183 protein-coding genes, 7 pseudogenes, 1 riboswitch and 2 other annotated features are annotated in these 230686 nt (G+C 51.2%); of the genes and pseudogenes, 74 read left to right on the top strand and 116 right to left on the bottom strand.

Annotation, left to right across the window (positions count from 1 at the left end; translation table 11 throughout):
• Positions 1-242 precede the first annotated feature (242 nt).
• The 4 genes from WBG83_RS00950 to WBG83_RS00935 all read left to right on the top strand — a co-directional run bounded on the left by WBG83_RS00950 (position 243) and on the right by WBG83_RS00935 (position 9329).
• Positions 243-2693 carry a glycosyl hydrolase family 95 catalytic domain-containing protein gene (locus tag WBG83_RS00950; protein WP_336741835.1) on the top strand — a complete coding sequence of 817 codons (2451 nt, stop codon included), beginning with the start codon at positions 243-245 and terminating at the stop codon, positions 2691-2693.
• 84 nt (positions 2694-2777) lie between these two features.
• Positions 2778-5261, top strand: coding sequence for a glycosylhydrolase-like jelly roll fold domain-containing protein (locus tag WBG83_RS00945; protein ID WP_336741834.1), 2484 nt, complete (start codon positions 2778-2780; stop codon positions 5259-5261).
• 12 nt (positions 5262-5273) lie between these two features.
• Positions 5274-6590 carry an ABC transporter substrate-binding protein gene (locus WBG83_RS00940; RefSeq protein ID WP_336741833.1) on the top strand — a complete coding sequence of 439 codons (1317 nt, stop codon included), beginning with the start codon at positions 5274-5276 and terminating at the stop codon, positions 6588-6590.
• A gap of 126 nt (positions 6591-6716) precedes the next feature.
• Positions 6717-9329 (top strand): Ig-like domain-containing protein, encoded by a 2613-nt coding sequence (locus WBG83_RS00935; protein WP_336741831.1) that lies wholly within the window; start codon positions 6717-6719, stop codon positions 9327-9329.
• 392 nt (positions 9330-9721) lie between these two features.
• Here WBG83_RS00935 and WBG83_RS00930 read toward each other — a convergent pair whose 3' ends face one another.
• Positions 9722-10633 carry an SDR family oxidoreductase gene (locus tag WBG83_RS00930; protein WP_336741829.1) on the bottom strand — a complete coding sequence of 304 codons (912 nt, stop codon included), beginning with the start codon at positions 10631-10633 and terminating at the stop codon, positions 9722-9724.
• A 292-nt stretch (positions 10634-10925) separates the two neighbouring features.
• On the opposite strand from WBG83_RS00930, the gene WBG83_RS00925 reads away from it, so the two are divergent.
• Together WBG83_RS00925 and WBG83_RS00920 are read left to right on the top strand one after the other, a co-directional pair.
• Complete coding sequence (locus tag WBG83_RS00925; RefSeq protein ID WP_336742611.1) at positions 10926-11453, top strand: TetR/AcrR family transcriptional regulator; 528 nt, start codon at positions 10926-10928, stop codon at positions 11451-11453.
• 182 nt (positions 11454-11635) lie between these two features.
• Positions 11636-12598 (top strand): SDR family NAD(P)-dependent oxidoreductase, encoded by a 963-nt coding sequence (locus tag WBG83_RS00920; RefSeq protein WP_336741827.1) that lies wholly within the window; start codon positions 11636-11638, stop codon positions 12596-12598.
• 356 nt (positions 12599-12954) lie between these two features.
• Here the strand turns inward: WBG83_RS00920 and WBG83_RS00915 are convergent, their stop codons facing one another.
• Together WBG83_RS00915 and WBG83_RS00910 are read right to left on the bottom strand one after the other, a co-directional pair.
• Positions 12955-13866 (bottom strand): ABC transporter ATP-binding protein, encoded by a 912-nt coding sequence (locus WBG83_RS00915; RefSeq protein ID WP_336741825.1) that lies wholly within the window; start codon positions 13864-13866, stop codon positions 12955-12957.
• Positions 13866-14555: an ABC transporter permease gene (locus WBG83_RS00910; protein WP_336741823.1), complete on the bottom strand. Its 690-nt coding sequence runs from the start codon at positions 14553-14555 to the stop codon at positions 13866-13868. Before WBG83_RS00910 ends, WBG83_RS00915 begins: the two co-directional genes overlap by 1 nt.
• Before the next feature lie 853 nt (positions 14556-15408).
• Here WBG83_RS00910 and WBG83_RS00905 point away from each other — a divergent pair.
• The 11 genes from WBG83_RS00905 (at position 15409) to WBG83_RS00855 (ending at position 32220) form a co-directional block, all read left to right on the top strand.
• Positions 15409-16419 (top strand): 2-oxoacid:acceptor oxidoreductase family protein, encoded by a 1011-nt coding sequence (locus tag WBG83_RS00905; RefSeq protein ID WP_336741822.1) that lies wholly within the window; start codon positions 15409-15411, stop codon positions 16417-16419.
• 105 nt (positions 16420-16524) lie between these two features.
• Positions 16525-18831 carry a thiamine pyrophosphate-dependent enzyme gene (locus tag WBG83_RS00900; RefSeq protein ID WP_336741821.1) on the top strand — a complete coding sequence of 769 codons (2307 nt, stop codon included), beginning with the start codon at positions 16525-16527 and terminating at the stop codon, positions 18829-18831.
• A gap of 21 nt (positions 18832-18852) precedes the next feature.
• Complete coding sequence (locus tag WBG83_RS00895; protein WP_336741820.1) at positions 18853-19158, top strand: hypothetical protein; 306 nt, start codon at positions 18853-18855, stop codon at positions 19156-19158.
• 498 nt (positions 19159-19656) lie between these two features.
• On the top strand, positions 19657-21039 hold the full coding sequence (locus tag WBG83_RS00890) for a DEAD/DEAH box helicase (protein WP_336741818.1): 1383 nt from the start codon (positions 19657-19659) through the stop codon (positions 21037-21039).
• A gap of 215 nt (positions 21040-21254) precedes the next feature.
• The gene (gene hrpB, locus WBG83_RS00885) at positions 21255-23873 is read left to right on the top strand and encodes an ATP-dependent helicase HrpB (protein ID WP_336741816.1); all 2619 of its coding nucleotides are present in this window, start codon (positions 21255-21257) and stop codon (positions 23871-23873) included.
• A gap of 115 nt (positions 23874-23988) precedes the next feature.
• Positions 23989-25035: a phosphotransferase gene (locus WBG83_RS00880; protein ID WP_336741815.1), complete on the top strand. Its 1047-nt coding sequence runs from the start codon at positions 23989-23991 to the stop codon at positions 25033-25035.
• Between the two features lie 49 nt (positions 25036-25084).
• Positions 25085-26278, top strand: a complete 1194-nt coding sequence (locus WBG83_RS00875) for a DUF3900 domain-containing protein (RefSeq protein WP_336741813.1) — start codon at positions 25085-25087, stop codon at positions 26276-26278.
• 40 nt (positions 26279-26318) lie between these two features.
• A complete protein-coding gene (locus tag WBG83_RS00870) occupies positions 26319-27185 on the top strand; it encodes a DUF695 domain-containing protein (RefSeq protein WP_336741811.1) in 867 nt (288 codons plus the stop codon).
• 252 nt (positions 27186-27437) lie between these two features.
• The gene (locus WBG83_RS00865; protein ID WP_336741810.1) at positions 27438-28805 is read left to right on the top strand and encodes a sodium-dependent transporter; all 1368 of its coding nucleotides are present in this window, start codon (positions 27438-27440) and stop codon (positions 28803-28805) included.
• 363 nt (positions 28806-29168) lie between these two features.
• Positions 29169-29816 (top strand): spore cortex-lytic enzyme, encoded by a 648-nt coding sequence (sleB, locus tag WBG83_RS00860; protein WP_336741807.1) that lies wholly within the window; start codon positions 29169-29171, stop codon positions 29814-29816.
• 339 nt (positions 29817-30155) lie between these two features.
• Positions 30156-30314: riboswitch (cyclic di-AMP (ydaO/yuaA leader) on the top strand.
• An 88-nt stretch (positions 30315-30402) separates the two neighbouring features.
• Positions 30403-32220, top strand: a complete 1818-nt coding sequence (locus WBG83_RS00855; RefSeq protein WP_336741805.1) for an APC family permease — start codon at positions 30403-30405, stop codon at positions 32218-32220.
• A gap of 27 nt (positions 32221-32247) precedes the next feature.
• Here WBG83_RS00855 and WBG83_RS00850 read toward each other — a convergent pair whose 3' ends face one another.
• A complete protein-coding gene (locus WBG83_RS00850; protein WP_336741804.1) occupies positions 32248-34269 on the bottom strand; it encodes an ATP-binding protein in 2022 nt (673 codons plus the stop codon).
• Between the two features lie 150 nt (positions 34270-34419).
• Between WBG83_RS00850 and WBG83_RS00845 the strand changes: the two genes are divergently transcribed.
• Both WBG83_RS00845 and WBG83_RS00840 read left to right on the top strand, forming a co-directional pair.
• Positions 34420-34542 carry a hypothetical protein gene (locus tag WBG83_RS00845; RefSeq protein ID WP_336741802.1) on the top strand — a complete coding sequence of 41 codons (123 nt, stop codon included), beginning with the start codon at positions 34420-34422 and terminating at the stop codon, positions 34540-34542.
• Between the two features lie 864 nt (positions 34543-35406).
• Positions 35407-36342 (top strand): tyrosine-type recombinase/integrase, encoded by a 936-nt coding sequence (locus tag WBG83_RS00840; protein WP_336741800.1) that lies wholly within the window; start codon positions 35407-35409, stop codon positions 36340-36342.
• A 585-nt stretch (positions 36343-36927) separates the two neighbouring features.
• Here the strand turns inward: WBG83_RS00840 and WBG83_RS00835 are convergent.
• Positions 36928-37236 carry a hypothetical protein gene (locus tag WBG83_RS00835; protein ID WP_336741798.1) on the bottom strand — a complete coding sequence of 103 codons (309 nt, stop codon included), beginning with the start codon at positions 37234-37236 and terminating at the stop codon, positions 36928-36930.
• A 65-nt stretch (positions 37237-37301) separates the two neighbouring features.
• Between WBG83_RS00835 and infC the strand changes: the two genes are divergently transcribed.
• Entirely contained in the window at positions 37302-37775 is a 474-nt protein-coding gene (gene infC, locus WBG83_RS00830) for a translation initiation factor IF-3 (RefSeq protein ID WP_336741797.1), read from the top strand.
• Between the two features lie 214 nt (positions 37776-37989).
• Here the strand turns inward: infC and WBG83_RS00825 are convergent, their stop codons facing one another.
• Entirely contained in the window at positions 37990-38547 is a 558-nt protein-coding gene (locus WBG83_RS00825; protein WP_336741796.1) for a DJ-1/PfpI family protein, read from the bottom strand.
• 223 nt (positions 38548-38770) lie between these two features.
• Here WBG83_RS00825 and WBG83_RS00820 point away from each other — a divergent pair, with 223 nt between their 5' ends.
• On the top strand, positions 38771-38893 hold the full coding sequence (locus WBG83_RS00820) for a hypothetical protein (protein ID WP_336741795.1): 123 nt from the start codon (positions 38771-38773) through the stop codon (positions 38891-38893).
• A gap of 274 nt (positions 38894-39167) precedes the next feature.
• Here WBG83_RS00820 and WBG83_RS00815 read toward each other — a convergent pair whose 3' ends face one another.
• Positions 39168-40175, bottom strand: a complete 1008-nt coding sequence (locus WBG83_RS00815) for an LLM class flavin-dependent oxidoreductase (protein WP_336741792.1) — start codon at positions 40173-40175, stop codon at positions 39168-39170.
• Between the two features lie 362 nt (positions 40176-40537).
• On the opposite strand from WBG83_RS00815, the gene WBG83_RS00810 reads away from it, so the two are divergent.
• Positions 40538-41029 (top strand): GNAT family N-acetyltransferase, encoded by a 492-nt coding sequence (locus WBG83_RS00810; protein WP_336742609.1) that lies wholly within the window; start codon positions 40538-40540, stop codon positions 41027-41029.
• Between the two features lie 103 nt (positions 41030-41132).
• On the opposite strand, the gene WBG83_RS00805 is transcribed toward WBG83_RS00810, so the two are convergent.
• Complete coding sequence (locus WBG83_RS00805; RefSeq protein WP_336741790.1) at positions 41133-41276, bottom strand: hypothetical protein; 144 nt, start codon at positions 41274-41276, stop codon at positions 41133-41135.
• A gap of 378 nt (positions 41277-41654) precedes the next feature.
• On the opposite strand from WBG83_RS00805, the gene WBG83_RS00800 reads away from it, so the two are divergent.
• Together WBG83_RS00800 and WBG83_RS00795 are read left to right on the top strand one after the other, a co-directional pair.
• A complete protein-coding gene (locus tag WBG83_RS00800; RefSeq protein ID WP_336741788.1) occupies positions 41655-42359 on the top strand; it encodes a serine/threonine protein kinase in 705 nt (234 codons plus the stop codon).
• Positions 42360-42460: 101 nt separating this feature from the next.
• Positions 42461-43393, top strand: a complete 933-nt coding sequence (locus WBG83_RS00795; RefSeq protein ID WP_336741786.1) for a manganese-dependent inorganic pyrophosphatase — start codon at positions 42461-42463, stop codon at positions 43391-43393.
• 157 nt (positions 43394-43550) lie between these two features.
• On the opposite strand, the gene WBG83_RS00790 is transcribed toward WBG83_RS00795, so the two are convergent.
• Positions 43551-44732 (bottom strand): ROK family protein, encoded by a 1182-nt coding sequence (locus WBG83_RS00790; protein WP_336741784.1) that lies wholly within the window; start codon positions 44730-44732, stop codon positions 43551-43553.
• A gap of 271 nt (positions 44733-45003) precedes the next feature.
• Between WBG83_RS00790 and xylA the strand changes: the two genes are divergently transcribed.
• Positions 45004-46317: a xylose isomerase gene (gene xylA / locus WBG83_RS00785; RefSeq protein WP_336741782.1), complete on the top strand. Its 1314-nt coding sequence runs from the start codon at positions 45004-45006 to the stop codon at positions 46315-46317.
• Positions 46318-46496: 179 nt separating this feature from the next.
• Here xylA and WBG83_RS00780 read toward each other — a convergent pair whose 3' ends face one another.
• The gene (locus WBG83_RS00780; protein ID WP_336741780.1) at positions 46497-47105 is read right to left on the bottom strand and encodes a sterol desaturase family protein; all 609 of its coding nucleotides are present in this window, start codon (positions 47103-47105) and stop codon (positions 46497-46499) included.
• Positions 47106-47415: 310 nt separating this feature from the next.
• On the opposite strand from WBG83_RS00780, the gene WBG83_RS00775 reads away from it, so the two are divergent.
• Positions 47416-52128: an OTU domain-containing protein gene (locus WBG83_RS00775; protein WP_336741778.1), complete on the top strand. Its 4713-nt coding sequence runs from the start codon at positions 47416-47418 to the stop codon at positions 52126-52128.
• A 310-nt stretch (positions 52129-52438) separates the two neighbouring features.
• On the opposite strand, the gene WBG83_RS00770 is transcribed toward WBG83_RS00775, so the two are convergent.
• Both WBG83_RS00770 and WBG83_RS00765 read right to left on the bottom strand, forming a co-directional pair.
• A complete protein-coding gene (locus WBG83_RS00770) occupies positions 52439-53275 on the bottom strand; it encodes a 1,4-dihydroxy-6-naphthoate synthase (RefSeq protein ID WP_336742607.1) in 837 nt (278 codons plus the stop codon).
• A gap of 7 nt (positions 53276-53282) precedes the next feature.
• The gene (locus WBG83_RS00765; RefSeq protein ID WP_336741776.1) at positions 53283-53948 is read right to left on the bottom strand and encodes a futalosine hydrolase; all 666 of its coding nucleotides are present in this window, start codon (positions 53946-53948) and stop codon (positions 53283-53285) included.
• Positions 53949-54304: 356 nt separating this feature from the next.
• Between WBG83_RS00765 and WBG83_RS00760 the strand changes: the two genes are divergently transcribed.
• The 6 genes and pseudogenes from WBG83_RS00760 (at position 54305) to WBG83_RS00735 (ending at position 57208) form a co-directional block, all read left to right on the top strand.
• On the top strand, positions 54305-54643 hold the full coding sequence (locus tag WBG83_RS00760) for an antibiotic biosynthesis monooxygenase family protein (protein ID WP_336741775.1): 339 nt from the start codon (positions 54305-54307) through the stop codon (positions 54641-54643).
• A 279-nt stretch (positions 54644-54922) separates the two neighbouring features.
• Positions 54923-55183, top strand: a complete 261-nt coding sequence (locus WBG83_RS00755) for an HPr family phosphocarrier protein (RefSeq protein ID WP_336741774.1) — start codon at positions 54923-54925, stop codon at positions 55181-55183.
• Positions 55184-55245: 62 nt separating this feature from the next.
• Positions 55246-55605 (top strand): Lin0512 family protein, encoded by a 360-nt coding sequence (locus WBG83_RS00750; protein ID WP_336741772.1) that lies wholly within the window; start codon positions 55246-55248, stop codon positions 55603-55605.
• 48 nt (positions 55606-55653) lie between these two features.
• On the top strand, positions 55654-56205 hold the full coding sequence (locus tag WBG83_RS00745; RefSeq protein ID WP_336741770.1) for a hypothetical protein: 552 nt from the start codon (positions 55654-55656) through the stop codon (positions 56203-56205).
• Positions 56206-56379: 174 nt separating this feature from the next.
• Positions 56380-56589, top strand: a pseudogene (locus WBG83_RS00740) (RsiV family protein); the annotation flags it as partial.
• Positions 56590-56737: 148 nt separating this feature from the next.
• Positions 56738-57208, top strand: a complete 471-nt coding sequence (locus WBG83_RS00735) for a low molecular weight protein-tyrosine-phosphatase (protein WP_336741769.1) — start codon at positions 56738-56740, stop codon at positions 57206-57208.
• 357 nt (positions 57209-57565) lie between these two features.
• Here WBG83_RS00735 and WBG83_RS00730 read toward each other — a convergent pair whose 3' ends face one another.
• From WBG83_RS00730 to WBG83_RS00700, 7 genes are all read right to left on the bottom strand, one after another.
• Positions 57566-58696, bottom strand: coding sequence for a Ger(x)C family spore germination protein (locus WBG83_RS00730; protein ID WP_336741767.1), 1131 nt, complete (start codon positions 58694-58696; stop codon positions 57566-57568).
• Positions 58693-59796: a GerAB/ArcD/ProY family transporter gene (locus WBG83_RS00725; RefSeq protein ID WP_336741765.1), complete on the bottom strand. Its 1104-nt coding sequence runs from the start codon at positions 59794-59796 to the stop codon at positions 58693-58695. Before WBG83_RS00725 ends, WBG83_RS00730 begins: the two co-directional genes overlap by 4 nt.
• A gap of 4 nt (positions 59797-59800) precedes the next feature.
• Positions 59801-60949, bottom strand: a complete 1149-nt coding sequence (locus WBG83_RS00720; protein WP_336741763.1) for a Ger(x)C family spore germination protein — start codon at positions 60947-60949, stop codon at positions 59801-59803.
• Positions 60946-62046, bottom strand: coding sequence for a GerAB/ArcD/ProY family transporter (locus WBG83_RS00715; protein ID WP_336741761.1), 1101 nt, complete (start codon positions 62044-62046; stop codon positions 60946-60948). Before WBG83_RS00715 ends, WBG83_RS00720 begins: the two co-directional genes overlap by 4 nt.
• Positions 62043-63584, bottom strand: coding sequence for a spore germination protein (locus tag WBG83_RS00710; RefSeq protein ID WP_336742605.1), 1542 nt, complete (start codon positions 63582-63584; stop codon positions 62043-62045). Before WBG83_RS00710 ends, WBG83_RS00715 begins: the two co-directional genes overlap by 4 nt.
• Positions 63585-63799: 215 nt before the next feature.
• Positions 63800-64612 (bottom strand): pyridoxine/pyridoxal/pyridoxamine kinase, encoded by an 813-nt coding sequence (pdxK, locus tag WBG83_RS00705; RefSeq protein WP_336741759.1) that lies wholly within the window; start codon positions 64610-64612, stop codon positions 63800-63802.
• A 303-nt stretch (positions 64613-64915) separates the two neighbouring features.
• Positions 64916-65629, bottom strand: a complete 714-nt coding sequence (locus WBG83_RS00700; protein ID WP_336741757.1) for a FadR/GntR family transcriptional regulator — start codon at positions 65627-65629, stop codon at positions 64916-64918.
• Positions 65630-65820: 191 nt separating this feature from the next.
• Here WBG83_RS00700 and WBG83_RS00695 point away from each other — a divergent pair, with 191 nt between their 5' ends.
• From WBG83_RS00695 to WBG83_RS00610, 18 genes and pseudogenes are all read left to right on the top strand, one after another.
• Entirely contained in the window at positions 65821-66972 is a 1152-nt protein-coding gene (locus tag WBG83_RS00695) for a CaiB/BaiF CoA transferase family protein (RefSeq protein ID WP_336741755.1), read from the top strand.
• Positions 66973-66988: 16 nt separating this feature from the next.
• A complete protein-coding gene (locus tag WBG83_RS00690) occupies positions 66989-67837 on the top strand; it encodes an amidohydrolase family protein (protein WP_336741754.1) in 849 nt (282 codons plus the stop codon).
• 23 nt (positions 67838-67860) lie between these two features.
• The gene (locus WBG83_RS00685; RefSeq protein WP_336741753.1) at positions 67861-68310 is read left to right on the top strand and encodes a MaoC family dehydratase; all 450 of its coding nucleotides are present in this window, start codon (positions 67861-67863) and stop codon (positions 68308-68310) included.
• Between the two features lie 205 nt (positions 68311-68515).
• Entirely contained in the window at positions 68516-69619 is a 1104-nt protein-coding gene (locus WBG83_RS00680; protein WP_336741751.1) for a Gfo/Idh/MocA family protein, read from the top strand.
• A gap of 132 nt (positions 69620-69751) precedes the next feature.
• Entirely contained in the window at positions 69752-70900 is a 1149-nt protein-coding gene (locus tag WBG83_RS00675) for an ABC transporter substrate-binding protein (RefSeq protein WP_336741749.1), read from the top strand.
• A 113-nt stretch (positions 70901-71013) separates the two neighbouring features.
• Positions 71014-71411 (top strand): annotated as a pseudogene (locus tag WBG83_RS00670) (NADAR family protein); the annotation flags it as partial.
• Positions 71412-71667: 256 nt separating this feature from the next.
• Entirely contained in the window at positions 71668-73218 is a 1551-nt protein-coding gene (locus WBG83_RS00665; RefSeq protein ID WP_336741747.1) for a spore germination protein, read from the top strand.
• Positions 73215-74318, top strand: a complete 1104-nt coding sequence (locus WBG83_RS00660) for a GerAB/ArcD/ProY family transporter (protein ID WP_336741745.1) — start codon at positions 73215-73217, stop codon at positions 74316-74318. Before WBG83_RS00665 ends, WBG83_RS00660 begins: the two co-directional genes overlap by 4 nt.
• Positions 74315-75526 carry a Ger(x)C family spore germination protein gene (locus WBG83_RS00655; RefSeq protein WP_336741743.1) on the top strand — a complete coding sequence of 404 codons (1212 nt, stop codon included), beginning with the start codon at positions 74315-74317 and terminating at the stop codon, positions 75524-75526. Before WBG83_RS00660 ends, WBG83_RS00655 begins: the two co-directional genes overlap by 4 nt.
• A gap of 20 nt (positions 75527-75546) precedes the next feature.
• Entirely contained in the window at positions 75547-75771 is a 225-nt protein-coding gene (locus tag WBG83_RS00650; protein WP_336741742.1) for a hypothetical protein, read from the top strand.
• 128 nt (positions 75772-75899) lie between these two features.
• A complete protein-coding gene (locus tag WBG83_RS00645; protein WP_336741740.1) occupies positions 75900-76280 on the top strand; it encodes a FixH family protein in 381 nt (126 codons plus the stop codon).
• The gene (locus WBG83_RS00640; RefSeq protein WP_336741738.1) at positions 76277-77608 is read left to right on the top strand and encodes a right-handed parallel beta-helix repeat-containing protein; all 1332 of its coding nucleotides are present in this window, start codon (positions 76277-76279) and stop codon (positions 77606-77608) included. The genes WBG83_RS00645 and WBG83_RS00640 overlap by 4 nt, the downstream gene beginning before the upstream one ends.
• Positions 77605-78174 carry a nitrous oxide reductase accessory protein NosL gene (locus tag WBG83_RS00635; protein ID WP_336741737.1) on the top strand — a complete coding sequence of 190 codons (570 nt, stop codon included), beginning with the start codon at positions 77605-77607 and terminating at the stop codon, positions 78172-78174. The genes WBG83_RS00640 and WBG83_RS00635 overlap by 4 nt, the downstream gene beginning before the upstream one ends.
• Positions 78171-78989, top strand: coding sequence for an ABC transporter permease (locus WBG83_RS00630; RefSeq protein ID WP_336741735.1), 819 nt, complete (start codon positions 78171-78173; stop codon positions 78987-78989). The genes WBG83_RS00635 and WBG83_RS00630 overlap by 4 nt, the downstream gene beginning before the upstream one ends.
• Positions 78982-79719, top strand: a complete 738-nt coding sequence (locus tag WBG83_RS00625) for an ABC transporter ATP-binding protein (RefSeq protein WP_336741733.1) — start codon at positions 78982-78984, stop codon at positions 79717-79719. Before WBG83_RS00630 ends, WBG83_RS00625 begins: the two co-directional genes overlap by 8 nt.
• A gap of 17 nt (positions 79720-79736) precedes the next feature.
• Entirely contained in the window at positions 79737-80264 is a 528-nt protein-coding gene (gene resA / locus WBG83_RS00620; RefSeq protein ID WP_336741732.1) for a thiol-disulfide oxidoreductase ResA, read from the top strand.
• A 322-nt stretch (positions 80265-80586) separates the two neighbouring features.
• A pseudogene (locus WBG83_RS00615) lies at positions 80587-80844 on the top strand (RtcB family protein); the annotation flags it as partial.
• 446 nt (positions 80845-81290) lie between these two features.
• The gene (locus WBG83_RS00610) at positions 81291-82562 is read left to right on the top strand and encodes a methyl-accepting chemotaxis protein (protein WP_336741731.1); all 1272 of its coding nucleotides are present in this window, start codon (positions 81291-81293) and stop codon (positions 82560-82562) included.
• Positions 82563-82713: 151 nt separating this feature from the next.
• Here the strand turns inward: WBG83_RS00610 and WBG83_RS00605 are convergent, their stop codons facing one another.
• Positions 82714-83523: a DUF6492 family protein gene (locus WBG83_RS00605; protein WP_336741730.1), complete on the bottom strand. Its 810-nt coding sequence runs from the start codon at positions 83521-83523 to the stop codon at positions 82714-82716.
• Between the two features lie 162 nt (positions 83524-83685).
• Here WBG83_RS00605 and WBG83_RS00600 point away from each other — a divergent pair, with 162 nt between their 5' ends.
• The 3 genes from WBG83_RS00600 (at position 83686) to hpaB (ending at position 87725) form a co-directional block, all read left to right on the top strand.
• The gene (locus WBG83_RS00600) at positions 83686-84321 is read left to right on the top strand and encodes a TraX family protein (RefSeq protein WP_336741728.1); all 636 of its coding nucleotides are present in this window, start codon (positions 83686-83688) and stop codon (positions 84319-84321) included.
• Between the two features lie 512 nt (positions 84322-84833).
• Entirely contained in the window at positions 84834-85904 is a 1071-nt protein-coding gene (locus tag WBG83_RS00595) for a bifunctional 3-deoxy-7-phosphoheptulonate synthase/chorismate mutase (protein ID WP_336741726.1), read from the top strand.
• Between the two features lie 372 nt (positions 85905-86276).
• Positions 86277-87725 (top strand): 4-hydroxyphenylacetate 3-monooxygenase, oxygenase component, encoded by a 1449-nt coding sequence (hpaB, locus tag WBG83_RS00590; RefSeq protein WP_336741725.1) that lies wholly within the window; start codon positions 86277-86279, stop codon positions 87723-87725.
• Positions 87726-87972: 247 nt separating this feature from the next.
• Here hpaB and WBG83_RS00585 read toward each other — a convergent pair.
• The 3 genes and pseudogenes from WBG83_RS00585 to WBG83_RS00575 all read right to left on the bottom strand — a co-directional run.
• A pseudogene (locus WBG83_RS00585) lies at positions 87973-88219 on the bottom strand (RNA polymerase sigma factor); the annotation flags it as partial.
• Between the two features lie 197 nt (positions 88220-88416).
• Positions 88417-89055, bottom strand: coding sequence for a nitroreductase family protein (locus WBG83_RS00580; RefSeq protein ID WP_336741724.1), 639 nt, complete (start codon positions 89053-89055; stop codon positions 88417-88419).
• Between the two features lie 51 nt (positions 89056-89106).
• Positions 89107-89979 carry an SDR family oxidoreductase gene (locus WBG83_RS00575; protein WP_336741722.1) on the bottom strand — a complete coding sequence of 291 codons (873 nt, stop codon included), beginning with the start codon at positions 89977-89979 and terminating at the stop codon, positions 89107-89109.
• 308 nt (positions 89980-90287) lie between these two features.
• On the opposite strand from WBG83_RS00575, the gene WBG83_RS00570 reads away from it, so the two are divergent.
• Positions 90288-90641 carry a winged helix-turn-helix transcriptional regulator gene (locus WBG83_RS00570; RefSeq protein ID WP_336741720.1) on the top strand — a complete coding sequence of 118 codons (354 nt, stop codon included), beginning with the start codon at positions 90288-90290 and terminating at the stop codon, positions 90639-90641.
• A gap of 127 nt (positions 90642-90768) precedes the next feature.
• Here the strand turns inward: WBG83_RS00570 and WBG83_RS00565 are convergent, their stop codons facing one another.
• The 8 genes from WBG83_RS00565 to WBG83_RS00530 form a co-directional block, all read right to left on the bottom strand.
• A complete protein-coding gene (locus WBG83_RS00565) occupies positions 90769-92250 on the bottom strand; it encodes a phytoene desaturase family protein (protein ID WP_336741718.1) in 1482 nt (493 codons plus the stop codon).
• Positions 92247-93452: a glycosyltransferase gene (locus WBG83_RS00560; RefSeq protein ID WP_336741717.1), complete on the bottom strand. Its 1206-nt coding sequence runs from the start codon at positions 93450-93452 to the stop codon at positions 92247-92249. Before WBG83_RS00560 ends, WBG83_RS00565 begins: the two co-directional genes overlap by 4 nt.
• Positions 93428-94183, bottom strand: coding sequence for a lysophospholipid acyltransferase family protein (locus tag WBG83_RS00555; RefSeq protein ID WP_336741715.1), 756 nt, complete (start codon positions 94181-94183; stop codon positions 93428-93430). Before WBG83_RS00555 ends, WBG83_RS00560 begins: the two co-directional genes overlap by 25 nt.
• Positions 94152-94826, bottom strand: coding sequence for a carotenoid biosynthesis protein (locus WBG83_RS00550; protein WP_336741713.1), 675 nt, complete (start codon positions 94824-94826; stop codon positions 94152-94154). The genes WBG83_RS00555 and WBG83_RS00550 overlap by 32 nt, the downstream gene beginning before the upstream one ends.
• Before the next feature lie 44 nt (positions 94827-94870).
• Positions 94871-95746 carry a phytoene/squalene synthase family protein gene (locus WBG83_RS00545; RefSeq protein WP_336741712.1) on the bottom strand — a complete coding sequence of 292 codons (876 nt, stop codon included), beginning with the start codon at positions 95744-95746 and terminating at the stop codon, positions 94871-94873.
• Positions 95747-95750: 4 nt separating this feature from the next.
• The gene (locus WBG83_RS00540; RefSeq protein ID WP_336741711.1) at positions 95751-97202 is read right to left on the bottom strand and encodes a phytoene desaturase family protein; all 1452 of its coding nucleotides are present in this window, start codon (positions 97200-97202) and stop codon (positions 95751-95753) included.
• Complete coding sequence (locus tag WBG83_RS00535) at positions 97193-98743, bottom strand: phytoene desaturase family protein (protein WP_336741710.1); 1551 nt, start codon at positions 98741-98743, stop codon at positions 97193-97195. Before WBG83_RS00535 ends, WBG83_RS00540 begins: the two co-directional genes overlap by 10 nt.
• A gap of 104 nt (positions 98744-98847) precedes the next feature.
• Positions 98848-99759 carry a MerR family transcriptional regulator gene (locus WBG83_RS00530; protein WP_336741709.1) on the bottom strand — a complete coding sequence of 304 codons (912 nt, stop codon included), beginning with the start codon at positions 99757-99759 and terminating at the stop codon, positions 98848-98850.
• Between the two features lie 184 nt (positions 99760-99943).
• Here WBG83_RS00530 and WBG83_RS00525 point away from each other — a divergent pair, with 184 nt between their 5' ends.
• On the top strand, positions 99944-100714 hold the full coding sequence (locus WBG83_RS00525) for an alpha/beta fold hydrolase (RefSeq protein WP_336741707.1): 771 nt from the start codon (positions 99944-99946) through the stop codon (positions 100712-100714).
• Between the two features lie 65 nt (positions 100715-100779).
• On the opposite strand, the gene WBG83_RS00520 is transcribed toward WBG83_RS00525, so the two are convergent.
• From WBG83_RS00520 to WBG83_RS00435, 18 genes are all read right to left on the bottom strand, one after another.
• Positions 100780-101748, bottom strand: a complete 969-nt coding sequence (locus WBG83_RS00520; protein ID WP_336741705.1) for a hypothetical protein — start codon at positions 101746-101748, stop codon at positions 100780-100782.
• 42 nt (positions 101749-101790) lie between these two features.
• On the bottom strand, positions 101791-102591 hold the full coding sequence (locus WBG83_RS00515) for a metal ABC transporter permease (RefSeq protein WP_336741704.1): 801 nt from the start codon (positions 102589-102591) through the stop codon (positions 101791-101793).
• Positions 102588-103316, bottom strand: coding sequence for a metal ABC transporter ATP-binding protein (locus tag WBG83_RS00510; RefSeq protein WP_336741702.1), 729 nt, complete (start codon positions 103314-103316; stop codon positions 102588-102590). The genes WBG83_RS00515 and WBG83_RS00510 overlap by 4 nt, the downstream gene beginning before the upstream one ends.
• A 46-nt stretch (positions 103317-103362) precedes the next feature.
• Positions 103363-104052, bottom strand: a complete 690-nt coding sequence (locus WBG83_RS00505; protein WP_336741701.1) for a class I SAM-dependent methyltransferase — start codon at positions 104050-104052, stop codon at positions 103363-103365.
• 24 nt (positions 104053-104076) lie between these two features.
• Positions 104077-104916 carry a DMT family transporter gene (locus tag WBG83_RS00500; RefSeq protein ID WP_336741698.1) on the bottom strand — a complete coding sequence of 280 codons (840 nt, stop codon included), beginning with the start codon at positions 104914-104916 and terminating at the stop codon, positions 104077-104079.
• 35 nt (positions 104917-104951) lie between these two features.
• Positions 104952-105743, bottom strand: coding sequence for an ABC transporter ATP-binding protein (locus WBG83_RS00495; RefSeq protein ID WP_336741696.1), 792 nt, complete (start codon positions 105741-105743; stop codon positions 104952-104954).
• Positions 105744-105758: 15 nt separating this feature from the next.
• Positions 105759-106667: an ABC transporter ATP-binding protein gene (locus tag WBG83_RS00490; protein ID WP_336741695.1), complete on the bottom strand. Its 909-nt coding sequence runs from the start codon at positions 106665-106667 to the stop codon at positions 105759-105761.
• 40 nt (positions 106668-106707) lie between these two features.
• Positions 106708-107568, bottom strand: a complete 861-nt coding sequence (nikC, locus tag WBG83_RS00485) for a nickel transporter permease (RefSeq protein ID WP_336741693.1) — start codon at positions 107566-107568, stop codon at positions 106708-106710.
• Complete coding sequence (gene nikB / locus WBG83_RS00480; protein WP_336741691.1) at positions 107565-108509, bottom strand: nickel ABC transporter permease; 945 nt, start codon at positions 108507-108509, stop codon at positions 107565-107567. The genes nikC and nikB overlap by 4 nt, the downstream gene beginning before the upstream one ends.
• A gap of 1 nt (position 108510) precedes the next feature.
• Positions 108511-110100 (bottom strand): nickel ABC transporter substrate-binding protein, encoded by a 1590-nt coding sequence (nikA, locus tag WBG83_RS00475; protein WP_336741689.1) that lies wholly within the window; start codon positions 110098-110100, stop codon positions 108511-108513.
• A 129-nt stretch (positions 110101-110229) separates the two neighbouring features.
• The gene (locus tag WBG83_RS00470; protein ID WP_336741687.1) at positions 110230-111585 is read right to left on the bottom strand and encodes an opine metallophore biosynthesis dehydrogenase; all 1356 of its coding nucleotides are present in this window, start codon (positions 111583-111585) and stop codon (positions 110230-110232) included.
• An 18-nt stretch (positions 111586-111603) separates the two neighbouring features.
• Positions 111604-112365 (bottom strand): nicotianamine synthase family protein, encoded by a 762-nt coding sequence (locus WBG83_RS00465; RefSeq protein WP_336742604.1) that lies wholly within the window; start codon positions 112363-112365, stop codon positions 111604-111606.
• Between the two features lie 302 nt (positions 112366-112667).
• Entirely contained in the window at positions 112668-114554 is a 1887-nt protein-coding gene (gene cydC / locus WBG83_RS00460) for a thiol reductant ABC exporter subunit CydC (RefSeq protein ID WP_442955773.1), read from the bottom strand.
• Positions 114547-116292 (bottom strand): thiol reductant ABC exporter subunit CydD, encoded by a 1746-nt coding sequence (gene cydD / locus WBG83_RS00455; protein ID WP_336741683.1) that lies wholly within the window; start codon positions 116290-116292, stop codon positions 114547-114549. Before cydD ends, cydC begins: the two co-directional genes overlap by 8 nt.
• Entirely contained in the window at positions 116292-117305 is a 1014-nt protein-coding gene (gene cydB / locus WBG83_RS00450) for a cytochrome d ubiquinol oxidase subunit II (protein ID WP_336741681.1), read from the bottom strand. Before cydB ends, cydD begins: the two co-directional genes overlap by 1 nt.
• On the bottom strand, positions 117292-118701 hold the full coding sequence (locus WBG83_RS00445; RefSeq protein ID WP_336741680.1) for a cytochrome ubiquinol oxidase subunit I: 1410 nt from the start codon (positions 118699-118701) through the stop codon (positions 117292-117294). The genes cydB and WBG83_RS00445 overlap by 14 nt, the downstream gene beginning before the upstream one ends.
• Positions 118702-119063: 362 nt before the next feature.
• The gene (locus WBG83_RS00440) at positions 119064-120086 is read right to left on the bottom strand and encodes a cytochrome c class I (protein WP_336741678.1); all 1023 of its coding nucleotides are present in this window, start codon (positions 120084-120086) and stop codon (positions 119064-119066) included.
• Entirely contained in the window at positions 120083-121402 is a 1320-nt protein-coding gene (locus tag WBG83_RS00435; RefSeq protein ID WP_336741676.1) for a c-type cytochrome, read from the bottom strand. The genes WBG83_RS00440 and WBG83_RS00435 overlap by 4 nt, the downstream gene beginning before the upstream one ends.
• A gap of 289 nt (positions 121403-121691) precedes the next feature.
• Between WBG83_RS00435 and WBG83_RS00430 the strand changes: the two genes are divergently transcribed.
• Positions 121692-122420 carry a response regulator transcription factor gene (locus tag WBG83_RS00430; protein WP_336741674.1) on the top strand — a complete coding sequence of 243 codons (729 nt, stop codon included), beginning with the start codon at positions 121692-121694 and terminating at the stop codon, positions 122418-122420.
• A 99-nt stretch (positions 122421-122519) separates the two neighbouring features.
• On the opposite strand, the gene WBG83_RS00425 is transcribed toward WBG83_RS00430, so the two are convergent.
• The 3 genes from WBG83_RS00425 to WBG83_RS00415 all read right to left on the bottom strand — a co-directional run bounded on the left by WBG83_RS00425 (position 122520) and on the right by WBG83_RS00415 (position 125572).
• A complete protein-coding gene (locus WBG83_RS00425; RefSeq protein WP_336741672.1) occupies positions 122520-123836 on the bottom strand; it encodes a copper resistance D family protein in 1317 nt (438 codons plus the stop codon).
• A 232-nt stretch (positions 123837-124068) separates the two neighbouring features.
• Positions 124069-124728, bottom strand: coding sequence for a response regulator transcription factor (locus tag WBG83_RS00420; protein WP_336741670.1), 660 nt, complete (start codon positions 124726-124728; stop codon positions 124069-124071).
• 10 nt (positions 124729-124738) lie between these two features.
• On the bottom strand, positions 124739-125572 hold the full coding sequence (locus tag WBG83_RS00415; RefSeq protein WP_336741668.1) for a sensor histidine kinase: 834 nt from the start codon (positions 125570-125572) through the stop codon (positions 124739-124741).
• Positions 125573-126122: 550 nt separating this feature from the next.
• Here WBG83_RS00415 and WBG83_RS00410 point away from each other — a divergent pair.
• Entirely contained in the window at positions 126123-127487 is a 1365-nt protein-coding gene (locus WBG83_RS00410; RefSeq protein ID WP_336741666.1) for a PepSY-associated TM helix domain-containing protein, read from the top strand.
• A gap of 97 nt (positions 127488-127584) precedes the next feature.
• Here WBG83_RS00410 and WBG83_RS00405 read toward each other — a convergent pair whose 3' ends face one another.
• The 6 genes from WBG83_RS00405 to WBG83_RS00380 form a co-directional block, all read right to left on the bottom strand.
• Positions 127585-129171, bottom strand: a complete 1587-nt coding sequence (locus WBG83_RS00405) for a glycoside hydrolase family 43 protein (RefSeq protein WP_336741664.1) — start codon at positions 129169-129171, stop codon at positions 127585-127587.
• A gap of 20 nt (positions 129172-129191) precedes the next feature.
• Positions 129192-130763 (bottom strand): response regulator transcription factor, encoded by a 1572-nt coding sequence (locus WBG83_RS00400; protein ID WP_336741663.1) that lies wholly within the window; start codon positions 130761-130763, stop codon positions 129192-129194.
• Entirely contained in the window at positions 130738-132519 is a 1782-nt protein-coding gene (locus WBG83_RS00395) for a sensor histidine kinase (RefSeq protein WP_336741661.1), read from the bottom strand. The genes WBG83_RS00400 and WBG83_RS00395 overlap by 26 nt, the downstream gene beginning before the upstream one ends.
• Positions 132520-132622: 103 nt before the next feature.
• The gene (locus WBG83_RS00390; protein WP_336741659.1) at positions 132623-133945 is read right to left on the bottom strand and encodes an ABC transporter substrate-binding protein; all 1323 of its coding nucleotides are present in this window, start codon (positions 133943-133945) and stop codon (positions 132623-132625) included.
• A gap of 119 nt (positions 133946-134064) precedes the next feature.
• On the bottom strand, positions 134065-134901 hold the full coding sequence (locus WBG83_RS00385) for a carbohydrate ABC transporter permease (RefSeq protein ID WP_336741657.1): 837 nt from the start codon (positions 134899-134901) through the stop codon (positions 134065-134067).
• A gap of 18 nt (positions 134902-134919) precedes the next feature.
• Positions 134920-135852, bottom strand: coding sequence for a carbohydrate ABC transporter permease (locus WBG83_RS00380; protein WP_336741655.1), 933 nt, complete (start codon positions 135850-135852; stop codon positions 134920-134922).
• A 244-nt stretch (positions 135853-136096) separates the two neighbouring features.
• On the opposite strand from WBG83_RS00380, the gene WBG83_RS00375 reads away from it, so the two are divergent.
• The 3 genes from WBG83_RS00375 to arsC are packed head-to-tail and all read left to right on the top strand — an operon-like array spanning position 136097 to position 138216.
• The gene (locus WBG83_RS00375; RefSeq protein ID WP_336741653.1) at positions 136097-136447 is read left to right on the top strand and encodes an ArsR/SmtB family transcription factor; all 351 of its coding nucleotides are present in this window, start codon (positions 136097-136099) and stop codon (positions 136445-136447) included.
• Between the two features lie 16 nt (positions 136448-136463).
• Positions 136464-137756, top strand: coding sequence for an arsenic transporter (locus WBG83_RS00370; RefSeq protein WP_336741651.1), 1293 nt, complete (start codon positions 136464-136466; stop codon positions 137754-137756).
• Positions 137757-137790: 34 nt separating this feature from the next.
• Positions 137791-138216, top strand: a complete 426-nt coding sequence (gene arsC / locus WBG83_RS00365) for an arsenate reductase (thioredoxin) (RefSeq protein WP_336741649.1) — start codon at positions 137791-137793, stop codon at positions 138214-138216.
• A 411-nt stretch (positions 138217-138627) separates the two neighbouring features.
• Here the strand turns inward: arsC and WBG83_RS00360 are convergent, their stop codons facing one another.
• From WBG83_RS00360 to WBG83_RS00340, 5 genes and pseudogenes are all read right to left on the bottom strand, one after another.
• A complete protein-coding gene (locus tag WBG83_RS00360) occupies positions 138628-139071 on the bottom strand; it encodes a cell wall hydrolase (RefSeq protein ID WP_336741648.1) in 444 nt (147 codons plus the stop codon).
• Between the two features lie 152 nt (positions 139072-139223).
• A complete protein-coding gene (locus WBG83_RS00355; protein WP_336741647.1) occupies positions 139224-139778 on the bottom strand; it encodes a hypothetical protein in 555 nt (184 codons plus the stop codon).
• A gap of 111 nt (positions 139779-139889) precedes the next feature.
• Positions 139890-141560, bottom strand: coding sequence for a 2-isopropylmalate synthase (gene leuA / locus WBG83_RS00350; RefSeq protein WP_336741646.1), 1671 nt, complete (start codon positions 141558-141560; stop codon positions 139890-139892).
• A 76-nt stretch (positions 141561-141636) separates the two neighbouring features.
• Positions 141637-141900: a binding site (T-box leader), on the bottom strand.
• A gap of 112 nt (positions 141901-142012) precedes the next feature.
• A pseudogene (locus WBG83_RS00345) lies at positions 142013-142212 on the bottom strand (TetR/AcrR family transcriptional regulator); the annotation flags it as partial.
• 82 nt (positions 142213-142294) lie between these two features.
• The gene (locus WBG83_RS00340) at positions 142295-143884 is read right to left on the bottom strand and encodes an alpha-L-fucosidase (protein WP_336741644.1); all 1590 of its coding nucleotides are present in this window, start codon (positions 143882-143884) and stop codon (positions 142295-142297) included.
• Positions 143885-144176: 292 nt separating this feature from the next.
• Between WBG83_RS00340 and ytxJ the strand changes: the two genes are divergently transcribed.
• On the top strand, positions 144177-144515 hold the full coding sequence (gene ytxJ / locus WBG83_RS00335; protein WP_336741642.1) for a bacillithiol system redox-active protein YtxJ: 339 nt from the start codon (positions 144177-144179) through the stop codon (positions 144513-144515).
• A 67-nt stretch (positions 144516-144582) separates the two neighbouring features.
• The gene (locus tag WBG83_RS00330; protein WP_336742602.1) at positions 144583-145275 is read left to right on the top strand and encodes an ArsR/SmtB family transcription factor; all 693 of its coding nucleotides are present in this window, start codon (positions 144583-144585) and stop codon (positions 145273-145275) included.
• Positions 145276-145371: 96 nt separating this feature from the next.
• Here WBG83_RS00330 and WBG83_RS00325 read toward each other — a convergent pair whose 3' ends face one another.
• Positions 145372-146547, bottom strand: a complete 1176-nt coding sequence (locus WBG83_RS00325; RefSeq protein WP_336741641.1) for a MalY/PatB family protein — start codon at positions 146545-146547, stop codon at positions 145372-145374.
• 423 nt (positions 146548-146970) lie between these two features.
• Positions 146971-149376: a glycosyl hydrolase family 95 catalytic domain-containing protein gene (locus WBG83_RS00320; RefSeq protein WP_336741639.1), complete on the bottom strand. Its 2406-nt coding sequence runs from the start codon at positions 149374-149376 to the stop codon at positions 146971-146973.
• Between the two features lie 151 nt (positions 149377-149527).
• On the opposite strand from WBG83_RS00320, the gene WBG83_RS00315 reads away from it, so the two are divergent.
• Entirely contained in the window at positions 149528-150433 is a 906-nt protein-coding gene (locus tag WBG83_RS00315) for an AraC family transcriptional regulator (protein ID WP_336741638.1), read from the top strand.
• A 255-nt stretch (positions 150434-150688) separates the two neighbouring features.
• Complete coding sequence (locus WBG83_RS00310; protein WP_336741637.1) at positions 150689-151096, top strand: hypothetical protein; 408 nt, start codon at positions 150689-150691, stop codon at positions 151094-151096.
• Positions 151097-151124: 28 nt separating this feature from the next.
• On the opposite strand, the gene WBG83_RS00305 is transcribed toward WBG83_RS00310, so the two are convergent.
• The 5 genes from WBG83_RS00305 to WBG83_RS00285 all read right to left on the bottom strand — a co-directional run bounded on the left by WBG83_RS00305 (position 151125) and on the right by WBG83_RS00285 (position 156120).
• A complete protein-coding gene (locus WBG83_RS00305; protein WP_336742639.1) occupies positions 151125-151322 on the bottom strand; it encodes a hypothetical protein in 198 nt (65 codons plus the stop codon).
• Between the two features lie 197 nt (positions 151323-151519).
• Positions 151520-153400: a carbohydrate-binding domain-containing protein gene (locus tag WBG83_RS00300; protein WP_336741635.1), complete on the bottom strand. Its 1881-nt coding sequence runs from the start codon at positions 153398-153400 to the stop codon at positions 151520-151522.
• Between the two features lie 15 nt (positions 153401-153415).
• Entirely contained in the window at positions 153416-154105 is a 690-nt protein-coding gene (locus WBG83_RS00295; protein ID WP_336741633.1) for a DUF4956 domain-containing protein, read from the bottom strand.
• A complete protein-coding gene (locus WBG83_RS00290; protein ID WP_336741631.1) occupies positions 154098-154841 on the bottom strand; it encodes a polyphosphate polymerase domain-containing protein in 744 nt (247 codons plus the stop codon). Before WBG83_RS00290 ends, WBG83_RS00295 begins: the two co-directional genes overlap by 8 nt.
• A 277-nt stretch (positions 154842-155118) precedes the next feature.
• Positions 155119-156120, bottom strand: a complete 1002-nt coding sequence (locus WBG83_RS00285) for an aromatic ring-hydroxylating dioxygenase subunit alpha (RefSeq protein ID WP_336742600.1) — start codon at positions 156118-156120, stop codon at positions 155119-155121.
• Positions 156121-156267: 147 nt separating this feature from the next.
• Here WBG83_RS00285 and WBG83_RS00280 point away from each other — a divergent pair, with 147 nt between their 5' ends.
• Positions 156268-156729, top strand: coding sequence for a TspO/MBR family protein (locus WBG83_RS00280; RefSeq protein WP_336742598.1), 462 nt, complete (start codon positions 156268-156270; stop codon positions 156727-156729).
• A gap of 213 nt (positions 156730-156942) precedes the next feature.
• Here WBG83_RS00280 and WBG83_RS00275 read toward each other — a convergent pair whose 3' ends face one another.
• Positions 156943-159585 carry an alpha-L-rhamnosidase gene (locus WBG83_RS00275; RefSeq protein ID WP_336741629.1) on the bottom strand — a complete coding sequence of 881 codons (2643 nt, stop codon included), beginning with the start codon at positions 159583-159585 and terminating at the stop codon, positions 156943-156945.
• A 147-nt stretch (positions 159586-159732) separates the two neighbouring features.
• Here WBG83_RS00275 and WBG83_RS00270 point away from each other — a divergent pair, with 147 nt between their 5' ends.
• Positions 159733-160728, top strand: a complete 996-nt coding sequence (locus tag WBG83_RS00270) for an AraC family transcriptional regulator (RefSeq protein ID WP_336741627.1) — start codon at positions 159733-159735, stop codon at positions 160726-160728.
• Between the two features lie 1087 nt (positions 160729-161815).
• Here WBG83_RS00270 and WBG83_RS00265 read toward each other — a convergent pair.
• From WBG83_RS00265 to WBG83_RS00245, 5 genes are all read right to left on the bottom strand, one after another.
• A complete protein-coding gene (locus WBG83_RS00265; RefSeq protein ID WP_336741625.1) occupies positions 161816-163960 on the bottom strand; it encodes an MMPL family transporter in 2145 nt (714 codons plus the stop codon).
• 37 nt (positions 163961-163997) lie between these two features.
• Positions 163998-165140, bottom strand: coding sequence for an NAD(P)/FAD-dependent oxidoreductase (locus WBG83_RS00260; protein ID WP_336741624.1), 1143 nt, complete (start codon positions 165138-165140; stop codon positions 163998-164000).
• A 4-nt stretch (positions 165141-165144) separates the two neighbouring features.
• On the bottom strand, positions 165145-165876 hold the full coding sequence (locus tag WBG83_RS00255; protein ID WP_336741622.1) for a methyltransferase domain-containing protein: 732 nt from the start codon (positions 165874-165876) through the stop codon (positions 165145-165147).
• Positions 165869-167041 carry a type III polyketide synthase gene (locus WBG83_RS00250; protein WP_336741620.1) on the bottom strand — a complete coding sequence of 391 codons (1173 nt, stop codon included), beginning with the start codon at positions 167039-167041 and terminating at the stop codon, positions 165869-165871. The genes WBG83_RS00255 and WBG83_RS00250 overlap by 8 nt, the downstream gene beginning before the upstream one ends.
• Before the next feature lie 143 nt (positions 167042-167184).
• Complete coding sequence (locus WBG83_RS00245; RefSeq protein ID WP_336741618.1) at positions 167185-167625, bottom strand: ferritin-like domain-containing protein; 441 nt, start codon at positions 167623-167625, stop codon at positions 167185-167187.
• Between the two features lie 212 nt (positions 167626-167837).
• Between WBG83_RS00245 and WBG83_RS00240 the strand changes: the two genes are divergently transcribed.
• Both WBG83_RS00240 and WBG83_RS00235 read left to right on the top strand, forming a co-directional pair.
• Positions 167838-168548: a DUF421 domain-containing protein gene (locus WBG83_RS00240; protein ID WP_336741616.1), complete on the top strand. Its 711-nt coding sequence runs from the start codon at positions 167838-167840 to the stop codon at positions 168546-168548.
• 9 nt (positions 168549-168557) lie between these two features.
• A complete protein-coding gene (locus WBG83_RS00235) occupies positions 168558-168746 on the top strand; it encodes an SDR family oxidoreductase (protein ID WP_336742596.1) in 189 nt (62 codons plus the stop codon).
• Positions 168747-168845: 99 nt separating this feature from the next.
• Here WBG83_RS00235 and WBG83_RS00230 read toward each other — a convergent pair whose 3' ends face one another.
• The 13 genes from WBG83_RS00230 to WBG83_RS00170 all read right to left on the bottom strand — a co-directional run bounded on the left by WBG83_RS00230 (position 168846) and on the right by WBG83_RS00170 (position 187267).
• Complete coding sequence (locus WBG83_RS00230; protein WP_336741614.1) at positions 168846-169790, bottom strand: YbjN domain-containing protein; 945 nt, start codon at positions 169788-169790, stop codon at positions 168846-168848.
• A gap of 13 nt (positions 169791-169803) precedes the next feature.
• Entirely contained in the window at positions 169804-172395 is a 2592-nt protein-coding gene (locus WBG83_RS00225; protein ID WP_336741612.1) for a hypothetical protein, read from the bottom strand.
• A 631-nt stretch (positions 172396-173026) separates the two neighbouring features.
• The gene (locus tag WBG83_RS00220) at positions 173027-173215 is read right to left on the bottom strand and encodes a hypothetical protein (protein ID WP_442955772.1); all 189 of its coding nucleotides are present in this window, start codon (positions 173213-173215) and stop codon (positions 173027-173029) included.
• Positions 173216-173290: 75 nt separating this feature from the next.
• Positions 173291-174481 carry a staphylopine family metallophore export MFS transporter CntE gene (gene cntE, locus WBG83_RS00215; RefSeq protein WP_336741611.1) on the bottom strand — a complete coding sequence of 397 codons (1191 nt, stop codon included), beginning with the start codon at positions 174479-174481 and terminating at the stop codon, positions 173291-173293.
• A gap of 48 nt (positions 174482-174529) precedes the next feature.
• Entirely contained in the window at positions 174530-175273 is a 744-nt protein-coding gene (locus WBG83_RS00210; protein ID WP_336741609.1) for an ABC transporter ATP-binding protein, read from the bottom strand.
• Positions 175260-176081 (bottom strand): staphylopine uptake ABC transporter ATP-binding protein CntD, encoded by an 822-nt coding sequence (gene cntD, locus WBG83_RS00205; RefSeq protein WP_336741607.1) that lies wholly within the window; start codon positions 176079-176081, stop codon positions 175260-175262. Before cntD ends, WBG83_RS00210 begins: the two co-directional genes overlap by 14 nt.
• A 7-nt stretch (positions 176082-176088) precedes the next feature.
• On the bottom strand, positions 176089-176982 hold the full coding sequence (cntC, locus tag WBG83_RS00200) for a staphylopine uptake ABC transporter permease subunit CntC (protein WP_336741605.1): 894 nt from the start codon (positions 176980-176982) through the stop codon (positions 176089-176091).
• Complete coding sequence (opp1B, locus tag WBG83_RS00195; RefSeq protein WP_336741603.1) at positions 176983-177915, bottom strand: nickel/cobalt ABC transporter permease; 933 nt, start codon at positions 177913-177915, stop codon at positions 176983-176985. It abuts the gene before it with no gap.
• A gap of 65 nt (positions 177916-177980) precedes the next feature.
• On the bottom strand, positions 177981-179591 hold the full coding sequence (gene cntA, locus WBG83_RS00190) for a staphylopine-dependent metal ABC transporter substrate-binding lipoprotein (protein WP_336741601.1): 1611 nt from the start codon (positions 179589-179591) through the stop codon (positions 177981-177983).
• A gap of 241 nt (positions 179592-179832) precedes the next feature.
• A complete protein-coding gene (locus WBG83_RS00185) occupies positions 179833-181752 on the bottom strand; it encodes a carbohydrate-binding protein (RefSeq protein ID WP_336741599.1) in 1920 nt (639 codons plus the stop codon).
• A 303-nt stretch (positions 181753-182055) separates the two neighbouring features.
• Positions 182056-182949, bottom strand: coding sequence for an AraC family transcriptional regulator (locus WBG83_RS00180; RefSeq protein ID WP_336741598.1), 894 nt, complete (start codon positions 182947-182949; stop codon positions 182056-182058).
• 305 nt (positions 182950-183254) lie between these two features.
• Entirely contained in the window at positions 183255-184769 is a 1515-nt protein-coding gene (locus WBG83_RS00175; RefSeq protein WP_336741596.1) for a malate:quinone oxidoreductase, read from the bottom strand.
• 422 nt (positions 184770-185191) lie between these two features.
• Entirely contained in the window at positions 185192-187267 is a 2076-nt protein-coding gene (locus tag WBG83_RS00170; RefSeq protein WP_336741595.1) for a carbohydrate-binding protein, read from the bottom strand.
• A 196-nt stretch (positions 187268-187463) separates the two neighbouring features.
• Here WBG83_RS00170 and WBG83_RS00165 point away from each other — a divergent pair, with 196 nt between their 5' ends.
• On the top strand, positions 187464-188267 hold the full coding sequence (locus tag WBG83_RS00165) for a helix-turn-helix transcriptional regulator (protein ID WP_336741593.1): 804 nt from the start codon (positions 187464-187466) through the stop codon (positions 188265-188267).
• A 54-nt stretch (positions 188268-188321) separates the two neighbouring features.
• On the opposite strand, the gene WBG83_RS00160 is transcribed toward WBG83_RS00165, so the two are convergent.
• The 3 genes from WBG83_RS00160 to WBG83_RS00150 form a co-directional block, all read right to left on the bottom strand.
• Positions 188322-189977 (bottom strand): pectate lyase family protein, encoded by a 1656-nt coding sequence (locus WBG83_RS00160; RefSeq protein WP_336741592.1) that lies wholly within the window; start codon positions 189975-189977, stop codon positions 188322-188324.
• A 395-nt stretch (positions 189978-190372) separates the two neighbouring features.
• A complete protein-coding gene (locus tag WBG83_RS00155) occupies positions 190373-191575 on the bottom strand; it encodes an MFS transporter (RefSeq protein WP_336741590.1) in 1203 nt (400 codons plus the stop codon).
• A gap of 174 nt (positions 191576-191749) precedes the next feature.
• On the bottom strand, positions 191750-192490 hold the full coding sequence (locus WBG83_RS00150) for an SDR family NAD(P)-dependent oxidoreductase (RefSeq protein WP_336741588.1): 741 nt from the start codon (positions 192488-192490) through the stop codon (positions 191750-191752).
• Between the two features lie 54 nt (positions 192491-192544).
• On the opposite strand from WBG83_RS00150, the pseudogene WBG83_RS00145 reads away from it, so the two are divergent.
• Positions 192545-193151 (top strand): annotated as a pseudogene (locus tag WBG83_RS00145) (LysR family transcriptional regulator).
• Between the two features lie 50 nt (positions 193152-193201).
• On the opposite strand, the gene WBG83_RS00140 reads toward WBG83_RS00145, so the two are convergent.
• The 16 genes from WBG83_RS00140 to asd form a co-directional block, all read right to left on the bottom strand.
• Complete coding sequence (locus WBG83_RS00140) at positions 193202-194680, bottom strand: Lsa family ABC-F type ribosomal protection protein (RefSeq protein ID WP_336741587.1); 1479 nt, start codon at positions 194678-194680, stop codon at positions 193202-193204.
• A gap of 284 nt (positions 194681-194964) precedes the next feature.
• Complete coding sequence (locus WBG83_RS00135; RefSeq protein ID WP_336741586.1) at positions 194965-196104, bottom strand: toxic anion resistance protein; 1140 nt, start codon at positions 196102-196104, stop codon at positions 194965-194967.
• Positions 196105-196126: 22 nt separating this feature from the next.
• Entirely contained in the window at positions 196127-197815 is a 1689-nt protein-coding gene (locus tag WBG83_RS00130; RefSeq protein WP_336741584.1) for a vWA domain-containing protein, read from the bottom strand.
• A gap of 12 nt (positions 197816-197827) precedes the next feature.
• Entirely contained in the window at positions 197828-198562 is a 735-nt protein-coding gene (locus tag WBG83_RS00125; RefSeq protein ID WP_336742594.1) for a hypothetical protein, read from the bottom strand.
• A 313-nt stretch (positions 198563-198875) separates the two neighbouring features.
• On the bottom strand, positions 198876-199439 hold the full coding sequence (locus tag WBG83_RS00120) for a 5' nucleotidase, NT5C type (protein ID WP_336741582.1): 564 nt from the start codon (positions 199437-199439) through the stop codon (positions 198876-198878).
• A 14-nt stretch (positions 199440-199453) separates the two neighbouring features.
• Positions 199454-200062: a DedA family protein gene (locus WBG83_RS00115; RefSeq protein WP_336741580.1), complete on the bottom strand. Its 609-nt coding sequence runs from the start codon at positions 200060-200062 to the stop codon at positions 199454-199456.
• Between the two features lie 309 nt (positions 200063-200371).
• A complete protein-coding gene (locus tag WBG83_RS00110; RefSeq protein WP_336741577.1) occupies positions 200372-203545 on the bottom strand; it encodes an S-layer homology domain-containing protein in 3174 nt (1057 codons plus the stop codon).
• 102 nt (positions 203546-203647) lie between these two features.
• Positions 203648-203827 carry a hypothetical protein gene (locus WBG83_RS00105; RefSeq protein ID WP_336741575.1) on the bottom strand — a complete coding sequence of 60 codons (180 nt, stop codon included), beginning with the start codon at positions 203825-203827 and terminating at the stop codon, positions 203648-203650.
• 289 nt (positions 203828-204116) lie between these two features.
• Positions 204117-204782, bottom strand: a complete 666-nt coding sequence (locus WBG83_RS00100) for an ABC transporter ATP-binding protein (protein WP_336741573.1) — start codon at positions 204780-204782, stop codon at positions 204117-204119.
• Positions 204779-206431: an ABC transporter permease gene (locus tag WBG83_RS00095; protein WP_336741571.1), complete on the bottom strand. Its 1653-nt coding sequence runs from the start codon at positions 206429-206431 to the stop codon at positions 204779-204781. The genes WBG83_RS00100 and WBG83_RS00095 overlap by 4 nt, the downstream gene beginning before the upstream one ends.
• A gap of 1 nt (position 206432) precedes the next feature.
• Positions 206433-207548, bottom strand: a complete 1116-nt coding sequence (locus tag WBG83_RS00090; protein WP_336741569.1) for a Fe(3+) ABC transporter substrate-binding protein — start codon at positions 207546-207548, stop codon at positions 206433-206435.
• Positions 207549-207757: 209 nt separating this feature from the next.
• Positions 207758-209161 (bottom strand): HAMP domain-containing sensor histidine kinase, encoded by a 1404-nt coding sequence (locus tag WBG83_RS00085; RefSeq protein WP_336741568.1) that lies wholly within the window; start codon positions 209159-209161, stop codon positions 207758-207760.
• Complete coding sequence (locus WBG83_RS00080; protein ID WP_336741566.1) at positions 209158-209835, bottom strand: response regulator transcription factor; 678 nt, start codon at positions 209833-209835, stop codon at positions 209158-209160. Before WBG83_RS00080 ends, WBG83_RS00085 begins: the two co-directional genes overlap by 4 nt.
• 249 nt (positions 209836-210084) lie before the next feature.
• Positions 210085-211095: a cation diffusion facilitator family transporter gene (locus WBG83_RS00075; protein WP_336741565.1), complete on the bottom strand. Its 1011-nt coding sequence runs from the start codon at positions 211093-211095 to the stop codon at positions 210085-210087.
• Between the two features lie 284 nt (positions 211096-211379).
• The gene (locus WBG83_RS00070) at positions 211380-212855 is read right to left on the bottom strand and encodes a protein adenylyltransferase SelO (protein ID WP_336741564.1); all 1476 of its coding nucleotides are present in this window, start codon (positions 212853-212855) and stop codon (positions 211380-211382) included.
• A 419-nt stretch (positions 212856-213274) separates the two neighbouring features.
• Positions 213275-214360: an aspartate-semialdehyde dehydrogenase gene (gene asd / locus WBG83_RS00065; RefSeq protein ID WP_336741563.1), complete on the bottom strand. Its 1086-nt coding sequence runs from the start codon at positions 214358-214360 to the stop codon at positions 213275-213277.
• Positions 214361-214481: 121 nt separating this feature from the next.
• Positions 214482-214748 (bottom strand) — a binding site (T-box leader).
• Between the two features lie 476 nt (positions 214749-215224).
• Here asd and WBG83_RS00060 point away from each other — a divergent pair.
• Entirely contained in the window at positions 215225-215650 is a 426-nt protein-coding gene (locus WBG83_RS00060; protein WP_336741561.1) for a hypothetical protein, read from the top strand.
• A gap of 170 nt (positions 215651-215820) precedes the next feature.
• Here WBG83_RS00060 and WBG83_RS00055 read toward each other — a convergent pair whose 3' ends face one another.
• A complete protein-coding gene (locus tag WBG83_RS00055) occupies positions 215821-217134 on the bottom strand; it encodes an ABC transporter substrate-binding protein (RefSeq protein ID WP_336741559.1) in 1314 nt (437 codons plus the stop codon).
• 152 nt (positions 217135-217286) lie between these two features.
• The gene (locus WBG83_RS00050) at positions 217287-217688 is read right to left on the bottom strand and encodes a MarR family winged helix-turn-helix transcriptional regulator (protein WP_336741557.1); all 402 of its coding nucleotides are present in this window, start codon (positions 217686-217688) and stop codon (positions 217287-217289) included.
• Between the two features lie 300 nt (positions 217689-217988).
• Between WBG83_RS00050 and WBG83_RS00045 the strand changes: the two genes are divergently transcribed.
• From WBG83_RS00045 to WBG83_RS00035, 3 genes are all read left to right on the top strand, one after another.
• On the top strand, positions 217989-222212 hold the full coding sequence (locus tag WBG83_RS00045) for a sulfite reductase subunit alpha (protein WP_336741556.1): 4224 nt from the start codon (positions 217989-217991) through the stop codon (positions 222210-222212).
• Between the two features lie 482 nt (positions 222213-222694).
• Entirely contained in the window at positions 222695-223276 is a 582-nt protein-coding gene (locus tag WBG83_RS00040) for a class I SAM-dependent methyltransferase (protein WP_336741554.1), read from the top strand.
• Entirely contained in the window at positions 223266-223868 is a 603-nt protein-coding gene (locus tag WBG83_RS00035; protein ID WP_336741552.1) for a DedA family protein, read from the top strand. Before WBG83_RS00040 ends, WBG83_RS00035 begins: the two co-directional genes overlap by 11 nt.
• A gap of 194 nt (positions 223869-224062) precedes the next feature.
• Here WBG83_RS00035 and WBG83_RS00030 read toward each other — a convergent pair whose 3' ends face one another.
• The 6 genes and pseudogenes from WBG83_RS00030 to WBG83_RS00005 form a co-directional block, all read right to left on the bottom strand.
• A complete protein-coding gene (locus WBG83_RS00030; protein ID WP_336741550.1) occupies positions 224063-224500 on the bottom strand; it encodes a hypothetical protein in 438 nt (145 codons plus the stop codon).
• 233 nt (positions 224501-224733) lie between these two features.
• On the bottom strand, positions 224734-225243 hold the full coding sequence (locus WBG83_RS00025) for a hypothetical protein (RefSeq protein ID WP_336741548.1): 510 nt from the start codon (positions 225241-225243) through the stop codon (positions 224734-224736).
• Between the two features lie 72 nt (positions 225244-225315).
• Entirely contained in the window at positions 225316-227469 is a 2154-nt protein-coding gene (locus WBG83_RS00020; protein WP_336741546.1) for an ABC transporter transmembrane domain-containing protein, read from the bottom strand.
• A gap of 1228 nt (positions 227470-228697) precedes the next feature.
• Positions 228698-229270 (bottom strand): TetR/AcrR family transcriptional regulator, encoded by a 573-nt coding sequence (locus WBG83_RS00015; protein ID WP_336741545.1) that lies wholly within the window; start codon positions 229268-229270, stop codon positions 228698-228700.
• A 171-nt stretch (positions 229271-229441) separates the two neighbouring features.
• Positions 229442-229675, bottom strand: a pseudogene (locus WBG83_RS00010) (arylamine N-acetyltransferase family protein); the annotation flags it as partial.
• A 503-nt stretch (positions 229676-230178) separates the two neighbouring features.
• Positions 230179-230454: a DUF2277 domain-containing protein gene (locus tag WBG83_RS00005; protein ID WP_336741544.1), complete on the bottom strand. Its 276-nt coding sequence runs from the start codon at positions 230452-230454 to the stop codon at positions 230179-230181.
• Between the last annotated feature and the right edge of the window lie 232 nt (positions 230455-230686).

Genomic DNA, 230686 nt, shown 5'->3' with positions numbered 1-230686 from the left:
CCTAGCCGGATTACCGGATGGTTTCACACACATGCTGCACGGGTTTTTTCGGTACAGAAAAGGGGCTGCGGGTAGTGGTTCAATTTTAGAAAGCGTTATCAAGCAGGTGGGCGCAAATTCAGCGAATTTACGGAAAAATGGAAGCAAAGCGGCGGTGGCGCCGTGACAATGGGTGCTCAGGCGTGTTACAGCCGTGTGCAGCGGCATGAGAAGAAATGATAGAGTAGACAGGAGTACATCTGATGACAGTGGACCACAATTTGTTTGGAGCAAATGCAGCGCAAGTCCCACAACGGCATAAGCTAGTACTCAAAAAACCTGCTTCATGGTGGGGCAGCCCCTGGCGTGAAGCCCTGCCCACCGGCAACGGTCTGCTCGGCGCAGCCGTGTATGGGGCCGTTGGCCAGGAAACCGTTCTTCTGCATCATGCACGGCTATGGACTGGAGGAAAGAAAGGGGAGCTGCCTGATGTTAGCGATAGCCTGGCCGGAATCCGGCAGCTCCTGGAGGAGAAGAACTACCGGGAAGCGAACGGGTATTTGGCGGGAAGGCTGGAAGCGCACGGCTATGAATCCTTGCGCGAGACACCGCTGCCTTTGGCGGATTTGAAGCTGATTCGGACTGCGTCAGCGGGATTCAAGCATTACCGGAGAGCTTTGAATATGGAAAGCGGCGAGGTGACGGTGGAATGGCGGGAGGGAGACGCGCAGTTTGCGCGGGCGCTGTTTGTCTCCCGGCAGGACGATTGTCTCGTATGCGAGCTGCGTGCGGAGGGGAGGGCCATTGACGTCCAGCTCCAGCTTACGCCGCATGAGAAGGGTGCTTCCGGTCCGGGCTTCCCTCCGGCGATGGACGCGACGGCCGAAGCTCAGGCTGCAGCCGGCTATATCCGCTACGCCGCCCAAAATGATGACGACTGCGATTTTGGCGCTGTGCTGCGGGCCATTCCGCAGGGCGGGGAGATGGAGCACAGACAGGGAATCATCTCCGTCTGCGGCGCTGAATCCGTTCTCATCGTGCTGCGGGTATTTACACACGGGGAGCGGATTCGGGAATGGGAGCGGCTGGAGGCGGAGCTGGCCCGGATGGCCTGGTCCTATGACGAGCTGCTGGCCCGGCATCGCGCGCTTCATAGCCCGCTGTTCCTAGGTGCAGACATTCGCCTGCATGGGGAAGAAGGAATGCCTGCTTCGAACGAGGAGATGCTTCTGGAGGCGTATGAAGGGGAGCTGCCTTCCGGAATGGCGGAGACGCTGTGGGCGTACGGCAGATACTTGTTTATTTCCGGTACCCATGAGGAAGGGCTTCCGTTTGGTCTGTACGGGCTGTGGTGCGGCGATTACAAAGCGGTATGGAGCCACTACATGGCCAATGAAAACGTCCAGATGATGTACTGGCATGCTGCCGTTGGCGGCCTGACGTCTCTAGTGCCCGCGCTGCTCCAATATTATGAGGAACGGATGGAACAGTTCCGCGATAATGCCCGCAAGCTGTACAACTGCCGGGGAATCTTCATACCGGCCGGCACAACGCCGGGGAATGCCGCGCCGTTCCAGATCGTTCCCGTGATTTTGCATTGGACCGGAGCGGCAGGGTGGCTGGCGAGGCACTTTTATGAATACTATCAGTTTACTGGGGATATGGATTTTCTGAGAAAGCGGGCGCTGCCCTTTATGCGAGAAGCGACGGTGTTTTATGAGGATTTCCTCGTCCTCGGGCCGGATGGCAAATACATATCGTATCCTTCCGTGTCCCCGGAAAATACACCGCAAAACTTCATTGCTGAAGAAGGCCGGTTCGGCCAAATGGCTCATGCGATGCCGACTGCGGTGAATGCGCTGCTCGATTTTGCCATTCTGAAGGAATTGCTGACGCAGCTCATAGAAGGCAGTCTGGCGGCCGGAGAAGACGTCGCGGACATTGCCAAATGGCGGGAGATGCTCACTCGCATTCCGGTCTACGAAATCAATGCGGACGGGGCGGTAAAGGAATGGCTGCATCCGGACTTTACGGATCGTTACCGGCATCGCCATATTTCGCATATTTATCCTGTTTTTCCGGCTCATGAGGTTACGAAGGCCAGCGACCCCGGGCTGTTTCGGGCATTTGCGGGGGCTGTGACACAGCGGCTGGTCACTGGCATTGGCGATCAGACAGCGTGGTCCTTCGCGCATCTGGCGAACATTTATGCCCGGCTGGGAGACGGGGATCAGGCTTTGGAGTGTCTAGCGCTGCTAGCCCGATCCTGTCTGCTTCCCAACTATTACACGCTTCATAATGATTGGCGGGGCATGGGAATCTCGCTGTCCTACGGCAGGGCGCCCGTTCAGATGGATGCCAATCTGGGATGGGTGTCAGCCGTGCAGGAGCTGCTGCTTTATGTGACACCGGACCATGTCAAGGTATTGCCCGCTGTGCCCAAGGCCTGGAAAAAAGGGGTGGCGGAGGGGCTTCGGTTTTGTTCAGGCAGCATTGCATTCTCATGGGACCTGGAGCTTGGCTGGCTGGAGGCGGAGCTGAAAGCCGATCGGCCGACGGACCTGCTGCTCACGGTGCCTCCTGCCCTTCAATGGCTCACTACAGAGGAATCGGCCATAGCGGCCGCAGCGGACAGAACGAATGAGCGGCGAATCCGGCTCGGTGCGGGGGAACGGCTGAAGCTGTACGCCAGCAGTGAAACATCAGGCCAATGACAAGCCAAAGGATTTGTGAATTTGAGAGAGTACGGCAGAATTAGCTTCATTACATATCAGCAGGCAGAGGAGGAACGTCATCATATGCCGTTTACAACGCTTCAACAGCAGTTTATACAGCCGTCTGACGAATTCACGCCAATCCCGTTCTGGTTTTGGAACGACGATTTGACAGCGGAGGAGATTGTCCGGCAAATACAGGACTTTACGGGAAAAGGGGTCATGGGCTTCGTTCTTCATCCCCGTCTCGGCATTCCAAAGAAATTGACATATTTATCCGATGAATTTATGGATTTGGTCGAGGTGGCCGTCAAGGAAGCCGCGCGTCGGGGAATGCAGGTCATCCTTTATGATGAAGCCATGTACCCTTCCGGTTCTGCTAATGGCCGGGTTGTCCAGGGGAATCCCGAATTCGCCAGCCGCGGGCTGAAAATGCTCACCTTCCATCCGGAAGCGGACATCCGTTTGCCGGAAGTGCTTGAGCCGGGAGATACGCTGGTGTCGGCACAGGCGGTTCAGCTTCAGAGCGGCGCAATCAATGGAGACAGCACCGTTATTTTGGACACCACGCAGGGAGTGGTCCGTTTTACTCCCCCGGATGGGGCGGAATGGTCGATCGTGCTGTTTGTCGAAACGTTTACCCGCGGTACGATTCGCGGCATTCATTTCGGGCAGGATGATGGAGAGCCGGATGCCCCGGCCTCCTCGGATTTGCTGAATCCGCTCGCCGTTCAAAAGTTCATCCGCTTGACGCATGAGCGGTATTATGAGCGGGTGGGCTCGTATTTTGGCAGCACCATTATCGCCATGTTTACCGATGAGCCGGACATTCTCGGCCGAGGGCATACCAAGGAGCTGCAGGCGTGGACGAACGGCTTCATGGACGACTTCACGCGATCCGGCTGCCGGGAAGAGGAGTTGCCGCTGCTTTGGCTGGACGGGATGGAGGCGAGCCGGGTGCGCGCCGCATACCGGAAGGCAGTCAATGCACGCTTGACGGAAATGTATTACAAGCCTCTGTCCGAGTGGTGCCGCGATCATGGCATTGCCTTTACCGGACATCCGGCGGCCAGTGACGATATTGGGCTGCAGGAGCAATTCCACATTCCCGGACAGGATGTGGTTTGGCGGTGGGTTGCGCCGGAGGACGGGACCGCGCTGGAAGGGCATCACAGCACTGCGGCCAAGTGCTCGGCCGATGCCGCCAGACACCGGGGAAGAAGGAGAAATCTGAATGAGTTCCTCGGCGTATGCGGACGCGGAAACGGCTGGGTGCTGAGTGCCGGGGATATGAAATGGTACATTGACTGGCTGACGGTTCGTGGCGTGAACCTGCTCAGTCCTCATGCCTTTTATTACTCCATCGACGGGGATCGCATGTTTGAGAGACCGCCGGATGTAGGCCCGAACAACATTTGGTGGCCCCACTATTTGTCCTTCGCCCAGTATATGAAGCGGATGAGCTGGCTGATGACGGACAGTGTGAATGTGACGCCTGTTGCGGTGCTGTGCAAGGAGGATTGGCTGCCATGGCGCATCACGAAGCCACTATATCAAAACCAGGTGGAGTTTAATTATTTGGAGGAACGGCTTCTGTATTCGGCCTGCACTGTAGAAGAAGGGCAAATCCGCATTGCGGCGCAGACCTATTCCGTCGTGCTGGTGGAGAGCCCGGAAGTGATGGAGGAGCAGGGCCTGGCCGTGTTGGAGCCTTTCATAAGCCAGGGCGGGCGTGTCATTGTGCTTGGAGATCGCGGGACATCCCCTTCGTTGCATGCAGCGGTTGAAGTACGCGATCCGGTTGATGTCGTTGCCGCTTTGGACCGGTTGTTCAAGCGGGATGTGCGCTTTGACGGAGATTCCCGGTTTGTGCGTGTCAGTCATGTAGTCAAGGAGGGCAGCCACTTCTATATGATTGTGAATGAAGGAGAGGATGCCGCTTATGAAGGCACGATGCGCGTTAGTCTGAAGGGAGGGCTGGAGCAGTGGGAGCCTTGGGATGGTACGGTGTCGGCAGCATCCGCCGTCCCGGTGGATGACGGAATGCATATATCCGTGCGGCTGGAGCCGCGAGGAAGTGTGATTTACCATGTAAATCCGGATGAGCCGATGCGTGCTGCAGACGATGCCGATTCGGTTCCCGCTGGCGAGGTCCGCCAAGAGCTGAATGACAGCTGGCGGATCGGTCTCTTGGGCGAGCCGCTGCTTCCGGGTGAACCGGGGAACTGGACTGCACAGGAAGAGCTGGCCGATTTCTCCGGGACCATGGTATATACACGCCAGCTGCATCTGGATAATCCGCCTTCGCTTCACCAGGCCGCCCTGCTCGATTTGGGCGAGGTGCATGAGCTGGCTGAAGTGTGGGTGAACGGCGAATCGGCAGGGGTTAAAATGTGGCCGCCGTACGTATTCGATATCCGGCCATGGCTGAAAGCGGGGGACAATGAGCTGCGGATTCATGTGACCAATGCACTCGCCAACCGCTACGAGCAGGCGGGGCTGCCTTCCGGCCTGCTCGGTCCGGTCACTTTGTCGGCAGTTTCCGGAATTGCTAATCCGAACCAATAAGGAGGAACCTTCTTGAAACGTTACGGATACCGCACGAAAGCCGTCCTGCACTTGATGCTGTGCTTCCTTTGTTTAACTGCGTGCAACGGGGCAACGGATATAGAGAGCAAGCCCGCTGAGGAGGAGACCATAGAGGACACGGCGCAGCTCGTCGTGTACTCCGGCAGCGGGGATTCAATTGACAGCTGGAATGACCGGTTCGGCAGCGCACTTCAAGCGAGGTTTCCGAATTATACGATCAAATACATTCAGAAGCAAAAGGATTTTGGGATCAAGGAGCTCTTGACCTCAGGAGAAACGATTGATATTTATTGGGATTCGATTGGAGGCTTTGCCGCCGGACTGCTGGATAACGGGCTTGAGCTTGATATGACCCCGCTGATGAAGAAGCATCATGTGGAGTTGTCGCAGGTTGAGCCTACGGTGGCGGACTCGGTGAAGCAGCTGGCCGCGGATAAAGTAATCGGCATCCCCATTTTCAACAACAATATGGTGCTATATTACAACAAGGATCTGTTCGACAAATTCGGCGTCAGCTACCCCCAGGACGGCATGACGTGGCGTGAGGCAAGCGCGCTGGGTGAGAAGCTGACCCGATTTGACCAGAAGCAGTATGTCGGCCTGTCCTCCTCCCAAACACATATGCTGCTTATGAATCAGCTATCCATTCCGTTCATTGATGCTGCCAGCGAGAAATCGACGCTTCAGACCGATGAGAAGTGGAGGACGTATTTTAACACCGTGTTTGCCGGTCCCGGCCAGTCCTCGGGTTATGTGGATTATATGAAAGCGCACAAGGATACTTTGCCGTACCGGGTGGAATTCCTGCAGGACCGGGAGCTGGCGATGTTCGCCTGGCTGTCTTCGATCATGTTCGTGTTTCCCGAGGATTTCAAGGCGATGAACTGGGATATGGTTGCCCTGCCTACCTTTGAGGAGCTTCCCCAGGTCGGATCGCAGGCGTACCCGACTTATTTCGCGGTGACTTCGATGTCCAGGCAGCAGGACCAGGCCATGAAAGTAATACAATATTTGCTGTCGGAGGAAATGCAGACCCGCCTCTCCAAAAAAGGTGTCATGCCGGTGCTTCAGAATGAGGCCATCCAAGCAGTTTACGGCCAAGACAGCCCGTTTAAGGACAAAAACCTGAAGGCCTCCTTTTATAACAAATTCGCTCCGATTCCGTTTAAGTCCCGGTATGACAGCCTGGCCCTGACGCCGTATGCCAAAGTAGCCAACAAGGTTGTGCTGACAGCCGATCATAACACGGTGTTCCGTGAAACTGCGGAGGAAGTGAACAAGAAGCTTCAGGAAGCCCGAATGAAATGAGTATCTATGCGCTTTATTCGACATCTGATGAGGCCCCGGCTTCATGAGCGCTAATGCCAGACGATTTTCCAGGAAAGTGAATGTGCCTGTCCAGGTAATGAAACGTTCCGAAGGAGATGAAGAGGAATGGCGAAGCTGAAAAGGTTCATGGTTCTCCTTTTGATTCCGCTGCTTGCTTTTTGTTCCATCTGGTCCAGTGCTTATGCAGACGCTCCGGCTGCCCCGGCTGCCGCTGAGCCGCTTCCGGCATTTCCCGGAGCGGAAGGCGGCGGCATGTACACCACCGGCGGCCGTGGCGGCGAGGTTTACGAGGTGACTACCTTGGCGGATTCCGGTCCGGGGTCGCTGCGGGATGCGGTATCGCAGGGCAACCGGACGGTGGTGTTCCGCGTATCCGGCAACATCGATTTGAAATCGAAGCTGTACATCAGGGGCTCCAATCTGACCATCGCCGGGCAAACCGCGCCCGGGGACGGGATTACAGTGAATCATTATCCCGCGATTGTGGAAGCGGACAATCTGATTATCCGTCATATGCGTTTCCGCCTCGGGGATACGGTGCTGGCGGAGGAGGATGCCATGTCCATCCGCAAATACAGAAACATTATCATGGATCACTGCTCCTTCTCCTGGGCGATTGATGAGGTGCTGTCTCCCTATGAAAATGCCAATGTGACGGTCCAGTGGTCCATTATCGGGGAAGCGCTGCATATGTCCCGGCACCAGAAGGGGCGTCACGGCTTCGGCGGGCTGTGGGGAGCGGGGAATTCAACCTATCATCACAATCTGTTAATCCACAACGCCAGCCGCAACGCGCGGTACAAAGGCACGCTGACTGAGAGTAAAACGCTGGATTTCCGCAACAATGTAATTTACAACTGGAACTATCAGACCTCTTACGGCGGGGATCATGCGGATGTGAATATAATCAACAATTATTACAAGTACGGGCCGGATACGCTTTTGACCAAGCGCCGTTTGTTATATGAGCTGACCGGAGCGAACGGCCAGGTTTATGCCAATGGCAACTACATTGATTCCGCACCGGATGTGACGGCGGACAATTGGCTGGGTATTTTCATGGATGCCGGCAAGGAACGGATTAACGAGCCGCTGCCGGTTAATCCGGTTACCACCCACTCCGCTGAGGAGGCCTACGAGCTGGTGCTGGCGCAAGCGGGAGCGAATGTGCCGAGACGAGATGCGGTGGATTCCCGTATGGTAAACGATGTGCGGGATCGTACCGGACGGGAAATCAATTCGCAGACGGAGGTCGGCGGCTGGCCGGAGCTGAACAGCTTGCCCGCCCCGGCGGATTCTGACCACGACGGCATGCCGGACAGCTGGGAGCTGGAGCAGGGGCTGAACCCCAATGATCCTGCCGATCGCAACGGTGTGCTGACACCGAACGGCTATACCCATTTGGAGCGGTATTTGAATTCTATCGTTTGGGACGGGAAACAAAATCCGAAGGTGCGCATGACGTCGCCTGCTCTGAATACGGTCATGAAAGCAGGCAAATCTCTCACGATGAAGGCGGATGCGAGTGATCCGGATGGATCGGTGGCGAAGGTGCAATTTTTTGCGAATGATGTGCTGCTGGGAGAGGATTCGAAAAAGCCGTATTCGTTCGATTGGAACAATGTCCCGGACGGCTCCTATTTCCTTCGGGCCCGTGCGATTGACCGGGACGGCCTAGTGACGGATTCTTCTACTGTGCCCGTCCATGTCAATACGCAGGGAAATACGGCTCCGTGGACGTCCAGGGACGTAGGTAAGCCCGATATCAAGGGTCATGTCACTGTTACGGACGGCCGTATTGTCGTCAAGGGCTCGGGAAACTGGCGGGAGGACGACACGTTCCATATCGCTTATCAGAAGCTGAAGGGGGACGGGGCGATCGTCGCCCGGATTGACCAGATTACGAACACAGCGCCTCATAACCGGGCAGGGGTCATGATCCGGGAAAGCCTGAATCCGTTGTCCCGGGAAGCGATGATGGCCTTGTCCGTCCGCGGGGAAGCGTATGTCGGAGTGTTCTACTCCCGGGATACAGCCGGGCAGCCGCTGGCGGAGACGCCGCCGGTGGTTGCGCTGCGCACGCCATATTGGGTGAAGCTGGAGAAAACAGGGGATGTGGTGAGCGGCTATTTGTCCAGGGACGGAATGAATTGGACATTCATTTCCTCGGCCGCTTATCCAGGCATGAATGAGGTGTATATCGGGCTGGCTGCGGAGGCGGGCGAAGAAAACAATCTAATCAATAACTACAACACCTCTGTGTTTACGGGAGTTTCTTTGAGCGGCCCGCCGACTGTCACATTGGATCAGCAGGACCAAACGGTGACATCGGCGGTGTACACTGTTTCCGGAACCATCAGTGAGCCAGGAACGGTGAAGGTGGACGGCAAAAGGGCTGTTGTCGACAGCAGCCTGCGCTTTTCGGCTGAGGTCCATCTGAAGAAGGGACTTAACAAAATTACAGTGCAGGCCGTTGATACCGACGGAAATAAGTCTGTGCCTTACGTACTAAAGCTGACCAGAACGACCGGGAAGCCGGGCCATTCCGCCGCGCAAGCCGGCATGCCGGACCCGGAAGAAGCATTGGATGAGCCGATAGCGCAGATTGAACCGGAGGCAGCAAGCGATGAAGCGGGTTGGGAGCCCGGGCCGGAGGAGCCTGGAGAGGACGATGCGGAATCGGATTCCAATCCCGTAGTTTCAGGTGCGGAAGAGTAAGCAGAGTGATCGGCAAGGCGCTTTACCTGAAGCGGGGAGCAGAATACAAATCGCAGAGGTAGTGGATATCGGGGCCATGCCGTACGCGGTTTGGAAGGAGCATGCGTGCGGAATCCAGCGATCAAGCGATCAAGCGGAAGTAAATATCACGGTTAGCCATTGACGAACAGCCCCAGGCAGAAATATATGCTGAGGGCTGTTTGGCTTTTTACCAATGGCGGTATGGGGCGCGGTATTGCAATGAATTTTGTACTGGTCACAGCTTCCGGCGGGCATCTGGGCGATGTTTGACGGCAGCTCATCCCATGCAGAGGTTAAGAAAATAACGTTTTCTATAGCATCGATTAAGCGATGATTGGAGGGCCTTGAGCTGCCGACCTGCCTCCGGAGGCTCAGCGATACCCGGTGGTGTCCGCAGGTTTTCCCGCGTCCTGCACTTCAGATATATACCGCCAGGCATCCGGCTGCGATCCGTCGAGATCGGTTACATGATACACTTTTGCCAGATCGCCGCTCGATACGGATTGCCCGCTCCAGCGAGCAGCTTTCGGATCGGCGGCCAGAGCGGCAATGCCACGGCCGATAAACCGGGGTGTTTCCGAGATGGCGAAATACGGCACCTCCACCAGGGCGTCACGCCAATTTGCTTCGGTTACGCGATAAGTTTCGAGCATGATCTCAGAACGCATCCAGCCGGGCGTAACGGCTAATGCCGTGCACTGATAGGGGGCCAGCTCGTGCGCCAAAGACTTCGCCATCCGGATAACGGATGTTTTGGACAGGTCATAGAACAGCGACAGCCGGTAGTTGGCATCATTGTAAGCGGCAGTCCCGTCCGTAATTTCCACTGCCAGCCCGTTCGGATTGCGAATCAGCAGCGGGAGCGCATAGTGGCTCGTAATGATATGGGTATCAATCGCCAGCCGGAGCATGCGCAGTCCGTTGTCCAGAGAATGCTTCCAGACGGGAACGTTCCATTCCGCCAAATTTTCGCCGCCCCATATGTCATTGACCAAAATATCCAGGCGCCCTTGCTCACGATCAATGCGCGATATCAGAGCTTGTACCTGGGACGAATCGAGATGATCCGTCTGAACGGCAATGCCTGTGCCGCCTGCTTGCCCGATCAGCTCCGCCGTCTCTTCAATCGTTTCCGGGCGGTTGTATTCTGATCGGCCGGCCCGTGTCGTGCGTCCGGTTACATACACGATAGCTCCAGCCGCCCCCAATTCAATGGCGATGCCTCTGCCCGCCCCGCGTGTGGCTCCTGCCACCAAAGCGACTTTTCCAGATAAAGGTTTCATATGGACAGCTCCTTTACGTTGATACAACTTCATCCTAAATGATACTTGCGACAACCTGTGTCATATATAGATCAATCTCGTTCAAGTTTTTCGTTCAGGCGTTTAAGGGAGGACAAGGTTAGAGGCCTGAAGCTGCTTTGCTTCATCGTAGGGCAGGCGAAATTTTCTTCTCTGAATTTTAAAAGCACTTCATCCCCCAATTTCATAACCCTCTTGCATTTTTGTTACGATGCGGCTATAATAAACTCATAGGTAATTGGTCAATCAATAACTAAAAAAGGAGCATGAAATGATGGCAAGAGGAGGGACAACGTCGGCTAACCGCCGGACGGAAATTGTGTCCGCGGCCATTGAGGTGTTCGCCGAGATTGGCTTTTACCGGGCGACAACCGCTCAGGTCGCGGAAAGAGCCGCGATTTCGCAGCCGTATGTTTACCGCTTCTTTACCTCCAAGGAATCGCTGCTGCTGGAGGCGCTGGAGGTATCCTGGCAGCGGATTTTGCAGGCTTTTGCCAAGGTCAGGGATACAGCCGCATCCGAGGTGCTGGAGCGGGAATTCATCCGGGCGTATGAGCAAATAGCGGCTGCGCACCGGAATGAGATTTTGCTGCAAATGCAGGCCCAGACCATCCGCGAGGAACCCATTCGCCAAGCTATGCGGCAGGGACTGGAGCAGGTGAAGCAGCTCGTTCTGAAGGCCTTTGAGGAAGCCGGTATAGAGGACCCTGATGCTCGGACATCGGATTTCTTAGCCCGCGGCATGTTGTGTAATGTGGCCATGGCACTGGAAATGGATGATTTGATGTTCAAACGAAAGTAGCGAAGAGACTGAGACCCCGGCGGCTGATTGGCCTGCGTTATGCAGCCGGACGCCGCTCACCGGGTCGAAGGAGGAAGAAACCTGCATGAAGAGACTCGAAGGTGGAACAGTGAGCTGAGTAAATTTTTTTCAAGTAAAGTAATTGGTTAATCAATAACTACAATGAAAAGGAGCGAATGAAGATGAAAAAAGCAATTGTATTGGGTGCAACAGGCGGCGTAGGCAATCCATTGGTGGCGGAATTAGTTCAACGTGGTGTAAGTACGGTAGCTTTCGGCCGGTCACAAGCCAAGCTGGAAGCTTTGGCGGAGGAGCTTGGCCGGCCGCAGTGCCTCACGCTTGCAGCGGGCGACGCCTTTAAGTCGGAGGATATCGTCAAGGCGGCTGCGGGAGTGGACGTTATTTTTCACAGTGCCAATATTCCTTATCATGAGATGGAGGCCAGACTGCTCCCTCTCGGGGAGGCGGTGATGCAGGCGGCGGAGCAGCTCGGGGCGAAGGTGGTCGTTGTCGACGGCATCTATCCTTATGGAAGAAGGACTGTCGACAAGGCGACAGAAGATCATCCCAAAATGCCCCATACCCGCAAAGGCAAGGTGCGCCATGCTTATGAACAGCTGATTTTGAGCCCGCGTTGGTCTAAGGCACGTCCGCTTATCGTGCGGCTTCCCGATTACTATGGGCCTTCTGCGCAAGCCTCCTACCTCTCTGTTACGATGGAGGCTATCGCGGCGGGCAAGCCGACAGCCTTTATCGGCAATATGACGATTCCCCGTGAGTATGTGTATTTGCCCGATGCGGCGCGCATGATCGTTCAAATTGCATCCCGCGATGAATCTTACGGTCAGAACTGGCATATTCCCGGCCCGGCCCTCATCTCCGGCCGCGATCTCGTCCGTATCGCGCAGCAAGCCAGCGGGAAGCGCAAGGCAGTTATTCCTTTGGGTAAAATCAGCCTGTCGCTATTCGGATTGTTCAACCCGGTCATGAAGGAAGTGGTGGAGATGCTGTATTTGACAGAGGAGCCTTTTGTGCTGAGCGGAGAAAAGTATGAACAGGCCTTCGGCCCGATACGGTGGACACCGCATGAACAGGCAATCGCGGCGACGATTCGCAGCTTGATGGAAAAACGTCAAGGTCTTTAGAAGCGGATAAGGAAAAAACGGACTTCCTGTTTCCTAAACATTCCAAATGTGATACAATATCGAATAGGAACATTTGTTCTTGATTCTATAAGCCCATATTGGACTTACGATGGTGAGAGCCCTTTCATCCGAATGGAAGGGCTTCTTTTAACCGGCGGCTGATGCGGCAGCACATAACGAGTCACAATCCAGGCTCTCAGGCGCTAATGGACGAGCAGCGATAGGCAAGTTCCACTTTGCCCAGCATAAGAAAAGAGCAGTCTCCCGGACAAACGCATGTGCCGCTGAGAACTGCTCTACGGTTATTACGACTTTTCGTGTGCGAAAGATAAGCAGCGGGAGAAATGTCTCTTGTGTCAGGCTCCTGTTTCAAAAAAGATCTGCTCGAGCGATTTTTGCTCCACTTCCACGCGAAATACCTGCATCTGCTCTTGAACCAGCAGGGCAACAAGCTGAGGAATTACGGCTTCTTCCGTCAGCACGGCTGTCATTCGTCCAGATGACAGGTGAAGCTCTGCCGCAAGCGGGGCGAGCTTGCGCTTCAGCAGCTGTTCCTGCTCAGGTGTGAATGGATTCAAGGCAATGCTTAGCTTGATTTCCGACTGGAAGTGTTCCCGAAGCTCGCGCATGGTGCCGCTGCATGCGATTTGCCCTTTATCCATAATGGCCACCTTTGTACAAATCTTCTCAATCTCATGCAGATTGTGAGAGGTGAGCATAATGGTCCGGCCTTGACTCGCGCAAGACATGACAAGCTGCTGTATTTCCTGGGCGGATTCAGGATCAAGGCCGGATGTGGGCTCGTCCAGAATAATCAGCTCCGGACGGCCAAGCAGCGCCTGCGCAATGCCTAGCTTCTTTTTCATGCCGAAGGAAAAGCCACGGATTTTTTTGAATTCATGTCCTTTTAGTCCGACCTGCTCCAGCTGATGCACCAGTTCTTCACGGGAGGATCGTACCCCAAGCAGAGCGCCTAAATAATTCAGATGCTGGACGGCATTCAGGTCCTGATAATAATTGGACGTATCCGGCAGCACGCCCATTCGGGCTTTGACCCTGTTCATTTCGCTATAAGGGCGGTCAAACAGCGAGATCGCGCCGGAGGTCGGGATAACAAACCCGGTCAGCATGCCGATTAGCGTGCTTTTTCCCGCGCCGTTCTTGCCCAGCAGTCCAAAAATCTCTCCTTGCTCGATACTCAGATTCACCCCGTTGACCACATTGACACCGTTATACATTTTGGTTAATGCGCTTGTTTGGATGACCATCAAATATCCCTCCTGTTGAATGCCGTCACAGCCGCAATCACCATCAGGCAGGCCATGGCGAACGGAACAAGACTCAGCCAGGCCGATTGCTCCTGCAGCAAATAATAATAAGGCATCGCGTATTTGATTAATTTCCAGGAAGCGGGTTCTCCATAATAGCTCCATAAACCGATCCACGGGAAGAGAATGCCGCCTAGCAGGCTGAACAAGATGGAATGGCCGGTCCGGCGTACCAATAAAGAGACGATGAGTACAAGTCCAATCGGGTAAGTCAGAAATGAGAACAGCTGCAGCAGCTTCAGTAAATAAAATTGGCCCGAAAATAAGGAAATGATCAAAAACGACAGCAGCAAGCACACGAGCCAGAACAGCGCAATCCCGACCAGCTTGCCGAGCAGAACGGCGCTCCGTGACACCTTGGTTACGATAAGGCGAATCGTTTGCGTTTCCATCTCCTTATTGAGAATATCGTGGGAGAGGGTCATAACAAACAAAAAGCCGAATAAATACAGCAAAACGGTGATTCCCGATACGTAGCCCGCGCTCAACTGGCTTTCATTCATCAAGATGGGGTATTTGTTGAGCAGGCTCGAAATCCAGTACGAAATACCGCAAAATAACACGATTACTGCAATGGACTTAAAGCTTTTGAACAACTGGATAAACTCGCGGTACGCAATGGCCAGCATAGCTCTTCTTCACTTCTTTCTTTGTCATCATTGAATTCCTGGTATCCGGAATCGATGGTAATGGAGAAGAGCGCCGGCTGAATACGAGCAACTATACGAGCGCTGCTGCGACGCCCTGCATGAAATGACCACGGAAAATCGCCATAAAATGGAGGCGGCGACAACGCAGGTCAAGCTCGCAGAGCATGTAATGCGCCCGCTGTCACGGCGAGCGCCGTAAGCTGCATCAACCGATGAAGGCGTCTCTTCCGGTAAGGGGACACTCGTTCAGAAAGCATAGAGGGACCGAACACCTACGTTCGATCCCTGCTACTGTCTACCCTGAGCAAATGAAATACGGCAAGCAGTGCAATGAAATCCAGCTAGGGCGGTATTACCATTCGAGAATAAAGTGGCTGGCATCGCCGCCCTGCGATTTATTTATCTTGGTCTCGTCGAGCTTTACTCTTACGCTAATGACGCCTTCAGGTTTAAATCGATTGGCCATTGCAGTAACGATACCTTCGTCACATGCTTCGGGATAAGCAGAGTAATTGATGATAACTGCGCACCTCGGGGGGAGGCTCTTTTTATATTCAAAAATCTTGTAGGACGATTGTATTCACCCTGTAGATGGATTTCATTCTACTGCTTTTGTTGATTGGTTTCAATGCTTTCTTAGTGCGCGTAAACTCATATGAATTTCAAGCTGCTTGTCAGCGCATACGATTTGTTGGCAGTATCCGGATGAACTTATGAAAATCAGGCTGTTCTTGAAGGAATTTATCAGTTTATTTCGAATATATATAATATTTGAAAAAATACATCATGACTGCCCGCATTCTCCATCCCAACTAACGAAAGGAGCAGTGGAATGGTCAACTTGCCGAAAACGAATGAACTTGGATTTTATGAAATCCGTCTTGAATCCATTGGTGGATTGGGGGCAAACCTTGCAGGTAAAATGCTCGCGGAAGCCGGTGTTACAGGGGTAGGCTTAAACGGTGTCAGCTTTTCCTCGTATGGCTCGGAGAAGAAGGGCTCCGCTGTCAAAGCCCATATCCGGTTCTGCCATCCCGAAACGAACATCCGGGACACGTCACCGGTAGAACGGCCGCATGTGGTCGGCATTTTCCATGAAGCCTTGGCCAAGACAGTCAATGTGATCAGCGGCATTTATGAGGACAGCCTGGTGCTCGTCAATTCGGTCAAAAGCCCGGAGCAGCTCAAGGACCATCTCAAGCTGCTGGGCGGTACGATTGCCGTAGTCGATGCGATTGGCATTGCTCTGGAGGAGAAAAACCGTGTCAATATGGCGATGCTCGGCGCGCTATACCGGCTGTGCACCTTCCTCGATGCGGAGGCGATGAAGGGGGTTATCCGCAAGTCGCTGGAGAAGAAATACCCGCAGGCGGTCCAACCCGCAATCCGCACTTTTGAAAGGGGTTACAACGAAGTGCAGTTTCAAACCTTCGCACTGCCGGAGGGGCAGCAAATGCCGGGCTTTGTGCGCTTCGATACGCCTGTGCTGGGCTACGCCACTCAGCCGATTGGCGGCCTGATTACCAACCCGGGCAACAGCATTCTCAAGGATCTCAGCATCTCCCGGGCCGGGATGATGCCGCATTTTGACGATGAGAAATGCATCCACTGCGCTGCCTGCGATACGGTATGTCCCGATTTCTGCTTCGTGTGGGATGAGCTGCCGGATAAAAAAGGCCGGCCGCAGATGTTCCTGCAGGGAATTGATTACCAGTACTGCAAGGGCTGTCTGAAGTGCGTGCAGGCCTGTCCGACCGAAGCGCTTGCGAGCGCCAGGGAGACAGAAGGCTATGCGGAGGGACACCGGGTCCCGCACCGCTTCCCGCTTGCCGCACAACCATAGATCAAGGGGTGCAAGCGTACTGTCATCACTTGAATTGCAGAAACGGATGATGATACCGGATAGCGAATTCACTTTCAACCTGAATGAGAAAGGTGGTTACGAAGCATGGCCATGGAGATACAAAAGGAGCTCGGGCAGGGCACAGTCGAGCAGCGTGTCGTGTATGAGTCCGGCAATGAGATGGCGGCTTATGCGGCTCATCAAATCAATTATCATATTATGGGGTATTTTCCGATTTCGCCGTCGACAGAGGTGGCTCAGTTTCTGGATCTTATGAAGACGAACGGGCAGCATGATATTGTGCTTATTCCCGCGGACGGCGAGCATGGATCGGCGGGGGTCTGCTACGGGGCATCCACAGCCGGAGGCCGGGTGTTTAATGCGACGAGCGCCAACGGCTACTTGTACATGCTGGAGCAGATGCCGGTACAGTCAGGCACGCGATTTCCGATGGTCATGAATCTGGTGTGCCGCTCTGTATCCGGTCCGCTGGACATTCACGGGGATCATTCGGATTTGTACTACGCGCTCAACACGGGCTGGCCGATTCTGATGTGCCGCGATCCGCAGGCGGTATACGATATGAATATGATTGCCCTGAAGCTTGCCGAAGATCCGGAGGTCCGCCTGCCGGTGCTGGTCGCCTCGGACGGTTATTTCACCTCTCACCAGAAGCGCCGGGTCATGACGTTCGCGCACCGCGCCGATGTGCACCGGTTTGTCGGGGAGCATCCGCCCGAAGGGTTCCCGCATACGCTGGATCGCGACAATCCGATTACGGTCGGGCCGTATATGAATGAGCCGGATTACATCAACAACTGTTACCAGCAATCGATGGCGATGTACCGGGCTGAAGCAGTGTATGATCGCATTCGTCAGGAATATGCCGTTCTGACAGGCCGGGACTATCCGATTCTGGATTTGTACCGGATGGAGGATGCGGAGGTGGCCGTGTTCCTGATGAATTCGGCCAGTGAGATTATTAAGGACGTCGTGGACCAGCTGCGGGCCAAGGGCATCAAGGCGGGCTCCATCGCTCCGAATATCATTCGCCCGTTCCCGCAGCAGCAGATTGCCGAAGCGCTCAGCAACGTAAAGGCGGTTACAGTCGGAGACCGCGCCGATTCGTACGGGGGTCACGGCGGCAACATCGTCAACGAAATTAAGGCTGCTCTGTTCACCCACGGGAACCGGGATACGATGGTAATCAGCCGGATTTACGGGCTGGGCGGCAAAGATTTCTATGCCGAGGACGGCCATCAGTTGTTTCAGTTTGCTATTGACGCGGTGGAAAAAGGCCGGGTCGAGGTTCCCTTCGACTATTACGGCCATACGCCGGGCGACCCGGCCAAATCGCCGAAGCGTGTGCTGCTGCCGATGAAGTACGAGGAACTCAAAACCGGCCTCATTACAGTCACTCCGGATGCCGCCAGCGGCAAACTGAACGTGCGGATCCCGCCGGTGCGCTCCCTGACCCGCAAGCCGAAGCGGATTGCCCCGGGGCACGGCGCCTGTCCGGGCTGCGGCATTTTTTCCGGGCTGGAGCTGTTTTTCAAAGGAATCGAGGGCGATATTGTGGCGCTGTTCCATACGGGCTGTGCGATGGTTGTCACGACCGGCTATCCGTATTCGGCCCACAAGGCGACTTACATTCATAATCTGTTCCAAAATGGCGCAGCCACGCTATCCGGCGTCGTCGAGATGTTCTGGGAGCGCAAACGGCGCGGGGAATTGCATCACCTGAATCTGCCGGATGATTTCACATTCGTGATGATAACCGGAGACGGCGGGATGGATATCGGGATGGGACCGGCCATCGGCGCTGCGCTGCGCGGCCACAAAATGATTATTTTGGAATATGACAACGAAGGCTATATGAACACCGGCGCACAGCTTTCGTATTCGACTCCGATGGGCCATCGGACCTCCACCTCCAACGTCGGCTCCAAGCAGGGCGGCAAAGTATTCCATCATAAGGATACGGCGCAAATTATGGCGGCGACCCATATCCCGTATGTGTTCACCGGCAGCGAGGCGTTTCCCCAGGACTTGCTCAAGAAGGCGGCCAAGGCTCAGTGGTATGCCCAGAATGAGGGGCTTGTCTACGGTAAAATCCTGATTGCCTGTCCGCTGAACTGGTTGTCCGATGATCAGGAAGGCGGCAATATCGTCGGGGCAGCGGTGGATTCCTGCTTCTTCCCGCTCTATGAGGTCGAGCATGGCGTGACAACAATTACGTACAATCCGGAGGACAAAAACAAAAAAATCCCGCTGGCCGACTGGCTGAAAACGATGGGAAAAACAAAGCATATGCTGAAGCCGGACGCTTCGGAAGCGCTGCAATCGTTCGAACGCGAGGTGGAGCGGCGCTGGACGATTCTGAAGGCCAAGCACGACAATCCGGTACTGTAATCGGGCGGGAGGAATACGGCGATGGCATTTGTCCTCCAGCATCGGGAGAGCGGGCAGCTGTATACATGCCTGCTAATCAATACGTACCAGCTTCCTTATTATGGAACGAAGTTTTGGCCTGTCCAGGAGGAGGCGGAGCAGGAAAAGCAGGAATTCCTGGCCGGGCAGGAGGCGGCGAATGCTGCGGATTGGGCGGTTATCGAGCTGGAGGAGGCAAAGCTCAAAACGGCCAACGTGAAGCTGAGAAATGACCCGTCCATTCGCATCTATTGGAACACGCTGCAGCAAACCTTTCATGTGGAGCGAGAAGACGGCTCCTCTTGTTGACTGCATCATCCAAGCTTCGAAAATGAAGCGTGCGGCGGCAAAATACATGTCGGCCGTTAGGACCAACGAGGAGCGCATCGCAAAAGTATAATACGTCTAGTAATTGTGATGTATGAGGAACGGGGAGAGGGGGCTTATGTCCGCTCTCCCCGTTTCTTGCTGTATATCGGCCAGCCGAACTGCAACAGGACTGAACGCAAGGTGGATCGAAGAGCTTCCTGTGTTATTCATAAAACAAAGGGCTGTTTGGCATGTTCATGGTTGCTGTTTCCCTTTGGCTCGTTCCATGCTTGCTCCGTTATGCCCGTCATCGTCTGTCTTATGTTATTATACCGGCGCGCTCGACTGATCGCGTGTATGTATGGTGCGGCACGTTGCACGTGAGGCATATTGAAAGCATCATGCAGCATATCGGGCTCTATAGCTGGAAAAACGTGCCTGTGTATTGTATCGTTAGGAAAGGGAAGCGCCTTGCAGCCGGAAAGGAGTACGATAAGATTGTCAAACGGGACGGAAGCCTTACATCCGCTGCTGCGGCAGTGGTTCGAGCGCGAGTTTCGCGAGCCGACCGAGGTTCAGCAGCGGGTATGGCCGGCAGTGCTGTCAGGCAGCCACACGCTGGTCGCTGCACCGACGGGCTCCGGCAAAACCTTGGCGGCTCTGGTCCCATGTCTGGACCGGATCATGAAGGACAGGCCCGCATCAGCAGGGCGAGGAGAGGGACGGGGAGTCCGGCTGCTCTATATAACGCCGCTGAAGGCCTTAAATCATGACATTCTTCACCACGTGGTCGGATTTGCTGCACGGCTGGATGAATGCGCAGTACGCTTCGGGTACGAGCCTCCCGGCATAACAGTGGGTGTACGGACAGGCGACACGACGGCCAGCGCCCGGGCATCGATGCTGCGCAAGCCGCCGGACATGCTGGTAACGACACCGGAATCGCTATATCTGCTGCTTACCTCCGAACGCGGACGGACCATCCTGCGAACGGTGGAGCAGGTAATCGTCGATGAGATTCACGATTTGGCTGCGTCCAGACGCGGCCTTCATTTGAGTGTAACGCTGGAGAGACTGACGGCTTGGTGCGGACGGGAGGTGCAGCGCATAGGCGTTTCCGCGACCCAGAAGCCCTTGGAGCGTGTTGCCCTTTTCCTGGGCGGCTGGCAAACCGGGGCGGGAGGGCGGAATGAAGCTTCATTGTCATCTGATGGCAAACTGCTCCGAGCGGAGCCGCGTCCGGTGACGATCGTTCAAAGCGAGATGAACAAGACATTCCGGCTTCTGGTCACCCTGCCTGCTCTGGCACCGGAAACTGTCGTTACGGAAGGGAAGCAGGAAGCGGTCTGGGGACCGCTGATCCGGCAAATCAGCACTTATTTGGAAGGGGCGCGGACGGCAATTTCAGCCGGAAAGCGGGGAATTTCCTTGTATAGCAGGGTGACTGCTGGATTGGCTGGATTGAAAATGCGGGGAAGCGGTGGTACATCTTCGAGCCGGATTCGGACTTGCCTGATGATGCACAGCCTTGCAGATTGGCTGCGGAGACGATCAAGCAGATCGTTATGCTGTTGCTCCGGCTCACCGGATCGCGGCGTATCGTGGTGGAGCGCTGGAACGGGGAAGCCGCGGCGCAGTCGAAAGCGGCGGATACGCTACGGGCCTTGGGCGCCGAGCTGGATCAGGCTTCGCTTGTATTTTGGCCCAGTGCGGTCAGGTGACACAAGTTCCTCCCCGGCGGACCGCGGTCTTGCGTCCAGTAACCGGACACAAGATCGCCTGACACGCACGCGTTTCCCTGATGGCAAAAGCTCCGTAAGCCCGTTACCGCTGTCCTGTTCTTTCTATCAAAGTTATGTCGTGGAGCACGGTAGAGAGTAGAGTCACGATGGCGATTGATATCCGTCAAGACGGTTTGCGGTTTACGGTTGACAGGCTGGTTCTATTTTCTATATGATGCATAACGGGTTTGTTTTTAGCAGCTTTTCGTTTGTTTCGTTGATGCGTGATTGGAGACAAGCTGTCATTTGGATATAAAGGATTTAGCGGGCAGACGGTCGGACAGGCCGATTCGTCAACCCGGATGGGAGGGCTTCATGATCCAAAATAACCGGCTGCCGATAGATGAGGTGCTGCCTGCCTTACGGGAAGCCTTGCGCAGATCTGCCAATGCCGTTCTGACGGCTGAGCCGGGAGCGGGTAAAACAACTCGCGTCCCGCTGGCGCTGCTGGATGAGCCTTGGCTGAAGGGTCGCCGTATCGTTATGCTTGAACCGCGAAGGCTGGCCGCTCGCGCGGCAGCGCGCTTTATGGCGGCCTCTCTCGGCGAACAGGTCGGGGAAACGATAGGGTACCGTGTAAAAATGGATACCATGGTTGGTCCCCGTACTCGTATCGAGGTCGTTACAGAAGGGGTGCTCACCCGGATGCTGCAGCAGGACCCGGCACTGGAGAGTGTCGGGCTTGTTATTTTTGATGAGTTCCATGAGCGGAGCCTGAACGCCGATCTCGGGCTCGCGCTTTGTCTGGAATCGCAGGCGGTGCTGCGCGATGATTTGCGCCTGCTCGTAATGTCGGCTACCCTGGAGGCCGGACCTGTGGCGGAGCTGCTGCAGGAGGCGCCGGTTCTAAGCAGTAAAGGGCGTGCGTTTCCGGTAGAGACCCGCTATACCGGCCGAGGCCGGAACGAACGGCTGGAGGCAGCCGTTGTGCGGACGATTGCCGAGGCAATGAACGAGGAGCCGGAAGGGGATCTTCTTGTATTTCTCCCGGGAACGGGAGAAATACGGCGTGTAGAAGCGCTGCTTGGCGGTCTGCGTCTAGGGGCCGGTGTCCACATTGCTCCGCTTCATAGCGGCCTGCCGCAGGAGCTGCAGGATCGTGCGATTGCGCCGGCCAAGGCAGGGCAGCGCAAAATTGTACTCGCTACATCCATCGCCGAGACGAGCCTCACGGTGGAAGGGGTGCGCGTTGTGGTAGACAGCGGCCTGATGCGCATTCCGCGTTTCTCGCCGCGCACTGGCATGACTCGCCTCGAGACGGTTCCGGCCGCAATCGCCTCTGCGGACCAGCGCCGGGGCCGGGCCGGCCGGCTCGGACCGGGCGTTTGCTACCGGATATGGGATGAAGCCTATAACGCGCAGCTTCCCCGGCAGCGGGCTCCGGAAATTATGGAGGCCGATTTGGCGCCGCTTGTCCTGGAGCTGGCGGCATGGGGGACTGCGGACCCGGCAAACCTGCGCTGGCTGGACCAGCCGCCGGCAGCGGCCTTCAATCAGGCGCGGCAGCTGCTATGCCGGCTTGGGGCATTGGACGAAGCGGGGCGAATAACTGGGCACGGCAGAGCGATGGCGCGCCTGGGCACCCAGCCGCGCCTTGCACATATGCTGCTGCGAGCTGCTGCGCTTGGTCATGGCCGCCTTGCTTGCCAGCTGGCGGCGCTGCTTGGCGACCGGAATATTTTGCGGTCTGTCCAAGGCGGCGGCAGCTTCACGGATGTCGATGTCAGGCTGCGTGTAGAGGCGCTTCAAGCTGCCCGGCTGTCGGCTGGCAGTGTGGTGCGGATTCAAGGCGCGGAGGCCGATATGAATGTATGCCGGCGTCTGCTTGCCGAAGCGGATTCCCTGTATCGGGAGCTGGAAGCCGCCGCTGAAGGCCAAGACGCGCAGCGGAAGACTTCAAAAGCACAATTCGGTAGCTTACCGCCGGAGGAGCCTGCTGCGGCAGTTACCGGCAAAGACCAGAATATAGATTCCGTTGGGCTGCTGCTGGCTCTCGCTTACCCGGACCGGATTGCACAGCGCCGCGGAAACGGCGGCTTCCTGCTCCAAAACGGGCGGGGGGCGGTTATCCCCCAGCTTCAGCCGTTATCCGGCAGCCCGTATCTTGTCGCCGCAGAGCTTGACGATCAAGGACCGGACAGCCGGATTTTCCTGGCTGCGCCAATAACGCCGGAGGAGCTGAAGCGTCATGCTGACCATCTCATCCAATTGGACACGATCGTCACCTGGGATGCGGCAGTCCAGGCTGTCCGGGCGCGAAAGCAGCTGCGGCTCGGCGCACTGCTGCTGGAGGACAAGCCGCAGCAGTTATCGGAGGTGGACCCGGACGAGGTATGCAGAGCCCTTCTAAGCGGCATAGCGGCTGAAGGCATCGGCCTGCTGCCATGGACGAGAGGCTCTCGTCAGCTTCAGGAACGGCTGCAATTTCTAAGCAAGCACGATTCAGGCTGGCCTGATGTGTCGGACGAGGCCCTGCTGTCTACAATGGATCAGTGGCTGAGGCCGCAGATCCTCGGGCTCAAAAACCGCCAGGACCTGCAGCGCCTGCAAATGAATCAACTGCTGGAGGATCGGCTTAACTGGGAGCAGCGGCGGCAGCTGGACGAGCTGGCCCCGACCGCAATCCGCGTTCCCAGCGGATCGCGGATTGCGGTCGATTACAGTGACCCGTCAGGTCCGGTGCTGGCGGTTCGGCTGCAGGAGCTGTTCGGCATGAGCGAGACGCCGCGGATTGCCGGAGGACGTGTTCCGATCACGCTCCATTTGCTGTCTCCTGCCCAGCGTCCAGTCCAGGTAACCCGGGATTTGGCCAATTTTTGGCGCAGCACATATTTTGAAGTGAAAAAAGACCTGAAAGGCCGCTATCCGAAGCATTATTGGCCGGAGGACCCGTTGATCGCCGAGCCGACAAGCCGCGTCAGGCCGAAGGGATAGCAGGGGCAAAGAAGCTTTCCTCAGGCGGTGTTATCCAGCAAGATAATGACCGGACGGCTGTAGAGACAGGTTAAAGCTGGATGGATTTATGAATGAACGAGGAAGGAGCATTGTCATGAAGGAGCTGGAAGACGCCATTCGCAGGCTGCTTGAACCGGTACTGCCCGGAACGGACTTTATCATTCGAACAGGCCCGAGCGGCAGAAATAACACAACCCGCTTCATCGATACCGCGCAAGGCACCTTGGTGCTGCGGATTTATAATACACACCGGGACGAGAGCAAGGTGCGGTATGAGCATGCTATCCTGCTGGAGCTGGCCAGCCAGCGCATCTCTCTTCAAACGCCCGTGCCTGTTCTTTTGCCGGATGGGGGCACCATTCTTTATCTGGACGGCGGAGAGACACCGGGAGAAGAGCGCCCTCCGCAGCTGGCGGCCCTGTTTCATTATATTGAAGGCCGCAATCCGGAGCTTCGCGCCGAAGCGGAGTTTGCCGATTTCGGGCGTGCTACAGGCCTTATCAGTAATACGCTGGCCCGCATTCAGACAGAGGCTGAGCCGAGCTACCGCCCTTATTATGAAATCGAGCATGCACATCCCGGCTGTCCGCCGGAGCTGGCGCTCCGTTTTTGCCAAGAGCCTCCGCAGCCATTTATGCCGCTGCAGCGGCAGCTGGAGCGGATTGGCTCGCAGCTGGATTCGCTTATTACCCGGTTGCCGGAGCTGGCGCAGCTTCCGCATCAGCTGGTCCATGGGGACCTGAACGTTTCCAATATTTTGGCAGGAGAACGGGGCGGCATTACCGCATTTATCGATTTCGAATTTGTAACCCGCGATATCCGCGTCATGGAGCTCGCGGTTTGCTTGTCTGATTTGATTCGGGATGAGCCGGATCAGGAGCAGCGCTGGACGGGCATCGCCGCTTTTTTAACCGGGTACAGGCAATTCGTATCGCTGGAGGCGCGGGAAATCGAGGCGCTTCCGCTGCTGCTGAGGCTGCGCCGGCTAGATGTATTTGTGCATTTCTTGGGCAGGTACATGGAAAAGGTTGATCCGCCTGAGGTTCTCGCGGATATGACCGCCCGCTGCGCGCAGCAGCTGGAATGGCTGATCAGCCATGAACGGGAGCTGGACGAGCTGTGCCGTTATCATTTGTTATGATTTCCTTTTGATTTTTTGATCTTATTTATCGCAATAGGGAGCGAACCGAATGCACGTTTCCGTACAGTTCTTATCTTTTTTTGTTATTCAAACCGATGACGAGGGCGGACAATCCGGCAAGCGCTACAAGCATTATCAGACGCTAAACCGGGAGCAGTATGAGGACAGTGAGCTGAAACCATTTCTGAGTGAAGAATTTGTCCGCATCTGTAAGCGCAAGGTGGAGAAAAACCCCAGCTCCGAATCGGTGCCGACGAAGATTGGCCGCTTTATCGTGGAGCCGGGGCATGAGCTGACAAGTAATCCGAACTACAATTTATTGCAGCGTATCCGGTTTGCAGAAGACAAAACGGTGTTTCTGGGCTTTGCCGACGAGCTTCTGCGCATGTACATGGAGACGAGCGCCGTACGGGGCGGGGCGTTCATTGCTGCTCAGGCCAAGCTTCCCGATTTGTTTGACGATCCGTTTTTGTTCGTGATGAAATGCGATTTTGAGCCCAAAATCGCCCGAATCTCGGACGAAACCAGCCTTGTCAGCCAAGTCGAGATGGCGATCAGCGCCCGCAGCATCAAATCAATTCAATATCCGTACATGCCCGAGCCGGGAATGCTGGAGGAATGGGAGCTGAAGATTCACCAGGCATCCCATGCGCGCTATTTTGAGGATTTCCTGAAATTCGTTACCTACGAGAAGCCTATGCCGACCATTATTACGGAGCATGTTTTTCAAATGGTCCAGGATTACATGGAGGAGAAGTGGCAGGCCGCGCCGGAATACGCCGCCGAGCACCGGCAGCAGGACGAGCAGGCGATTGAGCTGTGGGCCTGCAGCGATAAGCGTGATTTGCAGCAGCGCTGGACCCACGAGCAGGTGGTTGAGGCGACAGCACAAATTATGACGCACAAGGAGGATCTGGAGCTTAAATTCAAGCTCGATCATATCTCCATCAAGGGAATGATGGCGGATTACGGGGACAAGGTGCACATTGCTTCCCTGAACGGCCGATATGTCGTTCTTATTGAAGGCGACTCCTTTCAGTTTGATAAGGGCTTTACCCCGATCGAGCTGCTGCATCCAGAGCCGTTCGAGCAGGTAGCCGCCCGTCTGGCCGCTAAGAAGCCGTCACCTGAGGAGCGATACACCGATGACAGATCCCGGGAGTCTCCTTCGTCAGCTGAAGAAGGCTTATCGGAGGCTTCTCCCTTCAAAAGCCCGGACCCCGAGGCGCCGCCTTGGGATTAACCGGCATCATGCACAGATTTATAAAAGAAGGGTGAACTAGTTGCAGCGGAAATGGGTTTATTTTCACCGCCAAAATGAGCGGGAGGACGTCCGGATTTTATTGGACATCAGCCTGCGGAATCAAATCTCGCGCCAGCGTTATCCACAGCTGATTAGTGTTTCCATTAATACCTACCATGTAGCGGAAAATGAACAGCAGTCCCAGGTGATTATGAAGCAGCTGATGGACATCCAGGACCGGGTGGAGCAGGAGCTGGCCGCCTCAGAGGAAGGGGTGTTCTTCGGGCGTGTCGACTCTCCATCCCGTCTGGAGCTGTTCTCGTATGTACAGGACGGCCCCGGGATTTTGCCCGGAGTCCGTTCCATTGTAGAGGAGTACGGCCATTTACGCACGATTTGCAATGAGCGAAACGATGCAGAATGGAGTCTCTATCAAGAGCTTCTCCCCAGCGAGCAGGAGCTGATGCTGGCGACCAATGAGCAGCGGCTGCGGCATCTGCAGGTCAGCGGCTACAAAACCGGAGATGAACAGACCGTTCATCACTGGCTTCATTTTGGCGATAAGTCCAAGCTGGATGAACGGAAGCACCGGCTAGTGGAAGCCGGATACCGGGTTGAAAATACTGGCTACGACCCGGATAAACCGACTCATAAGCATACGCTTCATATCAGCAAGCCGATTATGCTGACCGTGGACGGCATCCATTCGGCTGTACTGGAGCTGGAGCGGCACGCGGCTGAAGGCGGGGGCGACTACGGAGGCTGGGGCATTGTTCCACAGCCCAGATGGACGGCGCGGCTGCGGAGTACGTTTCCCTGGATAAAACGGGTTTTATTGCTGCTGTTATTTATTACGATCTGCGTTGTATTGGGAGCATTATGGCTGGGCTCCCCCATCAGGGGCTGAGCCGGGCACGTACCCGGGCCGCCGGGTTATGCCGCCGCGCAATGGAAATCGGACGTGATAAATGAATCATCTCAGCCATGGAGAGCTTTCCTTAGGGGAGGCTTTCCTTTTTTGGTTTAAGCAGGACGTCGTGCACGCGTACACGTGCTCGTCATCATGTTCTAGCCCTCCATCCGGTAGACTATGCATGGTGCTTTCAGGGGAAGCTTAGTTTAGGTCATCCAAAAATAAAACGAGGATGGGGGGCATAGTATGAACAAGCACCACGAATCAACCTCTCCCGCTGGACAACAGAAAATGGCATCAGAACGGTTTACGCGATCCGGCTTCATTCTCGCCGCGATTGGAAGCTCTGTTGGGCTCGGCAACATGTGGAAATTTCCTTACATTACCGGCAAGCATGGGGGCGCAGCTTTTTTTCTGCTCTTTATTATTTGTCTGATTGTCATCGGCCTGCCGATTCTGCTGGCCGAAATGGCCATTGGCCGCGGAGGACGGGGGAGTGCCGCCAGTTCCTTCTACAACTTGACCGGAAATAAAGCCTGGCGCATGTTCGGTTTTTTTTCCGTAGTAACCGCCTTTTTCATTATGTCGTACTATGCTGTTGTAGCAGGCTGGACACTCCAGTACATGCTGGAGTCGTTTACGGGCTTGCTGTTTACTGCCGGAACCGATTATAAAAGCAAATTTGCAACGTTCGCTGCGGGCTATTGGCCGCTGCTTTGGCAGGCTGTTGTCATGATACTGTGCGGCTGGATAATTGCACGGGGCGTCACAAGCGGGATTGAGAAATTCAATAAAATTCTAATTCCCGGATTTCTTGTCATTCTTCTTATCCTGATGATCCGCTCGCTGACATTGCCTGGGGCCGGGCAAGGAGTAAGCTTTTTTCTGCGGCCCGACTTCGCCAGGCTGGATACGGAATCCGCGCTTGTTGCACTGGGTCATGCTTTCTTCTCCATGTCGCTTGGCATGGGCTGCATGCTGACCTACGGCTCCTATGTGGACAAAAGGCAATCCCTTGGCAATGCCGCGCTTGCCATCGGCCTTGGCGACCTGCTGTACGCATTGATGGCCGGGCTCATTATTTTCCCCACTGTTTTTTCGTTCGGGCTTCAGCCGGAGGCAGGGGTCGGCCTGGCTTTTATGGCGCTTCCCGCGGCGTTCTCCCAGATGCCGTTGGGCTTCTTGTTCTCAGGCCTGTTCTTTGCCTTGCTTGCGATAGCGGCATTAACCTCCGCCATCTCTATCTTGGAGGTGCCTGTTGCATTTTCAATGGAAGCGTGGGGCTGGAGCCGGCAGAAGGCGGCCGTGGCCGTATCCGTCGTTTGTTTCCTGGTCGGAGTCCCGGCGGCATTATCGGTAGGCGGTGTGCTCGGCTCTTTCACCTTGTGGGGCAAAACTTATTTCGACTGGGTCGATTTTATTACAGCGTATATGATGATGCCGTTGGGTGGTCTTGTTGTCACGCTGTTTACAGGCTATATGTGGAAGCGTGCCGGAGAGGAGGCCGGCTTGTCCGGCGGGTGGTACCGGGCCTGGATGTTCCTGCTGCGGTACGTGGCGCCCATTTTAATCCTTCTGATTTTCTTATACTTTATGGGACTGCTTTCGTTTTAAACGTTTTATCTGCTTCTGTTGGAGGAACCATAACCATTATAAATTTTAATAATAAATGTGACTAGCAGAATGCCGTTTATGCGGGGCTGAGAAAATGCCATCGATAACGGCATTTCTTTCAATTCAACCTTTATTTTCAACGGGAAATGCCGTGGATTTCGGCTTCTAAAGGGCTTATAGCCCATCTCGGCCGTCATTGATTATTCTCTGTAGGGCAAGAAGTGATTTATTAAAATATGGTATAAATATCTCATGATCTCCCATGGTAATTCCATGTAAATTCTAAAAATGGGTTCCGCAGGTACTTTTCGTGTGCTACAATCAACCGCAGCGAGCTGACAGACTAAGGAGGTATGATACCACATGAAGAAGCAACGCTGGATGACGCTGTTGATGGCACTGCTGATGCTGTGGGGTGTTTCAGCAACCGCCGTCAATGCTGCCGCGCCTGCGACATTGCGTTACGGAGATTCCGGACCGGATGTGCCCGATTTGCAATACAGGCTGAAAACCCTGGGCTATTTCAACACGAATGTTACCTCGTTCTACGGCCCGGTAACATTCGAGGCCGTGAAGCAATTTCAATCCGATTACGGGTTAACCAACGACGGTGTCACAGGCCCAACGACCTGGAATATTCTCAAAAAGGTTTCCGTTAATCAGCATGAACTTGATTTGCTCGCCCGCATCATTTACGCTGAAGCCCGAGGAGAGTCGTATGAGGGTCAGGTAGCGGTAGGAGCCGTGGTAATGAACCGCTTGGCAGCCTTATCGTTCCCGAATACGATTCAGGGGATTATTGAACAGCCCGGCGCATTTACAGCCGTGGATGACGGCCAGTACCGCCTGAAGCCGGATGAAACCGCCTATCGCGCGGCATTGGATGCCGTAAGAGGCTACGATCCGTCCAAAGGGGCATTGTACTATTTCAATCCGAAAACCGCGACGTCGTCCTGGATATGGTCCCGTGAACAGATTGTGCAAATCGGCAACCATATTTTTGCCGTTTAACAACGGAAAGGCATGTAAAAAAGAGCGCTGCGGCGCTCTTTTTTTTCTGAAAGAAAGGGGCTGCTGGTTCTGGCAGGCATAGCTTTTGCAGCGAAGCAGCGCTCGGTCCGAACAGAGCTTCAGGGCAGCCGAGCTGTTAGATTCCATTGGCCTTTCGTCCTTCTTTTCCGCTTTTATCAAAATCAAGCAAATCGGGGATAATACCCGATAACGAAACAAAACAAACTTTTTTGTGCGTGAAATGAGCTCTGCATTCGCAAATTTGTATCCAAATGACGATTAACGCGGCTTTACGGATCCACCCGGCATCCCTTATGATTAGCTCTTGTAAACACCGGATTTTGAACAGAGCTGAATTTTCGTTATGAAAAACGGGGGAACCAACCGGCGGCGTCAAAGCCGCTAATGGGGTGAATCGGCCAATGCCGCAAGGCATGGTCGTAGGGCAGCCACAGCCCGAATCCGACAGCTAACCTCGTAAGCGTAAAGTGGGATATGAACACATGCGGGCAAGCATGCGGATCAATATCCGCATGTTTTTTTATTGCCGTTTATCTGGTGCGAAGAAAGCGGGGATGGCATTGCCATGGTTAACAAATTAAAACGATTCCTGATCGGCCGGCCGATGAAATCAACGGAGCTGGAGGGGGAAAAGCTCAGCAAGCTGAAGGCGCTCGCGGTGCTCTCCTCAGATGCCCTATCATCCGTCGCCTACGGGACAGAGCAGATTCTGATTGTGCTCATGGCGGCCGGATTTGCCGCGGTGTGGTATTCCATCCCCATCTCGATTGCCGTGCTGGGCCTGCTCACCATTCTGGTGCTGTCTTACCGGCAAACGATTTTCTCCTACCCCTCGGGCGGGGGAGCTTATATCGTAGCCAAGGACAATCTGGGCACCTCAACCGGGTTAATCGCCGGCGGCTCGCTCCTGGTAGATTATATTCTCACGGTAGCGGTCAGCTCTTCGGCCGGAACGGATGCGATTACCTCCGCGTTCCCCGAGCTGCACGACCACCGTGTGCTCATCGCGCTGGTGATGATCATGTTCTTGACCCTTATGAACCTGCGCGGGATCACAGAGTCGGCTTCTTTTCTGGCGATTCCGGTTTATTTGTTCGTCCTTTCGATTTTCGTGCTGATTATAAGCGGAACGATGAAATACGCGCTGGGCGGGGGACATGCGGAGGTGCCGGAGCTGGGGGCTGCAGTATCGAACATCAGCCTGTTTCTGCTGCTGAAGGCGTTCAGCTCCGGCTGCTCCGCTCTGACCGGCGTAGAGGCGGTATCGAACGCGATTCCGAACTTCAGGCAGCCCGCCGAGCGTAATGCAGCCAAGACCCTTCTGATGATGGGATTAATTCTTGGAATCATGTTTATCGGAATCAGCCTGCTGGCTTATTGGTACGGGATCACTCCGCAAATGAAGGAGACGGTCGTTTCTCAAATCGCTGAGGCGACCTTCGGACGAGGCCTTATCTATTACTGGATACAGGGCGTGACGGCGTTAATTTTATTTCTGGCCGCCAACACGGCTTACTCCGCGTTTCCGCTGCTGGCGTATATGCTGGCAAAGGATAAATTTATGCCGAATATGTTTATGGCCCGGGGGGACCGGCTCGGCTTCTCCAACGGCATTATTTTTCTTGGTGTGCTGTCCGCGCTGCTCGTGATCGTATTTGACGGGCATACGGAAAACCTGATTCCGCTCTATGCGGTGGGCGTGTTTATTCCGTTTACGTTGTCCCAGCTTGGTATGATGGTGCGTTGGCTGAAGCATAAACCGTCCGGCTGGATCGGGCGTTTTGCGGTGAATACGGTAGGGATGCTCACCACCTTGACCATTACGCTCATTTTTATTTTTACCAAGTTTAGTCAGGTGTGGATGGTGTTTATTTTCCTGCCGCTGGTCATCTTCCTATTTCACCGGATTCGCTCTCATTACCGCAACACGGCCGATCAGCTGCGAATCGATTTGGCGAAGGATAAGCCGGTCATTAAAGGCAGTACCATTGTAGTGCCGGTGGCCGGCATAACCCGTGTGGTGCTCCATTCCATCAGCTACGCGCGATCGCTCACGGACAATGTTGTGGCTGTTTATGTGGGCTTCGACGAGGAGGATATCCGCAAGATGGAGCAGCGCTGGGAGGAGTGGAACCCCGGTGTACGGCTCATTACCTTACGTTCCCGCTACCGCAGTATTCTGCGCCCGCTCTATAAGTTTATTGAAACGGTAGAGTGGAAAACAGCCGAAACGGATCATATTACAATTCTGATTCCGCAGTTTATTACCCGGTACTGGTGGCAAAATATTCTGCACAACCAGACGAGCTTGCTCATTCGGGCCTACTTGTTTGCTCATAAGGATATCGTTATCGCGACGGTGCCTTTTCATATGAATAAATAATGGCACGAAGGCGCAGAGGGAAACCAATCAGACTGCAGCCAGCTCGTCCGGCTGGTGAATGCGAAGCATAATTTCAACGGTGGTGCCTCGATTCACTTCACTGGAAATAGTCAGGGTGCCCTGATGGGCCTCAATAATCCGGTAGCAAACCATTAAACCAAGCCCGGTTCCTGCAGATTTCGTGGAAAAAAACGGCTCGCCGAGCCGGTTCAAATGCTCCTGAGGGATGCCGGGGCCGTTATCTTCAATACGAATACAGACATGGCCCCGGGGATGAGGCTCGAAGCTAATGCGGATGTCTCCGCCGCCGCTCATGGCCTCGATCGCATTTTTCAACAGATTCAGGAACACCTGCTTGATTTGATTCTCATCACAGACCACCTTCGGCACCTCGATTTCCCACTGGCTATGAATGGATACATTGTTCAAAATGGCTTGCGTGTCCACAAGGAGCAGTATGCCTCTCATAATGTGGCGAATGTCATGATCAGCCAGCTGCAGCAGCTGCTGGGGCTTGGAGAGAAGCATAAATTCGCTGACAATATAATTGATGCGATCCAGCTCGCTCATCATAATCTCGTAATACAGCTTGTTCCCATCTCCGCTTGAGCGCAGCATCTGGGTGAAGCCCTTTAAAGCGGTCAACGGATTGCGGATCTCATGCGCCACACCGGCTGCAAGCTGGCCGACAACCGACAGCTTCTCCGAACGCCGGATAAGCTCCTCCGATACCTTCCGTTCCGTTACATCGAGCAGGGTGCCCGAAATAGCCCGCTGGCCTTGGAAAACGATCGGCGCCATCTGAATTTCGAGGTGTACCAGGTCGCCATTGGCTTTATGGCCGGAATAATAGCGCCGCTGGCTGTGCTCGCCCTCGCTGCCGAGCAGGCGGAGCTCTTCGGAGAAGGCCGCGCGCTCCTCCGGGATAATCGAATGGAGCAGAGGCTGGCCAAGAAGCGCATTCCGGCTGGTGGCAAAAATATCGACCAGGCACTGATTGACGTAAATCAACCGGCCGTCCTGCTCCATAAATACGCCGACCTGCGAGCTTTCCACCAAGCTGCGGTATTTCCGATCAGCCTCATACAGCTCCTTTTGCGTTGCTTCATGCTCGTAAATACTGAGAAACAGCCGCAGCACCAGCAGATTCACGCCGATGACTGTACCAAGCAGAGAGGTCAGCTCATCGAGGGCAAACAGGATAAACATAAACAGCAGGGTAATGCCGAGATACGGGATGAACCGCCAGAGTGCGGAAACCCGCTGTTTGCCGTAAGCGTCGGCAGAGCCGATCCGGTCCGGATACAAGGAGGCCAGACCTAATATAACAAGCCCCGCGAACCACAGCAGATCCGGCAGCTCGTTAAGAAAAAGAGAAGGAGCTTTTGCTTGCATGATATATAAATAGACCGTGTTGCCGGCTGTTTTGGACAAGAAACCGACCATCAGCACAAACGTTGCTTTGATAGAAACGGCCGTCCTGTCGTACAAGAACAGCAGCATCAGCCCGAAGAGCACCGCAGCATTAGCCGTGGAGCAAAAAATATAATAGATGGTATATCCGATGGATTCCGGTGTCGGTGCTTCCAGAGTATCTGCGAGATTGTGCCAAAAAAAGCAGAGAAGTGCTGTAACCAGGAGTAAAATATCGAGTAAAAAGCGAATTGCGGAGTAGCGCTTCCGCGCCTGCTTGACCTGTCGGCTGAGACCGACCATAAAAAAAACGTACTGGAGCATCCAGAGCAGCTCGGCGATACCGGGATTCTCCGGTTCTTGTCCCGAAATCAGCACATGGATTGTCCAGAAGCCTTGGGCCGCCAAATAACAAAACGATCCAAGCGCATAATACAGCCAGAAGCGGTACTGCGCCTCGGGTTTTGAACGATAAACGCTAAATAGCCATAGGGTTGAAAAACAGGCAGCCAACAGCTGCAGGATGTTAATTCCGTTTGCCTTCATATACCAATCGTTGTGCCACACACTAATCCAAACCAAATAGACAGCAAAAAAAAGTAAAACGTAACCGACCCAAAAGCGACGCTGCATCATGGATTACTCTCCTCGACTTCCTTCCCGAAATTGTTCTGAAATCATATTCCACAAAATGGGGGAATTTCCTGCAACCAAAAATTAGAACGCGTCAATTATTGAAGAAAATAGGGGGATTCAAGCTGAAAATAGCCTTCATGGAGTTCCTTTTTGACAGCTTTCGCGCTGGAAACCGTGATGAATGTTCGTGAAATGGCGGAGAGCATCTCCATGAGAGCCTTCCGAACCGGGTGCTGGGAGCTGCGTGCGGAGCTTCGTGGAGCAGGAGAATGAGCAGTGGACGGGGTGCATGCTACGAAAATAGTTTACATAACAATATTTATGTAAACTATTTTGCCAGTAAAAGAAATGAAGCGGGATCTCCATGCATGTGGCCTCCATTTCTCCAAGTGATGTTGTATGTGAACGCAAAAAAACGCAGCACGTCCGTAAAGGGACGAGTGCGTTCAGCTCGTGGTTCCACCCTAATTTGACCGGCGGCACAACATTCACCGGAGCATATCCGGGAGCTGCTGTTGCCAGATCCTTATTGGTATCCGGTATCGGGGATAAGTCGGTGCCGCTTACTGCCGTTCGGGATAGAACGGGTTCAACGCCACGGCTGCAAAGGGGTAATTTCGACAAAGTTTTGAGAATGTGAAGTGAAATAAAAAAATGATAAGTTTACATAATATATTTTATGTTTATTTTCGATTCAAGTTCATCCTTCCGCATATTCCGCCTTATTCGCTATCAAGTTAAGAAAGGCATGATGTTGTAAATCATGTTTTACATTAATGTAGAATGCTGCCGCATGAAGAAGGGACACGCCTCGACATGCTGATGCGGTGATAACAGCTATACAAACCACAAAGCGCGCTTCGGCTAAAAGGTGTAAAAAATCGTGATTTATTGTCGGCGGGATGCCGTGTATTTTTTAGACAATAACTGCACGGGGGCGGTTAAGCCGAACGAGCGAGGAGACTACGGCACGACTAAGGCACTATGCCAATTGCCACAGGGATGTCTTGCTGCGGTGTGAAATTTATACACAAAATAATTGCATTAAATATGAATTTAGTGCAATTTAAGCTCAGTTCCATTATAATTTAAGAAGATAATTAGTAGGATGGTTACATCAAAGGAGGATGGCGGCCGATGCGGACGAAGCCGGATGCTGAGACAAGACATTTGGTCAGCGAAGTCTATCAAGAGGAGCTGGAGCTGTTTCTCATTTCGATGAAAACGAGCGGGATGACGGCCTCAACACAGCAGGCGTATCTTGATGAGGCAAAGGGCTTTCTTGCGACGATCCACCCGAAGCCGATCGGAGCGGTCAAGAAGCCGGACATTTTGAAGCACATCGCGCTTTTGATGCAGCGGGGAGTAGGAGATGGGGCGAGGAATCGTGCGCTTGCGGGGATTCGGGCTTTTTTCCGTGCGCTTATCGATATGCAGCTTGTGCAGGCTAACCCGGCCCTGGAGGTCAACAAGGCGAAGGAAGAGAAGAACCGCACACCAGTCTACCTGGAAGAGAGGCAGCTGGAAACGTATTTGCGGGAAATGGAAGGCAAGTATTACTGCCGCAACCTCGTAATCCTGATGCTGATGGCTTATGCGGGACTGCGGGTGGGAGAGGTTCATCGTTTGAATATCGGCGATGTGCAGGCGAACAGAAATTTGCATGTGCTGGGAAAAGGGAGAAAGTGGCGGGTCATCCCGCTGCAGGAATCGCTTTATGATCTCATCAGCGAGGTGATCCGGCAGCGAATTGAACCGAGGTCGGGCAATGAGCAGGCCTTGTTCGTCTCCCAGTTCGGCCGGCGAATCTCCAGGCGTATGATCCAGCATATCGCGGAATCTACCTTCGAGAAAATGAAGCACAGCCGGCCGGAGCTGGCCGGGCTCAAATTTTCCAGCCACAAGCTTCGGCATTCGTTCGGCACGAATCAAATCCGCAGCGGTACCGACATCCGCACACTGCAGGAGCTGCTCGGGCACCAGAGCATTGAAACCACGCAAATTTACACGCACGTTGCGAATCAGCAGCTGGTCGAGGCCATGGGCAAGGTCAAAATTCCGAAGCTGATGTAACGCATGTATTACATACCATTGAATTATTCAGTAGTTCGAACCCCCGTTTGAAACAGGAGGGCACGATGTGCAGCCATATTTGTCCGAAGCGGTTAAACGTGCGAATACAGTCATCGCAGCAGTTGGTCCAGCCATCGCAGCGGCGGTGGGCGTACACTTGCTTTTTACAGTTGTCCGGGAATCGTTAAGTGTCGGGTCATTTAGTTTACATAATATATATTATGTAATTTTTATAATCGAAGTGGATTAAACGAATTGGTATTCGACTTCATTGTCGGTGGCGGCGGGATCGCCGAAAGTGGCATGAATGATGCGGTCAAAATAGGCCGGGAGAGCCTCCATGTACCGAGTCGCGTGCCAGTCCCCGCCGCGATGGCCGGACCAACTGGCTGCGATGACTCTATTCGTACGTTGATGAAGGCCGTAAGCGGAGCTGCACATCACACTAATGCGCAGGGAAGATAAGAAGATAGGACATCATATGAACTTCTGGGGGTCTGCGCGGATTGGCGGATCGGCAGCAAGCGGGGGAAAGCAGGACTCATGCCTGAATCCGCTTCCCCGTCTGAAGCCGTGCGCGGATGCTTAACGCTTGCGGGAAGAGCGCTTGGCAATTTCTTCTGTAACGACAACGGCCAAGTCATCATTATTGTATAAGGACAAGACGCTGAGCAGGGTGTCATCCGCAATGTCGCCCGCTTCTTCCTTCGGGACGGTAAGTGCAACGGCTTGTTGAAGGGCTTCGTTCTCACCCTGCCGGGCATAAGCTCTCCGGTACAGCTCTGCCGGGTCAAGGTCATGATTCACGCACCATTGGGCGAATACGAGAATCATCATTTGCTCGTCCTGCTGATAATTGCGGATGATTTGTTCTTCCAGCTCTTTGCGGTTCATTGCGAAATCTCCTCTTTCACGGTAAGATAGGGTTCAATTATAACGAAAGTTCAGGTGCATCCACAATGATAATGAATGAAAAAATTAAAGCAGCCGTTGTCGAATTAACCGGACTCGACGGAGAGGATTTGGGGATTGTGCCGACGGCGGAGGCTCTGGCCATGGCCAAGAAGCTCAAGGTCGATTTAGTCTGCACTTCGCTTGCCAGCAGTCCGCCGCCCTGCCGGCTTATTGGGGCTGGTGCCGCCAAGGCGGAGGCGCAGCAGGCGCGCAAGGCCGAACGCCAGCCGAAGCTGAAGGAAATCCGGCTGACTCCGCACATTGAAGATCACGATTATGAGACCAAGAAGGAGCAGGCTTCGCGTATTTTGTCCGGTGGCGATGCGGTCCTCTTCGTCGTCAAAATTCAAGGCAAGGAAGGCGCCAAGGCAAAGGAGCTGCTTGAGCAATTGATCAAGGACTTGGCTTCGGCAGGCCGTAAAAAAACAGGCATTCAGTTAAGCGGCAAGCAGGCGGCTGTTCAACTGGACCCTCTGTAAGCAGCGCCCGAAGGTATCAGCTGCATCGATCCATAGCTGTGGGCGTCTGGTACAGGGAAGTCCATTGACGGCGGCAATGAACGAAGCGCCGCCAAGCCTGATATGTAAGAAGCGCCTCATCATGCAATTGGCATGAACAGGCGCTTGTTTGGCAAGAAAAGGCTGTACGGCAGTGCTGATCCAGAAGCACGACTTGATGAGACGAATAATAGACCTACTTCAATAATTTCAGAAACTCTCGCATAAACCCGGGCAAATCCGGCCAAGCATGTCCGGTCACCAGCCTGCCATCCACATGAAGGGTGTCCGCGGCATAGGCGGCCCCCAGCTTCTCCACGTCCAGCCGGCAGGCCTGGTAGGCAGTCATCGTCCGGCCTTGAAAGTAAGCGGTGTCCTTCAAGGCGGCAAACACCTGCGCTGCATGGCAGATGGCGCCGACAGGCTTATCCTGCTCCAGAAAATGCTGGAGGATGCGGGGGACGTTTGCGTCCAGGCGAATGTATTCCGGGGCTCGTCCGCCGGGAATAATAAGGCCGTCGTATTCGGCAGGGCTTACATCCGCAAATGCCAGATGAGAGGCAATCCGATGGGCGGGTTTTTCGGTGTAGGTTTCCCAATCCTCCACAAAGTCGTGTACCACGGTATGAAGCGTTTTTTTGGCCGGCGAAGCAATGACCGCCTCATAGCCTTCCTCCAAAATCCGGTAATAAGGATAATAGAGCTCCAAAACCTCTGCTGCGTCACCAGTCAAAATTAAAATCTTTTTGGACATGGAATCACTCCTTAGGTTGGAATACCTTTCCATTATGACGGTGCGAGTTATTTTCTGTAAACGGGTACAAATTGCTGCATCGTGTCGAATCCGGTCAGGTTAAGCCCGTGAAGCAGATGGAGTCTGAATTTCTTTGCTTGTACTGATTGACAATGGACGGAAAGAGGGACTACACTCATTACAAGGGATTGGTTTGAACGAAACTGGGAAAAGAGGGTCAGGAATGCAGGATACACATAATGTACTGCCAATGTTTATTTATTTGGGCGTCTGTCTGGTGACAGCCGTGTTCATCGGCTGGAATGTATACAAGGTCGCGCAAAAAAATAACAAAGGACGCAGCTGAGGCTGCGTCCTTTGTTGCTGTATAACACGCTACCGTATACGCTTATCATCAAACCGTCTGAATAATGAGAGCTGGCGGAGAGCCTGCGTCCAGCCTTACAGCCTTTCTGCTGTCATATATTGCACGCTGAGAGCTCGGCGTGGCCGAAAAAATAAAAGGAAGAAACCTTGCAGCTTACAAAATATGGCGAATCATAGTCCTTGCTGCAGCTGGAATTGGCATTTATAGCATGAGTGGCGCTATGACGTAAGCAATCAAACGAGCTGGGTCGCCGTTAGCCCTGCAGCTGGAACGCTTCTGCCAGCAGGCGGTACGAGCGCAGCCGGGCCTCGAAATCATGCGTCATGGTGACGATCATGAACTCGTCAATGCCGTATTGCTTCTGCATGGCTAGCAGCTTGCTTTTTACCTGCTCCGGTGTGCCGATAATCCGGCGCTGGCGTACAGCGCGGATGCGCTGGAGGTCGTATTCTGTGTAAGGATAATCTTCCGCTGTCTGCAGGGAAGGGAAGCGATCGAGCAGACGGCCCTGCTCCAGCTTGAGGAAAAACAAATCGGTGCTCCATGCCAAGCGGCTGGCTGCTTCCTCCGTATCGGCACAGACCACATAAACAGCGGCCAAAATTCGCGGCTTGTCATTGAATGCGGACGGCTTGAAGTTTTCCTTATAGTAGTGTACGGAATGCTCGCTATCCGGCACGCCGAAAAACTGGGCATAGCCGAAGGCCAGGCCTTTCTCGGCCGCAATCATAGAGCTTCCCGAGCTAGAGCCGAGCAGCCAAATTTCCGGCGCTGTCGGGATAGAGGGCTCCGCCTGCAAGCCGGCAAACCGGTGTCCGGCCGGAAGCGCGTCATGCAAATAGCCGATCAAGTCATCGACCTGCTCCGGATAGCGGTCGATACCGGTATATTTGCCTTCCTGCAGGGCTCTCGTGGAAATCGGCATGCCGCCCGGCGCCCGTCCCAGCCCAACATCGATGCGGCCGGGATGGAGCGCCTCCAGCAGGCGGAAATTCTCGGCTACCTTATACGCGCTGTAATGCGACAGCATGACCCCGCCTGAGCCGACGCGGATACGCTTCGTATGCGCAGCCAGATGCGCAATGAGCACTTCCGGGCTGGAGGAGGCCAGGGCAGCGGAGGCATGGTGCTCTGCGACCCAGTACCGCGTATAGCCCAGCAGGTCGGCTTCCTGCGCCAGCAGGGTTGTTTCCTTGAGCGCAGCGGAGGCGGTTCTTCCTTCGCAAATTTGTGATTGATCCAAAACACTTAATGTAAGCATATCTTCACCTCATGAGATCAGGTCAATACATTTTTTTAACGGGCATAAGTCCGTTCCCTTTGAATTGTAACCTTTTTTATTACAAATGTCCAAGACTTTGCAGCGTATCCGGATAAAAACGCGAATGAAACGCGATGTGAGCTCTGTTCAACCCGTGTGGGTCTGCCATGGCTCTCATGCAGAACGTGCTGTGCGCATAGAGGCGTCCAAAACCAAAGCTGTGAAGCTCAAGCCTTTAACGGCTTCCTCACCGCCAGGCCCCGGTTTTACATGCGCGGCATAATGTGCTACTTTTTGGGAAGGATCGCTGTAAGTTGAGAGGAGGAACAACCTGTATGGATGAAATTGGAAACGGCTTCTAAATCAGAGAGGTCGAGCTGCTGGAGCTGCCATGGCTTATCGAATTTATTCTCCACATACGCAGGGAAGTGTTCCCGATGTTCAATCCGGAGCAGCTTCCCCAGGATATTGCTCCGTTTGCGCGATTGTATCATGCATCGCCGGATGCGGCTTTTCTCGCAGCCTTTGACGGAGAAGGACAAATCGCCGCAACGGCGGCGTTTGTTTGGTATGATGATCGTTTAGAGGATATGAAGGGACTATATGCAGGACAGCGAACCGCGGAGCTTGTAAGGTGCTATGTTCATCCCGCTTGCCGGAAGCTCGGACTGGGCACCTCAATGGTGAACCATTTGCTGCCCCTGGCCAGGGCCAAGGGCTATGAAGCGATGTATCTGCATACCCGCCGGTTCCTGCCCGGTGCCGTTCAGTTTTGGGAGAAGCAAGGGTTTATCGTACAAGCTGAGCCATTCGGCTCCCTGGAAATCGTGCATATGGACAAAAAGCTGGTGTAAGGCCGGCGGCTGAATTCGCGCAGCTCCAGTGCAAGCTGCATGACGTTTATCTAAGGAACATTGGATTTCAGCCGCAACAACGGCCCGGCTTGTTAGTTCCTTGCTAGGATGTTTTCTCCTCGTCGGAATGATAGGCGACCAGAATGACGGCTTCTCCTGTTTGGTCAGACAGGGTGCGTTCCAGCTCTTGAATCTGCTGAATTTCTTCGGCCGATAAATTGGCTGCCGTGTAGTTTGTCATGGTCATCTGCCAGCCTCCTTAACTAATGGTTCGTCCTACTATTCCCTGACAGACAAAAGTTCATACACATGCTGTTGGATGTGATATGATAGAGATAAAATCACCGAATTTATCCAAGTAGAGGGACTCCGTGTGCATGGTCGTATTGCCCCGTCTGCAGCAGACAACCGGCAAGCCCGGTCGTCATGCAGATCTGTCAGCCCGGCTTGCAGCTTCATCGGCATCAGCCGGACAAGCGGGTAAGCCTGTGCGTGCAGCAAAGCCTGTGCAGCAAAAATTAAAATCGGAGCTCTGAAAGGAAAAATACGGCGGCCAATCCATCTATTCGTCAAAAAGCGAGCCTGCTGAACAAGTGTATCAGCAATCCATTCACAAGAGGAACATATGACAGAACAGGAACAATATAAAACGATGACATTCCGATCAGAGCAAGAGCAATTAAAGCCTTATATACTGGAAGTAGAGGAAATGCTGCCGCAGCTGGAGCTTGACGGAAGCAGGCTGCATGAGCCCGTACAGGTAAAGCGCTTGCCCAAGCCGTGGCGGGTGGCTGGCTGCGGCAATTATGCCGGAGTGTTCCTGCATCCTGATTACCCGGGCTTCGTCGTGAAGGTGTATGCTCCCGGCAAGCCGGGCTGGGCTGACGAGGTCGAGGTATACAAGCGGCTAGGCAGCCATCCGGCCTATTCCGAGTGCTACCACGCGCGGGCAGGCTATCTGGTGCTGCGGCGCCTGAGCGGCATGACCCTCTATAACTGCATCCGCAAAGGGGTGCCTATTCCGCAGCAGGTCATCCGCGACATCGACAAAGCGCTGGCGTATGCGGTCAGCCGGGGCTTGTCGCCCCACGATGTGCATGGCAAGAATGTGATGATGAAGGACGGGCGGGGCATCGTCGTCGACGTCTCGGACTTTCTGGAGCAGGACCCGTGCGAGATGTGGGAGGATCTCAAGAAAGCGTACAACCGCTTCTATTTCCCGTGGCTGCGGCGCATTCCGGTTCCCGACAAAATTTTAAATTTGGTGCGCAAGGGATACCGGGCTTGGCGGAAGTGGAAAAGGAGATTCCGGCAAAAATATTCCCATTAAAGGCATCAGTTTAACGATTATTTAATGATATAATCTTGAATGAGAATATCGTTCTAAGGTATACTTTTTCTCGCCAATAAAACATGAATAGGAGCAATATAATGAAAAAGGTACTCATTTTCGGACACAAAAACCCTGACACAGACTCCATCTGCTCGGCCCTGGCTTATGCGGATTTGAAAACGAAGCTGGGCGCAAATGTAGAAGCAGTCCGCCTGGGCAGCGTCAACGGCGAAACCCAATACGCGCTGGATACGTTCAAAGCAGCGGCTCCGCGTCAAGTGGAAACTGTTGCAAACGAAGTACAACGCGTGATCCTGGTTGACCATAATGAGCGTCAGCAAAGCGCTTCCGATATTGATCAAGTCCAAGTGGCGGAGGTGATTGACCATCACCGTATCGCCAATTTTGAGACAAGCGGCCCGCTGTACTTCCGCGCAGAGCCAGTTGGCTGCACAGCGACCATTCTTAATAAGCTCTACAAAGAAAACGGCATTGCTATCGAGCCGAACATTGCCGGTCTGATGCTGTCCGCCATTATCTCCGATTCCTTGCTGTTCAAGTCCCCGACCTGCACGGATCAGGACATTGCCGCAGCTCGCGAGCTGGCGGAAATCGCAGGCGTCAATGCAGAAGCCTACGGTCTGGAAATGCTCAAAGCAGGCGCAGACCTGAGCCAAAAAACCGTAGCTGAGCTGATCTCTCTGGATGCCAAAGAATTCAGCATGGGCAGTGCAAAGGTTGAAATCGCACAAGTAAACGCCGTTGATGTGAACGACGTATTGTCCCGTCAAGCTGAGGTTGAAGCGGCTCTGAGCAGCATCATCGCAGAGAAAGGCCTGGATCTGTTCCTGCTGGTTGTTACAGACATCCTGAACAACGATTCCGTAGGCTTGGCGCTGGGTACAGGCGCTCATGCCGTAGAGAAAGCGTACAATGTGAAGCTGGATGACAACAAAGCCGTGCTGAAAGGCGTTGTATCCCGCAAATCGCAAATCGTACCGGTGCTGACTGATACGTTTAACGCGCTGTAATTGATAACTTTACATTGATGTAAGCAATAAACGGGCATCGGCCATATGGGATGATGTCCGTTTGTTGAAATTCCCATATCCTGCTTCGTCAAAAGGCGGGAAAACAGGAAGCAGGCGGCCCTGGCACGGGATACTGTTCGTGCCGGAGCCGCCTGTTTTATGTGACAGGGTGGTGATACACGCCGTCTTTAATTTTAGCCAGGAAATCGCTGATCGCATAATACGCCGCTCCCCGGACCGCCGACTGCCCGCGCAGCTCGGCAAACAAAATTTGCATGTTTTTGCGGTGGTAGGGGAGTGTGCGCCGGGCGACAGTGTCCCGAATCGCATCCGCTATCCATGGCTCGGACAGCCGCAAATGGTTGCCGATGACGACGGCTTCGGGATTGAACACGTTCACAATATTCGCGATTCCGATACCAAGGTAAGTTCCCGTCTGCTCCAGGATGCCCAGCACCTGATGGTCTCCATGCTCGGCAGCGGTATTAACCGCCTCCATCGTTGCAAGCCCAAGCGGCTCCGTCTGCTCTAGTACGGCATTCTCCGAAGCGTAAAGCTCCCAGCAGCCGTTATTGCCGCAGCGGCACTTCTTGCCGTCCAGCGCAATGGACAGATGACCCATTTCCCCGGAAAAGCCGGACGTCCCCCGGTACAGCTCCTTTTGCAACATAATGCCGGTTCCGATCCCCGTCCCTGCGCTCACATAAATCAAATGGTTGATGCCGCGGCCGGCGCCGTATTTTTGTTCCCCTTGTGCGCCTGCATTGGCTTCATTATCGATCGTCACGGGACAGCTGAAGCGCTCGCTGACCAGCTGCCGGAGCGGGATATGCTCCCATTCCAGGTTCGGGGCGAACAGCACGGTGCCCTCGCTGTCTACGATGCCGGGCACGCCGATGCCAATCCCTACAATCCCGTACGGGCTGTCAGGAGCCTGGCTAATCAGGCCTTCGATGGTTTCATATAGAAGAGGAAGGACCTTGTCGGCCTGACGGCTTTTGACCGTAATTTCCGCTTCCCGGATTACCTCGCCCTTCAGATCGGTCAGCACCCCGCGAATATAATGGACTCCGAGATCAAGGCCAATCGCATACCCGGCCACCTCGTTGAACACCAGCATGACCGGCTTGCGGCCGCCGCTGGACTGGCCCATGCCAATCTCCAGCACAAGATGATGCTCAATCAGATCCATCACCAAGCTCGACACCGTTGCTTTGTTAAGGCCGGACCGCTCCGAAATTTGAGCCCGTGAGAGGGGAGCGTGGTTAAGCACATCGTCCAGCACGATGGCCGTATTGATTTTTTTAATTAATGCCGCATCTCCGGTCGGTCGTTTCATTGCACCATTCAAACCCCCGTTCACAAGCCTGAAGCTTCAAAAGCTGTCTTATTTTATCACAAAAAGTCGTTTTACTGTAGAGCCAGGCGTATTCTTATTTAAAAAGAAGAAAGAAAGGCCGGTAATGGGTAGACGGCTTGTTTTAAAAAGTATACCACAAAAAACTTACTTTGTGTAATAGACAAACTAAGTTTCTGTGTGCTAGAATACATAGTAGCAAAGTTTTCATCCATCCTAAACCATGAATTCATTTTGAGGAGGCAGTTTATCAATGGCATATTTTGATGGTGTAGGCAAGATTCAATTCGAGGGCAAAGGCTCTGACAATCCGCTTGCATTTAAACACTACAATCCGAAGGAAGTCGTACTTGGCAAAACCATGGAGGAGCATCTCCGTTTTGCAGTTGCGTACTGGCACACCTTTACATATGAGGGCGCTGACCCGTTCGGCGCAAACAACGCCATCCGCGGCTGGGGCAACCTGAGCGGCATGGACCTGGCCAAAGCCCGCGTTGAAGCCAACTTCGAATTCCTGGAGAAGCTCGGCGTTCCGTTCTACTGCTTCCACGATCGTGACATTGCTCCAGAAGGCAGCACCCTGCAGGAAACGAACAAGAACCTGGACGTTATCGTTGACCTCCTGAAGCAAAACATGAAAACCTCCGGCAAAAAACTGCTGTGGAACACGGCGAATATGTTCACGAACCCGCGCTTTGTTTTCGGTGCCGGCACCGCAGTGAATGCAGATGTATACGCGTATGCAGCGGCTCAAGTGAAAAAAGGCCTGGAAGTCGGTAAGGAGCTGGACTCTGAAAACTATGTGTTCTGGGGCGGACGTGAAGGCTACGAAACCCTGCTGAACACGGATATGGCGCTGGAGCTGGACAATCTGGCCCGCTTGTTCCATATGGCGGTTGCTTACGCGAAGGAAATCGGCTTTGACGCGCAATTCCTGATCGAGCCGAAACCGAAGGAGCCGACGAAGCACCAATACGACTTCGATGCTGCAACGACGATTTCGTTCCTGCAAAAATACGGCTTGACGGATCACTTCAAGCTGAACCTGGAAGCGAACCATGCGACACTGGCCGGACATACCTTCGAGCACGAAATCCGTGTAGCGGCAATTAACGGCATGCTCGGTTCCCTGGATGCCAACCAAGGCGATATGCTGCTTGGCTGGGATACGGACGAGTTCCCGACAGATTTGTACTCCACCACCTTGACGATGTATGAAGTGCTCCGTGCGGGCGGTATCGGCCGCGGCGGCGTAAACTTCGACGCTAAGGTTCGCCGCGGCTCATTTGAGCCGGACGATTTGTTCCTCGGTCATATTGCCGGTATGGACACGTTTGCATGGGGCCTGAAAGCAGCTGCGAAAATTACGGAAGAGCGCGTACTGGACAGCATTCTTGACGAGCGCTACCGTTCGTTCCGTGAAGGCATCGGCCTGGATATCGTATCCGGCAAAGCGACCCTGGCCAGCCTGGAGCAATATGCGCTGCAAAACAATCCGATTAAGAACGAATCCGGACGCCAGGAGCGCATCAAGCTCGTGTTGAACGAAATTATTTACAGCGTGTAATGTTAATCACCTAAATTAATATGACATTGCAGCAAAGAAGCTTCCAAAACCATCTTGAAGATGGGGATGGAGGCTTCTTTTTTTACCCGCATTTGTTATTTCTGAACAGGAAGAGCCTTGCAAACCCGCAAGATTGCGCTACAAATAGGGCTTATTCCTTGCCGCAGGGCGGTGTCAATTTAATCCGGATCATCGGGCGTCTTCGACCCGGAGCGGGCCATTTGCTTTTCCGTCAGCTTCTTTGATTCATTAGTCCCTAGAAGGATGTCCAGCATCGGATTGGAGACACCGTACCAGGCTTCCTCATCGAGGTGATGATGGAGCAGATGCTTCCTCTTCATCCATTTGCCCCAGCGGGTTTTGGGTACAATCGGGCGGTGAGAAACAAAGTGCATCCATTGGTAATACAGCTGGCACGTCAGGGCGCCGGAAACAACCGCAGCGGCAAGAGGCCAGCTCCATGTAACCGCCCATGAGATTAGGGTCAACACAGCGTACCCTGCCAGATCATAACCGGCGGGTCCGAACAGGTAACGGCTGTCCGACGGCATTTGATGATGAGCCACATGTCCGCGGTAGGCAGCAGGAGCCAGACGCGGAAACTGATGGAGTATGAAGCGATGCGCGGCGTACTCGATCAGGAGGAATACCGCTATTCCGCTCAGCCAAGCAGCTCCTGTATGCATCGTTAAGGGGGCGGAGATGAGCACGTTGCCGCCGAATACGAGCCATAGCAGCAGCAGAAACCGGATTAAGCGATGAGAGATGAATTCACGGGCGTAGTGCATCGGCGCTCCTCCTCGTGAAGCCGGATGATTTTATACCAATTTTATTGAGGAAGCTTCCTTTTCATTCGTTGTTTGGGGAATTAGACAGCAAATTGTTCTTCGTACTAGCACGGCCCGTGCTGATTGGCTTGTACTTTGTCGCATGAACCGAGAGCTTGCCGAGGAAAACCTTCGGACGAAGCAGACGGTGGAGCCGGGGTCCTGCCGCAGCCGAATTGTTTTTCCTGTTCTTCTTTACAAAGTGCCGCGAGCTTTGTAAAAACATGGTATTCTTGAAGAAAGACTCGTTCATGTTAGGAGCCGTTACGCGATGCTTACCCCTTCTTCCTCCAAAAATTGTTCCAAGGAGCAAACAACCGGTGCTTCTTCTTCCAGAACAACAAAAGAGCAATCCGGTTTATCAAGCGTCCTTAGCCAGTCAAGCGCTATCGGCACGATGATGCAGATGCAGCGGATGTTCGGCAACCGGGCGGTCGCCGGTCTGCTTCAGCGGCGAAGCTTGGCTTCCGCTCATGCTGCGGCGGGGAGCAGCAAGCCTGTTCAAATGGCCAAGTCCCGTGTCAGAGTCGACGATAATCTGCTGAATTACTTGCGGCAACTGATCATTCATGAATTTGTTCCTCTGAATGCGGACAAGCAGTCTCTTCCGGTGACTAAGGAAATCCTGCCACAGCCGGTGCTTTCGCTTCCCGGCCTGCTGCCCAGCGAGGCTGTGCCTCCGGTGAAGCTGCCGGTGAAGCAGGAGGGGCCGCAAGGGGCAAAGCGTGAGGCTTCGCCAAGCAAACCGCTAAATCACAAGCGCAAGCTTGACGAAATGTATCCCCCTGAAGAAGAGCAGGCGGTAAATAAGGATATACTGGCCCCGGTTTCCTCAACAACCGGGAGTGCTTCCGGACTGGAGCCGGGATCTTCAAAGCCTGAGGAGGCTATCGTGCCCAAAGAGAGCTTCCAGAAAAAATTGCGGCTGCATAGCGAAAAAGCCTTACTCCATGAAGCTTCCGGCAGCGCAAAGCATAAACCGCTATTGAAGGATACCGATTATGACCTGAAAAGGTTTATGAAGCTGCTGCGAAGTCTTTTCGAAGAAGCGATGACGGAATTTCTGGGTTCGACTCCCCGGCCCGACAGCATCGATACCTCTCTTGGCGCGCTCAAAACCTTGTGGGAATATGTCCGGCTTCACCAACTAGACCCTGAGACTGAATCCGATGAGGCTGAAGAGGAGGAAGCGGATAAGGAGCAGCCGCAGCTGGATAAAGAAAACAAAGGAATAGCAGAAGAACAGGCGGAGAAAGGCGCAGAAGAAGAGCAAGAGGATGACGATCAAGAGCAGGAAGCCGATCAGGGCGGCCAGGACGACGATGAAATCGTCAGCAAGCTGAAAATAACGCCGCACACGCAAAGCCCGTATACACACGAATCCCGAATCGCCTTTTTTAACTTGGGCGAGTCTGTGCTGCCGGTAGGCACATACGCGGATATTCAGGAGAATTTAACAGCTTTATTCCATGCGCTGCCTCATCTGGAGAACGCCGGCTCCATTTTGCTGCGCCTGGTGGCTTCTCCTTCCTTTGCCGCTTTTAACGCGATCCTGGATGGAATTCCTGTCAAACAGTTGAAGACCAGGAATGCGGATAAGGAGGATGGCGAGCAGAGCCGGGCGGTGCTTCGCGATAAAATTTGGCGGATTGCCCAGCTTTGGCGCCTTGAGGCGGGACGGCGGCTGGCGGGCGGCGTGATGAATACGATTTTGATAGAACGGGCTATCGAGCAAGGGAATATTTCCGTCGCTGACGCAGTTGAATTGCTAACCGAAAGAAACGTCATGAATTTCGAAGGGGCTTCAGGCAAATCGGACGGGTACCAGTTTTTATACGGCAAGCAGTCTAAGCTGGACGCCTCCAGAACGATTATTCATGAGCTTATGGGGAATGAGACGGGGCATAAAGCGCTGCTGGATGTAAAGGAAGCGCTTCGAGAGTTCCATGCGCGTCTCTACAGCAATAAAAAGAAGAAGGAGGCGGCCCCCTCTCTGGATGACGCCGCTGCTTCCCTGGAGGAGGTTTGGGAGGAGAACGCAACCAAAACATACGCCAGAAAAGTCAACCGCGAAGGGATGGATCAGCGAGGCGACCGCATGGAGTTTAACCGGCATGTCAGTCAAGCCTTGGCGGACGATCCAAACTGGCTTCTTATTCAAAAATGGCCTGAATACCTGCGCCTCGCCAATGCTTTCAAACAGCTGATGCAGGCACACTATGCCACCAAAAGCAAAGGGATGGAAATTGATATCGAGGAAGACGACAAGAAGCCGAAGGCGGCCAAGCCGATTGCCTTCACTGAATTCGAAACGTGGCTCATCAATAAGGCTGCCGCTCAGGGGCATTTGCGTGTGCTCGAACAGGAAATGTTCAAGCATGAAACGTTTATCGAAATGTTCGAGGCGAACCGCCATGCGGATAAGGCTACGGCCTTGAAGCATGTGGCGAATTTGCGGAAGGGCCTTGAAATGACTTCAGAGGAGTCGCACCCTTTTCATCAATTGGCGATTCATTCCACACAAACCAGCAGCATGCTGGATAAAGGGTTTGGGAAATACAAAAATATACACCGGGAAATTTTTCAGGTAGTAGGCTCGATCTATAAATTGGACAAGAATCATTTGGAAACAGCCCTTAAAATCATGAAAAAGTCGGATGGAAAATCAAAGGAAACGAACGAAAGCGTTAAAAAACGCTTTACTGAAAAAAACACGCTTCTGCAAAAGGAAGCCGGCCGTTTCGTCCGCTATCCTGCCTTCACTGGGAACCCTCACCGGGAAAACCTGGTTAAATTGTTGGAGGAGTTCAGTGTATTGGCCAACCAGGTCGATGAGCAGGCCGATGAATTATTTAAAAGGAGGAAGCCCAAATGGCTGGATTACGACAAATCCTTAACGAAATTTGAATCGGCGTTCTCCAGGCTGGGCGGACTCAAGCGAGTGTATCAAATCATTGAAACGGTGCGCAGCTTTCCGATGGGAATCATGAACCTGATGGTCAGCGAAGCGGACGATTTGCCCTCAGCAGCCACATTCAATCAATACAATACGATGAGCGATGTGGACGCAACCTCGAAGCCCCATTTGCAAACAAAGAAGGTCGTTTCCATCCTGCAAAATGTGACATGGACGAAGGACAAGCCGACACATTATCTCATCAATACCATTTTGCAGCAGCTTGCTGACTGGTCCCAAGAGAAGGAGGCTGCCGTGACGGAAGGGAACCGGGAAAAGGTGAAGGCACTGGTGAAGCAATTTCTCGGGCTGATGTATCAATCGGACACCTATGCCGAGCTGGACACTGAGCAAATCGAAAAAAAGAATTCAATGGAAGACAATGTACGCCTGTATTTTCAAACCCTGCTGACCTTAATGAAGCGTCAGCTTGACATGGGGAATGCCGCAGAGTTTAATAACTACCTGAGCCGGTTTTATGACGATGCGGAAAAGCTGCAACACCGGAAATATATGGAAAGCATGATGAAAGAGCATCAGCCCCGGGTCAATGAGCTGCTGTCGTCCATGAGTATGGAGAAAGGCAAGGAAATGCAGCAGCGGGCTTTGTATGGAAAGGGGGAGCGATCGAAGCCGAGTCCGGATATATCGCCGCCGGCTGTGGAAGGCGAATTCCGGCTCCTGCGCCGGGGGATTTTGGCCTCCGATGCGTTTCTAAGATGGAATACCGTCGCCGACAACAATTGCGCCTTCAACGGGTTTGGGCTCTCGCTTATTGCGCTTATCCGGCAAGGGGCGTTGAGTCAGGAAACCGTACTGAACCGGTTAAATGCATTTGTGCCGAATACGGTATCACAGGAAGCGTTACAGCAGCTCATTGCTGCTGGAGGACCTGCCATCGATCAAGGGCTTCGACATGCATCCCGAGATCTTCAAATCCGGTTTGAGCCGGTCATCCGTTCCCTTGCTGTGGCAGCGCTGCGCAACAATCAGGGGCTGCTCGACACGATCCGGGTTGACTTGCTTGCCACACTGGAAAACCGGGTCAGAGCGGCAAATGCGCTGGCTGCTGAGGGGGCCGGCGGGGATTTGTTCAATGATCCCGATTCGCCAGTGAATGTCCATTTGAACACGGTTGTTACGCAAGCTGTTGAGGAATTCAGAGCAGCTGAACTCCGGCTGGTTGGCGCCGAACCTGCACAGTTGGCTGCCAGGCTGGAGGCGTTTCTGGCTGTTAAAAAGCGAGAGCTTACCGCATGGTTTAACCGGGAGGGAATGACAGCTTATCTGAATTATATGGCTGGGGATCAGGTATGGGGCGGGGCCCCGGAGCTGCACGCCCTGGCGCAGCACTTCGGCATTCACCTCGCCACGGTCACTCCGTTCGGGCTCGATTTGGGTGCAGGGCAAGCCGGGGAGGCCGAGATGAATTACCGGTACACCGACAGGGAGGGGACCGAGCATGTTGTTGACCAAGGCCGAGGGATTGAGCTGACTGAGGCCGAGGTTACCATCCTGCGTTCAGTCGATGTCATCGAAGGAACGCCGGTGAATCCGGAGCACCCGGCCATTCATTTCCGGCTGCTGAACCGGACGCAGGTAATTGAAGCACTGCAGGGACGTGACGGCGCGCTCATTCGCAAGTTTTTAGCCCTCTATGATCAATTCTACAGGTACCGGATTACAGATAGAGAATCAGGCGCTGTCGTAAGAGACATCGCGCCGAACGAAATGGTAGTGGGGGAAGATGATGAGGTCTCCTTTACAAATGCGGAGGCTCACATTTTAACAGGCGCCAATCTCATCCACGATCCGCAAACCCTTGACGGCCGGATTGTATTCAGAGGCGGTATCGATCCGGCAACGATTAGGGAGAGTCTGCGAGCGAATGCAGAGCTGCAGGCCAAATTTCTGCAGCTGTATGAAGCGCGCCTGCCGAAGCCGGTCATTATGGGCATGGTGAACCGAAACAGTATTCACTGGAGCTCGTTCTCTACTGCGGACGGCAGGTTTAATTTGACGGGTTAAGTGTAACCCAGCGTCTGATGAAATACCGGGAAGCTACGGGAATAGTGCCTCTCGTCAGGCGATGCGCTCCTTTTTGTTCCTGATGGAGATCTGACCGATGTCCCGATTGACGATGGTTATTTTTATCTTGATCAAAATTACCGTATAAATCCCACAACAACACCGCGGCAAACCAGGGCTCTATGCTGCGCGCCTTGGTTTGCCGCGGTGTTATGATCTGGAACGGTGTTGTTGGCTTGAAGATGATCTTGGATGGAAAAAGCTGCATCGACTTTGGACGGACCCGCTTCAGCTCCGTAACGCTGCCCGTTTACAACGGCAGGCGGAGCGCCGCCGGATCAACGGCTGGCACGAGTCCTTCCCCGGCAGCCCGTGCAAGCAGCGCCGTGACGGCGGCGTAGCCGTCCTCCCCCAAATTGGCGGTGAACTCGTTGACATACAAATCGATATGCGCCTGTGTCACCTCGGGCGCCAGCTCCTGAGCGTGCTCCCGTACGTAAGCGCGGGATGCTTCAGGATGAGCCCAGGCGTATTCGACAGAAGCGCGAATCCACCCGGTCAGCGCCCCCAAATCCAGGGTGCGGCGAGCGATAATGGCCCCAAGCGGAATGGGCAGGCCGGTATCGGCCTCCCACCAGCTTCCCAGATCCGTCAGCAGGTCCAGGCCATAGGATGGATAGGTGAATCGGGCTTCGTGAATGACAAGTCCAGCATCGATTTGACCGTCACGGACGGACGGCATGATTTCATGAAACGGCATGACGACCATTTCGCCTACACCGCCCGGTACGTTTTGTGCTGCCCACAAGCGGAACAGCAGGTAGGCCGTGGACCGCTCGCTCGGTACGGCGACGCGGCGGCCTGCAAGGGAGGCGGGGTCGCTGCTGCCCTTGCTAAGTACAAGCGGCCCACAGCCGCGGCCAAGCGCCCCGCCGCAGGGGAGAAGCGCATACTCGGACAGCACCCACGGCAGGGCGGCGTAGGAAATCTTAAGCACTTCCGGTCCTTGGGAAGCCGCAGCAAGACGGTTTGTAATATCGATATCCGCATAGGTCACCTTCAGCTCGGGCGCCCCGGGAATAAGGCCATGCGCCAAGGCATGGAAAACGAACGTATCGTTGGGGCAGGGGGAAAAGGCAATATTCAAGCTCATCTTAGTTCAGCACCTCCGGTAAAATGGCGCTGGCCGCCTCCAGGACTGTCAGCGCGTCTTGTATACGCCAAGCCGATTTATCGCGCGGTCCGACCGCGTTCGAGATTGCGCGCAGCTCCAGGCAGGGAACGCCCCTGAGCTGCGCGGCGATGGCAACGCCGTAGCCTTCCATCGCTTCGGAGCGGGCGCCTGGCACACGCGCCGCAAGCCTGGCGGCGGTTTCGGCGGTTCCGGTCACGGTAGTCACCGTGAGGATGGGCCCGCTCTCGACCTGCAGCCCGGCCTCGCGCAGCGCTTCGGTCCAGCGGCGGGACAAGCCGGACTCTGCCGGAACCCGGGCGGACCCGAAGCCGAGCTCGTCCACGCTGCAGTAGCCTTCCGGGGTTTCAGCTCCAAGATCAGCGGCAATGATCTCGTTGGCTACGACCAGTGAGCCGACCTCAGCCCGGCCGGTGAAGCCGCCGCCGATGCCGGCGCTGATGACGAGATCGTAGCTGCCGGAGCAGAGCGCCGCCATAGTATTCGCTGCGGCCGCGGCCGCGCCGACACCTGCCAAAGCCACATCGATGTGACGGGTAGAGCCGAGTCCGCGCACGACAGCGTCTTTTTCCGCCTGAACGGCGGTCATGACAAGCACCCGGACAGGCGAAGCTTCTGGATGGTTCATGAGACATCAATTCCTTTCCGATCATGGCGGGGATGAGTACATCTAATCGCCATCGGCAATAAACACCGCAGAATGAAAAAAGAACCCCGCTACACAAAGCGGCGCTTTGTGTAAAAGGCTCTTGTAGAACAACGCTCTTGGCTTCTACATGAGTCTGTATGGCAAAGCAAGAAACAAGCTTACATCCTTATATTGTATCAAATGAAGCGCGGCTTGAAAATGCGCCCTTACTTTGACGACAGGCGAAGCCGGACGGGGCGGACACCGGGGGACCTAGTTGACAATGATTATCCTTATCAATAGAATATAGAATAAGATAAAGCAAGCTGCCCTTATACGATAGGAGTGTTGTTCTCATGCTCGTGGAAACAAAAACGATTCTCGTCAAGGCAGGAACGTCCCAGTTGGTCGCGGATCGCTTCAGCAAACCAGGCCCGATTGCCGAAATGGAGGGCTTCCTGGATTTAAGCGTACTGGTTAAAAAAGCGAGAAAAGGCAGCCCCGAAGAAGAAGTGATCGTGATGATCCGCTGGGAGTCGGAGGAAGCCTGGAAGCGATGGGAAACGAGCCCGGCCCATCTGGAAGGACACCGTCAAAGCCGAGGCAAGCCGAAGCCGGAGCATATAATTCGCTCGACGCACGCCATGTATGAGGTCAAAGCCGTGATGGAACCGCACAAAGCGCCATCTGTGTAAAAGGTCTGCCAAGGAAGCCGCCAGGTTCGGGCGGTTTTTTTGTGTAACGGGTGTGTCTGTGGTGTAACGGGTATAACGAAGCAAGGCTGTGTCTACGTTAGAATTGGTATAAAAAGGTCATAACCGAAGAAGGGGTTTTCAAATCCGTATCGAATACAATACAATAAAGGCTCGGTATACGACGAAAGACCGGAGCCTGTTTGGCGCGCATCGTGAAAGGAAATCAATGCAAACGCTACCATGAGAAATATAAAAACTGATGAAGACGGGTTGATAACGATGAGAGTTCACGAATTTGTAATCCAGCGGGATATTGAGCGCAGCGATTTGGCTGCGATCTCCACCAGGTCCGCACTTTTTATGTCGGACATCAAAATGTCGTTTCATGATGAATATTCGGAGCATGTGGTTGATGTCAAAAGCCTGCTGGGCATGCTGCTCGTACCCATTAAAGCCGGGACCACGATCCGGCTGGTGACGCAGGGCAAAGACGAGGAAGAAGCCTTACATTTTATTTATGACTGGTTTATGGTAGGATAGGAGGATTCACAGGGTTCCTCTTCCCTTACACTGTTGGATCTACAAAGAAGGAGTGTCCGGCCATGGAACAAGTAATGTTTATTGAAATTGGAATGGGAATTGATCTGCACGGGCAGAATGTCACCAAAGCTGCCGTCCGGGCTGTGCAAAATGCGATCCATCATAACTCCATGCCGGGTATCCGGTCGGTTCTGCCGAATCAAGACCTGAATCAAATGAAGGTTCACGTCCGGCTGGCTGTTCCTGCGGACAAGGAGAAGCTGGATGTAGACGCGGTACGCGCAGAGCTTCCTTACGGGCAGGTGAGCTTTGAAGTTATCGATGGCGGGATGATGACCACAAGCGGCATTTTCCTGGCGGATAAGCAGGACGTGAATGATTTGGCTTATGTGGTTATTGCCTCGATTGCGGTCGGTTATTAATACGGGAACACAGCATGCCGGTAACTATAGAGAAGGGATAGATACAAAGTGCGATCCCCCAAATGGATGATTGTTATTGCTGTCACGCTGCTACTTGCCGGTTGCAGTAAACCAACGCCAGAGGCAAGCATGCCTGCAGGCGGCCTGTCGCTAGACAGCAAGGTGCCGGAATCGGCCTCAAACCAGGACAGAAGCCTAGCGCTGCCTGTAAGTTATGTTGAGGATCGAGAGCAGCTGGTGTTGAAAAAAGTCGACGAAATGAAAGGGAAGCTGAAGCTCGGATTAACAAGGGAAGAAGTACAGGCCATACTGGGAGCCAAGCTGGAGCAGGCGGACGATAACGCTGATTTGGAAAACGGCAGCGATTCCTATTCGAAATATACGTTTTTCAACAGCTCCGGTTACGACCGTCAAGATATTCCCGATCATGTGATTGATGAGGACGGTCTGAAAACCAACAAAATCGGGGCAGCTTTGTTTATTGGCTGGAAAAATCAAAAGCTGCACCTGTATTCCATCGCGTACATTCATCCGAAAGACAAACAAATTCACTTGCTGCTTCTACATCCGGATGGAAAGCTTACGGATGAGCCTATTTAGACACAACGGAACAGCGTGACCCTTAGCCGGGGCGCGCTTTTTTTTGCTGCATGCGTAGTGAAAATTTACCGCAATTCATCGTCGCTGCCGTGAATGAAAAAAGGTGTGCGTCCCAGGCTCGTCTAAAACAAACAGAAATCAGAGCGACGGCTGGATGGTGACGGCCATATGCTTTATTCCTATGTATTCCCGGACACCTATAAGGGCATTCAGGCGGACCAGCCGTTTTATGTGACGGAGAAGGCGCTGCATCTTTATTTTGAGCCTTATGAAATTGCGCCGTTCTCTGCCGGCTTTCCCGTCTTCACAATTCCTTATGTAGAGATCCAAAGCCTGCTCGAAGTGAAAGGGGATTTCTGGCAATCGTTTCATTCGTTTTCCTGAAAGGGCTGGGCGCTTGAAGGAAAGTCTGGTAAACTAACCCTGAATCGTTCCATCTGCCGCCCGTTGTTATCCTGTGCCGCACTATACAGCGGGAGGCTGCACGCCGTGGAACAGAACAAGAATGACAAATACAAGGAGATTTACTAGCATGATTGAAGTATTATTCGTTTGTCTCGGCAATATTTGCCGTTCCCCGATGGCTGAAGCGGTTTTTCGCCATAAGGTTCAGGCTGCGGGGCTTCAGGATCGGATTCAGACCGATTCGGCCGGTACGGGAGACTGGCATATCGGCAAGCCGCCTCACGAAGGTACCCGGAAGCTGCTGACACGCAAGGGCATCGATTTCACCGGCATGAAGGCCCGTCAGGCCCAGCGGGAGGACTTTCAGGATTTTCACTATATCCTTGCAATGGATGAAAGCAACCTGGGCAATCTGGAGCCCTTGGCTCCTGCAGGACATGAGGCTGTCGTGAAGAAGCTGATGGATTTCTCGACCGTAAGGAAGGGGATCGATGTGCCTGACCCGTACTACACCGGCAATTTCGATGAGGTGTATGAGATGGTTGATGAAGCCTGCGGACGTCTTCTTGCCGTAATTCGGGAGAAGGAAGGGCTGTAGTCTGATGCCAAGCCGGTTATTTTCTGCCTCTAGCCTTCGGCATTGACACGCGCGCAGGGCGATGTCGCATGACGGTGGTCAGCTACAGATAGAAAGGGCGTTCTGTGTTCGGTGCATTACAAGGCCGGGTATAGAACGCCCTTTGATCTTGTTGTCCTGACTTTTCATGAACTCATGCCGGCCGGCCGTGACGGTCAATTGGAGCTGCGGGCTGGCTTTGAACGATACGGCTATGCCGTAGCCTTTGATTGTGCTCCTGCCCGCTTGCTTCTTCGCTTGGTCTGCACATGACGGGCATTCGTCTGACTGCTGCCGGACGGCGCTGACTGCCCCTTGAGGGGGGCGCTTCTTCACAGCTTACTGTACCCCCCGCACCGGTCCGGTGCTCTTGATATCTACCTTGACGTCGACCTGAACCTTCGCTTTTGCCAGCGCCGCACCCCAGTCATTCTCCACCTGCTTGAACGCCTGGTATTCATGTGCGCGGGCATAGCGGCCCAGCCCGGCAGGATCGATTCTGTACTGCTGGAATTTCTTGATTAAGCTGTCCAATTGCCTGGTCGCCTGCTCGGATATCATCTGCTCGAGCTGCTTCTCTTCCTCGCGTAAATTAAAGGGAAACACGATTTCCGATAAGCCTGCGGCGAGCTTCAGCTGAATGTTAAACTGAAACCGGTTGTCCGCATAGGATACCTTGATTCTGGCCTTCGGCTTCTCTACGGTCAGGCTCACCATATTGGTCGGCAGATCCGCCTCTCCTTGTCCGGGAATGGGAAAGGACAGACTGATTGCATGAGGGGCGTTTTTTTGAAGAACATTCAGAAACACGGTTTCCTGGGCATCCAGCTCCGTCTTGAACTTGCCCCGGCGATCCAGCAGCGCTGCGCCGTCGAGGGTGATTTCTTTTTTCTTATCCACCTTGACCTGGGCCATGGAAGGGGTAATTCCTTTTTCGTACATTTGCCAATGCAGCTCCTGCAGAGTGGTGCTGACGGTTTCGGAGCGGGCGCTCTTCGTGTCCACCATTCCCTTCAGCAGGATGGGCAGCATCGGCTCGTCCCTGGGGTTCGAGTAGACGATTTCGGACAAGGGTCCGTCGTAAACCACCATCCGAGGCGTCAGCGGATTGCGTGCATCACGAAAAAAAACGTCCAATATCGGAAACCAGTCCTCATACTGCAAAACCCGTTTGCTGATAAGGAGGACCTGGATTTTTCTTCCCTGAAAGGCCCCGGGGGAATAGGCGTCCAGCCGTTCCCGGTTTTGCCGGAGAGACAGGCCGCCGGCGTCCAGCTCCCTGCTTTTTTTTTTGGCTCCTTTAACGAATAAGGGGTAAACATTGTATACTTTCAGCTTGTTGTTTTCATCCAAATCCAGGCTGGTCAGCAGCGGGAAGGTGGCATCTTCCATATCCAGCCGATCATAGCAGCCGCACATGCAAAGCATCAGCATCAGAACGATTGAACCTAGCCTCATCCGGCGTCTCATAGCGGACGTTTCCTCCATCCCAGCTTTTGATGAATCCATAAATAAACAAGCAGGCAGACCGGTATCGCATAATCGATGAGAAGGGCGAACTGCCCCAAATATTTTTCCATCCGGTTGGATTGGTTAAAGGTCGGCATGAACAAGAAGGTCCCGATGGCCAAAAGAAAGCACAGTACCCGCAGGTGTGGACGGTGGTCAGCTTTGCCGGCGATCCAGCTCGTACTGAACACCATCATATACATCGATGAAATCCATGACAGCGAGAACACAAATAAATAGAAGGCGATAAACACGACTTCAATCCGCTCGATAAAGCGGAATTCAATCGTTTTGAGCACGTTGACGACGGGTTCGTTGAACAATACGATCTCATCGGGACCAAAGTACAAAAAGCAGACGAGGGTGATGAGCAGCAAAGAGAGCATCGTTAACGTGTTGGAGGTAATCACAGCCAGCACTGCTTTTTGCTTATGCTGCAAAAACGGGTACAAAATGAAGGTCGTTTCAAACCCCGTAAAGGACAAGATGGCTACCCGGGCCGACCGCGCAATCGGCTCCCAGCCCTCCTTCACCAGCGGCAGCAGGTTCAGCAGATGGGAATCCTTAAGCGGCAGCAGGTAAATAATCGGAATCCAAAACGACATGACCAGTACAAACTCCACATAGCGTCCAAGAACTCGGAGCCCGTTGCGGGCAATCAGGTAAATGGGCAGGAGCAGCAGCAGCATAATGACCGGAGGCGGCGTTTGCGGCAGCAGCCATATTTTCGTATACAGAACGGTTCGGATGAAACCGAGATATCCGTAGCCAAGAAACCAGACTGTAAAGACCAGCGCACCGGCACGGGCGATCCATTTGCCTGTGTACTGCTTCAGCAGATCGAACAAGACGCCGTCCGGGCATCGTTTCATCACTTGAATCATCATTAGATTGGATGCGATCGAGACGATCCACACAATCAGAATGGACATCCAGCTGTCCGTCCCGCCTTGTATTGCCAGCTCCTGGGGCAGGGATAAGAGGCCGAATCCGATCTGCATACCGAATTGAATGAAAATAAACTGCATCACGGTAATTTCATTAAATGCATAACGCTTCATGTCTCTACCCTCCTGTCGAGGTGACGGGTCCCATCGCTTTGATTGTTACTTTGACGCCAATCGTAATGTGAGAGCGGGCAAATTCCTGCCCCCATTGATCCTGAATTTGTTTATAGTGCGGATATGCATAGGCCCGGGCATACAGCCCCAGTCCAATCGGGTCTACTTGATGGCGCTGCAGCTTCTTTATGAGCGTCTCCAGCTCCTGCTTCATTTGCTCTTCGAGCATTCTCTCCAGCTCAGGCCCCCGATTCCCCACATCAAAAGGGAATAAACGTTCCGTAAGCGCTACGGCGGTCTTTATCCTGATATCAAAGTGAAACCTGTCTTCGGCATACAAGGTTTTAATGCTGGTATTCACCTTCTGCGCGTCAAAGCTGATCGTGCCTGAGTGAAAAGGGCCCTTCTCCGGGTAGCCGGGCATCGTAAAGGTCAGCGAAACGATTTTTCTCGTTTTATTCTGCAGCATCCGCAGCAGGACGCTTTCCTGGGGACCCAGAGAAGCTTGATATTTCCCCTTGTGATCCAGCAGGGCCGTCCCTGTAAGCCGTAATGTTTCCTTCTTATCCAGCTCCACCTCGGCAATGGCCGGTGTAATGCCCTTTTCATACAGCTCCCGGTGCAGCTCCTGGGCTGTCGTCTTGACCGTCTCCGCTCGGCCGCTCTTGGTATCCACCATGCCCTTCAGAAGCATGGGCACGTACGGTTCATCGGGATGATCCATGTTAATCAGCTTCTCCATCGGTCCGTCATAGGCAATAATGCGATCTGTCACCGTATTTCGCGAGTCTCGAAAAATGACGTCAAGCAGACGGAACCAATTCTCATGCGCCAGCAACCGTTTGCTCAGGACAATGACCTGAAATTTTCTGCCCTGAAATACGCCTGGGGAATGAGAGTCCTGCCTGACTCTGGACTCACGGAGGGAATTGCCGGTTTCCTCCATTTCACTATGCTTCTTCGGTATGTTCGGTGTAAACACGGGATTCGTAATGTACAGGCGGAGCTTGTTGTTTTCATCCAGATCGATGGCTAATGCCAAAGGAAAGGTGGAATCCTCAATATCCAGCCGATCGCTGCAGCCGGTCAAGATCAGCAGCAGGAAGACAAGGACGACAGGTCCTTTCCGAATCTCTCTTTTCATTCTGCTCATTCTGCAGTCCTCCTTCGAAGACGTGCCGCCAGCCATATGTACATAAGCAACAGGATTGGCAAAATGTATTCAATGCCGATTCCGCACAAAGCCACCAAGCTGTCCATCTGTTCATTCAAGTAGAAGCTGGGCATGAAGAAATACGATCCGGCCGCCAGCGCGACACATAGAATTCGCAAATGAAACCGGTGATCCTTCCCCCCGAGCAGCCAGGTGGTGCAATAAACCGTTACATAAAAAACGGGAATCCACCCCATCGAGAATAGGAGCAGATAGTAGGCGATGAAGATGACCTCGATGCGCTCGACAAATCGGAATTCTATCGCCTTCAGCAGCGGAATGACCGGCTCGTGGTAGCTTGTGATTTCGTCCGGGCTGAAATAGACGAAGCAGGCTATGGTAATCAGCAGATACACGACCAGCGTCAGCGTGTTGGACAGAAAAAGCCCCCAAGCTGCCCGATGCTTATCCTTTAAAGAAGGATAGATAAACAGGGTGGTCCCAAAGCCCACATACGAGTAAATGGTGGACTGGGATGCGGCCAAAATCGGCATCCAGCCTTCCTTCAGCACCGGGAGCAGATGAAGCCAATGGGCATCACGAATCGGTATCAAATAGGCAAACGGAATCCAGAGCGACAAGAAAATGATGATTTCCGCATACCTGGCGAGAATCGCCGGCCCATGCCGCATAACCATGTAGGATGGAATCAGAAACAACATCATAATCAGGTAGGCGGGCGTTTGGGATAATACCCATATTTTCGTGATGAGAATGGCCTTCGTAATTCCCCAATAGCCGAAGACCAGGAAATACAAGGCCAAAATGACAGCAAATGCTTTGCCCATCCATTTGCCAAGTACACGGGTAATCAAATCGAGCACGGTTCCATCCGGCTGCTTGCTCATGAGCCGGACGACCGCCAGGCTAGCCGCTGCGCTGAGGGACCACCCGATAATAATGGCTATCCAGCCATCTGTCCCGGCTCGTTCGGCTACAACGCTCGGCAGGCTCAGGAAGACGACGCTGATTTGAATGCCCGAGTTAAACAACATGTGCTGCATAAAGGTAATTTGCCGATCGGTGCGGCTGCTCATTTCCCATCACCGTCCGGACGGCTATTGCCTTGTCTGGTTAGCTGAACGGCCCGGGCGCTGACAGGGCGCTTCTTCATGAGCCATAGCGGTACCCGGATAATCGAATCCTTCCAGTCGGACCAGCGCATCGGGGCATACGGGCTTCCGTAAGGGGTTCCGAGCGATTCCAGCGCAATCAGATGACCAATCATGGTCATCAGGCCTATAACAATCCCCACAATACCGAACATCGCTGCCGCAGCCATCATGGCAAACCGGATTAAGCGTACGGCGGCAACCATATCATAGTTCGGCAAAATAAACGAAGCGATGGCGGTAAACGCCACGATAATGACCATCGTATTGCTGATAAAGCCCGCCTGAACGATGGCCTGTCCGATAACGATCCCACCGACGATCCCGACAGTCTGTCCGATCGGAGCGGGGAGGCGAACACCGGCTTCCCGCATCATCTCCAATGTCAGCTCCATAATGATCGCTTCCAGAAACGGAGGGAAGGGCACTCGTCCCCGGAATTCGCCAATCGAAAGCAGCAGCTTGATTGGAATAATCTCAAAGTTATAGGAAATGACAGCAATATAAATCGCCGGCAGAAACACAGCGACAAAAAACGCGAACATCCGCAGCACCCGGATAAAGCTTGCAATGGACCAGCGTGTGCTGTAGTCATCCACACTTTGAAAAAACGAGGTAAAGGAGACCGGCGCAATCAGCACGCTTGGCGAGCGGTCCACGACAACAACGAAACGGCCCTGGAGAATTTGGGATACCGCCGCATCCGGCCGCTCCGTCATAATAAACTGGGGGAACGGAGAAAACGGGTTATCTTCAATAAATTCCGCAAGCTCGCCGGTATTAATGATGACATCGGTATCAATTTGACTGATGCGATCCTCCAGCTCCTTCAGCACCTCCGGGTGTGCGACATCGGCCAGGTACATAATGGAGATTTTGGTTTGGCCTCGTTCGCCGACGGTCAGGATGCTCGTTTTCAGCTCCCGGTTTGGCAGATAGCGGCGGATCAGGGCTATGTTTTGGCTTGCCGTTTCAACAAAGCCCTGATGAGCTCCTTTTAAGGAGGTTTCGATTTGCGGGTCCTCTATCGCCCGCTGCGGCCACCCGGAGGTATCTAGCGCATACGCTTCGGTGCGCCGTCCGACCAGAAGCACACTGCCCCCATGCAAGATAACGGCTTCCAATTCGGAGAACCGGTGCTTCACTTCGATTTGACCGATCGGCAGCGAGAAGCCGAAGCGGGGATCGGGGCTATCGTTGGTCATCTGGAGCGGGCGAAGCACATGATTGTTCATGGAGTTTTTGTCCGTCAGACCGTCAAGATAAAATATGATCGCTTGTTCGCCGGTCTGCCGGATCATCATATGCCGAATCATCAAATCGGGCGTTTTGACGAAAATCCGCTGAATCTCCGCCAAATTGCAAGCCAGATCCGGCCGCAAGCGATCGTCGATCGGTTGCGGCTCCTGCCGCTGCCCGGAACCATGGTATTTTCTTTTTGTGAACCAGCCTCCAAACAGCATGTCATATTCCTCGATTCCCGTAGCGTGTGGATCGTACACTTGTACCCTATAGCATTGTGTGATCCATGTTAAATTATGCAAATCGCTTGCCGAAATAAGGATAAGCAGGAAGGGCATGCAGCAAAAAACAAACCCTACGGCACCATCGTCCAATGGCGCTGAAGGGTTTGGTAAAAGGTTCAAGCGGGTGTTGGTTTTCCCTATGAGAAGCGGGATTACTGAGCAAATTTCCGGTAAGCGGAATGTCTGGTCGGGCCAAAGAAGGAATTGATCGAAAAGCTGTTCTGAATGGCTGCGGAGATGAAGGCCTTTGCCGTGTTTACTGCCTCTTGCACATTTCCGCCCTTGGCCAGCTCCGCGGTAACCGCGGCAGAATATGTGCAGCCGGCGCCGTGTGTCCACGTTGTTGAAACCTTCTCACTCTCGAACAGCTGGAAGCTTGCGCCATCATAGAGCAGATCGACCGCTTGCGGCTCATCCAGCTTGGCACCGCCTTTAATCAGAACATGCTTCGCACCCAGCGCATGAATCACCTGAGCGGCTTCCTTCATATGCTCCAGCGTCTGAATCGATGCACGGCCCGCTAGCTGCGCCGCTTCGAACAAATTCGGCGTGACCACATCCGCAAGCGGAAGCAGCAGCTCCCGGATGGCAGCGTTCGATTCCGGATGAAGCGGCTCATCCACGCCCTTGCAAACCATGACCGGATCGATGACGATTCGGCGCAGGCCCCGGGATTGAAGTGTATGCGCAACAAGCTCGATCACATCGACAGAACCGAGCATGCCTGTTTTCAAGGCATCGACTCCGACACCGTCCAGGACCGTTTTCAGCTGCGCTTCGATTGTAGCTAATGGAACAGGGGAGACGCCGTGGGCCCAATGGTTGTCCGGGTCCATGGTGACAATGGTCGTCAGCGCGGTTACCCCGTAAACGTCCAGCTCCTGAAACGTTTTCAAATCGGCTTGGATGCCTGCGCCGCCGCTCGTGTCCGAGCCAGCAATAGTCAATACTTTTTTCAGACTCACGTTTGATTGCTCCTTTTGCAACAAAAATGAAGATACGAATCTTCTAGTATATATCCTAAAGCTTTCACAGCAGATTACAACTGAAATTTTGACAATCAGAGGCTGGTTCATGAATAGGTCCGGCGCTGCACCTGGAAATAAAACCTGTCTGAAGGACATTGACGATTAGTTAATGTAATTAATTAATTGAAAATATGTACAAGTTAATGACGTTAAATACTGGGGGAGTGGTGTAAAGCAAGCCATGCTTTGCATCCGGCGCAGCTTGGAACCGAGGTTCCTGCGCAGCACGCTTGATCAGCCCTAGTCGTTTAACATCGTTTCATAGAAGGTTTGAGACGAGCGGAAAAATTGTTCAACCGCACTTCTGACCTGCCTGGCATCCCTGGTCCGCAGCGCCCCCAGAATCGCCTTCCGCCCATGCACGCTGGAATCAATCGCTCCCGGTACCTGGAGCACCTTCAAGCTCGTTTCCCTGCGCAGGTGAACGATGGTCTGCATCAGCTTGGAAAAAATATGGTTGCCGCAGCGTTCGCCCACATAGACATCGAACTCATCCAGTACAGCCAGAAGGCCCGCCGCATCGACGGAGCGCGAAGACCGCATTGCTTCAAGACGGTCGAGAAGCGATTGAAGCTGCTGCAAATCCGGCTCAGACAAATGCTCCGCAGAGGTAGTATACACTTCAGGCTCAATCAGCTTTCTTGCAGCATAAACCTCGGACAGATTGTGAATTTCATGATGAAACAACCACAGAATCGTATCCTGGGGCACCGGCACCTGCTGCTCGTTGACGAAGCTGCCTTCTCCGGCCTTGATCCGGATTAAGCCGACAAGCGACAGCGCCCGGAGCGCTTCGCGCACCCGACCTCGGGTGACACCAAGCTGAACGGCTAAATCCCGCTCATTCGGCAGCTTGTCCCCGGCCTGAAGACGGCCTTCGGTAATCAGCAGCGCGATTTGCTCCATGATTTGCTCTGTGACGGTGACACGTTTAACAGCTTCCCATTTAACCATTTCGTATTTCCTCCATTAAAGGATTGAATTCGCAAGAAAACGGTGTTAAGCTTTAGAAAGGTATCGCGGTACTACCAGGGTACCAATATACATTTTATCGTACCACAAATCGGGTTAAAGTTCACCTGCTCCTGCTTTGAGGTACCGTCATATACAGCTTGTAAGCGTTATTATGAGAAAAGAGGGAACTTATGCTGCCATTACAAGGGTTGTTGGTGCTTGATTTCAGCCAGTTTTTGTCGGGGCCGTCTGCGGCGCTGCGCTTGGCCGATCTGGGCGCGCGCGTCATTAAAATCGAAAGGCCGGACGGCGGGGACTTGTGCCGCAGGCTGTACATTTCCGACTTGGAGCTGGACGGGGACAGCACGCTGTTTCATTCGATTAACCGCAACAAGGAAAGCTTTGCGGCCAATTTGAAGGACCCGGCTGATTTCGCCAAAGTGAAGAAGCTGGTGGAGCAAGCCGATGTGCTCATTCAGAACTTCCGTCCCGGAGTTATGGACAAAATCGGGTTCGGTTATGAGATGGTGAAGGCGATAAACCCGCGACTGGTATACGCCGAGGTTACCGGATACGGCAAGGAAGGGCCTTGGAAGGATAAGCCCGGACAAGATTTGCTTGTCCAGTCTCTCTCTGGACTTACTTGGCTGAGCGGGGATGAAGAGCAGGGGCCGGTTCCCTTTGGCTTGGCCATTGCGGACATGATGGCTGGAGCTCATCTGGTACAGGGCATCTTGGCCTGCCTGGTTCGGCGGGGAATTACCGGGAAAGGCGGGCTGGTTGAGGTCAGCCTTCTGGAATCGGTCCTTGATTTCCAATTTGAGGTTTTGACCACATATCTTAATGATGGCGGCAAAGCGCCTGTTCGAAGCAGCGTCCGGAATGCCCATGCCTATCTGGGCGCTCCTTACGGCATCTACGAAACTGCGGACGGCTATTTGGCTTTGGCCATGGGCTCCATTCCGCGGCTTGGCGAGCTGCTTGGCAGCGCCGAGGTCGCGGCCTACACCGATTCGGCGACCTGGTTCAGCGAGCGGGATACGATTAAACGGCTGCTGAAGGAGCATCTCAAGCAGGAAACGACGGCTTACTGGCTTGCCCGGCTGGAGCCTGCCGACTATTGGTGCGCCGAAGTGTTCACCTGGGACAAGCTAACGAGCCACGAAGCGTTCCAGGGCCTGCGGATGACTCAGGAGGTTGTAAGAGAAAACGGCGTTGCCATGTCCACCACCCGCTGCCCGATTCGGATCGACGGCGAAGTATTGAGCTCTCCTGCAGGCTCTCCCCGGATCGGACAGCATAATGATCGGCTGGAGCAGGAGTTCATTCCCATAACCCAATGAAGCGGAGGCATTCCTAATGACCATTCGGATTGATGCGCATCAGCACTTTTGGAATCTGGACAAAAATGAATACCCTTGGCTGACTCCGGAGCACGGAGTCATCTACCGGACGTTCGAGCCGGCGGAGCTGGAGCCGCAAATCCGTGCTGCGGGCATCGATAAAACGGTGCTTGTGCAGGCCAACAACAGCTACGAGGATACGGATTATATGCTGGCTATTGCCGACGAATTCGATTGGGTCGGGGGCGTTGTCGGCTGGGTCCCGCTGGATAAGCCGCTGGCCGCAGCGAAGAAGCTGGAGGCTTACTGCAAGCATCCGCGGTTCAAAGGCGTCCGCCATCTGATTCATGACGAGCCCGATCCGGACTGGGTGGTTCGCGACAAGGTGATTGAAGGCCTGCAGGTGCTGGCCTCCTTCGAAATTCCCTTTGATGTTGTCGCGGTGTTCCCGAATCATCTGAAGCACATCCCCGTCTTGGCCGAGCGTGTTCCGGATTTGCGCATGGTCATTGACCATTTGGCCAAGCCGCCGATTCTGGATAAGCAGTGGGAGCCGTGGGCGGGGCAGCTCGCCCGTGCAGCTGAATATCCGCAGGTATACGCCAAGGTATCGGGACTCAATACGGCTGCAAGCTGGACCGACTGGACCGCCGCCGATTTGCGCCCTTATGTGGATCATGCCTTTGAGCATTTCGGCGCAGAGCGGCTGATGTTTGGCAGCGACTGGCCCGTAGCGACGCTTGCGGGTGACTACCGCAAGGTATGGGAAGAGACAGGCCGCGCTTTAGAAGGGCGTCCCGCAGCTCAGATTGACGCTGTGCTTGGCGGAACGGCGGCAGCCTTTTATAAATTAGATGTCAAGTGAAAAATTCATTGCGGGGTGGAGACATGTTTCAATCGGTTTTTTATGAGGACTACGAAACGGGATACGTCAGGGAAACGTTCGGGCGGACCGTTACAGAAACGGATGTTGTCATGCATGCCGGGCAGACCGGCGATTTTTATCCCCACCATATGGATGCCGAATGGTGCAAGACCCAGGATTTCGGGCAGCGTATCGCGCACGGGACCTTGATTTTCAGTATGGGAATCGGCATGTCGGCGGGCGCGGTGAATCCGGAGGCGTTCTCCTACGGCTATGACCGGCTTCGCTTCATCAAGCCGGTGTTTATCGGGGATACCATCCGCGTGCGGATTACGATCCGCGAGAAGCACGATCATCCGAAGCGTCCGGAATTCGGCATGGTCACAGAGCAGTGCGAGATATTTAACCAGCATGGGGCGGTAGTGCTTGCCTGCGATCACCTGCTGATGGTGAAGAAGAAGCCGAACGCTTAGAGGGATCACGAATCGGTGCTTTTGTCATGAGAACCTCCGGCCGGAACGGAAGGCGGTATCTCATGACTATGGCGCCTCATTATAGCGCGGAATTTCATAGGAACCGAGCGTGCGTTCGGAAATAAACCGGCTGGGCTGACGTGGAGCCTTGCCCGGGGCTGTGAGGCTGGATGCACCCTATTTTCTTACAGAGGAGGGCTTGCCGTTGAATACGCTTGCATTCCCGCTAGACCTTGATTACAAGCCGAAATTGCCCCGTTCAAAAACGTTGGGGATTGCTATTGTCGGCGCAGGCGAAATTGTGCTTTCCTGCCATCTGCCCGCATACCGGATGGCCGGCTTTCTGGTTGCCGGCATTTACGATCTGGACTCGAATAAAGCCCAGTCTGCGGCTGCTGCCTTTGGTTTACCCAAGGTATATCCGTCACTGGATGAGCTGCTGAGCGATCCGGATGTACATATCGTGGATATTGCGATTCCGGCCGTATTCCAGGCTGGTGTTGTAGCACAGGCGGCAGCCGCCGGGAAGCATATTCTTTGCCAAAAGCCGCTCAGCGAAAATTATGCCGAGGCGGTACGGATTACGGAAATTTGTTCACAGGCGGGCATCAAGGCGGCTTGCAATCAACAGATGCGCTGGGCTCCCGGCATTCGCGCGAGCAAAACGATTATTGACCGCGGCTGGCTCGGCACTCCTGTACAAGCCTCCATTCAGGTGAATGTGAAGACGGATTGGGACAGCTGGCCATGGATCACCAGGATTCCGCGGCTTGAGGTCATGTATCACAGCATTCATTACATGGACGCACTGCGCAGCCTGTTCGGCACGCCGGAATATATTTATGGGGACGGGGCCCGTTATCCCGGGCAGACGAGCGTCGGTGAGACTCGTACAATGCTGCATATCAAATTCGAAGGCGACATGCGCGGGCTGATTCACGACAATCACAACAATTGGTCTACCCCGAACGATTGGTATGCTACCTTCCGGTTTGAGGGAACAGAGGGCGTAATTAAAGGAACGAACGGGGCTTTGTACAATTACCCCCAAGGGCAGGAAGATACACTCAGCTTCTTGTCCAAGCGCACGAACCCTTCCATCTGGCTGACGCCGATGCTGGAGGGCAGGTGGTTCCCGGATGCGTTTATGGGGACGATGGGTGAGCTGATGCGCGCGATAGAGGAGGACCGCGAACCGGAGAATAGTGTGCGGGACAATCTGATGACGATGCAGATGGTGTTTGCCGCATACCGCTCCATGGAGGAGAACCGCCCGGTCACGTTAGCTGAAATCGCCAATGAGGCTTAACCCTGAACGGATAAAACATAGATTCAGCAGCAGCTGGCCTGTCTTTTATCGGAACTCTGTGCTGATGCCCGCTGCGGGTAACGAGAAGTCCAAGCAGTCCATACATCCGATTTGACAAAAGGAAGGAACGGAATGGGAATGATACAATTACGCGGAATGACCTGGAACCACCCGCGGGGGGTGCTTCCTCTCCAAGCCGCCGCCGCTAAATTTCAGCAGCTGAACCCGGAAGTCGAGATTACCTGGGACGCCCGCTCCCTGCATGATTTTGAAGCCTACCCGCTGGATCTGCTGGCCGAGAAGTACGATTTGATGATGGTAGATCATCCTCATCTGGGCACAGCGGTGAAGCTGGGTGTGCTGGTGCCGTTAAACGAGCATGTCAGTGCTGCGTTTCTGGACGATCAGCGCGCGAACAGCGTAGGAAAAAGCCATGAAAGCTACGAATTTGATGGCCGGCAGTGGGCCTTCGCCGCTGATGCCGCCGCCCAGGTCAGCGCGTTCCGGCCGGATCTGCTCCAGCAGCACGGCTTGCAGGCTCCGCGCACGTGGGCCGAGGTGACGCAGCTCATTCAGCAGCTTCCGGGTGGCGTGAAGGTCGGGCTGCCGCTAGCCCCGGTCCATGCGTTTGCCAGCTTCGTGACTCTCAGCGCGCAGCTGACGGACGGGCAGCTCTGGAATAACGATCAGGATTTGTCACCGGAGCTTGGCGCAGAAGTGCTGGCTCTCCTGCAAAGCTTTCTGCCGAAGCTTCATCCGAGCTCTCTGTCCAGCGACCCGATTACGATGTCGGATTTGATGGCCGCTACCGATGAAATCGCTTATATCCCCTTGATTTACGGATATTCTAATTATGCCCGGGAGGGTTTTGCTTCCCGAACGATTCATTATACGGATATCCCGTCGGATAACGGTGTGCCTAGCGGCAGCATGATTGGCGGGGTAGGTATTGCTGTTTCGAGCAAAAGCCGGTATATCCCGCAATGCGTGGCATTTGCCCAATTGGTGGCTGACGGTGAATTTCAAAGAACGGAGTATACCGTAAGCGGCGGGCAACCGGGCCACCGAAGCGCTTGGACGGATGCCGAGACCAACCGGCTGACCAACAACTTCTTCGCAGGCACGCTGCGAACGCTGGATCACGGATACCTTCGTCCACGGTTTGACGGATACATTGAGTTTCAGGAGCAGGCCGGTAAGCTGATCCAGCAGCATCTTGCATCCGGAGATCACAGGCATGCCGAGCTGGTTCGCAAGCTGAACGAGCTGCGCCGCAAATAATCATTGAGAACCCCCGAGCACCACTTTGTACAGTGGCGGCGGGGGTTTTTGGTATGATTCTATCCGATGGCCGCCACTAAATCAGGCTCTTGAAAGAACGGAGCAACCGCTTTATGGAGAAATTCACGTTTTTTTACCGGCCGAATCACCGTTTTCCCAGTGGTATATGGCATATTTTCATGCCGGCGGGATTGAGTTTAACTGCGCGGAGCAGTACATGATGTACCAGAAAGCCATGCTATTCGGTGACGAGAAAACCGCCGAGCTTATTTTGCTGTCATAATCCCCTCGGGAGCAAAAAGCATTGGGCCGGGCTGTTCAGCCTTTTGAGCAGGCCCGTTGGGAAGCGGAAGGCAAACCAATTGTTTATGACGGCAATGCTGCCAAATTTGCACAAAACCCCGATTTGCTTCAATATTTGCTCAAAACCAAAAGCACGACGCTGGTGGAAGCAAGCCCGACAGACCGGATTTGGGGCGTCGGTTTATCGGAGGACAATCCCAAGATTCGAAGAAGCGGCGGAGCGCCTTGCCGTTAAGGAAGGCTTTACCGGAGTCGTATGCCTGAACTTTGCCTCGGCCAAAAATCCGGGCGTAAGCAGCCGGGTTTTTACGTTTGGGATGGCACCTGTGCTGGGGCGATGAATCCTAGGAAGCACTGAGGCGGCAACGGTGATGCGGTACGGCATGGCTTTCATAAGACAAGCACATGATGGGAATACTGGAAATGTTCACTAACAGCTTCGTTTCTGTGGGAGTGTGTTCAACATGTGGTACTTTAAACAGGGAAAAGCAAGGGATGTCCAGTCCCCTGCGGCCCCCGACGCGGAGACTGCTTATACAGCCGTATACCCGACCTATGATGAAAACTTATCTGTACTCGAAGCCATGTATGAGGACTGCGGCGATACGAGGCTGCATTCTTTTTTGGCTGCCGGCGACGTTCGCGTCACGGTCATCTATACGCAGGGCATCACGGATGAGCAGCTGCTGGAACGGTTTATATTGACTCCCCTTCTCCATACGGACGAGCTGCTGCCATCGGCTGCAACGCTGCTGTCCAGACTGCCGACCACCTCCGCGGCTTCGCTTGAGCATTGGCCGGATGTCACCGATCATATCGGGAACGGGAATCCCGTGCTGCTGATAGACGGCGAACCCCGTCTGTTTACGTATGGCGGCATGACACGGGTCGAGCAGCGCGGGGTGGAGGAGCCGGTCGCGGAATCGACAGTGCGCGGACCGCGGGAAGGCTTCACCGAGTCGCTGGGGGTGAATATTCCGCTCCTGCGCCGAAGGCTGAAAAGCCCGAATCTGAAGATGCAGCATATGACCATCGGAGCCTATTCCAAAACGCAAGTCACACTTGTCTATATAAAAGGAATTGCGGCGCCGAGCCTGATTGAAGAAATGAAGTCAAGAATTGCCCGCATCCGGCTGGACGGCGTACTGGAAAGCGAAACGATTGAAGAATGGATTTCGGACAATCCGTATTCGCCCTTCCCGCAGATGCTGCCGACAGAGCGGCCTGATGTGGTATGCGCCAATCTTCTTGAAGGCCGGGCAGCACTGCTGGTGGACGGGACTCCTTTTGCGCTTATCGCGCCGGTAAGCTTGTTCTCCATGCTGCAATCACCGGAGGATTATTACCAGAACATCATGATGAGCACGTTCATCCGCTGGCTCAGGTATGTTTTTTTCGTGATGTCCTTGCTGCTGCCCTCGGCTTATGTGGCCATAACAACGTATCATCAGGAAATGATTCCGACCGTGCTGCTGCTCAATATCGCCAAATCCCGCGAAGAGATTCCGTTTCCGGCGCTGGTGGAGGCGCTAATCATGGAGATTACCTTCGAGGCTTTGCGGGAAGCCGGGGTCCGCCTGCCGAAGCAGGTCGGTGCTGCGGTCAGCATCGTCGGAGCCCTCGTTATCGGACAAGCGGCCACATCAGCCGGAATCGTATCCGCGCCCATGGTCATTGTCGTCGCCATTACAGGGATTGCTTCATTTATGATCCCGCGGTACGCGCTGGGAATTCCAATGAGGCTGATTCGGTTTCCGGTGATGCTGCTTGCGGGCACGTTAGGGCTTGTCGGGGTCATGCTGGGCTTTATCGGGATTGTCATCCATTTGTGCCGCTTGTATTCCTTCGGTCTGCCGTATTTGTCGCCTCTGGCCCCCGTACGCTTCCGGGAGCTGAGAGATACGCTGATCCGTACGCCGATGTGGAAGCAGGCTCACCGGCCGAAGCTGAGCGGATACGGGGATCATCCGGTAGAGCCCGAGACAGAGGAGCGTAATGAAAGGAGCTCGCCATGATGGAGAAAGGGAAAATATCGTCCGGTCAAATGGGAGTACTGCTGTATCCGGCTATTATTGCCACCGCCGTATTGGCTGTGCCAAGCATCACGATGAAGCTTGCCGGACATGACATGTGGATGAGTCCGATCTGGGCGCTGCCCTCAGCGCTCGGCACCCTGCTGATCGCCTTTCGGTTGAATCGGCATTATCCGGGCAAGTCTTTTGTAGAAAGCAGCTATTCCATTCTGGGAAGTGTGGGAGGAAGGCTCTTCGGCCTCTTGTACATGTTCTATCTTCCTCATTTAAACGGCATTATTCTTCGGGAATACGGTGAATTTATTTTGAGCACGGTGTTGTCGCACACGCCGCTGTTCGTTGTGATGGGCACGCTTATGCTTATTTGTGCGGTGAATGTCCGCAGCGGCATTGAAGTGATCGGACGAAGCGGCCAGCTTCTGGTCGGCCTGATGGTGGTACTGCTGACACTGATTCTTCTGCTTCTGGTGCCCGAGATGGAGCCAGAGCAGTTTTTGCCGTTCATGGAAAAAGGGGTGAAGCCTTCTTTCTTAGGGGCTATTTCACCGGCGAGCTGGTTCTCGGAATACATCCTTGTTTCCTTTTTACTGCCGTTCGTCTCCGACCGTTCCAAAGCGTTGCGGGCTTCTCTGCGGTCGGTGGGCTTCGTGCTTGCTTCCATGCTGGCGGTAAACATTTCCTGCCTGCTGCTGTTTGGCGATACGACGGACAGCTACGTCTATCCTGTCATGATCGCCGCGCGCTTTATCAGCTTCGCTGATTTCCTCCAGCATCTGGAGGCGCTCATTGTGGCCATTTGGGTAGCCGGAATTTTTGTGAAAATCTCCCTGTTTCACTATGTTCATGCGGTGACGGCCGCGCAGTGGCTGAAGCTGGAGGATTACCGGCCGCTTGTGTTCCCGCTGGCGTTCCTGACAACGGTTTATTCTTATTGGGTCGTTGGGAACCAAACGGAGGCCGGCGCTCTGGTCGGGGCAGGCGGGAACCTGTATACCTTGTTTATGCTACTGGTGATTCCCGGTATCCTGTGGGCTATCTCGGAAATTAAGGAGCGCCTGCATACAAGGAGAGCGGGACCATGAAGAGGAACAGGCCGATCCGAATCCTGCTGCTAGTTTTGCTGCTTGGCGTTCTTGTCTTGGGCACTGCCGGATGCTGGGACCGCGTAGAGGTCAATGATCTTGCCATTGTTCTTGCGGCCGGCGTGGACCGGAACGAGGAGGGGAAAGTCGTGCTGTCCGCTCAAATATTCGTGCCCCGGGCGGCCGGAGGCGGACCGCAGGGGAATACGGGGGGAAGCGGCGGAAATACGATGGGGCAGACCATTATGCAAAGTGCGGAGGGCACTACGATTCCGGATGCGATGACCCGCTTGCAGCGCAAAATTCCGCGCAAGCTGTTCTGGGGGCAGAGTGAGGTCATCGTGATCAGCGTACCGGCCGCCCGGCAGGGCATCCGGCCGTATATGGATTTCTTTCTGCGGTATTTGCAATTCCGCGAGCATGCCTATACCTACATTAGCCGTGAGAAGGCGGAGGATGTATTAAAAATGAATCCTCCGCTGGAGCGCAGCTCCGCGGAAATTTTACGCGAGATGGGCAATTTGAAGCTGGGCAACCGGACGACGCTGAAGGAACTGGCTCAGGCCGTCGACGGCCCGAGCCAGGTAGCGGCGCTGACCCAAATCAGAGCCGTTCCTCTCCTGACTGAGACCGGTACCAAGCAAAGCAACCTGTTAGTCCACGGTCTCGGATTAATCAAGAAAGGGAAATACATAGGCGAGATCCAAGAAAAGGTCTCGCTCGGAACACTGCTGTTTCGCAACGAGCTGGAAACCATCATCTTTTCCCTGCCGATGGAGAAAGAAAAAGGAGAGGTGGCGCTGAGTCTGCTCAAGGCCAAATCGGCACTTAAGCCGAGCATCGATGCCGATGGAAATTGGAGCATTGCGTTTACGGCCAAGCTGAACGGCGAAATCGTCATGAATACGACGAATTATTCTGTGACGGATACGAAATTCATTCTTCAAGTGAAGGAAACCTGGAGCAGCTGGCTGAAGGAAGTGATTGACACCACATTGCAAACGCTGCAGCAGGAGCTGAAGACGGATGCGCTGGGCTTTGCGGACCAGTTCTACCGTCATTATCCGAAAGAGTGGAATAAGGTCAAAGACAACTGGGATGAGCAGTTCAAGCAAATCAAAGTGACGGTTCATATCGAAACGGAAATAAACCGTGTCGGGAAATCCAGTGTTCCACAGGGAATACCGGAAGACAAGGTTCAGAAATAAGCGGCCGGAGGTGTCAGAGAATGAAGCTGTTTCCCATGCTTGGGCTTACCTTGCTCGCGATATTTATTTATGGCGTGGAGTCTTCGCGGACAAAGGGGCTAAAAATGAAGGCAGCCATCGCGATGTTTACCGGCATCAGCTGTGTGCTGGGCATCCTGCTCGTATGGTTCCCGAATTTACCGGGTCCGACGGATGCGATCATGCCTATATTTAAGCCCATCAACAAAATAATCGGAGCGGAATAGAGCCGAGTTCAACATTTTGATAAAAAGCGGTCACACAATGTTAACGACTTTAGCCCTTTCGAGCCATATGAAACACCCCTTAAGCCGTTACAATAAAATTGGAAGATTACAGGAAAGGAGAAGAGGCTATGAAACGAAGCTTGATCGCCCTCGTTCTATGCGGTGTACTTGCTGTTCTGCCTGCATGCGCATCAACCCCTCAGGATGAGGACCCTTCCAATGTTAAAGTTGAGCTGGTCACAGAGCCTGCCGCCGTGAAATCTTCACAGGAAACGAAGATCGGTGCCAAGGTGACGGGAATGGTCAAGGAGCAAGGGACCACGGTTCAATTTGACATCCGCAAGTCCGATTTCAGCGGGCTTCCCGACCTGGTGACCGCCGAATCCGAGGGCAAGGGGGAATATTCCATCAAAAAAACGTTTGATTCCCCCGGCTCCTATATTGTTTATATTCATGTTTACCGGGGCGAGCTGCACATCACGAAGAAGAAGCTGATTGAGGTCTCATGAGACGGCGATTAGAGATAGCCTTCTGCCTGCTGCTGGCGGTTTTTTGCAGCTGGATGAGTGAACCGGTTCAGGCGGCAGAGACCTCCGGGCCCGGGCTGCAGCAGCTCATTGACAACACGCCCGCCGGAGAGACGCTCAGGCTTCCCGCCGGTACGTATCAGGGAGCTGTCACCATCACCAGGCCCATGACGATACAGGCAGACGGAGAAGTGCATATCGTCAACGCGAGCGGCAAGCCGGCGGTCTACGTGCAGGCAGCTCAGGTTCGGCTGCAGTCGCTGACGATTACGCAGGAGTTCGAAAATAATCCGGCTGTACTGGTTACCGGCAGCAGCGCCACGCTGGATGGTCTTGATATCCGTACGCGCTCGTTCGGCATTGTTCTTCGCGATACAGCAGACAATGAGATTCGGAATTCCCGCGTAATCTGGCTGGAGGATGAGAGTCGGGACCCGGTGAAGCTGTCGGAGAAGCTGAACGGTATCGATTTGTACAATGCCCACCGTAACCGGATTCAGGACAATGTTGTCTCTGGCATGCATGACGGCATTTATTTGGAGAGCAGTCACCAAAACACCGTTGAGCATAACCGCGTTGACTATTCCCGGTATGGTGTGCACTGTATGTATACGGACGGGACAGTCATCCGGGCCAATACCGGCTCTTTTAACGTAACAGGCGCTATGATCATGGGGGTTAAGGATGCCGAGGTTACCGGCAATTCGTTCTATAAGCAGAGTGAAAGCGTCAATTCTCAAGGACTGCTCCTGTTCGATGTACAGACTTCGAGCATTGCGGACAACAAGGTTCAGGGGAACCGGGTCGGCTTGTATATCGAGCAGTCCCGGCGCAACGAGCTTCGCAACAATGAGGTCATTCAAAATTTTGTCGGCATCCAGCTGCTGGAATCGGAGGAAAACCGCTTCACGGGGAACCGGTTTAGCGGCAATGTCATTGAAGCCGAAGCAACCGACAGCCGGGATAACCGGCTTGAGGGGAACTATTGGGACAGCTTCCGCGGCATCGATACCACCGGAGACGGCTTCAGCGACCTGCCTTATCTGATGAATCCTTTTTTTCAAAAGCTGACCAAGGCTACACCGGCCTTTCAATTGTTTTTTCAATCACCGGGGATGCAGTTTCTGGAAAGCATGAACACCGCGGGTAAAAGCGAATGGACGATGGATACAGCGCCCTTGATGAGGCCTGAAGAAGCAGGCGGCGCAGCAACAGAACAGTCCGGGCAAGCCGGAATGCTAATGCTCGGGATTTTCCTGCTGCTGCTATCATGGACGACCATTTATTTCACAGGAGGAAAGAAAACATGAAAAAAACAGGATGGCTTATTGTACTGGTATTGACGCTTGCAGCTCTGCTTACTGCCTGCGGGGAGAAGAAATATGCGGCGGTACCGATCAACGAAGAAACCGATAAATGCGCCATTTGCAACATGCAGATTAAGGATGACGCCTTTGCCGTGCAGCTGACCACCACAGACGGCAAAAACTATAAATTCGATGATCTCGGATGCATGAATGAATGGAAGACCAAAAACCAGACCGCCAGCATCGGGGCACAGTTTGTCCGGGATTACAATAACAAGGAATGGATTTCGTATGAAGAAGCAGCTTATGTTTACGATGCCTCGTTTAAATCGCCGATGGCCTACGGCATCTATTCGTTCAAAGACGCGAAGGAAGCTCAGAAATTCATTGACGAGCAGAAAAAAGGCAAATTGATGACGGCTGCCGACCTAAGCTCCCATACATGGCAGCAAAATGTAACGAATATGGGCGGCTCCCACGGCCATGATGCCAGCTCCCATTCGGAGACCAGCGGGCATAACAATTCCGCTGCTCCGGACGCTCACAATAAAGGCGCCCATGCGCAATGAACTTGCTTCATATTGCACGACGGGAGCTCAAAATCGGATTTCGGAATCCGTGGGCCTATTCATTTATGGCGCTATTCACCATCTTCAGCCTGTCTCTGCTGCTGATTCATACACAAAGCGTTGCCGAAGGCTATTCCAGCGTGACGGCGTCGATGCTGAACCTCATTTTGTATTTGCTTCCCCTGATGACGCTGCTTCTCGGTTCGTTCTCTTTAACGGCTGAGAAGGAGGAGGGAAGCTGGCAGCTGTTATCTACCTATCCTATCAGCACCCTGGAATTTATCGCCGGAAAATATGCCGGGCTATGCGCACTGCTGCTAACCATCGTGGCGTTCGGTTACGGAGTGACCGCCATACTCGGCGCTGTTACCGGCAGCGGCTTCCGTATTCATGAATTTACGCTGTTTCTGATGTTTTCCGCCGGTCTGGTGATTCTGTTTCTGGCTATTGCGCTCTGGATCGGCACGCTGGCCAAAAACCGCTGGCAGGCGCTGACCTACGGGGTAGCGATTTGGTTCTTCGCCATTATCGGCTGGCCCACCATTCTTGTGGCCGTGCTGGGACTGCTTCCTTACATGTGGATTAAGCCTGCTCTGGTGCTGCTGACCTTCTTTAATCCCGCCGAGCTGGTCCGGGTGTTCGTCATCGTCAAGCTGGGCGGAGGCTCCGCGCTTGGACCGGAATACTATGAATGGGTCCGGTGGATTAGCCAGCCCTCGGGCAGCCTGCTGTTCCTTGCGGTTTGTCTGGTCTGGATTATGCTGACGGTCGGCGTTGCGCACCGGATTTGGGAAAGGGGGCGATCGCGTGGCTGAATCTGTGCTTCAGCTGTCGCGCGTACGCAAGGAGATTCAAAAGCAGACGATCATCCATGACGTCTCCATGCAGCTTGGACGCGGAGAGGTGCTGGCCTTGTGCGGGGGCAACGGTGCAGGAAAAAGCACCATTCTGCGTATGATTGTCGGAATTATGCAGCCTACGCAGGGAACAATTGAAGTGAACGGCCTGCAGTGGGGCAAAAACCGCAGAGGCTATGTCGAGCAGATCGGTTACATGCCGGATGACTATTTGTTCGGTCAAGGCTTATCGGCGCAGGAAACCTTGCAGTTCTGGGCGTCACTGCGCCAAATAAGCCGTTCCCGCGTCCTGGAAGTACTCGACATCGTAGGGCTGACAGCGGTTCGCGGCAAGCCGGTTCAATCCTTTTCCAAAGGGATGCGGCAGCGGCTGCTGTTCGCACAAGCGCTGCTGGCACGGCCTCCGCTGCTGGTTATGGATGAGCCTACGAACGGGCTTGACCCGTACTGGATGGATTCGTTCGTGAATCTGGTCCGCTTTGCGAAGCAGGAAGGGCATGCGGTGATCTTCTCCACTCACCAGCTTCAAGTAGCCGAAGCCGTAGCGGATACAGTGGTGTTCTTGAAGGAGGGCGCGATCGCGCAGGAAGGTCCTACAGCCATGTTCCAGGAGAAATACGGTCCCTTCGGGCTGCAAGCGGCATTCTCCGAGCTATTCGGCTTTCAGGCTGCTCAACAACAGGAATAAGAGAAGGAGTGAACGGTGTGATCACTGCTGCCGGCTGGAAAAAAGCTGCTGCTATCCTGATCTTCGTGCTGCTGGCCGTCGCCGCCGTCTATGCTGTGCTAGGCTCGTCCGCTTCCGGTGAACGGGTGCGGCTTGGAGCCAAAGCGCCTGATTTCACCGTCACGAATCTGGAAGGGCAGGCCGTCCGGCTGTCCGATTACCGCGGTCAAGGCGTTGTGCTGAATTTCTGGGGGTCGTGGTGTGAGCCATGTGTAAAGGAAATGCCGCTCCTGAATGAAGTGTACGGATCGGGACACGGGGGCGTAGAAATTGTGGGAGTGAACGTGGGCGAGACCAAAGGGACCGTGAAGCAATTTGCCGATCAATACAGCCTTGCCTTCCCGGTGTTCACAGACCCGGCTGGCGAGGCGGCTGGAGCTTATCAGGTTCGCTCACTCCCTACGACGTTCGTCATTGACAAATCCGGCAAGATTGTAGAGATCATCAACGGGGAATTGTCCGATATCGGGAAGGTTCAAGACATCGTGGACCGGATTCAGCCTTAACCTGAACAAAATCCGAACGCCGGGGGCCGCGAATGTTTGAGGCATCGCACGACGGTCATCAACCATACCATTACCCGTTTACCCGCCGCGCAGATGCGCGGTTTTTTGCCGTATAAAGGAGCGTGCGAGGCTCATCCAGGAATAAAAAGGAAAACAGGGCTCAGCACGAAGTAGCAGTGCGGGGCTGGCCGCTGAAGCCGGAGCATTACGAGGCGCTGTTTATCGCCTTGCAGATCAAATTGTAATACTTCCGCCCTGTTGAATTGGCTCAAAGCATGCGAAAATAAGCGTAACTAGAATGCACATTGGAGCTGATTCAGAAATGGCGTATCAAACGATTGACGGAGTACGAATATGGGGAGCGGTGGATGCCGGAGCGTTATCCCAAGCCAGAACCTGCGGAGAGCATGGCCGCGTCGTCCAGGCGCTGCTGATGGCGGATCATCATAAAGGCTACAGCCAGCCGATTGGCGGAGTTGTTGTGTATGATGGGCAGATTTCTCCTTCAGGAGTCGGGTATGACATCGGCTGCGGGAATAAGGCCGTCTCCCGGATCATGGATGAAATCGGGCGCCAGCTCGATCCCTATGAACAGCCTGCCCGCAAAGCAAGAAAGCAGAGACTGTGCCTTGCACGATGTTTCGCCCTGCAGCAATGGCGGGTGTATCCGATGAATATAGCGAAGCCCTTATAAGCCGCCTGTCCGGGAAATTTCCTGGGCGTGTTTGTAAACGATCCAAACAGCTTAGAGTCTGTAAACGTAACTTAACCGCTGAACAAATTTGAAAAACCTTTCTATCGAGCAGGCCTCGCATTATGGCTGCTGGGACAGAAAGGTTTTTTCTCGATACAAGTTTTCTCGATACAAGTTTTCTCGATACAAGTTTTCTCGATACAAGTTTTCTCGATACAAGTTTTCCCGGTACAAGCTTCTCGGCCCAAGGTGTGATTTAAATCACAGAATCTGCTTGCTTTGGTATGGTATAGTTAAAGAAGGAGTACCATTTTTTCGGGCGGAGGTCTGATATGAGGTTTGGTATCGTCGCAAAGATGCTCACGGGCATCACACTCGTTTCGATTACAACGTATGGGACAAGCGCGTTATTTATTTTTGAATTCAAATCCATGATTGCCCCGCAAATGGCCGATTGGCTGTACATTCCGATGATTTTGGCAATGGGTGTATTCTGGACCGCCTTCCTGGGCTGGCTTGCGGCCCGCTGGCTTGTTGCTCCGCTGCTCCGGCTGACAGAGGCTGTGAATGAGGCTGCGACCGGAAATTTGAAAATCTCGATTCCGATTCCCCGCAGCAAGGACGAATTGAACACGCTCAGTGTTTCGTTTAACCATATGGTCGAAAATTTGCGTCAAATTATTGTTGAGCTGTCCGACAATATTACTTTCACCCAAAACAATACGCTGGCCTTGAGCAGCGCGCTGCAGCAGGCCGCACATCAAATCGAAACAACCGCGTCTACCGTGGAAGACATCTCCAAAGGCGCGGATTTGCAAGCAGAGTCGGCGCATCATACCTTGAATGCGGTGAAGACGATTACACAAGCAGCGGATGAAGTGAAGATAAAAGCGAATGAAGCGCTCGGGTTGTCCAATAAGATGGTGGCGACTACGGAAGAAAGCGGTTATGCGATTCGCTCCTTGATTCAAGGACTGCTGGATTTGACCCAGTCTAATGAGCAAACCATTGAGCAGATCCGTCAGCTGGAGGAGAACGCTCAGGAAATCGGCCATATCTCCCAGGTGGTCGGGGCAATTGCGGATGCCACAAATTTGCTGGCATTGAATGCTTCTATCGAAGCTGCACATGCCGGGCATCACGGCGCAGGCTTTGCAGTTGTAGCCGGCGAAATCCGGAAGCTGGCGGAGCAAAGCACAGGCGCGGTCGGGAACATCAATCATATTATTAGTCAAATTCAGGCCCAAGTGAATGCCGTCGTCAGCAACATCTCCCGGCAGGTGCAGAATGTGACCCAGGAGGCCGAAAAAGGGGAAAACGTACTCGGCGCCCTAACCGGTATGACAAGCGCTACGCATGAAGCCGCCGCTTCCGTACAGTCCATCACCGGCGTAATTGAACAGCAGATTCGGCTTATCGGCAGCACCCTGGACCGTACCCGCGAAATCGATACGATCGCCGGCCATATTTCAGAAGGCGCGAAGCAGGTTGCGATTGCCACTCAGGAGCAAACCGCAGTGATGGAGGAGATGGCCTCGTCCTCGGAAGTGCTGCGTGATCATGCTGAGCAGCAAAAAACAAAAATCAGCCTGTTCCAAATTTAGTTCACAGGGGACAGGCCCCTATAAATAAAAAAGCTTGATTTCTCAAGCTTTTTTATTATTTTTAACAGCGGCTTGAAGTTGGCAAGGCGAAGGCCCGCACCCGGTAACTGCACTCGCTAACTTCGCTCCATAGCTTCGGTCAACCTGCCGTTTATTTTGTCCTTCTGGAATATATGCTTCGTTTGTGGAAGGAAAGGGAGCGGTAGGTTCGCGCCAGCTTCACTTTTCTTGCTGTGGAAAGCCGGGCTGCGCTCATTCTCAGGCTTTTGTTAGCGCAGTATTTGAACCGGATTCCTTGAGGCCGCCTCGAATGAATGTAGTTTCCGTACGTTTCATATTCCGAAAATCCGAACTGCTTCGACTTGTCGATGCTCCTCATAATGGCGCTGTACCATGCGGTATGGTGCCTGCTGGCAATGCGGCGCTTCATTCGGGCCAGCTTGACTTTATCAAACAGCATGTAATGGGCGACGAAGGAACGCCGGGACGACATTTTCCGGCCCATGAGCCTCCTGTACGTTCTCCGGTATTCCGGCTGAGTCCAGCCGCGATAATAGAAGACGGTTTGGCCTCCTGTCCGGAACCGGTGCGGCCGAATAAGGACGGTATCCGCATCAATGACGAGGAAATAGCGCTGAGAGACAACACGGTCCCCGTTAAGCTTCAGCAGCTGCTGATACAGCCAGCCGGAGCGCTCCCATCTCTTGGACCCGTATTGAATGTCCTTCTTGGTGATCGGCAGTGCCTTTGTTTCGTGAATGAACGTGCAGCCCTTTCTTTTACACAATGCTTTCATTTTGCTGCTGTTCGGGGATACCACATAAATACGACGGATATTATGCTGCACGTGCTTCCTAACCCCATCGATCACATAAGGAAGGGTGCCCAAATCTTTTTCGATCGCAGGGATAAGAACATCGATGGTTCCCCGGCGGCCATTGTTTTTTTTGCGCTGCGGCATGTAGGCTCATCTCCATTTTCTCTTATCTTCTCTAGGATATGTGAGCGTTTGCGAGCTGGAATGGGTATTCGCAGGATAGGGCAAGGAGAAATTCGCACGGGAACATGCTATAGTTAATCTGAGAGAATATCGAATACCAGCTTTACAAAGGAGCCTGACTGTATGCAGCTGCTAGCCATGCTTACCATGTTCATGGATCATATCGGCAAAATTTTTTTCCCGGACGAGCAGACATGGCGCTTCATCGGGCGGATCGCATTTCCGATTTATTGCTACTGCATCGTCCTTGGTTATCATCGTACACGCGACATGGGCCGCTATTTTGCGCGCTTGCTCGTGATCGGGCTGCTCTCGCAGCTACCGTACATGCTCGCGTTTAATACCGTTGGAGTGAATGTCATCGGAACACTGCTTGTCAGCTTGGCCGTGCTTTATGCACTCGATCGGCTGAAGGGCCGGATTACACTGCAAGTTCTCGTCGTTTTAATCGCGTGTATGGGACTGGATGCACTTCCGTTTGATTACGGCTCTTACGGGCTGCTGCTAGTTCTGATCTACAGATATGCCAGAGAGCATACCCATACCGTAGTCGGCATGCATCTGCTGCTGAATGTGGCCTTCATCCTGTATAAAGGGTGGACGATTCAAATGGCCAGCCTGATCGTGACGCTGGTTCTTGCTTATGCCCCGGAGCTGTTCCGGCAGCTGGAGCGGATTCAGCCCCCGAAATGGCTGTGGAGATCGTTTTATCCCGTTCATTTTATTGTTTTGTTTCTGATCGCAGCTTTTATGAGCTAGGTTTATTCGGGAACGTACAATCGGAATATGGGGGAAGCATTCCGTCACCATCGGACTGTAATTTCAATATACTATACAGATATTCCATTTTCATTTCCGGTGTAACGCAGTTATCCTCCAACATTGATCATATAAGCACATACAGGCAATGATGGAAAGAGTAAGCGGAGCCCATTCATGACAGGGACGGCGTGCCGGCGACTGAGAGCACCCGAGACGAATGGACCGCCGAAGTTCACTCCTGAGCCGGCAGCTGAGACTTGACCGACCCTCCGGTGAAGCGTAGGACTGCCCGCATTCCCGACGTTATAGGGCCAAAGTGAGAAAGGATTATATCGATCTGTCGCTGGCGGCAGACTTTCCTTTCTAATAAGGGTGGTACCACGACTTCTCGTCCCTTGCGGAGGAGGAGTCTTTTTTTATTCCGTGGAGAGCATTGTGTATGCAGCATTTGCCGGTGCGCAGCCCAGCCCGTTGTCCGGGTTGATGCGATAGAGAGAGGAGAGAGAAGCATGAAACCACCAAATTTGAACGATGTGGAGGACCAGCTGCTAACGGCAAGCCTTCAGCTTCTGGAGAAGCTGTCTGACTGGGCCTTATTGCATCAGGCGACAAGCAGCGCGCTGGATTGGCCGAACGAACCCGGACATCGTCAGATGGCAGAACGGCGAATTCTGGACGAAATGGCTGGCAATCATCCGGGCATTCTGAGCGAAACCGCCGTCCGTCAGCTGTTTGAGCAGCTGTTCAAGACAGCATCGGGGAAAGAACAGGACGGGCACAAGAAAACGCTGCTGGTCAGCCGGAAGCATAAGATCGAGGATACTGTAATCCCGCTAGGCGCTGCGGCGGTAGGAAGCGGAAGGCCGGTGATGATAGCAGGCCCTTGCTCAGTCGAGAGCTATGAGCAGGTCCGTCAAGTTGCCGCTGCGCTGAAGGAAGCCGGAATTACTGTGCTGCGGGGCGGCGCGTTCAAGCCAAGAACCTCCCCGTATGAATTTCAAGGCCTGGGGATTGACGGCCTGAAGATTCTGAGGGAGGTATCCGCCGAATTCGGACTCCGGACGATTAGTGAAATCGTTCATCCCGGTCATATCGATTTGGCTTGTCAATATATTGATGTCATTCAAATCGGCGCGAGAAATATGCACAATTTCGAGCTGCTAAAAGCCGCAGGAGAAGCCCCGATTCCCGTGCTGCTCAAACGGGGGCTGGCGGCTACCCTGGACGAATTCCTTCATGCTGCGGAATATATTGTCTCGCGGGGCAACATGCAAGTGATGCTGATTGAACGCGGCATTCGCACCTACGAGAAAGCGACCCGGAATACGCTGGATATTTCCGCGGTCCCGATTCTGAAGCAGGAAAGCCATTTGCCGGTGCTGGTGGATGTCACGCATTCGACCGGCCGGAAGGACATCCTGGCTCCATGTGCCAAGGCTGCACTGGCAGCGGGGGCCGACGGCATTATGGCCGAGGTTCATCCGAATCCTGCAGCGGCGCTCTCTGATGCCGGACAGCAGCTGAATCTGGAGGAGTTCCGGCGTTTTTATTCCGACGTGAAGCGCTCCGGCTTGCTGTAGGGAATAGCTGTTCATCGGAAAATCATCCGAGGCTGAGCCATGCCGATTTGCTGTGCTTGCGCTGAAGCCTATCCTTATTTCAGATAGGAAAATAAAAGGCGCACCCCGGTGCCCATGCGGCCGCAGGGTACACCCCGGTCCTTCATTTTACAATGAAGTGATTCTGAACCATCTCAAATGGCTGTCCGGTGCGCTCGGCTGTGAGGAGGTTGGCGGCTCGGCAATCGCTGAATATTTCTCCTGGCAGGTTGATTTGCGGGAATGATGGCGCTGATCCTAACTCAATTAAGACCCCGATGGATAGGTATTCGTTTAAGCAACATCCTCCTGATTGGAATATAGTAAGCTATAAATCAAGGAGGCGATTGCACAATGCCTGTTAAACATGGTGCCGGGTACATCGAGCGAATCAACCGAAACTTGCCGGATGTCCGAATGGCAGGCGAGCGGCTCGAAGGGGTAATTTCGGAGCATAAAGCCTTCAAGGGACTGATGGCCACCCAAGCCTCCATGTATGATATGCAGTTGGAGAGCGGCTGGGCGGCGAAGCTATCGTATACATCGCCCTTGACCGGCGATCCGGTGGGGCTTTCCTTCAAGCAGCCTAAGACGAAAAAGGATCTTGCTGCCAGAAGAGAGATGATGCAGGTGTGGGCCTACCGGCATCACGGCTTTCTGGGCCGCAGCCCCGATTATATGAATACCGTCTTGATGGCCTTTGCCGCTGCAGCAGGGCTGCTGGACGAAGCTTATCCCCAATACGCCGCTAATTTGAGGCGGTATTATGACTACTGCCGGGAACAGGACATTACACTCTCGCACGTGTTTATTCAGCCGAAAGCAGGCCGGATGTCGTCCTTTTTGCAAACGTTTGAGGAGCCCGAAGCGGCGAGGGTCATCGACAGGAATAAGGACGGCATCGTGGTCCGGGGCGCTTTTTTGCTGGATACTCAAGGGGCGACGGCGGATGAAGTTTTAGTGTTTCCCCAGCCGTTTCCATCGTTAAGTATGGAGGACAGCGAATATACGTTTGCTTTTGCGGTACCGAGCAATCTTGCAGGGGTCCGGTTTGTATGCCGGGAGAGCTTTGTCGGCGGAGAGTCCGCCTATAACTATCCGCTCAGCTCCCGGTTCGAGGAGATGGATACGCTGGTCATATTCGAAGATGCGCTGGTCCCGTGGGACCGGGTATTCCTGCTTGGAGATGAGAGACTGGCGTTCCGGCTCGTTGAAGAAAGCCGCTTCCATACGCATGCCAGTGTACAAATAATGTGCAAAAATATCGCCAAAACGGAGTTTCTGCTTGGGACGCTAGAGCTGATGATTGAGGCGGCCGGGCTGGATAGCCATGATCATGTTATTGAAAAAGTAACGGAGATTATCGTCACGCTGGAAACGCTCAAGGCCCTGCAGCTGGCGGCCGAGAAGGGTGCCGCTGCTGACCGCTGGGGAAGCATGCTGCCCGATCGCAAGCCGTTGCTGGCGGCCAACGCTTATTTTCCCCGGATTTACCCCCGCATGATTGAGATCATTCAATTGATTGGCGGTAGCGGCCTGATCATGATCCCGGAGGATTCGGACTTCGCTGGAGCGATTGGCGGTCAATTGAACCGTTATCTCAAAGGCATCGGACTGGATGCCCAAAAAAATGTACAGCTGTCCCGGCTCGCATGGGAGCTGAGCGTAAGTGCATTCGGCGGCAGGCAGACCGTATACGAGCGATTTTTTTTCGGCAATGCCTCTACAGTGAACAGCCGTCTGTATAAGGGGTATCCAGGCAGAGAAACGTTTAAAAACCGCGTTAGGGATTTTCTATCCTGATTCGGATCGCGACTACCGGGATGCACGTCCGCCCGGTTATCGGCATGGGACAAGCTAAAAACAGGCAGCAAAGCCTAGCAGGGGAATGGCATCATGAATGGCATCATGTTTCTCCCATTCATATACATATTCACAAAACTCGTATTTTATACATATGTCAACAATTTATATCCCCATCCGGTTCACATGGCTTAACGAACTCCTTATTGGATTCTGCCCAGGAAATCGCTTCAACTGCAGGAATACCGATTACCTTATTGTTTCTTTTCAACGATCGTTTGCTCCAGGTGTAAAAGGACTCTTCTTTCTTCAATTGACCGATACACTCATAAAGCTTAACGATCATTTCCTCCAAGATGTCCATAGCATCCGCTTCATTCCTCATGTAGGAATAAGCTAGCCCGATAATACGCGTTTTTTTCTGCTAAAATCAATTGCAGTAAGGCTTCCTTGTCCCCCTTTTTTGCTTTCTTAACCACGTTTACTACATCCATGTCTTCACCTCTCTTCACTAAGAGCCTTGGACAATCCAAAAGGTTCATTCCGTCATAAAAATAAAAACTGCGATGCTCGCGGTAAACTTCGATTGATACTCTCCTCTGGTTATAGACAGCTGCGCGGCGCAAAGCAAAAAGAACCGCTATTCAAGCGGTTCTGAAACTTCTCCTGCCTTGTTATCCGGCATCGTAAGTCATGCCCACACGGTCGTTGTTGCCAGCGGCAAGCGATAGGTTGGATGTCCCTCAGCCGCTGCTTTACCGATGGAGATTAGCATGACAGGCTGATAGCGCTCCTCATCAAGACCAAACGTGCTGGCAATCTTCGATTTATCATAGCCGCCCATCGGATTGGTATCATAACCATGCGAGCGCGCAACCAGCATCAGCTGCATGGAGGCAAGTCCAGCGTCAATCAAATTAATGCTGCTCAGCTCGCCTTTGGAGAGGCTGTCGAGTTGCGGCTTGAAATTGTTTAGCATCATCTCGCCAATCTCCTGTGGCATATAGCCTAGCTCAACGGATTTGGCAGTAATTTCATTCATATAATCTACGTTTTGTAAATCAATAAAAACAGCGATAACGGCAGCAGAGGTTTCCACCTGCGATTTATTGTAAGGAGCAAGCGGAGCAAGCTTGGCCTTGCCCTCCTCCGTGTCAATCACCAGAAAACGCCATGGCTGCAGGTTAACCGAGGATGGAGCCCGGGAAGCCTTGTCCAATATTTCCGCCAATTCCTCCCTGGTGATTTTTACGTTGGAGTCATACTTCTTAACAGATCGGCGACCGAATACAATCTCATTAAAGTCATTGGTTTGTTGAACGTTTCCCATGGTCTTAGCTCCTCTTGGCTTTCATTTTTTTTGATTTATAGATTGTTGTGCTTACGATTTTCCTTTAGCCAGCTCTTTTATGATTTCGCTTAACGCATCTTTGAGTGGTGTCGCCGGACGTCCGAGTAGCCGCTGCAAATCCGAGCTTTCCATTTCTAACGCTCCTCGGCCAATTTCAACCTGCATGTGAACAAGAATCGGAACAAACGCGTCAGGAATTCCGGATTGAGCAAGCATTTGACCATATTCTTCCGGTTGAAAATATTGTAATTGAACTTCTTGTTGAGTCACCTCTGCAAAAATATCGGCCAGCTCTTTTTGAGTCAATGGTTCCCCGGAGAGTTCATACACCGAATTCTCATGCCCTGGCCCTGTCAACACGCGAGCTGCTGCTTCAGCGTAATCTCGTCTTGAGGCCCAACCGGCTTTTCCTTGTGACGAAGCTATAATCCAGGGCATCCCGTTCAGAACAGCTTGAAACGTATTCACTTCGTTCTCCAAGTACCAGTTATTTCGAAGAATGGAATACGCAAGTCCGGATGTCGCAATGGCTTCCTCCGTCATGCGATGGTCCTGAAAAGGTTCCACTGTAGTGTAGGTAGCCTTAGGCGCACTGGTGTAGGCGATGAAGGTTACATTGGCAGCTTGAGCTGCACGAACAGCAGTTAAATGCTGTGCTGTACGCTTCTGAACATCATCACTGGAGATGATGAACAATCGATCTATACCTGTGAAGGCAGTGACTAGAGAATCATAGTCATTGAAATTTCCATAACGTACATCAATCCCTTTGTCCTGCAGATGAACTGCTTTTTGGGGGTCACGTACACTTACAGCAATGGTGTCTGAAGGGACGATTTTCAATAATTCATCTACAACCAATGAGCCCAATTTTCCTGTTGCGCCAGTTACTAATATTTTCATCGATATTCCCATTCCTTTCACTTCGCTTCAGGCACAAAACAGAATGAAATCCGGTCGGTACCTTGTACGATTTTTGTGCTACGCTTAGCCGGCTATTTCCGGTAGAAAGCTCCTCTGCATGGCTTTATATTAACTGCACAGGAAGATATTCCACAAGTAGGCACAATTAATAAACATAGTAACCATAAGTATACCTGTACGTTGTGGCCGAGAGTTCTTGCCGCATACGTGCCGCGTTTTTTCTTTTCTGCGAGCGGGTTATTCAGGTTATAATAGAACTATCATTTTTAGAGCGGGAGGTGTAAATAATGTCATTGAATTGTCAGGATGAGGTCGAAGCTACACTCGAAGTTTTAGTGGGCAAATGGAAGCTTATTATTTTGTCGCATATAGCATTAAATAAAACCATGAGATTTGGTGAATTCCAAAAGTGTATTCCGGATATTACCAAAAAAATGCTAAGCTCTCAACTCAGGGATTTGGAGTATCATGGAATAATTAGCAGGAAAGTATACAATCAAATGCCATTAAAAGTGGAGTATGCAATTACGGAGTACGGGGAAAGTCTGAAACCCATTTTAGATACACTTGTTCATTGGGGCAGACATCATATCGAATATTTGAATCGTCAAGAAAAGAAAGTCTTGGACAGCAGCGGATGAACTCTCCTTCGTTGTAGATATCTTAATCTGGCAGACGGCATCTGGACTGACACCTTGGCTTCTTCAGCAGCTGTCAGTCCGGATGCCGTCTGATATGTCCCGGTGAACGTATGGCTGTGTATTGTCTTTATAGCGTGTGGGCATTTATAATCGCATCCGCCACCAATTGTCCCGACAAAGTTACCATGGGAGTTCCGCCACCCGGATGCGAGGTTCCTCCAGTGAACCATAACCCCTTCACATCAGCCTGGTTTCCTGGTCTGGCAAAGGTTTGACGAGCGGAATTGGAAGAAATCCCATAAATCGCACCCCGATAAGCCGAAGCTTGTTCCTCAAGCTGATCCGGTGTGAAACTATCCGAGACCTCCGCATTCCGAATGAAATCCTTTAAGCCGAAGGATTCAAGCTTTTTCCATAGCTTCATTTGATAAGCATCTGCCATCTCTCCCCAATGAACCTGAGGGGATGTATAGGGCGCGTTAGCCAGAATAAAGAGGTTACTCCCCCCTCCAGGCGCCATTCCGCTCTCTGAATACCCCGAATGACAGATATAAATTGCCGGGTCCTCAGCGGGGCAGCCTTTTCTAAAGATGTCCTCAAATTCACTTCCATAAGACTCAGGATAAAAGACGGTATGATGCAGCAGCTGCTCATACGTTTGCTTGCTCCCAACCAACGAAACGAAGCCCGAAAGCGAAGGCTCATAGTTGGAAATACGGGCATTGCTCATGCTGGGCCGATCGGATTCCTGAAGCAAATCACGACAAACGGACAAAACATCTCCATTCGCAACGATAATATCTGCCTCAGCATCTCCATCCCTTGTCATAACACCCGTAACCCGTCCATGGGAGCATATCATTCGTTCGACGCGAACTCCTGTGCGAATATGAACCCCTAATTCCGATGCCAGCCGTGAGAACGCCTCAACGATGGCATAAGTGCCTCCCTGTACGCCATATACCCCCATTTGCAATTCCAAATGAGCCAGCATGGCAAAAATCGCAGGCGCCCGACTCGGTGCTGACCCGACATAGGTGGCATAGCGACCAAATAAAGCCAGAGTATAGGGATGTCTAAAATAACGACGCAACAACCGATCCAGGGTCAGCCACGGTCGAATTCGCAGCAGGCCCGCGAGAAGGCGCCAATCCGCTTTATCCCGCCAAGACAGCAGAAGTCGATTCATAAACAGCCGATCCGCGAGTTGATAGAGTGCGGCCGATTCTTTCATAAATGAGCGCAACTGCTTGGCATCTTCTGGACTATATATGGCAATCTGGGCCTCCATTTTTTCCAGATCGGGCGAGGATTCTACCATGATTCCATCCTGAAAATAGTTTCTTGTCCCGTTTGTGATCGGATACATGGTAAGATAATCCTCCATCCGTCGATTCACACGGGTAAAAACCTGCCGGAAAACATGCGGCATCGTAATGGTACTCGGCCCGCGATCAAACAAATATCCACCATCAAGTGCAATGCGCTGCAGCTTGCCCCCTAGTGCAGCCTGCTGCTCCAGAACCGTAACCGAGTATCCGGCGTACGCCAATCGGATTGCCGCCGACAACCCGCCTAGCCCGCCTCCGATGACGATGACCTTCTTCAAGAGTACTTCCTCCCTTTCCACTCATAGCCCTGCTCTCTAAGGCTGGCCCGCCAGGATGATACCGCAATAGCAGACAGCATAACTATACTCGCAGGTAAACAGAAGCCCAGCCACCAAGGCTGTTTGTTCTTATGATCAATGATTGCTTTGATCCCCGCCCCAACCAAATAACAAAGCAAACTGGGAAGCAGAACGCCAGATAGCCATGACACAGCGTATGAAAACAATGGTGCTGTCAGGCTAATCAGCAGGAATATTGGCGGAACGAGATATAACAGCCCATACGCTGCCAGCACAACACCCAAGAGCAGCGCGCTTCGGCCTAATCCCGCAAATATATTTTTCTTATACCCGTTCCATACCCCGGCTGCATCGTGATACATTCGCATGGTGACGTGGGAGCAAACATCAGCCAGGGTAACAGGATGCCCCGCTTTCTTGACAGCCCGGGCCAGCTCCATATCATCGACAAGCTGTCCCTTGAAGCTGGCATGTCCCCCCGTCGCCCGATAGCTCTCCGCAGAAATTAGCAGAAAAGCGCCATGAGCAGCAACGAACCTGGGATCTGCCGACTGCCGTACGAACCGTATCGGCAGGTGGCAGGCGATGGAGAAGCTCATCATTGGAACAACGAGCTTCTCCATCCATGTGCCGGTTTCCTGTAAGGGGAAGCCGGTCACAAGCCCTTGCCCCTGCGCAAGCGCGGTGTCCAGTGCGGCTCCAAGCGCCTTCGGCAGAAGACGCGCATCGGCGTCAAGGAAGAGCCACCAATCGCCGCGAGCAGCTTCGGCGAGCTGGTGGCACGCGTGCGACTTGCCGAGCCAGCCGGGCGGGAGTGCAGCTCCGGACAGAATACGCACGCGGGGATCACCGGCGGCAGCGTCCTGTGCAACGTCCGCTGTGCCGTCAGTGGAGCCGTCGTCTAGCACCAGCACCTCCAAGTGCGGGGACGGATCCACTAAGACAGAGTGCAAGCAGGCTGCAATGTTCGCCGCTTCATCGCGAGCCGGGATTAGAATGGAGAGCCGCGGCCTCGCTGCGACTTCCGTCTGCTTCCTATCCCCCTCATGCTTCGCATTGCCATCAAGCCAGGCTCTCCCCCTCCCGTTTCCACCTAACAAGGGAAGCTGCGAAAGATTCCAAGTAACGAAAAAGAGCTGCAGTATCAAGGCTGCAGCTATCGCCCAAAGAACGATGTCCATTTGGCCACCCCATTCCTCCATGCATCAAACCGTTCATTTATAGAACGTCTAGTGGGAATAAGCGATTTTGCTCCAGTCAGCCTGTCACCAGACGCTACAATCACAAGCTGCCGATGCGCGTCTAATTGACGTTCCAATTTCGATTGAAGCACATTCGATATATGCCTTCGATCGACTTGCAGCTCATTATCCAGCATGGGAGGGCCACACATTAAGCTAACCTCCGCCTTCTGGTGTAAGCCCAGTGAATAGTAAGCTGTTACCGGCTGCACGATAACCTCAGGGTTGCGCCTCAACAGATAGCCCAGGCCGCTTTGAAATTGGAGAGGACGCTGCTCCAAGGGCTTAATGTCGCCTTGAGGGAACAGCCAAATCCCATGCCCCGATTTTAATAACTGCTCACTATACTGGAGGGACTCCCTTATACCGTGTGTAGACGTTTTGTCAATGGAGAAGGCCCCTATTTTACGAAAAAAGCGATAGCGGGACATCTGCGCTTCATCCATCATCATAAAATGCTCTCGACTCGAAGCTCGCATAACAGCATGGAAGACGATAAGTCCATCCCACCAGGAGCTGTGATTCATCATATAAATAACAGGCTGGCCTGGCGGGGCAGGGTCCAGCTCTCCGATCAGCTCGATCCCATGAAAATAACGCTGAAGCAAATACTTCTCATTATAGTGACGAAACAGCCATTTAAACCATCGGCTTGTATCCGCTACGATCAAATCGCAGGCCTCCTTCAGCCATCGCAATACCCGCCAGCGCGATTAAACCAGGGATTACAAGACCTTCCTTCACAGCTAGCAGCCCGAACATAAGCAGCATGGCTTGAAGTAGACGAACACATGCAAGCTGTGTTTTCCTTGTCACTGCTTCCACAGGAAATAATAACGAGAGCAGGGCAGCAATGAAAAACCAGCTAATAAAATTAGATGCCGGGACCCCATAAAAGAAGCCCGGCTCCTGCCACAACCAGAATTCCCTGGCAAACGCCACCGGATCGAGTACCAAGTCAAATACAACGGTACAGCCTCCCGTGTACAAGGCGCGAAGCCAGCGATTGGTCGTTGATAACATACGAACAACCGTGATCAGGATGCCAATCCATGCGCAAGGAATTCCAAAGGGAACGCCTCCTGCAGCAAAGCCTAACACATCTGTGTATACGTAGGAGCCAAAGGGCCAGCCATATTTGACACCAATCCATTCAATCCCGTAGGTGAACACGCCTACCAGGAGAATAGGCAGCATGGTTGACCACCGCGCTTCTCCTGGATTAAATTGTAAACTGAGAGCATACAGTACAAAGAAAACAAGAAATAGACCATTGGAAAAAGAGAGCCATTCTGGAACGCCACTTGTCAGCATAAGAAGAAGTCCGATGCCGTACCATAGGAAAAACACGCGCCGGATCATAGAGATACCACAGCGTCTTCACTCGTATCCAAAAGAACGGCATATTTGGCTTTGATCGCACCATACAACTTCAGCTTCCGTAAGTTGCTGACCACAGCTCGCTGGGTAAACACTTGATAATCGAATGCCTTCACTTCATCAAGAATCGCCGCATAGAAGTTGGCGGCTAGCTCCACCGCAAGCATACTCTGCGGCGGGTAGGTTTCGATTCCCTTCATTCCAAGCGCAAACCAGCTGCGCGCCAGCTCATCCAGCTCCTGTATCAGACTTCGAAATCGTTCGTCAAGGGTACCATTCAGGAAGTCTTGCTCGCTATAGCCATGACGATCAAGTAAATCGAGCGGTAAGTAGCGGCGCCCCCGGCCCTGATCTTCACCGACATCACGGACAATATTGACAATCTGCATAGCTTTGCCCAGCCAGATACCCGCTTCAACAATATGCTGATCGGGAGCATCATGCAGGACAGGCAGCAGCATTTGGCCGACTGTTCCCGCAACAAGATAGCAGTATTCCTCTAACTGCTCCATCGATTCATAATGCGTCTGGACCAAATCACGGCGTTGCCCCTCCATCTGCTTGAAAAACGGCGCTTTTGTTACAGGAAATGTCTGAAGCAGCCATCGCAGCGAAGGCCAGATAAAATGTCCCTCCGCCTGGTCTAAATCGGTAAACGCACGTTCAATCTCATCAATCGTATAGGGTGAACGATCCGGCTCATCCACGGCATCGTCAATCATCCGGCAAAAGGCATAAATGACATAAACCGCTTCTCTTTTTGGATTTGGCAAATGACTAAATGCATGATAAAACGAAGAGGAACCTTTCCGGATCATCGCTTCACATTGAGTTAGACAGACAGCAAGCTCCATAGCGTCACTCCTCCTCCTCATTTAACAAATAATTGGCTAGCAGCTTAGCTCCTTGCATGACAATAGGGATTCCGCCTCCCGGATGTATCGATGCTCCAACGGCATACAAGCCTTCAATACGGGAAGGAACCATTTGGGGGCGGAACAAGGCGGATTGATCCAAGGTTGGCGCGATCCCGAAGCTGCCTCCTTGATAGAGACCATCCGCCTCCGCATCCTGTGGCGATCGGACTTCCTTCCACTTCATTGCTTCCTTCAGCCCGGGAAAGCCCCGCTTCTCAGCTTCATGAAGGACATGGTCCACAAATGCAGGAAGCTCAGCCTCCCAATCTACGGAGCCTACAGGCGGCGCAGGGGCCAGAATATACATCACGCTTTCACCTGGAGGGGCTGCATCATCATCGATAGCGCATGGATAAAAAACATAGAACGACGGGTCCTCTGGAAGCTGACCCTTCCTAAATATTTCTTTTAACCCGCGAGTCAGATCTTCCGGAAGGAAGAACTGATGGGCTGCTGCTTGCGGCCAGCGCTTTTGAAGACCCAAATAAATTAGAACCGTTCCTGACGAAGGCTTATACGTTCTTGAAGGCAGCTTCACTTTGGGCAACAGCTTGCCTAGATGCGGGAAATCCCCGTTAAAAACAACCGCTTCATGCCGATATTCGGCTTCATCAGCTGTTTTTACACCGATACAGCGTCCTTTTTCCGTCATGATGCCTTCGATAGACGTGCTTTTACGCAAAGCAACGCCTCTCTTCTCCAGTTCAGCTTCCAGGATCGAGACCAAGCGGGCATACCCTCCCTTGACATACCAGATTCCAAACGCATGCTCGGCATAAGGGAGAAGGGTATATAAGCCAGGAGATTGAAACGGCGCTCCACCAATGTATAGAGTTTGTAAAGAGAAGGCATCCTGCAGCTTCTCACTCCGAAAATAGCGGGCTGCAAACGCACGGACATTGCTGTAGGCCTTCAGTTTGGTTAAAAGTGATACGTTGCGGAGCGTATAGAAATCACGCTTGCGCAAGAAGGCCTTCTCCAGAAAAGCCGCCCGGCCTTGGATAAACGCATCCTCCATATCCCTCATATAGCGATTGAAGCCCTCCACGTCCTCGGGAAACCGTCGATTCAATTCTTCGACCTGCTTCTGCCTGTTCCGCCATTTGTGCAGCACCGTGCCATCTGCATAATGAATGCGGTACAGCGGATCGCACTCGATCAGAGGGATGCGCGAGCGATCAATTCCCGCTTCCTCCAAAATTCCGAGCAGCATCTCAGGCAATAGGACCATCGTCGGTCCCTGATCGATCCGGTATCCGCCGCCTTCTTGGTAAGCTAATCGTCCGCCTAAATCATTCTTGCGCTCGTAAATGGTCACTTTCTTGCCCTGCTTCGTTAGCAACAGGGCTGCTGTAAGACTGCCGATACCACTGCCGACAAAGGCTACTTCCATTTGGCTACCTCCATCTGCTTGGTGACGTCGGTTGGCGCTACGCCGACCCGGATGCGTTCCGAGCGATCCTGGGCCATTAACAATCGTGAAGAAATGCGAGCCGATTCGAAGATCGTCGGGAGTCCGCTGCCTGGATGCGTGCCTCCGCCAACAAGCCAGCAATTCGCTACTTCCTCGAAGCGATTGTGAGGCCTAAGCAGCATCATTTGATCTAACGTATGCGCGAGATTAAAGGTAGCGCCTTCATATACATCATATTGATTCCGCCAATCCAAAGGCGTAATCAGCATTTCCTCCTCAATATTCCCGGACAAGCCAGCCAGCTCAGGCTCTTTCTCCATCCGGGCCAGCATGGCTTCCTTCACACGGCATGCTTGCTCCTCCCAGTTCAGATCAGCAGTCAAATTCGGAACCGGCATAAGCGCATACAGCGCAGTTTTCCCATCGGGAGCAAGCGACGGGTCATGAATACCCGGGTTATGAATATACAGGGATGCGTCCTGGGACAGCACCTTTTTGGTCATCATCTCATGCACATTTTCCCGATAATCATCAGCGAATAAAATGGTATGATGGGGCATCTGAATCTCTTGATTCACCCCCAGATACATCATAAAGGTTGAACAGGAATATTTCTTTTTCGCGAGCCTGGCGGGAGTGAATTTTTTAAGCTCTCCCGGCTCAAATAACTGATTCATTGCGTTTGCAAAATCCGCGTTAATGATGACATGATCGGCTTCCATTCGTTCGCCGTTATCCAGCAGCACGCCAACGGCCTTCCCGTTTTTGCAAAGCACTCGTTTCACGCCGCAGGAGGTTTCAATAGTCCCCCCATACTCCCCAATTACTTTCGCCATCGCTTCACAGATTCGATTCACACCGCCTATCGGATGAAAAAGGCCAAATTTATGCTCGAGATAAGCTAAAATGGTGAACGTGCCCGGGCACTCCCAGGGTGACATCCCTAAATATTTGGCTTGAAACGTAAAGGCATATTTCAATCGTTCATCTGTAAAATAGCGGGACAACCGATCGTAGACGCTTCCAAAAGCATTCAAGCGCGGCAACGCCAGCATCACATCACGAGACACATAGTCGCTTAGCTTACTGAAGGGTCTTTGCAGCAAGGGAGCTACACGGTTAAATTTCTTTTCTTCTTCCTGCATGAAACGTAAATAGCCCTGGCCATTGCCGGGAAAAAGCGCTTCGATACGCTCCACCATCTCCTGCTCACTCCGCGTTGGCGAGAAATGCACCTCGCCAAATTGCAGCCGATACAATGGATCGAGTTCAACAAGCTCGACGTAATCATACAAGGATCGATTCACGGCTTGAAACATCTCTTCAAGCAAATGAGGCATCATGAAAAAGGTCGGACCGCGATCAAAGCGATACTCACCAAGCTGGATACGCGAGGTACGACCGCCAATATAAGACTGCTTCTCATAAACCGTCACCTGGTAACCATTTGCAGAAAGCTCCATTGCAGCGGCTAAACCACCCGGCCCTGCACCGATTACAGCAATTTTACCTGATTTCATTCTGACGCTCCCTTACTGGAACAAGGAAATTATACAAACCTTATACAATAATAATACATAGCCGATAATTAACTGTCCAGTACATTTTCTACAAAACGTCATTCTTACACATCCAGCATCAAATCCTCAAACCACTTCTCCCATTGCTCCTGGCTGTTACCGTCAAGAACACAGGCTGCATAGGTATCCGGAACATCCTGAAACCCTTGCCCTCCAAGAACGACCTGCAGCTCCGGGTTTCTCCCCCGTAAGCGATCGATAAAAGCAAAGGTTGCTTGCATTAAATTAGGATCCGTCAAGGAGATGCAGATGACCCGGATGCGCTGCTCCTCTATAATCTTCTGGATGCCCTCCTCAGGTGTGTCGGGACCCAGATACAGCACATCCGCGCCTTTTTTACGTAAAAATAATGCAAACCAAAGAAGTCCTGCTTGATGATGCTCGCCTGCAGGACACAGGGCAAGCATGCGCGGGACGCGAGCGTCCACCGGAAATAGGTGAAAGAAGCTTAAACAGCGCTGGATAACAAATTGTGTGGCAAAATGCTCCTGTGCAACGGAAGCGCGCCCGGCCTCCCATTCTGTTCCTACTTTGATCATGACGGAGAATAAGATGTGATAAATCATCCTGTCGTAGCCATACATAGAAAAGCCCAGATCCATCAATGTCTTTGCTTGCTCTGTACGGAAGTTGATCAAGCTCTCATATAAACGGTCTACCACCGCCTGATGCGATTGGTTGACAGCGTCTTCGACCGTTTCCGTCTGTGCCTCACCCAAGCGCTCCCTCAGCTTCTGCTGCTCCTTCAGTATTCGAACAGCCTGTGAAATCGACAGCCCTTTCTCATCCGTCTGAGATTTGAGAAAACGAAGATCCTCCATGTTCTGATCACTAAACAAGCGGTAGCCTGACTCTGTTCGCGTAGGCTTAATCGCTCCGTACCTGGTTTCCCAAGCCCTGATCGTAACAGCCGGGATTCCCAGCAGCTCCGAGGCTTGTCTGATTGTGTACATCATGCCATTCCACTCTTTACTGTTAATTTTGTGCTATCCAACATCTTCAACAGTACAAACCTGAATCTTCAACCTTTTGCATTCGTTATACAATAATTATACAATGGTGTATATAGTTTTGTCAGCTAACTCCTTTTGACACGAATGTAAAGGGGAAGGAGTATATGAAGATAAGGAGAGAATACGTATGAACGGTACTGTCGGCAGCCGGAAACGATGGAAGCTAAAGAGGATACTTCTGTCAAGCGTTGTCATTGTTATCTTGCTGATCGGAGCTAGCTGGATAAGCTACAGATGGTTGGTGTATTCCCCTGCCGAACGCGCCGCGGCCAGCATGATAAGCGACATGAACGTTAGGGTGAATGAGGCCGGTGACAGCTTTGTGTTCGAACCAACTGGAACTGTCCGGAGCCTGTCTGTTATATTCTACCCCGGAGCACTTGTAGCACCTGAGAGCTACTCGCCTTGGGCGAGGGAACTGGCAGCTAATGGTTTCCGCGTCTATATGGTTAGAATGCCTTTTGATTTAGCGGTGTTGGGTTCGAACAAGGCCGATGCCATCATAGCCGCTCATCCCAATGAAGCGTTTGTCATTGGCGGTCATTCTCTAGGCGGCGCACTCGCGGCGCGGTATGCAGCAAGCCGTGCAGACAAGCTAAAGGGGATCTTTTTTATGGCGGCATACGCAGATGCGAAAGGAAGCCTTGCAGGTACAAGCCTGAAGGCGCTGCAGATGACGGGGAGCAAGGACGGGATTCTGAATTGGCAAACGTGGGAAGCCGGCAAGAGCCTCATGCCGAAGGATACGACCTACGTGTCCATTGAAGGAGGCAACCATGGGCAATTTGGTTCTTACGGTTATCAGCGCGGCGATAATCAAGCGAGGATTTCTGAAGAAGAACAGCACAAGCAAATGACACAAGCCTTGATCGCTTGGCTTGAAGGGATATCCTCCTGACGGGATATCCCTTCAATTATTTTCCATTCATACGCATCTGTAAGAAGCAATATACAGATTAACAGCTATTTAGAAGTAATTCCTAATTGACTCGCATTATATGTCAGAATAGCTTGAATGGTTTTCAGGCTGGAATCCGGATAGCTTCTCAGCTCCACTCTTTTGATATCCTTGGACATTTCCAAGAAACCTTGGCCCTGCGGCATATGCAGATTGTCCACAATTAAATCTGGCTTTAAAGCAGCAAGCTTCGCCAATTGGGTCGGTGTTAATTCGTCCGGACCGAACTCCCCGATGACTTCATACCCAAGCCACTTCACGAACGGTGTCATATACACTTGCGAGATCACTTTTTTCTTAGATACCTGGAGCTGCTTGGCGGACTGCTCCACTTCTTCTACAATCTTATCGAACTCTGCCTGCCACTGCGTTTGCTCGGCTTGTGTTCCCCATATTTCGGCCAGTTTTCTGGTGGCTGCTTTGTAGCCCTCCGGGGTATTGTCGATTTCGATAGTTGCAGCCCGATCCTGTGCTTCCCGGGATGCCTCCATTAGCTTAGACATGAAAGGCTCATAGCCCAAATACACGATATAGCTGTTTTTCACTTTAGCAACATCACTCGGACGATAATCGTATTCAGGAGGATGTCTAAGCTCGATTGGGGCAATATAAGTCACCTTTTTCGCTCCTGCAGCTTGAGCGATAACTGCCGTCAAGCTTGTAGAAGCTACGACCCCGTCTACCTGAGACAGGCTGAAGGGCTGATTTATAAGCTGTTGACCCGATGAGGCATGGTGACCTTGAGCCGTAGCGCCATGGGAATGTGAGCTTCCATTTGAATCGTTAGGTCCATGCTGTCCTTCACCTGTCTTCGAGTGCTTTTGCTCGGAATCGGGAGCTTTATTCGTCCCTGCGGTTTCTGCATGGTCAACAGCGGCGGCGGAGCCTTCCTTGTTATCCGAACCATTACAACCGGAAAGCGCGACAACGGCTCCAAGGGATAATGCGGCAAATGATGTCATCCATGTCTTCATTAAATTATGCATCCTTTTCTGTTTATAATGAGATATTCATAACTAACGTCTGCATATAAAAGCAACAATTAGTATCCCTACTCCGGTCATCGCTATGGTTGCGCCTGTAGGAAAATCGAGTGCAATGGATAACAATAAACCGCAACAAGTGGTGCACAGACCAAATAGAGACGTCCAGAGGAGTAATTGAACGAAGTTTCGGCTTACTCTCAGTGCAGCCATGGCTGGGAGCAGGATAATGGCATCAATCATGAGCGCGCCAACAATTTTCATCACAACTCCGATGGCCAGACCTGTTAAGAACAGGAGCACATTCTTAATTCCCTCAGTCGGAACACCCAGCCACTGTGCTTGAGTTTCATCATAGAACAGAAGCTGCAGCTCTCTGTAAAAGAATAGGTAAGCTATCAGGATAACTAAAGAAAGACCCGTCAGGATAATAAGATCAGACTGAGTTAGGGTCAATATACTTCCGGAGAACAAGCCAAACACATCCATGGCCGGGATTCCAGCTGTATAGAAGATTAGAAAAGCAACGGCTATCGCCCCTGTCATGAAAAAGGCGCCGATCAAGCCGGCATCCAGGTTTAGACGGCGAGAAAGCGGTCCAAGTAAAAGGGAACCCGCTACAATCCCGCCTATTGCGCCGGCAAGGGGAGTAGAACCAACGGTTAACCCGACAGCACCTCCTAGTAGTGCCATGTGCATGAGAGCAAAGCGGATCGTTGTCAAATTCAACATCACAATGACAATACCAAGAAGTGAGATGGCAGCGCCGGAAAGAACCGCAGCATAGAGTGCCTTCTGAAATACAGGAAGCTGGAAATACGCTCCTATCGTCATTGTTCCTTCTCCATTTCATGCTGCATCTGCCCGTACTTAAGTAACACGACGCGATCAGCGAATTGTTTGGCTTCTTGTCGCTGATGGGTGATTGTAATAACAGTGATTTGTTCCTTTGCCCGCAAATCCGCAAGTAAATGATTTAACATCTCACGTGATTCTTCATCCAGATAGCTTGTCGGCTCATCCAGAAGTAGGATACGCGGTTTACGTACCAAGGCTCTGGCAATATTCAAGCGCTGCTTCTGACCTCCGGAAAGCAGTCGGCAGTCTGTGCTTCTTAACGACATCAGACCTACCTGCTCAAGCAATTGTGCGGCTAACTCACGATCCTTTTTACCTGGACGACGGCCAAAGCCAAACGATTTCCCCCATCTGCCAAGCAAAACAGCCTCTTCGGCCGAAATCGGAAACCTTCCGGCCCCGTGTGTTTGCGGCACATACCCGATTTGAGATCGAGCCCATCGCTGGTCTTTCGCAGAACGGATCGTACGTCCCAGAATAGCAGTGCGTCCATGCTGCTGCGGGAGCAGCTGAAGAATAGCTTTAAAAAAGGTTGTTTTCCCCGAGCCATTTTCCCCAAGAACAGCAATGTACTCTCCGATCCTTGCTTGAAAAGACAACCCCTGCAAAATGGGGATATGATGGCTGTAGCCGCCGTAAACTTCAGTAAGCTCGATGGCCACTTCCGTACCGTCGCCAGGAAGAGTCATGATGTTCTTCACTCTCTTTCTTGATCAGCATGTATCGCGGTGTTGCAGTGTGCCACCATTATTTGTCAGGTGCAGTAAACCGGAAAATATAGGCTTGCTCGTAAGCATACTGCAGGTGATCGATTGTATGCCGATACCATTTTTTTGTTGGCGATAAGCTGACGAAGCCGCTTGGGATCATGCGGCGGATTCCGACCTGAAAGCCCGCTTTAAAAAAGGCATCTGCAACCGAATCAAGAGTATGCTCCTGCATAGGAATCGCGGCGTTACGGTTAATTCGTTCCCGTATTGCCGGCAAGCTCGGATTACCGGTATAATCGGCGAAAGTTGCGTAATAGACTCCGCCCGGCTTCAATGCCCTTCGAATTTGTAATGCGTGCTCTTCTAGATCCGGCAGCAAGTACATTACAGCCAGACTAAAAGCAAAATCAAATCGGCTTTCAAATTGCTCCGGCCTTGAAGTGGCGATGTATTGAATGGGCAGCTTACCTTTGCGGCTGTTTGCCACATCAATCGATTGACGGGCCAAATCTGTTCCGATGCCTTCCTTGAACGGTCTCAGCTCGTAAAGCAAACGTAAAAAACCGCCTTGATTACATCCGAAATCAAGCACGCTGCACTCCCTTAAATCCTCTTCGGGAATAAAACCGAGAACTCGCTTCCAATGAGGCACATGATCATCTTCCATACCTTGCTCTCCTTCGCCGTCGCACTTCCACCAAACGTCATACAGGGATTCCTTGTTCAACCATACTCCTCCTTGTCCATGGGATTATTGGGCACGCTTTGTTTTGGCTAATCCAATACAACCGGCCACAATGAATACCCCGCCTGCAATTGTGATCATATCAGGAACCTCTTCCCAAAACAGAAAACCGAATAAGGCATTAAGCAGCAGTCCAAAATAACTCACTACCTGAACCACGACAGCATTCTCATGAGTAAAGGCTTTCGTTAAAAATAACTGCCCCAGCAAGGAAACGATACCTATGACAAGCAGGTAGAGGCCTTCCACTGCATTGGGAATCACAAATCGGCCCCATACAAACGGTATAGACACCATCGTCGAGGACGCTAAGAAATAAAAGACGATTTCGTATGCCGGATGAGTTCTGCTCAAATAACGGATGGAGATGCTCGCCCCAGCGGCAAACAGCGCACTAAGCAGACCTACCGCAGCATAGACGGAATAGCTGGAATAGTGGTAAGGCTTTATCAGCAGGAGCGCGCCCAGGAAAAGAACTGGAATTAACATCAAAGTCCTGCGGGACAGCTTCTCCCTCAAAAAAAGGGCAGAAAGCATGATGACGAATATAGGTGACAGCTGGGCCAAAATACTGGCATCGGTCAAAGGAATTTTGGAAAGTGTGTAAAAATAGGCGAGCATATACATGCCCCCTAGCACACCTCGTAATGTAAGCATCGGAATTCCGCTTCTGGAAAATTCGACTCCGCTGCCCCGCATCAGTGCCAAGACAACAACCGTCCCGATTAGCCCCCGGAAAAAGGCAATTTCAGCGGCAGGAATGGAAGCACTCACTTCTTTAACAAGCGCATTCATCACACTAAAAACAAAAGAAGACAGTAAAGCAAGAAGAACACCGTTTCTCATGGGGCCTCCCCCAAGCGGCTCTATGACAGCAGGCTCTAATAAGATGCTTCATGAGTCGCAGCTAGTAGCAGTCTTGTATATTCGTGCCGTTCTTGGCTCCAAAGATGATCACTGAAAAAATGATCCAGAATTTGGCCTCCCCTCATAACTAGAATGCGGTTGCTCATTTGCTGTACAGCCGCAATATCATGAGAAATAAATAAATAGGACATGCCTAGCTCTTGCTGAAGCTGCTTCAGCAGCTGCAAGATTTGCGCCTGCATCATAACGTCCAGACTGGAGGTCGGTTCGTCGCAGATGAGCAGCTTCGGACGTAGACTAATGCCTCGGGCTATGGAGACACGCTGCTTCTGCCCACCGCTAAGCTGGTGCGGATAAAAATCCATATACTCGCGGCGCAATCCAACCATTTCCATTAAACGTGCGGCCGTTTCCCGTCGGGAATGGCGGACTTCCATTAGAAATGGCGGGACAACATCCGGGAAATTATCGAGCGGCTCCATAACGGAGCGCCATACCGGCAAACGATCGTTTAGCGAGGCGGCAGGGTCCTGAAAAACGACCTGAATATGCTGGCGAATGAACCGAAGAGACGGACCCTTCATGCCGATCATCGAAATCCCGTTCAAGCGGATATCCCCGCCATCCGGCTGCTCAAGACCCAGTAGCAGCCTGGCGACCGTACTTTTCCCGCTGCCGCTCTCGCCGACCAATCCCAAACACTCGCCTGCCCCGATTTGAAAGGAAACATTGCTCACTGCTGAAACGGTCTGTTTCAGTGTCCGATAGCTTTTGACAAGTCGTTCCGCGGTCAGTAATACTGACACCCCTCTCCCCCCTCCCTACCTTGCGGATAGAATAAGGCTCTTCTTTTGCCCAAAGGCCTGATCCGGCAGAGTTAAGCGCGGGCATGCATGGAGCAAGCTTCTGGTATACGCGTGAATCGGCTGTTCTCGAATCTGAGCCGTGGTCCCTATTTCCATCAGCTGCCCCTCCTTCATCACTGCAATTTGATCGGCGCGTTTCAAGACCTGGCGTAAATGATGAGAAATCAGCAAAATCGCACAGCCGGTCTGAGCTTGAAGCTCATCCATTAAATCCAGAACCTTCTCGCCTGTCAAAACATCCAATGCCGTGGTCGGTTCATCTGCGATCAATAAGGAGGGCTCGAGCATAAGCGCTGCCGCTAGTGCAATTCGCTGCCGTTGCCCGCCGCTAAGCTGGAAGGGATAGCTTTCATAGACTTGCTTAGGGGGCAGAGCGGTGCGTTCAAGCCAGGCCAGTACGATTTCCTTAGCTGCGCGGCGCGACAAGCCTTTGTTGTGCGTACGCAGCATCTCAATCAATTGATTCCCGATTCTAATAAACGGCGTGAAGCTTCCCTGATAGTTTTGAAATACCCAGCCGATGCGCTTTCCCCGTATTTGTTTCCACTTCTTCACCGGCCAGGTCTGCATATTTTCACCCTCTAAATAAATTACGCCAGCTTGAATCTGAAGAGATTTTGACAGTAAGCCGGCAATAGCGCAGGCTGTGACGCTTTTTCCGCTGCCGCTCTCACCGACCAGCGCAAGTGTCTCCCCCTTGTGAATCGTGAACGAGATATCGCTGACAAGTGTCCGGGTCTGATGCTGTATCGGTGTACTGACAGTCAACTCCTTCACCTGCAGGATCACCTGTTTTGCTTCACGAGCTGGAGCTACAGGGCCAGACTGGCGAAGAATCCCTTCTTTTTCCGGTTCGATTGCCATTTGGCGCCTCCTATTCCTATTTGCAGGATCACCCAAGTCGTTAGGAACGGTTCTTTACATCGAGACGATCTCTCAGCCCATCACTTAACAGATTGCTGGCTAATACAACGGCCAGTATACAAATACCGGGGTAAATCATAAGCTGCGGAGCTGCTTGAAAATAAGCGCGACCGTCACTAAGCATGGCTCCCCATTCCGGTATGGGCGGCTGAGTGCCTAATCCCAGGTACGACAGCGCAGAAATCAGCAGGATCGTCCGCCCTACATCCACTGCAGCCATAACAGCGAGAGGAGCAGCAAGTTGTCTGGAGAAATGACGTTTTATCAGTGCCCACAGCCCGCTTCCGGCGACGATTGAAGCCATCACATATTCCTTTTCTCTCTCCAGTAGAACGATACTGCGCACCATTCGGGCATAACCTATCCATTTTACACAGGAAATAGCCAGCATGACATTCAACAGGCCAGGCCCCAGGAATCCGGCTACGGCTATAGCGAGCAAAAATTCCGGCACAGCTCCCGCTCCATCTACAAGCCGCATTAGAAAGGCGTCTGTCCTGCCACCGAAGTAACCGGAGAAAAGTCCAACTGGAATCCCGATGACAGTGACTGCTAGAAGGATTAAACATGAAATGCCGATCGTAGCCTGAGAGCCCATCAGCAATCTGGAGAGAATGCAGCGGCCGAGATGATCTGTCCCGAGTGGATACTGCATACTCGGGGATAGAAGCCTATCCTGCATATTAATGAGCAGCGGGTCGTTAGGAACAAGCCACGGACTGAGCAGAGCTGCTGAAATAATGACCGCTGCGAGGCCCAAGCCAAAACAAATGATGGGTTTCCTCCTCAGCTCCCCCCGTTGATGATGGCCACGGAGTCCCTTGAAATCGGTACGGTTCAAGCGCGGCTCCCCTTTCCTAGACGGATTCTGGGGTCCAGCAAGCTTAAGCTAATGTCCGACAGCAGGTTCGCGATGACAATACACGCGCCGGTAAACAATACATAGCCTTGAATGACTGGGTAATTGCGTTGGCTAATGGCTTCCATAGCCATGCTGCCGAGGCCCGGCCAGCCAAATAACGTTTCGGTAACGACAGAGCCTGCCATCAAGCTGCCGATACTCATGCCAAGCATTGAAACGATAGGCAGCAGAGCAGCACGCAAACTGTGCCTTAGCAGTATGCTCCACTCGGAGACGCCACGCGCGCGCGCGGCTAAAATATAATCCTGAGACAATGTGTCAAGCAAGCCTGCCCGAAGTAAGCGGATGTACTCGGGAGCCATTACAAATCCAAGAGTCACCGAAGGCAGGATTAGATGACGAAAGTCACCGCCTCCCATCGTCGGAAGCCAGTTCAAATGAAACGAGAATACATAGATGAGCAGAAGGCCAAGCCAAAAGCTCGGTATAGAGGCGCCAAGCAGCGCCAATAAACGGCCTACATGATCCAGGAGGCGCCCCTGATACTTGACCGCAAGCAATCCGAAAGGGACAGAAAGCAGGAGGAGCACAACGAGAGCTCCCGCTGTTAAAGCAGCGCTGGCTGGTAAACGCTCGAGCAAGATGTCCCGAACCTCCCGATTGGTCGTGAAGGATTTGCCCAAATCAAGTCGCACCACGCCCAGAAACCAGCTTGCGTATTGCATGTAGACCGGCATATTCAGGCCAAGCTCTTCCCGAACCGCTTGATGCGCTTCTTGCGACACAGCTCCCTCGCTCGCTTTTAAAACAGCCAGCACCGGATCGCCCGGCGCCAGCTTCATCAGGAGGAATGTGACGATGCTCAATATCAGAAGAACGGAGATAAGCTGGATCAAGCGTGATCCGATATGCCCAAGCATCTTACTTCACATCCAATGTATTCGTTACGATATAAAATTCTTCTGCGGTTGGCTTCCAGTTGCCGACCCGTTTGTTCACGCCAACGAGAATATTCGGATGAATGATGTACGAATGCGGCTTGGCCTCATTAATGGCCTCCACTGCCTCCTGTGTGAGCTTGTTTCGCTTTTGCACCTCTCCCGTGACGTTCAGCTCGCTTAGAATCCCGTTCAGCTTTTCAATTTGAATCTTCGCCGGGTTGTATGTTCCTCCAGGAACGTAGGCTGAATTGAGGAAAGAGCCGCCATCGCCCCGAGGTGAGGTTAAATAGCTCGAGGTAGACATATCCCAGTCGGAGTGTTCTGCAATGTAGACCTCAGGCAGCTCAACGGAAACAATCTCGATAGTAATTCCCGCTTTAGCTGCTTCAGACTGAACCAGCAAAGGAATGAGCGGAAGCTCTGGATTAATACCTGTGAATGCAATCAGCTTTAGCGTTAATGGCTTGCCGTCCTTCTCCAGCTTGCCGTCCTTTCCCTTCGTGTACCCTGCGCTTTCGAGCAGCTTGATCGCTCCGGCCTGATCAAGCTTCTGATAATCGCCTTTGTTCCCGAAGGCAAGTGTTTTGTTAAAGGGACCATTGGCTGGCATCGCATGCCCCAGCATTATATCCTTTACGATAGCATCCCGGTCTATCAGCATATCGATGGCTCTTCTCACCTGGATGTCGGCAACGTTCTTACTTTGGGGATTATATGTAAAATAGTGGGTTCTCAAACTGGTCACCGAATTTACGGATAATTGCTCATCCTTTGCAATGGCTGCCAGTGATTCCGGAGATACGTGGTATACAATATCGGCTTGCTTGGATTGAAAAGCCAGTGTTCTGACATTGGCATCCGAATTAAATTGATATTTCACTTCGTTTAACTTGGCTTTACCATTCCAGTACGCCTCATTTCTTACCAGCGAAATTTCTTTCCCTGGCACGAAGCCGGTAACTTGAAACGGTCCTGTTCCGACAGGTGACTTGTTAAATGCTTCTTTGCCCTTGGCCTTCTCAGCTGCAACACTAATAATGCTTGATGTCGGGTGGACCAGCTCTGTTGGGAAGGCCGGAAAGGGTTCCTTTGTTTTAAAGGTCAGTTCCTGTCCCTTAGCTTCTATAGATGCAATTTTTAATGAAGCCGCGAGTGCTTTGCTATCAGCAATTCCCCGTTCAAAGGATGCCTTGGCCGCCGCTGCATCCAGCTTTGTTCCGTCTTGAAAGACAATACCGTCACGAATTGTGAAGACCCACGTTAGATCATCCTTCGCTTCCCATTTGGCTGCAAGCCAAGGAACAATCTGCATATTCTCATCCAGACGAAGCAGTGTTTCGGTGACTCCCGCTCTCAACGCGATCCATTTATTATGTGGATCCAGCGTATCGTCAGGCAAACTGTGAATAATCGTGACCTTCTTTAGCTCCTCCTTAGAAGCTTGGGCTGGCTGACCCGCTCCATCCGGACTCGTATTGGCTTCATTGGTGCTGCAGCCTGATGCCAGGATAACCAGAAGCAGCGTAAGAAGCATCACAGCCATGCGGCGATGGTGTTGAATAAACCTCATCAATGATAGACCCCTTTCCCCATTTTGTTGGATGTTGTATGCTTTCCAAAGCATTATTAGCCTTTGCCGTGGAAATCCATCTCTACCAAGACCAAGTGTACCTTTCTGAGAATGACTTTCCTATGGCCCCTAAGAGCCATTACCTTGAAGATTGTGTGAATTGGCTTGCTGCATTTTCCTCCATTCGGTAAAAATAAGGCTTACTTCATCTGCTGTGGTATCCTTCAAAGCCTCCGGCTGAATGAAATCTGATCCTACTTCCCGGATAAATGCGCGCAGCCGGTCCTCGAACATTTCAGTCAGGCTTACGGCTTGCGGCATTGCTAAATCGGCCTTTTTCGCCAGGCCACAGAGCAATTTCAATTTCTTGTAATCTTCATACGGAATTCTTGGAATCCTCCACTTTCCTTCTATATTTTTTGTGACCTGCTTGTATGGGACTGCTGAAAAATCGAAATATTTCCCATTTTCATCCGGCATGGAGAACGGATCGATCAGAATGGACGCGTAACGAACGTACAGAAGATATTCTTGCTTGCTTTCCTCCATCTCCACGAAATGTTCAATCTCGTCTCTTGAGAGCGTGATTTCGTGTACAGGATAATTGTCATCATTCAAAAATTTCAATAAATTGAGCGGCATTGCATTAAAAAAAAGAGCTACTGCGCTAATCTCCCTCCACAACAAGCGCATTGCTCGAATCGTGTGCGGGGTAATCGGTCCTTCCGGATAAAGCTTATACATGAACTTGCGCGAAGCCTCGCGCTTGAAAATTTCATTCAATGAAAAGGAATTGATGAAGAACGGAGGGTGGACGTAAGTGGTAATATTCCGGAATTCCGCCTCGATTGGGCAAGAGACAGCCTCGCACTTGATTCCAAGGCTTTGCAAGAACTGCTGCACGTAGGATAAAGCGCGGCTCTCCGGTTTATTGGAACCGACAGCAATTTTTCTTTTCATTCCTTTAACGAACGATTTTATAACTGAGGCGTGTCCGGGGGAGAATTTGGTTGCAGCATAATAAGTGGAGAAGCTGATGATTTCGATTCGGTCCCTCAACGTTCCGAGCAAGCTTTGAACAAGCAAGTTCGAAGCAATGCCGGGGGAAAGTAAGAAAATCGTTCTTACTTCATGCAAGGCGTTCAAATTTAAGTCATGAATGACGCTTATGTAGCTATCGCTTGGCGTACACAAAATCAGCGTTTGCCACTTGTCCTCGATCTGATCATATCCTTCATAAAAACGGTCAATCATGGCTTCTCCTGAAAGATGCCGTCTGCTTTCAACCTGCACCACAGTAGAAACCGTGTATGCGTTTTGTTCAAGCTGCTTCCGGATTGCAGTGGAATGGGAGCCTTGGCGGTTCAGCAATCCCAATTGATTGCTCCAGCCCCTAGACATATCGACGGCGACATGAATTCCTGCCGGACCCGCACCGATAAGCAGCGTATTGCCGAATGGTGAAGCTGCCCTAAGTGAGCGCATGGACTCATTACCTTCCTTCTAGTTTTTTTTCCGCTGGAGAACGAGGGTATCATATATGTTATTGCTTTGAATGATAGTGGTTATCTCCCACTCGTGTGACAAGTCTTGTTCCAATGGATAATTAAAAATGGACTTTAGCCCATTTCCGTATCTTACCATGACTCTCGTATCCGCCTTGATACTGTGCTTCAGCTCTTCAAGAACCTCATGCTTGTTTTCAACAAGGGAGGCAATCATGACATGAGTTGCTTCTTTCATAAAAGACAGCTCGGTTAACCGGTTTTGTGAAAATTGAACTCTCTCTTGCAAGCCGGTAGCTTCTGCAACTTTTTTTCCAAGTGTTATCGCTTCGGAATCAATGTCCAGGCATAACACATCCGCATTTGTTTCCCTCGCTATCGTGAGAGCCGACAGCGGAAAAGCTCCCGAACCGACAAACAACACCTTGGATGTGCTGCAAATGCCATAATGCTGAAGCTCTTCCTTTACGGAATGGGCCAGATTGGCTATGTATTGGCTCATATTCGTTTTCTGCTCCAGGGCACGAATAGACTGATACTTCTCCATACTGCACAAAGCTTGATTCGATGTTTCCCTCAGTTGCTCGCTAAACCGCTTGATTTCATCATGACTTCCCCATAAACTCCATTGCATTTCGTTTTCTTTGCAGGTCATAAATTGGCAGAGCTTATCCAGTTTCATTTGCAGCAGATCAAAGCAATCGGAGTACGTTTTGGAAAAAGCGGTTAATTGATTAATTTCGTAATCAAGTGACTTCAAGGAAAGCAAAAAAGCGTATTTTCGCTTCAACAAGCTCCCTCCGTTTCTTGTTCCATCCGATGAGTTATGATGCTCAAATATAAAATGTGTCGTCATGCTTGTTGGAATTGTATTAATTCGAACAAGGTTTTTATGGGATTTATTACATTATTTAACTCCATCCACGTTTTATCATACATGAAATGGTTTTAAGTCTAATATGGCTCTTAAGTGTTATTTTTTTCTTATCGTGTAACATGGCAGCTGTTGTCAAGAGCAAGCACTAGTCGGCTTACGTGGAGAATCGCAATAAAAAAACCGCGTTAAGCGGTTTTAAAAGGACAATCCAATTCATACAGCCTGCGGTATCTGTCATACCCCCGCAGAAGCTGCTCATGCGTGCCCTGCATCGAGATAACGCCGCGTTCCATGAACACAATCTGATCCATCCGTTCCACACCCGTCAGATGATGAGTGACCCAAATCAATGTTCTTCCGGACAGAGCACGGAAAATGGTTGCTAGCAGCTCCGATTCCGTTACAGGATCCAGCCCGATTGTCGGTTCGTCCAGCAGCACAATCGGACGGTTCTGCAGCAGAATTCGAGCTAACGCAATCCGCTGCCGTTCTCCGCCCGAGAAGCGCTGTCCCGTCTCTTCCATCCGGGTTTCATAGCCATTCGGGAGGGCTGCAATCAGCTGATGCAATCCCACCTGCTCGGTCACCAGGCGGATTTCTTCATCAGTGGCATCGCTGCGCCCGAGCCGGATATTGTTTGCTACCGTCGTGTCAAACAAATACGGCTGCTGGTTCAGCCGGGCGAATAGCCCCCCATGATCGCTGCAAATCGGGTTAGTGGGCTTGACTCTCACGGTCCCTTCTTCAGGCTCCAGAATACCTTGCATCACATTCAGCAGGGTTGATTTCCCTGCGCCGCTCCTGCCAAGGATAGCAAGCGTCCCGCCTTGCGGCACCGTTAGCGATATATCCCGGAGACTCCATTCCGCTCTGGAAGGATGCCGATAGCTCACCCCCTGCAGACAAATTCCCGCACCTGGCGCATTATTATTCAGCAGCGCTCCTTTATCCGGTCCGATGAAGATAGTCCGGTGTACGGGTGATATACTCCTGTCGGTACGGCTTGCTTCTTCTTTGTTAGTATGTTGTTTGCTGGAGGTCTCCAGACCGCTGTGTGTCTGTGCATTCTCCCCCGAATACAGGATAGCGTCGTCCTTGCACTCTGCACTCGCAGCAGTTCCGGCAAGCCGGTGGACGGATTCCAGATAGTGCGGCAAACGGCTGGCTGCATCACCTGCGCGTACGAAGGCTTCCAGAAGCGGGAACGCGACAAAAGCAAGCGCAGCAATCCAAGACGCAGCCAGCTCTTGCTTTGCGGCAAGTTCGCCTGCCCACAGGACCATGAATACGATAGCTCCGCCGGCGGCGCAATTCGAAATCCAGTGTATAAGCCGCTCTCTGCGCCGCAGCAGACTTTCTAGTCGCGCCGCCGCGCTCCACTGCTTGTGGAACGATTCCAGCATTTGCCGGGATCGTCCGCTCAGCAGCCAATCGCTCATGCCGAATACGGCATCGGTCAGCTCCTGGTAGGCTGCGCTGCGCTGCCGTTTGGCCTGTCGCCATTTGGCCAATGAAATCCATAAGGCGGCAGCCGGTACAACGAACAGCCAGAAGCCGCAATAGAGTGACATCAGTATAGCGAACATCCCATCCATGCGGCCAAGCATGGCAACGCCTGTTCCATAGAGGATTACGGCCGATATGGCCGGAAGCACCAGCCGAAGATACACATATTGCAGCTGTTCAATATCCTCGGCCAGCATACTGAGCAAATCACCTGTACGAAAGCGCGCTTGTACTCTCACCGCCTGGGGCTCAATCACGCGGTACAAGCGACTGCGCATTCGCGCCAGAATGCGCAGTGCTGTGTCGTGGCTGATTAAACGCTCTACATAATGCAAGACCGCCTTGCTGAAGCCAAGCGTTCGTACCAATACAATCGGTACATAGACCATCAGTACATTCTCCGGCTTAAGCGCCGCTCGTGATAGTAAATAACCTGATGTAAACAGCAAACCGCCTGCACAAGCAATGGCCGCAGCTCCAAGAAAGGCCGCACAGGCAAACCGCCATTTGAACTGCCAGACATAAGTCATCAGCCACCCTTCCTGCTTCCCCTGCGCTTTATGCACCGTTCTCCCCTCCTTCATGTGCCATTATCAGGCGATAATATACCCCATGTTGACGAATCAGCTGATCATGGCTTCCCGTCTCTACAAGCCTGCCTTGATGCAGCACTAGAATAAAGTCCATTTGCTGCATCCAGTGAAGACGGTGTGTAGCGAGAAAAAGCCGCTTACTGCCAAGAGACGCCAGCAGCGTCTGCTTGAGCTCCCATTCCGTTTCAATATCCAGATGCGCTGTCGGTTCGTCCAGCAGGACTATCGGCCTGTCTGCGAGCAGCGCCCGAGCCAGCGCAACCCGCTGTGCCTGTCCGCCGCTCAGCGCCCTCCCTCCTTCGCCGATACGCTCGTTGCTTCCATTAGGCAGACTATCCGTCAGTTCCCGAAGACCGGCCGCCTCTATGGCCCGTTCCACCTGCTCTTGTCCTGCTTCCGGCGTATAGAGACGAATATTGTCTGCAAGCGATTGGCTGAACAGGTACGGATGCTGTGGAATGTAAGCGATTTGCCGCTGCCACTCCGGCTTCAGCAAGCCGGTAATGGGCTGATTGCCGATTGAAATATTCCCGGCAGTGGGCTCGATGAATCCTCCCAGCACGCCCAATAAAGTCGATTTTCCCGCACCGCTTGCGCCAACGATCCCGATTCTCCGGATTCCCGGGTCCAGCTTCACCGATAGCTCATCCAGTCTTCTCGTCCCATCTGCTCCAACAACACAAATGCCGGTTAAAGCCAGTGCCGCATACTCTGCCGAAGTTTTCTTCTCTCCCGTGGCGGGCGAGACTGAGCCGGGCTTCTCCCTCCCGTCTTCCCCTTCTATAATGGCCCGTATGCTGCGCCATGCTTCCTTGCCGTCCAGACTGGCGTGGTAATCCGCACCGAGCTGGCGCACGGGGAGGAAATATTCTGGCGCAAGCAGAAGCACGGCAAGTGCTGCTTCAAAGCCAATATCTCCTTCGATCAGCCGCACGCCCAACCCGACGGCTACTGAAGCCACGGAAAGCATGGTGAAAAAGTCCAGAGCCAGAGATGACAGGAAGGCGACCCGCAGCGTCCGCATGGTCGCTTGCCGGTATTCATCACTGACTCGTTCCACTGTCTTCGCGTGTGCCCTGCTCTGATCCAGGAATTTCAATGTCACCAGACCGCGCAGAGAATCCGTAAAATGATGAGCAAGTCTGCGATACGATTGCCACTGCTTATTCGCCTTCGCGCGAGCGGCCAAACCGAGCAAAATAAAGAAACCGATTAAAATTGGAAGCGCCGCGGTCAATATGAAGCCCGACACCATATCCAGCCAGTAAACAGAAACGAGAATGGCTGTTGTTACCATGGCCATGTCAAGCATGCGGGGTATCGTTAATTCCAGACTGGCGCGAAAGCGATCCATGCCATCCAGCGCCAGTGTGACAAGGCGCCCGCTTCCTTCTTTGCCTGCAAAGGACGGTCCCCGTTCAAGCAAACGATGAAGGAGCTGTTTGCGGACAGACTCACCGGTTTGTTCAGCAAATTGGCCGGCAATGTGCCGCTGCAGCCAGACGATCGTGTGCCGGGCCGCAAAGGCGGTGAAAAACAGCAGAGCCGATCGGACTGCTTCTTCACCAGGAAGGCCTTCGAACCATAAAGAAACCGCATGTGCAAGCAGCAGAGCCTGACCGACAATCGCTGCGCCCTGCAGGAGGGAAAGTACGGTTAGCAGCAGTATAACCGTACGGATTCCCTTAAATCCAAGCCATTCCCGTTCCATCAATACTCCAGGTGGTCCTTTTCACTGACTCGCTTGTGAAAGACAAAGTAGCTCCACGCCTGGTATGCGAGTACAAATGGCAAAAGCACTGCTGCAACAATAGTCATCGTCTTCAACGTGTAGCCGCTTGAGGCTGCATTATGAATCGTCAAGTCAAAAGCACGATCGATAGAGCTAATCATGAGCCGCGGAAACATGCCGACAAACAGCGAAACAAAGGTTAGCACAATGAGCAGCCCGGTCATGCCGAAGGCCCAGCCTTCCTTGCCCTGCTTCAGGAAATAACCCGCCAGCAGAAGAGAAAGCCCGCCTCCTGCCGAAAGACCGATAATTAAAATGCCGCCGCGCTGGAACAAATCTGTCCCCAAGGTTGTCCATACCGCCAAGGCAGCCATCAGCAAAGCTTGAACAGGCAAGATTTTGGCTGCAGTCATACGGGCCTTCTCCCGGAGCTCGCCGAGGGTACGCAAGGAAATAAAGGTTAGCCCGTGCAGAAGGCAAAGTCCCACAACAGCTATTCCGCCGAGCACGGTATACCCGTTCACGATATCGGCGAAGCCTGCCTTCATTTCCATCGTTTGTTCAATCGGCATTCCTTTCACCAGACCGGCAAAAAGCATGCCGAACAACAGCGGAGGAACAAAGCTGCCGATAAGAATAGCGGCATCCCACGTTTTTTTCCACAGCGGTCCGTCAGCCTTGCCCCGAAACTCAAAGGCAACCCCGCGACCGATCAGAGCCAGCAGAATGAAGGTAAGCAGCACATAGTACCCGCTGAACAGGGTTGCATACCAATGCGGGAACGCCGCAAAAATCGCTCCGGCAGCTGTAATAAGCCATACCTCGTTGGCATCCCAGAACGGTCCGATCGTATTGATTAGCACCCGCTTTTGTATATCGCCGCTTGGCAAAATACGTGTGGCCATACCAACGCCAAAATCGAACCCCTCCAGGAAAAAAAATCCGCTAAAGAGCACTGCGATTAGCACAAACCAAAGCTCATTTAAGGACATTTTGTCCACCTCCCTGTTGATCAAACGGATCCTGCAGCCGCTCCTCATGGTGTGCTGAGGCCAAAGGATCTTTTCGGGCTGTACGAACGAACAAATAAATCATGACACAAAGCAAAATGAAATACACCGCACTAAACGAGATCAAGGAAAACAACACCTGCCCTGCGGATACACTTGGAGAAACCGAATCTTCAATACGCAGCAGTCCGAACACGGTCCATGGCTGTCGTCCGACCTCCGTCATAATCCAGCCGGACGTACTGCCGATGAAGGGCAAGGAGATTGCTGCCAGCATGAGCCGCATATACAGCTTATTTGCCGCTTCCAGCTTTTTTCGAAGTGCGAGATATACACCGTAGAGGCTGAGCAGAATCATGACACTTCCGCTGGCGACCATGATACGGAAGCTCCAAAAGGTTGTCCGCACCGGCGGAATGTAGCTGCCTTCGCCATAGGTTTGCTCATATTCGGCCTGCAGCTCCTTCATCCCCGGCACCGATCCGGAGAATTGGCTGTACGACAGGAAGCTGAGCAAATACGGAACCTTGATCTCGAAGCCGTTCACTTGCTCGTCCGGATGTATAGAGGCGTAGATCGTCCATGGCGCAGGATCCTCACTTCGTTCCCACAGCCCCTCACTGGCCGCCATCTTCATTGGCTGGGTCTCGACTAAATACTGCGCTTGACCGTGCCCAAACTGGGCGATGCCTGCGGAGGAGATCAGGGCCACAATGATCGCTATTTTGAACGATGGAACAAAAAAAGGGACTGCCTGCTTCTTCAGCAGCTTCCATGCGCTGATCCCGGCAACCAGGAACGCCCCCGTAGCAAAGGCGGCAAAGATGGTGTGCGGGAATTCCCACAGCAGCTGGCCATTCGTAAGCAGTGCCAGCACATCAGTCATCTCAGCACGGCCGTTGTGAATCGCATAGCCGACAGGACGCTGCATAAACGAATTGGCAGCCAGAATCCAGAGCGCGGATAACATCGTCCCGATTGAGACCAGCCACATGCAAGCCAGATGCACTCCCTTGGACAAGCGATCCCATCCGAACACCCAGAGACCGATAAACGTCGATTCTAGAAAAAAAGCGAGCAGCGCCTCTATGGCCAGCGGCGTGCCGAACACATCACCGACAAACCGGGAGAAGCTGGACCAGTTCATGCCGAATTGAAATTCCTGCAAAATCCCGGTAACAACACCTACGGCGAAGTTAATAAGCAGGAACTGGCCCCAAAACTGTGCCATCTGCTTATACAGCTCGTTTTTCTTCACCACATACATTGTTTCCATCACCGCAATCAACAGAGACAGCCCAATGGAAATCGGAACAAAAATAAAATGAAAAATGGTTGTTGAAGCAAACTGAAGACGCGCCAAATCTACGACATCCATATCGATCCCTTCCTTCTGAACAATTTGGACTTATCAGGAAAGCCAAGCGGCGGTGAATGTGAATAAATTGTGAAATTAATCACATGTATTTGTGAAAAAAATCACATTCCTTCTGATTATATGCCGCTTTTCCCCCGGATTCCTGTCAAACGACGACAAAGGCACTGGCCTCTGAATTGCCGCCTTGCTGTTATTATACAAAACAAATCCGCAAATCCTATGGCCCTAAAGGGTCGGTATCGTGACTGAATCGTGACGCCCCCATGACAATGATGTGACCGGAGTCAATTGACAGAGCGGACTCCTGCGTCTGACGCAGAGTCCGCTCTGTATTTTCCGTTATGCCATGTTTCTTGTTCCGTTTAAGACTTTATCGTCCGCGGTGTTTCCTGAATATACGGCTGCAAGTATAGCTCGCGGACTTCGTGGCGAATCCAGCTCATCAGCGACAGCACGATAAGCAGGAGCGTCACCGACCGGACGAACAACGCCCGGCTATCCTGCCGCACCAGCCGGATTAACATCACGCACAGCACAATCGCGAGCACAATGGCCACACACAAAAGCCCGGTATGAAACAGCGATCCGCCCATGAACGCCTGTCGGATCCGACTGTCCATGGAAAGCAGCAGCAGCGGCCCGGCTACCAGCTGCATGACGGTAAATAAGGCAGCCAGTTTTTTCCCGTACTGCTTCGCTTCTGCTGTGACTGGGCTAGGCTCCCGGCGTTCTGCCCGATTCCCCCACCAATAAATGAACATCCCAAGCATGGTGAAGCTAGCCGCCATGAAATGCAGATAGCGCTGCCAGATGGTCGGATAAGCGAACAGGGAGCCGAAAAATCCCCGGTCAGGCTCCCACAAATCCGGCTGCAGCATCGATGCTACGTTAGTAATAAACAACAGCGGCACAAACAGGAGGATGAGCGATCCAAGAATTCCGAAGCTTACATGCAAGCCTTTGCGATGTTTCCATCGCTGCCATGTGAACTTGTACACGTAGAGTGACAAAAAGGCGATAATCAGCAGCGGAATGAGCGCCATCCACATTTTACCGATCAGAATGGTCGAAGGATAAAAAAACTGTGTATAAATCGTACTGATGATAAGCAGCGGTGCTATACCAAGCACGACCGCAATGCTTTTGACAATCGATACCTGTGTTGCCAGACGAAAGGCCAGCGAATCCAGTACAGCGTTGTTCTTACGGATGCCCTGTATTTCGTTAAACACAGCAGAAACTGATCCGGCCACCAAAATATTAACGAAAATAATATGCAGGATAAAGCCCACTACGATGAGGACTTCAAAAAAAGGCAGACTCCCCGGAATCGCCAGACCCAGATCGTTTGGAACCGGGGATTCCGCTCTAAGCCACAGATTCATTGAGCCCCGCTCCTTTCATTTACGATTTGATGAATATAGGCAGCCAGAGCCTTCACTTCTTCTTCCGTTCCGACAAACGGCGGCATCACATTGCGGACATTGTGCATCTGCGGGATGAAGGACGCAATCCCCTCCTCCGTCCAGCCCTCCACTCGTTTCGCCATCGCCCGGCTGCGGCGCGGACCGTCAATCGTGTGACAGGCGATGCACTGCATGCGAAACAGCTCTTCTCCCGCCTGAAGCTTGTTCTCCTCAGTGACCTGCTTCACAGATGAAAATTTCGCTTGCGGCAGCGCGCCCTTTTCGTTCAGGAGCGGTACGTCGCTTTTGACGACTCCGTTGGCGTACATATAGTTGTAAATGACGTAGGGCTTGCGGATGTTCTCACGGATAATCTCGAACTCCGTAATGAGCAGCAGGGAGAATAGCATGGTAAACACCGTTAAAAAGGCGTGTCGCCGGACGCTCCCATCCAATAGCATCATGCCGAGTACTAAGATAAGCAGCAGCCCCAGCACGTTTACTCCAATGAATACACTGTCGCTCATGCCGGTGGCCCACTTCACAAGCGTCTGCGCTTGATCCGGCAGGGTGCGCAAATACCACCAGCCGAAGATCAGCATGCACGGTACTGAAGCGATTAGCCATTTGCCGTATATTTTCAAGACGCGGTGCTCGTCCCCCTTATCCTTCAAATACCATTTGGTAATCGGCGTCAATAGCGCAACCCCGAGTGTAATTGCCGCGAAGGTGCGGAACAGGATGGACGGAACCCACGTTTCATTGGCAAACGCACTCCAGAATGAAAGCGTCTCTACCCAGTCGCCAGGATTAATCTGCGCCGCCAGGACGCCGGTAATAATCGCCAAGGTGAACCAGGAGGCGACGCACAAGTAGATGCCGGTGCGCACATGCTTCTTCTTTTGTGTGCCCTTCCAGCTATCCCAGGTGTAATAGTAGGTGAGCAGCAGCAGCACCTCTGTCACAAAGACGATCCATTCGGTAAACCAGGCCCAGTGGAAAATACGCAGCAGCGCGCCAATGGCGTTCGGCAGCACTACTGTGGTCGCAAACCAGATGCCGACTCCCGTCATGGCACCGAGGGTCGTAGTAATAATCAAAATCCATTTGCACAGCCATTTAGCATAGGCGTCCAGCCTGGCGTTGCCCGACTTGTAGGCAGCGTATTCAATGGAAACCATAAGAACCGAGCCGCCTATAGCCACAGCATGGTTGATGATCACGTGGAGAACCGATACCATGCCGATCAGGTTGCCGTTGCCAAGCCAACCGAAATCAATGGTTGGAAATTGCATAACCCTTCTCTCTCCTTTGTCAAGTAAAATAAAATGTCCTTATCCCGAGCGCCATTGTAAGTATACTGGAAGTCCCATAAGCTCAATATGACTCCGGAGAGCTACTTGTTTGAAATTCGTATGAACGATTGAAGGCTTCGGGGTTTGCGCTGGAAATGGCGGCCCCAAAGAGCCATGGCGAAAGTCACAAAGCAGCCATGCTTTGTTCACGGCTTTGACGACGAAATGGCTCCGAAGGGTCATGCTTGCACGTACGCCTGGCGTTATGATCACATAGGGGAGGAATAACATGATGTCAAAAGCTGCATATAAAATCCTCATTGCAGATGAGGAAAGCCGGATTCGAAGCCGGATTCATATGTACCTGGATCACGACGGGGCCGTTGTCGAGGACGCGAAGCTTGGCGAAAGCGCGCTGATCAAAGCACTTGAGCGGGATTACGATTTAATTCTGCTGAACAGAACCCTGCCTGACATGTCCGGCTTAGACATATGCGCCCTGATCAAAGGAATGAAAACTACGCCTATTATCCTGATGTCCTCCAAAAGTGATGAGGAAGAGCGAATCCTGGGATTTGAAGCCGGTGCAGATGATTATGTTATAAATCCGTTTAGTCCAAGAGAATTGATCTGCCGGATTCATGCCATCCTGAAACGTACAAAGAAAAATTTTCGGCCACAGCAGCAGTCAACATCCTCGGATATTGTGCTGCCCCAGCTCACAATTGAACACGAAGCGCGCCGCGTGCTTGTTAGGGGTATCGAGGTCTCGCTGACGTTAAAGGAATATGATTTGCTTCGGTACTTGGCGCTGAATGAAGGAAAAACGTTCACTCGTGAAGCGCTGCTGAAGGAGGTTTGGAAATGTGAGCCAAGCGGGGATTTGCGTACGGTGGATTCGCATGTGAAACGGATTCGTGAGAAGCTTCAGCCGTCATGCGAGCCAGGCAGTACCGTGATTCGTACGATATGGGGAGTCGGCTATCGTCTGGAAACAGGGCTGTCATGGACAGGATAATGCTTAAAACAAATGCGCGTTCTATGATGTTCTTAGCGTATCGGCAAATAAACCTTCCTTGCCGCGATGATACTGTCGCGATGGCTGCAAGGAAGGTTTTTAGCGGTGCTCAATGGTTTTGTGATACACATGCTTGTGCATCGCAGGATCGATAATATCCACCAACACGTCCCAATTTCCAGGTTCATCAATAAGCATTCTATCGTCCACAGATTCGTAAGTGTATTTATCAAAGCCTTCAAACCCGTATGGATCAGGCCCTCCCTGCGTGAGCATTAATGGCACCTGATGCTCTGCGCTGGCCGGCTCTCCATCATTGCTTACCCTTACGTCTACCCGTACAGGAGCTCCGAGTCCGGAAGGCAGCCACACGTCCAGCCGAAGCTGCTGCTCAGAGCGGGCTTGCTGCTTGATGCGTAAAGACATATGCGCTTGAACGCCCATTTCGTGCCAGTATATGGACTGCTTCAGCCCGTTCCCCTCAGGAGGGGCTGTTGTGGAAAGCATGCCAGCGGCAGCAATCGCGGCAAATCCTATTGCAATCTCCAGACGCATACCAGTCAAAAAGCCGGATAGCTTCGGAAGATCCTTCAGGTTTTGTTCCTGAACGATTGTATTTAATCTTGGCATAAATCGAAATCTGTGCAAGCATGCAATTAGAAAAACGAGCGTAATCAGCCCTAATTTAAAAAGAAGAATTTGACCGTAGGCGCTGTTCCACAAATCGGAGACGCTTGTTAGCCGCATCCAGGCTAATTGAATGCCGCTAGCTGCCAGCAGAAGCAAGCTGGGCAGGGCCGCACGTGAAAATCTCCGAAGCATACGGTTCCATTCTGTCAAATGAGCTACTGTCTGATGACGAACAAAAGTGGCGGCAAATAAACCGCTGAGGCCGCCAAACCAAACTGCAGCCAGCAGCATGTGCAGCAAATGAGTGAGAAAAGCAATCGCTGTTCCTGTCAAAGTTTCGTTAGCATGCCCTGTGATCGGGAATAGCGCAACCAGTAAAAGGATAAGGCTCGTCTTTAATCCTGTCTCGATTTTCCTGGAAGGAAACGAAGCATAAGCAGAGGCCAGCAGCAAAGCGGAAAGAATGGGCCGAAGCCCTGCTGCAGCTCCAGCCCATGTGGAGGTAAGCCAGTGAAGAGCAAGCTTCCATGGCCCAAGTGATTCCGGCATAACGGAGCTCGAAGCTTGCCCCCAAAATTCAACACTACCTGTTGAGCCATATAGAAGCAGCACCATGATCCATAACCGCCGCTCCATTTTCAAGGAATAGCCAATCGGCGTCCCTTGGCGTGCAGCATCCCATACGAAATAACGAAAGTAAACAAAACCTGCGGCCACCACTGCGGCCAGTATTTCCAATATACGTATCCACTGCCGGGCAGTCTCCTGCGGATCAAATGAATGCATATGGTGTTCATCCATACTTGTATGAGCCCAAGCCTCTGTTGGATTTGCGGCAACGAATCCCATGAGCGGCAGCAATATAAGCAACCATCGAAGCACTTGAATCCAGCGTTCTTTGATGTCCAGGTGTTGGTTTCCACCCAGCGTACTAGCTCCTTCTTTGGTGTATGTAAGGCATTCCACTCGTGTTCGCAGTATGATCGCTCCATTAAACCAGATTGTCTTGATAGTCTATTTACCGTTCTCCAAAGCTTCGAATCCACCCATTTTCATAGGCATATCGCATGAGCTGGACCCGGTTGTCCAAATGCAGCTTGTGCATGATGTTTTTCAAGTGATTTTTGACCGTGTACTCTGAAATGACAAGATGCTCCGATATGTTTCGGTTCGACATTCCTTTGGCAATGCAGTTTAATATTTCCTTCTCACGTTGAGTTAGCGGGGACTGTGTGGGAACGCTTGTTTTCAAGGAAGCGAATTCCTGCAGCAGCCGGGTTGCTACCTCGCGCGACATCGGTGCTTCATCTATCGCGACGGCACGCAAATATTCATGCCAGGAGGATGGATGCAAATTTTTAAGCAAGTACCCTTGAGCACCTCGCTTAATCGCTTCGAATAGATGAGTGACATCATCGGAGACAGTGACCATGACAATCTTGACATAAGGATACTTCTCTTTAATTTGCTTAGCTGCCTCCAGACCGTCCAGCCGCGGCATTCGAATATCCATCAGGATCACGTCCGGCATCCACTGCTCAGCAAGAAGAATCGCTTCTTCCCCATTGGCTGCCTCACAAACGATCTCAAATGCGGGATCGATTTCAATAATATCCTTCATCGCTTCTCTCGCATGTGTATGATCATCTGCAAGCATAATACGTATTGGCTGACTCATGAAAGTGTTCTCATCTCCTGAGCTCAAGTGTCGTCTTTTCATTATTTCGGAAAATCTTAAACTCCCATTTCATTTCAGCCGCCCGATCTTGAATAATTGCTAAACCGAAGCCTCCGGAGCTATGCTCCAGCGGAGGGCTTTCACGCACTGAAAAGCCAATCCCGTCATCGCTTACTGTACATTTCCAGCCATCGGCCCCATCATTTTCTCCCAGAATCCAAATCGTTGCCGCCTGAGCATGCTTGTACACATTAATCAAAGCCTCGCGTATCGACGCGTACAATTCCACTTTTTCCTTTACCGACAGTCTCTGCTCAGAGATAGACCATTTCAAATGAACATTCATTCCGGTATCCAAAATATACTCATCAATTAAATGATGGAGAGATTCCAACCACGGCCTTGTATTGGCGGTTGCCGGATATCTAAGGCTGGCGATGGCTTGACGGACATATTCATTTACTTCATGAAGGGTCTTCCGTAAATTGAGATAGGCTTCCGACGCCTCGCCTGATGAAGTTTGCTTCATCCGATCCACGCGTACGGACAGGAGAAACAAGGATTGGGCAATGCCGTCATGCAGCTCGCCGGCAATTTTTTCCCGTTCTTCAAGCACAGCTGTGGTTGCCTTCTCTTGCTGCAGCTCATCCTGAAGCTTTTCCATCATGGCAAATAGCTGCCGCAGCAGGGTCACCGTAACAAGGAATACAATGATCGGCGCAAGCCAGTTGCCTAAATCCATGGAAATATAGGGCAGTAAAAAGGCGTGCCTCACATACTCCCAAATACCTATGGTTATTGTGGGGATAATAAGGATTAAGCTTTTCAGGTTTTTATAGAGCATGTGCACCGCTTCTTTCGCCGTTATCGTAGTACAAGTTCTTATTTATCTAACCATACTCCCCTGTGCCGGGCATGACTCACAAGAGCCATTTTCTGTGTCCGTGTTTGACGAATCGGTGAAATTCACCCGGCAAGAAAAAACCATGTCCGCTTATGCCAACATGGTCAATGGGGAAAGTAAAGTATTCCGTAGACTTGATTAATATGTAATACTGGTCCTCTCTCAACTCTGATATTCTCTGTCTGTACTCCCTCATTGTAATGCCACGTAATGCCACGCTTTCTGCCTGCGCAAGGACTGGAAGAAGTCTTCCAGTCCTTGCGCATTTTTACGCGACAAATTCCTTAGCCTGCAGCATATGTTATGTCGAGAATTCGCAGACTGTTATCGAATCGACAGTATGCAAAATGCTCATGTTCAATACAATTTCAAGCACTTTTCACAATATCGCAACAATACTGGCTCGTTTGAGCCATATATTTCGATGCCCCATTCCATTACTATTAATTTTGTTCTGAACGACAAACAGTTGAATTAAAAGGAGATTCGTATGAGAAACAAGAACACATTCAACCCTTTTCGAAGACTTCATTTTTATGCTGCCTGGTTTATTACCCCCCTGCTTTTTACTTTGACTTTATCGGGCATCGGTTATTTATTTTATACGGATGTCGAAAACAACTTGTATCAAAAGGAATTTTTTGGACAAAGCGACATCCAGGTAAACCAGAGCATGGATGAAGCTATGAAGGAAATAACCGACAACTATGCAGGCTATAAAATCGGAAAAATCAGTATGATGGAGGAGCCCTACAACAATAGAGTTACGATCAACAATAAGGACGGCGATTCTCGTTATATTTTTTTAGACAACAACAATCAAATCGTCGCTGATCAAGAGGCTAAATATACTTACTCTAATATTATGAGAAACTTTCATAGCTCCCTTTTCACCGAAAGTACATTTATACGCTATTTAGTCGAGTTGGCTGCTTGCTGGACCATATTTCTAATCGTCTCAGGCAGTTATATGACTTTTAAAAAGAAGCTGCTTGCAAGCAAGTCCGAACAAGGCACGAACAAGCTTACATTTCAAAAGATTCATGCCATACTGGGACTTGTCATTGCAATACCTTTAATTGTAATTGTATTAACAGGAATCCCTTGGTCTGTATTCATGGGCAGTCACATTAGTCAGTTTGGCAAAGATCATCCTGAGCTTGGAAGAACTGAATTACGCTATAATCCGCCACAATCTGATGTAAATGAGATTCCTTGGGCTACAAGAAGCTTGGATCAGCCTACCTCCAATACTACAGGACATGCCGATCATCACTCTTCTGCAAACGTAAATATAAACAATCCGGGTCAACAAAGCTTGGAATCTATCATAAACAAAGCTCAAAGCGAGAATATCGCGAAACCGCTTTCAATTGTCTACCCTTCAAATGAACATGGCGTGTTCACTGTTTCTAAGGGAAGCAATACAGGAATTACCGGGCTAGATGTAAGTCCGTACGAAGAAACTACGGCATATTTCGATCAATACTCCGGTAAACTCATTGCCAGAATCAACTTTGCTGATTATGGAATTATAGGAAAGTGGTTTACTTGGGGCGTTCCGCTGCATGAAGGGCATTTATTCGGGATGGCGAATAAAATTTTAAATTTGATGGTTTGTATCGCATTCCTTGCAGCAATCGTTATGGGATTCGTTTCCTGGATGAAAAAAGTGAAGCCTGGCGATTTGAATTTACCTAAACGAGTCAATAAACCATGGTCTATAGGAGCTATACTCACCTTATTCATACTAGGGATACTTATGCCTCTGTTTGGTTTATCTGTACTCCTTATATTTATTATTGAAGGTATCCTCTACTACATGACGAAGAATAACCCGCGGACTGCAGAATAAAGTGTCACGATATAAATCAAGGAACAAGAAGAACTCTTGCGATAGCAGAGTTCTTCTTGTTCCTTGTTCATGATATCCTGAAATTCGCCACTCGGATTTACCCGGAAACCCTAGTCACCGTGAAGCGGTCAAAGTCCGCGAAGCCCCCAGGTGTGCTTCCTGCTTGCGCGAATAGCCCTACCTTGGCTCCGACCCACTTGCTTACCGTCGCTTCAAAGGCCGGCAGAGCGACCTCCTCATACTGGTGACCGTCGAGGCTGAATTGGAACACGCATACTGCTCCTGGCTGGACGACGACACGCAAAGCTACCTCCTGACCCTCCTCAACGACAATCCTGCGCTGCCAATTCACTGCATGTCCCTCTTGATCCCCTTCGAGCACCTGAAGCAGGGGGCCGTCCTCTGTATCAGCCATGTACGTCAAGGCCGCATAGCTGTAGCCGAATACGATAAGCCCTGCCTGATCTCCGGCATTCAGGCCGGCACCATCCACACAGACCGTTGTCTCAAACGATAGGGCAGGAAACTTCTGAAGGAGCAGATGAGGCGCCTGAAACAAGGAAGCAGCGCCATCAGGCCAGGCTTGCGCGGACAGCCTTAGCCATCCCGCCCGTTCCGTGAGCGAGTGCCATCCTGCTTGCGGGTTAGCCTGCCACTGCCATTGTAAACCCAGCTGCTCGCCATCGAAATCGTCTGAAGCCGCCGGAACACAGATCGGGTATTCACCACCGACATCCGGCTTACGGAAGCCTAGAACCGGCTCGCCAATGCCGTCCCCGTTACTATCTACCCCCATCGCCGGCCAATGATCCGCTGTCCACGTCATGGGCTGCAAATGAACAATTCGACCGTAAGCATCCTTATGCTGAAAGTGAATGAACCAGGATTCCCCCGATTCGAGCTCCACCCATGCCCCCTGATGAGGACCATTTATCGGGGTATCGCCCTGCTGCAGCACAATCCGATCCTCATACGGACCGAGCGGATGGGAAGCGCGCAGTACGGTCTGCCAGCCCTCTTCAACACCTCCCGCAGGTGCGAATACGTAATAATAGTCATTCTTTTTATACATCTTCGGCCCTTCGATGGTCGGATGACGCTCCGGATCATCGATGATGATCACGCCTTCATCAAGAAGCCGCTTCCCGTCCGAAGACATGCGCCGCACGCGAAGTCTATGCTTGATGCCGCTTCGGCTCTGCGCATAGGCGTGAACCAGATAAGCGTCGCCGTTATCATCCCAGAACGGACATGCGTCGATAAGACCCTTGCCCTCATGAACGAGGTGAATGTCCGACCAAGTGCCGGCAGGATCATCAGCGGTTGTCATGAAGATACCAACATCGGGATCACCGTAAAATATCCAGAATTTCCCTTCGTGGAACCGAAGGCTTGGCGCCCATACGCCATTTCCGTGCTGCGGGCGATCATATCCGCCGAGCGGCATACGCGGGATAGCATGATTAATGATGCGCCAGTTCACAAGATCCTTGGAATGCAGGATCGGCAGTCCCGGAATATGACCGAAGCTGGACGCCGTCATATAGAAATCGCTTCCGACCCTTATAACATCAGGATCTGAATAATCCGCATGCAGAATCGGGTTGGCGAATGTGCCATCGCCTTGGTCGGAAACCCATGGAAATTGTTCATTAAACCCATTAAACCTATTGAGATTCGTCATACTCTCACTCCTCGGATGGATTAGGGGCGCAGCTTGCATTCGCTTGGACTTACCCCTGTATATTTCTTGAACACTTTCGAGAAATAGGCACGGTCCGAATAACCGAGCATATACGCTGTATTTTCCGCTGTTTCTCCTTTGGCAAGCAGCCGTTTTGCTTCCTCCATTTTGATCAAATGCACGTAATCGGTGAAATTCTGGCCCGTAAGCTTCTTGAAGTAACGCGAGAAGTAGCTTGGATTCAAGTGCAGGTGTCTCGCGATATCAATCGATGTGATGTTTCTGTAAATATGCTCGCGGATGAAGGCTTGAATCGCTTTGATATCCGGGTTCGTCTCACAGGCTTCTTCCGACGAGGATAATATGTTCTGAAGCAGACGCTCCGAATACCAACGCACGATTCGGAATGCTTCCTCCAGACGAACCGTATGCGTAATGTCTTCCTGAATGCCTGCAGGCACAGAGCGGCCAAACCGGATACTCGCCTCCTGCACCAGCCGAAGCAGCCGCTCCTTTGTCTTCACCGTGTCCATGGCAGCCGATCGCATCGCCCTTTTCAGGTTTCCCAGATAGATATGTGACAGAGACTGATTCCCGGCAAAGAGCGCTTCGATCCATTTCGCCGAGAGCGCTTCAAATCCGAGACTTGTATCCAAATCCGATGCGCTTAAGGACCAACGAGCCTCCTCGTAGGGGCTGTCCACATAAAACCGGCGATCGTGGAAATGCTTGACTTTGGCTATTAAACAGCCTAAATCAGAAAGAAAGCCTGGCTTCTCTCCAATCGCCGCATAGCAGTCCACCTTCAAGAACTCAAGCAGCTTCTCCTTGAGAAGCGGCACGAATCGTTCCAGTGAAGCTATTGCTGCTTCCGGGTCCTGTTCGCAGGAAACCGCCCACAAACGCTGGTCTTTGGCCAAGAACATTGTATTGCGAGTCCCGGACGCCAGCTCCAAAGCAATATTATAGGCTGCATAATACACCAATTCGAGGTTCTTCCTCTCGTATTTCTCCAGGAGATCTCCTCGGTCCATATGAAACGATGCTGCGCCGAACCAGATACCGGCCCAATGGATGCCGAGCCGCCGGCCATGTTCAAGCAGTCCCGAAGAATCCGTGGTATGGGATAATTCGTGAAAAAATTGCTGCAGCAGAATGTCTTTATTCCGCGCCAATTCACTCTTGTACGCCATTTGCTCCAGCTGCTCCTGCTCGTTCGAGAGGCGGGATATGGCCTTCTCCAGACTTTCCGTGATTTTGTCCGGGCTAAGCTCGTCCTTTACGACATAATCGTCCGCATCGATCCGCAGCGCTTCCTTGACGTATTGGAAGTCTTCATGGCAGGTAAGGAAAATCACGCGCAGCTGGTTATTGACACCCCGAAACTGGCGGGCCAGCTCAATGCCATTGCCATCGGGCAATCCAATATCCGTTATCAAAATGTCGGGCTGCGCGGCTTCGAACCGCTCTTTCGCCTCGGCCGCTGAATAGGCTTCTGCGCATACGCGAAGTCCCAATACTTCCCAGTTCACCAGCCTGCGTATATATTCAACGACGGGTACGTCATCATCGATCAGCATCACCTTTATCATCGGCCTGCTCCTTTCCTTCATCGAATTCGTTTCGCGGAATAAACAAGTGGGCGGCAAAGCCTCCGTCTGCCCGCTGCCTGACATGCAAGCTGGCCTGACCGCCAAATGTCAGCTTTAAGCGGCGCATGACGTTGTACATTCCAATTCCACGATCGCCGACTTGCTCCACCTGTTTCTCCAGCTTCCGATTCAGTGCCTCAGCCTGCTCTGAAGCGATCCCCTTCCCATTATCAGCCACCTGAATCAAGAAGCCGCCCTCCGCCTCCCGAACCGCCACCTCAATTCTCGGGGAGAGACTCGCATGACTGAACCCGTGGATAATGCTGTTCTCGACCAAGGGCTGAAGCAGCAGCCGCGGAACAAGCACCTTGCGGGCCCGTTCAGGCAGATCGATGACCAGCTCGATTGGCAGCCGGTTCCGCATTCGCATGATGGATACGTACTGGCTCAGCAGCTTGCACTCGTCGGCCAGTGTTAGCGGTTCGTGCACGCGCAGATGGGCTCGAAGCAATGCCATTAAAGCGTCGATCGTTTCACTGTGCACCTTATCCCCTTCGATTGCCAAATTGCATTTGATGGAATTAAGCGTATTCAGTAAAAAATGCGGCTGAATCTGCGAAAACAAGGCATAGAGCTCGATGGTCCGCTTCTCTTCCTGCTCTGCTTCCACTTTGCGAATCAGCGCATTGATATTATCCAGCATGCTGTTAATGGATTGGCCAAGATTCGTGATTTCATCCTGACCCTCGGCATGGTACCGGATGGAGCTGTTGCCTTCGCCATATTGGGAAGCGATACGCATCAGCTTCTGAATCGGCCTGTTTAGCCCCTTCGCAATGACACTGGACATGAATAAGAAAACGAACATGACGATACACACAGCCATAATCAAATACCAGAATCGCTGCGTCGCATCCCCGGTCGCCAAATCGGCATTCATGTCGTAGGTCAACATCCAGGACGTACCCGGAACTTCTGTTTTCTCCCGCATCCAGCCCTCGGCGGGACCCTCCGATAACGATGCCGGGCTGCTTGCCATGCCTGCGATCCTCGATCCGTCCGCTTCGTACAAGGTAAAAACGCCCTCTCCCGCGTTGCTGAACAGCCCTTCAAAGTACACGTCAGGAATTCCGATGAAGAGCGTACCGAGCACAAGATTACGAAAGGGGTCATACACTGTTTTTTTTACAAACAGATAATAAGACGCGCTGAACACATTTCCGTAGCTGCTGCGCTGCTCGGCCCGAAACCAGCGCACAATGCCCGTGGAAGCTTCCTCTTCCGTTAGATGCTCGAAGCGGCTGTCCTTCCGAAGCACAGCTGCATCCTGAGCATTGATGGTGCCGATAATTGGATAGTGTGCACGATTTACGAAAAAGACATTGACATGCGCCAGTGATAATTTGCCTGCCTGCAGCGCGGCGCTTTCGTTCAAACGAGTGTACATGCGATAGTTCTCAAAGCTATCGAATACCATCAGGCTGCTTAACCCTCTCAAGCTGTCAAATAGTCCGTTTGATTGCGACGGGGCATACTGATTGACCGTATACGTAACTTCGTTAGCCGTTTTGGACAAATCGTTGGCAAGAATCCCGATAATACCTCTCATATTCATCCGAACGTTCTCTTCGTTCGCCTGCTTGTTCGCGACATAAGACAACCCGGTAATCAGAAGCAGCGGAATAATGAGGAACAGCAGCAACGATATTTGAATCCTTCGGTAAAACGATACGCGGTACAGCCAGCTCAACGCCAATGTCGATTCCTCCAAGTAGAAGTGCTTTTCAACTATCATACATCATTTGCAGCAAATGAAAACAAGGAAACGGCGAAATTTCGCCGATTCCCCGCACTGCGCATTATTTCTTGTTCTGGTCGATAATCTTCTTGCCTTCCTCCATCATGAACTTGCGTGCATCCTCATACGAGGTTTTGTCCAGCAAATACTTGTTCAATCCGGCTTCCGCCACCTTCTTCAATTGCTGCTGATAGGGAACGCTGATGACAGAAGCGCCTGCAGTCCTTACCTTATCGTTGAAGATAGCCTTGTTCAAAGCATCGCTGTTTACCAGATCCGTCTTGCCCTGAATCGTTTTATCAAGCACGGCTTTGCCGTCCGCTTTCGTCCAGCCCGGAATCCAGCCGCCTAAGGAAGCGCCTTCCGTTGTCGCAAATTTAATAAAGTCAAACGCCGCTTCTTTGTTTTTCGAATTTTTGTGAATGGTAAAGAAGGAGCCTGCAATGTTCGTTAAGCCCGGCTCTACTTTGCTAGAAGAGCGCGGAAGCGGAGCAAACGTAATTTTGAAATCACGCGGGTAGCTTTCCTTATTCAGAAACGCTTCATCCAGGGAATACATCGGTATTGGCAGCATGCTCGTCGTACCGTTCATAAAATCGGTGGCCCAATGCTGCTTGGCTGACAGCACATCTGCATGAGGACGTACCGATTTGTCTTCAAGCTCCATCGCTTTCCGCAGCTTAAACCAGTACTCGAAGCTCGGATCATCGAATTGCAGGCTACCGTCTTCTTTTAACTGTGGATTCTTGAAGTCGGTGTACGCGATAATATTCGCATATTCCCCGAATGTGTGGAAATAGGCGCCGTACCGACCTTCCTTGCTCATCTTCAGCTTCTTGGCATACTCTCTGAAATCATCCCACGTCCAATCGGGAGACGGCAGCTGGAGACCCGCTTCCTTCAGGTGAGTTTCATTCATCGCGACATACCAGAAGCTTGCGTTAGCCATCATGCCATAGTGCTTCCCGTTATAAACCGGATTTCTGTAGAAATCTTTCTCCGGATCGATTTGATTCGCCGAATAGAATTCATCCAGCGGATACAGCACCCCGTTGCCGGCGCGTTCGGTCACGAAGCCTTCGTTGTTCAGGAAAAGAACATCCACCTGTTCCCCTGAAGCGGCAAGTACGTCGAATTTTTGAAGCATTTCGCGGCTATCATTATTTTGGACAAGCGCTACATGCTCCACCTTCACGTTTTTCCCCTGCGCATTATAAGCGTCGATGATCTTCATCAGCGGCTCGCCCGGCTCCCCTTTGTAAGCCGTATACACCTTAATCGTCGTTGCGCTTTTCTCCTCAGCCGCGGGCGATTGCGTGCTTCCGCTGCAGGCTGCCAGGAGTAGACTCATGCTCAGCATCATGGTTGTCGCTAGTTTCTTCATCTCGTCAGTTCCCCTCTTCTCCACTGTCATTTTGCCTTTTAAGCATAACGAATTCGAAAGCGAAAGACCGTGTACTTTGTGTTACTGTTCTACGTGCATTTTTTCGACATCTCCGATGCTCACCCTTTTACCCCGCCAACAGTGATCCCGTTAATGACCTGCTTCTGCAAAATAACGAAGACGATAATCAGCGGTATGATAGCAGATACAGCAGCCATCATCATCAATGAAACGTTGTTGGAATACTCCTGACGGAAAAATTGAATGCCGAGCGGCAGCGGGAATAGCTCCTTCTTAAACAAGAAAATTAACGGATTCTGATAATCATTCCATGTCCAAATAAACTTAATGATACCCGCTGTTGCCAGAATTGGTTGACACAGCGGCAGCATGATTTGTACATACACTCTGAAATAACCCGCACCATCGATCTTGGCCGCTTCAATAAAATCGTTATGAACGCCCATCATAAATTGCCGCATGAGGAATGTGAAGTACATGGAGAAGGCCAGCATCAGAATCAAGCCCTCATGCGAATTGTACAGCCCGAGCCATTTGATCATGATGAATCGCGGCACGAGCGTCGCTTGCTCCGGAATGATCATGAATGACATCATCAAGCCGAACATCAGACCTTTTCCGGGAGTGCGCAGCTTAGAGAAGGCAAAGGCCGCCATCGAGGAAAAGAGCAGCGTTGCCAGCGTCGCAATGACCGCGAGCTTTAACGAGTTCCAGTAAAACATGGAGAAGGGTACCTTCTCCAGCCACACCTTTTGAAAATTCGCCGTCCAATTCCAGGTCGTTGGAATCCACTGGATCGGGTACGTCATCACGTCCCGCTCTAATTTGGCCGATGCCGACAGCATCCAAACGAGCGGAACAATGAACATGATGGAGCAAGCTCCGAAAAGAATGGTGAGTACAATCCGGTCGAGCTGTAATTTCTTAGCTTTCACTATCGTTTCCCCCTCCTGTTATGAACGTTTCTCCCGAGCCTGTACAACCCATGTCACAGAGGTGACGGCGATAACCAGCAGGAACAACACCCAAGAGAGCGCGGAAGCATAGCCCATATTAAAATTAATGAAGCCTTCTTCATAGATCCGGTATACAAGCACCGTCGAAGCGTCGTTCGGCCCCCCGTCCGTCAAGAACTTGATGAGGTCGAACACTTTAAATGAACCGATGATCGTCGTAATTGTAAGGAACAGCGTCGTCGGCGCCAATAAGGGAGCCGTGATGTACCAGAATTGCTGTATGCCTGATGCACCGTCGATCCGGGCGGATTCGTAAATATCCTCCGAAATTTGCGTCAAGCCCGCCAGAAAGATAATCATCTGATAACCGAGCGCCTGCCAAATCGCGATAACCATAATGGCGACAAGGGCATACTGCGAATCGACGAGCCACTTGGGTGGCTCCTCCATACCCATCGCCATCAAAAATTGATTAATCGGACCGCTGGATGGATGATAGAGAGCTGCCCAGACTGCGGCGATAGCGACCGTGGAGCAAATATAAGGGATAAAAAATAAAATTTTGAACAAATCTTTGGCATAAACCTTCGTGTGGATGAGAACTGCCATGATCATTGCGATCAAGAGTCCCATGGGGACTGTGATAGCTGTGAAAAACAGATTATGCTGCAAGGCCTTCCAGAACTTGGTATCATCCACCATTCTCTCAAAGTTCGCAAGCCCTACAAAATTCATCTCCTCAAAGCCGCCGGCAAGGTTCCAGTTTGTAAAGCTCAGAAACAATGAGAACAGCAAAGGGAATATGGCAAGGGTAATGATACCTACCGCTTCAGGCGCTAGAAATATCCACCCGATGACTGCTTCCTTCCTTTGCTGATCCCACCATTTTCCTCTCGTTTTCCGGTTTGCGGGTTCCATCCCGTATTCCATATCTCCTACCTCCTGATGATCATCCGAATCCTCATCCTCATTATAGGGGGAATCGACAACAATCGCGGTTCAGGATTTAGACTCGTTTACGTGTATTATTTTTACCGATTTCAAAATATCACATACGATGAATGTAACCCGTACGCTAATGGCACCCTTGTTGTAAGGGCATGTTCATAACAAAAAGAATATCATCTCTTGCTTATATAATCATTTGATTATATAATGACGAAAGGCTGCACGAATGATAGGGAAAGGAGTGAAGGATTTGGTTGAAACTGAAGTGTCGATTGAAACGATTGCCGATACCTTGAAGCTGCTGTCCGATAAAACACGCTTAACCATTGTCGCCTTGCTCAAGGAACGTGAAATGTGTGTATGTGACATCGTAGATATCCTGGAGACGACGCAGCCAAACATCAGCCAGCATTTAAGGAAGCTCAAAGCTGGCGGGATCGTTAATGAAGCCCGGCGGAGTCAATGGATTTATTATTCATTGAACGTCAATGACAAGCCGTACTTACGCGACATCCTGATGCAGCTGCCTTCCATGAGCGACAAAATCAACGATCAGAAACCCAATAGCTGCTGTTAAATTCGGAGGAGCATTCATGCTTGCATTAGCGCTTGTTATATTTGTCATCACATTGGTGTTGGTCATTTGGCAGCCGAAGGGGCTTAGTATCGGATGGTCTGCTTGCGGCGGCGCGCTTCTTGCCTTCATTTGCGGAATTGTCGATCTGCATGATGTCTGGGACGTGACGCAAATGGTGTGGAATGCGACCCTCGCCTTCGTAGCCATCATCTTGATTTCTCTTGTTCTCGATGAGATCGGTTTTTTTGAATGGGCAGCGCTGCATATGGCCCGTTTCGCCCGCGGTAACGGAAAGTTGATGTTTGTCTATGTTATTTTGCTGGGGGCTGGAGTCGCTGCTTTCTTCGCAAATGACGGTGCGGCACTCATCTTAACGCCGATCGTACTCGCGATGGTTCGTGCATTGCAATTTGATGATCGGAGTATTCTTCCATTCATCATGGCAAGCGGCTTCATTTCTGACACAGCCTCACTGCCTCTTATTGTCAGTAATTTGGTCAATATCGTATCGTCTGACTTCTTTGGGATCGGGTTCTTGGAATACGCCAGTCGTATGGTTGTCCCGACCTTCTTTTCTATCGCGGCCAGCTTGCTGGTGCTGTATCTGTTCTACCGCAGAAGCATCCCAAAGCAGTATGACACAGCACAGTTGAAGAAGCCGGCCGATGCGATTAAAGACAAGCGACTTTTCAACATATCATGGATTATTCTTGCCGTGCTCCTTATCGCATACTTAATAAGTGAATTCGCCAACATACCGGTCTCCGTTATCGCGGGTTCAGCAGCTATCGTTTTGTTGCTTCTTTCCAGACAAAGCCGAGAAATCCATACCTGGAAGCTCATTAAAGGTGCGCCTTGGGCCGTTGTCCTGTTCTCCATCGGGTTGTATATTGTTGTGTATGGTCTGCGTAATGTAGGGCTTACAGATGAGCTGGGGGATGTGTTGGAATGGGTTGGTGCTCATGGCTTGTTTGTCGCCACGGCAGGTACCGGATTCATTGCCGCCCTCCTCTCCTCAATGATGAACAATATGCCGACGGTTATGATGAATGCGCTGGCCATTCACAGCACGAACCCGGAAGGGGTTTTACGTGAAGCCTACATCTACGCGAATGTAATCGGTTCGGATTTGGGTCCCAAGATCACGCCTATCGGTTCGTTAGCCACCTTGCTATGGCTCCATGTGCTATCAAGCAAAGGGGTTAGAATTTCCTGGGGGGCTTATTTCAAAACGGGTGTCGTCCTTACCGTCCCCGTGCTTTGTATCACGCTTTGCGGGCTATTCTTATGGCTGCAGCTTATCCATTAAAAATCAAGCCATTTACTTAAGGGGGACCTCTCCAATGAGCAACAAACCTCTGGTTTATTTTCTTTGTACAGGGAATTCGTGTCGCAGCCAGATCGCTGACGGCTTCCTGAAAGCCCTTGGCGGCGACAAATATGAAGTAAAAAGCGCAGGTCTCGAAGCTCATGGCCTCAATCCGCGAGCAGTGCAGGTTATGAGAGAAGCCGGCTTCGACATTAGCTCTCACCACTCGGACATCATCGATCCGGAGGTTCTGAACCGCGCATCGTACGTTGTAACGCTTTGTGGGCATGCCGATGAGCATTGTCCGGTCATTATGAATCCCGATGTGGTCAAATGGCACTGGGGCTTCGACGATCCAGCGAAGGCAACCGGCACGGAAGAGGAAATCATGGCTCAATTTCGTCATGTGCGTGACTGTATCAAGGCTCGTATCGAAAAGTTTCTTAACGAAGACCACTAGCGTGGAAATGGCGTACGCTCTCTGAACCGTTTGCTCGAGAGCGTACGCCATTTCCGTTTACTGGTGCTTTTCCAAATGTAGTCGACCGACCGCCGTCATGCAGCGAAACACTGCGCGCTGGAAGCTGTGCGCGTGCGGAAGCAATGTATTGCTTGTGGGTCCTCCTGTGGCGCTTTGACAGCTATTCGGGTTGCAGAATTTATCATTACAGCGTGCCGGGTGACATAGGGTTTGCTGCTTCAGGGTAAAATAGCCCATTAACCCTATATCAGTTTATAATTTTGCGCATGATGAAGTATCGCTATGCCATGATTAAAAAAACCGCTGTTTCAGCGGTTCTGAATCAGATGAAAGGCTCTGTCATCCGACACAAGTCATTTGGAAAGAGCCGGAGTGCTTTCGTTTATCGAATTAAAACGTAGTATATACACTTTCACATTCCTCTGCGGTCGGTTCATAAAAACAGTGCTTCTTCCATCGTCCTGCGAGTGGTTGATTATACCAGGTTGGCGGGCACGGTCCGGGATTCTCAAACGTTCCTGGCCGGAAATACCATAGGGAGAATTTGGCTGGCCAGATCCGCTCCCCATCCACAGCCCGTTGCGCCAGACGGCGTTCCCTATCTCTTGCACTTTGATAGTACATACCGTGCTGCAGCGCTTCGAACGCATGGGGCTGATTGATCATCTGGGGAATGGTCCGGATGCCTTTAAAATCAGAGCAGTTCGCTCTTATTCGATTAATGCCAACATTTCCAACAAGAAGCATGCCCGTTTCGCCTTCGGTCTCAGCTTCAGCTCGAAGCAGCCTTGCCAACATGTCAATATCCTGTTTCCTGGCTTTTACTACTGCCATTGGCTCACCTCTTTAGATTTCTATACTCATCATATTGTAGGTGAAGCCGATGTGTTACACTCGCCCAGTAGAAAACGATGGTGAATCGCCGTTCCGTCGCCCGGCCTCCAGGATGAATAAGCGCGTGCCAGCTGGCTTAGAGCTGTATGAGATTATAAGAAAGCATGGATTAAAAACAAAACAGCAAAAGCTAACCCTGAGCGTAAATGCCACTTGCGATCGAGTCTCCGATATCGCAATAGTCCCGATATAGGTACCGGAAGAAGAACCACTAAAGCAAGCAAACCGCTAATAGTATTCAAATCGAATGTAAAGCCATACATAAAGACAGCAACCGTATGAAGGAGGATAAAAGCAATCGCAATGATGGCCATTGGGGTATGCCACCTGCGAGCAAAGCGCAGCAGCAGTGAAAGTCCCTTCTTCACATAAACTATACCGTCCCCTATGCGCTGTCTCATAGCAAAGAGAAACGCATAATAAGCAAGCACAACAAATATGGCGATTCTGGCATACGAACCATAATCTTTAAGCATATGTTTCAACTGCTTGCTATGCAGAGCAGCTGAAGAAAGCTCTACGATGTCCTTTAACTGCCAAACAACGAGCAGAACAGCTAGTATGAACGCTACGCTTATTCCGAATCGCTCCTTTTTGGGTATCCATTCCTGCTTTATCCTGTCAGCTTTCATTTGCGGTGTATTCACTTTAGCTTGCCTCCGTTGTTATATGAATCAGTACCCGTTTATTCAATCAAACAAAGCAGTTGATCATGTTGATCCACTGCTTTGTTTCGCACCAATTAGTGAATGAGTTAATTAGTTACCGATACTGCGGCTCATTTTATTGACAGCACTGAACAGCGCTTTTGCAGATGAGGTCATGATATCAACGTCAATGCCGCAGCCCCAATATACACTCCCGTTCGAAGCCGTAATCCCGATATAAGAGATAGCTTGTGACTTAGAGCCGGTTTCCAGCGCATGCTCCTTATAGAACAAATCGGTATACTGAATCCCCAGATGGGCTTGGAGTGCATTGCTGATTGCATCCAATCCCCCGTTCCCGCTGCCCGTAATTTCCTTGACTTCATTGCCGGACCTTACCGTGACGATGGTTTGAAACTCCTCATTGTCTGTCATGCGGTATTTGACAAATTCGACAGGCGTATTTAAATTCACATATTCTTTCATGAAAATATCGTATATTTCTTCAGGCATCAGTTCCTTTTGCTGCTGATCCGATACGTTTTTAACGCAGTATCCGAAGTTTTCCCGCATTTTCGGCGGAAGATCGAGACCATACTTCAGCTGCAGAATGTAGCCAATTCCGCCTTTTCCGGACTGGCTGTTAATGCGGATGATATCGCCTTCATACTCCCTGCCGATATCCTTGGGATCAATCAACAGATATGGAACTGACCAATGCCGGGGCTCCTTTTCCTCTCGCCAAGCCATTCCTTTGGCAATGGCATCCTGATGCGAGCCGGAGAACGCGGTGAATACAAGCTCGCCGCCGTAAGGATGTCTTTCGCTTACTCTCATTTTGGTCAGTCTTTCATAGACGGAGATGATTGTAGTGATGTTCTCCAAATTCAGCTTCGGGTCGACACCGTGTGAGTACATGTTCAGAGCCAACGTGACAATGTCTACGTTCCCCGTTCTTTCCCCATTCCCGAACAAAGTGCCTTCGACGCGCTGAGCTCCGGCGAGCACCCCCAGTTCCGCATCCGCCACACCTGTTCCCCTGTCATTATGTGGATGAAGCGATATAATCACATGCTCCCGGTAATTCAGATGATCGCTCATATACTCGATTTGGCTGGCATAGACGTGAGGCATCGACATGGATACCGTTGCTGGAAGATTGATGATGACGGGGTTCTCCGCCGTTGGCTGCCATACATCAAGTACGCTGTTGCAGATGGCCAGCGCAAAATCAATTTCTGTGCCTGTAAAGCTTTCCGGTGAATATTGGAACTGGAAATTCCCCTCAGTCTCCTCCGCGCACTGCTTCAACAGCTTGGCGCCGCTGACAGCAATGTCGATAATTTCTTCTTTGGATTTGCGGAATACCTGTTCCCGCTGCGCCACGGATGTCGAGTTATACAAATGCACGACGGCTTTTTTCGCACCCTTAAGCGCTTCAAAGGTTTTCCGGATAATATGCTCTCTGGATTGGGTAAGCACTTGAATGGTGACATCATCAGGGATCAAGTCCTGCTCGATCAAGGTGCGCAAAAAGGCAAATTCCGTTTCCGACGCTGCGGGAAATCCGACTTCGATCTCCTTGAACCCAATTTCAACAAGCATTTTGAAGTATTCCAGCTTTTCCTCCAAATTCATGGGAACGATTAATGCCTGATTGCCATCACGAAGGTCGACGCTGCACCATATCGGCGCTTCGGTAATATATTCCTTCTTCGTCCATTTCAAGCTTGTCTCCGGCGGCATAAAATATCCTCTTGCGTACTTTTCAACATTTTTCATGGGTTATCATCCTTTTATCAATTTCTGTTCTGATTTGAGCAAACAGGATAACAAAAAAAGTCTTTCATCTCTACAAAACAGAGACGAAAGACTTGGACATCTTACGCGGTACCACTCCGAATTCATGCTAGTCGGCATGCACTCTACAGACACGTGATTGCCAAAAAATAACAACCCTCGTATCCTCCTGAAGATAACGGTCAGGCTCCGGCTCCACCTACTTTACTGGTTCAGCGAGCAACTCCAAGGCGAGTTCCGATTTTCTCCACGGCTGTTTCACACCATCCAACAGCTCTCTGGTCGTTTGGAAAACCGTACTATTCCTTTTCAACGTATATCCACTATTAGGATTAATGTTAAACGAACTATACCTTGGTGTCAAGTGTATTTCAAACGATTACTCATTGCATTGTCGCGCCATTCTGCCCATTAGTCTGCGTCTGAAGCACCTGCTCTATGCACAGAACCGGATGATGTTGGTCGGGCAAGCACAGCAGCATGAGCTGCGGAGAGCAGAGATACCGCCCGAGTACACGCCGTCCGTTACCGCAAGCTCCGTCAACTGCTCCCTCCAATCCCCTTCGGAGTGGAACTCGTTCAGAATTACTTTGGCCAGAATGCAGGATAGATTCTGCTTGCTGGTCAAGCACCAGCAGCAGTGCCGCCAGGGCTCGAACATGTAAGAATAGGAGCTGATGCTTGTATGCATCAGCTCCTAATTCAAGCGCGTGCGCCTATTCCTGACTCAAAATGCCCTCAACGTCCGAATCGAGCACCAGCTTCACGATGGTATCTATCGGATTGCGTCCCGATTCCGGAACCGAAATGGCGATGCCGGAATCCTTTTGCGAGAACGGTACTTCCTCCCCGTTCAGCAATGTGCAGGAAACGATGCTTTGCTGGAGCGCCGGAAGCGTCTGCTTGCCGAACTCGTCAACGTTCAAGATATGAACGTAAACGATGTTTTTACGGTAAGTCGCGCCGTACACGCCATCCACCGGCTGGAACGGGCCTCCGCGAGTGCCGTAAATGCTCTCGCCGTTTGCGCGCATCCATTCGCCGATTTTGCGGAACAGCTCGACCTGGTCTTCCGGTACGACGCCATCCTTGTCCGGGGCCACATTGAGCAGCACATTTCCGTTTCGGATGAATACGTTCAGGATTAAATCCATGACACGCTCGAAAGCAAACGCCTGATTCGTCGGCTGCCAGGCCCAGGAGCCGGCTACGCTGAAGTTTTTCTCCCATGCAAACGGAATGATGTTGCCGTTAACATCGTGCGGTCCTTCATCACAGAAAAAGTCGCCTTCCCAGCCGGATCGCTCGTTAATGACAACCTTGGGGTTAATGTCACGCGCCATTTGATTCAGCTTCACCGGCTCCCACAGCCAAGCACCGCCTGCGTCCGAGCCTTTGTGTGCGAGCCAGGAGCCGTCGTACCACAAAATATCGATCGGACCGTAGCGGGACATCAGCTCGGCTACTTGATCGTAGCACTGTTTTTTCATCAGCAGTGCGTTGTCGTATTTCTCCACCGGCTCGAAGTAGCCCGGGAATCTCCAATCCATTGGCGAATAATAGACGCCGACCTTTAAGCCTTTGCTGCGCGCCGCCTCTGCGTATTCCTTTACGAAATCGCGGTGTGCGTCTGCCTGCATCGTCGTGTAGCTATCGTAGCTGCTCTCGCTATCCCATAGAGCAAAGCCATCATGGTGCCGGGTTACCATAACCATGTAATTCATGCCCGCCGATTTGGCCAGCTCAGCCCAGTTGTTCGCGTCAAAATGCTGCGGATTCAGCGACATCGCGGTTTTCCGGTATTCATCGTAAGGAATTTGCTCCTTGTTCATGACCCATTCGCCGCGTCCGATAATGGAATATGCGCCCCAGTGAATGAACATGCCAAACTTGGCATCGCGCCACCACTGCATATCTTCTTCCGGCAGCTTCAGCTCCGCGCATTTGATACCGTCCGTGCTTTTAAATCTGACGTTGCTTTTCAGCATCGAAGCCAGCTCCGCTCCGCTCATCGGAGCCGGGTCACCGTTTGAGTAGCTTAATCCGAGCTTGGCGATTTTTCTTCTATTCAACTCATTTTGCATGAGCTTTTTTACTTCCTGCAGCGAGAACCAATACGTGTTTTCGGTCCGGTTCGGCACCGTTTTTTGGAATTGGTTGATTTTATACGCATAGTCCTCAAGCTGCTCGTTTGAAAGCGAATCCAACAATTCGCGCTGCAATTCTGCCTTGCTTTCGTTAGACAGCTCCTGCTCGCCCTTGAACATAAACCGTTCAATAAAATCTATTTCTTGTTGTACTAACAACGTTATCTTCCCCTCCGATTATCGTCGTTTCGGTTAAATACTAGCATAATCAAAGGGTTTTATGAAGAAAAGAACCGGCTTTTGAGGCATGTTGATATGAATAGCCCCTAAGTGGACCAATATGCCCTAATAGTCCACAGGGGTCATAAAATGAGCCTGTTCAGAACTGAGAGGGCCGCAGCCGGATGGCTGTAGTTGACTTGACTGGTGAGCATAGTATGTTATAATTCAATTATTCAATTGATTTGTGCTGATTAAGTGCATATAAATTCAACGAAAGAAGGAAACCGAGATGGAATGGAAAGAAATTACGACACTTGAAGAATGGAATGACATTTTGGCTCAATCCGCAGATCGTGGACAGGTGATTTTGAAGCACAGTACGACTTGCCCTGTCAGCGCCAATGCGCTGCATGAGTATGAACAATATTTAAAGGATAAACCGAATCACGGGGTAAATTATACGCTTGTTAAAGTTATCGAATCTCGTCCCGTATCCAATAAAATTGCCGAGGATTTGGATGTGAAGCACGAATCGCCTCAAATCATTTATATCAAAAATAAAGCGAAATACTGGGCTGCCTCCCACTGGTCGGTAACGAAGGCGCATATTACAGCCGTAGTGGACTAATTGGATATTGGCGATGATCCTCTAGCGGCCTTTGCCCAGATTGGAAAGAAGAATCGAGGTGATCATGATGGAGGATCTGATGAACTCCGCGAAGAACTTCAAGGAGGAGCTATATAAACAACTATCCCGAATCGGAAAATGCTTATCCAGCGACAAGCGCCTGGAAATTCTGAATGTGCTGTCCCAGGGATCAAAAACGGTGGAGAAGCTGGCTGCATGCACAGATATGAATACTGCAAATGTATCCCGTCATCTTCAAATTCTGCTTGATGCCAGGCTGGTCAATTTCACGAAGTATAAGACCTATGTGATCTATTCGCTGGCTGATCCCGCTATTGTAGACTTTCTCTCTTCGTTATGGCACATTAGCCAGAAGCAGCTCCCCGACATTGGGAAGCTTAAAGATGATTTCCTAAATCACATGGATGACGTTCAAACCCTTACGATGGATAAGGTCATGGAGAAAATAAATACCGAAGCCATTATTCTGCTGGATTTACGTCCAAAAGAAGAGTACGAAGCCGGTCATATTGCCGGCGCGATATCCGTCCCCATGGAAAACCTGGAGGATTGTATAAGCGAATTCCCCCAAAGCGCAGAAATTATTGTCTACTGCAGAGGCCCGCTGTGTGTCTATTCAGCGCTAGCTGCACAAAAATTACAATCCGCGGGCTTCGTGGCTTATCGGATGGATGAGGGCTTGAATGAGTGGCAGCGATATTTTCAATTAAAGCATGAACTGGAGCCAGCGAAGAAGTGAAAAAAAGGCTCCAAACCCACGATAAAGTGGAATTGGCGCCTTCTTTTTTGCAGGCATGGCGCGTAAGCGCAAGCAGGAGCAGCGAAGCTCCTTCATCTATTTCCCCTCATTTGCCGCATCGCAAAATTGTTTCAGGGCCTGCGCTACCATCGTTCTGGGACATGCCAGGTTAACACGCAGCCCCCCTTCGCCCTCGGTTCCAAACATTGACCCTTCATTAAAAGCCACTTTCGCCCGAGAGTACATCAACTCCTTTAGCCCTTTACTGTCCAAGCCGAGCTGACGGCAGTCCAGCCATAACAAATACGTACCTTCCGGCCGCAGCGGCTTGACTTCCGGCAAATAGAGCGCCAGGTACTCTATTGCAAATTCAAGATTGCCTTTGACATACTCCATCATCTCATCAAGCCACTCCGCCCCTTCACGATATGCAGCCTCTACTGCATCCTGAGCGAAATGCTGTGCCATGTTTAAGCTGAGCGTTATAAGTCTGTGCTCTATTCTTCTTCTTAAGTTCGCATTAGAAGCGACGATGAAGGATGTTTGCAAGCCCGGCAGATTAAATGATTTGGTCGCAGCCAAGCAGGTCACTGTTATAGTAGCGAGCTCAGAAGACAGCGAAGCGAACGGCACATGCGTATGACCCGGGAAGGTTAAATCGCAATGGATTTCATCTGAGATAACAGTGACTTCATATTTCAGACAAAGCTCACCCAGCCGTAGTAGCTCTTCCCGTTCCCATACGCGTCCTCCCGGGTTATGCGGACTGCAGAGAAGCATAAGCCTGGCTCCATCTTTAAATAAGGATTCCAGGTGCTCGTAATCCATCTCGTAGCGGCCGCTGCGTAAAAGAAGACTATTTCGGGCCACTTTCCGGCCATTGTTCTCGATAACATCATAAAACGGGTAATAAACGGGAGTTTGTATAACAACCGGTGCGCCTGGCTCACTGAACAATTCTACAGCCAGGCTTAAGGAGGTTACGACACTGGGCGAGTCTGTAATCCAGCCGCGTTGAATTTCCCAGTGGTGCCGGTTACGAAACCATTGAATAATGGCGTTAAAATATTCGTCTGTACGAATAGCATATCCATAAAGTCCCAATTCGGCACGTTTCTTCAAAGCTTCCGTGACTGCAGGCGGACTTGGAAAATCCATATCTGCAACCCATAAAGGGAGGATATCCGCCTGACCAAACCGTTTTTTGTTTTGATCCCATTTGTAAGAACGGGTGTTGCGACGGTCAACGAAATCATCAAAAGAGTAGTTCAATGCGTACCACCTCGTCATATTTTCTGCCCATGCAGCGATATGTGAATGTATCTGATCATCTACTATCATGACGTATTTGTCAATTTTCCGGTACGAATCCATAATGAATTTCGATGATCAGATGGCGTCCTCCTGTGAAACGGGCCCCTTTCTCCCTGTCAATAGCCGTTGACCCCATAACAACAGCCGCCCAAAAAAACAATGAAAGCATACTGCCATAATTTCATTGTAATCCTCCTTTTTTTGAACGCAAAAAACCACACAAATGACCAGCACGGCCTTTGTGTGGCGAAAATAGAGATTGCTCTCCAGAAAAGTCCACATCATCTCAAAAGAGTTTTAGTATTCTGTTACCGTTATAGTATAAAAACGTAGGTCCTGTCAATATGCAAGAATCAATACGAAGCAAGTCATTTACATGAATCACAAGGTTGATATCAGGAGACGGCCGCCTTTTTTCATAACCACCTCGTAGCAGCCCCAGCCCAAGGAGGACGGCGAAAACTGCACATCCTGACCCGACATTTGATAGTTTTCAAACGCTCCCGGCAGCTTTAGGACAATCGCCGTATCCCGATCCGCGGCGAGCTCCGCCTCAAACCTCTGCTCCCCCAGATTCCACGAGAATGAAGCTTGGCCGGTGCAGAATCGCAGGTCCGCCACTTTACCGCTCGTCCATCTGTCAGGCAGCGCCGGCAGCAGCTTCACCATTTTAGGGGAAACATACAGCAGCATTTCCTGTACGGCATTCACCCAGCCCATATTCGCATCCAGTTGAATAGGAGCCTCCTCCATATTCATGCAGACGCCCATATTCCGCCAGTCATTGTGAAGCGTCAGGAAATTGTTCAGCAAGCAGGAGCGCGACAAAATATCGAGACACGCCAGGGACTTATTCCCATCGCCGAGCCGGGCATAGATAGCAGCCATATGAACTAGCGACCAGCCGCTCTGCGCGCCGATCAGCCGCTTCTTGACAGCCGTCTCGAACGCTTCAAAAGACTCCGGATGCTCTTCCTTGGTGAATTCTTGACCGGGGAAGATCGGGTAAATATGGGACAGGTGACGATGATTATACCGGTCGTCAAACCTGTCGTCCATCCATTCGCGAATCGCCCCATCTTCATTTAATTGGTAATCGGGTATTCTATTCAGCATGTCCTCCCATTTACCGATTTCGTCCGCATAAACGCCCGCCTCGCGGCTTCCTTGGATTAAATGCGTGAGCAGCTCTTTTAGAAGCGCAAAATCCATCGTCGCATTGATGGTTGTGGGCATCGGGTGAGCCAATGGCCTGCCATCCGTCGGCATAAAGTTCTCGGGGGTATTTTCAGGCGAAACCGAGGGATAGAACTTATAGTATCCGTCACTGCCGATCACAAGGAAATCCTCATAAAACAGAGCCGCTTCCTTCATGAACGGCAGCGCCTTTTCCTCTAATAAAGCTCTGTCTCCGGTATAGAGATAATATTCGTAGTAATGTCTCGCCAGCCATGCTGCAGCACCTGTCCAGTTCATAATAACCGGCACGATTTGATTCGGCGCTCCAATCCCCGGCGTCGATCCGGCCGGAATGTAAATGCCGCGGCACCCATAAAGCTTTCTTGCATTATCCCTGAAGTCCTCCATCATGCTGTCGTAGTAACGGAAAAGAGCGGGCATCAGCTCGATCAAGCCGCCGATAGGGGCATGCCAGTACATCATTTGTACGTTTTCGTTGGCCATGTTGTGGCACCAAATCAAATCGTAGTCTCCGCCCCACAGTCCATACAATCCGAATGGCTGGCCTTCAGCGTAAGTTCCGGAGATGAATAAATATCGGCCAAACGCCCACATTTTCCGGACCAATTCGGTCGAGGCTTCTCCGTCATAAGCTTCCAGAAGCAGCTCTTCATTCGCCCGCTCCCCGTGATCTCCGCCCAATTCCAGATTTGCGGTATGGAACAATTGCTGATGGATTGCCGTATGAGACGCCAAAAGCCGGTCATAATCGGCGGAGATGCCGCATAATTCGTCCCTTAGCCGGGGCCATTCCTTCTCGCGGTTGCCCTTTACAAATACTTTGACGAGAGCCAGAACCCGCGAGGCTCCCCGGAAGCTGATCGTCTCTTGCTGAACTGCTCCCAGCTCCCCGTCTTCAGAGAGGATACGCATTACCGCCCCAAAGTCCGTACCGTCATCATTACGTCCGGCATAATAAAGATAGCCTTGCTCCGCTTTCGCCTGAACGGTGGCCTCCAGCGCCTTGCACGCCTCGGCCAAGCCGGGGCTGTCAGTCTGATGAAATACAAGGCGGAATCCCCCCTGCAGCTCATGTCCATCCGACTTGATCTCATAGACAATGACATCGTCCGCTCGGGAGACGAACAGCCTTCTCGCGCAGGATGCCTCGCCGTCTTTCCAACGTACTGTGACTTCTCCAGTCTCCATGTTGAGGCATCTCCGGTATTCCTTGAAAGCATGCTCGCAATGCATGGTCAGCTTCAGCGCGGCGACAGGAAATCTCGCTGCCAAGCGGGTGTCATAACCGCTTTGCTGCAAGGTGTTCGTTAAATGCCAGCTCGCCTCCAGATATTTCTCCTCATCCATCAGCCTTCGTGTCTCAGGGAGCGTATGACTCACGTCGGGAAGAGCAGCCTTATGCCCCCAATGCCATAAGTCCTCATGCGAGATGAGAACAGTCTCCTCCTTGACCGCACCAAAAACCGACGCACCGATCCTCCCGTTACCGGACGGCAGCGCTTCTCTCCACATATTGTTCCACCATGAGGCCGGATATTTGAAACTGAGCGTGTTGCTGCGGTTAGCCGATTTTTCCAATGCAATCATCTCCTATGTATTCCTGGTTTAAGAGGCTTTATGTATAGTATAGAAGGCTGGCACACCTCGTGTCTTTGGCGAAATCGATGTTCATTTGTCCTTTTTTCCAATATAATAAGGTTACTTCGCACCAGCTCTGCCGCAAGGAGGCGCATCGTCAGTGAGAGTTCCTGTGTATAGCTTTCGAGTGGACTATGTTACATGCTACTCGGAATTTAACCCCCTGCTTTTGTTTGCTCAAAAATATGTATTTGCTTCGGATGAGCAATGCCCTTTGCGTAAATGCTATGCCAGCGCCATTTGTTTGATCGAATCAGGTAAAGGGCTGCTTGAATTGAATGACAAACGCTATGATGTCGATCCGGGCTCCCTGGTGTATATTCCTGCAGGCGCTGTGCATCGCTGGACAACCGATTCGCAAAATCCGATGGTGCACCGATGCGTTTATTTCGACTGGAAATATGTAAGCCGCCCCGATTTCCAATACCAGCGGGACTATTTCTGCAAGATCGAGGAGTGCGATAATGAGCTGTTATCGCCACATCCGCCGTTTCAGCTACAGGAGGTCACCCACAGCCGCAGCATCCAGGTCTGGGTTTCATATTTCAATGAATTGACACCGCCGCCGAGAATTTTAGGCTATCGGAATATATGGGACAAGCTTCAATACAACGGCGCTTTCCAAACCTTCCTGCACCAATTTATTGCTCTGGCTATGGCCAATAGCACCCGTGATCCTAGAATTTCCCGCATCCTTGAACGCATGGAGCAAGAGCCGCCGGAGGTGTGCGAGCAACATTTGTATCAATGGGCCGGCGATTTGGGACTCAAGAAAAGCCGGTTTCACGCCTTGTTCAAAGCGGACACCGGCTATTCGCCGAACGATTATATTCATCGGCTCAAATACCACCGAATCGAGGAGGACTTAGTCTTTTCGAATCTTTCCATTACCGAGATTGCGTCCAAGCACGGCTTTTCCTCGATTCACTATTTCTCCAAAGCCTTCCGGATCACGACAGGCTTGTCTCCTTCGGAATATCGCCATAAGTACAGCGCGATGGTATGAAGCTGATAAATCCATCTTGAATACAGTTATTGTACCCGTTGCAAGCACAATCAGAGATCAAATATGCTAAAATTCGACCTTTTTCTTGGCATTAAATAGGTAGAAATACACTTTTTTCGTCGGATATCCTTGGTATATACTGAAGTAGCAACAAATTGAAAGCGGTTCCATTTCGGGGCCAGGGAGAGGTGAACGAATTAACAGGCACTCCTGCAAAACCAAATCTATTTTAAAAAACGAAGGGATGATGAATTAATGAAAAAACGTTTGATTACGATGCTTCTGGTTGTCCTGTGCTTGATGACCGCGATGATGCCTGCTGCATTTGCGGACGATGCTAATTTGTACTTGTTTGGAACCACTGAGATTCAAAGCGATTGGCTGCATGGAAGAACCGTTACGGACTTGTATGTCAGCAACTGGGGTGTGTATGAGGTCTATTATGCGATGAAAGATCAAAATGATAATTTATTGGGACATGGCTGGATTCAGCCCGGCAACAACCTGCAATTCTCAAACGGAAGTATTACGTATCAAAGCAGCGGAGCTACGTTATTCTGGAACACTTGGAATTATAATTCGTACGCAAACATTACAGACATCAAATTCGAAATGAGCTGCTATGCAGCATGCGATGCAAACGGCTATATTGAAGTGCATTAAACAATAAACACAAGGCTGCCGCCAAACGTCATTGACGTTTGGCGGCGCTTTTTTTATTACGAAGAGGTCGTATATCGCTAATCATGCCGTAAACCGAATCTGGCGCGCAGCCTGGACATTTTCTGTTTGCCGGGTTAAGATGCCCCGGGTATCCTTCAGCAAAGCCCCTTTGTGAAACAAAAATGCACAATAAATCAACCTTCGGATTCGTTCTGCTATCCGTCATCCAGGAACTCTCCTCATTCATTTTTCGATTACTGACCGTTAAGAATGATCATTTTTAATTTTACCCATTGTTCCTGAAGCTTTGCACGTGTTTCCATGTGAATTGCTGAGCATGAATATCAGTTGAAAGTTTACTTCATGATTTAGGAACACGGTGCAAAAAAAACCAAGCCGGCGATCCGCCGGCTTGTCGCAGGATTATTGCTTTTGAGGCTGGTTTCGAAATTGGTTCTGAGGGCCGTTGCCTCTCATGCCGCCTCCCATACCACCAGGACCCATGCTGCGAGCGGCTGTAACGCCGGACTCGTTCAACCATGTAACGGAAGCAGTCATGTTGAAATCAACAAGCTTTTTATCCCCGGAGTAAAGAGAATAGGTTTCATCCTTTTTCAAGCCCGGCGAGCTGAATACAATGGACTGATAGCTCTTGGTCGGAGTAGCGCTTGCAATCACAGCACCGCTGCTGTCCTTTATCGTTGTCACAGTTCCGGCTGCCTGAGATGAAGAATACGTCATTAATACGGTCATTTGAGCCGATGACTCCGAAGTGGCCATTGCCATACCTGAGCTGCCCGCCGCAATCAGCGTGCCTCCGCTGATATCGAACGTTTTGTCATAATCGAGGGCTCCGTTATTGTTAGCAGTCGGACCGTATACGACAACAGCCCCTCCCGTCATGACAATTGATCCGTTCGAGTCAAGACCATCGCCCGCAGCATCGACTGTCAGGCTGCCTCCGTTAATGACGAGTTTGTCTCCATCCCCGGAAATATTAACCCCGTCATCGCTGGATACGACATGAATGGTACCGTCCGCAATCGTGATGAGCGATCCTTCGATGCCTTCATAGCTCTTGACAATATCGATAGTTCCGCCTGCAATTGTAAGCGAGCCATCGGCATGAAGGCCGTCATCCCCGGCACTAATTGTGATTTGCCCGCCAGAAATCATAAGCGAGTCGTTACTGTGCAGACCATCGCTCAAAGAATCAAGTGTAAAATTGCCGTTGTTGATGATTAGGCTTGACGCAGCTTTAACAGCTTTTGTGCTCGTTGTTTCGTCGCTTGCCGTTGTTTGCTGCTGGGCTGTATTTCTTCCGCCCATCCCTCCTGGGCCGCCGGGCCCGTTCGTTTCGGCTTTCATTACCGCCTTCGCGCTGCCCCCGCCGGTAACGATAGCGTAGGTTCCTCCGTCAATTCGGATACCTCTTGCGGATTGCAGGCCGTCAGCTCCCGATGTAATTGCGAAGGTGCCGCCTTCAATGACAACATTCCCTTTGGACTCATCCGTATCGTTTGTCGTTTTCAGACCGTCGCCGCCTGCTTGAACGGTAATGCTTCCATCCTTTACTGCTAACAAGTCGCGGCCTATGATGCCATCATCCGCGGCATAAATTTCCAGCGTTCCGCCGGTTATTTTCAGATTATCCTTGCTGGCGAGGCCATCATTGACATGGCCGTGAACGACTAGCGTCCCGGTGCCGTTCACCGTCAGGTCGGCTTTGCTGTAAATGGCGGCGTTCAGTTCGTCTTCGGAGGCAGCGGCAGTTCCAGCCGCGCTGCCGTCGGACACCGTATTTCGGGTCCCTTCCTGCAGCGTCAAGATCGCTTTATCCGCCTGCTTGATATATAGCGGCGCGCTTCCGCTCCGCTCCAGCGTGACCCCGTTCAATACAAGACGAACCTCGTCTTTCTCCGGCACATCGACTACGATTTGCCCATTTTTCCACGTGCCGCTGAGCACATAGGTGCCGGCAGCACTGATGGTTACTGTTTGATCCTGAACACTTGCTCCTGTGCCTTCGATTGCTGCGCCGGCTTCGTTCAAGGTTATCTTGACCGGATTTTCTTTCGTCCAGTCGGCTGCATAGTCGTTATCCTTGTAAGTCGCTTTTTCAATCGCCTGCGCTGTGCTTGAAGCAGCTGCAGACGCTGTCTTGATCTGCGCTAAATCAGTTTGGGCGGTTTGAGAGGCGGATGGTGCATCCACCTGTTGTGTGCCTGCAGTGGAATTGCAGGCTGATAATAGAACCGCCATGCTTAGGATAGCGGTGAATAATTTCATTTTGTTAGCATCCATAGGATTCTTCCTTTCTTAACCTTGATAATCGGTCGCGGGGCTCATCGTCAACGTAATATCCAAATTCCCGTTGCGGACCCGAATTGCGTCCAGAAATGCCTTCTGGTTAGCAAGATGATCGATGGAAACCAAGTAAACCACTTCATAAAGGCTGCCCAGTTCCGTTGTGCGTACTTTCTTAAGCTCGTAAGCGATATTGAATTGTTTAAAGACGTCATCGAAGGCTTCCTCGTAGCCTAAATCTTCAGGAATCGTGACCTTAAGCATCCGCTGAACGGTCTTTTTCATGCCGAATTTGAAATAGTTAAGGATAAACATGAACGCACACAAGAAAACGGTAAACAAGATCGCGTAGCCGAATGATCCTACCCCAACCGCCAAGCCGGCGGCCATGGTAAACAATACGTAAGCAATATCCTTCGGATCTCCGGGGGCGCTCCTGAAGCGAATGATGGAGAAAGCGCCCGCCAGACTGAAGGCTCTGGCGATGTTGCTGCCAATCAGGAGAATAATGACGGCAACAATGGACGGCAGCAGCATCATCGTCAATGCGAAATTCGGTGAATATCCGCCCTGCCGACTCGTCTTCATGTACGTAAAGCTAATCATTCCACCAAGCAGAATAGAAATCAGAATCGTAAGTACTGCATGGGATATCGTCAGTTCTGCGGCCGTCTCAGAGACGGCAAATAAAGAATCAAGCATAAATCAATTCCTCCTTGAATGTTCTCACATGAGCTGAATGGCGTTTGTATTCATTCCCGTATTTAGAGAAGCTTGTACGGAACATCCGATGCTCGGAAAGCAGCCTGGACAGCCACATCGGAATCGTTTTCTCGGCCTTGACTTCCATAAGCCAGGTTCCGGCAGGCATTAAAGCTTCTCCGTGATCGCCGTATTCCAGCTTCAAATCGTACCGCCGGGACCGGATGTTCGTATCGAACGTAATCCTCAGATCGCGGCTGTCGATACAAAACATCGCTTTGCGTTCATAGGCCAGATACACCTTGGGCACAAGCTCGTATCTCTGCAGCAAGTAGTCAATCTCATCCAGCACCTGCCGATTCATATACGGCTTCAGATCGGGGCGGATGCCCGTCCGGACAAAATCATAGGCTTCTTCCAATCGAAGCGCTGTTCTTCTTTTGTTTACGAGTCCGAACACTTTTTTCTTGAGCTCCAGATACCCTTTCGCATCCGATTTCGGTACACCGTAAGACCGGAGCCGAAGCTTTTCCTTAAACTTGGGCTTCGCAATGCTTTTTCGAATCAGCGAGTCGCATGGTGTATCAAAGTATATGTTGCAGATGGAATAGAACTCATGCTCCTTGTTATAATCATCCGGTTCCATGAAATCCAGAAGCCGACTGTAAATCCGGTGATACGCCGAATCGTCCAGCAAATATTTATTTTCATATCGGTTAAACACTTCAATGGCCATTTGAATTCACCTCGTTTGCTCTCTCAACTACAATTCCAAGTATAAGCGGCCAAACTGAGACGGCTCTGAAAGATTGTTGAGAATTTATTAAGAATTCGCTGAAAATACGCTGAAGGGTGAACAGTGCCCCGGCAAAAGAAAAGGAGCCAAGCATATACAAGCCGCTTAGCTCCTTTGTTTCATTCATCTAACCCGTATGCTGCTTCATCCGAGCGTTTGAACATCTCCTCAACACTTGACGATACCCGCCTGCTTGTTGAGATGATTCCACACTCACTTACTGATGTTCTGCATCACAACGAAGTCCATCAAGTCGTATCTTCTGTTCATCGCCAGTAAGAAATTCGTACCACCGCTGTCGAAACCTCACCTGAGGACCGTCAGCAGGCACGTGCGCCTCCATACGTAGAGCCTCTGGAATAGGTCTCGGATGCTGACTCTCGACAAGCGCACGGTCCTCTTCCAATACCTTGGCGCTGTATCTGGAAAAGATTCGGTTCATACCAGGGACAGCTTTGGCGAAGCTTCGCCCTGCCAAGCCGAAAATTGCGGTCTTATTTTCATCAATCGGCGTAAAGGTAACATAGTTGTAAATTTTGTTGCGCGTCTGGTCAGGAATTGTCAAAATCCATTGCTGAGGAAATTGGTAATGAAGCAAGCCGCTTCCATTTTTCACTTGGATGTGGTCCCCGTCGGCCTCGAAGGTGATTTGAATCTCTTCCTTTGATTTTTTTCCAATCGTCGCTCGATGCACAATCGGGACATGTGCAACATCGATGACACTTTCAATCACGCGTGTAAGATGGGCTCGCCATATGGCCGCATACGGGGCGGCGGTATACTGCTGATCTTCGAGTTCGGGAAACATCTGAAGATCGGGCGCTGCCGCAGTACTGCCTTTATCATTTGCTTGTGGATACACCCACAGTAGTCCTGCACGTTCTGTGACAGGGTAGGTGAACGTATGAGCAAACGCAGGAATAGGTCGATTGGGGTGCGCCGGGATTTCGATGCATCTTCCGTCGGTATCGAACCGCCACGCATGATACGGACAAACCAGTTGTCCATCGCGGCATGAGCCGAGCGACAAATCAGCACCACGATGCGGACAATAGGCATGAATGGCACTAACGCTGCCAGCCGGATTACGGTACAGAACGAGATCCTTGCCAAGCAATCTGCGTTTAATCGGGCTTGTGTCCACATCCTTTGACCACGCTACCGCATACCAGGCAGCAGGAAACACCTTTTGATCACTTTCCCGAACTTTATCGAACATCTTGTTGTCATTCACTTGGAGGGTCTCCCTTCAGTTATCGTACACCAATACACAAATTTCGTTTTAAACAACCCCGCCAGTTATAACTTCACCAGAAATAAATAAAATGGAGTAGGTAGACAACCATGGGGGAGGTATCATTCATTGATGACGCTGATAACCGTTTTTCTGATTACCTATGCACTGTTCTCACTCTCAGGATTTGTATTTCCTACTGACCTTGCTTATTACGCTAAACTTAAAAAACCGGATTGGAACCCACCAGAACAGCTGTTTGGTATTGTATGGGGAATTTTATATGCGCTGATTTCACTCTCTGTCGCAATAGTTTATGTAAAAACCGATGGTTTTAAAGAAGCTTCTACGCTTTATCTTCTTATCTTGCTCATCAACTATGTGGCCAATCAAGCGTTTACCTTTATTCAATTCAAACTAAAGAAGCTTGGTCTGGCCTTTCTGGACACAGCCGTCGTAGCATTAACAACCGCTTTGCTTATTTACTTTACAATTCCTTATTCCAAGCTTGCCGCGTGGCTCCTGGTTCCATATTTACTTTGGTCTTGTTTTGCTACTGTCTTAGCCTTTACAATCTACAAGCTTAACAAATAAGCAAGCTTATCCGGAGATGGCGCGGACTCTTGACCTAGACAGCCTTGAGGCTCATGCTCGCAAGAGCTGACCCGCTTATCGTTGCGATTGTGAAATGAAGCGACTTCGCTGATTTGAGGCTCTAGGACTCATTATGCGAAAATCGACTCCTGCTGCAAAATGAAAAGAGCCGAACACCTGTCGAGTGTCCGGCTCTTTCGTCCTGCTGGTTCTTTATATTGAATACGAGAAGCTATGCTTGCCGGAGCCGACGTGTGCGGTCAGCCCTTTTTCATTGGATACAAATTGATTCTCATGCGCCGCGGCAACTGATTTTGCCTGATCCAAAATGATTGTAGCGGTGGTGTTATGAGGAATTGTAGTCTCGATATGGACGGTGTTCCCTTCCATTTTCCAGGAAACGGTAATATCGCCATATACACTTGAATACTTGGCATTCACGTATTCCAAGCCGCCGCCAACATGCGGCTGGATAATGGTATGCTTATAGCCCGCTTTATTTTCATCCGCCTCGATCCCCGCGACTACTCGATACAGCCATTCTCCAATCGCGCCGTAAGCATAGTGATTAAAGGAGTTCATGTCCGGACTCCACATCGTTCCATCCGGCTTAATCCCGTCCCAATGCTCCCATACTGTTGTCGCTCCCGCCTTCACCTGATACAGCCATGACGGGAAGTCATCCTTCAACAGAAGCTCGTAAGCCTCCTTCAAATGGCCGTTTTGACTAAGAGCATGGCAGAAATACGGGGTACCGACAAAGCCTGTGACCAGGTGCCCGTCGTTCTCTTCCAGCAGCTCAATGAGCGTCCGGATGGTTCTTTCCCTGAATTCATCCGGTACCAGATTAAAGTATAGCGCAATAATATGCGCAGTCTGTGTTCTGGCGGCCATTCGCCCGGTACGCGTAAAAAATTCGTTTTGGAACGTTTCGACGACTTCGCGATACAAATTCGAATACTTGGTATGGTCATTCTCTTTTCCTAATACTTTGGCTATCTTGGAAAATAATTCGGTAGAATAGGCATAATACGCAGTAGCTACCAAATCATTCGGAGTGGCTCCAAAATAACTGCCTTCCTTCGCATCCAGAGCAACCCAGTCGCCAAATTGGAGCTTATAGTTCCAAATTCCGTTCTCGGCATGCTGCTGCATGAAATCGATCCAAGCTTTCATACTGTCATACTGCTCTTCCAATATTTTCGTATCCCCGAATGTAAGATATAAGGTCCAAGGCATAATGACCGCAACGTCCGCCCAAGCTGCAGCCGAATGACTTCCCTGGCCCAGAAGCCAGTCGTCATCGGCTTTGCCCGACACGATATCCGGCACGACGTGAGGAACACCGCCTTCAGGTGTTTGATCGGCGCTTACATCCTTAAGCCACTTGCTAAAGAAGGTATACGTGTTCATCAGGTAGCTTGCCGTTCTGCAGAATATTTGAGCGTCTCCGGTCCAGCCGAGGCGCTCGTCCCTTTGAGGGCAATCTGTTGGAATGTCTACAAAATTGCCCTTCATTCCCCAAAGAATATTATGCTGCAGCTGATTAATGTCCTTATTGGAGCACTCAAACGTTCCCGTAGGCGCCATGTCCGAATGAACGGCAACCGCTTCGAAATTTTCCAGCTTCACTTCTCCGGGGTATTCAGCAACCTTGATGTACTGGAACCCCTGGAAGGTGAAATGGGGATGATAGGCTTCTTCCGCCTCGCCTTTGAGCGTGTAGGTGACCATTTGCTTTGCTTTTCTTATGTTATCCAGGTAAACATTGCCTTCCGCGTCCAGAACTTCAAAGTGATTCAATACCACACGTTCGCCGGCTTGCCCCTTTACTTTAAAATGAACCCAGCCGGTCAGATTTTGTCCGAAGTTAATGACCGTATCTCCCTGCGGAGTAATGATCAGTTCTTTGGCCGGGATTCGATCCAGCTCTTTCACTTTGCCTCCTGCCTGTGAAGTCAGCACGGATTTATCATAGTCAACGATCTCTACAGGCTTCCAAGCGGCATCGTCATATTCAGGGCTGTTCCAGCCTGCCTCCTCAAGCCTTGCGTCGTAAACTTCGCCATCATAAATTTCGGAGAATAAGACGGGACAATCGGCGCCCTTCCAGGCCTGATCCGTAACCACAACTTCCTTGGAGCCGTCCGTATAAGTAATCTCCAGCTGGCACAATAAAGCGGTTTGCTCCCCGTAATGGTTCCTCAGCCCTGCAAATCCCATCAAGCCCTTGAACCACCCGGCCCCGAGCATCGCCCCGACAGCATTTTCTCCGCGTTGTACCAATCCGGTGACATCATAGGTCTGGTAGAGCAGATGCTTTCTGTACGAAGTCCAGCCTGGCGCAAGCTCAGCTTCACTGACCTTGTTGCCATTGATATAAAGCTTATACAGCCCGAGCGCAGTAGAATACACTACAGCCGAGGCGATATCGGATTTCGCATGAAACTGGCGGCGGAGATAGGTTCCCTTGGAATTGTCCGCATCTGCCTTGGTTTCAGCGGAAACAAATTGGCCCTTCCACTCCTCATGATTTAACAAAGCGGTTGTGAAAAACGCTGTCCGGCTCCAGCCGCTTTCTTCTGTGCCGTCCGAAATTTTGACCCTCAAATAATAGGTTGTGGATGAAGAAAGCTTCAAGCCCTCCGCCGTGACATGAGCGGATAAATCGCTTTCAACAACGCCGCTGTCAAAAACAAGGCTTTGAAAGTCCGAATCACAAGACATTTGCAGGCGATACGTTTTTTGCATCACATTCGATTTATCGCTCTCAATAATCCATCCGAATTGCGGCAGCTTTGTTATCCCAATCGGATTGACCAAATAGTCCACGGTTATTCGTCCTGCAAGTAGCATTGTATCCCTCTTTTCTGTATTATAAAAGCTATATTACAGGTTTTCGTATGATTTATACATGACGATTGAAGATGAATATCATGACCATTTGTGACTCCGGTATAAATTGGAAGACAGCTTGAAAACTCATGTGAGGTGGACCTGAAAATGACAGATTTGGAGCTCGACGCATTCTTGCGGAAATATACCGCTATAGAGGAATTGCTGGATGATTGCAGCAATCCGGATGACAAGGAGGCCGTCAAACAGGAATATCTTGAACTCCCTTCAGAAATTCTGGATGAAGCCATGTTTATTCCCCCCGGACAGGATATCACCTTCTCGGTGCATCCCCGTTTCAGCCCTGTTGACACTCACCGGCATTCCTTCATCGAGCTGATTTACATCTACTCCGGTGAATGCCACCAGACGATCAACAACAACAGAGTGTCGATGAAGAAGGGTGAATTGTGCATCCTTGACACGAACACCTTTCATTCCATAGCGGAAACCGGCAGAGACGACATAATCATTAACTGCCTCATGCGGAAAAGTTATTTGGACTGGGCCTTCCTGAGCAGGCTTTCCGGCAACGACATCTTCTCCAGCTTTCTCACCCATGCCATTTATGAAAATAAGCATTCCAACGAGTATATCTTAATCCATTCCGGCGACAACGAGAAAATCAGCCGCATCATGAATGCCATTCTTTGCGAGTATTTCGACAAACAACCGTGCTCGGGCGAGATTATCAACTCGTATATGGTCATTCTATTTGCTGAAATGCTCCGTATGTACAAGGGGGATGTGAATGAACGAAACTATTCGGCTTTGAAAAATACAAAAATTACGGACATCATCCACTATCTTCAAAGCAACTATAAGACCGTGACTCTGGAATCGACTGCCCGGCATTTTAATTTTAACTCCAATTACCTGGGCAAGGTCCTCAAAAAAATTACAGGGAGCACTTTTATTGATCTCGTCCATCAAATACGACTCAGCCAGGCCTGCATCCTCCTCCGAAATTCGGATGTCAGCGTGCAGACCGTAGCCAACGAGGTAGGCTATGAAAACATAAACTTTTTTTACCGGATATTCAAACGAAAATACGACTGCTCGCCTGCGGAATACAGAAAAAGCCACTCCCCGGCGCTCGCTTGAAAGCTGCACATGCTTTGAAATGATCGCTTCGGATCAGCAGTTATATTTGGATGTAATGGGAACGCAGCTAATGCCTGTGTTCCAGTTTTAGTTTACCGCCAGCTCTGCTGGCATTCCATACTTTTGAACCCAGGCTTGATACGCTTTCGTTTCCCATGCAGCCTTATTTGCCATCGCCAGCTCTTCTCGCCTACACGCCCCCACTCTCAGTTATCACCTGTTTCCGGTATATATTACCATTTATGTATTCGTTGTCAACACTTTTTTACTGCCCTGGCACGACTGTCCGTGTGGGAATAAGGAGACTGGCCTTTTTACTGAAAAAGGCCTGCGTTTTTAAATAATAATAAATAAGCCCTATAAGAAATATCACTGCCAACACAGGCAGTAAAGTGATCGTCAATATGGTGATATGAATCCATGTTCTTTTCGTACTATCTTTTAGAATCACAAATCGAATAAAAAGATATAATAACTCCCATATTAACGGTACAAAGAGCAGGAGAAATTGATTTGCAGCTATATATATGTCTGCCACTAATGCACCCAATCCAAGATATGTTTCGTGATGTGACAGATTAGATACCCTATTTATTTCATTATAGATAATCCAGGGAATAGGTAAAACGAGTATGAGAGATATTACGATGGATATGTAATTTTTCCATGACGCTCTTAGATGATTCTTCATCTATATGGTATTCCCCCCTTCATCAAGTCTGAGCATTCGCTATGGCTTGTCTACTCTTGAAATTCCGATTCTATGAGCTTCGCCTCCATCTCCATCTCTCGATTGCCCTGAACCATTTTATCGTACCATATTCTGGAATAGCTGCAATGATGAATCACAAATCAACCTCTCTTCCCCTTGCGTTTCGGTGATGATCTATAAAATCCGGTATGAAATTAAAAATACCGCCTTGCGGCGGCATTAGACATACAAGAAACTATTGACATCGTTTAATTTAAAGCGGCCGCGTCATTTTTGATGGAGTACTCGCTCAACAGGATGGCCCTGCATTCCCGATTTCATAAACCCGGTTACGACAGGCTCCGTTATTACAAAGCCCCCTGATCTGCATCGAATTCATCTAAGCCATCTTGGCGCCCACCAATTCCACTGGCCGAGCAGTCTCATTAAAGCTGGGACCAGAAGCATTCTTATCACCGTCGCATCCATAAAGATGGCCGCAGCAATGCCAATTCCCAGCTGCTTGATGCCTGCAACCTCTGCGAATGAGAACGGTACAGTCACCGCGATCATGATGGCCGCCGCTGAGCCGATGATCCTGCCGGCGGAGGCCAATCCCGCGAAGACCGCATAGTTATTATCGTGCGTCTGCCGGTAAATCTCGTACATCCGGGAAACCAGGAACACTCCGTAATCCATACTGATGCCGAAGGCCAATCCGAAAATAAACACCGGAATCATCATGGCTATGCTGCTAGGCTCGATTCCAAAGCGCCCCTCTTCAAAAATCCAGACCAGAATACCGAACGACGCCCCAACGCTTAAAAGATTCATAACAATCGTTTTTAACGGAATCAGAACGGATCTAAAAGCAACGAATAGGACCACATAATTCGAAATGAATATAAATAGAAGCACGAACTTCAGGTTTTCAAAGATGGCGTCAAAAACCTCCTGCTGATACTTGGCCTCGCCGCCGATCAGAACATGCAAATCCGAGGATTCCCCTGCCCGCTCCCATTCTCTAAGCCAGCTCATGACTTGCTTGGATGACGGTTCGCCTTCCACAACGACATGGATAAGCATTTGATTAGCCTTCACGAAATCCCGCATGCTTGATGTGTAGTCCGAAGCTGAGTCCGGGACTGGAAGCAAGCGATACAAGCGTTCGGGCGGCACGTTCAAGCCGGAAAAAACGGAATGTACTTGTTGTACATCCGGATCACGCTCTAATTTGTTGACCAGCTTGTAGGCGTTTAGCCAATCCGCTTTGTTCCAGGCCTTCGTTTTCGCTTGAGCCACGATATAGATAACTGAGCTGGTCCGGGGAACGAACCGGGCTTGATAGGCCTCGAAGGCCTCCCGGGATTGATAACTCATCGGTAAGGAAGCGGCATCCGGAATCGCCAAATTCATCCTGCCGATAGGCAGGAGACAAGCCAATAACAGGAGTGCCGCCAGCACCCCCATCCGAATAGGCCTTTTCAGCACATAGAGCGGCAGTACGCGCCATCCTTTATTATTTTGAAGGCGAGCGTGCTTCTTACCTTCCCTTTGTATGGAGGGCCACAATAAAAATAATAGAGCCGGGACTAACGTTAATGCCAACAGTACAGAAACCAATAGCACCGTCATCGCTCCGGCAGCAATGCTGGAGAACATGGGGAGCGGAATCAATAGTATTCCTGCCAAGCCTAAAAAAACACTGGCCGCTGAAAAAATGATCGCTCTGCCCGCGGTCTGCATCGTTGTCCTTAACGCCTGTTCTGCAGATTCTCTCTGCAGCTCCTCTTGAAATCGGCTGACCAGCATTAATGCGAAATCAATACTCAGCGCGAGTCCGACCATCGGAATGACGTTCAAAACAAAATTGGACAGCTCCATCCTTGTCCCCAGCCAGTACATGATGCCTAATGTACTGGTCACCCCGAACATCCCGATAAAAACGGGGATCATGGCCGATACGATTCCTCCAAAAGAAAACCACAGGATGAGGAAGGCCGCTGGAATTCCGATCAGCTCCGCTTTTCTTAAATCGTGTTGGCTTGCCCGGTTCACGTCGGCTTGTACAACGGATTTCCCGGTTAGCTTCACTGAAACATCTCGATGGCTTGGCAGCCGTCTGTGAAGCTCATCCAGCACCGGCTTCATGTGATGCGGGGGCTGTTGAAAAGACAGCATGGCATAGGCAAAATTCCCGGTTAGCATGTCCTCCCTGTCTAGAGGCGATAGCGTTTCATTCAGGCCTTCGATGCTGCGAAGCTGGAATAAAGTATATTGAATGAACTGCTGAAACAGCCTGGGGGATAGTTCTTCTTTTTTTTCAAAAACCAGAATGACCGGATTATCGGGAATGTGGAAATCGGCGGCCAGTATTTTCTCCACGCGCACATAAGCTCCATCCGGCATTAAACCGTGATCCTTCAAGACCGTAGACAGCATCGGGGCGTAATATCCAAAAAAAATAAAGAATAAGCTCCATAGCACAATAATGGTTTTTGGATAGTGGCTGGAGAAGATCGCAATTTTATGAAAACCCATGATCTTGCCCCCCCTTTGCGCGCCGATTTGAAGTGTATCATTCCCTTTCTCTTAGCCTCGTAGCTTTGACCAGACGATAGGCCAAGCCAGGCGCAATTCTCGCTGCCCCAAGCAATAACCGAGGAACCACGGGCAAGCTGAACCAGCCCTGAAGCAGCCGCCCCCACTGTAGAGGGCTCTTAAATTCCCGCCGAATGGATTCGGTATATTCGCTTCGCCAGCTTGAAAGTGAAATTTCTCCGGATAAATATCGATTTGCAAGCCGGGCGCATAACAGTGCCGAACGCAGCGCCATGGACATCCCATCTCCGCAGAGCGGCGGGATCATGATCGCAGCGTCCCCGACATAGGGAAATAAATCCCAGGCCAGCGGCTTGCCCTTCAGAGGAACTGGAGCAGCTGCCGCTTGAGTGCCGGGAATTGGCACGGCCTCCGCCAGCCTTTGATAAAGCTTCGGGTTTCTCCGGCTTGCGGATTCTATCAGCCCAAGGATCGTTTTCTCCGTGGTTTGAAAAGCCTTCCGGTTCAACAGCGCAGCCGCGTTAACAACCCCGTCTGCAACCGGAGAAATGCCTAAATAACCGCCCTCAAAAAAATAGAGCTCTACAACAGGCTCCATTGCTATCCCGCGAAAATGAGATTTCACACCGATATACGTATTTTGCATCGCCTGGCGGGTCCCGTCTCTTGAATCTCCCACCCGGGAATTGGTGCCCCAGGCCGCGATGACCGTCCGCGCCTGGTATACCTTTCTTTCTCCACCCTGCTTCATTTCAATTGTGTAGCCGCTGCCATGGGGGACAACCGAGGTTACATTCGTCCCGGTCTGTACCTGCACCCCCGAGCTTGATGCCGCACGATGGAGAGCGGAATCCAATGCGTACCGGCTAATCCCGAAAGCGGCGCCGGGAAGCGGAATATCCAAGGCTCCCCCATAGCCGAACGTCAAGCTTGCGCGGTGTATTGTGCTTGGATGCAGCGATTCCACCAATTCATGCAAGCCAAGCGGCTTCAATATGCTTTGGGCTTCGGGTGACAGGAACTCTCCGCATACTTTATGCCGCGGGAATTGCCTGCGGTCGATTAGAGCGACTTCCCAGCCCTTGTCAGCCAAATATTTGGCCGTACTGCTGCCGGCGATGCCTGCGCCGAGAACCGCCGCATCCAGGATGCGATTCATTTTATCAACTCCGATGGATTTTATTCGATCCGCCATTCCTGATGACGACCACATAGCGAAATAGTGGTCTCCAGGCAAAGAACATGTCAGGAATGCCTAAAGCCTCCCGAAGACGGTTCCAATCCTTCGAGCGAAATCCTTTTGCTACGGAGAGCGGCCCGTCGTTTAATATATACCGGTTGCGGGACACGATTCGTGTTGTAAGCCATACCGCCGCCCAAGGTATCCAGTGCCTGTGAATGTCATTGATTACGATTCCGAGCCGGGACGCCTGCAGCATGCTCTTTACAACCTTCGGCAGCTCCTCTGCAGAGAAATGATGAACAAACTGCGTCCCTGTGATCACATCCGCGCAGCCTTCCGGAAGTGCAAACAAATCCGCTTGAATGACTTGGATTCGCGGTTCGGCGCAGTAGTGCAGCCTCGCCTCTTCGCATGCATCATCCGTAATATCTGCCAGAGTAATCCTGATATCGATACCGTTCTCATCCGCCCATCGCAGGATATGGCGGTTGATGTCCCCGGACCCCGAGCCAATATCCAAGACGGACAAGGACTTCGGCTTGCCCGCTTCCTGCCATAACCGCTTCACTCCGAAGAGAGCAGGCGCTGCCGCGCCGAAGATCCGGTTAAGCAATCGAAGCTGCTGCAAGGCTTCCCGAAGCTCCGCTCCCCCCGAAGAAAAATCGTCCATCAGCTCATGCTCTGCAGCCCGCTGCCTGAAATCCCTAAGCATGAGCACTCTCAAAGGTCTGTTCTTGAAAAGAAACGGACGGATGATACGTAATTTGAATCATCTCGCAGGTTAGGCCCGGCCCGAATGCCAAGGATACGCCGCTGCACGGTCCGGAGCCGTTGTGCTGTAATTGCTGACGCAATTCATGCAGCACGAACAAGATCGTGGCAGAGGACATGTTGCCATATTTGCGAAGCACTGTACGGCTTGGCCTCGTTTGTTCCTCTTTCAGCTCGAACATTTGCTCCAGCGTATCAATAATTCCCTTGCCTCCGGGATGAATGGCCCATAGGCCGGACTTGAGTTCATTTTCGCTTGCCAACTGCATGACTTGTTCAGGAATATATTTGCCTATCAGACCGGGTATTTTGGTCGAAAGATACAGATCAAACCCGTAATTGCCTACCTCCCACATCATCTCCCCGGCAGAGTCCGGCAGAAGAACGGAGTGTTCCCTCCCTAATTGAAGGATGCCATGATGCTGCGGGCTCGTATGCTTTTGATCGGCAGAACCTACAATACAAGCCGAGGCGCCATCACCGAAAAAAGAAGCGCCGAATAAAGCCTCGCGATCACTAGAAGGCTGAATGTGCAGCGTACACAGCTCAACACAAACAATTAATACTTTCGCAGCGGGACTGCCCGAGACAATTTGCCGGGACAGGCATACCGCCTTTAATCCTGCAGCGCATCCTAAGAAATTCAACGGAATCCGGTTGACAGTGACGGCTAGTCCCAACTGCTCAATCAATACAGCGTCTAAGCCCGGAAGAAACTGTCCGGTGCAGCTAACGGTGATGAGATGAGTGATATCAGCCGCGTCTACATTTCCGTCTGCCATTGCTATTCTTGCGGCGTTCAGGCCTAACGGCACCGCTTCTCTCTTATAGGTTCCCATGCGCTCTGCGGTCGAAGGCGCCTGATGCGGCGTGTCTTGTGGAAAATAGCGGCATTCTTCTGCCGCTTCAAGCAGATTCGGTTCACAAGTATAACGGACCTCCACCCCGCATTGCTTGAATATTTTTTTGGCCCAGCGGGCCGAGTCGGGAGTATCCCTTAAAGCCTGGACCAATCGCTGCGAGGTTTCAGCTTGATCTAACCGATAGTCCGGAACGGCTGTACCGATCCCTAGTATGGCAACAATTGGAGCTGCCGGTGTCATCATATATTCATCCCCCTATACAGGTTTATCTCATCGTCTTGGACAGGACCCTTTCTTCACCATTATATTTATAATTTTTTCCAATATGCTGAACAGCGAAGCGCCAGCAAAACAAAAACAGCCCTCATCCAAGGGCTGCTTCACATTTATTTACTTTCAACCATTCTTCGCACATCCAAATTCATAAGATAGTTATACTTGCTGGCATGCTTGATCTCATCCGTCAAAATTTCGAACACCATATCCCGATAATAACGATCCGGCAGGCCCGCGCGAATATTGCGGTACCGTTCCACTGCCGACAGCTCGCCAAAGAATGCCCTCCGAATTCCGTCCATGTAGGACTTCGGTTTTTGAAATTCTACATGGGCAGGAGCTGTTATTGTCTGTCCTGTATAATGCTGGTAAATGCTGCGAAACATCTGATTGTGCTTGCGCTCATCATCACGGATTCCACGTATGATCTCCTTTTCTTCTTCAGACGGCGCTACGGAAATCAAATAATCGTAGAACAATTCGTCTTCCCTTTCGCCCGAAACCGCCTTCTTGATTAGCTCAAGCGCCTCTTCAAGGGATTTATAGGACACTGACTCCTGTCGTCTCATCGGCGCATGCATGTAAAATTGCGCAGGTGTATAATACGGCCAATAAGACAAGGACATTCTATAACTATCATAAACCAAGTGTACCCCTCCGATTCGATTGACTTTTCCATAACAGCATATATCGGATTGGGCGGAAATGAATCATGTCCCGGAAAAATATGGCATGCATAAAAAATGAAGGAGGTTAGATGTGTATGATCGAACACATCATGATATTAATCCGAAGCATGGCCGCCTTTATCATTCTTCTAGGCATTACCCGATTATTAGGGAAGCAGACGTTGTCCAACATGAACTTCCATGAATTTATTACTGCTGTCATTCTCGGGGCCATTGCCGCAAACTTCGCATTCAATGATAAAATGCAGGTCATTCACCTCATCATTTCGCTAGTCGTCTTTACGTTTACCTCGTATTTGCTGTCCAAGCTTCTTGTACGTTACAGAAAAATGCGTATATGGACGGAAGGTACCCCGTCTATCCTGATTGAAAACGGGAAAATTTTGGAGGGTAATCTGAAAAAAAACAATTTAACGCTGGATACCCTAAATCAACTGCTTCGCCAGAAGGATATTTTCGATATTACTGAGGTGGAATTTGCGATAATGGAAATTAACGGGAAATTATCCGTAATGAAAAAGGAACAGCATCGGAACGTCACCCTGAAGGATTTGAACCTTCAGGGTAACGGGAAGCCGCAGTTCCCGGTTGAGCTTATTATGGAGGGGAAGATCTTGTATAGCAATCTAGAGGCTAGTCAGATCCCCCGCAACTGGCTTCAGAAGGAGCTGCAGTCACGAAAGAAAAAAGCCGAGGATGTATTCTATGCCGTGCGAGGAAGCAATGGCCAGCTTTATCTCGATCTGCATGATGATGCTATACGTCATCCGGTTGATATCGAGTAGAGTCAAGCGATTGCCTGTATCATTAAAGACGGGGACGATTTCAAAAGCTTCCTTGCCGACCAGCACCTGAGCAAGAAGCTCATCCAGCCCGAGCAGATTGCCGATGTTGTAGCATTCTTGTTCTCCGGCGAAGCCTCGGCCATTAACGGCCAGACTCTTCCGGTCGATGACGGGTATTTAATTTTCAAACGTGCATAAATGTATAAAAAAACCCGCCGAGACATTGGTTTCGGCGGGTTTGGATTTTAGATAGGTCCTCCTTGTGGGACCAGCTTTCGCCGTGAATGGTAGCGACTGCTATTCAAGCATCCCGTTGATTTCGTCACCGATAGCATGATAATAGTGGTCCATGACCACAATATTGGAAATGAACAGCTGGCCCAGCAGCTCTATCGTCAATCGGTCGTTCTCAACATCGACGCTTGTACGGAAGCGCAGTTCTCCGTCAGAGGTATCCAGCTCGAAGCTTCCCACGGCCAAGTCATAGTTTTCTTCCATTAAAAATACGGCCAGGTCCTGGTGCCGTTCCTTCGGCACCAGGACCGGATAGACCGAGTATACTACGCATACTTGCTTTGCTTCATCCGTTCGGATTAAGACGATCCAGGCTCCCTGTTCACCACGATAAGTGATTCGGGCAATATGGTCTTGAATCCATTCGTATTGAATTTCCATTTTATTCAGGTAGCCTTCCACAACCTCATGTAAGGTCGATGTCGCTGCAGCAGCCGGCGGCAGGTTAACATCCGCAGGCAGCGACCAAAAGGTGCGGTATCCGCTTCTTAAAGATCCGGCTCCAAGCTCCTCCGGCAAGTGGACCTGCTGCTTCACCTCTGTTACCAGCCAGCTTTCACTCAGCCCAAGCGCGCGAGCTTCTTGAGCGTCCTCCAACAAGGTGATTAGCACCTGTTCAATTTCCGCGCCATAACGCATGGCAGAAGGCAGCAGACTGTTTCTTAGTATCATTCGAAGCTCTACAGGACGCTCCGGCTCGAAGCCCGCTTCGGCAGTCTGGTTTCTCGCCCGCGCAAACAGCCCCATCCACTCTCCCGATAACATTTGCTGATAGACGCTCCATTCCGCTTCCAGTGAAAGCATACAGCTTATGCTGCCCTCCGTTTCGACCCAGGACATCCGCTTGACGGCAGTCTTCAGTCTGTCTCCGGTTAATGTAGTGAATACGATCTCCTGATCCAAATCCAACTGGGACTTCCCGTTAGCGCCAGTTCCGTTACCAGCCATGCGCTACCCTCCTTTAGGTACCTCCGCGTTCTAAGCCGAGGAATTCGTATTTGGTCGTCTTTCCTTTGGCGAATTCGACTTTGCCAATCCGCTTTGATTTCTCGATGGCTACCTTAGCGATCTCGGCATCAACTTCCAGTGATTTCACTTGGCTTGCTTCAATAGCGATTTCCCACTCGCTTGGCGTACCGCTTTCATCGTATTGCCGTTTGAAGCTGGCCGCCAGCTTCAGCGCATTGGACAAGGCGATTTTGTTCACCTGCTCAATGGCTGAGGCGCCGGAATCCTGCCCGGGCAGCCAGGAGCGCATCGTGTCGTTTATCGTTTCATCTCCCTGGATTTGCTCTGCAAAGCTAGCCCCGATACGGTCGAAGTAATTTCCTGTAAAGAGCGCATCACTTCCCAAATCCAGCATGGTTCCGCCTGTGCGCGCCGCTCTTTCCGGCTCCGCAGCCATAGCTTTCTTAAACAATGCGGTAAGGTTTTTACCCGCGCCTAGAGCCGCCGTTACGATTTTGGCCGCATACTGGGTCAAATCTCCGGCTTCTTCTCCGAATTGTGACGGAATGCTCGCCGACAGCTCCAGATTCAATTCTCTGAGGGTGCCGCCAACCCGGGTCATTGCCCCTTCTACGCCAAAAGCAACCTTATCTTTGCCGAACCCGATTTCGATCTCCGTAGCGGCTTCATACACTCTCCGTGATTCACCGCTGCCAATACTGTTGTTGGCAACCCGATCGGCTGCTGACAGCAGGTTTCCTGCAGCATCCTTTCCTTTTTCCGCGATAATTTCTTTCCGGTAGGCGCTAAGCCGCTTATAGGCAAGCTCTCCTGAAAACCCGGCTACGCCCACATTAGCCTCCATAGCCAGCTTTGTAAGCGAGCCCACATTAACCTCGGCGGTATCATCCAGATGTTGTTCTTCGATCATCATGGCCCACTTCTCGGCCTCAACAAGCTTGGAATCGCCGGATTTCCCGCTTTGACCCCAGAAATGTCCGGCCGCCGCGCTTGAGATTTGGGTCATATTCCGGTATAAGCCATACGACAACAAATTCATTACACTAGATGTATCTTTCCCTTTTCCTTCTAAAAAGAGACCGAAACGCGCATTTACATCGAAGCCGAAGGTGGAGAAGCCGGCTCCGAAGGTGACCTGCGTATTCACGGTCAATTCACCGGTTTCCCGCTCGGCTTCGCCTCCGAAGCCGAATAGAAAATACCCCTGTCCTCCGCCGGCGGCAGAGGCAAACGGAATCTTTAGCTCGACCTCCAGCGCGCTGGAGTCTCCCGGATTCGGCGTAGACAGATCGATGAGCTTGCCTACCTTGTTGAAGCCGCTATTCATATCACCGGCAACAATGGACTTATCAATGACAGTCCGGGCAACACGCTGTGCTTTCGTTGTATCTTCGACAGCACCAATTGTTTCCGCGGTTTTTGCTGCATTAGGCAGGGCAGCTGTCGTAGTCCCCGTCTGCTTCGTTCCTTTGGTCAGCTTCCTCGCCTCTAGAATAGCCGCTTCTTTCTTTTCTTTCAATATTTTCTCGGCGAGCACTTTGGCCGCGGCGATACCTGCGGCTTGAATTTTATCCCGCTGGGTACGATCCTTTCGGGCGATGTCGTACGCGGAGCTTTTTCCCGCAGCTGTCAGCTTCTCCACCGTCTGATCCTTCGGTATAATCCGTTCCAGAATAGTGTCCGCTTCATCCTTCATGACATTGTCTACCAGGATTTTGGATTCCTGATGGGCCATGACTTTTGAGGCCATTTTCAAATACTCGTCTCTCATGGGGGTGCTTGAGGACGCGCCGCCGTTGCGGCTTGCGATTTCCGTATCAATTTCAGCCCTGACCTTGGTCCGGGCGGCTTCCTTCAGGGTTTCCCTGTACTGGTTCAGCTCTTTCGATCTTCTGAAGGCGCGCCGTCCTACGCCCAGCTTTAATAACACCTCATTTTTTAAGGGGTTAAAAAGCGAGGTCTGATACACGGTTTCCATATCCCGGATGTCTCTGACTAGGTCTCCGTCCAGATTCATTCGCTGCTCAAGCTCATCTGTGCCGGCCGTTCCTGCATCAATATGATCGAAGCCGGCAGCGCCGCCTGGTACGGATGGCGTGAATTTGGCTGTGATCACGGCAGTCGCATCTTTTACCGCTTCAGCAATCAATGTCTTGGCAAGCGTATTCAGCTTTTTCTGCGAGTCGGCCGCTGCCCCCGTCTTCTGTTTTTCAAAGGCTGCCTGGCTCAAGCTGGGGGTGACCAAATCGAAGGCTTTATTCGCTTCAGCCGTCATAACGATTTTTTTAGCATCACTAAATTGGGCTGCGGCTACCTCCGAGGCATAGGCTCTCAGCTTGTCCAGCATAATGCCTTCCGCTTTGAGCACTGCATATTTCAATGCATCCTGCCTTTGCTCGGCCGTCCCCCGAGTCATACTATTCTCAATCTCCGACACCGCTTTGGCTTTCACGTGATTGCGAATAAATTCCGCCTTTGACGCTGTAGTCAAGTACGTCTCGAGATTGTTCTTCACCTTCGTTCTGCTATCTGCAAAAGAAGCATCAACCAGTGCCGGGACCTTTACATCGCGTTCAGCATTCATTTGTGTTTTACGCTCTTCTGCCGGAGAAGGCGTCGTAGCATTGGATGCGCCTGAGCCTCCGCCCGCCCTTTGCGCTGGAGCTTGCCCAGCGGCCATTCTTTGAATTAACCCTTGGACAGCCCTGTTGCCAAGTGCTTTTTGCAATTGCATGATTCCCGCAGGTGTCAAAGGCGCGGCAGCCGACAGGCTTGAATGGTCCGTCCTGGCTGAGCTTGAATTTGTTTTCGCTGTGGTTTGACCAGCAGTTGTCCGATTTGCGGATGCATGTTCGCTCACCAAGGAGCCCCCCTGAATGTACTAGAAAACCGTGAAATTTATCTAATTTTGTCGAATTTATTGTAACATCTTTTGGCATCGAACGTATATGAGAGAATTGTGTTTTGAATAAAACACAGCCTATTTTAAGCATACAAAATAGCCAGTAACGACTTAAAAGCTCGTCAATGGCTGTCCTGGACACACTGGATGTCGTTGTCGATCAGATTCGCAGCTTTGTGCATGCTGGCAATTAGGCCCACAACAGCCGAGCCCGATTCCTTTCTGCAGCACACTGCTGACTAGCAGCCGATCGTTTCCCCATCCTGAGGTACGAAAATACTGGAGGCAAGGCCTTTTTCCTCAATAAATCGTGTCAAATCATGTCAAAGCGTGTCAAATCATGTCTGGACAATAAACAATGGTTTACGGCTTCCATATGGGACACGATAATCGTTGCTTGCGGAGCGGCCAGGCAGGTCTGATAGATGTCTTCCTTGTCCATCGTAGTGGGATCACCTTGCAGGAACTGTGCGGCCCCTCCATTGACAACGGCAGCAATCACAAAGCGGCGTTCTTCTTCCAGCTCCGTTTGTTTGAGAGGACCCAGGCCGCGTCCCGAGTTTCATTGCTGTACTCGCTATGCCGATTTGCTGTACTCCCCGCTATGCCGCTTAGGATTGCTACTGAAAAGCAGCATGAATAAGCCGAGGAGCGCACAAAGCATATACATCGTAGAATAGGAGGAAAGGTCTGCAACAGGCCCCATCACAATACCGCCCAGCGATACGCCCAGATCCGCCGTGGCAATGAATAATCCAACAAGCACATTACGGCTTTCCTTGGGCAGCACGAACGTCAAATACGTCGTTAAGGTCGGATACAATAGGGCCTGAGCAAGCCCCATCAGAAGTGCGCCGATGTAGAAAAACACGGCTCCGCCCATGGCCGAGAAGCTTACAGCCTGAGCCGCTGCCGCCAAAATAACCAGCGTCGTCATGACAAAAGCCGAGTGCCACTTTCCATCCGAGGGAATTTTCTTACGCAAAACAAACCGGGCCGCGACAACAGTGCCCGCCTGAAGCATGAGGTATACGGCCGCGTTCCCGCCTTGGATTTGTGCGGCGTACAGCGGTATAAACGTGGTCACCGCTCCAAAAACCAGCGACGCCACCAGCATCAGCATGCTGCATTTGAATAAGTGAGGGTTTTTGACCAATTGAGCGAAGGACTGTAGCATCGTTGCGCCCTGGCCCGCTGAGGCAGGATCTGCCTCTTTTTTGTCTATCGTGGCACTATAGCCCACGGCTCCTGTAAGAATAGCCACCGCGATCATACCGACTGTAAAACCAGTCATATCTCCGATTTGCCACATCCCTATAGCCAGCAAGGGACCAAAAACACCCGGCATGGAAGCGCATAAGGAATACATCGAAATGCCTTGTGAACGGTCCTTCTCCGGGAGTGCGTCGATAATCCCCAGCTGCAGGGCCATGGAGAAGAACGCTGTGCAGACGCCTTGCAGCACACGCGCAGCAAAATAGCCACCCAATCCGGTAAATGTGTACAGGATGAGAGCGAATCCATTGACAACAAGAATCATGCGCAGCACTTGAATAGGCCCATACTTATGAATCATTTGGCCTGCCCACGGCCGAAAAAGCATCGTTGTAAACAAATACGCCCCCATAATGATTCCGATCGTCGTGTTGGTAGCGCCCAGCGACTCTCCCTTTAAAGGAATGATAACATTCAATATCGAGTTTGCGCTAAAATACAACAGGGTCAACAGATACAACCGCAAAAAAGGCCATGACAAAGCTCCTCTCAAACCGCTCGCTCCTTCCTCTATTCTCTTAGGTCATGCTTGGCTGCAGCCCTACGTTATAATCATCTGCAGCAATTTCCTTGCATAAGGGGATTGGACGTCCTTTAAATGCTCTATCCTGACCATTTCCTCAATTTGACCGCTTTTAATAATCATGACTCTGTCACAAATATACGCGGCTGCCTGGATATCATGGGTAATGAAGATGTATCCCATATTGTAGATGCTCCTTAAACGTTTCAACAATTCAAGCACTTGAATTTGAATAGAACCATCCAATGAGCTAATGGCTTCATCCAGCAGAATACATTTCGGTTCCGTGGCTACGGCTCTGGCAATGCACACCCTTTGCGCCTCCCCGCCGGACAGCTCATGCGGATATTTAGTTCGATAGGACGAATTCAAGCCGACTTGATGCAGGAGCTGATCGATCTTGCTTTGCGCCTCTTGCTTACTTTTTCTCTGCTGCTTCATGGGCTCCATCATGGCCTGTTCGACCGTATAAAACGGATTAATGGATGAGGTATAGTCTTGAAACACAGCGCTGATATGACCCAATCTCACCTTTGGCTCTTCTACGCTCTTCCCCTCAAACAGAATGGTTCCGCGGTCAGGCTTTTCAATGCCTAGAAGCAATCGTCCCAGGGTGGACTTGCCACTTCCGCTTTCCCCGATAATGCCCAGACATTCCCCCTGTTGGCATACGAAGCTAATATTTTGTAATACCTTCTGCCGTTCCTTGGACATTAAACCGCCCTTTTTATAGGATTTTTCAACCTGTTCAACCCTCAGCAACGCCGCTCCCCCCCATGATCCTCTTGAAATGCTGATTCATCCCCAGCTTCGAGGATACCAAATAGCGGGTATATTCATGCTGGGCACCAGTGAAGATGGCAGAGGTCGTCCCTCGCTCTACGATTTCCCCTTCTTTCATGACCAGAACTTCATCCGCTATTTTTTTGACAATGCCCAGGTCGTGCGAAACAAAAATCATGGAGCAGCCCATATTCTCCCGCAATTGTATAAACTGTTCGACCACCTCGAATTGGGAAATGGTATCGAGCGCCGTGGTGGGTTCATCAGCGATAATGATGTCCGGCTCCATCACGATAGCCAGCGCAATCATGATCCGCTGCAGCATACCGCCGGACAATTGGTGCGGGTATTGATTCATTACAGTGAGCGGGTCTTTCAGCATGACACCTTCCATCGCACGTTTCATTTTCTCCGTTATTTGGTGGCGACTCCAGCCGAAATGCCAGGCGAGCGTCTCCCTTAAATGAACCCCGACCACACAGGAAGGATCAAAGGCCCGCATTCCATGCTGCAAAATCATGCACAGCTGTTTCCCTCTTTTTTTCCGCATGTCTTTCTCGGTAAGCTTACTCAAATCGACCCCGTCAAACAAAATTTGCCCGGATTGACGGATAGCAGGTTGATTCAACCTCATAATCGCCCTGCATGTTATGGACTTCCCGCTGCCACTTTCCCCTACAACAGCGAGACAGCTTCCTTTCTTGACCTGAAACGAGCTATTCGGAACAATGACATTCCCGTTGCGGCTATCCCAAATCTTCAAATTGGCCACCTCTACAATATTCATCAGTGGATTAGGCCACCTCTTTTCCCGGAAGGCTGGAGGTTGAGGCAATTACTTGTCCTTCATGCCTATGCCTGGCCGTCATCAACTTCGGGTCCAACGCTACCTGCAGCGCATCCGACAAGAAGTTAAAGGCCGAAATCACGATAATAATCGCCAGACCAGGGGCTATCATTAGCTCCGGCTTTGAAAACATGACTTTCCTTGCCTCATTTAGCATCATCCCCCATTCCGCATGGGGAGCCTGTATCCCTAAGCCCAGGAATGAAAAGCCTGATATTTGTAAAATCATGGAGCATACCGAGCTGCTTGATACCACCGCTATATCTGCAAATGCGACCGGGACGATGTGTCTGTAAATAATTTTCAGATGACCGATCCCCAGGACTTTGGCAAACTTCACATATTCCAGTTCGGAATACTGCATCACTGACGTTCGGATCACTCGTGTAAACCATGCCCATTTCATCAAAATGAAGGCCATGATGATGTTCTCAAGACCCACGCCAAAAATGCCAACAAAAGCCAGAGGCATAACATATCCCGGGAAGGAAAGCATAATATCGCAAATCCGCATAATGAAAGCATCTGCTTTTCCTTTAAAATAGCCCGAGATTAAACCCAGAATAGCACCAATCAAAACAGAGATCACTAACGCAACTAAAACCCAAATCACACTGGGACGAATGCCGTAGATGATTCTGGATAACACACACCTGCCCAAGTGGTCGGTTCCAAATGGATATTCCCATGAAGGACCGGCATATCGAAGGCCCATGTGTACCTGCTCAGGAGCATGCGGGGCAAAGAAAGGGGCAAATGCACCAACGACTATGGTTCCAACAATAACGAGCAAAGAGAGCACGGCCACTTTATCGTTCCATACGTTTTTCAATACGCTCATTTATGCGCCCTTCCTTAATTTAGGATTCATCGCAGCATTGATGATGTCGGACACGGTATTAAACAAGACAAAAGCCACTGCCAGAATAAGAACATAGGCCTGAATAACGGGGAAATCTCGGCCCAGAATAGATTTCACACTTAAGCTCCCTAAGCCTGGCCAAGCAAAAACATTCTCAATCACGACTGTGCCGCCCAATATTGTCGGTATTCCCATACAAAAAATCGAAATCGCCACTTGCAAGGAATTCCTTAAAATATGAAGAATGATTTTCTTTTCCGGTAATCCGGATGCCCTTCCATACCATACATAGTCCTCATTTAAATTGCTGATCATCGAGCTTCTCACCGTTCTAAAATAAATGCCCGCATAGCTGATCGTAATCACTGAGACGGGTAAAATATAATGCAAGCAGGAATCCATCCCGCTTGTTGGCAGCAAATCCAGCTTGACTGAAAAATACCAGATCATTAGCGATGCAAGCCAGTAGGGAGGCATGCCAATGAGAAAAAATGAAACACCTCTTATCGTTTTATCCGTTGCCTTGCCCTCCCTCATGGCACAAATTACACCTAGCAGGATGGATAAAGCAATAATAACAACCGATGAAACAAGCGTTAGCTTGAACGTATTTAAAAAAGCCGGGCCTATTAATGTCCAAACGGATTCTCTGGTGACATATGAATTTCCAAAATCCAACTGCAGGCAGTTTAGAAGCCAATGGAAATATTGAGAAAGGAATGGACGGTCAAGCCCCAGCTCTACTCTCGTTTGGGCAATTAATTCATCGGTTATCGTAGGAACCCCTTGTGCCTGCAGCACCACTTCGGCGGGATCAAAAGGAGAAGCATGGATAAAAACAAACATAAGGAAGGAAATAATCAGAAGCAAGGGAATAAGCGCTAAAAGCCTCTTTATGATATAAGCTCCCATGGAAGGCTCCTTTCAATAGAATGGAACGCATAAATAAAAGGGGGGACGCCCCCCCAGTTCCATTTCTATTCAATAGACATACGTTCAAAGGGAAGTTCATATTGTGTCTGCTTAAAGGAAATCCCTTTTACATTTGCGGGAGCAATAATCGTGACACCACCATGTGTAAGGGGGATAAAGACAGCCTCATCATGAACTATAGTCAATATATCGGCGTATAATGATTTTCGCGTCTTCTCGTCTGAGGATACCATGACCTCATCAATTTTCTTGTACAATTCATCTGCCTTTGCAATCCCTCTGGTTGCATGTAAATTATAGGACACATCCGTAAAAGCCGAGATTGTCGTTTGTGGGTCGTAGGCCAGCCCCCATGTCTGACTGTACAACAGATCATAGTTGCCTGTTTTTCTTCTATTTGCGATTGACGGTGACTCCTCGCCAATAATCTTGATTTGAATACCGATCTCTTTTAGCGAATTTTGAATAAATTCAGCCTGTGTTTTTTGAGAAGGGGAGTTGCTGTCATAATAAAATTCCATCGCTAGCTTGTTTCCGGCTTTCGTTCTAACTTCCCCCCCAGCCTCCCATTTCCAGCCCGATTCGTCGAGAATCTGGTTGGCTTTTCCCACGTCATAGCCGCGTTTCTTCAAATCAACATGGGCATAATTGACGTTAGGTGAAAACAGCGCATCGGCTGGCTTTTCATTGCCATGTAACAGATCCCGGCTGATGCTTTCTCTATCAATTGCGTACCAAATGGCTTCGCGGACAGTTGCTTCACTGACAGGACTATCCTTTTTACTGCTATTGGCTACAATCAATTTGGTATTCATGGGTTTACTTCTCACCAATTGATAGTTGCCTGATGCAGCTAACTGATTCATAGCCTCATCATCGATACTGACTGCGCCCCGATCATCGGTGAAAACCGTATTCACTTCTCCTTTTTGCAGGGCTAAAAAGGTCGTTTCTCCAGAGGGCAGAACTTTAGCTGTAATCTTCTTTATTTTTGGCGCCCCGCCCCAATAGTTCTCATTGGCTTCAAACGTTGCATACTTCTCTTTTTCATGTGCTTTGAGCGCGTAGGGACCTGTGCCATTATAACCAGCTACGCCGTCTTTCGTTTCCCCGTTAATGAAATTTTGGGGAGAGATAAATACATAAGGCCTGGTCATCGATAATTCAGACAAAGCTGGATAATAAGGCTCCGACAACAAGAGGGCAACGGTATATTCATCAATGACCTTGCACTCGACTATTTTTTTTGAAAGCTTAATCCAGGAATGCTTTTGCTTGTTGTTTTGCACAGCATCTATGTTTTTCTTCACTGCTTCGGCGTTAAAGGGCTCCCCATCGTGAAAGCTCACGTCTTTTCTTAGATGAAAGGTGTATACTTGTCCATCCGCTGAGATTTCCCAGGATTCAGCAAGTAATGGTTTAATCCCTTCTTCCGTATTTTCAACCAATGATTCATACACCATTCCTTGAGCCGGCATTGACCCTGCATATAGATGAGGATTCATATCATCAATATCTTTGGTAGCGGCGTACACCAATTCTTTCTCTTGATTCGATGTTGTCCCCTCTGCTGCATCCTTGCTGCCGCTGCAGCCTGCCAGCAGTACCATTGCAGCCATGAAAGCAGAGAATAATACAAGCCTTCTTCTTGTCATGTCAAACCTCCAATATGTATCTAATAAATAGTAATGATTACAATTATCATAATTAGAACCGCCGGAGGTGTCAATCTTTTTTTTCGTAATCATTACTATCAATTAGTGAAACCATACTATTTCGCGGCTGGAGAGCTGGATGCATTCAAATGCTCATCATTGCTTGTTGATCAGAGGGAGCGTTTTTAAAATCGAAACGCCCCCCATGGCCCTATCGGCGAATGGGAGGCGTACTCGTTCATCAACTAAATTTAAACCAATTGATATTAAATAAATATCCGCTGCCGCCGGTAAACTTCAGGTATACCTGGCGTGTACCCGTGGCGCCGCTTACAGGACAAGACTGAGTCACATACGTCTGCCAGCCGCCGGTATTAGCGACTGAACAAGTTCCCGCCAGCGTTCCTGTCGGGCTATCAAGGCGGATTTCAATGTTTCCGCCTGCGGTGTTCGAGGCTACCCGGGCTTCAAAGCTTGTCGCGCCAGCCCCGAAGTTAACGTTATTAAAGCCGATAAAATCACCCTGCTCAATATAACCGACATTTTGGCCGCCTTCGGAGCTGGTCTCCTTTTGAACGCCTGACATGCTGTTATAGCTTTCCGCCTCAATCGTAGAAAAAGCGTTCAGAGCAGCTGGCGTGACTGTCGGGGAAAGTGTGACTACATTGGGCGGAAACGCATTGATCGTAAGGTCATTGATGTAATATTCAATATTGGTGTACCCCTGACCGCTGTAATCACCGCTGGATTCCAAGGTGCCGTCCGCTGCGGTACTGCTGCTTGGATTCAGCCCTCTGGCAATCTCCCAATCATCCGGCATCCCGTCTCCATCCGTATCAAGAGGCGCGCCGGTTAAAACTGCACTCGGATATTGGAATTGAACCCCGGTTGCCATCTGGTAGGAATCAATCGTTGCCTTTTGTTCTGCGGATGCCTGGGAATAGGGCCTTGCGCCAGTCAGGGTGCCTGTGCCGGTTCTTGTTTCGGTTGCCACCTGCTGATCTATCGCAGTTCTCTGCGTCGGACTGATACCCGCGCCGGCGTAATCCAGCACATGGTTATAAGCATTCGCCGCACTCTCTACATTAGCTACCGTCGACACGTTCACGCCGTTCACAAGCATTTGAAACGGAACATCGGAGCGGGTATTCGCCTCTGTTTTCCCGCTTGAGGCGCTGTATGTCATGCCGGACCAGTTATTTGCAGTAAAGGTGCTGTAATTACTGTTATCCTTATTCAGGAAACGATTGCCGGTCAAATAAATGGAATAATTTTGAGGGTCCGTTCCACTGTCACCGACACTGACATAGTTTTTGCCGCTGATTGTAGAATTGCCCATTTTCAACGTATTATTGACATAATTGACTTGGCCGATCGTACCGTAGGCTGTTTGCGACCCCCAATTATAAATGACATTATTGGTGAAATCCACCTTACCTGTCCCGACTACTTTTCCCCTGAAATTACGGGATACGTTGTGAACGATGAGATTATGATGCCATGAAGCATTCGAGCGTCCAAGCATGACGCCAAATCCGTGAATGCCTTTGGAATGGTAGGAAAATGAATTTGACGGGCCGATGACCGAATACTGCACGGTGTAATTATCATTGGCGGAATACAGCCCCCATTGCTCATCATTCGCCCAGCCTATTGACACGTGATCCACGATGGAATTGCTGCCGTTAGCGCCGCCAAACGCATCGTAATCCGCAGAGGTGCCCCGTTCACCAGGCCTTGAACTGATAAAGCGAAGGATAACATTGCTGCCGCCGAGACCGATTTTATAATTTTTCAAGGTAATGCCCGCGCCGCCCGGTGCCGTCTGCCCTGCTACAGTCACATTTGAACTGACCACGACATCGCTCTTGAGCTCGATAGTACCTCCTACTTTAAAAAGAACAATTCGATTGGAGCCGCTAACCGCCTCCCTGAACGAGCCTGCCCCGCTATCATTCAGATTTGTAACATAGACGACCTGGCCTCCCCTTCCGCCTGTGGCAAACTTGCCCCCTCCTTCCGCACCTGGAAAAGCAATTACATTCGTTGCAGCGGATACCGGCTGACCTGGCCATGAATACAAGGCAGTTGAAGCAAGGCACGCGAAGCTTGCTGCAATTGCACATGCTTTTCTTAGCTTGGTTCCGTATATTTTAAGCACCGCAGCTCCTCCTATTCTTTTTTGGGAATGGACCGGGATGTTCACACGTACACAAGATATCTTCTTGGTTATCAGCAGCTTCAATTCTAATAAAAGCGTTTACAATAATTCTGGCTGGTCATTCCTCCTTTCCTAATAAAGAAGGCGGCTCCACTCCAATCGATGATTGTACGCGCGTGCTTTTGCGGTTCAATGTGTACAAAGCTTGTTTGGCAAGCTTTTACAACTTTTATTCTAGATCAAATGATTCGCTTTTCCATGGACAAATCCCAGTTGAACTTGTACAAATCCAATATGAAAAATTTAGGATTGTTTAAACATCCGCCGATATTCCGACGGGGAAAAGGTGGTCCATCGTTTGAATTGCTTGCTGAAGTGTGAACCATCGCGAAATCCCATGCGCAGAGCAATCTGCTCCAGCGTGAGAGTACGATCCATGAGAAGCAATTTGGATTTTCTAAGCTTAATCGTGGTGAGATATTGACGGGGCGAGATGCCAAATGACTCCTTGAAAATTTGCGCGCAATAGGAAGGGTGGTATCCGAGCTCATGGGCGATTTGTGCAATTCTTCGGTCCGTGAAATCAGGATTATTGTTGCCCGATTGCTCGTCTACCAAGCTGTTAATTTTCCCGGCAATCCGAGAGGCCAATCTATCATAACTGAGCGTATCCTCCAAAAGGTTAGAAGGCGGATTGGCCAGCAGTCGGCATATCGATGAAATCAAATCCAAATAAATGGAGAGACTTTCCAAGCCGCGCGCACTGTCCGGAATGGATCTGAATTCAACAATCCGCTTCATGGACGGATAAATCACTTCCCACAACGGGCTGCCTTTCCGATGCACAGATTCTTTAAGCTTGTATAGCGACTGCCTCAATTCCGGGTCATCCACACCGAAATGAATACAGGCAGAAGTCATTCCAAGGTTGAGATCCGCATCACAGCCATGGATTTCATTCGGCTTAATAAACAAAATATCGCCGGGATGCATCTCGATCTTTCGTTCCGCCAGCGTAAAATATTGTATTCCCTCTTCAACCATATTCAGTTCAAACAATGAATGCTCATGCAGCGGAAAAGACCAGCCACCTGCCACATGATGGCTATGGGCGCCATGTATCTGAAAAGAGAATTGATCATTTTTCAGTCTGGCAAAACTGATACTCGCGTCCTCCTGATGCAGCTTTCTCTTCATCATTCTCCTCCTTTTTCAATGAATCAGCAGCTGCATGAGCACCTGCTCTGCGAGAAAGATTCCATTTATTGTTATTCCAACTCCTTTCTCCCTATACATCCATTTCGACACATGAACCAGGTCTCCTTTTCTCCATTTGAAATCATTTGCAAACTAAAAGACGGGTTAACCAATTAAATTGGCCAACCCATCTTTCAGGAGACAATTGAAAGTGTAAGTCTTATTTTTCCAAAATAATTGGGGCTGGTTAGCAGCACCCTAAAGAAGTGCCCGCATGTGATGCCAGCCCTGACATGACCTGGATTCTAGGATACGGTCCGGCGCGCTTTCTGTAATGACGCGCTGGCACTGAGGCCCAGCGTCTGCGCTGTGGACGTATGAATCTCCTGAAGAAGCTCTGTATTTTTGACGAGCGACACGCCATAGGAAGGAATCATTTCCTTGATTTTCGGTTCCCATTCCTGTAACCGCTGCGGGAAGCATTTTTTGATGACCTCCAGCATGACCGATACAGCGGTAGAAGCACCCGGAGAGGCGCCCAGCAGTGCGGCGATCGAGCCGTCAGCCGCGCTAATCACCTCCGTACCGAATTGCAGTGTTCCTTTTCCGGCCGGAGTATCCTTGATTACTTGTACACGTTGTCCGGCTACCAGCAAATCCCAATCTTCGCTTCTTGCGTTCGGGATAAATTCCCGGAGCTCTTCCATGCGCTGTTCTTTCGACAGCATCACTTGCTCGATCAAGTACTTGGTCAGAGCCATGTTTTTGGCGCCTGCGGACAGCATTGTGATGAGATTATCCGGTTTCACGGAGGTAATCAAATCGAACATGGAGCCGGTTTTGAGAAATTTCGGCGAAAACCCGGCAAACGGTCCGAACAGCAGCGATTTTTTATGATCGATAAACCGGGTGTCCAGATGCGGCACGGACATCGGAGGAGCCCCGACCTTGGCCTTGCCGTAAACTTTGGCATGATGCTGCGCAACGACCTCCGGATTTTTGCAGACCATAAACAATCCGCTAACCGGGAAGCCTCCGATATGCTTTCCTTCAGGAATACCTGATTTTTGCAGCAAATGCAGACTGCCTCCCCCGCCTCCGATGAAGACGAATTTGGCGTTACAGCGTTCGACGTTCCCGCTGCCGTTGCGTACTTTTAAGTCCCATGAGCCATCGCCGGCACGTTTCATATGATCGACGCTGTGTTTATAGTGAATATCGACATTTTTCTTCTTAAGATGCTCAAACAGCATACGCGTCAAAGCACCGAAATTGACATCGGTACCCGTGTCGATTTTGGTTGCTGCGATAGGCTCGTTCGACGAACGGTCCTTCATCATAAGCGGAATCCATTCCTTCAGCTTTTCCGGGGCATCGGAAAACTCCATCCCTTTAAAGAGAGGGTTTTTTGACAGGGCTTCGAAACGTTTTCTCAAGAACGATACGTTTTGTTCCCCCTGAACCATGCTCATATGGGGCAACGGCATAATAAAGTCCTGCGGATTACGAATCAATTGATGATTTACAAGGTAAGACCAGAACTGCAAGGAGTGCTGAAACTGTTCATTAATGTTTATCGCTTTGCTGATGTCTACAGTGCCGTCCGGCTTCTCGACAGTATAATTAAGCTCACACAGTGCAGCATGGCCTGTTCCCGCATTATTCCATTCGTTAGAGCTTTCCTCTCCCGCATGATCAAGCTTCTCAAATACCTTAATTTTCCAATCCGGCACTAATTCCTTGAGAATGGTCCCCAAAGTCGCACTCATGATTCCAGCACCAATTAAGATAACATCTGTTGTTGTTTGTCTGTTACTCATTTTAACCGTCCTTATACCCTGAAATTTGCAGAAAGGATGCAGGCGCTTCCGCTTCGGCGATACAGCAAGCCAGGACCGGCCTTGTCATACACCTTTTCTGGATTGATATGAATAAGATTGATACTACATTCCTATACATTCAATATTCATTAAACTATTATATGATAGTTATAAGCGATACGACAAGAAGCGCAGTGAAAAACCCTTGCTGGAACATACTTAAAATGTGCGCAGCATCTTCCGATATAGGCAGTTATAAGCCGGATATCTCTAAAATTGGATGTCTATTCCCTGTCAGGGTAGGGACAAATACGAAAAAGCCGCGTTTACACGCGGCAATAAGGCGGTTGAAAAGCCGTAGCAGCCTTTGTTCGCCATTCGGGACTTGAACCCTGCAGCAGATAGCGACATTCGGCTTTGTCTTAATTTACAAACTTGAACCAATTGATGTTAAACAGATACCCGCTCCCGCCTGTAAACTTCAGGTAAACATTCTTCGTCCCGGTTGCGCTGCTTCCGCTTATTGTGCACGATTGGGTGGCCCAGGTCTGCCAGCCGCCGGTGCTCGTTACCGGACAAGTGCCCAGCAGGGTTCCCGTCAGGCTGCCCAGCCGGACTTCAATGTTTCCTCCTGTTGTCGTAGCAACTCTTGCTTGAAATTGTGTCGGTCCTGTCGACCCGAAGTTCACATTATTGAAAACGAGATAATCGCCATGATGAATGTATCCGACATTTTGACCGCCTTCAGAGCTTGTTTCCGCTTGTACACCCAGCATGCTGGTGTAGTTTTCAGCTTCAATTGTAGAATATGCATCAACCGAACCAGAGCTGGAACCGGAGCCGTACGATTTTTTCAACCAATCTGCGGCGCTCATAGTTACTTTGGCAGCACCGGCGTATTGATTTGTCGTAGATACGACACTGGATAACGGAAAGGTTTGATACGAATATGGCAATTGCTCGTTGTATCCGTACGTGAATGTAAACGGCGGTGAAGTCGGCGGATTCGATTTACTCATGTTCTCCACCCCGACAATAGCAGACGACCAGGCCCAGTTCCCAATGGTTGACTTGTTATAATAGGTCAGTCCGCTTGTAAATAAATTAACGCCATTATTGTCCCAGCTGCTACCCGTGAAAGTGCCGCTGCTATTGCTTACCGTTGAATTCACAATTAAAGCGCGGTTCAACACATTTTGAAACAATACATCAAACGGCGGGTTCAAACTGCCGGCATCGTCACCTTGACGCTCTGTGCCAATAATCGGCTGGGTAATCGCATTATAGACGTTCGTGTCCGCCGCGATGGATGCCCCGTTTCTTGCATCCATGCCGCGTGCCAGCTTATCTGAGCCATGTGTGTTGATTGCAGCAACACTCGTGTAGGAGCTCAGATGTGTGGAATTATCGAAGGAGTTGTTAAACAAGTGCCCGACGCCCTGGCGAATCATCGGCAACCGCGATCCGACATTCGTATATTTATTGTATGCCATGGTCAAGCGGAGCCGCTGGTTTCCGTCCTTCACTTCGACACCGTTCGAACCCACATAGTTGGTGTAATCCTTATCGCCAGAGCCGACCAGATGCCCTTTGGAATGATAAGCGGCATAAGCCATGATCTGATTTTTGGTAGCGCCTGCATTGCGCATTTTGTAATAAACGCTGGTTGCTGTATCCAGTGTGCCGGCTGCGTATTTTTGTTCCATAAAGTTGATGGATTGGTAAATCGAACTGGTTGTGGCCGGATTCTGATTCGCAGCCAGTCCGAATTCGTTCCAGGAAAAGGTGACATTGGTGGAGCCGTTTTCCAAATCAATCAATCCATCTGCGGCAATGGAAAATTTGCAATGGTCGATCCAAACATTGTTGGCGCCGTTGACCTTAATAAAGGTCCAGCCCGCCTCTTTATGCTGTCCGGAATCATCCCACTGCCACATTTCATCAAAGCTCAGGTTGCGGATCACAATATCGTTGGCGGATGCCTGCAATTTAAACTCAGCGTGCCGAATGGTCTTCCCCGTAGTCGAAAAAATCGTTAATCCGTCCACGTTGGAGATGTTTAACTTCGATACTCCGGAGGCCGCTAGCAGCGGATTCGTAAATCCTTTACTCGGATCCGGGTACTTCGTAATAAAGCTGTATGTGGCAGCCTCCGCTGAGGTTAGAGCCAGCTCGGTCCATCCTAAATTAATATCGCCAGTAACCTCAATGACCTTGACAGAGCCGTTGCTCGCATCCAGAATGGCCTGCAGGAACTGTCTTCCGTTACTGACGGTACGATAATAAGACGTTCCTACGTAGCTGCTTCGATCCTTCACGCCTAGCGATGCATAGCCCGGAACCGACAGGAAGCTTGTATCATAGCTTTTTTCAACCTTCGTTGTATTCGGGATTGTATTAATGACTGCGGCTTCTACTGAACCTCCGGCATCAAACAAAGCCGTTGTCACTAGCAAGCTACCCATAACCAAACTGCTCAAAACCTTTTTAAACATCATTACTTTCCTCCTTTTTGGTAGGCATTTCTTTCGATCTGGTGACAGCTCATTTTTGCGGCGAACCGCTTGCTATTTTCCCACCTCCTTTTTTATGTAAGCGATTTCAGCGAATCAGTTGAATCTTAACACACCGCATGATATAAATTTAGACATATAACATAAGAATTTAGCCAAATATTGTACTGGGGATGGATAAATGATGCTTCCGTTTTATGAGATACAAGCTAAAGATTTAAGACTCATCCGTGTTTCAAGACCGCTGACCTTTCCCGCCCACCTGCATCGCAATATCGAGATTGTATATGTCTTTTCCGGAGTCCAGCATATTGCAATTGACGGCATAGGCTATGACATCCGTGAAGGCGATGCGGCAATTATATTCTCGGATATTGTTCATCATTTTGATTCAATTGGAGAACATCCTGCTGATTTTCTATTGATTTTATGCGATCCGAAGCTGCTGAAGGGCGTTTTTCCGGACTTCCAAAACTTCCAGCCGGTAACGCCCTTTATCCCCAAAGAAGGCATCCATGAAGAGGCGGTATACGCGCTGCGGCATATCAAGAAGAAGGAGGAATTTGCCGTTAAGCTCGGCTGGACCTATGTCATCCTCTCTCACCTTCTTCGGCAGATCGAACTGAAGCAGCGGCAGCGTATTCCTGTCCAGGATATGTCGAAAAAAATCATAGAATACTTGGCTGATAATTTCACGGAGCCGATAACGCTTGATTCGCTTGCCGCTGAATTTTGTGTCAGCAAATACTACATTTCTCACATCTTTTCAGAAAAAATCAAAATGAATTTCAGAAATTACCTCGGCATGCTGCGCGCCGAATATGCGGCCAAGCTGATTCGCACCACCGACGCCTCGCTTACTACGATTTGCAGCAATGCGGGCTTTGACAGCCAGCGCACATTTAACCGCGTGTTCCACAGGAAATACGGCATGTCCCCAAGAGAATTCAAGAACTGCACCTGCAAGCAGCCGAAGCAAAAGTAAAAGGCCGCGATCCTTCGCGGCCTTTGCTGAAAACACAACGCTTAAATTGAAGCATCAATAATTTACTTTGAGCCAATCCCCGTTGCTGAGAGAGATTTTGGAAACACCGGCGTGCTGGTTGACGGTTGAGACGACATCGGCTAACGGAAACGTTTGATACGCGTAGGGCAATTGCTCGTTATATCCGTAAGTAAAAGTGAACGGCGGCGATGTCGGCGGATTCGATTTGCTCATGTTTTCTACCCCGACGATATGTGAAGACCACGCCCAGTTCCCGATGCTTGATTTGTCATCCCAATTGAAGCCGCTAGTGAACGCATTATTTCCGTTATTGTCCCAGCTGCTGCCCGTATAGGTTCCGCTGCTGTTGATTACTTTGGAATTGACCAGCAAGCTATGGTTGATCGCATCCTGGAACAGCGTACTCCATGGCGCACTCATATTCGAGATATCATCACCTTGACGCTCCGCACCGATCAGCGGCTCAGAAATCGCATTGTACACATTGGTGTCCCCTGCAATGGAAGCTCCGTTTCTGGCATTGATTCCACGCGATAATTTATAAGTCCCATACTGAGAAATAGCAGCAACACTGTCGGTTGCACTCTTGTGCGTGGAATTATCGAAGGAGTTATTGTACAAATGCCCGGTGCCCTGACGAATCATCGGCAGCCGCTGCCCAACGTTCGTATATTTATTATACGCCATCGTCAGCCGCAGTCTTTGGTTTCCGTCCTTCACTTCCACGCCGTTTGAACCCACATAGTTGGTGTAATCCTTATCGCCGGAGCCGACCAAATGCACCTTGGAGTGGTATGCGGCATAGGCCATAATCTGATTTTTGGTAGCGCCTCCATTTCTCATTTTGTAATAGAGGCTGGTTGACGGGTCCAGTGTGCCTGCGGTATATTTTTGCTCCATGTTTTCAATGGATTGGTAAATCGAGCTATTCGACGCCGGATTCGGGTTCGCAGCCAGTCCGAATTCATTCCAGGAAAGTGTCACATTGGTCGAGCCGTTCTCCATATCAATCATTCCGTCTGCAGCGATGGAGAATTTGCAATGGTCGATCCACACATTGTTGGCCCCGTTGATCTTGATGAACGTCCAGCCTACCTCTTTTTGCTGGCCGGAATCATCCCACTGCCACATTTCATCGAAATTCAGGTTTCGGATGACAATATCATTGACGGAGGCCTGCAGTTTCAATTCGGCATGCTTAATGCTTTTGCCCGTCGACGAGAAAATCGTGAGTCCGTTTACGTTGGAGATGTTCAGCTTCGATACGCCGGAGGCGATAAGCAGCGGATTCGTGAATCCGTTTGAAGGATTCGGGTACTTCGTAATAAAACTGTAGGTGGCAGCCTCCGCTGAAGTTAGCGCCAGCTCCGTCCAGCCTAAGTTAATATCATCGGTCACTTCAATGACTTTGACAGAGCCGTTGCTTGCATCCAGGATCGCCTGCAGGAACTGTCTTCCGGTACTGACGGTACGATAATAAGATGTTCCTACATAACTGCTTCGATCACTTACGCCTAGTGATGCATAGCCCGGAACGGATAAGAAGCTGGTGTCATAGCTCTTTTCAACCTTGGTTGTGTTCGGGATTGAAGTAATGACTGCGGCCTTAACGGGGCTGCCGGTCACAATGAAAGAAGATGTCACCAAGAGACTTCCCATGACTAAACTAGTTAAAGCTTTCTTAAACATGAATCAATTCCTCCTTTAATGTGATCTATCCTCAACATTGGTTACGACGGTCTATTCAGAATTGGTTACGACGGTCTATTCAGATCGACCACCACCCCCTTTCATAAAAGCGCTTCCATAATTTCCCGCTGCCTTCTCCTTCTCCCGTGTGAGCCAGCGGCCTACAATTTAGCTTGAATTGCCACATAAATTTAGATAAATTTAGACAGAAAGCATGAAAATTAGCCAAGAAAATACTGGTTCTGTTACTTATTCGCGGTCTTCATAAAATTTCCTTTTATTCAATCCAGAAAAATACTTTTTTTATCGTATACTGCTGTTCTTGGATTAGCCTTCCTGTGCAGCGCCTTATGGGCTTTGCGAGGAAGGCCGTCTCGTCCCGCTCATTTTGAAGACTATATCGTCTCTTTCCGTTTGAATAAATAAACATATAATATAATCCCCGAAACAGTGCTTAGTGCCGCGCACAAACCGATAACGCCGTAACCGGCCTGAAGCCCGCGCAGCAGTCCCAGCGGCGAATCCGCTCCGAATATACCCTTCACCACTTCGATAACGCCCCCAATAACATAGTTGCCGATGACGCTGCCAAGACCCATCAGGGTAACCGTAAATGTAATGGCCGTATCACTGCCATTCGGATACCGTTTGGCAATAAACGCCATCACGGTCGGATAAATCATCGCAATGCCGATACCGGCTGCCGCGAACAAAAAGGCGAGGCGCTCTCCGCCCGCAATCGCGGCGAACGTACAAGCGGCGGAGGTGCCGGAAAATAGAATAAGCGATAAAACAAAGCCCATTTTATCCGTCAACGGACCGAGCAAAAGCCGTGCCAGGGCAAAGCAAAGGAAGAAGGCAGACAGCATCCCGGAGGACGAAACCGCGTCCCAGCCGTAGGCTTTTTCCAGAAAGTTTACAAGCCACCCGCCCACAGCCAGTTCAGATACGACACCGAACGAGAGAATACATACCATCAGCCATAATACCGGGTCCTTAAGAAACGTTGTGAGAGGAACACGCTCCTCCTGCTTCATCTCGTCCCCCGGAAACTTACTGAAAAAGGCCGAGATGATCGGCAGTACCGACAGCATCAGCATGACAAGGTACATGCCGCGCCAATCGAGGGTATACCCGTTGATCGTAACCTCCATGAGCCCCGTCGCAATAAGCGGCGCGACAGTTGAGCTGAGGCCGTAGAAGCCGTGGGACAAATTCATCATCGTACCCGTGTTTTTTACAAAAATACGTGCGCCTAGAATTGCCAGGCCAATCTCCAGCATCCCGTTGCCGATGTACATCAGGAAGTAAGACGCGGAAAACAGCGGATAACTTGCCGAGAAAAAAATAAAAACGCCTGATAACGCCATCGCCGCAAAAGAAATCACGGTTACCGATTGGATGCCCCATATTCGCGTCAGGTAAGCCGTAAAAGAGCAAGCGATTAAATAGCCGAGCGCATTCAGCGACAGCAAGGTGCCCAGCTGTGATTCATTCAGCATAAAATCGAACTGTATGCGCGGGATGGCAGGTCCTTTACTATTTTCCGAAAATCCGAAAATGATAAATCCTAAAAAAATAGTCACCAATTGCATCATGTAAATCTTATTGATCCTGCCTGTACGGTTCCCCACTCTCCGTCTACTCCCTTTACCCGTTATCTTTTTTCAATGACTTGCAGCCAATAGGCCAGGCTTTCCAGTGTTACGGTCACCATCCCTTTCATGTATTCACGCTGTGTTAACAAGCAAAAGCAAGTCTTAAAGCCAGACTTACAAGGTTTGACCGCTGTCTACCGTGATGATCTGGCCGGTCATAGCCTCCTGCTCCAGAGCGGAGCAGATCATCGCTGCGATGTCTTCCGGTGTGGAAATACGCTGCAGCGGAAGGTTCGGAGCAAGCCGGCTCATCTGTGCTTCTCTGCCTTCCCACCATCTGGTCGCAACAGCACCGGGCACGATACAGTTGACTCTTATTTCGGGAGCAAGCGCGCGAGCCAGCGATTTGGTCAGCCCGTGAACGGCTGCTTTGGAAACGGCGTAAGGCAGTGAAGAGCCGATTCCGGTTTGCCCGGCAATGCTGCCGAGATTGACTATTGCCCCGCTTCGCTGCCTCTTCATGAAGGAGGCTGCCGCCCGCGCACAGTAAAACATGCCCTTCACATTCACATCAAACAGATCGTCCCATATTTCCCCGGTGGCCGCTTCCAAATCGTTCATGGGAATATGCCTGGTTATACTGGCATTATTGACGAGCAAGTCCACGGTACCGAATTGCTGCACGGCGGCTGAGATCATCGAGCGGACTTGTTCGTCTTGTGACACATCCGCCTGTATGGCGGCGGCCTGTCCCCCCTTTTGTTTAATCAGTCGAACCGTCTCTTCCGCCTCAGACTTGGAACGTGAATAATTAACGATTACGGCAGCCCCCCGTTCCGCCAGCATGAGACTTGTGGCCCTGCCAATCCCGGTGCCCCCGCCCGTTACAAGCGCAGCCTTATTTTTTAATTCCATAGTTCATCCGCTCCTCCGGAAAGTTGTCGTCACCTCACAGTATTATTGTAATACCTGATTGTGAAGAACGGAAGCTTTGTACGCGCGGCGCAAGAGATGAACTATGTACAATCTACCGTGACGATGCAAATTCAGAGGCTTGAATCTGAACTCGGTGTCCAGCTTCTTGAGCGCGGTAAAGAAATCGGGCTGACGGAGGCCGGCAGGCTGTTTTACGATCAAAGCCTGCATATTGTCAAAAATATGGAGCACCTTCAGACCAGCTTATCGGACTTGAAGTCATATACGCTTAGGCGTCACCGAGCCGACAGCCAGTTACCGGCTGCCAGGCATCCTGAGCAAATTCATGTCTACGTATCCGAATATTTGCCCCTACCGCAGAAAGCTGGAGATCATTATGCAGGAGCAAGGAGCTGCAGCACTGGATACGATGGAAATCGGAAGTATGACCGCATTACAATTTTATGTGGAGAACGGCTTCGGGATCGCCCTTATTCCCCGCATTATGATTGGAGAGCCGGCAGCAGGGACAACAGTCTGAACGCTCAGCGGAAGCCTCGTTCATATGACATTCGGCATCGTCCGCAAGCAATCGGCATACCCGCTTCAACCGGCAAGCCATAGACTTTATCAATATCTGAAGCAGGCGCTCGCGCTATAAAATAAAGCCAACCGCGATTTGCAGCGCGGCTGGTAAGGAAAAAGCGCAGCTTATAGCTCCACCACCTTGGTAGCGACATGCTTGCAAAACTCGCTGTCATGCTCTACCAGAAGAATCGTCGGACGATATTCGAGCAGCAGCTCCTCGATTTGCATGCGGGAAATGACATCGATAAAATTAAGCGGTTCGTCCCAAATATGCAAATGCGCCTGCTCGCAGAGACTTTTGGCAATCAGCACCTTTTTTTTCTGGCCGCCGCTAAAAGCCGACATGTCCTTCTCGAATTGGACCCTGGAGAAATCAAGCTTTCTCAAAATCGCTTTGAATAAGCTTTCTTCAATCCCGCAGCTTTGGGCATAGTCCGTCAGATTCCCTTGTAAATGAGAGGTGCTTTGAGAGACATAGGATATTTTGAGCTGGCTTCCGATATGAAGCGTACCGGTGTACGTCAACTGCTCGCCGCAAAGGAGCTTGATGAGGCTGGATTTGCCGGAGCCGTTTTTACCTGAGAGCACAATCCGGTCTCCCTGCTCGATCGTCAGGCTGACCTCGTGACAGACCCGCTTCTCCCCGTAATAAATTGAAACCTTGTCCAGCTGGGCAAGCTGATGCTTATGATAAACAAGCTGTGAGATTTTCAGGCTTTCCGAGCTTTCGACGTTATGAAGAAGTCCGGCGCGTTCCTCAATGGCGGCGTGCTGCCTGTTCTCGATGGATTTGGAGCGCTTCATCATTTTAGCGGCCTTGTGGCCGACATACCCTTTGTCGACCTTGGAGCCGGAATTTCTGGTGCCGTTTTTCGTCTTCTCCACTTCATGCGACCAATTGCTCGTTCGTTTCGCCGCATCCGACAAGCGCTGAATATCTTTTCTCAGCTTCTCATTCTCCGCAAGCTCGAAGTGATCCTGCCTTCTTTTCATTTCCAACCAATCCGAGAAATTTCCTTTTTGAACCTCAATATTGGTCTTGTTAATGGACAAAATATGATCCACACATCGATCCAGAAACGCCCGGTCGTGAGAGACCAGAATAAAGCCGCGCTTGGTATTCAAATATTCGCTGACCAGCTTCCTTCCATTCATATCCAGATGGTTCGTTGGCTCATCAATGAACAGAAAACAATTTTCCTTCAGAAATAAGGCGGCCAGCATGACCTTGGTTTGCTCGCCGTCCGACAAGGATTCGAAGGGCCGGTACAACACATCCTCCGAAACCTTCAGCAAGGAAAGCTCACGCACGAGCTCCCAATGAACGTAGTCCGGGTAAATCTCACTGACGACATCCAGCGTATTCTGCTCCTTGTCTTCCACATGGAAAGGGAAATATTCAAAACCGACCTGAGCGGAAATATGACCGCTGTATTCATACTTCCCCAGCAGCAGATTCATAAAAGTCGTCTTCCCCCTGCCGTTTCTTCCTGTAAAGCCTAATTTCCAATCGGTATCCATCTGAAAGCTGACATTTTCAAAAATATTATCGTAGCTGCCCTCATAGGCAAACGTCAGGTTTGAAACTTGTATTAATGACATCCCGTGATCCTCCTGTAAAAAAATAAAGAGCCACAAGAAAGTTACTTTCTTGTAGCTCAAATAGATACAGCAAACCCAGCTCACGCCCGGAGATGGATCAGGATCATTCGTTTGAGTTGAAAGAATCAGTAACTTTCTTGCTTAAAACGAATAAAACAGAGAGCGAATACTTCGCCTTCGAATGTTTTATCGGTTCAACATCAGCAAGAAAAATTACATGTTCTTTTCAACCCCAATCGTTAAATTAAAGTCATCTTATCATACCCGGTTGTTAAATTCAACGCTTAAAGTCCCAGTTTATTTCCTTTTTCCAGACGTTGAATTTGCTTTTCCCCGTCCTCGGCCAATGCGCGGAACTGCGTAATCGTATCCCGCATTCTCGGCAAGGCCTCTTGCTTGAAGGTGCTGATTGAATCTAATGCCAGCATAACATCCGTAAAGGCCTGCTTCAGCGTTTCAACGGAAATATTCGCTTCCAGCGACTGCTTGTGAATGGCAGCGCCCTGATTTTTCAGCATTCTGGACGTGCTGGCAATCAGCTCGTTCGTCGTTTGATTCAAGAGCTCGATTTTTTTCAGGACAATTTTTTGATTGTATAGGGCGCTGGCGACGGTTACAGATATTTTCAGAGCGGAAATGGTCACGTTCTTCGCCCGGTCAACGCCTCGAATCAATTCTTTGTTGTTCCGGATGACAACTTCGATCGCCATAATGCCCTGCTGATTCACGACGATCATTTGCTGCAAATCCATCACCCGCTGACGTAGCGGAAACAGCACCTCTTCTGTAATAAAACGAATTTTGTCCGGGTCCTCATTCCGCATTCGGGCCGCTTCGATTTGCGCCTCAATGGATTCGTCCATCAAGGAGCCCAGCTGGATTTCTTTTTTCAATCGCTTGGTCAAATCCCGCAGCGTTTGCTGCTCGATCTCCAGCGTTGTATTGTCATTCTTCAGCGTTGCCTTCCCCCGCTCCAGCGATGTGACAATGTCGGCAATGACAATGTCCGCCTTTTGAAACTTCAGGAAGTACGCCCGGACGGGATTGAACAGCTTGCCCAGAAACCCGCTCTTGGCAAAATCGATGACGCTGGGGTCCAAATCCTTCAGCTGCATATGAAGCTCCGTTAAGCCTCTGGCGACGATTCCTCCATCGTCTCCGGTTTTAGACAGGTTCCCTACGGTGACATGCAGCAAAGCATTTTTATCCGAGGAGGATCGCATCGTATTGACGCCGAAGGAATCGATGGACATCAGAATCTCCTTGCGTTTTTCAAGCGAATCGACATCCAGCGCCATAATGGCTGCCACATTGTTATCCGCCACTTCCTTCAGCTTCGCCAAATCTTCAGGCACAGGCTGAATTTCCTGCTCAATCGCGGCTTTAATGATTTCGGGATTTGGGATTTCCATTGAAAATGACATGGTGATTCCTCCTTAGAATGGGTTACATTTGAACATTGAACAGGTTTCCAATCTTGTAGACAACATCGTCCGTATCCGCATTGATGCTGGCTGCTTCATTAATGCTTGAAATATTTTGCAGCGCTTTAATGTTGGCATTGTATCCGATCGTATAAATAGGCACTTTGTAGGCTTCAATCAGGCTTCGGATATCCTTGAGGGAATGCCCTTCATTCGTTTCGCCGTCACTGAGCACGAAGATAATCGGCTTCGCCGACGGGTTCGCTTTCAGCTCTTCTTGAAGCATCTTCAAAGCAACCACTATGCCGTCAAAGGTGGCCGTTCCTCCGTTAGCCTGCAGGCTGTTGACCGCCCCGACAAACATGGATTGCTGATTGGTATCGTATTTTCCAATTGGCAGCTCAATGGTTACATCGCTGGAGTAGGAGACGAGCCCAATGCTGTTGTCTCTTCCCAAATATTTTTGGCCCATGAGCAAGGATTCCTTTAACCGGTTTATCGGTTCCCCGTTCATGCTCCCGGATACATCCGTGACGAATACGGCGACTATCGGCTTGCTGCCGTTTTTCTTTTCTTTCCAAACCTTTTGTGCAGAGGAGAGCAGATTCCCATCGATTTCAGCAAGCTCGGACTTATAGTCATTCAGCGCATTAAAGCCCTTCTCGTTTGCCTGCTTTTGATAGTTCTCTTGGGTCACAAATTGCGCAAAGGCTTTAAGAATATCCAGTTTATTTGGCGGCAGGTCCCCTAAACCATATAGCGGGCTGTCATGCCTCACCCCGAATGGAGTGAACACATAGCCGCCCTTTAAATCCGCAGCATTAATGTAGGTTTGATATTCCAGCACAAAACCGTCGAGTATACCGGATTTCGCGGCATCGCGCATCTGGATTGTAGTGGAGGCGATAAACGGCACATTGGATTGAAACTTCTCAAAGCCCTGCACCGCTTTATCACCGAGAATGTTCGAGCTGTCAAACGTATGCAGAGCGGTTACAAGGAAGTTTAAGCCTGTCGAGCTGGCAAACGGGTCTGTGTAGCCCATCGCAAATTCATTGTTTGCAATCGCTTCCGTCACCGTTTTCACATTGACGGAGCCGTATTTTTCCACTAGCGCATCATACTTGGACTTTTTGATGACGATGCCGGGCACGTTGCCAACCAGACGCTTGGAGACGAGCTGCACCTTGACACCGCTGGCCTTGACCATTTCTCCCCAAAATTCATTGGAAGGCGTAAACGCATCAGGTATGTATTTTCCGTATTGGATATAGTCCGTTGCTGTTCCGGACGCAATGTTTCGAATTTTGACTGAAGCAGGCTTGCCGTTGACTGTAATATTCGCTTTGTTAAATTCGGTTCCGGCCTCTGTGAGCCAGCCGTCAATTCCAGTGCCCGCCTTCTCGGTAGAGGAAAAAATTTCGACGAAATGATCATTGGTATTGTCGACGGTTATCGGAAATTTGGCTATATCCGGCAGCGAGCCGGCAACATCGATCGGGTTAATATCAATTTGGCCCTTAACCGGCTCTTCTGTCTTCACGGTAATATCGGCGTACAGCTTGTTTAGCTGCTTTTCCGCGTCTTCTGCCGTAATTTGCGCTTTGGATTTCCCCATGTTCGAAGTCAGCGACACCCCGGCATAAACAAGAACAAACACAGCAACAACCATTAAAACGGATACAAGAAAAAAATTGTTCTTTTTCTTCATTCAAAGCACCTCTCAGTCTCGGTAGTATTTGGTCTGATTAATTAAGGCGTCAATTTCGCGCATGCAGGGCATATTTTCAATCTCATTTGGCTCAAAGCTGTCTAAACGGGAAATCTCCAGCAGCAATTTGTCCAGCTTCAAAATAATTTCCTCGTTCGTTGTTAAACCATTCCTGATAAAAGAAGTATAGTCCCGGTAGAGCTTTGCCCGCTCTTGCGCAATTTCCTGCGAAATGTGCGCTGATTTCGGGTTTATCGCCTGCTCAAACTCGGTTTGGTCAAACACACGAAGTCTATTCAGCATGCTTTTGTAATTCAGATAAAAAAGCTTCTCTACCGCCTGGATGACCGTTACAAATTTATTGTAGCTTAACTCTGTGGTGTCAAATCTCTGATTCAACACCTCTAATAGCGTTTCTTTCTTCCTTCGCATCCGATCGAGCTGCCCCAGGGCAAGCTTCACATCGTTCTCCAGCCCCTTCACAGAGCTGTAATGTGTCAGTGCCTCCATGTAATCCTCATGAGTTTTCATTTGCTTCACGGGCAGTACAGCGGGCACCCGATAAAACCAGACGTAGCAGCCGTAAAGTACTGCAATGACACTCGCGACCAGAATAGAGACCCCGAAAGCTGTGCTAAACGCACTCCCCCCTATCTCTACCCCCAAAAAGCCGGGTGACAGCACCAAAATGTTCAATACAACAACACCGACAATAAGTCCACATAGCTTCATATATTTTAACAGCATCAAATCAGTCCGAACCTCCCTGCTTTCATTTCGTGTGGACGGCATTGTTTTTCAAAAATACAAATTTTCGAGCCTTATGCATTAATACGTTGCTTGCGTCCATTTGTATTCAACATTTTACTTTCATTCCAGTACATAACACGCCTACCTCTATAATAGCGAGATTTGACAACGATTGACAACAATCAACAGCAAAAAAACCGCGATTTACGCGGTTTTCCTCAAATCAACGCCCAAAGCCAAGCCTATTTCATGCTTCGTGTCAGCCGTTCATCTTCTCAGCTTCCTTCCATTCTCATGAGACCTATCGCAATCATCCGGTTGTCCTCAGTATTTGATCAATTCGCTCTTTTGCCCCTTCCCATGCGGCCATGATCGGGAATCCATATTGCTCCCGGGCTTTCAGATTCCACGGGTGCGGGATGCAGAGCACCTTCTTCCCTTCCTCCTGCGCGGGAATCAGATTATGGGGGCCGTCATCGATGAGGAGATCGAACTCGATCAAATTTTTGCGGCGGCACGTGAAGAAATTGTTGAAAGGGATAAAGGGCATATGCTTTTGAAGCCAGTTCCATTTCTCGACAACCGTTCTTGGCTCGGCCGCAGTAACAATGATAACATCATAAGCCGCGTGCAGCTTCTCCATTTCCCCTACTACATCATCGTCCAGCAGCTCCAGCTCCTCGTAAAGGCCCGGCCGACCGAAAAACACCTCATGCGTACTGTCCGGATGACGAAGATGATCCGTATTCCAATCAAACATATCTTCATATCGAAGCGGATGCGTTGGAAATTCGTTGTTATTATGATAAATTGCCCGCTTGACGAGATGGCAGATGGTATCGTCCATATCGACAGCGATGATTGGTTTCTTCAACGGTTTCCCTCCAATTATGATTGTCTTGCCCGTACAGCGGTCTTCACAAGGAACCAGCTGACAAGCGTGCAGGCGGCTGCAAGAAGCACATATTTGATATACCGCTCAATCAAGTCGAACGCAGCCTGCCACTGCTCCCCGAATATGTAGCCGATGCCGAAAAAAAACAACACCCAAAACCCCGCGCCTGTATATGCATAAACGATGACGGTGCGGAACGGAACGCCGATAATGCCGATAAAATAACCGATAAACTGCCGAATTCCCGGTACAAAAAAAATGAATAACAACAGCTTGTTCCCGTACTTGTCATAGAATCGTTTTGTTTTTTCAACCACCGATGGTTTCAACAGAAGATAACGTCCGTAACGTTCAATCAGCGGTGTTCCCAGCTTACGGCCGAGAAAATAAGTGACCGTCACTCCAATCAGAGCTCCCGTCAGTGCGGATGCGAGCGACGGCAGCGTCTGGAGGATGCCGCGGTAGGCTAAGTAGCCCGTATAGGTTAATGTGCTGTTTCCGGGAGGAATCGGCGAAGCGATAAAATCCAGTGGCAGTCCGACCAGCAGCACCAGGTATCCGTACTGCTCCAACAGCTGCTCTACCACCTGTATCAGATTCATAACAAGGCCCCCGTAATCTATGATTTGAACTCACTGGTTCATATACAGGACTAGCTTTAACTTTGTATTAGTAGTATAAGCCGTGAAGCCGTCGTCTTGCAACGCCGAAGTACGATACAAACGCCTTGCTCCTGGCTCATATATACACGGGAGCGCCTCCTGATGCGGCACTGCTGCTCATAACAAAGAGCCTTTGCGGAAGTACGCAAAAGCTCTTGTCTAACGCCTGCGAGTGGCTGGCGTCCTTAATCGGTGTTACGTTTCCTTGCTGCAGAAGCTTCCATTCAAGCTGTGCTCGCGTGCCCTGCTTTACGGCTGGGGAACGTATTGTTCCCCAGCTGCATTGCTTTCGTAAGCATGATCTGTCGATGCTTCTTGAATAGCGCCGTATGCCCAATGCTCCTTCGGCACATCGCTCCACTTCGGCTCTGTGCCGTTCAGCGGACCCCTGCCGAGCAGCTTGTTCATGATGGCAACCGCCTCTGCGCGGGTCAGCGTTTGATCCGGACGGAATGTGCCGTCCGCATAACCGCTGAGGATGCCCTCTGATTGAGCTTGATCGATAGCGGTTTGCGCCCAGTGTCCGGTGACATCCGGGAAGCTCTCAACGCTGCCGCTTGGAGCCGCCGAAAGTGTCCGAACGGCAATGACCGCCATCTCAGCGCGTGTAATTGTCCGATCCGGCTTGAAGCTGGCATCCGGATAACCGTCCATCAAGCCCGCTTTTGTCACCTGTTGGATCGCTTCCATTGCCCAATGACCCGCACTAACATCGGTGTAGCTCTTGCTTGCTTGTTTTTCCGGCTGGCTTAATGCCCGGGTCAAGATCGCCGCCATCTCAGCGCGGGTGATGCTTCTTTCCGGTCCAAATGTACCGTCTTCATACCCCTGGATATATGCATTGTGCAGTTTATCTGCGTTATTCCCGTTAGCTGGCGATTGCAGGTGTACAATGGTGAAGGTGCTGAATTTGTGGACCGTAAAACGGATACCAAGCTGTCCTGCTTGATTGTAGGCCACAATCTCCCCTGTAACCAGCTCCTTCGTACCGTCGCTATGTTCAATGAAGATGCGCAACTGGTTAAGCTCCGCCTGTTCAAGCGTAGTGTCTCCAAGCGGCAGCACCAGCGTTACCGCACGGCTCTGCATATTCGTTTCAATCTTCATCGGACGGCCAATGACTTCCACAGGACTGCTGCCTGCTGCTGCACGCACCAGCTGCTCTGTCTGCAGACGCTGCTCGGCTTCCTTGCGAGCTTCTTCCTGCTTCATCGGCACAAGTCTGAAGTATACCTGGTCTGTCAAATCCTGCAGCGAAGTGTTCGGAATGACGATTCGGGTGTTATCGGTAAAAATCTCCAAGCTAATCTCACCCTTGGCCAATCGCTCGGTGGATGCAGCCGGAAGGTTGACATTCAATTCTGCAACCTCGTCTTTCTCATCCGAAATGACAATTTTGGCTGAATTGGAGCCGGCTTCCTTAAGCTGCTCAACGGATTTATTCGCTTGCTCCTGTGTAAACGTGACCTCATCCTTCTTGCTGCCGTCGGCGGCCGTTGTACGCTTTATAACCGTTGTTGTAACAACTGTCCCGTTTTGCTCAGCCCCATTCTGTACATTTATTGTAATGGACTGACTGGAGGATGACGAGCTGCCCCGGCTGCTGCTGCCCTTGCTTGGGTTCACTGCAGCTACAGGAGTGACGCTAATTTCATTGGAATAAGCACTGAGCTGCTCGGCATTGCCTGCCTTCACCACAAAATAGTAGGTCTGATTATTCGTTAACCCGGTAAAGGTATATGTCGCCCCAGTAACGGTTGCTGCAGGAGTCTCGGTATAGGAGCCGGCTGCAGTACTCATATAGATGTTGTAATATGTTGCTCCTGTCACACTGTTCCAGTTCAGTACAGCTTGTCCGCTGCCCGCCGCTGCCGTCAGATTGGCCGGCGCTGCAAGCCCTGTAACCGGTTCGTTGACTACCACCGCCGTCGTTTGGCCGAACTTCACGACTTGATCGGCGGCATCTACTTCCACGACAGCAATTTTATCTCCGTTCGCTGCTGTGATGATGCCGTCTGACGGCAAGGCCGCATAGTCCGATCCGATGCTGTCCCCAACGCTCGGCAGGCTTACGGCGGTGCCCGCAAAGTTTTTGTATTTGAACATATTGCCCGTTCCTGCTGTTTGTGCGACGTTCACCTTCGTCTTGCCGTCCGTGCCTGCTCCTGTCAGGTCACTGGCTGTGACAGTCAGGCCGCCAGCAGTTACAGGATCGTCGGCTACCACCGCCGTCGTTTGGCCGAACCTTACGACTTGATCGGCGGCATCTACTTCCACGACAGCAATTTTATCTCCGTTCGCTGCTGTGATGATGCCGTCTGACGGCAAGGCCGCATAGTCCGATCCGATGCTGTCCCCAACGCTCGGCAGGCTTACGGCGGTGCCCGCAAAGTTTTTGTATTTGAACGTATTGCCCGTTCCTGCTGTTTGTGCGACGTTCACCTTCGTCTTGCCGTCCGTGCCTGCTCCTGTCGGGTCACTGGCTGTGACAGTCAAACGAACAACAATTTTACCCGGGTGTAACGTTTTAATCATTTCTGTACCGTCACTGTCTGTCAAGCTGAAGCTATCCAGATCAGTTTCGTTCGTAACCATTAATGGGAGCTGATCGCCAGCATTGGCTGTTTCTTTTACCTTAAACTGGATCGTAAACAGCTCCTGTCCTCCGCTAACAAGCTGATCGCCACCTGTAATGTCCGCCCATGCTGTGCTCAGCGAGCCCAAGGTGTTGTCATAGCTGGAAATAAAGACATCGCCGGAATTCCCCGTAATGCCGCTCACTTCAAGCGCCGTAGGATTAAAGCTGATGTCCATCCCGTATGAGCCTACGCCTGCCGACGCGCTGTCCAGATATACGGCTACATCCGCCGTGCTCCCGGCTGATGCGCTGCTGCTTTGAATCGTAATCGTTCCAGTGTCAGCAACCTGCACCATTCCCGGTGTAACGGCCGGAATTGCAATAGGATCCTCATCATCTACATAGGTGCCGTTGTCAATCGTCACATTTGAAATGCCGGAAGCGGCGGTTTCCTTGATTTTGAAATGGATTGTAAACACATTCTGCTTATCAAAGAGGAAGGAAGTGCTTCCGAAGTTCGAGGCCTCCACATTCACAACTCCGCTAGTGGCCGTGTCGAATTCAAAGCTAGCTGTCCCGATTTCACTCGTTACTTCCATTTCTGATGCCAGCTCAAGAACGGCCGGATCGTAGGACACATTCAGTGAATATTCCCAAAAAGGATAATCGCCCGGATCAAGATAGACCGGAACATGAACAATATCGCCCCTCACTCCGGTGACTTGCCCGACCTCGGCGACTACCGGATTAGACGGCGCTGCCAGGGCACTGAATGGAGAGAGCAAAGAAATTAGTAGGCACAGGGTCATGATAACGGATATGATTTTATAGTTTACAATCCTCAAGATGCTTCACCTCTTCATTAGAATTCATGTTGCGGTTAAACCGCTTGCTGCTGTTATAGGACGATCCGAGTTTGATCAAACGGTCAGTCAGCCCCATTCGGCTTACACCATCGGCGTCCCATGGGACCATCCAGATGTTCTCGCCGCCATGAACGCCACAGACGAACAGGCCATCTCGTGCAGGATAAGAAATCCGGAAGGCCAGTGGTTATAGCCGCTCATCGCAGCCCCGGATTCAATCGGATGGCCTTCAACCCTTCCGCTGTACTCGAAGCCGTCCACCCTCCTTGCATTACTTTTTTGTCTAAAGACGACACGCCTATCTCCCCTCCCCTGCTATCGCAGCCCATTGTATCAAACGGTTCTCTCAAAATTCTCTCAAAACAGCGAGCGCTGTCGAAAAATTAGACAAGATGGAGCCGCACGCCATGCCGCTCCTCTAACGCCAGAGGATTCTTCCCTCCCGCTTCCAGCTCCAGGCAGCTTCCGGGGCCTTCGCCCAATACCGAAGGACTTGGCTTCCTCCAGTCCCTCTGTCTGTCATGCCAATATAGAAAAAAAGCCTGATTTCTCAAGCTTTTTCCATAAGCAACCTTTCATTTGTCATCTGCACAATCCGGTCACAGATGGCGACGGCATCCTCTTTGTCATGCGTAACAAGAATTGAAGTCATATTAGCTGCCCGTAGCAAATGGCGCAGATCTTCACGAATTTTCCCTCTCAGCCCGGCATCCAGATTGCTAAAAGGCTCATCCATAAGCAGGATCGCCGGCTCCGGGGCCAATGCGCGGGCAAAAGCTACACGCTGCTGCTGTCCCCCGCTGAGCTCGTGCGGATAACGCTTTTCAAAGCCGGACATTTGGACCAGATCCAGCATCGCCTGCAGCCGTTTCTTGCGTTCTGCCCGTGATAACCGATGCAACCCGAACATCATATTCTGGGCCACCGTTAGATGAGGGAATAGCGCATACTCCTGAAAAACCATCCCGACCCCGCGAGACTCAGGCTGGATAAACACCTGATCGCTCACCACTGTTTTGCCGTTGATTACTATGCTGCCCGAATCCGGCGATTCCAGCCCCGATATAATCCGAAGCAGCGTGCTCTTTCCACATCCGCTCGGTCCAAGTATACCTACGACCTCGCCCTGATTCAGCTGCATGGAGAAATCGGACAGCACACGATCGCCGCCATGGGCATAACGAAAAGAAATCCCGGTCATTTCAAAAAAAGTCATTTTGCATGTTTCTCTCCTAACCAATAATAGAAATAAACCGATATCATGCCGACAGCAATAATCACTAACGAAGGAACGGAGGCCTGATGAATCTGTTCATCACTGGCGTATTGATAAGCTTTTGTCGCCAATGTCTCAAAATTAAAGGGCCGTAAAAGCAGCGTGAGGGGCAATTCTTTGACCACTTCCATAAATGCCAAAATACAGCCCGTGTATACAGCCCCCTTGATTAAGGGCAGGTCAACCTTGAAAAAGGTTCTTGTAAGCCCCAAACCAAGCAGACGAGATGCTTCCGTGTAACGGTTCCCGATTTTGTCGAACCCGGCCTCCACAGCATGAAAGCCAACGGCCAGGAACCGAATCACATAAGCAAAAATTAGCATCACGATAGACATGCTCAGCACCAGCCTGCCGGCTCCCCATCCGAGCTGCTCATATATTCCGCCAAGTCGCTCATCCAGGGAAATAAATACGGCGAGCACCCCAATCGAGAGAACGGCGCCAGGAATCGAGTAACCCGAGGAAATAAGCTTGGATAACGTTAATGTAAAGGCAGATCGCTGCAGGCGGCAGGCGTTAGCTACCACAACAGCAAGCAGCATCAGCACAATAACCGAAACCAGCGAGATGGAAAATGTGTTGAACAAAAGCTTCACGAATCGGGCATTTAACACCTCCTTGTACGTCCATGCCGCCCATACCGTCAATTGCAGTATCGGAATCACAAAGGAAAAGGAAACCACAAGCCCGCCGAATAAAACGGCTGCAAGCGCCGATACTCCGCGGAGCTTCCTCCGCCGAAGCGGACTGCTTTTGCTTGTTGAAGCATGATACCGCCTTCGCCTTCGCACCATTCTTTCCATGACGAATAAACCGATGATAAAGCTCATAAGCAGGGCAGCCAGCCGCATTGCCGATTCTACGTCGTACAGGCCGAACCAGGTTTGAAATATAGCCGTCGTGAAGGACTGTATCCCGAAGTACTTGGCAACCCCATAATCATTCAATACTTCAAAGGAAACAAGGCTTACGCCCCCGATAATGGCGGGCTTGCATAGCGGAAGCACGACTCTGAAAAAAATAGACAGCGGATGCTTCCCTAATAATCTCGCATTGTCAATAAACGAGGCGCTCTGTCTCTCCAGAAATGTCCTCGTAATGAGATACACATAAGGAAATAAAAACAAGCTGAAAATGAGAACAGCGCCCTTCATCGACATGATATCGAAGTAGGATTGCTTCAGATTCCAGCCCAGAGCCTCACGCAGGAAAGTCTGAACACTGCCTGTATAGCTCAGCATCGTAGCGTACGTATAGGCCGCAATGTACGGGGGAACGGCAAGCGGAAGCACAAAAGCCCAAGCAAAAAACCGCCGGAACGGAAAATCGTAAGCAGCGGTAAGCCAGGCAAGCGTAACCCCAATCAACACGGTACAGGCTCCTGTTCCGAGCACAAGCCATAAAGATTGCAGCGCATAGTTCAGCAATAAATATTCCTTAATATGCTGCCAATTTTCATTCGGAGTGCGAAAGAGACCGGCAATAATATACAAAGAAGGAATAAGGGCCACGAAGGCCCCTAATACGCTTAGTGCGTTCCATCCATTACTTTGCCTCTTCAGCTTAAGCAGCCAAGTCGGGATAACCATGTTACTTCCAGCCTACCTTGTTGAAAATTTCAGTCGCTTTTTTATTATGCTCTCCGAGCTTCGCAAAATCGATTTGCTGGGATTTGAATGTCCCCCACGCTTTTAACAGCTCCGGCTTGTCCGCCGCTTCATTGACCGGGAATTCAAAGCTGCCTTTCGTGAGAAGGGATTGCCCTTCCTTCGAAGTTATAAATTCCACCAGCTTGATTGCGTTTTCTTTGTTTTTGGCGTGCTTCGTCAAGCCTACGCCGCTAATGTTAAGGTGCGTGCCTGTTGTCGCCTGATTCGGGAAAAAGACGCCGATGTTTTGCGCTACCTTCACTTCTTCCGCGTCCTTGGACACGAGCATTTGACCTAAATAATACGTATTCATAATCGCGACATCACCGACCTTGGCTGCAATCGCCTTGGCTTGATCACGGTCTCCGCCTTCCGGCTTGCGAGCCAAATTGGCTGTGATGCCTTTCGCCCAAGCTTCAGCCTTGTCTTCGCCGTTAAGCTCAATAAAAGAAGCGACAAGAGATTGGTTGTACAAGCTGGTTGAAGAGCGGACCAGCACTTTTCCTTTCCACTTTTCAGTTGCCAAATCCTCATAAGTGGACAATTCCTCCGGTTTCACCCGATCCTTGGCATATACGATTACCCGGGCACGTGTAGCGATGCCAATCCAGTTGTCTTCCTTGTCACGCAGCTGCTTGGGCACATTCTGGTCGATAACCGGAGACTGGAGCGCTTGCAGCACGCCGTTCTGTTTCGCGTAGTTCAGCACGCCTCCATCAACGGTGACGAACAAATCAGCCTCTGAATTTGCGCCTTCACGCTTCAAGCGTTCAACCAGCTCTTCGGCTGTGCCTTTGATCTCGTTTACTTTAATCCCGGTTTGCTTCGTAAAAGCATCGTATAATACACTATCCACTTCATAGTGTCTCGCCGTATAAATGTTCACGACCTGCTCCTTGCTTGCAGAAGGACTAGCGGCCGGGCTGGCGTTCTCTGTTTTAGGCTGCGATGACGAGCTGGAGCCCGTCCCGCCTGTGGAGGAGCTGGAGCCGCATGCGGCTACAAGAAATGACAGGAAAATCAGCAGCATAGTGCTGAACATACTTTGCTTTTTCATTTGAAATCTGCATCTCCATTCCGTTGATTAATGTGATAGTAAGACTCATTCTCGGTAGAGAATGAAAAAAAAGAACAAACTCCTCTCCCCTATGTACGGTCAATTCGGTTAGGCGCCAATGATGATAATGAATATCATTACCGTTCAAGCTCGACTATTAAACATTATAGCTGACGAAAATGAGAATTCTCTGAGAAAAAAATATTTCTTTACCTAATCGGTAAAGAAATATAAACTGTAGTCCCTTTACCTTCAACACTCTTCAAGGCAATGGTGCCGTTGTGCACTTCTACTAAGCGCTTGGCAATAGCTAAACCAAGCCCATGCCCCCCCTGCCCGTTGCCGCGGGCGGTATCTACACGATAAAACCGATCCGTGACATAAGGCAAATCGGCTTCCGGGATTCCGATACCCGAATCCATCACCGCTATACAAGCTGCAGCTTCATTCACTGTGGCGTATAAACGAACCGATTTGCTGTCCCCCGAGTATTTAACCGCATTATCGAGCACGATGAGAAGAAGCTGCTCCAAATGCTGGGCCGGTATCGCCAGGGAAACCGGCTTTAGTGCATCCAGCTCGGCTTCCATATGGAACGCCGGGTGAAGCACTTCCATATTCCGGAGTATCGTTCGAATAAATGGCTCCGGATCGTTCATTTCAGAGACATAGGCCTGATCCAGCTTTTCCGCACGGCTAAGCGCCAGAAGCTCTTGTACGAGTATTTTGAGACGGGCGGCCTCCTGTATCGAGGCGTTCAACGACTCTTCCAATACAGCTGGATCATGCTTGCCCCACCGCTGCAGAAGGGAAAGATGACCCTCTATAATCGCTACCGGGGTTCTCAACTCATGCGAGGCATCCTCGACGAACTGCCGCTGCTGTTGAAAGGAGCGCTCCACTTGATCCATCATGGTATTGAACATGACCATCAAAGTGGCGATCTCGTCTTTGTTATCGTTCAGCTGCATTCGTTCGTGCAGCCCTTTTCTCTTGATGTTCCGGATCGTTTCGGCCATCGTCTGCAATGGCTTTAGCAGTTGTCCCGCCAACAGCCGTCCTCCCAGTGCGCTGACCGCTACGGCCCCCAGGCCGCCCAGCGCCATCACATAGAACAGCGCACTCGTCAGCTTCTCGAAATTGACAATATTTGTAATGATTTCAATCGTTCCGTTGAATTTGAAAATCGTCAGCGGGCTTCGCATAATCACTAAGCGATCATTGGCATGCCTCAGCCCAATCCATTCCGTTGTGGTTACAGCCTTGGGCGCCACCCACTGCTCGGGAATATCATCCGATACGGTCAGGATAGGCTCCCCCTTCTCATTCAGAACCCGAATGAGCTGGTCGCGGCGGTTGATTCTTTCCAGGAAATTACGTACCTGCATGGACTTCGATTCATCAAAGGCCACCTCATTTTCCAGAAAGTAGTTCAGAATTTCCCTCATATCCTGCTGTGTGTTCGCTACTTCCTGCTGAATCATCCATCGTTCCACAAACACATACTGCACGGCATTATACACAGCAAACAGCAAAACAAGCAGGAGAGTGGACCATATCGTCAGCTTCCACTTCAGCTGGATTTGGGCGAAGCGCAAGGGAAATCGCTTCATCGCTTCATCACATAGCCAATACCGCGTACGGTCTGTATACAGCTATCCCCGGAGGGGCTGTCCATTTTGTTCCGCAGGTACCGCACGTACACGTCTACCACGTTCTTTTCCACCACTGCCTCGAAGCCCCATACCATATCCAGCAATGCTTCCCGCGCGAGCACCCGATTCGTATTCCTCATGAAGGCGAGAAGCAGGTCGAATTCTCTTTTGGTCAGATCGATGCTTTTTCCGCCCTTGGTAACACTCCGGGTATCCAGATTCATCATGATGTCGTGAAAGGTAAGAAACTGCATCGACTTCCCGGCGGCATCCTCCTGTCTTCTGAATACGACCCGTATGCGGGCCAGCAGCTCCTCAATCGCAAAGGGCTTCGGCAGGTAATCATCGGCGCCGCTATCCAGTCCGGAGATCCGGTCCTGAACACTGTCCCTGGCCGTTAGCATAATAATCGGTGTTTTCTTCACCTCACGTATACGGCGGCATACTTCAATGCCATCTATACCCGGCAGCATGAGGTCCAATAAAATAACCCCCCATTCCTGCTGCAAGGCCAGCTCCAGTCCCCGCGTCCCATCGTAAGCAACTGTCACCTCAAAGGACTCATGCCGAAGCTCCAATTCGATAAGGCGCGACATATTTTTTTCGTCTTCAATGAGCAAAATGGTTTTCATCAGGCTCCCCTTCTTTGAGAATCGTTATCAGCCATACCGAGGTAATTATAAAATAAAACGGCAGCGCGCACAACGAGAAGTCGTCGCAGCGGCTCGAGAGCATGGAGCCTGCAGCTTCATTGGCATGATGGCTAACCGAAAGCAGAAAACCGCCCGGAAGCTTCACCCTCCAATGGCTAGGCAGCTAACCAATGGGGTTACTTCCGTGGCGGTGACGTTGAAGCATGACTGGATGTGTGCGACTAGCGGCTACACCTTCAATGGTCCGTGCTGGATCGCGGCACTCTCGATTTGAATGGTTGTATGCTGGATGTTGAACTTGTCCTCTATTAACCGGATGGCTTGCTGCAAAATATGCTGATTGTCCTGATTGTCATCGATAAAGAGGTGGCAAGTGAGGGAGTCCAGACCTGAGGTTATCGTCCAAATATGCAGGTCATGAACGTCCCGGACGCCGTCAATGCTTTCTAAGGCTTTTTTCACTTCGGCTGCATTGATTGTTGCGGGTGTGCCTTCCATCAGGATATGGATGGTGCTTCTAATAATCCCCCAGGCTCCTTTGAGAATCATCAGAGCAACCACGACGCTGATGATCGGGTCCGCGATGTACCAGCCAAAAATCAACATGATCAGACCGGCAGCAATGGCCCCTACTGAGCCCAAGGCATCTCCAATGACATGCAGGTACGCGCTGCGAAGGTTGATGTTATTTCGGACATCCCCTTTTCTCATCAAGGCCCAGGCACTCATGATATTGGCCAGCAGGCCCACGCAGGCAATCAGCATCATCGAACCGCTGGCTACTGCCGGAGGCTGTGTAAACCGCTCCACCGCTTCCCAAATAATAAATCCAGCCACGATGAACAGCGTTACGCCGTTCAACAGCGCAGCGAGAATTTCAAAACGGTAAAAACCGTAGGTTCTATCCGGCGAGGCGGGTCTTGCCGCAAACCAGACCGCGACCAGGCTTAATGCCAGGGAGCTCGCATCATTTAGCATATGGCCGCTATCGGATAAAAGAGCGAGGCTGTTCGTAATCAGTCCTCCGAAAAATTCCAGAAACATAATCCCGACCGTAATGACTAATGCAATCGTTAACCCTTTTTTGTTGCCGTTCGGGTCAGCGTGATGATGCCCAAGGTGACCGTAGGAGTGTCCATGATGTGAATGGCCGTGCCCGTGACCGTGATGCTCCTGATGATCATGGTCATGATGCTCTTGATGGTCGTGATGATTATGACTATGCTTAACTGCTTCCATACGCTTACCTCCTATACACATAAGAACATGTGCAATGACTTATATATGAATAACTGTTCATATGTTCATTATTAATCCTGAAACAATTTTTGTCAAGACCTGTTAAAATTAAAGCTTCCCCCGTCACGCCGCTGTTTATTCCAATCCGTAAAATGACCCCCCGCGAATAAATAAAACGGCGGTCCCGGACTCCGATATGAAGTCCAAGACCGCTGCTCGCAAGGCTTCCGCTGCTGTGTTTTTAGGGATGCGTCTTTTATTTTTTTCGCCTGCTGTTCCGTTCATCACGTCCCGCAAAAGGTCCGGTAAGGCTGCGCTGACGGCTCCGGCGGCGTGCAGTAAGCCTCCTGCTCTGCGTCGTGATCGTAAGGTCGCGACAATATGTCTACAAGCCGTTCCATGACAGTATAATCTTCTTGTTCCACAGCGGCCTTCAGCGCCTCTTCTACCCGGTGATTGCGGGGGATGACGGCCGGATTGCTGCGCTGCATCAGCTGCTGTACCTGTTCATGCGGCATCGGCTGCCTGCTTTGTCTGGCCTTCCATTGCTCCTGCCACCGGGCAAACTCTGCGGCGCCGAACATGACCGTTTCCTCCGGCTTGTTAAACGTTAAAGCCCGGAACGTATTCGTATAGTCGGCACGGTGCTTCTGCATCATACCGAGCAATTGTTCAATCAGGCCTACATCCTCAGGCTCTTCGTTAAAAAGCCCCAGCTTGGCTCTCATCCCTGTAAACCAGTGTCCGTGGTACAGCTGAACGAAATCCGCAAGCGCACCCTCCGCAAGCTGCACCGCCTGATCCTCATCGTCATGCAGCAGCGGCAATAAGGCTTCGGCGAATCTTGCCAAATTCCAGGCGGCAATACGCGGCTGATTGCCATAGGCATACCGTCCCTGAGCATCAATTGAGCTGAATACCGCAGCCGGATCGTAAGCGTCCATAAAAGCACATGGGCCATAATCAATCGTTTCACCGCTGAGAGCCATATTGTCCGTATTCATCACCCCGTGAATAAAGCCGACAAGCTGCCATTTGGCAATCAGCTGCACCTGACGCTGAATAACCTCACGCAGAAGTGATAAATACGGCTGCCCGGCCGCCTGTGCGTTCGGGAAATGCCGCTGCAAAGTGTAATCAGCCAGGGCGCGCAGCTGTTCATCCGTGCCCCATCTGGACATAAATTGAAAGGTACCCACACGCAAATGGCTGGCTGCCACCCGGGTCAGTATTGCCCCGGGCAGCTCCGTCTCGCGGTACACAGGCTCTCCCGTGGCCGTTACTGCCAAGCTGCGGGTAGTCGGAATACCAAGTCCATGCATCGCTTCACTGATGATGTATTCACGCAGCATCGGTCCAAGCGCCGCCCGGCCGTCTCCTCCGCGGGAATACGGCGTTCTGCCTGCCCCCTTGAGCTGAATATCAAATCGCTGCCCTTGCGGGGTCATGTGCTCGCCGAGCAGCAGGGCCCGGCCGTCCCCCAGCATCGTAAAATGCCCGAATTGATGCCCTGCATAGGCCTGGGCAAGCGGCTCTGCGCCCTCCGGGATGTGATTGCCGGCAAGCACAGCGGCGCCTTCATCGCTTCGCAGCGCACCGGCATTCAGCCCCAACGAAGCCGCCAGGGGGCCATTAAACACAACAAGCCTCGGCGCTTGTACCGGCGTGGGGCTTTGTTTGGTGTATGCCAATTCCGGCAGAACGGAATAGCTGTTATCGAAGCGCCAGCCCGCTTCCGGCATTGATTTTTTCTCTGTCATTGTATCTCCTCTTATCCCATGGTTTTTGTTATCGATGCTTCCTTATCGCTTTCCTTCTTTTCTTATTATACCTAAATTTCACAGCATGGCTTCCGGTTGGCAACAAAAAACCTGCGGGACGCCCTAATTCATCGCTTTAGCCTTCGCTGTGTCCAGCTTAACAGCCGCTCGGACTGCTCCTGTCAGCGCGGCGTGTCCCGTTTATGGAATGGACGAGCGGGATCATGACATCGCAAACGAAGGACTCCAGAGGGGGCAGTTCACTGCTAGAGAGTCCGGCACCTCACCCGGATAAGCAGCTTCCATCCCATCAAAAAAAACAGCAAGCCCCGCATTCAAAGGGCTTGCTGTTGCTATTTCTACTGCTTCAGCTTGATTCCAGCTGTTTCCGTAGTTAGCGCAGCTTGAGCCGCGCAAACTTATTTCGCCTGAATATAGCCTTCCGCCTTCAGCAGCTCGGCAATCAGAACAGCGCCGCCTGCCGCACCGCGCAAGGTATTATGGGACAACCCTACAAATTTGAAATCGTAAAGGGAATCCTCACGCAGTCTGCCTGCAGAAACGCCCATTCCGCGTTCAATGTCACGGTCAAGCTTCGTTTGCGGACGATTTTCTTCTTCAAAATACGTAATAAACTGTTTCGGCGCGCTAGGCAGACCCAGCTCCTGCGGACGTCCTTTGAATTGCTGCCAGCGGGCAAGAATTTCTTCCTTGGACGGCTTTTTCTCGAACGAAACGAATACTGTCGCCAAGTGCCCGTCAGTTACCGGAACGCGGATGCACTGGGTTGTAATCAAGGGCGCGCTCGCTTTAACAATTTCGTTATTGACAATGCTGCCCCAAATGCGCAGCGGCTCCTGCTCGCTTTTTTCTTCTTCGCCCCCGATATAAGGGATTACGTTATCCAGCATCTCCGGCCAATCGGTAAAGTTTTTACCCGCTCCGGAAATCGCCTGATATGTCGAAGCCACCACCGTAGTCGGCTTGAAGTCCAGCAGGGCGTGAAGCGCAGGCACATAGCTCTGGATGGAGCAGTTCGGCTTCACCGCGATAAATCCGGTCGAGGTGCCGAGACGTTTTCTTTGCGCGGCAATGACATCCATATGACCCGGGTTAATTTCCGGAATAATCATCGGAATGTCCGGAGTCCAACGATGCGCCGAGTTATTGGAGATTACCGGCGTGCCTGTTTTGGCGTATGCTTCCTCCAGCGCTTGAATTTCATTCTTTTTCATATCGACTGCGCAAAAAATAAAATCGACAGCCGAAGCAACCTCTTCCACCTTGGAAGCGTCCTGTACAACGATGCCCTTCACAGCATCCGGAATCGGGCTGGACAATTTCCAGCGGCCCTGTACCGATTCTTCATAGGTTTTTCCTGCGGAGCTGCTGCTTGCAGCAATAGCCGTTACTTGAAACCATGGATGACCATCCAGGAGCTGAACAAAACGCTGGCCGACCATGCCAGTTCCTCCAACAATACCAACCTTTAATTTCTGTGCCATAAGACAATCAATCCTCTCTCCCTGAAGAATAATAAAATACTTTCCTATTCCGGTGTAGTCCGGGTGCATCGAAAACGACATGCGCTGGTAAAAATAAAAATCCCACCCCCAAGACAATAGCCTTAGGGACGAGATTTACATTCGTGGTACCACCCCAGATTCACCAATATGTCGCCATATCAGCCTCTTTAAGTACGGCATCGCCTTCCAGGGCATCATGCGTATACTCTAGCTCTGTAACAGGAGCTCCTGGCACATCATATCCATTCTTGGGGTTCCGATGTGCTGCTCTGAGTCTTTGTTCAATAAAGAATTCTTACTCCTTCTCAGCTAACGGAGCTCTCTGTGAATGAATTCATCTATCTACTCGTCTCTTCATCGCATTTTCATGTGTGCGATAATAGTATCAAAAAAACGCGCTCAGGTAAATATGATTTCGTGAAATTTCGTAATTAATCTAAATTTTCCGCTCATGACAAGCAAAGGCTAGTCTTGAGAATGGATGCCTCCGGCGAGCTGCCCATAGGGATCTGCACAATAGTTTCTAACCGACTCGGCATCGACGGTAAAAGCCGCACATTTCGGTCGTTTCGACCTATTCCCACTTTTTTACTGAACCGTTATGATAAGGATGTATCAACTCATCCTGATCGAAAGCTTCTCTGCCACATTCATTAGTAGGAGTACCTCCCCGCCGGTTGTAAGGCATTGCTTTTCTTGCCTTTACAATACATGCTTTTGCAGTACAGCAAGATTTTATCCAACAGGAGGTGTAAGCCTTTACAGCTTGCAAATCGGCAAGCCCCCAACACGAGAACGGACGGGGCTGCTGCACAGAAATTCCAAAAAAACAGGAATGAAAGGATGAGAATGATGAAAACACGCCGTCTGATGGCAACCGTACTTACGATTGTTTCACTCTTTTTCGCTGCCCTTCCAATTCAAGCAAGCACCTCCACCCACCAATGGGTAACTCTGGATTACTTCAGCTCGTCGAAGGATTCGTATAGCAGATACGGCTATGACGTTTACGTGAACGTGCAGAACATGGCGGCCGGCAGCAACCGGAGCAATGTTTACTTTGAGGTCGTTGATGCATGGAACGGAGTAATTGACAGTGGAACGGTTATTCCGTACTATGACTATGTGAATAATCTGCAAAGCGGCGACTACTACACTTCACGCGAATACCACTTCACCGACTATGCTCATCCGATTCAAGTCGTGCTCTACAGCACGAACGGATATGGCAGCGAAGGGGAAGCATACATTGAATGGGTAAACCCTTAATCCAATGCTCAAAAGGCTTTCCGACCCCTGCGTCGGAAAGCCTTTTTGCTTGAATTGGAATGGACGTTCAATCGTGACTGCAGACAGCTTCTGCCGATTCCCTTGAAAATCCCTTTAATCAAGGGGTGCCTTTGCTGCGGCCTGCTCGCCGCCGGCTTTGTCGTTTTTGGCTATTGCTTTGCCGCCTTGGCGTCCTTAATTTGCTTCGTCGCCAGCTCCTCCGTCATTCGCAGCGCGGTAACAGAATCCTTGGATTCCTTGAAAATAAGCGGATCGAACGCATACTGTGTGTTTACAAGAATGTACGTGAGCCCCGGATTGCGTGCCGGTGTAGCCGGGGCGTATTTGCCATAAAACAGCGCCTCGATGTTTTTGCCCTGCAGCTGCGGCAGGTTCTTGCCGAACGCTTCTTTGACGGCCGCGGTCTGAACCGGCCCAAGATTCCCTTCCCTAGCCAGCTCGATTTGCATCTCCTCACTGACCAAATACTCGATGACCTTGAAGGCCATATCCTTCTTGGCCGACTGCTTCGAAATATACAATGACATGACGTTCGGCTGGTATTTCGTATTCGGCACATCACTGAACATCGGGACAGAGGCAATATCGAAATTGAGATTTTTATTGTTTTCATAAAACTTCACTATCCGGTCCGTTCCCGCCACAGCCATGGCGATGTTCCCTTTGTAAAAGTCCTCAACCGTAGTAAACTGATTGGCGGGAATATCATAGAACCGGCGCAAATTATCGACGAGCTTTTTCCAGCCGTCGCCCGTCATATTGGCCCGGTCCTCTGTCGGATGCAGCGGGTGCAGCGATAACTGATTATAGTTCATATAATGGCCCGGATTTTGCGAGTAGCCCTTGTACGTCATCTCCCCTTCCACTCGGGTCAGCTTTTTGGCCAGCTCGTAGACCTCATCATAAGTCATGCCGTTCTTCGGATAATCCACTCCGAATTTATCGAATATATCCTTGTTATAGTACAGCAGATAATCTCCAACATGAAACGGCAATCCGTAGATCGCTCCATCCTTGGATAACGATTTCATGCGGTCCATCATCGTCGAATCCAGCTTGCTTGTATCGAAGTTATGCTTTTTGATTAAATCCCGCATGTCATACTGCAAATCATTGTCTATGATATAACGCTGCACATTAAAGTGAGAATCGTCCATAATGATATCCGGAATCGTTCCTGCCGCAATCAGGTCCTTATACTGCCTGCCCGGATTGTCCCAGTGAACATGCTTGATTTGGAGCTCCGGGAACTTTTTTTTGAGATGACGGCCGATTTGCTGCTCAAAGACGGCTTCCTTGACATAGAACGCAGGCCAGACGGTATAAATGAACAATTCATTGTCAGCCGATGCCGGGCTTGCTTCCCCTCCTTTTTGTTCACTTCCGAAGCCAAAGGCGCACCCGCCCAGCACCAGCAGGATAAGACAGGCCAAGCACACGCGTGTGAATTGAAGTTTTTTCATTCGGCAGCATTTCCTCCCCTTCTACCAAGAAGACGCCAGATAAGTAAGCGTTTACATTTAAATGTATCCGGTTCCGCATGCCAATATATAGGGGCAATCGCTTCATTTTATAGGCGATTTTCTCCAAATAAATTGGCAAAACAAAAAGACGCTTATGGTTCATCCTGGAACTCCAGCAGACCCGCCCTTTTCAATTCGTCCCGGTGAATCTCGGAGAGCTCCTCCAGCAAGCCCATTCCATAATCGGTTAACGTAATAAACACACTCCGCTTGTCTTTCGGATTCGGGAAGCGCTGTACCAAGCCAAGCTCCTCACAGCGCTTAATAAGCTCTACACAGGCGTGGCGGGTAATTTGCAGACGTTCGGCAAGCTCCTTCGGGGTAGCGTATTCCCGGTCAGGAAATCCCATGATCGACAGCATCAGCTGATGAAACTGAGGGGTTAATCCCTTCCTGCGTGCTGCTTCCTCGCTGAACCGGATGAACTTGCGAATGCGGTACCGGAACCATGCGAGCTGCTCATACACATTTTTGGGCAATGGCTGTTTCTTCATTCCAGACTCCTTGCAATGTCAGAATAAACCTGCTAAACCTAGTGTACCGCATTCACCCGGCCGGGACAATGATGGGGAAGCCAACCAAAGTCATATTACCTTACACAAAAATTGATTATCCCACAAAAAAGCTGCAAAAATCATTATTATTATGTTATATAATATTACATAAAACCTTGACTTGGGTCGTAGTACGATATATATTTAGCATAAATAAGGTGGTTTCTCCTCTGCTTCGTTTTGTTCCATCTATAAACACAAATCAATCCGTGCTGTGCACGTTAATGTTGGTGAGATAACATGACATCAGAAAAAGTAAAAAGTGTATGTCCCTACTGCGGCGTCGGCTGTGGAATCGTGCTGGAGGTGTCGGACGGACGGGTCGTTAAAGTGACCGGCGATAAGGAGCATCCCGCCAATTTCGGCAGGCTCTGCACCAAGGGCAGCACCTGTGCGCAGGCCATTACGGATTCAGGAAGGCTGGAATATGCCTTTCAGCGTCCTTCACGGGCGAACGAACCGGTCCAAACCCCGATTCAAACTGCAATCCGGGAAACGGCAATCCGGCTGCGTACAATTCTGAATCAGCATGGTCCCGATGCGATTTCCTTCTATGTCTCGGGTCAAATGTCGCTGGAGGCTCAGTACCTTATTAACAAGCTGGCCAAGGGCTTTATTCGCACCAACAATATCGAATCCAATTCGCGTCTATGCATGGCAAGCGCCGGGAGCGGCTACAAGCTCTCGCTTGGTGCGGATGGTCCACCGGGCTCCTATCAGGATATAGACCGGACAGATGTGTTTTTTGTTATCGGAGCCAATATGGCCGATTGCCATCCGATATTGTTCCTTCGGCTTATGGATCGGGTCAAAGCCGGAGCCAGGCTGATTGTCGTTGATCCGCGCCGCAACGCTACTGCTGACAAGGCAACTCTTTTCATGCAGATTAAACCCGGTACGGATTTGGCTCTTCTGAACGGTATTCTTCATTTGTTAATCAAGAACGGCCATACCGATCCCGCCTTTATCGCGGAGTTTACGTCCGGCTGGGAGGCAATGCCCGAATTTGCGGAAGATTACTCACCGGAGAAAACAGCCGAGATTACCGGCATCCCGGAAGCAGACATTCGCCAGGCTGCCCGGTGGATCGGAGAGTCTGCGGAATGGATGAGCTGCTGGACGATGGGGCTTAATCAAAGCACCCACGGCACCTGGCATACGAATGCCATCTGCAACCTGCATCTGGCCACAGGCGCTATCTGCCGTCCCGGCAGCGGCCCCTTCTCCTTAACCGGTCAACCGAATGCGATGGGCGGCCGGGAGATGGGCTATATGGGTCCGGGCTTGCCCGGCCAGCGTTCGGTGCTCGTCGAAGCCGAGCGCACGTTTATGGAAGACATGTGGGGCGTGCCTCGCGGCACCCTGCGAACGGAGGCAGGCACCGGGACCGTATCGATGTTCCAAAGCATGCAGGCCGGAGACATCAAAGCATGCTGGATTATTTGCACGAATCCGGTCGCTTCCGTTGCTAACCGCCAAAATGTAATCGCCGGCCTTCAAGCAGCGGAGCTCGTTATTACTCAGGATGCGTTCTTTGATACAGAGACGAACCGGTATGCGGATATTTTACTGCCTGGGGCGTTATGGTCGGAGGCTGAAGGGGTCATGATTAACTCTGAGCGGAACCTGACCTTGATGCGAAAAGCGGTCGATCCGCCTGGGGAAGCGCTGCCGGACTGGCAAATCATTGCGCAGGTAGCCTGTGAGATGGGGTATTCCGAAGCGTTCACCTATACCTCCTCTGCCGAGGTTTACCAGGAAATTCAGCGGGCCTGGAATCCTAAAACCGGATATGACATCCGGGGCGCTTCCTATGAGCGCCTGCTTGAAACCCCCATGCAGTGGCCCTGTGCCCCGGACAGCGGGAGCGATCGAAATCCGATTCGTTATTTAAACAACGGAATCAGCCAGACACTGAAGGTCACGGAGGACGGCAAACGCCCGCGCATCGTATTTCCGACGGAAAGCGGAAAAGGAAATTTCCTGCCCCGCCCCTACCTGCCTCCCGCCGAGATGCCGGACGCTGAATTTCCGTTCGTCCTGAATACCGGGCGTGTACAGCATCAATGGCATACCCTGACCAAGACCGGTAAAATTCCTGCCCTGAACAAGCTGAATCCTGGGCCATTTATCGAGATTCATCCGGAGGACGCGTCCGCGCTGGGAATTACGGATCAGAGCCAGGTAGAAATTCGTTCACGACGGGGTCTCGCTATGTTGCCAGCTGTTGTAACCGATCGGGTCCGACCCGGCAACTGCTTTGCCCCCTTTCACTGGAACGATGTTTTCGGCAGCCGCCTTGCCATTAATGCTGTAACTAATGATTCCATTGATCCGATATCATTCCAGCCCGAGTTCAAATATTGCGCAGTCTCGCTCACACGCGCTGCCGTACAGGCCGATACAGCGATATCCGGTTCGCGCAGCGGGAATATCCCGAAGCAAGCTGCTGCCAATCAGCAAGTTCCTATAGAGAAGGAGGAAGTGTATATGTCTCAAATTGATACGCTTGCAACGATGCTCGGCATTCCGTCAACCTCAGGCATGACACTGGATCATCATGAGAAAATGTACGTTTCAGGCTTTATAACCAGCCTGCGCACAGAGGAATCCCGGTTAAGCCCGGGCATCCCGGTCCTCCCTCCTGCCGCTCCGATCGAGCCGGTCAAGCGGTTCTGGCTGGATGGCCTGCTGGCGGGATTGTTCTCACGGACCTACTTGCCGGATGCAGGAACGAGCCCGGCGGCGGAGCTTCAGCCGGCAGCGTCCGGCAGCGGCACGGCGGCGGAGCCGGAAGCCGCCGTGCCGAGCAAATACAAGGTCACCATTCTCTGGGCCTCGCAAACCGGCAACGCCGAAGGCGCGGCGATTGACTGCGCCACAAAATTGAAGGCCGCCGGATACGATATCCGGCTCGTCAATATGAATGCTTATCCGTTCGCAGACTTGCCCAAGGAACGTTTTGTGCTATTTGTAGCCAGTACATTCGGGGCAGGCGACCCGCCGGACAACGGCTCAGGCTTCTGGCAGGCTCTCCAAGCCGACAGCGCCCCCCGTCTGCCGGATCTTCGTTATGCGGTGCTCGGGCTCGGCGATTCCAGCTATGATTTATTTTGCGGGTTCGGAGGCCATCTTGACGCCCGGCTGGAGCAGCTTGGCGGGCAGCGGCTCATGGAACGCACAGATTGTGACATGGAATTTCAGGCGCTGGCGGCGGCATGGATGACCACAGTCGAGCAAACGTTGAACGCCGCCATCAGCAGCACCATTTCCAAGGGCACTGCCGAGGTCGAGGCCGGCGCTGTTGAAACGGCTGCAGCAGCAGAAGCCATGGTCCCCAAACCATATGACCGCAGCCATCCCTTGCGGACACGTATTCTTGGCAATCGGCTGTTGAACCAACAGGGCTCCGAGAAAGAAACCCGCCACTATGTATTTGACCTCAAAGGCAGCGGGTTACACTATAACGCCGGAGACGCCTTGGGCGTATGGCCGACGAACTGTCCGGAGCTTGTTGCGGAGATTTTGGCAGCCGTCCGCCTGGAGCCGTCCACGCCCGTAACAGTCAAGGATCGCGGAGAAATGACGATCACCGAAGCGCTTCTGAAGCATTTCGAAATTGCCCGCATTACACCATCCATGCTTCAATTGATCCGGGAACGCTCCGGCAGTGAAGTGCTGGGCGATTTACTGAGAAGCGATAACAAAGCCGAGCTCAAAAAATGGCTCTGGGGCCGTCAATTGGCGGATGTGCTGCAGCTGTTCCCGATCACTGTGAGCGCAGCGGAATTGACTCAGCAGCTTAAGCCTCTGCAGCCCCGTCTGTACTCCATTTCCTCCAGTCCCAAGGCACACCCGGATGAGGTTCATATTACGGTCTCCACCGTACGGTATGCTCATCACGGAAAAGCAAGGAACGGAGTTTGCTCCGCTTTTCTTGCCGACCGCTCTGCGTCCGGTACGGAGATACCGGTTTTTGTTCAAAAGTCTGCGAGCTTCTATCCTCCAGCCAACCCGGATGCCCCGATGATTATGGTTGGGCCGGGCACCGGCGTAGGCCCTTTTCTCGGCTTCCTGCAGGAGCGTCAGGCGACAGGCGCGAAAGGGAAAAACTGGCTTCTTTTTGGCGAACAGCGGGCCGCAAGCGATTTTTATTTCAAGGAAGAGCTGGAGGAGATGCTGAAAGCCGGTGTTCTTCACCGGCTGGATACCGCTTTTTCCCGCGATCAGCCTGAGAAGGTCTATGTCCAGCACCGGATGATCGAGTATGGCGCGGAATTATGGGACTGGATTCGGGAAGGCGCCCACTTCTATGTTTGCGGGGACGCAAGCCAAATGGCCAAGGATGTAGATACAGCGCTCAAACAAATCATTCAAAAGCACAGCGGAATGAGCGCCCGCGAAACAGAAGCCTATGTTAAGGAAATGACAAAAACCAAACGCTATGCACGAGATGTGTATTAAAGCCATGCCTTTCATTTAAAAGCAGCTTCGGCAAGCCCGGGCAATCCTGACAGACATTCTCTACCGTCACCCTTCAGGATTGCTTTGGGCTTTTTGTAATCCCCGGCACAGCATTCCAGCGCCCTGCTTCTCCAATTCCTGCCGCCGGTAAAAGTCGATTTATGTCCAGGCTTCGTGAAATGCGTAGAATCTCCATTTGTCCCGTGTCCGTGCTGCGACCAAGGTCCAGGCCAGATTAGGACCTTGGTCTAAAGGAAAACACTACCAAAGTTCATTTTGCAAGCCGCTGCTCTCTCTTATGATGGATATATTGAAGTTTTGACCCCCTGCTGCACGGGGCCAGTCCGGTTTTGTTTCAATAATTTTCTTCATCATTTATAAAATATTCAGAATAAAACTCATATCATTTTAAGATTATTCCGTTAAGATGAACACATTCATGCCAGTCTACCGGATACCACGACCCTGGGAGGTTGCTTTCCATGTCTACCTATGTCCAGAACAAGCTATTGTTTCTGCAAAAATTCATTCAATCTCCGAAGCAAATTGGAAGCGTAATCCCAAGCTCCAGATTTTTGGCCCATCGCATGCTCAGCGCCGTCGATTCCAGGCCAGCCCTGAAGGTGGCCGAGCTGGGACCGGGTACCGGAGCCATCACCCAGTATCTGTACCGGATTATAACCCCGGGCGCCCATGTATTCTTGTTCGAGAAGGACTATGAATTAAGGAGCCGACTGATGGCCAGCTACCCGCATTATCATCACTATGCTGAAGCCACGGAGCTCACCTCCGCCTTGAAGGAAAAAGGGGTCGACAGGCTTGACTGTATTATTAGCGGGCTGCCTTACTTTAATTTCCCTCAGGCGATCCGCGATCAATTATTGGAGCAAATCCAGCTGTCGCTGAAGCCGAACGGCCAATTTATCGCCTTCCAATATTCCCTGCAAATGAAGGAGCAGCTAGCCGACTATTTCGATGTTGAAGCCATTCGAATGGTGCTTTTGAACATCCCGCCAGCCTTCATCTATATTTGCCGCAAAAAAGGTACTGGTCATGGAATATAGCCAGTTGCTGGAATGGATAGAACATGCCGGCTATGCGGCATTGTTCTTCGCCCTCTGGCTGGGCATTGTAGGGATGCCGATACCGGACGAGGTGATCGTGATGACCGGCGGCGCCGTGACGACGATGGGATTGTTGAAACCGGTTCCCGCCTTTCTAGTCACCTACTTGGGGGTAGTCACCGGCTTATCCTTGGGCTACGTGCTTGGCAAATTTGCAGGCGCACCGATCCTGGACAAAATCAGACGAAAAAAGAATATGGACAAGTACATCCGCATCTCCGAAAATCTGATACAAAAATACGGCAATTTCGCCTTGAGCTTCAGCTACTTCCTCCCTGTCGTCCGGCATGTGGTCCCGTATCTGGCCGGAATTAACAATATGAGCTTTTGGCGGTATGCATGCTACTCCTACATCACCGGCTTTGTGTGGACGCTGCTGTTTTTTATGCTCGGCCGGTTCCTGGGCAGCGATGTCCCGCAAGTCGGAATGCTTATTTACAAATACGGGATTTATTTCTTGTGGCTTCTGAGCACCCTGGCGGCGATTTATATTCTGTTTAAGCTGACAAGCATTCGTTCACGGGAAAGATAGAGCAGGATAACCTTTACCCGGTGCAGCGTCGTATTTGCAGAGCTATAATCGGGGCGGGCGGGGGAAACAAGACCCTTTTTCCCCGAATTATGCATGGATACAGGACCTTGGCTTACGGCGCCGCTTTCTCATGACATGCAGGACCAAACACAAAAAGACCTTCGCAGCTTCGGAAGGTCTCTTCATACTGATGGCTAAGCCCGTTTCAAACGCCGGCAATATGCCTCCAGCGCTGGAAACGGAACGGTATAAAACGCCAACTTGTTCACAACGGATTTGACTGAACCGGGCAAAGCGAGAAATTTGGAGCAAAGCCGATCGAGATCCTTCTGTTCCGCAGGGACCCAGAATTGAACCTGCGCCAAGTCGGGATTGGCTTCCTTCATTGTGGCTACCAGCGATTCCAGCAATTGGACAAACAAGGGCGATGACCGGTACTCCTTCCGGATAAAGGCAACCTCCACCTGGCATATTTCCCGATCCTCATAATGGTTGGCTCCTGTGCCAAGCACAAAGCCCGCCGCTCCAACCATTTCATACGTCTCTTCATCCATAATGCGCAACGCCTTGCCAAACATCAGCGGACTGCACAAAAAGCTCAGCTTCACGGGAAACGCGTATGGCAGGTTCAACTCAGCATGATGCTGAATCAAAAACCTGACATACGCGTCAAAGTGCTTCTCCAATTCACAAGGACGAAATTCAAAGTACACTGTTATTTCGGTTGTGCTCTCAAAGAATCATTGATAATAACGATTTTGCCAAAGCCGCTGCCTTTGGTCGATTTTTGACCAAATCCGAGTGGTGGGATCATGTGACCCGCCTCCTTTTTCACGTAAAAATTATGGAACTTCCTTGCTTCATATTATACGCGATTGTATTTTTTTAGCATAGAGCAAATTTCGTTAATTTTCACACAAAACACCGTTTCTTCACCTATGGCGCCTTCCCGTTTGTAGCTACTTCGAGTCAATTTGGCGTACATCCCGCACAAATACGCGTTGTCCGATAGCGCAGCCAGTCGCAATTCCTGTACCTCCGGGTGCGTCTCGGCAATATGAAATACCATCGAACTGAACGACTTCATGAATACTCTGGAACGCCGGAGCGATTGATCAAGAATAGCCATATCGAAGTAAACCACATCTTTATCAAGAAATTCATTCTCCCGGGTTCCGTGGTAATACGCCGATATCCCCCTCACTCGTCCATTCTCGTCGGCGATCTGGCACAAATAGCCTTCGGTCAAGTACGAATAAATAAGTGTTACCCCATCAAGCACACTTAAAGAAGGGTGCAAATCATGCTTGTTCTCAAGAAAAAACAGACTGAAATTGGCGAAATCCTCGTCGCTGGTGCATGGCTTGAAATGCATCGACTTGCTTAAACCTCCTTTCCGGTTCGCATTCTCCGAAGCAGCATAATGCCCCGGTTCGTTTAACGTTGTTCAAAGCCGCTGTAATAACGTCTGCTCGAGCGCATGCAGAAGCTGCGGATATGCTCCGGTAAGCCGGTGGAATACTTCCCGCCGTATAGAAAGCAGCACCGAATGGCTAAGCGATTTGACAGTGGCGGTCCGGGGGATGTTTCGGAGCAGGGCAATCTCGCCAAAATAATCCCCGTCCTGGAGCACCGCTACCCGCATCTCCCCTTCTCCGGGAAGCCGTTTCAGTATTTCGAACTTCCCGCGGACGATGATGTAGAACTTATTCCCCTCTTCTCCCTCATGCATGACCGTCTCGCCTTCCTTCAAGGTTTCCGTTGAAAAAAGCGCGGCTACATCATGAAGCATCGACGGGGCAATCCCCTTGAAGAAGGGCAGCCTGGCCAGCCGCTCGCCGTCCACTGTGGCATGAAGCCCGTCATTGGACAAATGAAACCCGTGCTGCTTCTCCCACAGCTGATGATAAAGGCCGCTATGCTTCAACAGCTCCGAGTGCGTGCCATCCTCAACAATCCGGCCTTCCTTGAACACATAGATGTGATCGGCGTTCACCACCGCGTCCAGGCGATGCGTTACGGATATAATCGTTTTATCGCCGCGAAGCTGCTGGATTAGGCCGTTAATCTCCGCCTCCGTCACAGGATCGAGCGCGGACGTGACCTCGTCGAGCAGCAGCAGCTCCGGCTTGCGGAGCAGTGCCCGCGCAATACTTAGCCGCTGGCGTTCACCGCCCGACAAGGAGCCCCCTTCATGATGAACAGGTGTGTCATAGCCCTCCGGCCAGCTGATGATGATCTGATGAATGCTTGCCTGCTTCGCCGCTTCCACCATCTTCTCCTCGGTCACATCTGCCCCGTCAAGCAGCAGATTGTCCCGGATTGTTGTATTGAACAGGAAGCTTTCCTGCGTCACCATAGCCGACAGCTTTCTTAAGGAAGCTTCACTGACGCCTCGCAGATCAGCCCCGTTAATCGCGACCGTGCCGTGACCGGGATCATAGAACCGCGACAGCAGCTGAAGCGCTGTGCTTTTTCCCGATCCGCTTGGCCCGACAAACGCGACATAGCTTCCCGCCGCGATAGACAGGCTGACTTCCCGAAGCTGGTCGGTTTCGTCCGTGTAGCCAAAGGTGACTTGGTCCATCCGGATGGAAGTGATGGGGGAGCTTAGCTCTACCGGATTGTCAGGCTCCTTCAAGGCAGGCTCCTGCGCAGCAATTTCACCGATCCGCCGGAAGCTGATGCTGGAATCGATCAGGTTCGGAAGCAGCAGCGACAAGTTTGATCCCGCCTGACCGACCCCCATAAACAGCGTGAAAAAAGCCATGAAGCCGCCAATCGTCATTTCATCATGAAAAATGAAATACCCGCCCAGCCCCATCATGATGCCGTTCAGAATGAGCAGGGCTGTCAGCGGCAGCCGCTCCATCAGCGAGGTGATGAAATGCAGATGAAAGCCGAAGGAAAGCAGCTCCCGAATATGCATGCGGGCCCTTTGCTCGAACCGCTGCTGCTGGTGGAGGCCTTTAATCGTTTTGTGCCCCTTGACCATCTCGTCAATCGTATTGGAGAAGCGCTCCTGGGCTTCCTTGTAGCTTGTATTTGCGGTTTCCGCCCGCTTTTGCAGCAGCTTGGGACCCGCAAACAGAAGTATGGATCCTAGAAGAACCGCAAGCGTAAGCTTCCATTCAATGGAAAACAGCATTGCCAGCCCCAGCAGCAAGCTGAGCGTTTCTTTGAGGAAAAACGGCGACGAGACGCGAATGACTCTCTCAATGGCGCCCATGTCCGCTGCAAAGCGTGTCACCAGATCCCCTACCCGGTAGCGCCGGTAAAATGAAAACGATTGCTTTTGCAGGTGGAGGAACAGCTCGGTTCTCAGCTTCTGAATGACTTCGCCGCTCAGCCGGCCCAGAGAATAGTCCCCGCACAAGCCGGCGCAAATATTGATGAAGCCGCCGCCAAGCAGGATGACCAGAATGAGAACAAACACCTGAAAATCCTTCGGCAGGAAGGCTTCGTCCACTAAATATTTCAAGCTGAGGGGGGCCGCAACCGCATAAGCCACCTCCACCAAAAGGCTGATCACAAAGACAACGCACAGCAGCTTATAGGAAGCAAAATGCTTCAGCATCGTCCGTACAAAATTGGATTTCATATCCACCTCCGTCACCATTAAGCTTACAGCACATCCCCCGGCTGTGTAAACCGGGTTTTCCCGGCGGTGAAATGGCGATACGCTGGCGATACCGCAGCGAAGGCTCCACTACGTGCCTGCGCGAAGACATGCCTCGGAAGCAGCAAAGCCCCTCTTTCCCCGTCTGGCAGGAAAAGAAAGGCTTCACAGCCCGGATTACACCGGGCATCCGTTTGCTAATTATCCATCCATGCAGCCGCACAGCTTCCCGTGCGTATTGCTCTGTTGCATCCCGGCAGCCGGCCGATGGACCGCATGCTAGCTCACCGCCGGACCGGCCAACCGTATTAGCTCCGCTGCAGCCAAATCGGCAAAAAAACGGGCGCTGACCGGCAAGGCGCGCTCGTCGATATCGAAGGCGCGGAAGGTCCCCGTCACTTCACTGCGCCCTGCAATGGCGTTAGTGACGGTTCCGGGCGGGCTGCGGGCGGTTCGGCCTGGCCTCTACGCTGCTGCCTGCATCTGTACTGACAGGCGACGATCAGACGCTGGCAACGTATCCGATCCCGGAGAAGCTGAGATATACCAGCACGAATCTGGCCCGCCGTAAGGATCAGTACACCAGCAAAGCCTTCGCCGCCTTCGCCGGTATGGTGAACGAGCGCAAGCTGTAGGGTGTGGATGCCAAGCCAATTGCTTCAAGCAGCCATCCGCGCAAAGGCTTGCTCAGTTGACTGCGGTCAACTTCGGAACGAGAAGCATTGCGGACAAGCCGGCCTGAACGAATCTCCCTATCGCAATGGGCATCTGCTTTTAGGCGGGGCTGGGGAGTGCTGCGGTTCAGCTCGCTTGTTCGGCTCTCCGGGCAGATACGCGCTCGGTATGGTACTGCCGCTGGAAGCACAGCGGCTTTGTTTGACCGGTTCTCCCCGCTATCATCCGCGTCTGCTTTTAGGCGAGTGTTAGGGTGCACTTGGGTTGATCCGCCTAATTGACTCCCTCTTACCACTCCGCACCGCGCGCGGTGCTTCGCTGCATGACGGCGGTCGGTCGATCACACGACACCGCTTCGCCTTAGAAGGCCGGAAGTCACTGAAACCCAATAATCAAAAAAACAGCGGCTTCGCGAAGCTGGGACCGCAATCTATGCATAACAAAAAAAGCCTGCGGCCGCGCCGTCAGGCTGATTTCTTTCTCACGAAAAATCGCCGTTCTGCATTGTTCCGACAGGAAGCGACGAAGCGAGCACCTAGGCTCTGACAGCATCCCAGCTCATACGGATCATATCCTGCACCGCCTGCTCGGTAATTTCCGCTCGGCCCTTGAAATACTCCTTGGCCAGCAGCGTAACAGGGAAGTAACAATACGACAGCAGCTGAAACGTATGAATCTGCTTCAGCGTCCCGTTCTGTATCCCCTGCTCAATGTAGGCCAGCAGCGGCTTGAACATCCATTTGGTATCGTCCAGACACAGCTTATCGAACAACGGCGAGTTGGAGATTTGCTCCATAAACAGGAAATCTTCTCTATGATCCATCACAAAATGAAGCAGATTCCGCATCATCGCGCCGATGAGCTGCTCCATAGACATCGACTCGTCCAGGTTCACGATTAACTGCCGGCTCATTTTCTCTTTGACCCTGAAGTACAGCTTGGCCAGCATGTCCTCCTTATTTTCGAAATGAATGTAGAGGGTTGCAGGAGAGACGTTGGCCCTTTTGGCAATTTTGGAGATGGAAATGTCGGAGAATCCGATCTCATTCAGCAGTTCAATCGTGGCCTGAAAAATAGCCTCGCTTTTCGTTTCGTCCTTATGTCTCATGCCCCAATTGTAAATGATCGTTCTTTTAAGATCAAGCTTGACGAAGGGAGGCAACGCGAGCCGCTTTGGTGCGGGATGATGCTGTAAGTGACCGCTGTGTCCTCCGTATACAGCCTATCGCTTGGAAGCTGCGCGCCGCTCCGTCCCGTTACCGGTTTTCCAATGACCGCTTCCATTCCCGGCAACACCGGATGCCGCCACTTTGTATTGAAGCGGCCCCTGATCATACGTCCCCGGCTGCAGCGGAAGCGGCTCATAGGGCATGTCGCCCAGCCCGGTATCTATAATCCACGACCTGCGCGCATTCTGCTCATCCGGCAGGTGAACCGTCAGCCCCAGATGAAAGGAATTGATTCGCGGCTCGCTTCCCGGAGGCTGGACACCCGCCCGGTGCAGTGTCACCTGCCGATGCTTTGCAAATACGCGACGATTTCCTCTTTTGCCAGTGTGTACATGACGAATCACCTCTACAGGACTGTTGAAAGTCTCCGAATTTGACTAACGTTTACGTCCTGCGCAGCATGCTTCCCGCCGGCGTACATTGATTGTAAACGAGGTTCTTCCCTGCACCCAATGTAAAAAAGCCACATCTGTACCGGTACAGATGTGGCTGAAGCACAAATCTGGCAAGGTCAGGACAAAGCCTGCAGCACGCCTCACGTCGCGAAGCTTGCAGAAGCTTCCTGTTTTTCACCCTTTAAATTCCGCATCGCTTGCAGCTTCGTACCCAGTGTTCACTCGATGGCTATGTCGCCCGGCAGCAACACGCCGCTTCCCAGCCTGATCTCGGCCAACGCTGCCTTCAAGGCGTGTTCTCTTGCAGGAGGCTTATAAAAATCCGATGACAGTACGCGGCCCAAGGGAGGCTGAAGCCGTATTCGGCCGCTGCCAGACGGATGAATTTCGTTTCATATTTCCGTTCCGAACCGTTTGGCCGATTTGGCGCGTGCCCGCTCTATTTCGGTCTCCCGGTTGCGGGGCTCCGCATTGGTTACGAGGGCATCCAGCAGGCTGCGGGCAGCGGCGGCCACCTGCTCCACCGCAAGGCTAAAGGCCTCCTCATTGGCCTTGGAAGGCTTGGTGAAGCCGGACAGCTTTCGTACAAATTGCAGCGCGGCTGCCTGAATTTCATCCTCCGTTGCCGGCGGTTCGAAGTTATGCAGTGTTTTGATGCTGCGGCACATTAGCGATTCTCCTTTACATCCTGCGTTTTATCCTCATTTTAATACAGCCGGTCCCGGACCGCCAGATCCAGTCAGGCAGCCGCCTCCTTCCTATTTTCCGTAAAACAGCGACTAGTGCACTAAAACTTAAATATAACAACAGTTAAAAGCAAAGAACCTTGCCTTTATAAGTCCATTTAAAAGGCTTGGCCATGGTGGAGTTGAAGTAGTCGATAAACGCAAACACTTGTTT

Origin of the sequence: Paenibacillus sp. y28 (genome assembly GCF_037137075.1) — a bacterium.
Classification (GTDB): Bacteria; Bacillota; Bacilli; order Paenibacillales; family NBRC-103111; genus JBBBNV01.
The sequence above is the reverse complement of the archived record's forward strand: the minus strand, read 5'-3'. Positions and strand labels throughout refer to the sequence as shown.

Coding starts and splice junctions, on each gene's coding strand:
- WBG83_RS00950 (WP_336741835.1), top strand. CDS start 243: ATGACAGTGGACCACAATTTGTTTGGAGCAAATGCAGCGCAAGTCCCA.
- WBG83_RS00945 (WP_336741834.1), top strand. CDS start 2,778: ATGCCGTTTACAACGCTTCAACAGCAGTTTATACAGCCGTCTGACGAA.
- WBG83_RS00935 (WP_336741831.1), top strand. CDS start 6,717: ATGGCGAAGCTGAAAAGGTTCATGGTTCTCCTTTTGATTCCGCTGCTT.
- WBG83_RS00930 (WP_336741829.1), bottom strand. CDS start 10,633: ATGAAACCTTTATCTGGAAAAGTCGCTTTGGTGGCAGGAGCCACACGC.
- WBG83_RS00925 (WP_336742611.1), top strand. CDS start 10,926: ATGGCAAGAGGAGGGACAACGTCGGCTAACCGCCGGACGGAAATTGTG.
- WBG83_RS00920 (WP_336741827.1), top strand. CDS start 11,636: ATGAAAAAAGCAATTGTATTGGGTGCAACAGGCGGCGTAGGCAATCCA.
- WBG83_RS00915 (WP_336741825.1), bottom strand. CDS start 13,866: ATGGTCATCCAAACAAGCGCATTAACCAAAATGTATAACGGTGTCAAT.
- WBG83_RS00910 (WP_336741823.1), bottom strand. CDS start 14,555: ATGCTGGCCATTGCGTACCGCGAGTTTATCCAGTTGTTCAAAAGCTTT.
- WBG83_RS00905 (WP_336741822.1), top strand. CDS start 15,409: ATGGTCAACTTGCCGAAAACGAATGAACTTGGATTTTATGAAATCCGT.
- WBG83_RS00900 (WP_336741821.1), top strand. CDS start 16,525: ATGGCCATGGAGATACAAAAGGAGCTCGGGCAGGGCACAGTCGAGCAG.
- WBG83_RS00895 (WP_336741820.1), top strand. CDS start 18,853: ATGGCATTTGTCCTCCAGCATCGGGAGAGCGGGCAGCTGTATACATGC.
- hrpB (WP_336741816.1), top strand. CDS start 21,255: ATGATCCAAAATAACCGGCTGCCGATAGATGAGGTGCTGCCTGCCTTA.
- WBG83_RS00880 (WP_336741815.1), top strand. CDS start 23,989: ATGAAGGAGCTGGAAGACGCCATTCGCAGGCTGCTTGAACCGGTACTG.
- WBG83_RS00875 (WP_336741813.1), top strand. CDS start 25,085: ATGCACGTTTCCGTACAGTTCTTATCTTTTTTTGTTATTCAAACCGAT.
- WBG83_RS00865 (WP_336741810.1), top strand. CDS start 27,438: ATGAACAAGCACCACGAATCAACCTCTCCCGCTGGACAACAGAAAATG.
- sleB (WP_336741807.1), top strand. CDS start 29,169: ATGAAGAAGCAACGCTGGATGACGCTGTTGATGGCACTGCTGATGCTG.
- WBG83_RS00855 (WP_336741805.1), top strand. CDS start 30,403: ATGGTTAACAAATTAAAACGATTCCTGATCGGCCGGCCGATGAAATCA.
- WBG83_RS00850 (WP_336741804.1), bottom strand. CDS start 34,269: ATGATGCAGCGTCGCTTTTGGGTCGGTTACGTTTTACTTTTTTTTGCT.
- WBG83_RS00840 (WP_336741800.1), top strand. CDS start 35,407: ATGCGGACGAAGCCGGATGCTGAGACAAGACATTTGGTCAGCGAAGTC.
- WBG83_RS00835 (WP_336741798.1), bottom strand. CDS start 37,236: ATGAACCGCAAAGAGCTGGAAGAACAAATCATCCGCAATTATCAGCAG.
- infC (WP_336741797.1), top strand. CDS start 37,302: ATGATAATGAATGAAAAAATTAAAGCAGCCGTTGTCGAATTAACCGGA.
- WBG83_RS00825 (WP_336741796.1), bottom strand. CDS start 38,547: ATGTCCAAAAAGATTTTAATTTTGACTGGTGACGCAGCAGAGGTTTTG.
- WBG83_RS00820 (WP_336741795.1), top strand. CDS start 38,771: ATGCAGGATACACATAATGTACTGCCAATGTTTATTTATTTGGGCGTC.
- WBG83_RS00815 (WP_336741792.1), bottom strand. CDS start 40,175: ATGCTTACATTAAGTGTTTTGGATCAATCACAAATTTGCGAAGGAAGA.
- WBG83_RS00805 (WP_336741790.1), bottom strand. CDS start 41,276: ATGACCATGACAAACTACACGGCAGCCAATTTATCGGCCGAAGAAATT.
- WBG83_RS00800 (WP_336741788.1), top strand. CDS start 41,655: ATGACAGAACAGGAACAATATAAAACGATGACATTCCGATCAGAGCAA.
- WBG83_RS00795 (WP_336741786.1), top strand. CDS start 42,461: ATGAAAAAGGTACTCATTTTCGGACACAAAAACCCTGACACAGACTCC.
- WBG83_RS00790 (WP_336741784.1), bottom strand. CDS start 44,732: ATGAAACGACCGACCGGAGATGCGGCATTAATTAAAAAAATCAATACG.
- xylA (WP_336741782.1), top strand. CDS start 45,004: ATGGCATATTTTGATGGTGTAGGCAAGATTCAATTCGAGGGCAAAGGC.
- WBG83_RS00780 (WP_336741780.1), bottom strand. CDS start 47,105: ATGCACTACGCCCGTGAATTCATCTCTCATCGCTTAATCCGGTTTCTG.
- WBG83_RS00775 (WP_336741778.1), top strand. CDS start 47,416: ATGCTTACCCCTTCTTCCTCCAAAAATTGTTCCAAGGAGCAAACAACC.
- WBG83_RS00765 (WP_336741776.1), bottom strand. CDS start 53,948: ATGAACCATCCAGAAGCTTCGCCTGTCCGGGTGCTTGTCATGACCGCC.
- WBG83_RS00760 (WP_336741775.1), top strand. CDS start 54,305: ATGCTCGTGGAAACAAAAACGATTCTCGTCAAGGCAGGAACGTCCCAG.
- WBG83_RS00755 (WP_336741774.1), top strand. CDS start 54,923: ATGAGAGTTCACGAATTTGTAATCCAGCGGGATATTGAGCGCAGCGAT.
- WBG83_RS00750 (WP_336741772.1), top strand. CDS start 55,246: ATGGAACAAGTAATGTTTATTGAAATTGGAATGGGAATTGATCTGCAC.
- WBG83_RS00735 (WP_336741769.1), top strand. CDS start 56,738: ATGATTGAAGTATTATTCGTTTGTCTCGGCAATATTTGCCGTTCCCCG.
- WBG83_RS00730 (WP_336741767.1), bottom strand. CDS start 58,696: ATGAGACGCCGGATGAGGCTAGGTTCAATCGTTCTGATGCTGATGCTT.
- WBG83_RS00725 (WP_336741765.1), bottom strand. CDS start 59,796: ATGAAGCGTTATGCATTTAATGAAATTACCGTGATGCAGTTTATTTTC.
- WBG83_RS00720 (WP_336741763.1), bottom strand. CDS start 60,949: ATGAGCAGAATGAAAAGAGAGATTCGGAAAGGACCTGTCGTCCTTGTC.
- WBG83_RS00715 (WP_336741761.1), bottom strand. CDS start 62,046: ATGAGCAGCCGCACCGATCGGCAAATTACCTTTATGCAGCACATGTTG.
- WBG83_RS00710 (WP_336742605.1), bottom strand. CDS start 63,584: ATGCTGTTTGGAGGCTGGTTCACAAAAAGAAAATACCATGGTTCCGGG.
- WBG83_RS00700 (WP_336741757.1), bottom strand. CDS start 65,629: ATGGTTAAATGGGAAGCTGTTAAACGTGTCACCGTCACAGAGCAAATC.
- WBG83_RS00695 (WP_336741755.1), top strand. CDS start 65,821: ATGCTGCCATTACAAGGGTTGTTGGTGCTTGATTTCAGCCAGTTTTTG.
- WBG83_RS00690 (WP_336741754.1), top strand. CDS start 66,989: ATGACCATTCGGATTGATGCGCATCAGCACTTTTGGAATCTGGACAAA.
- WBG83_RS00685 (WP_336741753.1), top strand. CDS start 67,861: ATGTTTCAATCGGTTTTTTATGAGGACTACGAAACGGGATACGTCAGG.
- WBG83_RS00675 (WP_336741749.1), top strand. CDS start 69,752: ATGGGAATGATACAATTACGCGGAATGACCTGGAACCACCCGCGGGGG.
- WBG83_RS00665 (WP_336741747.1), top strand. CDS start 71,668: ATGTGGTACTTTAAACAGGGAAAAGCAAGGGATGTCCAGTCCCCTGCG.
- WBG83_RS00660 (WP_336741745.1), top strand. CDS start 73,215: ATGATGGAGAAAGGGAAAATATCGTCCGGTCAAATGGGAGTACTGCTG.
- WBG83_RS00655 (WP_336741743.1), top strand. CDS start 74,315: ATGAAGAGGAACAGGCCGATCCGAATCCTGCTGCTAGTTTTGCTGCTT.
- WBG83_RS00650 (WP_336741742.1), top strand. CDS start 75,547: ATGAAGCTGTTTCCCATGCTTGGGCTTACCTTGCTCGCGATATTTATT.
- WBG83_RS00645 (WP_336741740.1), top strand. CDS start 75,900: ATGAAACGAAGCTTGATCGCCCTCGTTCTATGCGGTGTACTTGCTGTT.
- WBG83_RS00640 (WP_336741738.1), top strand. CDS start 76,277: ATGAGACGGCGATTAGAGATAGCCTTCTGCCTGCTGCTGGCGGTTTTT.
- WBG83_RS00635 (WP_336741737.1), top strand. CDS start 77,605: ATGAAAAAAACAGGATGGCTTATTGTACTGGTATTGACGCTTGCAGCT.
- WBG83_RS00630 (WP_336741735.1), top strand. CDS start 78,171: ATGAACTTGCTTCATATTGCACGACGGGAGCTCAAAATCGGATTTCGG.
- WBG83_RS00610 (WP_336741731.1), top strand. CDS start 81,291: ATGAGGTTTGGTATCGTCGCAAAGATGCTCACGGGCATCACACTCGTT.
- WBG83_RS00605 (WP_336741730.1), bottom strand. CDS start 83,523: ATGCCGCAGCGCAAAAAAAACAATGGCCGCCGGGGAACCATCGATGTT.
- WBG83_RS00600 (WP_336741728.1), top strand. CDS start 83,686: ATGCAGCTGCTAGCCATGCTTACCATGTTCATGGATCATATCGGCAAA.
- WBG83_RS00595 (WP_336741726.1), top strand. CDS start 84,834: ATGAAACCACCAAATTTGAACGATGTGGAGGACCAGCTGCTAACGGCA.
- hpaB (WP_336741725.1), top strand. CDS start 86,277: ATGCCTGTTAAACATGGTGCCGGGTACATCGAGCGAATCAACCGAAAC.
- WBG83_RS00580 (WP_336741724.1), bottom strand. CDS start 89,055: ATGGGAAACGTTCAACAAACCAATGACTTTAATGAGATTGTATTCGGT.
- WBG83_RS00575 (WP_336741722.1), bottom strand. CDS start 89,979: ATGAAAATATTAGTAACTGGCGCAACAGGAAAATTGGGCTCATTGGTT.
- WBG83_RS00570 (WP_336741720.1), top strand. CDS start 90,288: ATGTCATTGAATTGTCAGGATGAGGTCGAAGCTACACTCGAAGTTTTA.
- WBG83_RS00560 (WP_336741717.1), bottom strand. CDS start 93,452: ATGGACATCGTTCTTTGGGCGATAGCTGCAGCCTTGATACTGCAGCTC.
- WBG83_RS00550 (WP_336741713.1), bottom strand. CDS start 94,826: ATGCTGACAAGTGGCGTTCCAGAATGGCTCTCTTTTTCCAATGGTCTA.
- WBG83_RS00545 (WP_336741712.1), bottom strand. CDS start 95,746: ATGGAGCTTGCTGTCTGTCTAACTCAATGTGAAGCGATGATCCGGAAA.
- WBG83_RS00540 (WP_336741711.1), bottom strand. CDS start 97,202: ATGGAAGTAGCCTTTGTCGGCAGTGGTATCGGCAGTCTTACAGCAGCC.
- WBG83_RS00535 (WP_336741710.1), bottom strand. CDS start 98,743: ATGAAATCAGGTAAAATTGCTGTAATCGGTGCAGGGCCGGGTGGTTTA.
- WBG83_RS00530 (WP_336741709.1), bottom strand. CDS start 99,759: ATGATGTACACAATCAGACAAGCCTCGGAGCTGCTGGGAATCCCGGCT.
- WBG83_RS00525 (WP_336741707.1), top strand. CDS start 99,944: ATGAACGGTACTGTCGGCAGCCGGAAACGATGGAAGCTAAAGAGGATA.
- WBG83_RS00520 (WP_336741705.1), bottom strand. CDS start 101,748: ATGAAGACATGGATGACATCATTTGCCGCATTATCCCTTGGAGCCGTT.
- WBG83_RS00515 (WP_336741704.1), bottom strand. CDS start 102,591: ATGACGATAGGAGCGTATTTCCAGCTTCCTGTATTTCAGAAGGCACTC.
- WBG83_RS00500 (WP_336741698.1), bottom strand. CDS start 104,916: ATGAGAAACGGTGTTCTTCTTGCTTTACTGTCTTCTTTTGTTTTTAGT.
- WBG83_RS00490 (WP_336741695.1), bottom strand. CDS start 106,667: ATGGCAATCGAACCGGAAAAAGAAGGGATTCTTCGCCAGTCTGGCCCT.
- nikB (WP_336741691.1), bottom strand. CDS start 108,509: ATGCTTGGGCATATCGGATCACGCTTGATCCAGCTTATCTCCGTTCTT.
- nikA (WP_336741689.1), bottom strand. CDS start 110,100: ATGAGGTTTATTCAACACCATCGCCGCATGGCTGTGATGCTTCTTACG.
- WBG83_RS00470 (WP_336741687.1), bottom strand. CDS start 111,585: ATGCGCTCACTTAGGGCAGCTTCACCATTCGGCAATACGCTGCTTATC.
- cydD (WP_336741683.1), bottom strand. CDS start 116,292: ATGGAACGGGAATGGCTTGGATTTAAGGGAATCCGTACGGTTATACTG.
- cydB (WP_336741681.1), bottom strand. CDS start 117,305: ATGTCCTTAAATGAGCTTTGGTTTGTGCTAATCGCAGTGCTCTTTAGC.
- WBG83_RS00445 (WP_336741680.1), bottom strand. CDS start 118,701: ATGGATGTCGTAGATTTGGCGCGTCTTCAGTTTGCTTCAACAACCATT.
- WBG83_RS00440 (WP_336741678.1), bottom strand. CDS start 120,086: ATGAATCTGTGGCTTAGAGCGGAATCCCCGGTTCCAAACGATCTGGGT.
- WBG83_RS00435 (WP_336741676.1), bottom strand. CDS start 121,402: ATGCAATTTCCAACCATTGATTTCGGTTGGCTTGGCAACGGCAACCTG.
- WBG83_RS00430 (WP_336741674.1), top strand. CDS start 121,692: ATGATGTCAAAAGCTGCATATAAAATCCTCATTGCAGATGAGGAAAGC.
- WBG83_RS00425 (WP_336741672.1), bottom strand. CDS start 123,836: ATGCATTCATTTGATCCGCAGGAGACTGCCCGGCAGTGGATACGTATA.
- WBG83_RS00420 (WP_336741670.1), bottom strand. CDS start 124,728: ATGAGTCAGCCAATACGTATTATGCTTGCAGATGATCATACACATGCG.
- WBG83_RS00415 (WP_336741668.1), bottom strand. CDS start 125,572: ATGCTCTATAAAAACCTGAAAAGCTTAATCCTTATTATCCCCACAATA.
- WBG83_RS00410 (WP_336741666.1), top strand. CDS start 126,123: ATGAGAAACAAGAACACATTCAACCCTTTTCGAAGACTTCATTTTTAT.
- WBG83_RS00405 (WP_336741664.1), bottom strand. CDS start 129,171: ATGACGAATCTCAATAGGTTTAATGGGTTTAATGAACAATTTCCATGG.
- WBG83_RS00400 (WP_336741663.1), bottom strand. CDS start 130,763: ATGATAAAGGTGATGCTGATCGATGATGACGTACCCGTCGTTGAATAT.
- WBG83_RS00390 (WP_336741659.1), bottom strand. CDS start 133,945: ATGAAGAAACTAGCGACAACCATGATGCTGAGCATGAGTCTACTCCTG.
- WBG83_RS00380 (WP_336741655.1), bottom strand. CDS start 135,852: ATGGAATACGGGATGGAACCCGCAAACCGGAAAACGAGAGGAAAATGG.
- WBG83_RS00375 (WP_336741653.1), top strand. CDS start 136,097: ATGATAGGGAAAGGAGTGAAGGATTTGGTTGAAACTGAAGTGTCGATT.
- WBG83_RS00370 (WP_336741651.1), top strand. CDS start 136,464: ATGCTTGCATTAGCGCTTGTTATATTTGTCATCACATTGGTGTTGGTC.
- arsC (WP_336741649.1), top strand. CDS start 137,791: ATGAGCAACAAACCTCTGGTTTATTTTCTTTGTACAGGGAATTCGTGT.
- WBG83_RS00360 (WP_336741648.1), bottom strand. CDS start 139,071: ATGGCAGTAGTAAAAGCCAGGAAACAGGATATTGACATGTTGGCAAGG.
- leuA (WP_336741646.1), bottom strand. CDS start 141,560: ATGAAAAATGTTGAAAAGTACGCAAGAGGATATTTTATGCCGCCGGAG.
- ytxJ (WP_336741642.1), top strand. CDS start 144,177: ATGGAATGGAAAGAAATTACGACACTTGAAGAATGGAATGACATTTTG.
- WBG83_RS00330 (WP_336742602.1), top strand. CDS start 144,583: ATGGAGGATCTGATGAACTCCGCGAAGAACTTCAAGGAGGAGCTATAT.
- WBG83_RS00320 (WP_336741639.1), bottom strand. CDS start 149,376: ATGATTGCATTGGAAAAATCGGCTAACCGCAGCAACACGCTCAGTTTC.
- WBG83_RS00310 (WP_336741637.1), top strand. CDS start 150,689: ATGAAAAAACGTTTGATTACGATGCTTCTGGTTGTCCTGTGCTTGATG.
- WBG83_RS00305 (WP_336742639.1), bottom strand. CDS start 151,322: ATGACGGATAGCAGAACGAATCCGAAGGTTGATTTATTGTGCATTTTT.
- WBG83_RS00300 (WP_336741635.1), bottom strand. CDS start 153,400: ATGGATGCTAACAAAATGAAATTATTCACCGCTATCCTAAGCATGGCG.
- WBG83_RS00295 (WP_336741633.1), bottom strand. CDS start 154,105: ATGCTTGATTCTTTATTTGCCGTCTCTGAGACGGCCGCAGAACTGACG.
- WBG83_RS00290 (WP_336741631.1), bottom strand. CDS start 154,841: ATGGCCATTGAAGTGTTTAACCGATATGAAAATAAATATTTGCTGGAC.
- WBG83_RS00285 (WP_336742600.1), bottom strand. CDS start 156,120: ATGTTCGATAAAGTTCGGGAAAGTGATCAAAAGGTGTTTCCTGCTGCC.
- WBG83_RS00280 (WP_336742598.1), top strand. CDS start 156,268: ATGACGCTGATAACCGTTTTTCTGATTACCTATGCACTGTTCTCACTC.
- WBG83_RS00275 (WP_336741629.1), bottom strand. CDS start 159,585: ATGCTACTTGCAGGACGAATAACCGTGGACTATTTGGTCAATCCGATT.
- WBG83_RS00270 (WP_336741627.1), top strand. CDS start 159,733: ATGACAGATTTGGAGCTCGACGCATTCTTGCGGAAATATACCGCTATA.
- WBG83_RS00265 (WP_336741625.1), bottom strand. CDS start 163,960: ATGGGTTTTCATAAAATTGCGATCTTCTCCAGCCACTATCCAAAAACC.
- WBG83_RS00260 (WP_336741624.1), bottom strand. CDS start 165,140: ATGAATCGCATCCTGGATGCGGCGGTTCTCGGCGCAGGCATCGCCGGC.
- WBG83_RS00255 (WP_336741622.1), bottom strand. CDS start 165,876: ATGCTTAGGGATTTCAGGCAGCGGGCTGCAGAGCATGAGCTGATGGAC.
- WBG83_RS00250 (WP_336741620.1), bottom strand. CDS start 167,041: ATGATGACACCGGCAGCTCCAATTGTTGCCATACTAGGGATCGGTACA.
- WBG83_RS00240 (WP_336741616.1), top strand. CDS start 167,838: ATGATCGAACACATCATGATATTAATCCGAAGCATGGCCGCCTTTATC.
- WBG83_RS00230 (WP_336741614.1), bottom strand. CDS start 169,790: ATGGCTGGTAACGGAACTGGCGCTAACGGGAAGTCCCAGTTGGATTTG.
- WBG83_RS00225 (WP_336741612.1), bottom strand. CDS start 172,395: ATGAATGCTGAACGCGATGTAAAGGTCCCGGCACTGGTTGATGCTTCT.
- cntD (WP_336741607.1), bottom strand. CDS start 176,081: ATGAATATTGTAGAGGTGGCCAATTTGAAGATTTGGGATAGCCGCAAC.
- cntC (WP_336741605.1), bottom strand. CDS start 176,982: ATGAGCGTATTGAAAAACGTATGGAACGATAAAGTGGCCGTGCTCTCT.
- opp1B (WP_336741603.1), bottom strand. CDS start 177,915: ATGGGAGCTTATATCATAAAGAGGCTTTTAGCGCTTATTCCCTTGCTT.
- cntA (WP_336741601.1), bottom strand. CDS start 179,591: ATGACAAGAAGAAGGCTTGTATTATTCTCTGCTTTCATGGCTGCAATG.
- WBG83_RS00180 (WP_336741598.1), bottom strand. CDS start 182,949: ATGAAGAGAAAGCTGCATCAGGAGGACGCGAGTATCAGTTTTGCCAGA.
- WBG83_RS00175 (WP_336741596.1), bottom strand. CDS start 184,769: ATGAGTAACAGACAAACAACAACAGATGTTATCTTAATTGGTGCTGGA.
- WBG83_RS00170 (WP_336741595.1), bottom strand. CDS start 187,267: ATGATGTTTAAAAAGGTTTTGAGCAGTTTGGTTATGGGTAGCTTGCTA.
- WBG83_RS00165 (WP_336741593.1), top strand. CDS start 187,464: ATGATGCTTCCGTTTTATGAGATACAAGCTAAAGATTTAAGACTCATC.
- WBG83_RS00160 (WP_336741592.1), bottom strand. CDS start 189,977: ATGTTTAAGAAAGCTTTAACTAGTTTAGTCATGGGAAGTCTCTTGGTG.
- WBG83_RS00155 (WP_336741590.1), bottom strand. CDS start 191,575: ATGATGCAATTGGTGACTATTTTTTTAGGATTTATCATTTTCGGATTT.
- WBG83_RS00150 (WP_336741588.1), bottom strand. CDS start 192,490: ATGGAATTAAAAAATAAGGCTGCGCTTGTAACGGGCGGGGGCACCGGG.
- WBG83_RS00140 (WP_336741587.1), bottom strand. CDS start 194,680: ATGTCATTAATACAAGTTTCAAACCTGACGTTTGCCTATGAGGGCAGC.
- WBG83_RS00135 (WP_336741586.1), bottom strand. CDS start 196,104: ATGTCATTTTCAATGGAAATCCCAAATCCCGAAATCATTAAAGCCGCG.
- WBG83_RS00130 (WP_336741584.1), bottom strand. CDS start 197,815: ATGAAGAAAAAGAACAATTTTTTTCTTGTATCCGTTTTAATGGTTGTT.
- WBG83_RS00125 (WP_336742594.1), bottom strand. CDS start 198,562: ATGCTGTTAAAATATATGAAGCTATGTGGACTTATTGTCGGTGTTGTT.
- WBG83_RS00115 (WP_336741580.1), bottom strand. CDS start 200,062: ATGAATCTGATACAGGTGGTAGAGCAGCTGTTGGAGCAGTACGGATAC.
- WBG83_RS00100 (WP_336741573.1), bottom strand. CDS start 204,782: ATGACTTTTTTTGAAATGACCGGGATTTCTTTTCGTTATGCCCATGGC.
- WBG83_RS00095 (WP_336741571.1), bottom strand. CDS start 206,431: ATGGTTATCCCGACTTGGCTGCTTAAGCTGAAGAGGCAAAGTAATGGA.
- WBG83_RS00090 (WP_336741569.1), bottom strand. CDS start 207,548: ATGAAAAAGCAAAGTATGTTCAGCACTATGCTGCTGATTTTCCTGTCA.
- WBG83_RS00085 (WP_336741568.1), bottom strand. CDS start 209,161: ATGAAGCGATTTCCCTTGCGCTTCGCCCAAATCCAGCTGAAGTGGAAG.
- WBG83_RS00080 (WP_336741566.1), bottom strand. CDS start 209,835: ATGAAAACCATTTTGCTCATTGAAGACGAAAAAAATATGTCGCGCCTT.
- WBG83_RS00075 (WP_336741565.1), bottom strand. CDS start 211,095: ATGGAAGCAGTTAAGCATAGTCATAATCATCACGACCATCAAGAGCAT.
- WBG83_RS00070 (WP_336741564.1), bottom strand. CDS start 212,855: ATGACAGAGAAAAAATCAATGCCGGAAGCGGGCTGGCGCTTCGATAAC.
- asd (WP_336741563.1), bottom strand. CDS start 214,360: ATGGCACAGAAATTAAAGGTTGGTATTGTTGGAGGAACTGGCATGGTC.
- WBG83_RS00060 (WP_336741561.1), top strand. CDS start 215,225: ATGAGAATGATGAAAACACGCCGTCTGATGGCAACCGTACTTACGATT.
- WBG83_RS00055 (WP_336741559.1), bottom strand. CDS start 217,134: ATGAAAAAACTTCAATTCACACGCGTGTGCTTGGCCTGTCTTATCCTG.
- WBG83_RS00050 (WP_336741557.1), bottom strand. CDS start 217,688: ATGAAGAAACAGCCATTGCCCAAAAATGTGTATGAGCAGCTCGCATGG.
- WBG83_RS00045 (WP_336741556.1), top strand. CDS start 217,989: ATGACATCAGAAAAAGTAAAAAGTGTATGTCCCTACTGCGGCGTCGGC.
- WBG83_RS00040 (WP_336741554.1), top strand. CDS start 222,695: ATGTCTACCTATGTCCAGAACAAGCTATTGTTTCTGCAAAAATTCATT.
- WBG83_RS00035 (WP_336741552.1), top strand. CDS start 223,266: ATGGAATATAGCCAGTTGCTGGAATGGATAGAACATGCCGGCTATGCG.
- WBG83_RS00025 (WP_336741548.1), bottom strand. CDS start 225,243: ATGCATTTCAAGCCATGCACCAGCGACGAGGATTTCGCCAATTTCAGT.
- WBG83_RS00020 (WP_336741546.1), bottom strand. CDS start 227,469: ATGAAATCCAATTTTGTACGGACGATGCTGAAGCATTTTGCTTCCTAT.
- WBG83_RS00015 (WP_336741545.1), bottom strand. CDS start 229,270: ATGAGACATAAGGACGAAACGAAAAGCGAGGCTATTTTTCAGGCCACG.
- WBG83_RS00005 (WP_336741544.1), bottom strand. CDS start 230,454: ATGTGCCGCAGCATCAAAACACTGCATAACTTCGAACCGCCGGCAACG.